The following is a 229604-nucleotide window of genomic DNA, read 5'->3' on the forward strand; positions in this document are numbered from 1 at the left end:
CTCAGCGCCGATGGTACTGCAGGGGGGACCCTGTGGGAGAGTAGGACACCGCCGGACTTCTTTCGAGAAATGGCCACCCAACGCTGGGTGGCCATTTCGCGTTAACACAACACACAACAACACACGGGGCACGGAAGGGAAACCATCATGGTTGACGACGAGCGGGCGCGGGATTCGCGTCCGAAGCGCGACGACGACAAGAAGCAGCACGGCGCACGTGATGGTGAGCGTAAGTCGTACCCGCCCCGTGATGGCGAGCGGAAGTCGTACCCTCCCCGCGACGGGCAGCGTCCTTCGTACCCGCCGCGCGACGGCGAGCGGAAGTCCTACCCTCCCCGTGACGGCGAGCGGAAGTCGTACCCGCCGCGCGATGGTGAGCGGAAGTCGTACCCTCCCCGCGACGGCGAGCGGAAGTCGTACCCGCCCCGTGACGGGCAGCGTCCTTCGTACCCGCCGCGCGACGGTGAGCGGAAGTCCTACCCTCCCCGTGACGGCGAGCGTAAGTCGTACCCGCCGCGCGACGGCGAGCGGAAGTCGTACCCGCCCCGTGACGGGCAGCGTCCTTCGTACCCGCCGCGTGACGGGCAGCGTCCTTCGTACCCGCCGCGTGACGGCGAGCGTAAGTCATACCCGCCGCGCGATGGTGAGCGGAAGTCGTACCCGCCSCGYGATGGYGAGCGGAAGTCGTACCCTCCCCGTGACGGGCAGCGTCCTTCGTACCCGCCGCGTGACGGCGAGCGTAAGTCCTACCCGCCGCGCGATGGCGAGCGGAAGTCGTACCCTCCCCGTGATGGCGAGCGGAAGTCGTACCCGCCCCGTGATGGTGAGCGGAAGTCGTACCCGCCCCGTGACGGGCAGCGTCCTTCGTACCCGCCCCGTGACGGCGAGCGTAAGTCCTACCCTCCCCGTGACGGCGACCGTTCCTACCCGCCGCGCGATGGCGACCGTCGTGCGCACGCACCGCGTGCCGGCCGAGAGCGTGAAGCACGCGAGGGCGACGACCTTCGTCCCGTGCGCGCGCGGCACATCGATCCCGTCATTCCGGATGAGATCACTCCGGCCGATCTCCCGACAGCGGCCCGCAACGAGCTGAAGACCCTCAGCAAGGAGAATGCCGAGGGCGTCGCCCGTCACCTCGCGATGGCGTCTCAGCTGATCGATTCCGACCCGGAACTGGCACATCAGCACGCGGTCTCCGCGTCGCGTCGCGCCGGACGCATCGCGATCGTCCGCGAGACGCTCGCGATCACCGCGTACATGACCGGCGACTACGCTCTCGCGCTCCGCGAGCTGCGCACCTACCGTCGCATCTCCGGCAAGGACGACCAGATCGCCCTCATGGTCGACAGCGAGCGTGGCGTTGGCCGTCCCGACCGTGCGCTCGAGCTCGGCCGGTCGGTCGACCGCAGCACGCTGCCGACTCCGGTCCGCGTCGAACTCGCGATCGCCATGTCCGGCGCACGTCTGGACCTCGGTGAGGCCGAGCGTGCGCTCACCGAGCTCGACATTCCTGAGCTCGACCCTGACCGTGCGTTCGAATGGAGCCCGGGTCTGTTCGCCGCGCGCGCCACCGTGCTCGAGGAGCTCGGCCGCGACGACGAAGCCCGCCAGTGGCGTCACCGTGCCGAAGTGGCCGAGGACGCTCTGGGACTCCGCGAGGACGAAGGCGGCGACGAAGTCGTGCTCGTCGAGGAGATCTTCGAAGAGTGGATCGAAGACGAAGACGAAGACGACAGCGTGAACCCGATCGGCGGCTCTGACGACGACGAATCTGACGACGACAAGACCTCGGTCGATGAGGCCGGCGATGACGATAGCTCGAACGATGAGTCCGATGAGGGCGAGAACTCCGACGCGCACGTATCCGCCACGGACGAAACCGCCACTGCCGTAGAGGCTCCGAAGGTTGCCAAGGCTCCCAAGGCTCCCAAGGCTCCCAAGGCTCCCAAGGATGCCAAGAAGCCCAAGGCCGCGAAGGCGCCGAAGGATGCCAAGGCTCCCAAGGAACCGAAGGCTGCGAAGGCTGCGAAGGAACCCAAGGCTCCGAAGGCTGCCAAGGCTCCGAAGGATGCCAAGAATCTCAAGAAGGCCAACGCAGCGAAGGCTCCTAAGGAAGCCAAGGCTCCCAAGGTGGCCAAGGCTCCGAAGGCATCCAAGGCTTCCGTCCAGAACGAGGAGGCCGCCGCGGACTCCGACGGATCGCTCTGATGGGGCTGTTCTCCCGGAAGGACGGACCGACGCCGCTCGAGGGAGTGGACGTGGTGCTCGCTGACCTCGACGGTGTCGTCTACGCCGGTCCTGGCCCGCTGCCGTACGCCGTGGACAGCCTGAACCTCGCGGCGCAGACGCGACGCCTCGGCTACATCACGAACAACGCGTCGCGCACGGATGCCTCCGTGGCGCAGCACTTGCGTGACCTCGGCCTCAACACTGAGCCGCGCGATGTCGTGACGAGCCCGCAGGCGGCCATGCGACTGCTGACCGATCGCGTTCCGCACGGTGCGACCGTGCTGGTCGTCGGCGGCGAGGGCCTCGTCGTCGAAGTGGAGAAGGCCGGCTTCGTGGTCACGCGCAGTGCGGAGGATGCCCCGGCAGCCGTCGTGCAGGGCTTCGCCCCCGAGGTCGGCTGGGCGCAGCTCGCCGAAGCCGCCTATGCGCTGAAGCTCCCGGAGGACGAGGGGGGCATCCCCTGGATCGCCACCAACACCGACTGGACGATCCCGCAGCAGCGTGGCATCGCTCCCGGCAACGGCACGCTCGTCTCCGCGGTCCACACGGCCGTCGGCCGTCTCGCGACGGTGGCCGGCAAGCCGGAGAAGCCGATCTTCGAGGAGGCCGTCGCGCGGTTCGGGGCGCAGCATCCGCTGTTCCTCGGTGACCGTCTCGACACCGACATCATGGGCGCGGACCGCGCCGGCATGCCGTCCGCGCTCGTGCTCACGGGCATCGACCGGCCCAAGCACGTGCTCGCCGCCCCGCCAGGCTCGCGTCCCACGTTCATCCTCGGCGACCTGCGCGAGCTGCACGAGCCGTACCCGGTCGTTCAGATCAAGGGCGATGTCGCCACCGTGCGCGGAGCATCGGTCCGCATCGACGGCCCCGATGTGCGCATCCTCAGCGAGGGCGACCGCCCGATCGACCTGGTGCGCGCGGGCGCAGCCGCGATCTGGGCCACTGGGCGCGGGATCTTCGGCTTCCGTGTGCCCGAACGGCTCTACCACGACCCGTTCCACCGGCCTTAGGGGCTGAGATGGACACCGCCGCGTATCCTGGCGATATGACCGATGCAGCCACATCCGGGGCCGACCACGAGCTTCTCAGCCGCCTTCGGGTGATCGAGGAGCAGCCGCTCTCGACGCGCGCGAATGCCTACGCATCGCTGCACGACGAGTTGGCACAGCGGCTCGAATCCGGACCGCAGGGCTGACGACACGATGACACAGCGACTGGATGCCGCCCTCGCCGTGCGAGGACTGGCGCGATCCCGCACGCATGCCGCCGGCCTCATCACCGAAGGCCTCGTCTCGGTCGACGGCCGCACCGTGGTGAAGCCGTCGACGCACGTCAGTGACGACGCCGCCCTCGAAGTCGCGGGAGCCGACCACTATGTCAGCCGCGCAGCGCACAAGCTGATCGCGGCGCTCGACGCGTTCGACGTACCCGTCAGCGGGCGCCTCGCGCTCGATCTCGGCGCCTCCACCGGCGGATTCACCCAGGTGCTGCGCGAACGCGGTGCCGACCCGGTGATCGCCTTGGACGTGGGTCACGGTCAGATCGTGGCATCCGTCGCCGAAGACCCGCGGGTCATCGTGGTCGAAGGATTCAACGCGCGAGACCTCACACCGTCAGCGCTGCAGGGCGTGACGGGAGTGGATGCCGCACCCGAGCTGATCACGGGCGACCTGTCGTTCATCTCACTCGGGCACGTGTTGGCCCCGATCCGCAGCGTGCTCGCGCCGGGCGGCGACGTCGTGCTGCTGATCAAGCCGCAGTTCGAGGTCGGCCGCACTGCCGTCAAGGGCGGACTGGTGACGGATGCCGGAGTTCGGGCGGATGCCGTCACCGGTGTGCTGTGGGAGGCATGGGATGCCGGCTTCGGCACCCTGGGCCTCATCTCCTCGCCGCTGGTCGGAACGCACGGGAACGCCGAGTTCGTCGCGCACTTCGCCGTGGACCGCGGGAGCAACCCGACCGACTGGCTGAGCACGGCGAGCCGTCTGGCCGGGGAGCGCTGACGCGCCTCAGGAGGCGATCGGCTGCTTCGGTCTAGCCCAGCGCACCGGGAGATCGGGTCCGTCCCACACCTGGATGATGCCCCACACGGCTGCAGCGATCGGCACGGCGAGCACCGCGCCGAGGATGCCGCCGAGTACGGTTCCGACCGTCAGCGCGACCAGGATGACGAATGCGTGCAGCTTCATCGAGCGCCCCATCAGCACCGGCTGGAGGAAGTTGCCCTCGAGCTGGTTCACGAGCACGACCACTCCGACCACGAACAGAGCGTTGATCGGACCGTTCGCTACCAGAGCCACGAGCGCGGCGAGGATGCCGGCGACGGTCGCACCGACGATGGGGATGAACGCGAGGAGGAACACCAGCACGGCGAGCGGGATCGCCAGCGGTACCTGCAAGATCAGCAGTCCGATGAGGATTCCGACCGCGTCCACGGCGGCGACGGTCGCGGTGCCGCGCACGTACGACCCGAGCACGACTGTCGTCTTGTCGCCGATGCGCCGCGCGCGCAAGTAGTTCTCGCCCCGGAACGGGCGCAGCAGGAACTCCCACATCTGCGGGCCGTCCTTGAGGAAGAAGAACAGGATCGTCACCATGAGGACGAGGCCGGTGACGAAGTTGGCGACCGCGCCCACACCCGCGAGGGCGCCGGAACCGAACTGTGCACTCGTGACGAAGCCGATCAGTGAGTCGATCCACTCATCGATCTGCTCGGGACTCAGCCAGTCGAACGGCAGCGTCTGCGCCCAGGCGAGCAGCTGCTGGAAGCCGTCTTCGGCCTGCGAATACAATTCGTCCCACTGATCGCGCACCGCCCAGACGACGAGCCACCCCAGCGCGGTCAGGATCACGACGATCGCGAGCATGGTGAGCAGGGTCGCGAATACCGACGGGATGCCGCGTCCCCGCATCCATCGCATGACCGGCGCGAATGCGCACGCGAGGATCAGAGCGATCACGAGGGGGATCGTGACCAGGGTGAGCTGCTGGATGGCGAAGATGATTCCGCCGGCGACGGCCACCACGACGATGATCTGGATCGCCCGGATGCCGAGCTTGCCGAACCCATCGGCCCACAGGCTCCACGGCGCCCGCGTCGCCCTGAGCCCTACATCCGGTGATTCGAGCTGGACCCGCTGCGGGTCGTCGCGGAACAGTCCCATGCGATCAAGGCTAGCCGTGAAGTCCGGAGCGAGTCACATGCGCCTGAGCTTCACCAGGCGGACGTCGGCGTGAATGCGTCGCGGAAGTCGAAGGTGCGGGTGAACCACCGGCGCAGCTTCGCGAAGGCCCGCGCGCGCCGGGCGGCGGGGACGACCGGTGCGACGGCGTCGCTCTCGGGGGCGACCCAGGTGACGCGGCGTTCGAGGACCATCGAGCTCGAGGCGGACTGTGCGTTCATGTGAGGACTCCTGTCGCGAAGCTCCGGAGGATCCGGATGCGCTGCACTGCTGACAGGTTCGACTCTGCTCGCTAAGGGCGCCCCGAGACATTGGGCGGATGCCCTATATCCAGGCGACGCGGCCTCTAGGAACCGGCCTGTTTCGCGGCGAACCAGGCAGCGGCTTCCGCGCGATTCGCGGCCCCGATCTTGGCCAGGATCGCCGACACGTGCACCGACGCGGTCTTGGGCGAGATGAACAGGCGGGCGCCGATCTGCGGATTGGTGAGGCCCTCCGCCACCAGCCCGAGCACCTCGGTCTCCCGCGAAGTGAGTGTCGGCGCGGTGGTGTCCCGCCGCCGTGAGGCACTCGGGCGGAGCGGGCGCGGGGCACCCGCCAGCGCCCAACGCGCGAGCAGGGCATGGCCGTCGGCCGGCGCCTGTTTCGCGACGAGGGCGAACGCCGCCGCGGCCTCGTCCTCGCACCCCTGCGACTGCAGCGCCTGGCCGAGCCGGAAGCGGGCGTAGTGCCGCTGGCCGCGGGTCGCGGTGTCCGCGGCGGTGACGAGACAGGCCTGTTCCCAGCCGGTGACCGCATCGACGGACCCGGTGCAGGCTGCTTCTGCGGCGATCAGCGCGCGCACCGTGAGGTTGTCGCCACGCTCCGCGCTGGCGGCGGCATCCTGTGCGAACGGCACTGCGAGGGCGGCGGCATCCATTCCGCTGTCGGCGGCCATGCGCAGCGTCCACGCGACGGTCGGGAGTGCCTCCTCGCGCACGCCGGCAGAGTTCTGCGTGACCGCACCGAAGACGGGCACGATCGCGCCGATGGCTTCGTCGATGAGCGCGGCACGTCGGCCGCCGGACTCGGTCTCGGCCTGCAGTAACAATCGCTCGGTACGGTAGACGGCCCAGCCGGCCGTCTCGTCCGGGTCGTCCGGCATCCACACGGTGTCATCCATCCGGGCCACGGCCGCGTCGGCGTCCTCCACCCGGTCGTTCCAGATCGCGGCGCGCGCCAGCGTCCGCACGGCGAAGGAGTGGAATCCCTGTGCAGGACGCAGCTCGATCGCCCGCCGCCCCGTCGCCATGCCCGCGTCGTACCGGCCGGTCGCAAGCTGGGCCTCGGCGGCGTTGGCGAGCAGGAACGCGCCGACCCCGCGCTCCAGGCCGAGCAACACGCACTCGTCGTATGCGGTGAGCGCGACGTCGATGCACTCCTCGTAGCGGCGCAGATGGAAGTACGCGGCGGCAAGGCTGTTCATCGTCGAGTAGTGCCGTACCGGGTCGATCGCCAGCGTCGCCGCGCGCTGCAGATCGGCGAGCAGTGACCCTTCGGGCACGCGCCCGTACAGGGCGACGCCGCGCGCACGCAGCACCGTGGCGATGAGGTCGGGATCGTCGGCCGTCTCTGCGATATCCATCGCGCGATCGAGCAACCCCACAGGGTCGGTGGCGTGCGGATTCTGCGCCAGGAGGGAGAGTGCCCTGACCCGCACCGACCCCGCCTCGCGCGAGGCATCCTCATCCACGATGTCGAGGGCATCCTCCATCCGGTCGCGACTCGTCTCCCACCCGCCCGCGATCGGGGAGAGCCCCCGGACGGAGACCAGCAGCAGCTCGGCGCGGTCGATCGCGGGCAGCTCCCGGGCGAGCGCGACCTCGGCGACGCGGAGCCCGCGGGCGGAAGCGCCGAGATCCTCCAGCAGATTGATCGTGTCCACGGCGAGACGTCCGTAGCGGGTGCCGACGACCCGCTCGGGCGTGGGCACCTGATCCCACAGCTCGAGGAGACGCTCGCCGAGTGGGGCCACTGTCGCGATCGCGAAGGCGGCGCGCGCCTCGCCCAGCGCGTCGGCCGTAGCGCGGAAGGTTCGCGCATCGTCGCGTGCGGCGAGCCAGTGCTCGGCCGCCGTGGCAGCGAGACCGGGTTCGCCCTCGTCGATCCGCTCCTGCAGATCGAGCGCGTATGCCCGGTGCAGCGCGATGCGCTCTCCGGGCAGCAGCTCGTCGTGCAGCGCCTCGCGGATCAAGGCGTGACGGAAGGTGAAGCCGTCGTCATCGGCGGTCAGGATGCCGGCCGCGATCGCTGTCCGCGCACCGGTCGCCCGCGCATCCGCATCGCCGGTCCACACGCGTGCCAGCACCTCGTCGGACACGTGTACCCCGCCCGCGCAGAGGGTTTCCACCACCCGCCGCGCCGTCGGGTCGAGTCGGTCGACCCGGGCCAGGATCAGTCCGCGCAGGGTGTCGGGGAGGGCGTCGTCGCCGAGCCCGACGAGCTCCTCGACGAAGAACGGGATGCCGCCGCTGCGCTCCGCGATGCGATCGATCATCGCGCCATCCGCCGTATCGCCGGTGAGGTGCCGGATGTGTTCGGCGATCTCCTCGGCCGAGAGGCGCGGCAGCTCCAGCGACGTGACGATGCGACTGCGCTCGAGCTCGGCCAGCACCGGGCGCAGCGGATGTCCGCGTCCGACATCGTCGCTGCGGTAGGTCATCACGATCGTCAGGTGTGTACCGCGCAGCGTGAGGGCGAGGGTGGACAGCAGCGCGAGTGTCGCGGAATCCGCCCAGTGCACGTCCTCGATGACCAGGACCAGGTGATGCTCCGCCGAGAGGCGCTCCAGCAGCCGCTCCACCGCCTCCGCGATGTAGTCGGCGACACCGACGCGGTCGGGGAGGCTGCTGTCCAGCTCGGGAAGGAGCGAGGCCAGGGTCGAGATCACTGCAGGGGACTGCGCGGCCGCGCGGAAAGCCCCGTCTCCGACTGCTTCGTACAACTCGCGCAGCACGCGGCGGATGGGCGTGAACGGAGCGCCGATCGGTCCCAGATCCACGCACTGGCCGGACGCGACCACCACGCGGGGCTCGGCTGCGTCGTCGCTCAGCTCACGCAGGAACTCCTGCAGCAGGCGGGTCTTGCCGATGCCGGCCTCGCCCGCGATGACGACCGCGCGCGGCTCTCCGCGGCGACCGGCCTCGAACGCGCCGCGAAGACGTTCCAGCGCGTCGGCGCGACCCACCATGGTCGTCTCGACCGCGTTCGTCCCCATCGCCCCATCGTGTCAGAGCGAAAGCAGGCCACGGGGGAGGCGCTCGAGTCAGGTGCGCTCCGGCGCCGACAGCGGGTCGAAGCCCCAGGGCAGCTCGAGGCCGTGTGCCGCCATGAAGGTCGCGTCGGCCAGCAGTTCCCGGGTGGGCGCGTCGGCGACGATCCGTCCACCGTCCAGCACCAGCGCACGCGGGCACAGTTCGAGCGCGTACGGGAGGTCGTGAGTGACGACGAGCACCGTCGCGTCCAGCGCCCCGAGCGTGGCGGACAGCTCCCGCCGGGCCGACGGGTCCAGGTTCGAGGTCGGCTCATCGAGCACGATCACGTCGACGTCCATCGAGAGGATCGTGGCGATCGCGGCGCGTCGGCGTTGACCGAGGGAGAGGTGCTGCGGGGCGCGTGACGCGGCATCCGCGAGCCCGACCTGCTCCAGCGCCGTCGCGACGCGCTCCTGCAGTGCGGTCCCGGTGACGCCGAAGTTCTTCGGACCGAAGGCCACATCCTCGCCCACGGTCGGCATGAAGAGCTGGTCGTCGGGGTCCTGGAACACGAGCCCGACCCGGCGGCGGATCTCGCGCACGGTGTTGCGCGCCAGGAGTGTGTCGCCGATCCGGACCTCCCCGGAAGACGGCGTCAGGATGCCGTTGAGATGCAGCATCAGCGTGGTCTTGCCTGCGCCGTTCGGGCCGAGGATCGCGACGCGCTCGCCGGCCTCGATGTCGAAGCTGACCCCGTCGAGCACCGGAGCACCGTCGCCGCGCCCGGCCGGGTACCCGAAGCGGACGTCGCGGACGGTGACCGCGGCCCCTCCGGTCACGCTTCGTACCCCTCGCCGTACCCGCGGGCCAGCATCGCGAGATGCACGCGCTCGCCGCGGCCGTGCGCGCGGACGAAGAGCCCGCCCACCCCGCCGGCGATGATCCGCCAAGCGCGTGGTCCGGTGGCGACGAACCCGCGAGCGGCGCGGGCCGTCCGCATCCGGGATCCTTCGTCGACGATGAGATCGAGGTAGCGCAGCATGAACCCCATGATCGAGGTGAGTTGGCGGGGGAGGCGCAGCTGCTCCAGAGCGAGGACGATGCGGCGGGGCTCGGTCGTGGAGATGAGGGCGACCGCGGCGAGCACCGCGAGGGTCGCCTTCACCAGGAGGCCCCACGCGCCCCACAGCCCGGCGACGGACAGGGACAGTCCCCAGATCTCCACCCGGGGGCCTTCGGCGATGAACGGCAGGAGGAGGGCGAACACGAGGAACGGGACCTCGATCACCATCCGCTTCAGCACCACCGTGACGGGTACCCGGGCCATCGCCAGTATCGCGACGATCACAGCCCCGTACACGGCGAAAGCGAGGAACCACTCGCGCGGCGTCGCGACCACGACCACCGCGAAGACGATCAGGGCGAGCAGCTTGGCGCGGGGGGAGGCGCGATGCAGCCACGTGTCGCCGGGACGGTGACCCCAGAGCGTCGCGGCCGCCTGCACGTCAGTCCTCGGCCGTCCTGCGCTTCGCGAGGCGGCCCACGAGCCAGGCCAGACCGAACGTGACGGCGCAGCCGACCGCTCCGGCGATGGCCAGCGACAGCCACGGATTGCTCGCCAGGACGAAGCCGTAGTCCGCGAACGGACTGCTGGACACGGCGTGCGGCTGTTCACCGGCGTCGATGCCGGTGGATGCCGCGACATAGGTCAGTCCGTCGGGCAGCGCCGAGGCCCAGATGCTGACGATGCAGGCCAGCAGCAGCGCGATGGCGATGGCGCCGATCGTGAACGCCCGCGTCGAGATCCGACGGCGGGGCGACGCGACGGGGGAGGGTTCGGGCTCGCTCATGCCGTAGCCGCCTTCTCCTGGAGCGCTGTGGCTCGTCGCTCGTAGCGCGCGCCGTAGACGAGGTCGGGACGAGTGGCCAGGACGGCGCTGACGATCAGTGCGGTGATGATCGCTTCACCGAGTCCGATGAGCGTGTGCCATCCGACCATGGCGGCCAGCACCGCATCGAGGGGTACCGGCACGTTGCCGCCGACGGCGAAGAGGAGGACGAAGACGGCTGCCGCCGCCGGCACCGACAGGAACGCGCCGACACCGGATGCCGCGGCCACCGCCCAGCGCTTCCCCGGGAGGACGAGCATCAGCCCCCGGAACACCAGCCAGCCGACGACGACGGTCACCATGCCCATCAGCAGGATGTTCGTGCCCAGCGCCGTGATCCCGCCGTCGGCGAACAGGAAGGCCTGCACGATCAGCACGACGCTGATGCATAAGAGCCCGGTGCCCGGGCCGACCAGCACGGCGGCGAGGGCCCCGCCCATGAGATGGCCGCTGGTGCCCGCTCCGACCGGGAAGGTGATCATCTGCGCCGCGAAGATCAGCGTGGCGACGATGCCGACCATCGGCGCCTTCCGATCGTCCACGAACTCTTTGCGTGCGAGCTTGAGCGCCACGGCGATGCCGCCCGCCGCGATGACACCCGTCGCGATCGAGGTCGGAATATTCAGGAAGCCATCGGGGACGTGCATCGTGGGTCCTCCACTCGAGTGACGCCTTCGGACCAGCACCCGCCATCAGATGCGACGGTGTCGCGTCTGATGGGCGTCACTCTATTGCGACCTCGTCGCACCTCGCAAGGGTGTCTCCGACACCCCGCCGGGAGCGCGATCGGTGTGCCACGATGGACGGATGACGGCCATCCACCACGGCCACGCGCACACGGACGTGCGCGCCACCGACGGCGCGGAGTCGCACGAGCGCCTCCACCACGAGTCTCCCGAAGCCGCCGTCGCGGCGGCGCTCGCCGCCCTCCAGGCACGGGGCGAACGGGTCACCGACGGCCGCCGCGCGGTGCTGGAGACGCTCGCGAACACGCACGAGCACCTGAGCGCCGACCAGATCGTCGCGCTGCTCGAGCGGACCCACCCGGGTGTGCACCGGGCGACCGTCTACCGCACCCTCGACATGCTGGCCGAGCACGGTGTGGTGTCATCGATGCGCGCCGCGGGCGGCGCGACGGTCTATCACCTGGCCGCCACCACCGCCGGACACGAGCACCTGCACGCGCACTGCCGGGTCTGCGGCGCGGTCGTGGTGGTGCCGGCGGACAGTCTCGCCGAGGCATCCGCTGCCATCCTGAGCACGAGCGGCTTCGCCGTCGACGTCCAGAAGTCGACCCTGGTCGGGGTCTGCGCCGCGTGTGCGGCCGAGCTCAGCTGAGACTGTCGCGCAGCCGGCGAGCGACCTCGGCCGCCGGCATCCGCCGCGGGAAGATCGCGATCGCGATGTCGTCCTCGCCCGCCTCGGCGGGGTCGGGATGCACGCCGAACCGGCGCATCGCGTCGTCGAGCGCCCGGCGCAGGACCGTGGCCGGCACGCGCTTGGGGCTGCGGATCAGCTGACGCAGCACGTGGTTGTGCACCGCGGTCACCAGCGCCGAGAAGCCCACGGCGTCCAGCGGGTCCAGTCCGGGGAGTGCCTGGCGGAGGTATTCGTCGAACAGTCGCTCGTATCGGAACACGGTCACGATCTCGCGGTCGCGCAGCGCCGGAACCTCGCGCACCACCGCGTAACGTCGCCGGGCGAGCTCCGGATCGGCGGCGAAGTGCCGATAGACGTGCACGGATGCCTCGCACACGGCGACCCACGGATTCTCGTGCGGCTTCGCGAGGTACTCGCGCAGATGATCGAGCAGCAGTTCGTGGTCGGCGAAGACGACGTCGTCCTTGCCGCCGAACTGCCGGAAGAACGTCGAGCGCGAGACGCCGGCCGCCTGCGCGATCTGCTCCACCGAAGTCTGGTCGAAGCCGTTCTCGGCGAACAGGTCGAGCGCGGCCGCCACGACGGCGGTGCGCGCGGAGGACGGTGACGCGGTGTCGCTCATGGCCCCGAGCCTACTGGCGTACGCCCCCTGGCGCCTCGAGAGTCGGCACGCTGTGAACGAATCGGAATCCTGATCCGAACGGCGCCGATGCCCGCGGCATCCCGGTGCGGGCAGGAGCTCCCAGCCGTGAGTAGTAGGCTGGTTCCTTGGTCGGATATCTCTTGATATCAAGACATCTGGCGCCTTGTGCGCCGTCCCCTTCACATCGCCTCACCCAAGGACTGAACTGTGGATCTATACGAGTACCAGGCACGCGATCTCTTCGAGAAGTACGAGGTGCCGGTACTCGCCGGTATCGTCGCGGATACGCCGGAAGAAGTGCGCGCTGCCGCCGAGAAGATCGGTGGCGTCGTCGTCGTCAAGGCGCAGGTCAAGGCCGGCGGCCGTGGCAAGGCCGGCGGCGTCAAGGTCGCGAAGACCCCCGAGGAGGCCTTCGAGGCATCCAAGGCGATCTTCGGCCTCGACATCAAGGGCCACGTCGTCAAGCGCGTCATGGTCGCGCAGGGCGCGCGCATCGACAAGGAGTACTACTTCTCGGTGCTGCTGGACCGCGCGAACCGCTCCTACCTGAGCCTGTGCAGCGTCGAGGGCGGCATGGAGATCGAGGAGCTCGCGGTCGAGCGTCCCGAGGCTCTCGCTCGCGTCGAGGTCGACCCGCTGGGCGGCATCGACAAGCAGAAGGCCGTCGAGATCGCCCAGGCTGCCGGGTTCGCCCCCGAGCTGGTCGACAAGGTGAGCGACGTCTTCGTCAAGCTCTACAACGTCTACAAGGGCGAGGACGCGACGCTCGTCGAGGTCAACCCCCTGGTGCTGACCGAAGAGGGCGACGTCATCGCCCTCGACGGCAAGGTCTCGCTCGATGAGAACGCCGACTTCCGCCACCCGGGCCACGCGCTCCTGGAGGACAAGGACGCCGCGGACCCGCTGGAGGCCAAGGCCAAGGCGAACGACCTCAACTACGTCAAGCTCGACGGCGAGGTCGGCGTGATCGGCAACGGCGCGGGCCTGGTCATGTCGACGCTGGACGTCGTCGCGTACGCCGGTGAGAACCACGGCGGCGTCAAGCCCGCCAACTTCCTCGACATCGGCGGCGGCGCCTCGGCCGAGGTCATGGCCGCAGGCCTGGACGTCATCCTCGGCGACCCGCAGGTCAAGAGCGTCTTCGTCAACGTCTTCGGCGGCATCACCGCCTGCGACGCCGTCGCCAAGGGCATCGTGGGCGCACTCGCCGAGCTCGGCGCGACCGCCACCAAGCCGCTGGTCGTCCGCCTGGACGGCAACAAGGTGGAGGAGGGCCGCGCGATCCTGCGCGACGCCAACCACCCGCTCGTCACTCTTGCCGAGACCATGGACGAGGGCGCCGACAAGGCCGCCGCGCTCGCGAACGCATAAGGGATTCAGAACATGTCGATCTTCCTCAACAAGGACTCCAAGGTCATCGTCCAGGGCATCACCGGCGGCGAAGGCACCAAGCACACGGCTCTCATGCTCAAGGCCGGCACGCAGGTCGTCGGCGGCGTGAACGCACGCAAGGCCGGCACCACGGTGCTGCACACGGATGCTGCGGGCAACCCCGTCGAGCTGCCCGTGTTCGCGTCGGTCGCCGAGGCGATCGCCGCCACCGGCGCCGACGTCTCGATCGCCTTCGTGCCGCCCGCATTCACGAAGGACGCGATGGTCGAGGCCATCGACGCCGAGATCCCGCTGCTCGTTGTGATCACCGAGGGCGTGCCCGTCGGCGACACCGCCGAGGCCTGGGCCTACGCGCAGTCCAAGGGCAACACGACCCGCATCATCGGACCGAACTGCCCCGGCATCATCACGCCGGGCGAGTCGCTCGTCGGCATCACGCCGGCCAACATCGCAGGCAAGGGCCCGATCGGACTCGTCTCCAAGTCGGGCACCCTGACCTACCAGATGATGTACGAGCTGCGCGAGATCGGCTTCTCGACCGCCATCGGCATCGGCGGCGACCCGGTCATCGGCACCACCCACATCGACGCGCTGGCCGCGTTCGAGGCGGACCCCGACACCAAGGCGATCGTGATGATCGGCGAGATCGGCGGCGACGCCGAAGAGCGCGCGGCCGAGTTCATCAAGGCCAACGTCACCAAGCCGGTCGTCGGCTACGTCGCGGGCTTCACCGCTCCCGAGGGCAAGACCATGGGTCACGCCGGCGCCATCGTGTCCGGCTCGGCCGGCACGGCGCAGGCCAAGAAGGAGGCCCTCGAGGCCGCCGGAGTCAAGGTCGGCAAGACGCCGTCCGAGACCGCCGACCTGATGCGCGAGATCATCGCCGGACTGTAGTCCGAGACGAACAGGGGCGGATGGCGCGGCTTGGGCCGCGGCATCCGCCCCTGTCATTTGTTCACGGGTTTAGGGTGAAAGCATGCCGCTGACCGGAGAGTACAAGCCCAGCACGTCCGAGTGGGCCCGCAAACAGGCCGAGGCCTTCGAGGCGTCCGAGGGCGCTGAAGCCAACGACCTGCGCGGGGTCCCGATCATCGTCCTCACGACGGTCGGCGCCAAGTCCGGCGCCCTGCGCAAGACGGCGCTGATGCGCGTAGAGCACGACGGCCGCTACGCCGTCGTCGCGTCCAAGGGCGGCGCACCCGACGCCCCGCAGTGGTACTGGAACCTTCTCAAGAACGCCCACGTCGAGCTGCAGGACGGCGCGGCCAAGCGCGACTACCTCGCTCGTGAACTGTCCGGCGACGAGCGGGCCGAGTGGTGGGCACGCGCGACCGCGGTCTGGCCGGACTACGACGTCTACCAGACGAAGACCGACCGCCAGATCGCGATCTTCGTCCTCGAGCCGCACGACGCGTGACCACGGTGACGGATGCCGCCGCATCCGCCCAGCGCGGTCGTAGAGCATGACGGACATCGAACTCGCGCGGATCGACGCGGGCACGGTCACCCTGCACGACGCACGCCGGAAGGTGCGCTGGAACGTCGAGCTCGAACCCTTCGAGATCGGCGTCTACGCGGTCACCCAGGCGCAGTTCGCCGAGATGCTCGGCGAGACCGCCGTGCATCCGCAGCGCCCCGCCGTCGATGTGAGCTGGCTGCGCGCGATCCGCTTCTGCAACGCCGCCTCGGAGTGGGAGGGGCTCGACCCCGCCTACACGTTCGACGGCGAGGAGGTGACGTGGCACGTCGACTCCGACGGGTTCCGCCTGCCGACCGAGGCCGAGTGGGAGCACGCGTGCCGGGCGGGCTCGACGGGCGCGCACTACGGGCCGCTCGCGGACGTCGCCTGGACCAGCGCCGACGGCGTGACCTCGCCGCAGAACGTCGGTGGTCGCCTGCCCAACCTCAACGGGCTCTTCGACACCCTCGGCAACGCGTGGGAGTGGTGCTGGGACCTGCTGGATCCCGCTCGCTACGGCGACTACCGGGTGTTCCGCGGCGGCGGCTTCGCCGACGACGCCTGGAGCGTACGCGCCTCGACCCGCCGCGGGGGAGCGCCCCGCATGCACCATGACGACGTGGGACTGCGCGTCGCCCGCGGCGGTTTCGACGGAACCGATGCGGCCCAGGGCTGGTCGGCGCGGACCGATGCAGAGCGCGCGGCGACCGATGGACCCCTGCCGTCGGGCTGGACTCCGCTGCGCTGATGGCCTCCGAGCCCCGCCAACGCAGAAGCGAGCGGATGCTCCGACAAGGGGCATCCGCTCGCTTCACGTGTTGCTACTGGGCGAGCAGCGCCTCGACGGGGCCACGCGCGAAGTAGATCGCGAAGCCGGCCGCGACGACCCACAGCAGCGGGCTGATCTGGCGCGCCTTGCCGGAGAGCGAGCGGACGATCACCCAGGAGACGAAGCCCGCACCGATGCCGTTGGCGATCGAGTAGGTCAGCGGCATGACGGTGATCGCAAGGAACACCGGCAGGAGGATCGAGAAGTCCGAGAAGTCGATGTACTTGATCTGCGCCATCATCATCGCGCCGACGATCACCAGGGCCGAGGCCGCGACCTCGGTCGGAACGATCGAGACGAGCGGCGTGAAGAACATCGCGATGAGGAACAGCAGACCGGTCACGACGTTCGCGAGACCCGTGCGGGCGCCCTCGCCGATGCCGGAGCCGGACTCGATGAACACCGTGTTGGACGAGGCCGAGGCATAGCCGCCGGCGACCGCGCCGACACCTTCGACGATCAGCGCGGACTTGATGCGCGGGAAGTCGCCCTTCTCGTTGGCGAGGCCGGCTTCCTTGGACAGGCCCGTCATGGTGCCCATCGCGTCGAAGAAGTTGGTGAACACCAGCGTGAAGACGAGCATGAGTGCCGCCAGCGCGCCGATCCGTTCGAACGAGCCGAAGAGCGAGACCTGGCCGATGAGGGAGAGGTCGGGAACGCTGACGAGCGAGCCGGGCAGTTCGGGGACCGAGAGGCCCCAGCCGCCGGGGTTGACGCCGTCGTCGCTGAACTTGGGTCCGATGTTCCAGATCGCCTCGACGATGACCGCGACCAGCGTGCCGGAGACGAGTCCGATGAGGATGCCGCCCTTGACCTTGCGGGCCACCAGGATGCCGGTGAGCAGCAGCGTGAAGACGAAGATCAGTGTCGGGACGGTGGCGATCGAGCCGGCGATGCCGAGCCCGACCGGGGGAGAGTTCGCACCGGTCGCCGTGACGAAGCCGGCGTCGACGAAACCGATGAACGCGATGAAGAGGCCGATACCGACGGTGATCGCGAGCTTGAGCTGCACGGGCACGGCGTCGAAGATCATGCGGCGCAGGCCGGTGGCCGCGAGGATCACGATGATCAGACCGTTGATGACGACCAGGCCCATGGCTTCGGGCCATGTCACCTGCCCGACGACGCTGACGGCGAGGAAGGAGTTGATGCCGAGCCCGGCGGCGAACGCGAACGGCAGGCGCGTGACGAGGCCGAACAGGATCGTCATGACACCGGCGGTGAGTGCGGTGACCGCCGTGACCGCCGAGAAGCCGAGCTGGTTGCCGACGACATCCGTACCGCTGGACAGGATGATCGGGTTCAGGATCACGATGTAGGCCATCGTGACGAACGTCACGACACCGCCTCGGATCTCGGTTCCGATCGTCGAGCCGCGGCGGGTGATCTCGAAGAATCGGTCGAACCCGTTGCGGGGTTCGACCGGCTGGGCGTCTGTTGCTGTCTCGGGCGACGGCGTCGTTGTCATAGGTTGACCTCCGCGTAAGACGTTAGCGGTCTTGCGGGCTTTCCTGTGGAGAAGCTGAACGGATGCTTCGTCGGGCGTGGCCGTGCGGGGAGGCCCCACGGCGCTCGGTAGGGTCGATGAGGCATGCATCGTCTCCTCATCGCACTCCTGTCCGCGTTCGACGCGGCCGTCGCCGCCGCAGCGGGCGTGGTCCTCGTCCTGGCCCCGCTCACCGTGCTGTGGGTGGTCGGATTCGGCGGCACCGCGGACTGGGCCACACTCTGGCCGGTGGGGGCCTCCATCTGGCAGCTCGGGCATCTCGTGCCTCTGTTCATCACCCTGCCGGAGCTGTACCTGGTCGAGGCGGGGATCGCCCCGGATGCGGCATCCTTCGTCCTCTCTCTCGCACCGCTGGCGCTCACCGCCTTCACCGCGATCTTCGCCGCCCGCTCCGGCGCCCGTGGGTCGCGCGCGGACGGCTGGGCCACCGGCGTCATCGCGGGCAGCGTGACCTTCGCAGCGCTGACCACTCTCATCGCGCTCAGCGCGCGCAACCCGGTCGCCGCGATCCACCTGTGGCAGGCCGTCCTCTTCCCGACCCTCGTGTTCGTGCTCCCCGCCATCGCCGGGGCCGTCGTCACCGAGTGGCGCGAAGCCGGGGCGGGCGTGATCGCACGTCTGCGCGACCGTGCCGAGGAGCGTCCGCACGGCTGGAGCGAGGTCCCCGGGCTCGCAGCCCTCGGCGCCGTCGTCGTCTGGGTCGGGCTGCTCGGGCTGGGTGCGCTCGCCGTGGCGGTGGCACTCCTGGTCGGTGGCGGCGATGTCATCGCGCTGTTCGAGGCCGGCCACATGGATGCGCTGGGCGCGACCGTGACGACGCTCGCACAGCTCGCCTACCTGCCGAACCTCGCGATCTGGGCCTTCTGCTACATCGCGGGACCCGGCTTCGCACTGGGTGTGGACACGGCCGTGTCGCCGTCCGGCACCCAGGTCGGCGTCGTCCCCGGCATCCCCGTCTTCGGCGCGGTCCCGGAGTCGTCCTCGCCGTGGCTGCTCCTGCTCGCACTGCTGCCGGTCGCGCTGGGCGCCCTCGCCGGATGGATCGCCCGCTCGAGACTCGTCGCCCCGCGCGCCGTTGCGGCCGACCGCGTCATTCCGCAGACGGCTGCCCCGTGGGCGACGGCGTCGCTCGAAGGACTGATCGGAGCACCGCCGGAGGTCGTCGAGGAGCCGGAGCCCGAGCACGAGCACGAGCACGAGCCCATCGCCGCGCGCCTCGCGCTGACCCTGGCGATCGCCGTGCTGGCCGGCGCGGGAGCGGCACTGATGGCCGCCCTGGCATCGGGATCGATCGGGCCCGGGCGGCTTGCCGAGGTCGGTCCGCAGCCGGGGCCGGTCGCGCTGGTCGTGGGCCTGGAGGTGCTGGTGGGTGCCGGCATCCTATTGCTCTCCCCGTCCTCGCGCTCACGCTCGCGCGGGCACGAGGGCTCGCACGACGTCGCCCTCACGGTCGAGGATGCTGCCACCCCGGGCACCGACGAGACCGGCCCGCTCGAGCCGCTGCCGACGTTCGTGCCGGTCGCCGCGGAGCCGCTGCCGCCCTTCCCGCCTGCCGTCGTCACCCCTGTCCCGGAGGATGAGACGGGAGGCCCGGCTCCGCGCCGGCCCGGCCCGCTCCCGCCGGTAGACTGAGCCCGTGCTCACGGTCGCGGTCCTCATCTCCGGCGCGGGCTCCAATCTGAAGGCCCTGCTGGATGCCGCGGCCGAGGAGGACTATCCCGCCCGGATCGTCGTCGTCGGCGCCGATCGCGAGGCCGACGGGTTTGCGCACGCGCAGGCCTACGGTATCCCGACCTTCCTCGTCCCGTGGAGCGAGTTCGACTCGCGCGAAGCGTGGGGCGCGGAGCTCGCGACCCAGCTGGCCGTGTGGCGTCCCGACCTGATCGTGCTCAGCGGTCTCATGCGGCTGCTGCCCGCCGAGGTCGTGGACGCGTGGTCGCCGCGCATCATCAACACGCACCCGGCGTACCTGCCCGAGTTCCCCGGCGCCCATGGCGTGCGCGATGCGCTCGCCGCCGGTGCGACCCAGACCGGCGCCAGCATCATCGTGGTGGACAACGGCGTCGACAGCGGACCGATCCTCGCGCAGGAGCGCGTGCCGATTCGCTCGGACGACGACGAGCACACGCTGCACGAGCGCATCAAGCCCGTCGAGCGTCGCCTCCTCGTCGATGTGGTGCGCCGCATCGCGACCGGCGAGCTCGATCTCTCCGCCCCCTGAACTCCCTCCAGCCCCGATCCGTCAGGAGCCCCTTATGGCCGGTCCGGCCCACGACCCCTCTCTGTACCGTGAGCGCGACATCGTCCCGATCCGGCGCGCGCTCGTCTCCGTCAGCGACAAGACCGACCTGCTGAGGCTCGCCGAGGCGCTCGCCGCCAGCGGCGCCGAGATCGTCTCGACCGGTTCGACGGCCGCGACCATCCGCGACGCGGGCTTCGCCGTCACGGACGTCTCCTCGGTCACGGGCTTCCCCGAGTCCCTCGACGGTCGCGTCAAGACACTGCACCCGAGCGTGCACGCCGGCCTCCTGGCCGACCTGCGCCTCGAAGATCACGAGCGTCAGCTCGCCGAGCTGGGCATCGCGCCCTTCGAGCTCGTCGTGGTCAACCTGTACCCGTTCATCGAGACGGTCGCCTCCGGCGCCCAGGGCGACGACGTGGTCGAGCAGATCGACATCGGCGGCCCCGCGATGGTCCGCGCCTCGGCGAAGAACCACGCCAACGTCGCCATCGTCGTCTCGCCCGAGTCCTACTCGGGCGTGATCGATGCCATCAAGGCCGGCGGCACGTCGTTGACGCAGCGCCGCGAGCTCGCGGCACGGGCGTTCGCCCACACCGCGGCGTACGACACTGCGGTCGCCACCTGGTTCGCCGACGGCACCCTCGGGTCGGAGGAAGACCTCCCCGCCCACCTCACGATCAGCGCCGAGCGCCTCGCGACGCTCCGCTACGGCGAGAACTCGCACCAGCGCGCGGCGATCTACTCCCGCACCGGCGGCCACGGCATCGCCCAGGCGACACAGCTGCAGGGCAAGGAGATGTCGTACAACAACTACATCGACGCCGACGCCGCCCTGCGCGCCGCCTTCGACATGGTCAAGCCCGCCGTCGCGATCATCAAGCACGCCAACCCCTGCGGCATCGCGGTCGCGGCCCCGAACGCGCTGGACCCCATCGCCAGCGCCCACCTGCGCGCGCACGAGTGCGACCCGGTGTCGGCGTTCGGCGGCGTCATCGCGGCGAACCGCACAGTCACCTTGAAGATGGCGGAGAACCTGCGCGACATCTTCACCGAGGTGATCGTCGCGCCCGACTTCGAGCCCGCCGCCCTGGAGGTCTTCGCGCTCAAGAAGAACCTGCGCGTGCTGCAGCTGCCGACCGACTGGCAGCAGGAGCGCATGGACGTGCGCCTCGTCTCCGGCGGACTGCTGCTGCAGGACGCGGACCGCTTCCCCGACGACATCGAATCGGTCGCGAAGAACTGGGAGCTCGTCTCCGGTGAGCGTCCGGACGAAGCCGAGATGACGAACCTCATCTTCGCGTGGAAGGCGTGCCGCGCCGTCAAGTCCAACGCCATCGTGCTGGCCAAGGGCTCGGCCACGGTCGGCGTCGGCATGGGACAGGTGAACCGGGTCGACTCCTGCCGCCTCGCGGTCGAGCGGGCGGGGGATCGTGCCGCAGGATCGGTCGCGGCATCCGACGCCTTCTTCCCGTTCGCGGACGGCCCCCAGGTGCTGATCGACGCCGGTGTCTCGGCGATCGTGCAGCCCGGCGGCTCCGTGCGCGATGAAGAGGTCATCGACGCTGCCCGCAAGGCCGGCGTGACGATGTTCTTCACGGGTGAGCGTCACTTCTTCCACTGACCCGCATCGGTGACCGACCGGCCGTCTGACCTCCGGGTCAGGCGGCCGGTCGTCCGTAGGCCTCGAGCAGGCGCAGCCACACCTCGCTGAGCGTCGGGTACGACGGCACGGCGTGCCACAGGCGCGTGAGGGGTACTTCCCCGACGATCGCGATGGTCGCGGCGTGCAGCAGTTCGGCCACGTCCGGACCGACGAACGTCATACCGATGAGCACGCCGCGATCCTCATCGACGACAGCCCGCGCCTGACCCTCGTAGTGGTCGGCGCGTGTGGTCGCTCCCGCGAGCCAGGACAGGTCGTAGTCCAGGACGCGGATGCGGTGGCCCGCAGCCTCTGCGGCCGCAACGGTGAGCCCCACCGACGCGACCTCCGGATCCGTGAAGGTGACCTGCGGGACATGGGCATGGTCGGCGGTCGCGACATGCGCGCCCCAGGGTGCGTCATCCACCTTCTCGCCCTTCGCCCGAGCCGCGATCACATCGCCCGCCGCGCGCGCCTGGTACTTGCCCTGGTGGGTGAACAGGGCGCGATGGTTGACGTCGCCGACGGCGTACAACCAGTCCGTGCCTGTCACGAGCATTGTGTCGTCGACGGTGAGCCATGCGCCGGCGGCGAGGCCGATGGTCTCCACGCCGAGGTCGCCCGTGCGGGCGGTGCGTCCGGTCGCGACGAGCACCTGCTGAGCGACGACGCGGCCCCCGTCATCGAGCGCCAGCACGGCGTTCTTCTCGGTGCGATGGGCGGAAACGACCTCGACGTGGGTGCGCACCGTCACACCGAGGCGGTCCAGCGACTGCTGTACGAGTTCCGCGGCGAACGGTTCCATCGTGCCGAGGACCCCGGACCGCGCGATAAGCGTCACCTTCGCGCCCAGCCCGGCGTAGGCGGTGGCGATCTCCACAGCCACGACACCGCCGCCGATGATCGCGAGCGAGTCCGGGATGTCGTGGGCGCTGGTCGCGTCGCGGCTGGTCCACGGCGCGATCTCCCGCAGCCCGGGGACGTCGGGCAGCAGCGGGACCGACCCGGTCGCCACGACCACGGCGTGGCGGGCCTTAAGCAGGGTGACGGTGCCGTCGGCCGCGGTGACCCGCACCCGCTTGACCCCGATGAATTCGGCGTGGCCGCGCACGAGGTCGATCCCGGTCTCGGCGAGCCAGGTGACCTGGGAGTCGTCGTTCCAGTCGTGCGCGATCCGATCGCGGCGCCGCAGGACGCCGGCGACATCGAGGTCGCCCGTCACGGCCTGCTTCGCTCCGTCCACGTCTTGCGCGGCCCGTACGGCCGCTGCGGCGCGCAGCAGCGCCTTCGACGGCATGCACGCCCAGTAGGAGCATTCGCCGCCCACGAGCTCGGCCTCGACGATGACGGTGCGCAGACCGCCCTGCATCGCGCGGTCTGCCGCGTTCTCGCCCACCGCTCCCGCACCGATCACGATGACGTCGTATTCTCGTTCGTCCATGTCTTCACGCTAGGGGGGTCGCCGCGGAGAGTCGAGGGGTGCCACGACATGGCAGTTGGCCTCATCACCGTGTCCGTTTTCCGCCAGCCGGTGTCGGTGGAGCGTGTCAGGCTAGTGCTGTGAACACACCGACCATGAGCTTCGACGAGCGGTATCGCGTCATCGAGTCCCGCGATCCGCGGTTCGACGGACAGTTCGTCACAGCCGTGAGCTCGACGCGCATCTACTGCCGCCCGAGCTGCCCGGCACGTACTCCGAAGCCGAGCAACGTCACGTTCTACGCGACGAGCGCCGCGGCGCATGAGGCGGGCTACCGCGCCTGCAAGCGCTGCCTGCCCGAGGCGGCGCCCGGTTCGCCGGCGTGGAACATCCGCGGCGACGTGACCGCACGGGCCATGCGGCTCATCGCCGACGGGGTCGTCGAGCGCGAGGGCGTCCCGGGCCTCTCGGCCCGCCTCGGCTATTCGTCGCGGCACCTCACGCGACTGCTCACCGCCGAGCTCGGCGCGGGTCCGCTCGCCCTCAGCCGCGCGCACCGCGCCCACACGGCGCGGATGCTGCTGGTCGGCACCGACCTGCCTGCAGCGGACGTCGCGTTCTCCGCGGGCTTCGCCAGCGTGCGCCAGTTCAACGACACCGTGCGGGAGGTGTTCGGGATGCCGCCGCTCGACCTGCGCGCACGGCGCCGTGGCACGAACATCGTCACGCCCGGCGCGATCGACCTGGTGCTGCCGCACCGCGGCCCGCTCGACGCGGGCGGACTGTTCGCCTGGATGGCGGCCCGCGCGGTTCCCGGTGTCGAGGTCGCGACTCCGACCTCCTTCGCCCGCACGATCGCCCTGTCGGGCGGTCCGGCCTGGTTCGAGCTGCGCGTCGACGACGCGTCCCGCGTGCGCCTGCGCGCGCGACTGACGCATCTCGGTGACCTGTCGACGCTCGTCACGCGGGCGCGACGCCTGTTCGACCTGGACGCCGACCCGATCGCGATCGACGAGGCGCTGTCGCGGCATCCGGAACTCCGCCCGCTCGTGGAGGCGACGCCCGGCATCCGCGTGCCCGGCGCCGCCGACCCGCACGAGATGCTCATCCGCGCCATGGTCGGGCAGCAGATCACCGTGTCCGCCGCACGCACGGCCCTCACCTCACTCACCGACGCGCTGGGGGAGCGGGTCGAAGGCTTCGATGGCACCGACCGGCTGTTCCCGACCATGGCCGCGATCGCCGAGCACGGAGCCGAGGTGCTGCGCGGGCCGGCCGCCCGCATCCGCGCGATCACGGGTGCCGCCGCCGCGCTGGTCTCGGGCGAGCTGTCGCTCGGTACCGGCGACGATGCGATCGACCAGCGTGCCGCGCTTCTGGCCCGGCCCGGTATCGGGCCGTGGACCGCCGACTACGTGCGCATGCGGGTACTCGGCGATCCCGACGTGTTCCTGCCGGGCGATGTCGCCGTCCGCTCCGGTGCCGCCGCGATCGGGATCCCGGCCGAACCCGGCCCGCTCACCGACTGGGCCGCGCGCACCGCGCCGTGGCGCAGCTATCTCACGACCCATCTCTGGCGCGCGGCCCCGACCGTCCGCCGCCGCACGCTCGAACCGGAGGCACACTCATGACCACTGCACTCATCCAGACCGTCGACACCCCCGACGGCGCGTTCACGATCGTCGTCGACGACCGCCAGCGCGTGCTCGCCTCCGGGTGGACCGCCGACCACGTCGTCGCCCTCGCCCGGATCCCGCGCGCGCTCGTGCCGGAGTCGACGACTGACGGAGAGACGGACGCCGCGGCCGCCGTCGCGGCCTACTACGGCGGCGATCTGCACGCCATCGACGACGTCGAGGTGTCGCAGGGCGGCACCACGATGCAGCGCGCCGGCTGGGCGGCGCTGCGCCGGATCGCACCGGGCCGTCCGCTGACCTACTCGGAGTTCGCCGCCACGCTCGGGCAGCCGTCCGCCGTTCGGGCCGCGGCATCCATCTGCGCCCGCAACGCCCCGGCGCTGTTCGTGCCGTGCCATCGTGTACTGCGCTCGGACGGCACGCTGGGCGGATTCGCCTGGGGCCTGGACGTCAAGGACAGCCTGCTCGCCCGCGAACGCGCGGCCTGACCCGCGGCTGGCGGGGCGAAGAATCGACCCTTGCGTCCAGGAAACACTCAGATATAGGCTGGAGGGCTGTCGCACCGTGGGCAACCACGGTGCGACGACCCCGCTCACCGATCCGAGGAGGATGCCATGTACCAGGCCATCGTCGCTGTGAATGTCGTCACTGCGAAGCCGCTTGCGTCCATCTTCCCGGGTGGGTCGCGCGTCGACTTCGAGGGATAAGCGCCTCCGACAACTCCTTCCGGCGCAGTTTCGCCGGTTCTCGCGTTTCTCCCCGACACCCCACGGTGCGGCGCTCTGTCGCGCCCTCCTCTCTCCACCATCGCGCAACCATCCCGCAAGGATCATGACTCCCACTTCTTCTCCTGAACGTCTTTCCACTCCGAAGGCGCTGGCCCGCCTCATCCCGTTCGTCTGGCCGGTCAAGGGCCGTCTGGCGATGGGTGCCCTCTCGGCGCTCGGCGCCGCCGTGATGACCCTGCTCATCCCGCTCGTCCTGCAGGCCGCGGTCGACGGCCCGATCGCCACCGGCAACATGGTCATGATCGTGTGGGCGTCGATCGGCGTGCTGGTGCTCGGCGTGCTGGAGGCGCTGTTCGTCTTCCTGCGCCGCGCGTTCGTGCTCACCCCCGGAACGGGTGTCGAGTACGAGATCCGCCAGCAGTTCTACCGCCGCCTCCAGCGTCTGCCCGTCGCATTCCACGACCGGTGGCAGTCGGGGCAGCTGCTCAGCCGCATGATGCAGGACATCAACCTCATCCGCCGTTGGCTGGTTTTCGGCCTGATCCTGCTCGTGGTCAACGTGCTGACCATCATCATCGGCTCCGTGCTGCTGTTCCGCTGGCACTGGCTGCTGGGCACCATCTTCCTCGTCGTGTCGATCCCGCTGTGGTGGGTCGGCTTCCGCTTCGAGCGCTCCTACGGCACGCTCGCGCGGATGAGCCAGGACCAGGCCGGCGACCTCGCCACTGCGGTCGAGGAGAGCGTGCACGGCATCCGTGTGCTGAAGGCCTTCGGTCGCGGCAAGCATGCACTGCAGAAGTTCCGCGAGCAGGTCGAGACGCTGCGCACGACCGAGCTGCGCAAGGCGCGCGAGGTCGGCGTGCTCTGGTTCTGGCTCGAGGTCATGCCGATGATCGCCTTCGCGCTGTGTCTGCTCGCGGGCATCTACCTCACCTCGGTGGGACAGCTCACCGTCGGCGAGCTGTTCGCGTTCTTCGTGATGGCCACGGCGCTGCGCTGGCCGATCGAGTCGCTCGGCTTCCTCTTCTCCTTCCTGATCGACGCCCGCACGGCGACCGACCGCATCTTCGAGGTGCTCGACGAGGAGAACACCATCGTCGACCCGGAGAACCCGGTCACCATCGCGCAGCCGCGCGGTGAGCTCGCCTTCCGCGGGGTGCACTTCCGGTATCAGGATGCCGGTGACACCGAGCGCGACCTGCTCAACGGCATCGACCTCGTGCTGCGACCCGGCGAGACCATGGCGCTGGTCGGGCTGACGGGCTCGGGCAAGACGACCCTGACGACCCTGCCGACGCGGCTGTACGACGTGACCGGTGGCACTGTCGAACTGGACGGCGTCGATGTGCGCGACCTGCGGCTCGACGAGCTGCGCACGCACATCTCGATGGCGTTCGAGGACGCGACGCTGTTCTCGGCATCCGTCCGCGAGAACGTGCTCATAGGTCGCGACGATCTCGACATCCACAGCCCGGAGGCCGATGCGGCCTTGCGCGAGGCTCTCGAGATCGCCCAGGCGCACTTCGCGTACGAGCTGCCCGACGGCGTCGAGACGGCGGTGGGCGAAGAGGGGCTCAGCCTGTCCGGCGGCCAGCGCCAGCGGCTCGCGCTCGCGCGCGCCGTAGCGGCACGGCCCGCCGTGCTGGTGCTGGACGACCCGCTGAGCGCGCTGGACGTCGACACCGAGGCGCTGGTCGAGGCTGCGCTGCGGCGGGTCCTGGCCACCACTACGGCCCTCATCGTCGCGCACCGTCCGTCGACCGTGTCGCTCGCCGACCGCGTCGCGGTGCTGGAGGCCGGCCGCATCGTCGGCGTCGGCACCCACTCGGAGTTGCTGCGCGACAACGAACATTATCGACACGTGATCTCGAGCCTCGAGGCCGAGGATCTGCGTCAGCGCGAAGCGGAGGTGAACCTGTGACCACTGTCACCGGTACCAGCGGCGAAGACCGCCACGACTACACGAAGGCCGAGAGCAAGCAGATCCGTCTGCGGTCGCTTCACCTGCTCGGGTCGCTCCTGAAGCCTCTGCGGAAGCTCGTCATCCTCACCGGAGTGGTGATCGTCGCCTCCACCGGTCTGCGGGTCCTCGGGCCCGTGCTGATCGCCTACGGCATCAACACGGCTCTTCCGTACGCGGTCGAGCAGGCGAATTGGATGCCGGCCTTCGGCGTGACCGCGGTGTACATCGTCACGGGCGTCGGGGGAGCGGCCCTGATCGGGCTGTTCGTCGTGCTGTCGGCGCGGCTGACGCAGGCGGTGCTGACCGATCTGCGCACCCGGATCTTCCGGCACACGCAGCGCCTGAGCCTCGAGTTCCACGAGAGCTACACGTCTGGACGCATCATCTCGCGGCAGACGAGCGATCTGGAGTCGATCCGCGAGCTCCTGGACGGCGGCCTCAACCAGCTGGTCCAGGGCGCGCTGTTCGGCATCTTCACGCTCGCCATGCTGTTCATCCTCGACTGGCAGAGCGGCGTCGTGCTGTTGTTCATGGGTATCCCGCTGGCCTTCCTGATGCGGTGGTTCTACCTCGAGTCGCAGAAGGGATTCCGGGTCTCGCGCGTTGTCAGCGCGAAGCTGATCGTGCAGTTCGTCGAGACGATGACCGGCATCCGCGCCGTCAAGGCATTCCGCAAGGAGAAGCGCAACGACGAGGAGTTCGGGGAGGTCTCGGCCGAGTACCGCAGCGTGAACCTCAAGCTGGTCAAGCTCTACGGCATCCTCGACCCGGGACTGATCCTGATGGCCAACGTGACGATGGCGATCGTGCTGCTGTTGGGCGCTATCCGCGTCGTCGACGGCACGCTGCTGATCGGCACGCTGCTGGCCGTGGTCATGTACGTCCGCAACTTCTTCAGCCCGCTGGAGGAGGTGGCGATGTTCCTGAACTCGTACCAGTCCGCCACGGCTGCGCTCGAGAAGGTGTCGGGCGTGCTGGAGGAGGAGCTCACTGTTCCCGATCCCGCGGAGCCGGTCGACCTGTGGACCTCGCGCGGACACGTCCGGTTCGAGGACGTCGAGTTCGGCTACGTCGGCGACCGCACGATCCTGCCCGACTTCAGCCTCGACATCCCGGCGGGGCAGACCATCGCTCTGGTGGGCACGACGGGCGCGGGCAAGTCCACGCTGGCCAAGCTCATTTCGCGCTTCTACGACCCGAGCAAGGGATCGGTGACGCTCGATGACGTCGACCTGCGCAACCTGCACCCGAAGGACCTGCGGCGCGCGATCGTCATGGTGACGCAGGAGGCCTACCTGTTCTCCGGCACGGTCGCCGACAACATCGCACTCGGCAAGCCGGATGCCTCGCTGGAGGAGATCCAGGCGGCGGCGCGTGCGGTGGGAGCGGATGCCTTCATCCAGGCGCTGCCGGACGGCTACCAGTCCGACGTCAACAAGCGTGGTGGGCGCGTGTCGGCGGGGCAGCGCCAGCTGATCTCGTTCGCGCGGGCCTTCCTCGCCGACCCGGCGGTGCTGATCCTCGACGAGGCGACGGCCTCGCTGGACATGCCCAGCGAGCGGATGATCCAGGACGCCCTGCAGACGCTGTTGGCCGATCGGACGGCGATCATCATCGCGCACCGGTTGTCCACCGTCGCGATCGCCGACCGCGTTCTGGTGATGGAGCACGGCCGCATCATCGAGGATGACACCCCCGAGACGCTGATCGCCGGCACCGGAAAGTTCTCCCAGCTGCACGCCGCCTGGAGGGAATCACTCGTCTAGCTTTTTTGCCAGCTGACCAGGAAATGCTTTTCCTCGGGAAGTGGGCTATGGTCTCCGGAACACGCCAGCTCAGTGAAGGGAAGCGAGTCCATGGCTACCAAGCCCAGCAGCACGTCGAATAAGAAGGCTCCTCAGCAGACTCTCAAGGAGAAGCGCGCCGCAAAGCGCGAGAAGGCCGAGGACAACAACGTGTTCAAGGCACGCAAGGGCTCGTAGGCCCACATGCATCGAGGGGCGTCGGACTTCGGTCCGGCGCCCCATCGGCTTTGTTGCGCTGGGTGGGTGGGCCGTTGGGGTGCGTTGGCCGAGGCGAGGTCAGGGTGGTGTCCCGGCCGCGCAGGGGCTGACGCTCGGGCATGGGTGCCCGCTGGCGCGAGCCGGTCGCAGGCTGGGACGCTCCGCTCTGGGCCGCTCCGCTCTGAGCCGGGGCACGAGCAACTCGGATCGGCACGAGGCTCTATTGCCGGGGTCAGAAGGGCGCCATGCTGCCCTCGCTGCTCGACGGCGTGAACGTGGGAACTTTCCGTTCGGGGTCGACGCGGTAGTGGCGTCCGGTGGGTGAGGTCCATTCCAGGGCGCCGCCGCTGTCGGCGATCTGGTGCACGCGCCACCGGCCGTGGTGCTTGATCGTNACGCGGTAGTGGCGTCCGGTGGGTGAGGTCCATTCCAGGGCGCCGCCGCTGTCGGCGATCTGGTGCACGCGCCACCGGCCGTGGTGCTTGATCGTGTGATGGCCTTTGCACAGCGGGGCGAGGTTGCTCAGTTCGGTGGTGCCGCCGTGTTCCCATGCCACGGTGTGATCGATCTCGCAGCGCGCCGCCGGGATGCCGCATCCCGGCGCCATACATCGCTCCGCCCGCCACCGCACCAGGCGCCGCAACTCCGGTGGCGGCCGATACCTGTCCCGCCCCACCGACAGCACCACTCCCGTCTCCGGATGGGTCAGCACCCGCATCCACCCCTCCGCGGACCCACACAACTCCCGGGCACGCGCGAGGGGGATCGGGCCGAGGCCTTCGACACTCGCCTGACCCCAACTTCCCGGGCCGCCGTTTGCGAGGCCACCGCCTCCCTGACCGCCGTGCGCCTGCTCGCCGCGTGCCTGACTACCGTGTGCCTGACCATGGTTCATCTGTCCGTGGGCCGGTCCGCCGCCGTCGCCGCCGTCGCCCAGCAACGTGAGTGCCGGGACGGTGACCACGACGGTCGCGCGGATACCGCGCGCGTCGGCGGGTGTCGCTTCGGTGGTGCCATCGATGAGGAGGTCGCCGCACACGTCCGCCCGCAACTGATCCAACGTGCGGGTTTCACGGTCCTGGGCGGCGATCACCTTGCTGATCGCGGTGAGACGGCCGTGGATGGCGTGTACCTCGACGGCGGGGCCGAACAGCATGAACCACGCCATCCCGTCCTCGGCCGGCGTGACCACCACCCGCCGCTGCTGGAGGGCCTGCTCGTGCCGCTCGGCGAGGGTGGCTGCCCGGACGCTGTCCACCAGCATCCGCAACTTCCGACGGAACGTCCCGAACGCATGCGCCTCCGCCAACCCGATCGCCGGCTCCAGCACCCGCCCGCGCAGCTCCGGTTCGACCGTGTCCACCAGGTCGACCAGTTCGGTGGCGTGCCGCGCACTCATCCGGGCGCCCTCGAGCGAATCGAGCACCTCCGGATACCGGTGCACCAACGCGTCCGCGTGCGCGACGAGCAACCCCGCGGCCGACTCGGTGATCGCCAACGCCGCCGCCAACTCCAGACGGACCGAACGTTCGATCACATCCGTGAGCAGGTGCCCATGGGCGGCCGCGTCCGCGAGCGCTTCCCGGCGCAGCGCGTCGATACGCACGTACCGGTGCGCCGCGAACACCGCGAGCATCGCCTCCGCCTCCACAACCAGGTCCAACGCGTCCGGGAACGGGGGCACCCAGCCGCCATCGTCCGGAGGGAGACCCTCGTCGGCAACGGTGCTGAACATACCTCGACATTAGAACATACCTCCGACATTGCGACCGGCCGTCGCTAGCCCGAATCGCGCAGCCGGACCCCGTCGCTGTGTGCGCCCCAAAGCGAAAATGACGGCGTAGGTTGCCCGACACGCGTACGCAGGCAGTTGTGCGCGCAGTGTCAACACAGGCCATGGCTGCGGCGCCGACGTTCGACGGCGCCCGATGGGCGCGGCCCGCCGCGACGCGGGCAATCGACGCATCCGAGCAGCGATCCGTCCATGACGCCAGGAACAACGCCGCATCCGTACCGCACCCGCCCCGCCACAAGGACCGATTCCACCGCCGCTGCGCTCACGCTCGTCGAGTCCGTCACAATCACCGGCGAATCCGCGCCACCACGACCGTCGGCGAGTACGCGCGGACACCGCCGAACGGGCACAGAAACCGGCCCTCACGCAGGGCGACGAGGCCTCGGTGGGGGAGGGGGATCCGAGGACCCGCCGCCGGTCGCGGACGGCCGTAGTGTCGAATGTCCTGCGAAATCACCCCGCAGCGCGAACCGTCGAGAAGGGGCGCTAGAGGCGGATCTCGGCGATGACCTCGCCGTACTCGGTCTCGCCGACGGGGGTGAATCCCACGCGGCGGAAGAAGGCCTCGGGGCCGTCCTCGCCCGCCTCGTAGATCGCGACGACACGGTCGACGCCGCGGGTGCGAGCCTCTTCGAGCAGCTGCTTGACGGCGAAGCGCCCCACGCCGCGGCCCTGGTCATCGGCGTCCACGTTGATGCGCCAGAGCACCGAGCGGAAGTGCTCCTCGGGCGCCTCGGGATCGAAGTTCGCGCTCACGAACCCGACGACCACATCGCCGTCGAGCACGACGCGCTGCCACGTGGTCTGCGGGTTGACCACGGTGGCGGCGATCCCGTAGCTCACCGGGGCCAGGTACTGCTCCTGGCCGGGTTTGAGCGACATGTTGTTCACGGCCACGATCGTGGAGGCGGAAAGTTCTTCCATGCGCAGCTCAGACATGGTGCCAGGCTAATGCCCACGCGAGGGGAGGGCGAGCGGATGTCGTCACGCCGGAGTCGCTTCACGGCGAAAGTATCTCGATATCAAGATAATTATCGCGTTGGGATAAGCTGGAACGACCACCCGAATGGAGACGACACCGGTGACCGACTCGACCATCATCTACACCCACACCGACGAGGCGCCGGCACTGGCCACCGCCTCGTTCCTGCCGATCATCAAGGCAGTCACCAGCCAGGCAGGGGTGGACGTCGAGACTCGGGACATCTCCCTCGCCGGCCGCGTGCTCGCGGCATTCCCGCAGAAGCTGACGCCCGAGCAGCAGGTGGGCGACGCCCTCGCTGAGCTCGGCGGTCTGGCGACGCTGCCCGAGGCGAACATCATCAAGCTTCCGAACATCTCGGCGTCGATCCCGCAGCTGAAGGCGGCCATCGCCGAGCTGCAGGCGCAGGGCTTCGCGATCCCCGACTATCCGGACGAGGCGCAGAGCCTCGAGGAGAAGGACACGCGCGCCCGCTACGACCGCATCAAGGGCTCCGCCGTCAACCCGGTGCTGCGCGAGGGCAACAGCGACCGCCGCGCGCCCCTGTCGGTCAAGAACTACGCACGCAAGCACCCGCACCGCAACAAGCCGTTCGCCGAGGGCTCCAAGACCCGCGTCGTGACGATGGGTCACGATGACTTCCGCTCCAACGAGAAGTCCGTCGTCATCCCCTCCGACGACGTCCTCACGATCCAGCACGTCGCCGAGAACGGCACCGTCACGCCGCTGAAGACCGCGCTCAAGGTCCTCCCCGGCGAGATCGTCGACGCGACGTTCCTCTCCGCATCCGCTCTGGACGCGTTCCTCGCCGAGACACTCAGCGAGGCGCTGGCCGACAACGTGCTCTACTCGGTGCACCTCAAGGCCACGATGATGAAGGTCAGCGACCCGATCATCTTCGGCCACGTCGTCAAGGCGTACTTCGCCGACGTGTTCGACACGTATGGCGACGCCATCGCGGCGGCCGGACTGACCGCGAACGACGGACTCGGCGCGATCCTCGCCGGCCTGCCGTCGATCGAAGGCGGCGCGGAGATCGCTGCGGCGATCGAGGCCGACCTGGCCGGCGGTCCCCGTCTGTCCTACGTCAACTCCGACAAGGGCATCACGAACCTGCACGTACCCTCCGACGTGATCGTGGACGCATCCATGCCGGCGCTCATCCGCAACGGCGGCAAGCTCTGGGGCGTCGATGGTGGCGAGGACGAGACGCTGGCTGTCATCCCCGACTCCTCGTACGCGAGCGTCTACCAGACCGCCATCGAGGACGTCATCGTGAACGGCCCGCTGGACCCCGCCACGATCGGCTCCGTCCCCAACGTCGGTCTGATGGCGCAGGCCGCCGAGGAGTACGGCAGCCACGACAAGACGTTCGAGATCGCCGAGGCCGGTCGCGTCCAGGTGCTCAACCAGGCCGGCGACGTGCTCCTCGAGCACGCCGTGCAGCCGGGCGACATCTGGCGCGCCACGCAGACCAAGGACATCCCGATCCGCGACTGGGTCAAGCTCGCCGTCACGCGGGCACGGGCCAGCGGTGCGCCGGCCGTGTTCTGGCTGGACGAGACGCGGTCGCACGATGCGGCCCTCATCCAGAAGGTCACGACCTACCTCGCCGACCATGACACCGACGGCCTCACCATCGAGATCCTCTCGCCGGCCGCGGCCACGCAGTACTCGATGGACCGCCTGCGTCAGGGCCTGGACACCATCTCGGTGACCGGCAACGTGCTGCGCGACTACCTCACCGACCTGTTCCCTATCCTCGAGGTCGGCACCAGCGCCAAGATGCTCTCGATCGTTCCGCTGCTCGCCGGCGGCGGGCTCTTCGAGACAGGCGCGGGCGGCTCGGCCCCCAAGCACGTGCAGCAGCTGCTCGAGGAGAACTACCTTAGGTGGGACTCGCTGGGCGAGTTCTTCGCACTGGCCGCCTCGCTCGAGCACCTCGCGACCTTCACGGGCAACGTCAAGGCGCAGGTCATGGCGGACACGCTGGATGCCGCGACCGGCACGTTCCTCGAGAACGACAAGTCGCCCGGCCGCGCGCTCGGCACCATCGACAACCGCGGCAGCCACTTCTACCTGGCGCTGTACTGGGTGCAGGAGCTCGCCGCACAGAAGGCGGATCCGGAGCTGGCCGCCGTCTTCGCCCCGGTCGCCGACGCGCTGGTCGCAGCGGAGAAGGAGATCGTCGCCGAGCTCATCGCCGTGCAGGGCTCGCCGGTCGAGATCGGCGGCTACTACCGTCCCGACGCTCAGCTCGTCGAGGCCGTGATGCGCCCGTCGCAGACTTTCAACGAGATCATCGACAACCTCGGCTGATCCTCGAGAACGACAAGAGGGGCGGATGCTGCGGCATCCGCCCCTCTTTCGTTGATGTGCATGCGCCGAGGCGGCGCGCGGCGGTGGGGTTCCCGGTGTTGGCGACCGACCCGCCCGGTGCTCTGTGTTGGCGACCGACCCGACCGACCCGCCCGGCCCGCCCGCCCGGATGTCGAGACTGCAGCGGGTGGTCGAGACTGCGGGAAATACCCGCAGTCTCGAGGCTCGACTGCAGTCTCGGTGAAAAAGGGGGGCGCGGGCGCGCGCGACGCCGTGCCGAAGCCGTGCGCCGTGTTGCACGAGGCGACTGCTTAGTAGTGGACCCAGACCTCGGTGCCCATGGGCGCCCAGCCGTAGACGAACTCGGCGGCGCCGAGCGGCATGTTGACGCAGCCGTGGCTCATCCGGTTGCCGAAGTTGTTGTGCCAGTAGGCGCCGTGCAGGGCCTCGTCGCCGTTGTAGTACATCACCCAGGGGACGTTCGGCGTGTAGTAGTTCGGCGCCTTGGTGAGGTCCTGGTTGCCCATGTTCTGCGTGCGCAGCTTGGAGGTGATGCGGAAGTGCCCAGTGTCGGTGTCGTTGCCGGGGAGTCCGGACGAGATGTACCAGGACTGGACGACGACGTCGTTCTCGAAGAGGTAGGCGCGCTGCTCGCCGAGGTCGACCTCGATGCGGCGGGCGATCGAGGTGGTGGCGAACGGCGTCACGGCGATGGGGAGCTCGTAGACGGCGTTGCCGGTGGCCAGCTGCGCCGCGAACTGCTTCGCGATGCCCGTGGTCGATTCGAGGGCGCGCCCGTCGACGCCGACCGTCTCGTCGCGCAGCACCTTGCCCTGGGAGTCGGTGATCGTCAGCGCATTGACCGGTGCCCGGTCCACCGCGGGGGCGAGTGTGTCGACGACCTGCTGGATCGCGGCCTGGTCTGCCTTGTACACGAAGGCGCCGCGCTCGTCGGTGGACACGGTGATCCAGGATGCCGCGACCGCGCGGTCGACGGGCACCGTGCGCTCGGCGCCCACATAGAACCCGGCGGTGTCCAGCATGCGGTTGAGGCGATCGGCGCCGGCCTGAGCGGCGTAGGTGGGGGTGTTCGCGGTGACCGGCGCGGTGGTCGCGGCGACCTCCACACGCGTCTTGCCCTCGTCGAAGGCCTTCTGCAGCGCTTGCCGCACAGCGTCGACATCGACTCCCTCGCCGTCGATCGCCGGCGTGACGACATAGGTGGCGGTCGCGGCGTCGAAGTCGAGCTTGGCGTCGGTCGGCTCGATGTAGAGCTCGGGTGCGACCTCGCGCAGAGCGGCGGTCGCGGCATCCGTATCGATCATGACGACGGCATCGACCGGTTCGGAGAACCAGGCCGTCGGATTCCACATCGGGTGCCCGGCGAAGGCGGAGTCGGCGAGATCGCGCGCATCGACGGTCGCGCCGAGCTGCGCACCGGTGACAGCGATCTCATCGGCTGCTGCGTGCGAGACGCTGGCGCCGAGCTGTCCGCCGGTCGCGTCGCCGGTACCGGTGAGCACGATCGTCGTCTCGTCGAGGCGGTGCTGGACGGCGTCGGCTGCGGCACCGGGCGTGAGCCCGCCGACCGATACGCCGGCGATGGAGGTGCCGGGCGCGATCAGGACGAGGGAGGACGCAACCAGCGCGAGGGCCGCGACACCGGCGGGGATGCCGATCCAGAGGCCGAGGTGGCGCTTCTTGCGAGCGGGTTCTGCCGGGGCCCAGGCGTAGGTCGCGCCCGCCTCGGTGGCATCGGGCTCGGTCAGAACGGTGGTGGCAGGCTCAGCCAGTAGCTCGGTGTCCGGTGCGGTCAGCACCGCGGTGGCGGTGGCGACCTCGACGGCGTCCTGCTCGGGGAGCACGGTGGTGGCGATGGCGGTTTCAGCCGTGGCGGGCTCCACGGCGTCCTCGGTCTGCTCGGCGTGCACGGCAGTATCGTCGTCGATCTCGATCAGGTCCGACTCGGTCTGCTCAGCGGTGGCGGCGTCAGCCGCGTCCGGTTCGGTCGGCACAACAGCGTCTGCTTCGGCCTCGACATCATCGATGTCGGAGTCAGTGGCGTCGGCCTCGGCGTCAGCAACGTCCGGTTCGGTGAGCGCGACACCGTCGGCCTCGGCCGGCTCAGCATCGTCGTCAACGGTCTCGACTTCGTTCTGAACGTGGAGCTCAGCGGTCGCGATGGCAGTCTCAGCCACGTCCGGCTCGGTCGGTTCGGTCGCGTCCGCAACGGTCGCGTTGGCGCCCGTCACGGTGACGGAGGGGTCGACAGACGGCGCCCCCTCGGCCCCAGGCCTGGTTGCCAGATCGGTCACGCCATCACCCCCGACTGTGAACACACGTGCTCATATGGTACGGGACGGCTCCTGTGAACAGAGCAACGTTCGTGTCACGGCCCCAGCCCGGCGGTGGTCAGGGGGTGCAGATCTCCTGGAACTTCTCGCTCGTGGCCTGGAAATCGGTGCCGAGCTCGCTCAGGTCGCCGAGCTTCGAGGTGTCGCCGTCCACGATGGCCTGCATGACTTCGGCGGCCTTGCCGAACATCTCCTGCAGTGAAGGGAGCAGGGCTGCCACATCGTCGTTCGTGACCGTCGCCGCTGCAGCGGAGAGCTTCTCGGCTGCGGCCTTCATGCTCTCGACCACCTGGGTGGGGTCGTCACTGGACGCGGATTCGAACTCTGCCGTGGCATCCGAGATCGTCTGCTGGATGAGCGCGCAGGCGTCTGCTGTGGACTGGCCCTCATCGCCCGGGGTGTCGACATTGCCGGAGGCGCCAGCGGAGCGCGAGGATCCGCCGGTGGGGGAGCCCGTGCACGCGGCGAGGCCGAACGTGGCGACAACGGCGATCGTGATGGCGGCGGTGGAACGTGCGGCAGCGGTGCGGAGCATGGGAGGCCCTCCTCGTCACTCTCACCCTAGGCGAGGGAGCGCCGCGGGTGAATGTAACAAGTTTGTAAAGACGCCACCCAAATCACTTTCGACGGTTGCGGATTGTTTGTTCGTAAGGTCTACTAACAAACATGTCTGCATCGGAAGCGCATCGCGGCTCTTCCACTCTTGAAACGCCGCACCCCTCGAATGGCCGCACCTTCGGCCCGGGGCGCGCGCTGCGTCAGGGTGGCAAGGTCCTGCCGGAGCACGCTCGCGGCCACAACCGGTCGCTCGTGCTGCAGACCCTGTTCCACCAGGGCGCGATGAGCCGCGCAGACCTGTCGCGCGAGACGGGGCTGACCCGCGTCACGATCTCCGACCTCGTCGCCGAGCTCATCTCCGACGGCTTCGTCGCCGAGATGGGTGTGCGTGAGGCGTCCGGCCCCGGCAAGCCCGCGATCCTGGTCGACCTCGACCGCGACGGCCACCGCATCGTCGGCATCGACCTGTCCGGCAGCGACGCGTTCATCGGCGCGGTCCTCACCCTCGACGGCGACATCGTCGTGCGCCGCGAGATCCCGGTGCCCACGGATGACGTGGTGGCGGCGGTCGTCGCGCTCGCTCGTGAACTCGTCGGCGAGGCACACGCACCCGTCCTCGGAATCGGCGTCGGCACCCCCGGTGTCGTCAACGACCACGGCGTCATCCTCGTGGCTCCGAACTTCGGCTGGGCCGGCTTCGACATGGAGAGCGCGCTGCACGACGCCCTCGGTCTGCCCGTGCTGGTCGCCAACGACGCGAACGCCGCGGTCCTGGCCGAATATACCTTCGGCGGCGCGGGCGAAGATGTCCTGCTCGTCAAGGTCGGCCGCGGTGTCGGCTCCGGACTGCTCGCCTCCGGTCAGCCCATGCGCGGCGGACGCTTCGCCGCGGGCGAGATCGGCCACGTCACCGTCGGCACCGACGGCGGCCCGGTCTGCGGCTGCGGCAAGGTCGGATGCCTCGAAGCCTGGCTCGCGGTCCCGGCACTGTCTGCCCGGCTGGCTGCGGCATCCGGGGACGCCGCGCGCGAAGGCATCCTGCGCGACGCGGGGGAGCGCCTCGGCATCGCTCTGGCCCCCGTGGTCGGCGCGCTCGACCTGTCGGAGATCGTCCTCTCCGGCCCTCCTGAGCTTCTCGACGGCCCCTTTGCGGAGCAGGCTGTCGAGACCCTCCGCACCCGAACTCTCGCCCAGTTCCACGATGGCGTGACGGTGCGGATGACGGAGCAAGGCCAGGACATCGTCCTGCGCGGCGCGGCCGTCATGGTCCTCTCCGGACAACTCGGGGTGTCCTAGACGCCCCTTCCCTCCGGGGCGACCCGGAAGCAATACCCCCCTGGATGGGCCACCCGGTCCACCCGAACACCAAGAAACATCGAAGGAAGACACCATGAACAAGAAGCTCGGAGCCTTCGCCCTCCTGGGCGCCTCGGCTGTCGTGCTCGCGGGGTGCGCCGGTGGTACCGGTGGCACGCCCAGCGACGCGGCTGACGGCGGCAACATCACTGTCTGGCTGGTCGGTACCGATACCCCGGACACAGCTCGCGAATACCTGAAGTCGACGTTCGAATCGGAGAACAAGGGATGGACCCTCACCGTCGAGGAGAAGACCTGGGCTGACACCAACGAGACGTACGTGGCTGCGCTGTCCTCCAGCGACTCCCCGGACGTCGTCGAGGTCGGCAACACGCAGGCGCTCGGCTTCATCGACCAGGGTCTGTTCGCCGACATCACCGACATGAAGGCCGACCTCGGCGGCGACGACCTGCTCCCCGGCCTCGTGGACGCGGGCACCTACGACGGCGACTTCTACGCCGCGCCCTACTACGCGGGTGGACGCATCGTCTTCTACACGCCCCAGATCGTGACCGACGCAGTGCCGACCACGCTGGACGAGTACGTCGCCAACGGCATCGCGATGAAGACCGACACGGTCTCGGGCATCTACGCCCCGGGCAAGGACTGGTACAACGCCCTTCCCTACGTCTGGGCACACGGCGGCGAGATCGCGGTCAAGGACGGCGACACCTGGGACGCGCAGTTCTCCAGCGACGACAGCGTCGCCGGTCTCTCGCAGCTGCAGGAGGTCTACCTGAAGGCCACGAACGCGCCGGCCGACGGTGACGAGGCCAACCCGCAGGTGCCGTTCTGCGCCGGCGAGGTCGGGTACCTCTCGGCTCCCGGCTGGGTGAAGTGGTCGATCCTGGCTCCGGCGGACGACGCCAAGGCTCCGGGCTGCCCCGACACCTACGGCAAGGACCTCGCCGCGTTCCCGCTGCCCGGTCTGAAGGCGGGCGAAACCGCTCCCATCTTCGCCGGTGGCTCCAACATCGCGGTCGCCGCCAAGAGCGCCAACCCCGAGCAGGCCAAGGCCGCGCTGACGATCCTCCTCTCCGAGGGCTACCAGCAGCTCCTGGCTGAGGGTGGACTGACCCCGGGAATCATCTCGGCCGCGGAGTTCCTCCCGCAGGACCCGATCACGCAGGCGCAGGCCACCGCGCTCGCGAACTCGAAGTTCACCCCGATGAGCCCCAACTGGAGCGAGGTCGAGAAGGCCCTCCTCATCCCGGACGCGCTCGTCAAGATCGCCCAGGGCGGCGACGTCAAGGCGATCGCCACCGATCTGGACAAGCAGATCGAAGCGATCCTCAACAAGTAGCAGGACAGGGGGTCCCGAGCCCGCTCGGGACCCCCTTCCCCCGCTCCGATCTCTCGGACAGGCTCAGGATGCCGCGACGCCCACGCTGCGCTTGTCCCGGAGGCCGGATGCGCCGGTCGATCGACCGCGCCCGCCAGCCGCACCGCGACTTCGCGTGCCCGCGCTCGGCATCCCCTGAATTCCACACATCTCCCATCAGCAGAGAGGAGGCGAGATGAGCGCCCCCACCACCACGCGAAAGCGCACCGACAAGGCCGCGAACGGCATGCCGTACGCCGACCCGTTCCTGCGCGAAGCCGTCAAGCGCCGCCGCAACAACCGCAGCGCCTGGACCCTGCTCGCCCCGTCCGTGATCATCCTGGCCGTCATGGTCGGATACCCGGCCGTACTCATGGTCATCCAGTCGTTCACCGACTACGAGATCAAGAACAAGGTGCAGGGCACCCTGCCCAACTTCGTGGGCCTCGCCAACTACATCGAGATCTTCTCGCAGTCCGATTTCCCCGCCGTGCTGATGCGCAGCCTCGGGCTCATGGTCGTGCTGACCGTGCTCATCATGCTGTTCGGCACCCTGATCGCAGTCCTGATGACGCGCCTGTCGCGCGCCTGGCGCATCTCGGTCTCGGTCGGCCTGCTGCTGGCTTGGGCGATGCCGCCCCTGTCGGCCACCGTCGTCTGGGGATGGATCTTCGACACCCAGTACGGCCTGGTGAACTACCTGCTCAACACGATCACCGGGACCACCGACTGGACCAACCACTCCTGGCTGATCGACCCGTGGTCGTTCTACTTCGTGCTGACGATCATCATCGTGTGGCAGTCGGTGCCGTTCGTCGCCTTCACCACGTACGCGGCCCTCGGACAGGTTCCCGGAGAGGTGCTCGAGGCATCCTCCATCGACGGGGCGACCGGACTCAAGCGCTTCCGCTTCATCGTCTTCCCGTACCTGCGCAGCGTGATGACCGTCGTGCTGATCCTCCAGATCATCTGGAACCTGCGCATCTTCACCCAGGTGTACGCCCTGCAGAGCAGGGGCGGCATCGCATCCGAGACCAACGTGCTGGGCACGTACCTGTTCCGGCAAGGCGTCGGTGAATTCGGCGTCACCGCCGCCATCGGCGTGGTCATGGTCATTCTGCTGATGTCGCTCTCGTGGGGCTACATCCGTTCCACCCTGAAGGAGGAGGAGCTGTGAGCACCCAGGTCACCCCCGGGACCCAGCTCGGGACCATCGGCGTCGAGGCCATCGAGCCGCGCGCCACGAAGCAGGGCTCGATCCGCGCTCGCCGCCCGTCGGCGCGCCGCGTCGGCACCCGGACGCTCCTGAACATCGCGGCCTTCGTCGTGGTGGTGTGCAGCGTCTTCCCGGTCTACTGGATGGTGAACATGTCGTTCACCCCCGGCCCGCGCATCATCAGCCGGTCACCCAGCCTGATCCCGCTCGAGTTCACGTGGCAGAACTACGTGACGGCATGGACCCGTGAGGCCGCGCCCGGCCAGACCGACTTCCCGCACGCGCTGATGACATCGACCATCGTCACCATCGGCGTCATCCTGTTCACGCTGCTGTTCGCGTTCCTGGCGTCGGTCGCCGTGGCCCGCTTCCACTTCCGTGGCCGTCGCGGCTTCATCGTCGCGGTGCTCATCGTGCAGATGGTCCCGGGCGAGGCGATGATGTTCACGATCTACGGGATGATCGACGACTGGCACCTGATGAACACCATGGTCGGGCTCGGCATCGTCTACGTCGCCATGGTGGTGCCGTTCACGATCTGGACCCTGCGCGGATTCGTCGCCGGTGTTCCGGCCGACCTCGAAGAGGCCGCCATGATCGACGGGTGCACCAAGAACCAGGCGTTCTGGAAGGTCACGTTCCCGCTGCTCGCACCGGGCCTGGTCGCCACCGGCATCTTCGCCTTCATCCAATCGTGGAACGAGTTCACGATGGCGCTGCTGCTCATGAAGGGCTACAGCCTGACCCTGCCGACCTGGCTCAACTCGTTCCAGTCGGCCACCGAGGCCACCAACTGGGGTGCCGTCATGGCCGGGTCCACGCTTATCGCCATCCCCGTCGTGATCTTCTTCCTCATCGTCCAGGGTCGTATGACCGGTGGACTCGTCGCCGGGGCGGTCAAGGGCTGATGCGCGTCAGCACTGCTGCCGCCTTCCGCAGGGAGGTCGGCCGATGAAGGTCGGACTCGACGTCGGTGGAACCAAGACCGACGCCGTCGCGGTGCGCGATGACGGACAGATCGCCGGCCGCGTGCGCCTCGCCACCGGGTGGGGGCCTGATGCGGTCGCACGGACCGTCGTGGATGCGGTGACCGCCCTGGCGGACAGCATCGGCATCGAGCGCTCCACGATCGGCTCGATCGGGGTCGGCATGCCCGGCCAGGTCGAACCGGGCACGACGCGGGTCGTGCACGCCGTCAACCTCGGCGTCGACGAACTGGACCTCGCTGCGGCGGTCGAGCCCGAGCTCGGGGTCCCGGTGCGCGTCGAGAACGACGTGAAGGCCGCGGCGCTGGGCGCGTACGCGCTGCACAGCGGGGCGACGTCGATGGCGTACCTCAACCTCGGCACCGGCGTCGCCGCGGGCATCGTCATGAACGGTCAGCTGTGGCGCGGTGCGTTCGGCACCGCCGGCGAGGTCGGACACATCTCGGTCGATCCGAACGGGCCGCTGTGCCGCTGCGGGCAGCACGGGTGCATCGAGGCACTCGCGGGCGGTGGTGCCATCGCCGAGCGGTGGGCCCGCGCCGGGGCGCTTCCGGTGCGCGATGTGTTCGACGCCGCCGATGCCGGTGACGCCCAGGCCCGCATCCTGCGTGACGGACTCGCGAGCGGGGTGGCCGCGGCGGTGCGCGTGCTCGTGCTGACCGCCGACGTCGACACCGTCGTGCTCGGCGGGGGGATCACGGCGCTCGCCGATCGCCTGATGGCGGATGTCGCAGCCGAACTCGCGGCCAGCGCCGCGGCGTCCCCGTTCATGCGCTCACTGCGGTTGGATGGACGTGTCGAGCTTCTTCCCGTGGGATCCCCTGCGGCGGCGCTCGGCGCGGCGCTCATCGGCGCCGCCCGCGACCCCGAGGAGGCCCTCGCCCATGGCTGAAGTCGTCATCGTCCCGTCCGCCGCTGCCGCCGGAGTGCTCGTCGCTGCCGAGATCGTCGCACTGATCCGACGCAACCGCGAGTCCGTGCTCGGCCTCGCGACGGGATCGACCCCGCTGCCCGTGTACGAGGCGCTCCGGGCGCAGGTCGGCGACCTGGATCTGTCGGGCGTGCGCGGCTTCGCGCTGGACGAATACGTCGGCATCGATCCGAGCCACCCCGAGAGCTACCGCTCCGTCATCACGCGCGAGGTGGTCGAGCCCCTCGGCCTGAACCCGGCGCAGGTACGCGTGCCGGACGGCTCCCTCGCCGGCATCGAGCACGCCGGTGAGGACTACGAGCGGGCGATCCGGGATGCCGGAGGCGTCGATCTGCAGATCCTCGGCATCGGCACCGACGGCCACATCGGGTTCAACGAGCCCGGCTCTTCCTTCGCCTCGCTGACGCGGGTCAAGACCCTCACGCAGCAGACCCGGGCCGACAACGCGCGGTTCTTCGACTCGGTCGACGACGTGCCGATGCACTGCATCACCCAGGGTCTCGGCACGATCCTGCGTGCGCGGCACCTGGTGCTTCTCGCTTTCGGTGCCGGCAAGGCCGCTGCGGTCGCCGGAGCGGTCGAGGGTCCCGTGACCGCGTCGCTGCCGGGGTCGGCGATCCAGCTGCACCCGCACGCGACGATCGTGGTCGACGAAGCCGCGGCCGCCGACCTGCGCCTGGCGGACTACTACCGCTACACGTTCGACAACAAGCCCGCCTGGCAGGGGCTGTAGGCGATTTCGCTGGATACGCTGTCGGCATGACGCACCCCTCGACGCAGATCGGGTCGACGAAGACCCGGTCGCCGCGCACGGCGTGGCTGGTCGGCGGCTCGCTGCTGATCGCCACCGCGCTCCTGGAATCGGCGTTGTCGATGCTGTTCGGCGCAGGGGGCTGGACCCTCGGCGTCGGCATCGCCGCCGACCTCCTGTTCGCTGCCGCCATGGTCGTGTTCGCGTTCGGGCTCGTCGGCGGAGGCAGCGTCGTCGGGCGACGCCCGCTGGGTGTGACCGCGCTCCTCGTGCTGGGACTCTGGCCGTTGGTGATGCGCGTGATGTGGGTGCTGATCCCGCCGATCGCGTCGGTGTCCGAACCCTTGATCATCCTCAGCAACGTGAGCCTGTTCGTGCAGCTGGCCGCTGCGATCATCGCGGTCGTACAGATCGCGCGCGCAGGAGTCGTGCCCGGCGTGGCGCGCTGGCTGCCGCTCATCGCGCTCGCCCTCGTGGTGGTCCCTGAGGTGATCGTCTACGGCTTCAGTTACGCCGCCGCGGCGATCGGCGGATCCCAGCTCCTCACCGTCGCCTTCTCCTTCGCCGCCCTGGCCCGGTTCGTATCCGTCGCGGGGCTGGGCGTGTCAGCGATCATCCTGGCTCTGCGCCCGGTGGCGCACGAAGAACGCACCGTCCAGGTCTACCCGCCCGCATCCTGATCCCCGGTTCGCCCGTATCCGGGCGTTTGTCGTCCAGAATGAACCCATGACCGATGCCACCGTCTCCCCGCTGCCCGCGAGCGGTGCGCCGCGCGCCGGGAAGAAGACGCGCTCGCCTGCCGGGTCGGTCAAGCTCTCCGAGGTGGCGGCGCTCGCCGGAGTGAGCGAGGCGACCGTCAGCCGGGTGCTCAACCGCAAGTACGGGGTCTCGCCGACCACGCGGGAGCAGGTCGAGGAGGCGCTGCGGCAGATCGGCTACGAGCGCACCCGCAAGGGCGAGATCGTGCTCATCCTCGTGCCCGGCCTGAAGACCCCGTTCTTCGGCGAGATGTGCAACGCCATCGAGAGCGAGCTGAGCCCGCACGGCCTGCGGGCCGTGATCGGTCCCGTGCTCCCCGGCTCGGTCTACGAACGCGACTACGTCGAGGCGTTCGTCGACACGGGCATCGCGGCGGCCGTCTTCCTGTCTTCGAGCAACACACTCCAGCATTCGGATGACTCGGCGCGGGCACTCCTCGAATCCCGCGGCGTGCCCTACCTGTGCGTCAACGGCGGCTTCCCCGAAGGCGGGGCTCCGGTGGTCTCGACCGACGACTGGCGAGCCGCCGAGCTGGCCGTCGACCACCTGTACGACCTCGGCCACCGCCGCATCGGGATGTCTGCGGGCCCGCTCGGCAACACGCCCGCCGACCGCAGGGTCGAGGGCTTCCTGAATTCGATGGATGCGCGCGGCATCGAAGGCGCCGAAGACCTTGTCGTGCGCTACCACTACAGCGTCGACGGCGGGCGCTATGCCGCCGATGTGCTGCTGGACCTGGACGTCACGGCGATCGTCGCCTCGAGCGACGAGATGGCGCTCGGCGCCATCCGGGCGATCACCCGGCGCGGCCTCCGCGTCCCCGAGGACGTCTCCGTCATCGGCTACAACGACTCGTTCATCCTCGAGTTCACCGACCCGCCGTTGACCAGCGTCGCGCAGCCGGTGGAGCACCTCGCGCAGGCGTGCGCACGGACGCTGGTCACGATGGTCCAGAACCGCCCGGTGCGCACCGACGAGATCCTGATGGAGCCGACGTTCCACGCCCGGCAGTCGACGGCGCCGGTGCGCCCGAGCTGACGAGGCCGCTGCACTACGCGGCAGGCAGCGCCCGGCGCTCGCCCGGCGCGACGGTGAGCGTAGCCCCGGTGCCGTCGCCGTCGAGGTGCGGATCGCGGAAGCCGGGATCGGCATCCGTCACGATCTGCCACCGCAGCGGCTCGGTGGTGCCGTTGCGGAGCCACAGTGCACCCGCATCCGCGCCGACATCGATCGTGCCGTCTCCGAACGGGATGTCGAAGGCCGCAAGCCGCGAGACCCCGGCGGGAAGAGCCGGTCGCGTGGTCATGGTGCCGCGCGCGGCGTCGGGCCGCAGCCCGAGGAAGCCGGCGGCGATCTGGCCGACGAGGGTGAACGAGACTTCGGGATAGGTGCCGTTCCGGCCCTGCTCGGGCACGTCGTGCGGCTCGTCGCGGAGTGCATAGATGCGCTGCATCCACCGCCACGCGGTGTCGGCATCGCCGTGGCGCAGGTACAGATCCGGCACGTAGGTCAGGGCTTCGATGTTCGCGGGCGCGCCCGCGGGGTCGGCGCACAGCCGGTCGATGTCGTCGAGCAGGCGGTGCTCCCGCGGGTCGCCGTCGCTCAGCCCCTTGAGCGGCATGAACCACGTCGTCTCGCGCCCCCAGGTCGTGACGGGGTCGCCGTCGACGGTCCAGCCGGTGACCACGTCATCCGTGCCTACGGCGCGACTCCAGGTGTCGCGGAAGTACGCGGCGAGACCGTCGGCGATGCGGTCGTAGTCCTCCGCCGCAACGGGGTCGCCGTCGGCGCGCTCCAGTGCGGCGGCATGACGCGTCGCCGCGTACTGGGCGGCGAACCCGTCACCGGCCTCGCGGAACCGCGCGGTGGGGTGCTCGTTGTAGCTCGCGGCGCCCTCGAAGATGCCCAGGCCGCTGCCCTCGACCACGCCGTTGGGCCGGTGACGGTCATTCGCCGCGACGAAGGGGCCCAGCGTGTGGCGCCAGAAGTCGCGGTGCTCCAGCAGCGCGGGGTCGCCGGTCCACCGGTACAGCGTGTGGATGAGCTCGACCATCTCGAATATCGCCGGCACCTCGCGGACGAACTCGGTCGGCCCGCGATAGTCGATCGCGAGTGGCGTCTCGCCGTCGAAGTTGAGCGCCCAGACCGGCCACCCGCCGTGCTCCGGGGTGGCCGTCGCCAGCAGCGCCGCGAGCATGCCCGCATTGTGCCGCTGCCAGCCGAGCAGCTGCGCGCCGAGCGCCTGGTGGGCGAAATCGCGGAGGTAGTACCCGCTGCGATGCGCGTACCCGGCCCGATAGCTCGCGCGATATGGAGCGTGGCGGTACGGCCCACGGTGACGCTCCGAGACATCGAGGGGGCCGCTCTCGCCGTCGCCCACGACGGCGAGAGCCGCTGTGCGGGCGGCCCACCGGAACATCTGCTCGAGCTCGCGGTTGTCGGACTCGACCCGGATGCCGCTCACTCCGCGGTCACCTCGACCAGGGCGGCCTCCTGCGGGCGAAGAGTGGGCATCGGCAGGCCGATCCCCATCAGGACCGAGCCGAGGCAGCGGAACTCCTCACCCCACCAGGCCGGCTGGGAGCGGGTGATCGTCGGGTCTGCGGCGCCCTCGACCCCGACCCGCACGACGCGGTACAGGCGGTCGGGCGCGAGGCCGGCCAGGCGCAGTGCCGGGCCGGGGATGTGCGGCGGCGAGTCGATGGCCGCGATCGTCACGACGGCGTGGTCCGCTTCGGCGGACACGATGCTCTGCGCGATGTGGGCGTGCTCCGTCTCCAGCCGGTGCAGCGTGCCCCGCTCGATCAGCGGAGCCAGCCGTTTCACCTCGCGGATCCATCCGGTGAGCTCGGACAGCTCGGCCTCCGACGCCTCGCGGAGGTCCCACTCGATGCCGAAGCTGCCCACCAGCGCCGTGACGGCGCGGAAGGTGAGGGAGCTGTGGCGGCCGGTGACGTGCGCTCGCGCCGCGCCGACGTGCGACCCGAGAAGCTCGGGCGGCATCAGCAGGCTGGTCCAGCGCTGGATGCGCTGGCGCTCCAGCGGATCGTTCGAGTCCGAGGTCCAGAACCGGTCGACGCGCTCGACGATGCCCAGGTCGATGCGTCCGCCGCCGGCCGAGCAGGACTCGATCTCCAGCCACGGGCACGCCGCCCGGATCTCATCGATCAGTCGGTAGGTCGCCAGCGTCTGCCGGTGCACCCCGGCGATGCCGTCGCGGCGGTCGACGGGCTCGAGCAGATCGCGGTTGTGGTCCCACTTGATGTAGTCGATCCGGTGCTCGGTCACCAGCGAGACGATCCGATCGCGCAGCGAAGCGAAGGCGTCCGGGTGCGCGACGTTGAGCACCAGCTGCTGCCTGGCCAGCGGGGCATCGCGGTGCACGGGGGAGAGGATCCAGTCCGGGTGGGCGCGCGCGAGCTCGGAATCGGGATTGACCATCTCGGGCTCGAACCAGATCCCGAACTGCATGCCGAGGTCGCGCACGTGCTCGACGAGCGGGGCGAGCCCGTCCGGCCAGACATCCTCGTCGACGAGCCAGTCGCCCAGCCCCGCACGATCGTGACGACGACCGAGGAACCAGCCGTCATCCAGCACGAAGCGCTCGACCCCGACCTGCTGTGCGAGATCGGCGAGGTCGATCAGTGGCGCCAGGGTGTGGTCGAAATAGACCGCCTCCCACGTGTTGAGGGTGATCGGCCGTCCGACCGGCGGATGGGCGGGGCGTGCGCGCAGCATGGTGTGGATACGAGCGGATGCCGCATCCAGGCCGTCGCCGTGGGCGCCGTACAGCCACGGGCTCGTGTAGTCCGCTCCTGGCCGGAGGGCGATCTCGCCGGCGTGCAGCAGCTCTCCGGCGCCGAGGAAGCTGCGGCCGCCGTTCGTGCGCTCCGCCCACACCCGCTGATTGCCTGACCACGCGAGGTGGACGGCCCACACCTCTCCGCGGTCGAAGTCGAAGCCGGGGACCCCGGCGACGAGCAAGGTCGCGGCATCCGGGCCCGTACGTCCGCGGCGGTTCTCGCGCAGGTGGGTGCCGTCCACGAGCGGATGCCGCTGCGGCCGGCGCTCGCCGTTGTGGCGGCCGGAGAAGTCGAGCAGCTCGGTCGCCCGGCCGGCGAGGGGGAGTGCCAGGTCGACGGCCTCGAGGCTGTAATCGTCGTCGCCGTCGTTGCGCACGGTGGCGCGGGTGCGCAGCAGCCCGCTCGGCAGGAGCTCGAGCTCGACGGTCACCGATAGGAGGCCGGAGACATCGACGCCGCGCGCCACGAGGTGACCGCCGGTCTCGGCGTCGCTGTCGACTTCGTACGCGACGTCGCAGACATCGGCGAACGAACCGCGCCCGTGGCGGTGCCCGGAGATGCCGGGGAAGCCCATCCACCCCTGCTTCGCCTCCGGGAGCACGCCGATCGGGAGCGGCACATCCGGCTCGCTCGTGGCGCGCTGCGGGCGCAAGTCGGCCGCGATGCGCGCCAGGCTCACCTCGTCCAGCGGTCCCAGTGCCCGGCCCCAATGGGCGATGACGGGCAGCATTCCCGGCTCGGCGACCACGACGACACTCACTCCGGCGGCGGTCAGGTGGACCACATTCTGCTCCATGAACTGCTCCCTTGCAATTTTGCAGAATACTACTGCATATATACCTTGATCATGTTATCGTCGGTGCATCGCCTCCCTGCGATCACCAAGAAAGGACCGAACAATGATGTTCACGAAGACGAAGCCCTGGCGTCGGATCGCCACCGCAGCGGTCGCCGCGGCCACTGTGGCCGCGATGGTGGGCTGCTCCGCACAGGCGGAAGAGCCGGCGGCAGACGGAGAGATCGGCGGCAAGATCACGGTGTGGACGTGGAATGCGCCGGGCGAGGGCCTGCGTGCCGCGATCCCCGCGTTCCAGGAGCTGCACCCCGGGGTCGAGATCGACGTCCAGGACGTGGGCAACCCGGCCATCTGGGAGAAGATCACCACGGGCATGGCCGCAGGAGGCAGCGGGCTCGCCGACGTGCTCAACATCGGCATCGACTACATGGGCAACTACGCCGAGAAGTTCCCCGACCAGCTCGTGGACCTGCGCGACTTCGGCGCGGACGAGCTCGCCGCCGAGTTCCCGGCCGGTTCGTGGAAGAGCGGATCGGGCGCCGACGGCCAGGTCTACGGCATCCCCTACGAGGTCAACGCCGCCGGATTCTTCTTCCGCAAGGATCTGTTCGAGCAGGCCGGCCTCGACTACTCCTCGATCACGACCTGGGATGAGCTGCTCGACGCGGGCGTCATCCTCAAGGAGAAGACCGGAGCATCCCTGTTCACGATGGACAAGGCCGGCACCGTCGGAGACTCCGCAGGACTCTTCGAGCTGCTGATCAACCTCCAGGGCGCCTTCTACTTCAACGCCGACGGTGAGATCACCATGAACGGCGAGGAGGGCGTCCGTGCCCTCGAGATCATCAAGAAGGCGAACGACCTCGGCCTCGTCGAGGACGTTCCCGGAAGCTGGGACAACCTGCTGATCACCCTGCGCGGCGAGCGGAACGTCGCAACGGCGTCCTCGGGTGGATGGCTGAGCGGCGTCATCGAGAACGAGGCCCCCGACATGGCCGGCAAGTGGGACGTCAGCCCGCCCAAGGCGGTCACCGACGGCGGCCTCACCGGCGCCGTGAACGGCGGTACCTACCTCTCCGTGCCGAGCTCGAGCAAGAACCAGGCCACGGCGTGGGCGTTCATCGACTTCGCGCTGGGCACGCTGGAAGGGCAGCAGCTCGTCTACGACGGCGGCGGCATGTTCCCCGGGTTCGCTCCGATGCTCGAGTCTCCCGGCTTCGTCGCCCCCAACGAGTACTTCGGCGGCACCGAGGTGAACCAGATCTTCATCGACGAGCTCAACCAGGACACGCCGGTCGTCAACTACACGAGCGACTATGCGCGGGCACTCAAGGCCTACGTCGACGCTCAGACGCGCGTGGTGCTCAACGGTGCCGATCCGCAGACCGAGCTCGACAAGGCCGCGGAGCAGGTCGCGCAGCAGACCGGCCGGACGATCGCCGGGCAGTAGCAGTCGAACAGGGTGCGCCGGCCATCGGCCGGCGCACCCGTGCAAAGGCGATGCGATGAACACCCTTCTAGCGACCCCGGCGCCGACGCGCCCCGAGAAGACCTCGGCGCCCCGGCGCCGCCGATCCTCGGCCGGATACCCGAGGATCACCCCCTATCTGTTTCTGCTGCCGACGATCGTGCTATTCGTCGGCTTCAAGATCTATCCGTACATCTCGGCGTTCTGGTTGAGCCTCACCAAGAACGTCGGTGGAGAGGTGGAGTTCGCCGGGTTGGCGAACTACATCCGGCTCCTGCAGGACCCGTTGTTCTACACGGCGCTCGGCAACACCGGCATCATCCTGCTCGTGCAGGTGCCGATCATGCTCGTCCTCGCCATCCTGCTCGCCGTCGCGTTCAACGCGGTGATCCTGAAGTGGCGTGCGTTCTGGCGCACGGCCTACTTCGTGCCGATCGTGATGGGCCTGGTCGCCTACGGCATCCTGTTCCGCGCCCTGCTGAGCACGAACGACGGGTTCGTGAACTACCTGATCGGTCTGGTCGGCATCGACCCGATCCCGTGGCTCGGCGACCCGATGTGGGCGAAGGTCTCCATCGTCATCGCGATGACCTGGCACTACACCGGTCAGAATGCCATCATCTACCTCGCGCAGATGCAGTCCATCGGCGGCGAACTCTACGAGGCCGCGCATGTGGACGGAGCCAACGCCTTCCAGCGCTTCTGGCACGTCACGCTGCCGGGCCTCCGGCCGGCGATCGTGCTCACCGTCATCCTCTCGACCATCGGGACGCTGCAGCTCTTCGACGAGCCGTACGTGCTCACCAACGGCGGCCCGGACAACGCCACCCTCACCGTCGGCATGTACCTGTACCAGAACGGCTTCAAGTACTTCGACTTCGGGTATGCGTCGGCGATCGGCTATGCCCTGACCATCATCATCGGCGTCATCTCGCTCATCCAGCTGCGCCTGTTCAAGGAGAAGTCCTGATGACGGATACCAACATCGTCGCGCCCCCGCGACGCGGGCGCTCCCTCGTCCTGACGACGGCCATCGCGGCCGGCGGCGTGCTGATGCTCCTGCCGTTCTACTGGCTGCTGATCGCCACGACGTACGACGCCAGCGAGATCTTCACGACGCCTCCGCATTTCCTGCCGGGCAACGCCTTCTTCGACAACTTCGTCGGGCTGTTCCGAGACACCCTGTTCGGCCGAGCGATGCTCAACTCGATCTTCGTGTCGGCGACGTACACGTTGTTCGGGCTCATCGTCTGCACGGCGGCGGGCTACGCGTTCGCCAAGTTCCGCTTCCGCGGCCAGGGAATCCTGTTCGGTGCGGTGCTGGTCACGCTGGCGCTGCCCTCGCAGGTGACGCTCGTGCCGCTGTTCCAGATCATGGTCACGCTGGGGTGGCTCGACAGCTATCAGGCGCTCATCCTGCCGAACCTCGCCCTGCCGTTCGGGATCTTCCTGATGCGGCAGACGATGTACGCGATCCCGGACGAGATGATCCAGGCCGCACGCATCGACGGAGCGAACGAGTTCCGCGTCTTCGCGGGCATCGTGGTGCCGACGATCCGCCCCGCGATCGCGGCACTGGCGATCTTCCTGTTCCTCGCGCAGTGGAACGACTTCGTCTACCCGCTCGTGGTGCTGCGCACCCCGGAGTCCTACACGGTCCCCGTCGCGCTCGCCTCGCTGCAGGGCATCGGCACCACCGACTACGGGCAGCTGCTGATGGGCACGATGCTCTCGATGCTGCCGGTGCTCATCCTCTTCCTCTTCCTCCAACGTCACTTCGTCGCGGGCATCCTGGCCGGCGCCGTGAAGCAGTAAGGACCACCGTGCTACTTGAAGACCACCAGCTCCGCTCCATCCAGTGGACGGCCCTCACGCGCGGCATCTCCTTCGGGGTGGGCGGCGGATGCCTCGTCGAGAGCGTCGAGCGCTCCGGCGTCGTCGACATCGTCACGGTGAGCATCGTGCCCGGCGGCCAGATCGTGCTCGAGGCGCCGCTGGGCAACGCGGCCGCGTTCTGGCATCCCTGCTTCGACCCGGGCGATTCGCTGCCCGCCGACTGGAAGGGGCGACAGCGCTTCAGCGCCGTCCGCTCAGCGCCGCTGGGCGTGCTGTGCGACGCCGACGGCCAGACCCACTTCGCGTTCGCGTTCGACTGCGTGACGCAGGAGGGCGAGCTCGAATTCGGTGCATCGGAGGAGGCGAAGACCTTCGTGGTGCGCCTCGGGATCGGCGAGGGGCTTGCCACCGCCCGCACCACCGTGCGACTGGTCGTCGTGAACACGGAGCTCGCCTATGCCCGGGCGGTGCGCGAGCTCTCGGCGATCCTGCACGACGGGATCGCCGGGCGGGCCGTCTCCAGCATCGCCCTCGAACCGGTCTACTCCAGCTGGTATGCCTACTCGCAGCAGATCTCGCACGACGTCATCATGCGCAACGCCGCTGTCGCGCGCACCATCGGCTGCGCGTCGGTATTCCTCGATGACGGCTGGCAGAAGTTCGGCGACGGACGCTGGTATGCGGGATGCGGCGACTGGGTGCCGGATACGGCGAAGTTCCCCGATCTGCGCGGCACCGTGGCGGAGCTCGAGGCCGCGGGCCTGCGCACGGTGATGTGGGTCGCGCCGTTCCTGCTCGGCACGCAGAGCGAGGCGTATGCCGACCTCGCCCGCTTCGCGCACCACTACGTGGAGCACCTGCGCACGTGGGTGCTGGACCCCCGCCACCCCGAGGTGCGCGCGCACCTGGTTGCCGTGTGCAGCCGCCTGATGCGGGACTACGCACTGGACGGGCTGAAGATCGACTTCCTCAACGACGTCATGGTCTACGCCGGGACGCCCTCGACCGGCGACGTCGCCGATGTCGGCGACGCGATGACCCTCGTGCTCCGCGAGATCGCCGAGGCCGTCGACGCGGTGCGCCCCGGCTCGCTGATCGAGTTCCGGCAGCCGTACATCTCGCCGGCGGTCGCGCCGTTCGCGGATGTCATCCGCGCCAACGACTGCCCCGCGGATGCCGACCAGAACCGTCGCTCGACGATAAACCTGCGGCTGCTCGCGATGTCGCAGGTGGTGCACGCCGACCCCGTGATGTGGGACCCGACCGCTCCTGTCGAGACGGTGTCGCGGCAGCTGCTGAACGTGTTCTTCTCGGTGCCGCAGATCTCGATGCCGTTGGATGTGCTGCCCGAGTCGCACCGCGCCCGTGCCGCGGAACTGCTTACCCAGTGGCGCTCGCTGCGGGACGTGCTGCTCGGGGGCGAGCTCAGCGTCGCCCTTCCCAGCGAGGGCTACCCGGTGGTCTCCGCCCGCCGTGGCTCTACGCTCGTGGTAGCCGCGTACCAGCCGCGTCAGCTCGAGCTCGACCTCGACGGGGTCAGCGAGCTTGTGATCCTCAACTCGACGGCATCCATCGCCCTGCCGTTCGTCACGCTCGGTGCGTCCCGCGCCGGGTCCGCGAAGGGAGAGGGAGACGCCGTCGCGCGCGATGTCGAGCTCGGTGGACGCGGATTCGTCGAGGTGTCCGCCTGGGGGATCACGCGCATCGCGCTGGACGGGTGAGCCTTCAGCTGGCCCCCGGCGCGGCCGGGTGTTCGGGTCGCTGCGCGAGATAGATCCACTCTCGACCGGGACGATCGGGGGCGTCGCGCACATCCGTCACGACGAATCCGCACGCGGTGAGCGCCGCTTCGATGCTCTCGCGCGACCGGAAGCGCAAGCGCGATGTCGACTCGAATCGCGCGCCGTCGGCGTGGAAGATCGTGGGCGACTCGAACTCGACGACGTCATCCTCGAACGACACGACGTCGACCCACTCCTCGACGAGTCCGATCTCGCCGCAGTCCACGACCTGCCGGGTCGCGTCCTTCGTCCACTCCTCCCAGGCGCGCGCCTCGGGTCGGCGCGCCTCGAAGACGAGATGGCCGCCGGGTCGGAGGGCAGCGTGGATGGCCCGCAGCGTCGACGTCCAGGCGCCGTCGTCGACGAAGACCTGCGCGACGTTCGCCGTCATCGTCGCGACATCCGCTTGCATCGGGGGCAGCCCGGTCGCGTCACCATCGACCCAGCGGATGCGGTGTGCGCCGTGCTTCCTGCGCGCGACGTCGACGGATGCGCGGGCGGGGTCGATGCCCGTCACGTCCACTCCGCGGTCGGCGAGCAGGAGCGCGAAGGTTCCCGTGCCGCAGCCGACATCGACGACGCTGCGGGCACCGAGCTCGTCGATCACGATGGCGGCATATACGTCCAGATCGCTGCGATCGGAGTCGAGGAGGTCGTACACCGCTGCCAGACGAGGCTCTGCGAAGATCGGGTCGGCCACGTCTCCACGCTACCTGGGCTATCAGTCCCAGACGAGCGGGAGCAGGTGCTCGCGCGTCAGCGGCGCGAGGGGTAGAGCGGATGCCGCGGCCGGCGTCAGCCAGAGCAGTTCCTCGATCTCGGCTCCGCGCACCGGGACGAGGCCGGTGTCGTCGATCGCGAAGACCTCCGCGACGATGCTGTGGCCCGGCTCGTTGGCGGCCGCGGCGGTGAACCTGCCGAGCGGGCGCAGCTGCGCGACCGACACCGTGACGCCGATCTCCTCGGCGAGCTCCCGCACGAGGGCGGTCGCGGCATCCTCTCCCGGCTCGGGCTTGCCGCCCGGCTGCATGAACGCGTCGGTGCCGGCCTTGCGCACCAGCAGCACACGGTCCGCCGCATCCACGATGAGCGCGGCCGAGACGTGGATGACGTGGGTCACGGCGCGAAGACCTTGCCGGGGTTGAGCAGGCCGAGCGGGTCGAAGACCCGGGCGATGTCGCGCTGCAGCGTCCACTGATCGTCGCCGAGCTCGTCGGCCAGCCAGCGCCGCTTCAGCACGCCGATGCCGTGTTCGCCGGTCAGGGTGCCGCCGAGCGCGAGAGCGGCGCGGAACAGTGCATCCGCAGCATCCCAGATGTGCGGCGGAACGTCCGGTCCCTCGAAGACGAAGTTGGGGTGCAGATTGCCGTCGCCGGCATGCGCGACCGTGGGGATGACGATGCCGTACTCGCGCTCGATGCGCGCGATCTCGTCGAACATCGCGGGCAGCGCGCTGCGCGGGACGGCGACGTCTTCGATCAACGTCATCCCGAGCGTCTCCATCGCGGGGTGCATCGACCGGCGGATCGACAGGAGGTGCTCGCCCTCGACCTCGTCCGCAGCCAGGGCGACGGCGCCGCCGGTCTCGTGCAGCACGGCGGCGATCGCCTTCGCCTCCGCAGCGGCGGCGGGACCGTCGGTCTGGATCGTGAGCTGTGCGGCTCCGGGCGTCGGCGGATCGAGCTCGAGAAGCGCGTGCACGGCCGCGAGGGACGCGGCATCCATCAGCTCCATGATCGCGGGCTGCGCACCGGAGGCGGTCACGGCGGCGGATGCCGCGGCCGCGGTCCGCACGTCGGCGAAGGTCGCCGCGATCGTGTGCACGGCGCCCGGCACGAGTCGACGCAGCTTCAGGGTCGCTCCGACGATGACGCCGAGGATGCCCTCGGAGCCGATCACGAGCGAGGTCAGATCGAGGCCGGTCACACCCTTGACGCTGCGGTGCCCCAGGTGCACGAGGCGGCCGTCGGCCAGGACCAGGTCCACACCGAGGACGGCGTCGCGCACGACTCCGTACTTCGCGCAGAGGAGGCCGCCGGCGCCGGTGGCGATGTTGCCGCCCACCGTGGCGATGGCGCGGCTCGCAGGGTCGGGCGCCCACCACACGCCGTGCTCGGCGAGGGCGTCGTTGAGATCGGCGTTGAGGATGCCCGGCTCCACGACGGCCAGCAGGTCGTCCGGACGCACTTCGAGGATGCGGGCCATCCCGAGGGTCGACAGCACGATCTCGCCGCGCCCCGCGTTCGCGCCGCCGGCCAGCCCGGTGCCCGCGCCGCGGGTCACGACCGGGGTGCGCGTCTCGGTGGCGATGCGCATCGTGGCCTGGACATCGGCGACGGATGCCGCGTGCACGATTGCGAGGGGGACACCGGCGGACGCGTGGCCGGACTTGTCGGCGCGGGCGTCCTCGAGCACGTCCGTGCGGGTGTCGACTCGATCGCCGAGGGCGTCGCGCAGACGCCGGACGACGCTCTCGTCGGTCACGTGAAGCGTCGGCGTCCGGCCAGCACGCCGACCGTGACGGCGATCACCGCGAAGCCGAGGCCGATCCAGGCCTGTCCCATGCTCCACCAGGCGATCGTCGCGGCGGCGTAGACGAGCAGCTCGACGACGGCACGCACGAACGGGTGCACGGCCAGCACAGCGCGGGGGGAGACGAACAGCGCCCACAGCAGGATCGCGATCACCGGGGCGCCGATGCCGGCGACGATGTTCCAGGGCAGCGGCCAGGCCGAGAAGCCCCAGAAGGCGAGGGTCGCGAACGCGAACAGCTCGCACAGGAAGGCGAGGATGTCGATCGCCGACAGGGCCGGACGCGTGCCCGCGGGCTGTGGTTCGGCCGGGGGCGTGGGCGTCACGCGAGGAGTCTCCGACATGCCCTCCAGTCTACGCGCGGGGGTCAGCCGAAGAATCGCCAGAGGGAGGTGATCGTCGATTCGCCGGTGAGGTCTCCGGCCACGTACCGCAGGTCGACTCGGGCATCGAGAAGCGCCTCCAACGCGGTGGGACGCAGGACGATCGTCGCCGATCCGGAGTCGTTGACCAGGCTGCTGGTGTGCATCTGCCCGTTGATGAGGGCCTGGACTGTCGCGCCGGGTTCGCCGGAGACGAGCACGGAGAAGACGAGCGAGCCGGGCTCGCGCTCGCTGCCGACGATGACGGGAGCGCCGGCCGGGAGTGCCGGGTCGACGGGATCGACCGGGTCCACAGGGTCGACCGGGTCGACAGGATCTACGGGATCTACGGGATCCACGGGATCGACGGGGTCCACGGGATCGACGGGGTCGACCGGGTCCACGGGGCCGGGGTCGACAGGACCGGGATCGACCGTCACCGGGGGGACGACCGCCGCGGGCGGCGGCGTGACCGCGGCGGGAGGCGCGGCCTCCTCAACGGGCGGGTCCGGCTCGGCGACAGGCGCGAGCACCGGGATATCGCTCGGCGACGGCGAGGGGACCGGCGCGGCCTGCTCCGGAGCATCCTGCGTCTTTGCGAGATCTTGCTGCTCCGCGACGGTTTCGACCGGGGTCCCGGCGGCGACCTCGGGAGACACGATCGACGGAAGCACGACCGCGCCGGCGACGACGGCGCCGACCAGGACGACACCCGCGGCGACCAGGCCCACCATGGCTCCGACGCCGGAGAGCGCACCCGCGGTTGCGGCCGTACCTGCCGCTGCGGCACCCGCCGCCGCGGTTCCGCCCGCTGCGGTTCCAGTGCCGGCCGCACCTCCCGCAGCAGCTCCTGCTCCGCCGCCCGCAGTCGAACCGCCGGCGGTCGAGCCGAAGCCGGTGGCGGACCCGGTTGCGGCTCCGGTGGTCACGAGGCCGGCCGACCCGGCGCCACCCGTGACAGTGACAGCGCCTTCCATGATCGTGGAGGGCATCGCCGCGACGGCGACCAGGGGTGCGCCACCGCCCTGGATGGAGGCCAGGTAGGCGGCCGCGCCGGTGATGCCCACCGTGAGCGGCAGGAGCACGAGCGCGAGTCGACCGGAGACGTGCTTGGCCTCGGCGGCGACGATCGAGCAACGGGCGCAGTCGGCGAGGTGTTCTTCGAGCTTGACCTTGTCGCGCGTACCGAGATTGTTGCGCGAGTAGGCGCCGAGTCGCTCGATGGTCCACTGGCAGTCCGAACCGTCCGCCAGAGTGCGCAGGTGGGCCTGGATCCAGGCCTCGCGCAGGCCCTCGCGGGCACGGAACGCTAACTGCGCGACGGCCGTGGCCTTCAACCCGAGCAGCGGGCCGACTTCGGCCGGCTTCATCTGCTCGATCTCGGTGTACCAGAGCACTTCCTGCCAGCGGGTCGGAAGGCTGCGGAACGCCTGGTGGGTCAGGCTGCGGTCCAACGCATCGGCAGTGTGCTGCTCGCTGGTGGCCGGGTCCTCGACGTTCTCGAGCTCGTCGACCGGCACTTCGCGGCGTGCGCGGCCCCACCCTGCGGCCGTGTTGCGGATGCTGGTGAACAGGTACGCACGGAACGCGGTCGTCGGGCCGCCGCCTTTGAGGATCGACTGGTAGATGCGGGCGTACGCCTCCTGCACGAGGTCGTCGGCATCGATCGACGACGTGACGGAGCGGGCGACGGTGAGTCCGGAGCGATAGTGCCGGCGCCACAGCTCGCCGAATGCCGTGCTGTCGCCGGAGCGGGTGCGCAGCACGAGTTCCGCGTCGGCGGTGTCGCCGATCGCGTCGGGTGTGTCGTGCTCGGTCATCGGTGTGTCCTGGATCTGGGCGCGCGCAGAGGCTGCTCACCCGAAGAGACGCGGCAATGCGGTCTTTATTACGCGTCTTCCCTCATTCTGGCGCGAACGCCTGGGGGAGTGCCTTGAGCGGTGCGATCGCCTCGTCGAAAAGATTCTCGAAAAGATTCTGCCGACTCGCGTAATAGAACCGCTCGGGCTGCATCTCATACGTGAGAAACAAACGCCGCAGGCCCTGGGGGGCTAGGGCCGGCGGTGCCGGCATCGCGCGGGGAAACCAGCGCGACGCGGGTGGGCGGTGTGGAGAGTGCCTCGGGGGAGGGACTCTCCACAACCGTTTCTCGAGCCGGGGGGGATGCGGCCGCTGCGCCTTGGGGGAGCAGCGGCCGCTCGCTCACTCCCGGCCGGCGGTCCAGACGCGTCGCACCTGCAAGTCGGCGTCCCACAGGACCGCGTCGGCCAGATATCCGGGTGTCAGTGCGCCGAGGTCCGCGACGCGTCCGATCGCGCGGGCGGGAGCCGTCGTGAGCGCGTGCACTGCGCACTCCAACGGCACGCCCGCCGCCACGGCTGTGCGCAGCGCGGCATCCTGTGTGAGCGTCGATCCCGCGATCGCGCCGCCCTCGGAGAGGCGCGCGACGCCGTCGTGCACGTCGACCGAGAGCGAACCCAGCAGGTAGTGCCCGTCGCCGACTCCCGCCGCCGCCATCGCGTCGGTCACGAGGGCGATGCGCCCGGGCGCCGCGGCGAAGGCGATCCGGATCACCTCGGGGTGCACGTGCACCCCGTCGGCGATGATCTCCAGCGTCACTCGGGGGTCGGATGCGGCGGCCCCGACGGGACCGGGCTCCCGGTGTCCGAGTCCCGGCATGGCGTTGAACGCGTGCGTCAGGATCGTGGCGCCCGCATCGAACGCCGCCGCGGTGGTCGCGGCATCCGCCGTCGTGTGACCGACGGCTGCCGCCGAGCCGGCGGCGCGCAGCAGGGCGATCGCCTCCATCCCGCCGGGCAGTTCGGGGGCGAGCGTCACCTGGCGCACGGTGCCGCGGCCGGCCTCGAGGAGGCGTTCCACGGCGCTCGCTGCCGGATGGACCAGCAGGGTCTCATCGTGTGCGCCCTTGCGGGCGGGGGCCAGGAACGGCCCTTCCAGATGCGAGCCGAGGATGTCGGGGTCGCTGTCCACGAGATCGGCGACCATCGCGGTGCGCCGCTCGAGTGCGTCGAGGTCCGCGGTCACGAGCGAGAGGACGGCGCGAGTCGTGCCGTGCGCGCGATGGAGCGCGCGCGCCTGCCGGATCGCCTCGGGGCCGTCGTCGTAGGCGACGCCGGCACCACCGTGTCCGTGGATGTCGATCATTCCGGGGGTCAGCAGCGCGCCCGCTCCCGCGGTGGCGACGGCGTCGACGATCTCGTCAGTGGCCATGCCGCGCCATCCGTCGCCCACTCCGGCCGCCACGACGTGCTCGCCGTCGAAGCGCACCCAGGCGTCCTCGACGATGCGCCCGTCATCGACCAGGCGCGCGGAGTGGACGACCAGGCTCACCGGTCGGACCACTCGATCTCGGGCGAACGGAAGAAGTCGATCCCCTGGCTCGTCCACAGGGGAGCCAGGCCGCCGACACGATCGCGGAAGGACTCCCAGGTGCGCAGCGGGCTGTCGGCCGGAGCGGGCGACCACGCCGCCTCCGCGGCGGCCGCGATGCGCGGGAACGCCATGGTGTCGATGTCCTCGAGCGTGGCGATGGTCTCGGTCCACATCGGCGCCTCGACCCCGAGGATGTCGGCGTCCTCGATCCCGTCGATCACGGCGCCCGGCTCCCACGAGTAGGCGCGCTCGACGCTGGTCGGACCGTTGGCCCACGTCAGCCCGAGCGGAGAGGACTCGTCGTACTTCATGTCGAGGTAGATGGCGTCGGAGGGCGACAGGATCAGCTGCGCGCCGTTGCTGACGAAGGCGCGGGCACGGTCGTCCATGCCGTTCGTGGGCGTCGTGAAGCCCCAGTACTGGCCGATCGTCGTGTCGGCGATGTCGGCGGCGGCACCTGCCTCGTGCCACGCCACCGGGATCTTGCCGAGGTCGGCGACGATCGCGGTCGCGCGCGTCATGAACTCCGCGAAGTCCTCCGGCGAGGTGCCGAGAGCCTCGTCGCCGCCGACGTGCAGGTACGGACCGGGGGTCAGTGCGGTGAGCTCGCCGAACACGTCGGCGAGGAAGTCGTAGGTCGCCTCGTCGTGGATCTTCAGCGACGAGAACCCGACGGCCATGCCGTCGTACGGGACGCCCGCAGTGGGGAGCTCGCCACCGTAGTCGCGCGCGATCTCCCGGATGTGGTCGGAGAGGACGGGGGGCTCGACGAGCTCGGGGTAGGCGAGTCCGACCGCGTGCGTGTGGCCGGGGACGTCGATCTCCGGCACGACGATCATGTGGCGCGACGCGGCGTACGCGACGATCTCGCGGTAGTCGTCCTTCGTGTAGAAGCCGCCGGGGTCGCCGCCCACCGAGATGCCCGAGGCGACTTCGGTCAGGCGCGGGCGCGAGTCCAGCTGCAGGCGCCACGCCTGGTCGTCGGTCAGGTGCAGGTGCAGGGCGTTCATCTTCAGCGCGGCGGCGCGGTCGATGTAGGCCTTCACCGTGTCGACGGAGTGGAAATGCCGTGCGACGTCGAGCATCACCCCGCGGTAGGCGAAGCGCGGCGCATCCTGGATCGTCACGGCCGGGATGACCCAGTCATCGCCGTCGCGGGTCAGGAGCTGCCCCAGGGTCTGTGCGCCGTAGAAGAGACCGGCGTCATCGGGTGCGACGACGGTGACAGATGCCGCATCCACGGTCAGCGTGTACGACTCCGCCGCGCCGCCGGCCTCACGGCGGAAGCTGACCGCGCCGTCGGAGTCGATCGCCGGCGCCACTCCCGTGCGGGCCGCGACGATCGCCGCGAGAGCGGTCGCGGCATCCGTGTCTCCCGCGATCGCGGTGGTCGGCTCGACGCGGAACGCGGGGGCCGCCTCCTCCACGGTCAAGGCGGCGGGAGCAGGGACGAGGGCGATGCGAGGCACGGACTCTCCATTCGGGTGGGCGGGAGCGCATCCCGCGACAACCACCGCGAGCGCGATCGCGCCCGCGAGCGTGATCCATCGTCGGCGATGGTTCATGTAAAGGACCCTAACAAATAGGAGTCCCAGCCTAACAGCGGGGTCGGCGCAGAGCGAGGAAAAGTCTGTGCGGCTGTGAAATCGACGCGGCGCCGGCGGCGACATCCGTTATGCTCGGGATGTCGCGACTGGCGTTGAGGTGGTTACCACCGGGGAGCGACCGACACGGCATTCGACCGCACGCCTGGGCCGATGCGGACCATCTTTATCCGAGCCGTCGTCAGGAGACCTGCCATGACAGATCCGTACTTCAATGCCCCGCTTTCCGAGGTTGACCCCGAGATCGCTGCGGTGCTCGAGCGTGAGCTCGACCGTCAGCGCGGCTACCTCGAGATGATCGCCTCCGAGAACTTCGTTCCGGTCTCCGTGCTGCAGTCGCAGGGCTCGGTGCTGACGAACAAGTACGCCGAGGGCTACCCCGGCCGCCGCTACTACGGCGGCTGCGAAGAGGTGGACGTCGCCGAAGAGCTCGCGATCTCGCGCGCCAAGTCGCTGTTCGGCGCGGAGTTCGCCAACGTCCAGCCGCACTCGGGTGCCACTGCCAACGCGGCGGTCCTGCACGCGATCGCGCGCCCCGGCGATACGCTGCTCGGCCTGTCGCTCGACCAGGGCGGCCACCTCACGCACGGCATGAAGATCAACTTCTCCGGCCGGCTGTACAACATCGTCGCGTACGGCGTCGACGCCGAGACCTCGCTCATCGACATGGACGAGGTGCGTCGCCTCGCGCTCGAGCACAAGCCGAAGGTCATCATCGCCGGCTGGTCCGCCTACCCGCGCCACCTGGACTTCGCCGCCTTCCGTGCGATCGCCGACGAGGTCGGCGCGCTGCTCTGGGTCGACATGGCGCACTTCGCGGGACTCGTCGCCGCAGGCGTGCATCCCAACCCGGTGCCGCACGCGCACGTCGTCTCCTCGACCGTGCACAAGACCATCGGCGGCCCCCGCTCGGGCTTCATCCTCACCAACGACGCCGAGCTCGCCAAGAAGATCAACACCGCGGTCTTCCCGGGTCAGCAGGGTGGCCCGCTGATGCACGTCATCGCCGCCAAGGCGACCGCGTTCAAGCTCGCCGCGACCCCCGAGTTCCGCGACCGTCAGGAGCGCACCCTGCGCGGCGCGCACCTGCTGGCCGAGCGCCTCACGCAGCCGGATGTGGCCGCGGCCGGCATCACGCTGCGCTCCGGCGGCACCGACGTGCACCTCGTACTGGTCGATCTGCGCGACGCGGCGATCGACGGCAAGCAGGCCGAAGACCTGCTGCACGAGATCCACATCACGGTCAACCGCAACTCGGTGCCGAACGACCCGCGTCCGCCGATGGTGACCTCGGGTCTGCGTATCGGCACCCCGGCGCTCGCGACCCGCGGCTTCGGCGACGCCGAATTCGCCGAGGTGGCCGACATCATCGCGCTCGCGCTGCTGCCCGACGCCGATGTGCAGGCTCTGCGTGCACGTGTGGCGGTTCTGGCGGCGGCCTTCCCGCTCTACCCTGGCCTGGCGCAGTAGCGCCTGCCGTTCTCCGCGAGACTGCAACGGCGCGTCGAGACTGTGGGTTTCACCCACCGTCTCGACCACCGGGTGCAGTCTCGCGGAGTGGGCAACTGTTGCCCCGAACGCATACCTACGGGCATAGTGATGTGAGGACCGCGCCGCGGTGCGGTCCGCGATGCAACGACGAGAGGAAGACCGGATGCCGGCGCAGAAGCTGGATGGGGTCGCCACGGCGGCCGCGATCAAGGACGAACTGAAGGCCCGCGTAGCGGCGCTCGCCGAGCGCGGGATCATTCCCGGCATCGCGACGGTGTTGGTCGGAGCGGACCCGGCCTCGCAGCTGTACGTGGGGATGAAGCACCGGCAGTCCGAGGCGATCGGGATGAACTCGATCCAGCGCGAGCTGCCGGCCGACGCGACCCAGGAGCAGGTCGAGGCGCTGATCGACGAGCTGAACGCCGACCCGAGCTGCCACGGATACATCGTCCAGCTGCCGCTGCCGAAGCACATCGACACCGACGCGATCCTCGAGCGGATCGATCCCGACAAGGACGCCGACGGCCTGCACCCGACCAACCTCGGTCGTCTCGTGCTCAACGTGAACTCGCCGATCACGTCGCCGCTGCCGTGCACCCCGCGCGGGGTCATCGAGCTGCTGCTGCGCAACGGCTACGACCTCAAGGGCAAGCACGTCGTGGTGGTCGGCCGCGGTGTCACGATCGGCCGCTCGATCGGACTGCTGCTGACCCGTCGCGACATCAACGCGACCGTGACCCTCACCCACACCGGCACCGTGGATGCCGGCCAGTACCTGCGCCAGGCCGACGTGATCGTCGCAGCTGCGGGCGTGAAGCACCTCATCACCGCCGCCGATGTGAAGCCGGGCGCCGCAGTGCTCGATGTCGGCGTCACGCGCGAGCACGACGCCGAGACGGGCAAGGCCAAGGTCTACGGCGACGTGCACCCGGATGTCGCGGACGTCGCCGGCTGGATCTCGCCGAACCCCGGCGGAGTCGGCCCGATGACCGTGGCGCTGCTCATGACCAACGTCGTCGAGGCCGCCGAGCGCTCGGCGGCCTGACGGCTAGGCGCCCACGAGCTCGGAGCGCTCGCGCGCACGGGTGGCCGTGGCATCCGTCGCCCCGAATGAGGCCATGCCGTCGATCCAACGTGTGCGATCGGCATCCGTACGGTGTCGCACTTCGGCCAGGCGGGTGACACCGCGTACCCGGATGCCGCAGTACTGCAGCGTCGCGGATCTCAGCGAGCGGATGGCGGCGTCGCGGTAGGTCCACGCGTTCCAGATGCCGGGCGAGTCCATTGTCATGACGATGCGAGCGGTGCGGCCCGTGAGCAGCTTGTCCCACAGGCTCCCGCGCTCCCGATAACGGAACGCGAAGCCCGACACGAACACGCGGTCGATCCAGGCCTTGAGCACAGCGGGGTACGACCCCCACCACTGCGGGAAGAAGAACGCAAGGTGGTCGGCCCACGCCACGTCGTCGATGTAGGCGGCGACGTCATCGGCGAGCGGCATGTCGGCGTCAGTGCGCGGCATCCGCAGCTCGTCGCGAAGGGACGGATGCCGCGGCACGTCGTCACGGGCGAGGTCGACGACCCGCACCTCCGCACCGCCGGCCCGCGCCGCGTCGGCGTAGGAGTGGGCGAGCGCGTGGTTCAGGCTGCCGGCGAGTGGCGTGCCGATCACGACGAGGATGCGGGGCGAGGCCATGGTGTCGTCTCCTTCGTTCGGGCGATTCGGGTCGCAGACTTCTCCATCACGAGCGCCGTCAGCGCCACGAGCTGGCGGTTGAGGCGCGGGACGTCGATCGGATCGGTGTCCAGGGCAGGGTCGGCGAGCATCGCGGTGAACTCCGCTTCGAGGGCGGTGCCGGCCGTGCGGACCAGATCCGTGCCCTTCGGGGTGAGGGTGAGCAGGATGCTGCGCCCGCCCCCGGCCGGGGAGGTCGCGACGATCCACCCCTCGTCCACGAGGGCGGGCACGCGTTTGCTCACTGCCGCCTTCGTGACGCCGAGGCAGCGCGCGAGCGTGGTCATGTCGGCGGGCTCGACGTCGGAGAGCACGGCGAGGAACTGAAAGTGATTGAAGCTCACGCCGTAGTGCTGGCGCAGCACATCGTCGGCGTACGCGTCCAGTTCGGCGATGAGCTCGTGGAGCGTGAAGGTGATGCGTTCGGACACGGCTCAAGTCAACCAGTTGACTCGCCCTGAGTCAACCAGTTGACTCGTTCTGGTCCCGGGGTGGGCGGGTCAGCTCTTGCCGAGCTCGTCCAGCATGCGGCGCTGCTCGTCGGTGAGTCCGTCGTTCAGCTCGCGCTGCGCGGCCTGCGTCTCGGGCGTCGGCACCGCCGGCGCCGTGGGGATGGCAGTGGTGGCCGGAGCGACCCCGCCGGTCGCCTTGTCGTACAGGGCACCCGCGCGGGCCTCGACCTTGTCGTCGATCGCGTCGTAGATGATCCACGCGATCAGCAGCATGAACGGCGGGATGACGAAGCCCCAGAACCAGCCGTTGACGTGCACGCCGGACAGCAGCACGGTCAGCACCCACACGATGTAGGCGACCAGCAGCACGAGCGCGAACTGCACGACCTTCTCGCCGGCCTTGGTGCGCTGGTGCGCGGACTTGGCCGCCATACCGCCGAACCAGCTCGTGATCAGCGGTTTGATCCACAGCGTCGCCGCGGTCAGCAGGATGCCCGCCCAGATCGCCGACCACCCCACGCTCACCGATGGCAGCAGCCAGCCGATGAGCAGCAGTACGAGGATGTCGAACAGAAGGAGCGACACGAACCGGATGACCCACTTGCGCATGATGCCTACAGTGGCATGCCGGAGCGCGGCGGTGCAACGCGGCATCCGCTCGACGGCGCGCGCGGCGGCGGATCAGTAGCTCGCGCGTCCCGAGGCCTCGCCCGTGCTCCAGCGCGCCGCGAGGGCTTCGGACCCGCGTGCCAGCAGAGCGACGTCCGCACCGACGAGGATGAAGGATGCCCCGGCGTCGAGGTAGGACTGCGCCACCTGCGGATCGAACGCGTTCACGCCGACCGGCTTGCCCGCGGCGCGTACGGCCTCGAACGCACGGTGCACGGCGGCCACGACATCCGGGTGCGACTGCTGCCCCAGCACACCCATCGACGCGGCGAGGTCGGACGGTCCGACGAAGACTCCATCCACGCCGTCGACGGCGGCGATCTCGGCCGCGGCATCCACGCCTTCGATCGTCTCGATCTGCACGAACAGCGAGACGTGCCGATCCGCGTCGGCGAGGTAGCCGTCCACACGGTTCCAGCGCGCCGAGCGGGCCAGCGCCGAGCCGACGCCGCGTCGTCCGCGCGGGGGGTAGCGCACGGCCTCCACGACGGCACTGGCCTCCTCGGCGGACGAGATCATCGGCACGAGGATGTTCTGCGCGCCCAGGTCGAGCACCTGCTTGAGCGTGACGACATCGCCGATCGGCACGCGCACGAGCGGGGTCGTCGGGGAGCCCCCGACCGCCTGCAGCTGCGCGAGCGTGGACTCCAGCCCGTTGGGGGAGTGCTCCATGTCGATCAGCAGCCAGTCCATGCCGGCGCCCGCGCAGATCTCGGCGACCAGCGCGCTGCCCGAGCAGACCCAGATGCCCGCGAGGGGACGGGATGCCTCGGCCAGGCGCTCGCGGAATGTGGGGGCGAGCTGAAATGACATGGGTCCTCCTGTTGAGAACGTAGCGGCTTGCGGTGATCCGTGCGTCAGACGAAACGGCAGGTGATGGTGCCCATCGGTCCGAAATCGCACAGCACGTCGTCGCCACGCTCGACCCACATGGGGCGCGTGAACGATCCGGCCAGGATGATCTCGCCGGCCTCGAGGCGGTCGCCGTGCTGGGCGAACTTGTTCGCGAGCCAGGCGACGCCGGTCGCGGGGTGGTCCAGCACGCCGGCGGCGACGCCGGTCTCGGTGATCTCGCCGTTGCGGTAGAGCAGCGCAGGCACCCAGCGCAGGTCGATCTCGTCCGGACGCTTGTGCGTGTCGCCGAGCACCATTCCTCCGTAGGCCGCGTTGTCCGAGATCGTGTCGACGATGGTGCGTCCCTCGAGCTCGATGTGCGAGTTGAGCACCTCGAGCGCGGGCACGGCGTAGTCGATCGCGCGCAGGGCGTCTTCGAGCGTGCAGTCGGGTCCTTCGAGCGGCGCTTTCAGGACGAACGCGAGCTCGACCTCGATGCGGACATTGGAGAACAGGTCGACCGGGATCTCCGCGCCGCTCTCGTAGACGGTGTCGTCGAACATCACGCCGTAGTCCGGTTCGGTGATGCCGGTCGCAGCCTGCATGGCCTTCGAGGTGAGCCCGATCTTGCGCCCCACGAGGCGACGCCCGGCGGCGATGTTCTTGTCGCGCCACACACCCTGGATCGCATACGAATCCTCGATCGTCGCGTCCGGGTAGCGGGCGGTGATGCGGGGGATCACGCTGTGGGTGCGGTCGGCCTCGGCCAGTTCGTCCGCGATCGTCGCGATCACATCGGGGTGCAGCATCCGTTTCTCCTTCTGACGCGGTGGATACGACGGGGTCAGAGCTGGTGGCCGAGCTTGTATTCGCCCTGCTTGTACTCGGGCATCGAGTCCTCGCCCGGACGGGTGTACGAGAAGCCGTCGGCGCCGATCGTGACGGCCATCTCGGACGAGTCCGTGCGGGCGACGACCGGCTGCGGGTTGCCGTCCAGGTCCAGGACGAGGGATGCCTCGGTGTACCAGGACGGGACGACAGGGTTGCCCCACCAGTCGCGGCGCTGGTTGTCGTGCACGTCCCACGTGACGACCGGGTTGTCCGGATCCCCGGTGTAGTAGTCCTGCGTGTAGATCTCGACGCGGTGGCCGTCCGGGTCCCGCAGGTACAGGTAGAAGGCGTTCGACACGCCGTGGCGGCCGGGGCCCCGCTCGATCGCGTCGGAGCGGCGCAGCGCGCCGAGCTTGTCGCAGATCGCGAGGATGTTGTGCTTCTCGTGCGTGGCGAAGCACACGTGGTGCATCCGAGGCCCGTCGCCACCGGTCATCGCCGTGTCGTGCACCGTGGGCTTGCGGCGCATCCAGGCGGCGTACACGGTGCCCTCCTGGTCCTGGATGTCCTCGGTGACGCGGAAGCCGAGATCCTGCATGAACTTCACGGCACGTGGCACGTCAGGGGTCACCTGGTTGAAGTGGTCGAGGCGCACGAGCTCGCCCGGGACGTGCAGGTCGTAGCGCCACGACATCCGCTCGACGTGGTCCGCCTGATAGAAGAACTCGTAGGGGAACCCGAGCGGGTCCACCACGCGCACCGAATCGCCGATGCCCTTGACGAACCCGTTCTCGTTGCGGCGGACCTCGCAGCCCAGCTCGGTGTAGAACTCGACGGCGCGGTCCAGGTCCTCGGGAGATCGCACCCGGTACGAGAAGGCCGCGACCGCCGCGATCGGGCCCTTGCGCAGCACGAGGTTGTGGTGGATGAACTCCTCGGTGGAACGGAGGTAGATCGCCTCGTCGTCCTCTTCCGTCACATACAGGCCGAGGATGTCGACATAGAACTGGCGGGACACGGCGAGGTCGGTGACGACGATCTCCATGTACGCGCAGCGCAGGATGTCGGGCGGAGTGCTGGCCGGGGTGGCCACCGGATTGTCGGGGTGGATGGGGGCCTCCTGGCTCACGTAGTAGCCGGAGGAGGTGAGGGTCATTTCGTCACGGTGAGTCATGTCGCGTCCTTGCGGGTGGTGGATTCGGGGCGGATGCCGCGCTCAGGCCTTGCCGAAGGTGGGGTTGTGCGCGCCGCCGAGGGTGATGTGCACGGCCTGCTGATCGGTGTAGAAGTCGATCGAGCGGTAGCCGCCCTCGTGGCCGAGACCCGAGGCCTTGACCCCGCCGAACGGGGTGCGCAGGTCACGCACGTTGTTCGAGTTCAGCCACACCATGCCGGCCTCGATCGACTGCGCGAAGTTGTGCGCGCGCTTCAGGTCGTTGGTCCAGACGTAGGCGGCGAGGCCGTACCTGACGCCGTTGGCGAGGGCGAGCGCCTCTTCGTCGGTGTCGAACGGGGTGATCGCCACGACGGGGCCGAAGATCTCCTCCTGGAAGATCCGGGCATCCGGGGCGACGTCGGCGAATACCGTCGGAGCGACGAAGTTGCCGGTCTCGAAGCCCTCCGGACGGCCGCCGCCGGCCACCAGGCGACCTTCGGTCTTGCCGATCTCGACGTAGCTCATCACCTTGGCGAAGTGCTCGGGGTGCACCAGCGCGCCGACCTCGGTGGCCGGATCGTGCGGGTAGCCGACGACGACGCGCGAGGCCTGGGCGGCGTAGCGTTCCACGAACTCGTCGTAGATCTCGCGCTGCACGAGGATGCGGCTGCCCGCGGTGCAGCGCTCGCCGTTGAGGGAGAACACGCCGAAGATGGTCGCGTCGATCGCGGCCTCGAGGTCGGCGTCGGCGAAGACGACGGCGGGCGACTTGCCGCCGAGCTCCATCGAGAGGCCCTTCAGGAACGGCGCGGCGTTGCCGAAGATCAGCTGACCGGTCGAGCTCTCACCCGTGAAGGAGATGAGCGGGACATCGGGATGCTTCACCAGCGCGTCGCCGGCATCCTCGCCCAGCCCGTTGACGAGGTTGAAGACGCCCTTCGGCAGCCCGGCCTCCTCGAAGATCCCGGCCCACAGCGAGGCCGAGAGGGGCGTGAATTCGGCGGGCTTGAGCACGACGGTGTTGCCGGTGGCCAGGGCGGGGCCGAGCTTCCACGACTCGAGCATGAACGGCGTGTTCCACGGCGTGATGAGCCCGGCGACACCGATCGGCTTGCGGTTGACATAGTTCATCTGCCGGCCGGGCACCTTGTAGGCATCATCGGCCTGCGCGACGATCAGGTCGGCGAAGAAGCGGAAGTTCTCTGCGGCGCGACGGGCCTGACCGAGCGCCTGGGTGATCGGCAGACCGGAGTCGAAGGACTCCAGCTCAGCGAGCCGGGCATCGCGGGACTCCACGATGTCGGCGATGCGGTGCAGCACGCGCGAGCGCTCCCGCGGCAGCATCCGCGGCCAGGGGCCGTCTGTGAAGGCGCGGCGCGCGGCGGCGACGGCCCGGTCGATGTCGGCCTTCTTGCCGGCGGCGGCCTGCACGTAGGTCTGGTTCGACACCGGGTCGAGCACGTCGAACGTGTCGCCGTCGAGCGAGTCGACGAACTCGCCGTCGATGTAGTGCTGGATGCGGGTGGGCAGGTCGGCCGGGATGTGCGGGGCCGTGGCGGTCTCTGTCATGGGATCTCCAGTCAGTGCGAGGGGGAATCGGGATGCAGCAGCGCAGCGCGCGACTGACGGGAAGCCGTGAACGCGTCCATCGTGCGCCAGCGGTGGTTGCGAGCGGCCAGCTCGATCTCGAGCGGGTCGGCGTTCTCACGGATGAGGGTGAGGATCTCGGCGTGCTCCTCCACGGAGTGGTGTGCACGACCGGGTACGAAGGCGAACGTGGAGTCGCGCAGTCCGGAGAGCCGCGACCAGCCGCGGTAGACCATGTCGCGCAGCTGCGGGTTGGGGCACGGTTCGTACAGCACCGAGTGGAACTGCTGGTTCAGGGTGGTGAAGATGTGCGCGTCGAAGTCGTCGAGCAGTCGCAGCATCCGGTTGTTGACCTCGGCCGCGCGATCGAGGTCCTCGGGGGTGAGCAGCGGTGCCGACAGCGCGGTCGCAGCCCCTTCGACGATGCCGAGCGTCTGCATCGTGTCGACGTACTCGCCCTCGTCGACGAGCGACACGCGGGCCCCGACGTTGCGCTCGAAGGTGACGAGGCCCTCGGCTTCGAGCCGGCGGATCGCCTCGCGGACGGGCACGACGCTCATCTGCAGGCCGTCGGCGATCGGACCGAGGACGAGCCGGAATCCGGGACCGTACTCGTGGCGCGCGATGCGCTCGCGGATCCACTCGTAGGCGCGCTCGGACTTGCTGCCCTCATCGGCCGCCTGCAGCACAGCCTCGGTCACGGGGACTGCTCCTGGTCGAACCGTGCACGCCACGCGGCGTTCATCGGGAACAGGCCTTCGATGGCGTGGCCGGCCGCGACCTGCTGGGCGATCCAGGCGTCCTCCGCCTCCTGGGCGATGGCCGCGTCCACGACCTCTTCGGCCAGGGCGGGCGGGATGACGATGACCCCGTCGCTGTCGCCGACGAGGATGTCGCCCGGCTGCACCGTCGTGCCGCCGCATCCGATCGTCACATCGACGTCCCACGGGACGTGCTTGCGGCCGAGCACGGCGGGGTGCGCGCCCTTCGAGTACACCGGCAGGTCGACTCCGGCGACGGTGTCGTAGTCGCGGACTCCGCCGTCGGTCACGATGCCTGCGGCTCCGCGGGCGTGCGCGCGGAGCGCCAGGATGTCGCCGAGTGTGCCCGAGCCGGCCTCGCCGCGGGCTTCGATCACAATGATCTCGCCCACGCCGACCGCGTCGAACGCGCGCTTCTGCGCGTTCTGACCGCCGCCGTGCGACGCGAACAGGTCTTCGCGGTTCGGGACGAACCGGAGCGTGCGGGCCGTGCCGACCATCTTGGATTCGGGATGCGTCGGCCGCACGCCGTCGATGGTGACGTTGTTGAGACCGCGCTTGCGCAGCTGGCCGGAGAGGGCCGCGACCGGCGTCGCCTCGAGCTTGGCGCGGAGCGCGGGGGAGAGTGCGTGCGGCGTTTCGACTGCCTGCGCGCTCTCGACGACAGGGGTGGTGCCCGACGAGAGCCCGGCGGCCTCGGCGGAGCCCCAGGCCTCGGTGCGCTGCGTGTCGTCGACCGCGGGGAGCGAGCCGAGCGTGGCATCGAACCCGTCGACGCCCTGCACGACCGTGGTCGCCAGGCGGCCGGAGGTCGGGCGTCCGGGCGCCGTGGGCGAGTCGACCTCGACCTCGACGACGTCGCCGGGAACCACGACGGAGGACCCGGCCGGTGTGCCGGTGAGGATCACGTCGCCGGTCTCGAGGGTGAAGTGCTGCGACAGATCCGCGACGAGCTGCGCGAGCGGGAACAGCATCGCGTCGCTCGTGTCGTCCTGCACCAGCACGCCGTTGACCCACGTGCGCAGGCGCAGGGCCTCGGGATCGAGCGTGCGGGCGTCGATCAGGTGCGGTCCGATCGGCGTGAAGCCGTCGCCGCCCTTGGAGCGGACGTTGGAGCCCTTGTCGTTCGCGCGCAGGTCGTACAGGCCGAAGTCGTTCGACGCGGTGACGGAGGCGACGTGCGCCCACGCGTCGGCCATACCGACCCGACGTGCCGGGGCGCCGATCACCAGAGCGATCTCGCCCTCGAACGCGAGCAGTTCGGTGCCCGCGGGGCGCTCTATGGTGCCGCCGGTGGTGGCCACGGAGCTGGACGGCTTGAAGAAGTACGACGGATGCTGCGGGGTGCGCCCGCGCTGCTCCGCCCGTGAGCGGTAGCTCAGGTGGATGGCGATGATCTTGCCCGGACGCACCGGGAGGGCGCCGTACCGCGCATCGGCGGCGTTCAGCAGGGCGATGGCGGCATCCGCTGGCGTGTTCTCGGTAGTCATGAGCTCCCTCGCTCTTGCGTCGTATCTGAAATCGTATATGATCGTCAACATTCCGGCAAGCCTCGATCGACGCGGCTTGCCATGACAGCGAAGTCAGCATCAGACAGAGGAGTCGCCGCAGGATGTCCGCATCATCGCAGTCCCCCGCAACACCATCCGGGTTCACCCCCACCGGAACCATCGCGTCGCACACCGACCGCCGCCGGGTCGTATTCGCGACCGTCGTGGGCACCACTGTCGAGTGGTACGACTTCTTCATCTACGCGACGGCCGTGGGCCTCGTCTTCGGCCAGCTGTTCTTCGCGCCGCTCGGCGCCAACAGTGCGATCGTCGCCTTCGCCACCGTGGGTGTCAGCTTCCTGTTCCGTCCCCTCGGTGCGTTCCTGGCCGGTCACTTCGGCGACAAGTACGGCCGCAAGGTCGTGCTGATGTGGACGCTGATCCTCATGGGTGCCGCGACGGCGCTCATCGGCCTGCTCCCGACGTACGAGGCCATCGGCGTCTGGGCGCCGATCCTGCTCGTCCTGCTGCGCATCCTGCAGGGCGTGTCCGCGGGCGGCGAGTGGGGCGGCGCGGTCCTGATGGCCGTCGAGCACGCACCGAAGAAGCGCCGCGGCGCGTTCGGTGCCTCGCCGCAGATCGGTGTGCCGCTCGGCCTCCTGCTCGCCTCCGGCGTCATGGCGCTGATGGCGATGATCGCCCCCGGCGACGCGTTCCTCGTGTGGGGATGGCGCATCCCGTTCCTGCTCAGCATCGTGCTGATCCTGGTCGGCTACTACATCCGCCGTCGCGTCGAGGAGAGCCCGGTGTTCGCCGAGCTGGCCATCCGCAAGGAGAAGGCGCGGATGCCGATCGTGACGCTGTTCCGCAAGCACTCGCTCCTCGTGCTCATCGCCGCACTCGTGTTCGCGGGCAACAACGCCGTCGGCTACATGACCACCGGCGGATACATCCAGGGCTACTCGACCAACCCCGACGGGCCGATCGGCCTCGAGCGCGGTCCCGTCCTGTGGGCCGTTACCGGCTCCGCCGTCACCTGGCTGCTCTCGACCCTGGCCGCGGGCTTCGTGTCCGACCGGATCGGTCGCCGCAACACGTACATCATCGGCTGGATCCTGCAGCTGGTCGGTGTGTTCACGCTCTTCCCGCTGGTGAACACCGGCGACATCTGGATGCTGTTCCTGGGCCTCGCGATCCTCACGATCGGCCTCGGCTTCACCTACGGGCCGCAGGCGGCGCTGTACTCGGAGCTGTTCCCGGCATCCATCCGCTTCTCCGGAGTGTCGATCTCGTACGCGATCGGCGCGATCCTCGGTGGCGCGTTCGCTCCGACCATCGCGACCGCGCTCGTGCAGGCGACCGGTTCGACCCAGTCGGTCACCTGGTATCTCGCCGGCATGACCGTCGTCGGCCTGCTCGCGACGCTGCTGCTGCGCGACCGCTCGGGCATCCCGCTCGGACCGGACCACGAGGCGGAGCAGTCCGTCAGCCCGATCTACGGCCTCGCCAAGGCCTGATCCGACCGGCCCGGCACCTGAGAGAGGGATTCCGGCCGAGACAGGGGGCATCGCCCCGTTTCTCGGCCGGGATCCCTTGTCTCGTGCGTGAGCGGGCGAGGGGCGGATGCTGCGGCTCAGCGCGTGCGCATGCCGTCGAGCACGACCGCCACGACGTCGTGGGCCAAGCGCTCTCGATCGACGGGGCCGCCGGGGCGGTACCACTCCACGATCGAGTTGACCATGCCGAAGATCAGGCGCGTCGCGACCGGGCCGTCGATGTCGTCGCGCACCACACCGGTGGACTGCGCCTCCACGACGAGTGCGGTGACGCGGTGGTCGAACGCGCGTCGTCGCTCGAGAGCGGCACGCTCCACGTCGCTGTTGCCGCGCACCCGCAGGAGCAGCGTGACGTAGGGGAGCCGGTCCACGAGCACGCGGACCGCCCCGCGCAGCACGGCGCCGAGCCGCTCGGCCGCGGTGCCGGTGCGCGCCTCCGGTTCGTCGAGCACGCCCTCCAGCCCGCTCAGCGCCTCGTCGAGGGCGAGCGTGAGGAGCTGCTCCTTCGAGTCGAAGTGGTGGTAGAGCGCTGACTTGGTCAGGCCGAGGCGCGCCGCGAGGTCGGCGACCGAGGTCGCGTCATACCCCTGCTCGATGAACAGGCCGACGGCGATCTCGAGTACCTGCGCCTTGTCGTAGCCGGGACGCCCGCGGCGCGGCGCCGTGCCGGCGGTGCGTTCGGGAGCGGACATTGCACCAGTGTCGCACTCTCGTCGAGCGGGTGTCGCTCGACGCCGTTGCGGGCCAGGATGTTTTGCGTCACGTCGCCGATCTGCTATTACTGAACGATCGGTTAGCTATTCGAGCGACGCGGTCCACATCGAGGTGGACCGGAGAGGATGACGATGTCCGAGGCTTATCTCGTCGGAGGCGTGCGCACGCCGGTCGGCCGCTACGGCGGCACCCTGGCGGGTGTGCGGCCCGACGATCTCGCCGCGCTCGTCGTCGCGAACGCCGTGGAGCGATCGGGGCTGCCCGCGGCGATGGTCGAGGAGGTCATCCTCGGGGCCGCGAACCAGGCGGGGGAGGACAACCGCAACGTCGCGCGGCTGGCCGTGCTGCTGGCCGGGCTCCCGGACGAGGTCCCCGGGATCACCGTCAACCGCCTGTGCGCGTCGGGGATGTCGGCGATCGCGCTCGCGGCGCAGGCGATCCGCGCGGGCGATGCCGACGCGATGATCGCGGGCGGCGTCGAGTCGATGACGCGCGCGCCGTGGGTGCAGGCCAAGCCCGACCGCGCGTGGGCGAAGCCCGGCGCCGCGTTCGACACCTCGATCGGGTGGCGGTTCACCAATCCCCGCATCGCCGCGCGGGAGAAGGCCACATTCTCGATGCCCGAGACGGCGGAGGAGGTCGCCCGGGTGGACGGCATCTCCCGAGCGGATGCGGATGCCTTCGCGCTGCGCAGCCACGAGCGGGCGATCGCCGCCATCGACGCCGGGCGATTCGCCGATGAGATCGTCGCCGTCCCGACCCGGACCGGCGAGGTCGCCGTGGACGAGGGGCCGCGGCGCGACACCTCGCTGGAGTCGCTCGCGGGCCTGCGCCCGGTCGTCGCCGGGGGCGAGGTCGTCACCGCCGGCAACTCGAGCACGCTCAACGACGGCGCATCCGCGATCGTCGTAGCGTCCGGCGCGGCCGTCGAGCGCCACGGGCTCCGCCCGCGTGCCCGGATCGTGGCCTCGGCCAGCGCCGCGCTCGCCCCCGAGATCATGGGGCTGGGGCCCGTCCCCGCGACGCAGAAGGCGCTCGCCAAGGCCGGACTCACGATCGCCGACATCGGTGCGGTCGAGCTCAACGAGGCCTTCGCCTCGCAGTCGCTCGCATGTATCCGCAGGCTCGGTCTCGACCCGGAGATCGTCAACGCCGACGGCGGGGCGATCGCGCTCGGCCACCCGCTCGGTTCCAGCGGCGCCCGCATCATCGTCACCCTGCTCGGTCGCATGGATCGCGAAGGCGCCCGGTACGGCCTGGCCACGATGTGCGTCGGCATCGGGCAGGGCACCGCCATGATCGTCGAGCGGATCGATGCGTGAGTCGCTGCGTGTAGACAGCGGCGACGACCGCGTCGTCGTGACCCTGGCGCGCCCCGAGGTGCGCAACGCGATCGATCAGGACATGATCGACGGCCTGCACGAGGTGTGCGCCGAACTGGAGGAGCGCCCGCGCACGCTCATCCTGACGGGCTCGGGCGGTGTTTTCGCCTCCGGAGCCGACATCGCCCAGCTGCGCGAGCGACGCGCTCCCGATGCCCGTCGCGGCATCAACTCCGCCGCATTCCAGCGCATCCACGCCCTGCCGATGCCCGTCATCGCGGCGATCGACGGGTATGCGCTCGGGGGAGGCGCCGAGCTGGCGTACGCGGCCGACCTCCGCATCGGCACGCCGCGCGTCAAGATCGGCAATCCGGAGACGGGCCTCGGCATCATCGCCGCGGCGGGCGCCACCTGGCGGCTGCCGGAGATCGCAGGGCACGCGCGCGCGGCCGAACTGCTGCTGACCGGACGGATCCTGGATGCCGCGGAAGCCGTGGCGTGGGGAGTCCTCTCGTCGCTGCACGACCCGGAGGACCTCCTGCCGGCCGCCCACGCGCTCGCCGACCGCATCGCCGCGAACGACCCGCTCGCGACCCGGCACACCAAGACCGCGCTCGCCGCACCGGCGGACGCCCACCCCGCGATCGAGCTCGAGCTGCAGGCGGAGCTCTTCGAGAGCCCGGAGAAGGAGCGACGCATGACCGCGTTCCTGGAGAGGCGCGCGCGATGACCGGCGAAACGGTTGAGCCACAGGTCCCCGCGCGGGTCGGAGTGGTCGGCGGGGGCCGCATGGGCGCCGGGATCGCGCACGCCTTCGTCCTCGCCGGCGCCGAGGTGATCGTCGTCGAACGCGACGCGGAGGCGGCGGGCGCGGCATCCGCTCGTGTTCTTGACTCGGTGCGCCGCACCGTCGATCGCGGAGCCACAGATCGCCCCCTCGAGGACCTGCGCGCAGCCCTCACGACGGCGACGGATGCCGCGGCTCTGGCCGGCTGCGGGCTCGTCATCGAGGCAGTTCCGGAGGACGGCGCACTCAAGGCCGACGCGCTCGCCCGCGCTGAACGCGTGCTCGACCGCACTGCCGCCCTGGCCACGAACACCTCGTCGATGTCGATCGACGGCCTCGCCGCGGGTCTGGAGCGCCCCGGCCGGTTCGTCGGTCTCCACTTCTTCAACCCGGTGCCCGCATCCCTGCTGGTCGAGGTCGTCGTCGGCACCGCGACGGAGCCCACCCTCGTCCAGGACGCCCGCGGATGGGTCGCCGCGCTCGGCAAGACCGCGGTCGTGGTCCGCGATGCGCCGGGGTTCGCGTCCAGCCGGCTCGGGGTCGTCCTCGGTCTGGAGGCGATCCGCATGCTCGAGGAGGGCGTCGCCTCGGCCGCCGATATCGACGCGGCGATGGAGCTGGGCTACCGGCATCCGATGGGTCCGTTGCGCACCACCGACATCGTCGGCCTCGACGTGCGCCTCGGCATCGCGGAAGAACTTCACGCACGCCTGGGCGACCGGTTCGCCCCGCCCGAGCTGCTGCGGCGCCTCGTCGCCGACGGACACCTGGGGCGCAAGACCGGCCGCGGTTTCTACGAATGGAGCGAATGATGAGCGACATCCTCCCCAGCTACGTCCTCGGAAGCTGGTGGACCCCCGCAGCGGACGCGGATGCGGTCACCGTGCGGGACGCGTCGACCGGGGAGCCGGTCGCGCGCGTCAGCACGGAAGGTCTGGACCTCGCGGCAGTGCTCGAGTACGCGCGCACCGCCGGGCAGCGCAGTCTCGGCGCGCTGACCTTCCATCAGCGCGCGCTGCTGCTCAAGCAGTTCGGCGCTGCGCTCACCGAGCGCAAGCAGGAGTTGTACGACCTCTCGAAGCATGCCGGCGCGACCATGCGCGACTCGCTGAGCGACATCGACGGCGGCATCGGCGTGCTGTTCACCTACTCGTCCAAGGGTCGGCGCGACCTGCCGAACGGGCAGGTCTACCTCGACGGACCGGTCGAATCGCTGTCGAAGGACGGTTCATTCCTCGGGCGGCATGTGTACACCCGGCTGCCCGGCGTCGCCGTGCAGATCAACGCCTTCAACTTCCCCACGTGGGGTGCCCTGGAGAAATTCGCCCCCGCGTTCCTCGCCGGCGTGCCGACGGTCGTCAAACCCGCCACTCCGACCGGCTACGTCGCGGAGGCATGGGTGCGCATCCTCGTGGAGACGGGGCTCCTGCCCGAAGGATCGCTGCAGCTGGTCAGCGGCAGCGTGCCCGGCCTGTTCGACCACCTCCGCCTCGGCGACCTCGTCGGCTTCACCGGCAGCGCTTCTACGGCGGAAGGGCTGCGCGCCCACGCCAGCGTGCAGACCGGGGGCGTGCGGTTCACGAGCGAGACCGACTCGATCAACGCGTCCGTGCTCGGCCCGGACGCGGCCGAGGGCACGCCCGAGTTCGACGCCTACGTCAAGCAGCTGCTGGTCGAGCTGACCACCAAGGCAGGGCAGAAATGCACCGCGATCCGGCGGGCGATCGTGCCGGAGGGCAGTGTCGACGCCCTGGTCGAGGCCGTGCGCGCCAAGATCGCCGAACGCGTCGTGATCGGCGACCCGCACGCCGAGTCCGTCACGATGGGCCCGCTCGTCTCGCTCGCGCAGCGCGACGAGGTGCTGCGGTCGGTCGCCGCGCTGGAGGCGGCCGGCGGTCGCGTGCTGCTCGGCTCGACCGATGCGCCCGAGGTCGTGCGGGCCGACGGCACGGTCGGCAGTGCCGGAGAAGGCGCCTTCGTCGCGCCGCTCCTCCTCGGATTCGCGGATGCCTCGGCAGCCGCCGTGCACGACGTCGAGGCCTTCGGACCCGTCGCCAGCGTGCTGTCGTACCGCACCCTCGACGAAGCCGCCGACCTGGTCGCCCGCGGGGGCGGCTCGCTCGTCACCAGCGTCGCGACGAACGACCCCGCCGTGGCGGCGGCACTGCTGCCGCGCATCGCCGCATTCAACGGGCGACTCCTGTTCCTGGACCGCGCCGACGCGCGCACCTCGACAGGGCACGGCTCGCCGGTGCCGCACCTGGTGCACGGCGGCCCAGGGCGCGCCGGCGGCGGCGAAGAGCTGGGCGGTATCCGGGCCGTGCTGCACCACATGCAGCGCACCGCCGTGCAGGGTTCGCCCGAGATGCTGACGGCCCTCACCGGGGTGTGGCATCAGGGGGCGGCATCCCGCAGCGACCGGCATCCGTTCCGCAAATCGCTCGCCGAGCTGGCCATCGGCGACCAGCTCGCCTCGGCGTCGCGCGTCGTCACGCTCGAGGACATCGAGACCTTCGCGAACTTCACCGGCGACCTGTTCTACGCGCACATGGACGAAGAGGCCGCCGCGGCCAACCCGTTCTTCCCCGGCCGCGTCGCGCACGGATACCTGCTGGTGTCGTGGGCCGCCGGGCTGTTCGTCGACCCCGACCCGGGGCCGGTGCTGGCCAACTACGGCCTTGAGAATCTGCGGTTCGTGACGCCGGTCTCGCCCGACGACGAGATCCGCGTCGTGCTGACCGCGAAGCAGATCACCCCGCGCGAGACCGACGAGTACGGCGAGGTGCGCTGGGACGCCCTCATCCTCAACCAGAACGACGAGGTCGTCGCGACGTACGACGTGCTGACGCTCGTCGCCAAGGAGTACGAGTCCGCGGAGCCGGTGTCATGACTCCGCCTGTCGGCACCGACCCGCCGCTGCGGCCCATGCTGCAGCGCGACAACGTGTTCCGTGCGCTCGGCATGGTCCTCGAGCGGGACGAACCCGGCGAGGCCGTCATATCGATGCAGGTGCGCGAAGACATGCTCAACGGCTTCGCCATCACCCACGGCGGGCTGGTGTTCGCCCTCGCCGACACCGCCTTCGCGATCGCGTGCAACGAGGACGAGGAGGTGACGGTCGCCGCCGGTGCCGACATCGCCTTCCTCGCCTCGACGCGCCTCGGGCAGACGCTCACCGCGCACGCCCGGCGGCGCGCGCTCGTGGGCCGGGCGGGACTCTACGACGTGACCATCACGGACGAGACCGGCGCGGTGGTCGCGGAGTTCCGCGGCCGATCGCTCACCACGCGGCGGTCTACTGCCCACCCCTCCGCGACCACGCAGGGACAGGAGCGATGATGCTCGAGGACGCCGGGGCGGAGAACCTCGACCCCGAGGAGTGCATGAGCCGCGCCGAGATCGAGGCGCTGCAGCTCGAACGACTGCAATGGACCGTGCGGCACGCGTACGAGAACGTGCCGCTGTACACCCGCAAGCTCGACGAGGCGGGTGTGAAGCCCACCGACATCCGCTCGCTCGAGGATCTGCGTCGACTGCCCTTCACGACGAAGGAGGACCTGCGCCAGACCTACCCGTTCGGGATGTTCGCGGTGCCGATGGGCCGGGTGCGCCGCATCCACGCGTCGTCCGGCACCACGGGACGCCCGACCGTCGTCGGCTACACGCAGACCGACCTCGACAACTGGGCCACCTTGGTCGCGCGCTCGCTGCGGGCGAGCGGGGTGCGGCCCGGCATGAAGGTGCACAACGCCTACGGATACGGGCTGTTCACCGGGGGACTGGGCGCGCACGCCGGCATCGAGAAGCTCGGTGCGACAGTCATCCCCGTCTCCGGCGGTCAGACGGCGCGTCAGGTGCAGCTCATCCGCGACTTCGAGCCGGACGTCATCATGTGCACGCCGAGCTACCTGCTCACGATCGCCGACGCCATGGAAGGCGCCGGCATCGACCCCCGCAGCACCTCACTGAAGGTCGCGATCCTCGGAGCCGAGCCCTGGACCAATCAGATGCGCGCCGAGCTCGAACGGCGCCTCGGCATCGATGCGGTGGACATCTACGGGCTCAGTGAGGTGATGGGCCCCGGTGTCGGGAACGAGTGCATCGAGACGAAGGACGGCCCGCACCTGTGGGAGGACCACTTCCTGCCGGAGGTCATCGACGAGGACGGCGAGCCGCTGCCGGACGGGGAGCGGGGCGAGCTGGTGTTCACGTCGCTGACCAAAGAGGCGTTCCCGGTGCTGCGCTATCGCACGCGGGACCTCACGCGCCTCCTGCCGGGCACCGCCCGACCCGGGATGCGGCGCATGGAGAAGATCACCGGGCGCAACGACGACATGATCATCCTGCGCGGCGTGAACATCTTTCCGACGCAGATCGAGGAGCTCGTGCTCGGCATCGAGACGCTCACTCCGCACTTCGTCATCGAGCTCACCCGTGAGGGCGGGCGCGACGCGATGACGGTGCGCATCGAGCGGCATCCGAATCTGAACCGCGAGACGTGCCAGGCGGCCACCGTGGTGCTCGCGCAGCGCATCAAGACGCACATCGGATCCACCGTCGCGGTGCAGCTCGAAGAGCCGGGCGCCCTGCCGCGCAGCGAGGGCAAGTACAAGCGGGTCTACGACCTGCGCTGAGCGTTCTTGCCCCGCGTCGGTCCTGCGCGTACACTTTACTGACCGAACGTTCTGTTATTAAGGAGTCGATGATGACTGCCCCCGATCTGACCGTGGTCACCGGCGACGAGTCCGTCGAACTCGCGGCATTCGACGCCCTCATCGCGGCGGAGCAGCGCATCGAACCGCGGGACTGGATGCCGGACGCGTACCGCAAGACGCTCATCCGGCAGATCTCCCAGCACGGGCACTCCGAGATCATCGGCATGCAGCCCGAGGGCAACTGGATCACGCGTGCCCCGAGCCTCAAGCGCAAGGCGATCCTCATGGCCAAGGTGCAGGACGAGGCTGGCCACGGGCTGTACCTGTACTCGGCCGCGCAGACCCTCGGCATCACGCGCGACGAGATGACCGAGCAGCTGATCGCCGGACGCGCCAAGTACTCGTCGATCTTCAACTACCCGACCCCGACCTGGGCCGACATGGGAGCGATCGGCTGGCTCGTGGACGGCGCCGCGATCTGCAACCAGGTGCCGCTGTGCCGGGCGTCGTACGGACCATACGGCCGCGCGATGGTGCGCATCTGCAAGGAGGAGTCGTTCCACCAGCGGCAGGGCTTCGAGATCCTGCTGTCGTTGATGCAGGGCACCGCGGCGCAGCAGGAGATGGCTCAGGATGCCGTGAACCGCTGGTACTGGCCGTCGCTGATGATGTTCGGCCCGCCCGATGACCAGTCGCCCAACTCGGCGCAGTCGACCGCGTGGAAGATCAAGCGGTTCTCCAACGACGAGCTGCGCCAGCGGTTCCTCGGGATGCTGGTGCCCCAGGCCGAGGTGCTGGGCGTGACGCTGCCCGACCCGGAGCTCCGCTGGGACGAGGACGCGCAGCGCTGGCACATGAGCGAGATCGACTGGACCGAGTTCCACGAGGTGCTCGCCGGCCGCGGCCCGATGAACGCCGAGCGGCTCAAGAACCGTCGCGAGGCGCACGAGCAGGGCGCGTGGGTGCGCGAAGCCGCCGTCGAGTACGCCCGCAAGCAGGCCGAGAAGGTGGCAGCAGCATGACGTCGCCGGGAGTGTCGCCGCACGAGACATGGCCGCTGTGGGAGGTGTTCGTGCGCGCGAGTCGAGGACTCAGCCACGTGCACGCCGGCTCGCTGCACGCACCGGACGCCGAGCTCGCGCTGCGCAACGCGCGCGACCTGTACACGCGGCGCGGCGAGGGCACGTCGGTGTGGGTGGTGCCCTCCGACGCGATCACCACGAGTGACCCCGATGCGAAGGGCGCGTTCTTCGAGAGCCCCGCGGGGAAGAACTACCGCCACGCCTCGTACTACACCGCCTCGGAGGGGGTGCCGCACCTGTGAGCGCCACGACTTCTCCGGGTTTCGCGACGACTCCTCCGGGTTCGGGGCGCGATTCGTCCGTTGGGGCGCACATTTCGCGCCCCAACGGTGCAAATGCGCCCCAAACCCAGGTCGGCGGSGAGCCGAGACACGGCGACGCCCATGGTGACGTCACCGTCGACCGGCTCGAGCTGTCGGCCGAGCTGGCCGGGATGGGCGATGCCGTCGCCACGGCCGACGTCGCCGAGTACGCCCTGTGGCTCGGCGACGATGCGCTGATCCTGGCGCAGCAGCTCGGCGGCTGGATCGCGCGCGCCCCCGAGCTCGAGGAGGACGTGGCGCTCGCCAACATCGCGCTCGATCTGCTCGGACACGCCCGCTCGCTGCTGCGCTACGCCGGCACGTCCGACGGGCGGACCGAGGACGACCTCGCGTATTGGCGCGACGAGCCGCAGTTCCGCAGTGCCTGGCTCTTCGAGCAGCCGAACGGCGACTTCGCGCAGACCATCGCACGCCAGCTCGCGGCATCCGTCTACCAGTTCGAGCTGTACTCGGCGCTGCAGCAGTCCGCCGACGAGACGCTGGCCGCGATCGCGGCGAAGGCCGTCAAGGAGGTCGAGTACCACCGCGATCACGCCGTGCAGTGGACCCTGCGCCTCGCGGGCGGCACCGACGAGTCCCGGGCCCGCATGACGCGTGCCGTCGGCGACGTCTGGCCGTACGTCGACGAGCTGTTCCGCGACGAGCCGCTGATCGATCGGCTCGCGGGCATCGCCGTGCGTCCGTCGGCGCTGCGCCCCGGTTTCGACGCCGTGATCGACGCGGTGTTCGCCGAGGCCGGTCTCGTCGTGCCGGACGGCTTCCGCTCATCCGGCGGAGGCCGCCGCGGACAGCACTTCTCGAGCATGGGCTACCTGCTCGCCGAGATGCAGGTGCTCGCGAGGCAGCACCGGGGGGCGACATGGTGATGCAGACCCTCGGCGCGGACACCGCCGCGACCCGTGTGTGGGAGATCGTCGCGGCCGTCCCCGATCCGGAGGTGCCGGTGCTCACGATCGAGGACCTCGGTGTGCTGCGCGACGTCGTGCTGGAGGACGGGCGGGTCATGGTGACCATCACCCCGACGTACTCCGGATGCCCCGCCATGGACGCGATCCGCGACGACGTCGTGATCGCCCTGACCCATGCGGGCTACGGGGAAGTCGACGTGCGACTCGTGCTGTCGCCGGCCTGGACCACCGATTGGATGAGCGAATCCGGCAAGGAGAAGCTCCGCGTCTACGGCATCGCCCCGCCGACCGGTCGCGCGGCCGTGCGCGGCCCGATCCGGCTGCAGCTGGCCGTCAAGTGCCCGCGGTGCGGGTCGTTGGACACGAAGGAGGTCACGCGGTTCGGCTCCACCTCGTGCAAGGCGCTGCACGAGTGCCGCGCGTGCCTCGAGCCCTTCGAGCACTTCAAGGTGCACTGATGGGCGCAGAACCGGTCCCGGCGCCCGCGTCGGAGCAGATCGCCGACGCGCTGCTCGCGAGCGCGGTGGGTGGCCCCTCCGCGCCGGAGCGACGTCGCACGAAGTTCCACTCGCTGCGCGTCGCCGAGGTGCGGCCGTTGACCGATGCGGCGGTCGAGGTGACGTTCGAGATCCCGGCTGCACTGCAGGGGGAGTTCGACTACCTCGCGGGTCAGCACGTGGCGCTGCGCGCGCACATCGACGGCCACGAGGTGCGTCGGTCGTACTCGCTGTGCCGCGCGCCGGCGCCCGGGTCGGTGAGCATCGCGATCAAGCGGGACCTCGGCGGTCGGTTCTCCACATGGGCGCACTCCGAGCTGCGCGCCGGCGACACGATCGACGTGATGAGCCCGCAGGGAACCTTCACCTCCGGCCTGGGCGAGCTCGACGGCCGGCACGTCGCCGGCATCGCCGCGGGGTCGGGCATCACACCGCTCATGGCGCTCGCCGCCACGGTGCTGGCGCGCTCCGACACTTCGCAGTTCACGCTCGTCTACACGAATCGCTCGACGACGGACGTGATGTTCCTCGAGGAGCTCGCCGACCTGAAGGACCGCTACCCGGCCCGGCTCGCGCTGCACCACGTGCTCTCGCGCGAGCAGCGTGCCGCCCCGCTGCTGTCCGGCCGGATCGACGAAGAGCGACTCCGCCGCATCCTGGACGCCCTGGTGCTTCCCGACACCGTGGACGAGTGGTTCCTGTGCGGTCCGTTCGAACTCGTGCAGCTGTGCCGCGACACACTCGCCGACATCGGGGTGGGGTCGGAGCACATCCGCTACGAACTGTTCACGACGGGGGAGGACGGTCGCGTCGAAGCGCCTTCCGGGCGTCCGATCGTGGTGAAGGCCGATGAACCTGTGGTGCGCATCGAGGTGACGCTGGACGGGCAGTCCGCAACCGTGGAGAGCCCGGTCTCGGCGCACGAGTCGATCCTCAACGCCGCACTGCGGGTGCGCCCCGACGCGCCGTTCGCGTGCGCGGGCGGCGTGTGCGGCACGTGTCGTGCACGTCTGCTGGACGGTTCGGTGACGATGACCGAGAACTACGCGCTCGAGCCCGACGAGCTCGCCCGCGGCTACATCCTGACCTGCCAGTCCCACGCCACGACCGACCGCGTCGTGGTGGACTACGACGTCTGAGGAGAACCCATGATCACGCTCCGGATCAGCGGCGGCGTCGCCGAGATCGTCCTCGACGCTCCCGAGAAGCGCAACGCCCTGTCGCTCGAGGCGCTCGCAGAGCTGGATGCCGCCTACCGCGAGGCCGAGGCATCCGGGGTCCGCGCCCTGCTGCTGCACGGCGAGGGGCGCGCGTTCTGCGCCGGGCGCGACATCGCCGGGGTGGACCCCGCGACCGACGACGTGCCGGGGTATCTCGGAGCGGTCGAGTCGCTGATGCGCCGGATGGCGGCCTTCCCCGCCCCGACGTTCGCCGCCGTGCACGGGGCCTGCCTCGGGGTGGGGCTGGGGCTGGCGATCGCGACCGACGTCGTCTACATCGCCGAGACGGCCAAGGTCGGGTCCCCTTTCGCGAACCTCGGTGCGATGCTCGATTCCGGCGGCCACGCCCTCCTGTACGAGCGGCTCGGGGCCCATCGCGCCCTCGACCTCATCTACACCGGCGACCTGTTGTCGGGGGCGGAGGCGGTCGGGGCGGGCCTGTTCAGCCGGGTCCTTCCGGACGAGGAGGTGCTCGCCTTCACGCGCGAGCGGGTGGCGCGTGCCGCCGCCGGTCCGACGCAGTCGTTCCTCGCCTCCAAGCGCCTCATCGGCCGCCTGCGCGACGAGCACCTGTGGGCGGTGGCGGCGGCGGAGTCGCGCGGCCAGGCGCGGCTGCGCGACACCGCCGACTACCGCGAGGGCTTCGCCGCCTTCCAGCAGAAGCGGCCTCCGGAGTTCCGCGGGATCTGAGGGTCAGGAGTTCACGCGGATGATCTCCTGCTGGTACGGGGCGATCACGGTGCCCGAGATCCGGCAGTCCAGGAGCAGGAACGGACGGGATGCCGCATCCTCGGCCGCCCAGGTCTCGAGCCGGTCGAGATCGGCGAGGGTCCGCACGACGACGCCCTCGGCACCGACGCCGGCCGCGAGGGCAGCGAAGTCGACCTCGGGGATCAGCATCGGCGCTTCGGCCAGGCCCTTGAGTCCGTAGAGGTTGACCTCGGCGCCGTAGGCGGCGTCATTCCAGACCACGGCGACACCGCGGCCGCCCGCGACCCGCACAGCGGTCTCCAGGTCGGCGAGCGCCATCAGCCCGCCGCCGTCACCCGTCGTGAGCACGATCGTCGCGTCGGACTGAGCCTGCGCCGCACCCGCGACCGACGGGAAGCCGAGGCCGATCGACTGGAACGCGGTGCCCACCATCATCATGCGGTCGGGGGAGGCGACCGGCCAGTACATGTTCGCCCAGCCGATGAAGTGCCCGCCGTCCGAGACGACGACGCGATCCTCGGGCAGCAGCGCCCCGATGCGCGCCGCGACCGAGCGCGGGTCGAGCCGTCCGTCGGCGGCGAGATCCTCGCCGGGCGCGTACCCCCGCGCCGCGGGCACGTCGACGTGTTCGCGCCAGCCGCTGGAGGTCGCGTCCTGCAGTGCGTCCGCCAGCTCGCGGGCCACGACACCGGCGTCGCCGCGCACGAAGCCGCCGACGTACGGGTGGGTGGCGGCGGGCGCGACGTCGACCTGGAACACACGGGTACCGGGGGCGAAGAGGTCGCCGAAGCGCATCGTGAACTGGTTCAGGGATGCCCCGAACACGACGGCGACGTCGGCTTCGCGCACGAGCTCCATCGCTCCGTCGGCACCGAAGCCGCCGGTCACGCCGAGGTCGAACTCGGCACGGGGGAAGACGCCCCGCCCGAGTGCGGTCGAGGCGGTGAGCGCGCCCACGGCGTCGGCCACCTCGCCCAGGGCGGCACCCGCGTCGGAGATCCAGGCCCCGCGTCCGGCGAGCAGGAACGGCCGTTCGGCGCTCGCGAGGGCGGCGGCGATCTCGGCGACCGCGCCGTGCGCGAAGGGTCCGGCGGGGGTCAAGGGCTGCGGCAGGCGCGGCTCCGGCGCGTCGGGCACGGGCCCGGCCTCGAGCGCGGCGACGTCGTACGGGATGGCCAGCACCGTCGGCACGCGGTAGGTGAGCGCGTGTTCGATCGCGATGATCGTGGTGGCTGCGGCATCCGCTCGCCCGACCGTGTAGGTGCGGGCGCCGACGGCCGAGGCGAGTGCGATCTGGTCGACGTCCCAGGGGCGCGGGCCTGAGGTGGGCTCGTCGCCGACGACGAGCACGAGGGGGACGTGCGCCTGCACGGCCTCGGCGAGGGCGGTCAGGGTGTTGGTGAACCCGGCGCCGTAGGTCGAGGTGGCGGCAGCCAGTCCGCCGCCGGCGCGGTGGTAGGCGTCGGCCGCGACGACCCCGCCGGCTTCGTGGCGAACGGCGGTGTACCCGACGTCGGTCGAGCGTTCCAAGGCGTCGAGGAAGTAGGCGTTGCCGTTGCCCATCACCCCGAACACGTGGTCGATGTGGCGGGCGAGGGTCGCGGCGACGTGCGCGGACACAGTGGGCATGGGTGCTCCAGAGACAGGGACGGATGAATTCCGTATGTGTCTCGCGGGCGGCGGATGCCGCGGCTACGTGCCCCTTTTTCGAGCACCGGTGGGCGACTGCGCCCCGCCGGACGGTTCGAGTATAGGCGGATCGAGGTCGCCGTCAGCCGCCGAGGGCGTCGCGAATCACCTGCGCCGAGCGCTGCAGTCGGGCCGCGATCTGCGCCGGGTCCTCTGCGCTGCCGACATGGACGACGGCGATCGCCGCCGGTCGCTGGCCGTGGCGCAGGCGCAGCGGAACCGCGACCGCCTGGACGGTCGGGATCACCTCGTCGTGGCTGGTGGCCCAGCCGCGCAGCGCCGCCTCGGCGACTTCTGCACGCAGTCGCTCCGAGATGCCCGTCGGCCATTCCGTGCTCGGCAGGATCGACAGGATCGCCTTGCCCGGCGCACCGACGAGGACAGAATGACGTGCGCCCGGACGCTGCGCCACCGAGGCGACGGCATGGCGGGGCTCCACGCTCGCGAGCGTGATGCACTGGTCGTGGTCGAGCACCGCGAGGAAGCAGGTCATGCCGAGCTCGTTCGCGATCGCGGTCAGCTCCGGGAGGGCCTCGGCCTGCAGGTCGTGGGCTACTCCTGCGGCGAGGGCGGCCATCCGTGCGCCGAGCTGAACCTGCCCGGCGCCGTCGCGCGTGACCAGGCCGTGGTCCTCCAGGGTGCGCAGCAGCCGGTAGGCGACGGAGCGGTGCACCTCCAGTCGGCGCGCGATGTCGTCGATCGAGAGCGGTCCGCGTGCATCGGCGAGGATCTCGAGAATCTGGATGCCGCGGCTCAAGGTCTGCGAGGCCGGCGTGGGGACCGTCGTCATCGTCGCCTCCTGTTGCCCGGTCATGCGAGACCGTATACGATCTGTTCAGTAGTAGAACGATGTGTTCGAATATAGAACACGCCACGTCAGGCCGCAAGCCCGTCATCTCGACATCGCCGTCCGAGGAGGACCCCCATGCAGTTCCATCACCACGGGTACGTGTCGGCGGATCCCCGCGTCCAGCCCGCGGCCGGTACCGGCCTCGATCGCCCGACCGAGCTTCCGGACGAGATGGACGTGCTCATCGTGGGCAGCGGCCCCGCAGGAATGCTGCTGTCGGCGCAGATGTCGCAGTTCCCGGGCGTCACCACGCGCATGATCGAGCGTCGCGACGGCCGACTCGTGCTCGGCCAGGCAGACGGCATCCAGCCGCGCTCCGTCGAGACGTTCCAGGCCTTCGGCTTCGCCGAGCGCATCGTCGCCGAGGCGTACAACATCGGCTACATGAACTTCTGGGGACCCGACCCGGCGAACCCGCGCAATATCGTGCGCACCGCCCGGACCGAGGACTACGGCTTCAAGATCAGCGAGTTCCCGCACCTGATCGTCAACCAGGCCCGCGTGCTGGACTACTTCGCCGAAGCCGCCGCCCACGGGCCGGGACGCATCGCCCCCGACTACGGCATCGAGTTCGTCGGACTCACGGTGCACGAGGCGGGAGAGTACCCCGTCGAGGTCACCGTGCGGTACACGGCGGGGGAGCGCGAAGGCCAGGACCGCACCGTCCGGGCGAAGTACGTCGCCGGGTGCGACGGCGCGCGCAGCGGCGTGCGCGAGGCGATCGGCCGTACGCACGTCGGCGACTTCGCGGCGCACGCGTGGGGCGTCATGGACGTGCTGGTCAACACCGACTTCCCCGACTGGCGCACCAAGTGCGCGATCAACTCCGAGGCGGGCAACATCCTGCACATCCCGCGCGAGGGCGGGTACCTCAGTCGGATGTACATCGACCTCGGCGAGGTGGCCGCGGACGACGACCACCGCGTGCGCCAGACGCCGATCGAGGAGATCATCCGCAAGGCGAACGCCATCCTGCACCCGTACGCGATCGACGTGAAGCAGGTCGCCTGGCACAGCGTGTACGAGGTCGGACACCGCGTCACCGACGGGTTCGATGACGCCCCGGCCGACGGCGCACGCGACCCGCGCGTCTTCCTCACCGGCGACGCCTGCCACACGCACAGTGCGAAGGCCGGGCAGGGCATGAACGTCTCGATGCAGGACGGGTTCAACCTGGGTTGGAAGCTCGGACACGTGCTCACCGGCCTCAGCCCGGCCTCGCTGCTGGCGACCTACACCGCCGAACGGCGCCCGGTCGCGCAGCAGCTGATCGACTTCGACCGCGAGTGGTCCACCCTGATGGCGCGCAAGCCCGAGGAGATCACCGACCCGCAGGATCTCGCCACGTACTACCTCGCGACCGCGGAGTTCCCGTCGGGGTTCATGACCCAGTACGGCCCGTCGATGATCACGGGCGCGGCTGCGCATCAGGAACGTGCGGAGGGCTTCCCGCTCGGCAAGCGCTTCAAGTCCGTCGAGGTCACCCGCGTGTGCGACGGCAACGCCGTGCACCTGGGACACCATGCCAAGGCCGACGGCCGGTGGCGGGTGTACGCGTTCGCCGACACGGCGACCGCAGGCGAGGCATCCGCTCTGGCTTCGTGGGCCGAGTGGATGTCCTCGCCGGAATCTCCGGTGAGCCGGTTCACACCCGCCGGAGCCGACGTCGACGCCGTCTTCGACGTCAAGGCGATCTACCAGCAGAGCTACGACGAGGTCGACATCGCCCGCGTGCCCGCGGCGTTCCTGCCGAAGACCGGGCCGCTGGGCCTGACCGACTGGGAGAAGGTCTACGCGGCCGGGCCGAGCGCCTGGAACTCCGCCGACATCTTCGCCGAGCGCGGGCTGTCTCGCGACGGCGTCGTGATCGTGGTGCGCCCTGACCAGTACGTCGCGGCAATCCTGCCGCTGCAGGCGCGCGACGAGCTGACCGCGTTCTTCGCGCAGTCGCTGCTGCCGCAGACCGCCGACGCCTGAACCGCCACCGCGGAGAACCAAGCGTCCCTGCTGTACACCGTGTATATACGCCTGGGCGAGGCCTCCGGGCCAGAATTGCCCATAGCCGACCGAATGCGCCGATGCTGAGGCATCCGAAGACGAGGGAGTCACTTGTGACAGAGAACCGCGAGACCGAACTTCTGGCCAGTGTGCCCGATGGCCTCTTCATCGGCGGCGAGTGGGTCGCCGCGTCCGGAGACCGCACCCTGAAGGTCTACGACCCGGCCACCGGCGACGTCATCAAGACGATCGCGGATGCCTCGCCCGAAGACGGCATGAAAGCGCTGGATGCCGCAGCCGAGGCCGCCGCATCGTGGGCGGCGACGCCGGCCCGCGTGCGCGGCGAGATCCTGCGTCGCGCGTTCGACCTGCTGCAGGAGCGCAAGGAGGACTTCGCCCTGCTGATGACGCTCGAGATGGGCAAGCCGCTGGCCGAGGCCCGCGGTGAGGTCGCGTACGGCGGCGAGTTCCTCCGCTGGTTCTCCGAAGAGGCGCCCCGGGTGCAGGGCCGCTACGGCGCGAACCCCGAGGGCACCGGCCGGATGATCGTGTCGCAGCATCCCGTCGGGCCGTGCTTCCTCATCACTCCGTGGAACTTCCCGCTGGCCATGGCGACGCGCAAGATCGCGCCCGCGCTGGCCGCAGGCTGCACCGTGGTCATCAAGCCGGCCGAACTCACTCCGCTCACGACCCTGCTGTTCGCGAAGCTGCTGCAGGATGCCGGCCTGCCCAAGGGCGTCGTCAACGTGTTCTCCACGTCCACCTCCGGCGCGGTGTCCGGCCCGATCATCGCGGACCCCCGCCTGCGCAAGCTCTCGTTCACCGGCTCCACGCCGGTCGGGCAGAAGCTGCTGCAGCAGGCATCGGTCAACGTGCTGCGCACCTCGATGGAGCTCGGCGGCAACGCCCCGTTCGTCGTGTTCGACGACGCCGACCTCGACAAGGCCGTGGAGGGCGCGATCGCCGCGAAGTTCCGCAACATCGGACAGGCGTGCACCGCGGCCAACCGCTTCATCGTGCACCGCTCCGTCGCCGACGAGTTCGCCCGTCGGGTCACCGAGCGCGTACAGGGCTTCGCGACCGGTCGCGGCACCGAGGACGGCGTCACCATCGGACCCCTCATCAACGAGGCGGCCGTGGAGAAGGCCTCCTCGCTCGTGCAGGATGCGGTCGCCCGCGGCGCCGTCGTCACCACGGGGGGCGCACGCGTCGAGCGCGCCGGCACGTTCTACGAGGCGACCGTCCTCACCGACGTCCGGCCGGGCAGCGACATCCTCCGCGAGGAGATCTTCGGGCCGGTCCTCGCGATCGTCCCGTTCGACGACGAGGACGAGGCCGTGCGCCTGGCCAACGACACCGAGTACGGACTGGTCTCGTACGTCTACACCGAGAGCCTGTCGCGCGGTCAGCGCATGATCGAGCGCCTCGAGACCGGGATGATGGGCCTCAACGTCGGCGTCGTCTCGAACGCGGCGGCACCGTTCGGCGGCTGGAAGCTCTCCGGCCTCGGCCGCGAAGGCGGCGCAGAAGGCATCCACGAGTACCTGCAGACCAAGTACACGCTGACGGCCAACCCGTTCGCGTGACCCTCTGAGGAGGCGCATGCCGTGGGGCCACTGGGCCCACGCGCCCAGAGGCTCCGCGCAGCGCGGAGAGGGCGTGGGGACATCCGCCTCCTAGGATCGAGGCATGACGGACAACCGCTTCCCCCGCTCGGTCTACGGCGCGGGCAGCGAGCCGGATCCGCGCTTCAGCCTCGCCAACGAACGGACCTTCCTCGCCTGGATCCGCACGGCGCTCGCGCTGGTCGCGGTCGGCGTCGGGGTGGAGGCGCTCGCCCTCCCGATCCACCCGGTGCTGCGCTTCATCGCCGCCGTCGCCTTCGTGCTCCTGGCCGTGCTGGCCGCCGTGCACGCCTGGCTGTCGTGGCGGGCGAACGAACGGTCGATGCGGCTCGGCCGGGCACTGTCGGGCCAGACCGTCTCGCTGGTGCTGGTCATCGGCGTGGTGCTGGCCACCGGACTGATCGCCGTCGGCATGTTCCTATGAGCAGCGTTCCGGCGGACGCCGATCCGCCGTTCGACGAGGGACTGCAAGTCGAGCGGACGCTGCTCGCATGGCGGCGCACGTGTCTCGCGCTGGCGGTCGGCAACGCGATCGCGATCCGATACCTGACCGAGGCGCTGGGGCTGGTGGCGGCGCTGGTCGGCGTCATCGGGCTGGTGCTCTCGGCGGTCGCCTGGATCCTTTGCACGGTGCGCTATCGCCGCGTGCACCGCGGGCTCGTGCGTGAGGCGGTCCTCGTCTCGGACGGCCGCCTGCCCGCGATGCTCGCCGGATCCGTGCTCGCGGCGACCCTCGCCGGCGTCGTGATCATCTTCGTGCTCTGGCGGCCCTGGTAGCGATGATCCATCGCGGACCGAGGATGTCCGCATCCCGCGGCATGATGGCACCGTGAACACGACCATCGAGCGACGCCTGCGCTCGCACCGGCTGTCCGCCCCCGCGCCGAGCATCGCGGAGGCCGCGATGCACATGCTCGCGACACAGGGGCAGGAGTTCTGGGGAGGTCGCTGGGCACTGGCCGCCCGCACCCGCGGCACACCCACCGTCTCCGACGTCGACGCCGCATTCGACCGCGGTGAGATCGTGCGTTCGTGGACGATGCGCGGCACCATCCACGTCATCCCCGCGCGCGATCTGGCGTGGGTGCTGTCGATCACCGGCGAGCGGCAGCTGCGTAGCGCCGCCGCCACCCACCGCGCCGAGGGCATCGACGAGGCCGAGATCGCGCGCGCCGAACGTGCCGTGCGCGCCGCGCTCGGCGGTGGAAACCGCCTCGCCCGCAAAGAACTGTTCGACGTGCTCGAAGGCGCGGGGATATCCACCGCGGGGCAGCGCGGCTACCACCTGCTCGTCTCGCTCTCCATCCGCGGCGTCGTGTGCCAAGGACCGGTCGTCGCGCGCGAGGGGGGACCGAGTCGCGAGCAGTACATCGTGCTCTCCGAGGAGTGGCTGCGGGATGCCGCCTCCCCGGCCGATCCGCTCGCCGAGATGTTCGTCCGCTTCATCGCCTCGCACGGTCCGGCGGGCGCGCGCGACTTCGCCTGGTGGTCGGGGCTGCCCCTCGGAATGGCGCGCACGGCCGAGGCCGCGGCATCCGATCGTCTCGTGCAGGTCGCCGACGACCCGGAACCCGCCTACGTCGCCGCCGGCCCCGCGTTGCGGCGCACGCCCGGAGCGCCCGAGGTGATCGCCCTGCCGCCGTTCGAGGAGTACTTCATCTCGTACAAGGACCGCACGGTCGCCCTGGCTCCGGAGTTCCTCCGGCACGTCGGACCGAGCCTCAACGGCATCGTCAAGCCGATCCTCGTCGCCCGCGGCGAGATCGTCGGGACGTGGAAGCGCTCGGTCGCGGTCGGCCGGCACGTCGATGACCCCGTGCCGGATCTGTTCGACTCGGAGCTGGCCACGGACGCCGAGATCGGGGCCGCACTCGAGCGCTACCGCCGCTTCATCACGGGTTGACCCGCACGAGGCTCACTCCTCGGCGTGCCGCTCCAGGAACGAGTACACCTCGTTGTCGTCGACTCCGGGGAACGCGCCGCGGGGAAGCGGGGAGAACATGTGCATGTGCACCCGGGCGCTCGGCCAGGCCTTCCCGTCCCACCGCGCGGCGACGTCGGTCGCCGGTCGACGGCAGCACGACTCGTCGGGGCAGGTCGAGGTCGCGCGCTTCTGCGTCTCGCGGCCGCGGAACCACTTCGCGTCGTCGAACGGCACGCCGACGGTGACGGAGAACTCTCCGGCATCCGTCGCCCCCGTCTGCGTCGAGCACCAGAAGGTGCCGGCCGGAGTATCGGTGTACTGGTAGTGCTCGGTCGTGCGGTTCTGCTCGCCGAACGCGGAGCGCGCCGACCACTTTCGGCAGACGATCTGACCCTCGACCGAGCCGGTGACATCCATCGGCACCGGGAGGTCGTCGTTCTCGTAGACGCGCGTGATGGCTCCCGCGCCGTCGACGCGGAGGAAGTGCAGCGGGATGCCGAAGTGGTGCGTGAGCAGGTTCGTCATGCGCATGCCGGCAGCCTCATGCGTCACGCCGAAGGCGTCGCGAAAGTCCTCCACGGCGAGGTCCCGGTCGCGCTTGGCCTGCGTGAGGAACGCGACCGACGCCGTCTCGGGCATCAGGCAGCACGCGGCGTAGTAGTTGATCTCGAGCCGCTGCTGCAGGAAGTCGGCGTAGTCGGTCGGGCGCTGGTGGCCGAGCAGCCGGTGCGCCATCGCCTGCAGCGCCATCGAGCGCAGGCCGTGTCCGCCCGGGATCGAGGCCGGCGGCAGGTAGATGCGCCCGTTCTCGAGGTCGGTGACCGAGCGTGCCGAATGGGGCAGGTCGCTGACGTACAGCAGTTCGAAGCCGAGCTGCTCGGCCATGATGCTCACCGTGCGGTGCGTCAGGGCTCCCGAGACGTGCCCGGCCGACTTCAGCTGCTTCTCGGCGAGCTTCTCGATCTCGGCGAGGTAGTTGTCGTGCTCGCGCATGCGCAGCCGCAGCTCGGTGTTGGCCCGCCGCGCCTCCTCCGGGGTCGCGATCGTCTCGCGTTCGCGGCGCTGCAGCTCGCGGTGCAGCCCGAGCACGGACTCGATCGTCTCGTCGCTCATGCCCTTGGTGATCTTTACGGGCGCGACGCCGAGCTGGCGGAACACGTTGCTGGACTGGGCGCGGGCGAGCTCGATCTCCAGTGCCGCGCGCCGGTTCGGCGGCTCGGTCGAGAGGAGGTCGGTCACGTCGATCCCGGTGGCCGCCGCGATCGCCTGGAGGAGCGAAAGCTTGGGCTCGCGCTTGCCGTTCTCGATCAGGCTCAGCTGGCTGCCGGCGACCCCGACCAGCTCTCCCAGCTCGTCGAGCGTGAATCCGTGCGACACACGCTGATGACGGATGCGGTGACCCAGGGTCGACAGCTCGAGGGAGGTGGCAGGCATTCCTTGATGTTATCGAAAGAATCGAGGATCTTGACACCACGAGTCCGAGCAAACTGCCCGAAAGGCGCGGGAAAGTAGAGAGGAACACAGATCTGACGCCAATCGAGGAGGAACAGATCATGGCTTTGGCCGACATTTTCACCCGTCCCATCACTCTGCCCGGCGGCTCCGCGCAGCCCGCGGCCCGCACGTTCGGCGAGCGCCCGCAGGAGAGCGGCGACGCCATGGCCGAGCTGTATGCATGGGTGGACGAGATCGCTGCGCTGACGCAGCCCGCTCGCATCCACTGGGTGGACGGCTCGCGCGCCGAGAACGACGCCCTGCTGCGTGAGATGGTCGACGAGGGCAAGCTCATCAAGCTCAACCCCGAGTGGCGTCCCGGCTCGTACCTGGCCCGTTCGCACCCGAGCGATGTCGCCCGCACCGAGGGGCGCACCTTCATCGCCTCCGAGCGCGAAGAGGACGCCGGTCCCACGAACAACTGGGCCGACCCGGCCGAGATGCGCGTCACCATGAGCGAGATCTTCGAAGGCTCGATGCGGGGCCGCACGATGTACGTCGTGCCCTTCTCCATGGGCGCGGTCGGCGGACCCCTGTCGCACATCGGCGTGCAGGTGACCGACAGCGCCTACGCGGTGACCTCGATCGGCATCATGACGCACGTCGGCTCGGCTGTGCTGCGCGAGATCGCCGGTGGCGCGCACTGGGTCAAGACCGTGCACTCGGTCGGTGCGCCGCTGGCACCGGGGGAGCAGGATGCCGCGTGGCCCTGCAACGACGAGAAGTACATCGTGCACTACCCGGACACGCTCGAGGTCTGGTCGTTCGGATCCGGCTACGGCGGCAACGCCATCCTGGCCAAGAAGTGCTTCGCGTTGCGCATCGCCTCGGTGATCGGCCGCAACGAGGGCTGGCTCGCCGAGCACATGCTGCTGATCCGCGTCATCGACCCGGCCGGCCGCGCGTACCACGTCGCCGCCGCGTTCCCGTCGGCGTGCGGCAAGACGAACCTCGCGATGCTGCGCCCGACGATCCCCGGCTGGCGCGTCGAGACGCTCGGCGACGACATCGCGTGGCTCCGTCCCGGCGAGGACGGCCGCCTGTGGGCGATCAACCCCGAGGCCGGCTTCTTCGGCGTCGCGCCCGGCACCGGTGAGACGACCAACGTCACCGCGGTCGAGACGCTGTGGGGCAACACGATCTTCACGAACGTCGCACTGCGCCCCGACGGCGACGTGTGGTGGGAGGGTCTGACCGACGAGGCTCCGGCCGAGCTCACCGACTGGGAGGGCAAGCCCTGGACCCCCGCATCCGGTCGTCCCGCCGCGCACCCGAACTCGCGCTTCACCGTGGCGGCGGCCCAGTGCCCGCAGATCGCGCCGGACTGGGATGCCCCCGAGGGTGTGCCGCTGGACGCAATCCTGTTCGGCGGCCGACGTGCCACCAACGTCCCGCTCGTGGTCGAGGCCACGGACTGGACGCACGGCGTCTTCCTCGGCTCGAACATCTCGTCGGAGCGGACCGCCGCAGCCGAAGGCACGGTCGGCGAGCTGCGTCGTGATCCGTTCGCGATGCTCCCGTTCTGCGGCTACAACATGGCCGACTACTTCGGGCACTGGCTCAAGGTCGGGCAGAAGCTGCGCTTCGACCGCGCGCCGCGCATCTTCCAGGTGAACTGGTTCCGCAAGGGTTCGGACGGACGCTTCCTGTGGCCCGGCTTCGGCGACAACTCGCGCGTCATCGACTGGATCATCCGTCGCATCGACGGCGAGGTCGGCGCGATCGACAGCCCGATCGGGCGTCTGCCCAAGACGGAGGACCTCGACCTCGACGGCATCGACGTCTCGGCGGCCGACCTCGAGGAGCTCTTCGCGGTCGACCCGGAGATGTGGACGCAGGAGGCCGACCTCACCGAGGAGTTCTACGCGACCTTCGACGGCCGTGTCCCCGCCGCACTCCAGTCCGAGCTGTCCGCGCTCCGCTACCGCCTAAAGACCGCGCAGCAGTAGCACCGACCCGCGAGCTCACAAAAACGGCACGCAAACCCTCGGGTTTGCGTGCCGCTTTTGTGAGCTCGCGGGACGTGCCGGTCAGACCAGGAGCTGGTGCTTCGCGAGGTCGCGGTAGAGGGGCGTGGAGGCGACCAGCTCGGAGTGCGTGCCCTGACCGACGACGCGGCCATGGTCGAGCACGACGATGAGGTCACTGTCCACCACGGTCGAGAGGCGGTGGGCGATCACGATCAGCGTGCGGCCGGTCGACACCTCGTCGAGGGCATCGCGCATCCGCTGCTCGTTGAGACCGTCCAGCGAGGAGGTCGACTCGTCCAGGAGCAGGATAGGCGGCGCGGCCAGCAGCGCCCGCGCGATCGCGAGGCGCTGACGTTCACCGCCGGAGAGCATCACGCCGCTCTCGCCGACCTGCGCGTTCACGCCGAGCGGGCTGCGCTCGAGCACCTCGGTCAGGTTCACCGCGTGCAGCACGCGCTCGCAGTCGGCATCGGATGCCTCGGGGGAGGCCAGCCGCAGGTTGTCGGCGATCGTCCCGGCCAGGGTCGGGGCATCCTGTTCCACGTAGCCGAGCTGCGCGCGCAGCTCCTCGCGCGGGAGCGTGCGCACGTCGCGTCCGTCGAGGAGGATCGCGCCTTCGGTCGGGTCGTAGAACCGCTCGATCAACGCGAGTGTCGTGCTTTTGCCCGCGCCGGACGGACCGACCAGCGCCACCCGGGCCCCGCGCGGCACGCGGAACGAGACGCCGTGCAGCACCCCGGCGGTCTCGGACGTCACCGCATCCGGTGTCGCGTCATCCGTCACTGTTGCGATCGCCGTCGTGGACGGCTCGAGGTGCACGCTCTCCAGCACCCGCACGGCTTCGGCCTCGGCTGCGGCCCGCGCCGCGACGACGTTCTCGGGGTAGGCGAAGTGCACGTCGGCGAACTCGATGGCGGCGGCCGGCTCCGCGGTGGGCGCAGCGGCAGCGGCGACCTGCGCGGCGATGGCGGCATCATCCTGCGCCTCGGTCGGGAGGTCCAGGACCTCCTGGATGCGCCCCAGCGCGCCCAGCGCCTGGTTGACCGAGGTGATCGCGCCGAACGTCGAGCCGAGCGGCGCGATCAGCATGAACAGGAACATCACGAACGTGACGAGGTCGGCGACCGTGATGGCTTCGGATGCCACGCGGTAGCCGCCGACGCCGAGCACCACCAGCAGCGACACCTGCAGGGCGACGCTCGCGACCGGCACGACCAGGGCCGACACCTTCGCGATGCGCACGCCCACGGTGTAGGCCTCGCTCGCCAGTCCCGTCACCGCGTCGATTTCGCGCTCGGTGGCGCCGGCGGCGCGCACGGTCCGGATCGAGCCGACGGCCCGCTCGACACCCGAGGCCAGTTCGCCGACCTTGACCTGCTGCTCGGTCGATGCGGTGCGGATGCGTCCGCTCAGCAGCACCACGCCGACCACCGAGATGCCGATGACCAGCACGATCAGCGCGAGCAGGATCGGGTCGATGATCGCCATCGCGATCAGGGCGCCGAGGAAGATGAGCACGTTGCCGACCGCGTCCGCGAGCCCCTGCGTGAGCACGGCGTACAGCAGCGTCGTGTCGGTCCCGACGCGCGAGACGAGGTCGCCGGTGCGGCGCGCGTCGAACTCGCTGATCGGGAGGTGCAGGATGCGGGCGATCAGCTTGCGCCGGCTGGAGTAGACGACGGCGGTGCCGGTGCGCTGCAGGAGGAAGTGCTGATATCCGCCGATGACGGATGCCACGACCACGAACCCGACGAGAGCCCACACCAGCGCGCCGAGGGGCTGCTGCTCCTGAACCCGCGTGATGAGCTGGCCGACCAGCAGCGGCTGGGCGAGGGTCGCGATCGCGCCGAGGATGCTGAGGATCGCCACGATGACGAGCACTCGCTTGTGCTCGAAGACGAACGGGAGCAGCTGACCCAGCGTGGCGCGGGGGCCCTCCGGCGGCGTGCGACGAGACCCGCGGCGGGATCTCGGAGCCGGAGCCGGGGCCGGAGCTGTTGGGGCGGAGGGTTCGGGGGCAAGCGTGGACATGCGTGTTCCTTGCGATTGCGTGCGAGGGGGAAGGCTACCTTCGACCGTACTTCTTGTGAGTGGCCTGTCGGGTCACCCCGAGGGCTCCGGCGATCGCCTGCCAGGAGTACCCCATGTTGCGAGCGCGCCGCACCTGCACCTCTTCGGCGCGTGCGAGCTCGCGGCGGACCTCGGCGAGGCGGTGCAGCTCGGCGATCGGCTCCGCGTCGCCCGAGGCGCCGACCAGAGTGCTGAGGTCGTCACTACTCATGTCGTCGCCTTCGGGTCGAGATGCCGGTCGTGGGATCAGTGTCAACCTTAGTTGCGTTGCGGCGGAGTGTCAATCTAGGTTGACGTTCGGGTGGCAGCGGGTGCCCTATCGCGCGCGCACGACGATGGCTAGCGTCGTAGCGTCGGCGGTCACCGACGATCTCCGACGGTTCGAGAGGAGAGACCATGTCGTTCAAGACCCACAAAATGGGTGTGGCGATCGCTGCCACGGCCATGGTGGCAACGGTCGGGCTGGCATCGCCGGCCTTCGCCGTGCCCGAGGCGGATACCGTCACCAAGCTCACGCGAGCGGTGAAGATCAGCCAGGTGATGAATCACCTCAAGGCGTTGCAGGACATCGCCGACGACAACGGCGACCGGGCCGCAGGGCGCCCGGGATACTCGGCGTCCGTCGACTACGTCGTCCAGCAGCTCACGCGCGCCGGCTACACGCCGGAAGTCCAGGAGTTCCCCTTCACCTACGCCGAGGAGAACTCCACCCTCTCGCGGCTCGATCCCGCCACGACCTGGGTCGACGGCCAGGACTTCCTGCGGAACAACTTCGACTCCGGCAGCCCGGAGGGCACCGCGACCGGGCCGCTGCAGCTGGTGGACATCGTCCAGCCCTTCCCCGCGAACGGAACCAGCACCAGCGGGTGCGAACCGGAGGACTTCGCCGGCTTCGTACCCGGCTCGGTCGCTCTCATCCAGCGCGGGTCCTGCGACTTCTCGCTCAAGGCCGTGAACGCCCAGGCGGCGGGAGCCTCGGCAGTGATCGTGACAAATGACGGTCGACCAGGGCTGGTGGGGATGATCGGTGACGCAACCGGACTCACGATTCCCGCCGTCTTCGCGGCCTCCGCCGTCGGCGAGGATCTCGCCTCCACGCCCGGAGCGGTGGTGACGGTGACCGTGGACTACTTCGCCGAGGAGCGGACCGCGTTCAACGTGTTCGCCGAGACGAGCACCGGCGATGACGCCAATGTCGTCATGGCGGGTGCGCACCTCGACAGTGTCCAGGACGGAGCCGGCATCAACGACAACGGCTCCGGCAGCGCCGCGCTGCTGGAGACTGCGATCCAGATGCAGCGGGTCCAGCCGACCAACACCGTCCGGTTCGCATGGTGGGGGGCCGAGGAGGAGGGGCTGCTCGGTTCGGAGCACTACGTGGCCAACCTCACCGCGGAGCAGCAGGATGCGATCGCGCTGTACCTGAACTTCGACATGATCGGCTCGCCGAACTACTTCTACGGGGTGTATGACGGCGACAACTCGAGTGGAACGGCTCCTGACGGGTTCATCCCCGAGGGCTCCGCGGCGATCGAGGACGTCTTCCAACAGTTCTACGACTCCCAGGGGTTGCCGTATCAGGACACCGACTTCTCCGGCCGCTCGGACTACGGGCCGTTCATCGCGGTCGGAATTCCGGCCGGAGGCCTGTTCACGGGCGCCGAGGAGATCAAGACCGCCGACGAGGCCGCGCTCTACGGCGGGCTTCCCGGGGAAGCGTACGACCCGTGCTACCACCAGTCGTGCGACAGTCTCACGGCGGACGGCGCGGATCAGGCGCTGTACAAGGCCCTGAACAAGGCGTACAAGCAGCGCCTGACGGGCAACGTGAACCGGACGGCACTGGATGTGAACTCCGATGCGTTGGCCGCCGCGGTCATCACCTTCGCGTTCGACACCTCGTCGGTGGATGCCACGGCGGATACCTTCGGTGCGAAGTCGTTCGGATCGGGCATCGACCTCAACGCCTTGCGGGACCGCTTCACCCAGTAGGGCCGGGCGGCTGATCCGAGCACGACGGGAGCCCCGATCGCAGAAGCGGCCGGGGCTCCCCTCGAGTGGCCGCGGCGGGCTCAGCAGTGCGGCCCCCGGCCCTCGGGTGTCTATCGCGCGGAGGGGTGAAGCATCCGCCCTCGGGTGTCGCCGCTCATCGGGCGGCCGCCGTGCGCAATTCGTCGAGCACGCCCGCGGTGAGGGCCGGCATGTCGATCTTTCCGTGCGGGCTGCGCTCGAGTGAGGGGCGCTCGAAGATGTGCCGAGGCTTTTTGTATCCGGCGAGGCGCTCATCGACGTGGGCGCGCACCTGCCCCGTCGTGGCGTCTGCTCCGGGCAGCAGCACGACGACCGCCGCGACGACTTCGCCGAAGCGGGGGTCGGGGATCCCGAAGACCACCGCGTCGCGAACGGCGGGATGCGACAGGAGGGCCTGCTCCACTTCGGCGGGGTAGACCTTCTCGCCACCGGTGTTCACGACCGCGCTGCCCCGACCGAGCAGATCGACGCAGCCGTCGTCCAGCACTTCCGCCCAGTCGCCGGGCATGACGTGGCGGACGCCGTCGATGACCGGGAAGGTGGCACGGGTCTTCTCCTCATCCCGGAAGTAGCCTTTCGGCAGCCTTCCGCGGAAGGCCAGGATGCCGCGACGCCCGGGCTGATGCTGCACGTCGATGAGGTCCTCGTCGAGGACGACCGCGCCGGGCAGCAGGCGCAGCCGGCCGGGGAGGTCGGCGACGGAGGTCGTCACGTTCACCGCGTACGGTCCGCCCTCGGTCGAGGCGAGGAGATCGGTGATGACGATGCGCCCGAGCCCGTGCAGCCGCTCTTTCGTGGTGACGCTGAACCGCATCCCGGAGCTGATGACCGACGCCACGTCACCGAGCGAGCTCAGTCCCGCCGCTTCGGCCGCCTCGAGGATCGGCAGCGCGACTGCATCGCCCGCGACGATCAGGCGGGTGGCCCGTTCGTCGACGGCGAGCCGGATCGCCTCGGCGGCATCCAGTCGCGCCGCGTCATGGATGACAACGGTCCCCCCGAGGACGAGGGTGTTCATCGAGCTGAACAGTGCGGTGCCGTGCATGAAGGGTGCGAGCGGAAGTGTCGCGGTGCGCGGTGTGGCGGGGTCGGCGGCGATCCGCACGACGTCGTCGATCGTGTCGGGGTAGGCGAGCCCGATCGGGCCGTAGATCGAGTACATCTGCACGTCGAGGATGTCCTCCGCGGCCCACACGACGGCGCGCGGCCTCCCCGTAGTGCCCCCGGTGTACAGCCGCACCTCACCGCCCGGAGGGGGTGTGGCAGGCAGTTGACCCGGTACGTCGACGATCCCGGCGAAGTCGAGCGCCGTGCCGGCGGCTGCTCCTTCGTCTCGGGCCTGGATGAGCGCCGGTGACTCTCCGGTGCGCTCTGCGACCAGGCCGATCGCGGCCTCCGCGACCTCGGTGCAGGACGTCGTCGTGATGAGGACCACAGCCTCGGAATCTTCGAGCAGATCCGCCACCTCGCCCGCGCGGTAGCGGAAGTTGATCGGGACCGGCGCGATGCCCGTCGCGAGGCAGGCGAACAGCGCGACGAGGTACTCGGGGCGGTTGTACATCAGGATCGCGACCGAATCGCCCGCGCGCACGCCCGATCGGGTCAGATGCTCGGCGAGGGCGCCCGCTTCGTGCGCGAACTGCGCGTAGCTCAGCGTGCGGTCGCGCGTCACGATCGCCGGCCGTTCCGGGAGGGCTCGCGCGAGGGCCTGCCATACGTCGCTGTAGTGGCCTGTCATGGCGCCCCTCAGCTCAGGGGCGGCGGGTCGAGTGACTCCCCGCGCAGCGTGGTGAGATCCTCGACGGCGGTCGAGGGGGCGACGGCCTCCTGCATGCTGTTCTCCTTCGAACGCGTGTGCCAGTGGGCGGTGCACGCAACGCCGTGGACTCGCAACACCTGAATTCAGGTTAACTGACGTTGGAGCCGGTGTCTTCTTTCGTTCCGCTGCGCTACCCTGAACCCACATCTGGGGAGATGGGGATGGGGAGCGATGGAGCGCCACAATTTCGTTTACATGATCAAGCAGTTGGAGCTGGGGCTCCGGCCGCGCTTCTTCGAAGCGTGCGCGGCGGCGCAGCTCACCGCTGCGCAGTACACCGCGCTGACCGTGCTGGAGCGCCGACCGGGGATCACCAGCTCGGAGCTGGCACGCCGGTCGTTCGTCCGCGCGCAGACGATGGCCGCAACGATGGATCCGCTGTTGGATGCCGGGTACGTGCGCCGCGAACGGGACCCCATGCACGGCCGCCGCATCCTGCTCTCGCTCAGTGAGAAGGGCATCGACGCGGTAGCCCGCGCGGCGCCGCAGTTCGATGCGCTGGAGGAACTGCTCGTGTCCGACCTGAGCGAGAAGGAGCGCGCCCAGTTCGCGGACTACCTGCGTCGCTGTCGCGAGGCGCTGGACCGCGCTGGACACCGCGTGCCCGTCGTCCACTAGGGCCGACGTACCGCGGACACACCTTGCAGGCCGAGGCCTTCGGGGTGTCGTCCGCGCGCGTTAGGGTGGTGCGGTGCCAGCCCCCGTGATCATCGCCGACCAGCTCGTCAAGACGTATGCGTCCAAGGGCAAGCCCGACTTCGTCGCCGTCGACGGGCTGTCCTTCGAGGTCGCGCCGGGGGAGTCCTTCGGGCTGCTCGGCCCGAACGGCGCGGGCAAGTCCACCACCATGAAGATGATCGGGGCGGTCTCGACGCGCACGAGCGGGAGTCTCAGCATCCTGGGACTGGATCCCGACCAGTACGGACCCGAGATCCGTTCGCGGCTCGGCGTCGTGCCGCAGCAGGACAACCTCGACGGCGAGCTCAACGCGCGCGAGAACCTCTACATCTACGGACGCTACTTCGGTCTGCCCGGCAAGGTGTGTGCGCAGAAGGCCGATGAGCTGCTGGCCTTCGCGGCGCTCGAGGACAAGGCCAAGAGCAAGGTCGACCAGCTCTCCGGGGGCATGAAGCGTCGCCTGACGATCGCCCGAGGGCTCATCAACGACCCCCGCATCCTGCTGCTGGACGAACCGACCACGGGGCTCGACCCGCAGGCGCGCCACGTGCTGTGGGACCGCCTGTTCCGCCTCAAGGAGCGCGGCACGACACTGGTGCTGACGACCCACTACATGGACGAGGCCGAGCAGCTCTGCGACCGTCTCATCGTGGTGGACAAGGGCAGGATCATGGCCGAGGGCACCCCGGCATCCCTCATCCGCGAGTACTCCAGCCGCGAGGTGCTCGAGGTGCGCTTCGGCTCCGACCGCAACGAGCAGGTCGCCCCGCAGCTGCAGGGCATCGGCGACCGCGTGGACGTGCTGCCCGACCGCATCCTGGTCTACGCCGACGACGGCGAGCGGGCGCTGGAGCGCATCACCGCGCTGGGGCTGCAGCCCCACACCTCGCTGGTGCGCCGGTCGAGCCTCGAGGATGTGTTCCTCCGTCTCACCGGACGGACGCTGATCGAATGAGCGGCGTCGAAGACCCGGGAGAGGGGCGGGTGCCGCTGCCCGGCGCGCCTGCCGGCATGGTCGCGACCGCACCCGCCACCACCGACGAGCTGCGCGCCGAAGCGATGGAGTGGGGCCGCAAGCCTCGCTGGCGTGGCGCGCTCTACGTCACCGAGCACATCGTGCGGGCGATGCGGGCCTACGGCTGGACCATCATCGTCGGGGCGCTCGGTCAGCCGATCATCTACCTGCTCGGGCTCGGCGTCGGCCTGGCCGCGCTCATCGACGGGACGATCGATGACGGCTCCGGCGTCTCGGTGAGCTACCTCGTGTTCGTGGCGCCGGCGCTGCTGATGACCGCGGCGATCCAGGTCGGCACCGAGGAGTTCAGCTACCCGATCATGGACGGTTTCAAGTGGCGCCGGTTCTTCTTCGGGTTCAGCGCCTCGCCGATCACTCCCGGGCAGATCGCGACCGGCGTGCTCTTCGGCGCCTCGGCGCGGATCCTCCTCGCCGTGACGGGCTACTACCTGTTCATCTGGGTGTTCGGTGCGGTCCCCGACCCCGCGACGGGATGGCTGGCGATTCCCATCGGGCTGCTCGCTGGCTGGGCCTTCGGTGCGCCGCTGATGGCCTACGCGGCCTCCATCACCGAGGACAAGGGGCAGTTCGCCCTCGTGCAGCGCTTCATCTTCATGCCGATGTTCCTGTTCTCCGGCACGTTCTACCCCCTGTCCGCCTTGCCCGACTGGCTCGAGTGGATCGGCTGGATCTCGCCGCTGTGGCACGCGACGCAGCTCGGCCGAGGGGTCACCTACGGGCGGCCGGAGGAACCCTGGCTCATCGCCGTGCACGTCACGTACCTCGTCGTGCTCGCCGTCGTCGGCTACCTCTTCGCCCGGCACTTCTTCGCGAAGCGGCTCGGCGCATGACCGCCCTCGAGCAGGAGACGAGCGTCGCACCGCGGCGCGGCGGAGTGCGGGCGCTCTGGGCCGGCAACCCCGGTGCCGTCGTGCAGCGCGGGCTGATCGCCGCGCGCTCCTCGAGCTGGGCCGTCGTGCTCTCCGGCTTCTTCGAGCCTGTCTTCTACCTCGCGTCGATGGGCATCGGCCTCGGGTCTCTGGTCGGTGACGTGCAGACGACCGCGGGGATGGAGGTCACGTACGCGCAGTTCATCGCGCCGGCACTGCTGGCCGTGTCGGCGATGAACGGCGCCATCTACGACTCCACCTGGAATGTCTTCTTCAAGATGAACCACGCCAAGCTCTACGAGGGGATGCTGTCGACCTCGCTCGGCCCGCTCGACGTGGCGCTGGGCGAGATCATCTACGCGCTGCTGCGCGGTCTCGTGTACGCCTCGGGCTTCATGATCATCATGCAGGTGTTCGGACTGAACCTGGCCTGGACCGCGATCCTCGCGCTGCCGGCCGTGGTGCTGATCGCGTTCGGCTTCGCCAGCATCGGCATGGCCGTGACCAGCTACATGAAGGTCTTTCAGCAGATGGACTGGATCAGCCTCGTGCTGCTGCCGATGTTCCTCTTCTCGGCGACCTTCTACCCGATCACGGTGTACCCGCCCGTCATCCAGGCGATCGTCCAGGCGCTGCCGCTCTGGCACGGCGTCGAGCTCATCCGCGGGCTGACCACCGGCTCCATCGACTCCGCGATGCTCATCCACGTGCTGTACTTCGTGGTCATGATCGCGGTGGGGCTGGTCTTCACCACCAAGCGTCTGCGGGCGCTGTTCCTGGGCTGATCGTCGCCGCGCGAGCCACCTCGTCTAAACCTTCAGTCGGGCGTAAGCTCGGGGTCATGGACACCATCATCAGCATCCTCCACGTCGGAACGGCCGTCTTCATCGTCGGCCCGATGGCGATCCTTCCCATGACCGGACTGCGCGCGCTCCGCTCCGGAAACGCCGGCCAGGTGCGCACGCTGGCGAAGTCCACCTCGATCTTCACGTGGCTGTCGCTGCTGACGTTCATCTTCGGCTTCGGCGCGATGAGCATGGCCGACGAGAAGTACAACCTGAGCTTCACGACCCCGTGGATCCTGTGGTCGACGATCCTCTACGTGATCGCCTTCGCCGTGACGATGTTCCTGGTCGTCCCGCAGATGAACAAGGCCGCCGCCGAACTGGATGGCGCCGCTGAGGGCACCAAGCCGTCCGGCTACGGCGCGATCGCGGCCGGTAGCGGCATCGCGTCGCTCCTGCTGGTGGCCGTCGTCGTCCTGATGATCTGGAAGCCGTAGCGCTTCGAGCTGTAGACGAAGAGGAGCGGATGCCGACGGCTTCCGCTCCTCTTCGTCTACAGCTCGAGCTACAGCGCGCGGGTGACTTCGACGCCCAGGTCGGCGTCGAAGTCGAGGTCCTTCGTCTCGGGGGCGAGTGCCACCGCGATGAGCGTGAGCACCCCGGCGCCGGACAGGTAGATGCCGACCAGCCACGGGTTGCCACCCGCGCCGGCCCACAGGGCGACGGCGATGATCGGGGCCAGAGCCGCACCCAGGATTGAGGACACGTTGTACGAGATCGCCGACCCGGTGTAGCGGACGTTGGTCGGGAACAGCTCGGGCAGGACCGCGCCCATCGGTCCGAAGCTCGCGCCCATGAGCGTGAATCCGAGGATCAGGAACGCCTGCACGAGCGCGCCCGTGAACTTCGGATCGGTCTGGGGGAGGAGGAACAGCGAGAACGTCAGACCGAACACGATGATCCCGCTCGTGACGCCCAGGAGCAGCTTCTTGCGACCGATCGAGTCGGCGATGGGTCCCGACAGCAGCGTGAACAGGCCGAAGAACACGACGCCGAGGATCTGCATCAGCACGAAGTCGGTGTAGCCGAATCCGAGCCCCGGATAGAACTGCGCGGCGAACGCGACCGAGTCGAAAGGCTGGCCGGATGCCTCGGCAGCCGCCTGCGCCGCGGCTGAGGCGGTGGCCAGGTCAGCGGCCTTCGTGCCGTAGGAGAGCGTGAAGTTGGTCATCAGGTAGAAGAGCACGTACGTCGCCAGCATGATGAACGTGCCGAGGATGAGGTGCCACCAGTGCAGCCGGAAGACGGTGGTCACCGGGAACTTGCGGATCGCGCCCTTCTGCTCCGCCTTCACGAACGTCTCGGACTCGACGAGCTTCAGGCGCACCCAGAGGCCGATGATGACCATGACCGCGGAGAACAGGAACGGCACGCGCCATCCCCACGCGAGGAACGCCTCGGAGCGCTGCCCGTCTTCGCCGGCCGGCAGGGCGAAGTTGATCACCAGGAACACCGTGTTGGCGATGATGAAGCCGAGTGGGGCGCCCAGCTGCGGGAACGTGCCGTACCAGGCGCGCTTGCCGGCAGGCGCGTTCTCGGTGGCGACCAGGGCTGCGCCCGACCACTCGCCGCCGAGCGCGAAGCCCTGCGCGAGGCGCAGGAGCAGCAGCAGGAAGGCGGCGAACCAGCCGATCTGCTGGAACGTGGGAAGGCAGCCGATGAGGATCGTCGCGATGCCCATCGTGAGGAGCGAGGCCACCAGGGTCGCCTTGCGGCCGTATTTGTCGCCGAAGTGCCCGAAGACGACGGCGCCGATCGGACGTGCCACCATGGCGGCCCCGAAGACGCCGAACGAGGCGAGCAGGGCCGTCGTGTCGTTGCCGGTCGGGAAGAACAGGATCGGGAACACCAGGACCGCGGCCGTGGCGTACGCGTAGAAGTCGTAGAACTCGATCGTCGTGCCGACGAGACTCGCCGTGATCACCCGCGATCGGGAGTTCAGCGGAGCTGGGGCGGTCGTGGGACTGGGGGAGGTCATGCTGTTCCTCGGCGTCGGAGACGGATGCGGCGCCCTGGGGGTGCGCCGACTCAACGTTTCAGTTTAGCCGGGGGACATTCCGACGGCAGGATCGAACGACGCACAACGCAAAGAGAGCGCCTCCCGGGGGAGACGCTCTCTTCTGATTCGTGTACGTCGGATCAGCCGCGCAGCTCGCGCAGCACCACGGCCATGCGCACGGCCGCATCGGCCGCCTCGGCGCCCTTGTCTTCCTTCGACTCGGGCAGACCGGCGCGGTCCAGGCCCTGCTGCTCGTCGTCGAGGGTGAGCACGCCGAAGCCGACGGGCTTGCCGGCGTCCAGCGCGACGCGCGTGAGCCCGTCGGTCGTCGCTGCGGACACATATTCGAAGTGCGGGGTTCCGCCGCGGATGATCACGCCGAGCGCGACCACCGCGTCTGCGCCGCCCGCGAAGGCGGCCTGCGCGGCCAGCGCCAGCTCGAAGGAACCGGGCACCCGTACGAGGCGGTGACCCGCGCCCGCGGCATCCAGCGTGCGCTGCGCTCCGGCGATCATCGCGTCGGTGATGACCTCGTGCCAAGTGCCGGCGATGATGACGACATCCAGTCCCGTCCCGTCGACCGCGCCGGTCGAGGGCGCGCCCGTGCCGCTCATGAACCGGCCCGTTCGTGCATCAGGGCGATGGCGTCGGTGAGGTCTTCCTCGGCGATCAGGTGGCCCATGCGGTCACGCTTGGTGGAGAGGTACTGGTGATTGTTCGGCCCGACGCCGACCAGCAGCGGCACCTGTTCGATGATCTCGAGGCCGAGCTCACGCAGCTGGTGGACCTTGTCGGTGTTGTTGGTGAGCAGCCGCACCTTCTCGACGCCGAGGTCGGCGAGGATGCCGGCGGCGGCCGCGTAGTCGCGTGCATCGGCCGGCAGTCCGAGGGCGAGGTTGGCGTCGACGGTGTCGAGCCCGCGCTCCTGCAGGCTGTAGGCGCGGAGCTTGTTGATCAGTCCGATGCCCCGGCCCTCGTGGCCGCGCATGTAGACGACGACGCCGCCCTGGGTGGCGATCGCGTCCATTGCGGCGTCCAGCTGAGGCCCGCACTCGCACTTGAGCGAGTCGAACGCCTCACCGGTGAGGCACTCCGAGTGCACTCGCACGAGCGGCGCGTCGTCGGAGAGGTCGCCCGCCACGATCGCGAGGTGGTCGGTGCCCGTGACACGGTCCTTGTACGCGAGGAAGCGGAAATCGCCGTGTGCGGTGGGCACCTGGGCCTCCGCGCGCAGGCTGACGCGACGCTTGTGGACGACGGGCTCCGTGGGGTCGTGCGGCTCGTGCTCCTCGAGGTAGGCGATGAGCTGCTCGATGGTGATCACGTGCACGCCGTCGCGCTGCCCGAGCTCGATGAGTCCGGGAAGGCGCATCATGCTGCCGTCCTCGGCGACGACCTCGGCGATCGCGCCGACCGGCTCGAGACCTGCCAGCTTCATCAGATCCACGGCCGCCTCGGTGTGCCCGCCGCGTTCGCGGACCCCGCCGTCCACCGCGCGCAGCGGGAGGACGTGGCCGGGGCGGATGACGCTCTGGGGCGTGGAGCCCGGGTTGGCCAGCACGTTCAGCGTGTGCGAACGGTCCGTGGCGCTGATGCCCGTCGAGATGCGGTCGGCGGCATCGACGCTCACGGTGTAGGCCGTGCCGCGCGCGTCCTCGTTCACGGCGACCATCGGCGGCAGGTCCAGGCGGTCGGCCCAGTCCGCGGGCATCGGCGCGCAGATGAACCCGCTCGACCAGCGCACGGTCCACGCGATCCATTCGGGAGTGGCGAGTTGGGCAGAGAGGATGACGTCGCCCTCGTTCTCACGGTTCTCGTCGTCGGCGACGATGACCGGCCTGCCCGCGCGGAGCGCGTCCAGGGCCTCGGGAATGGTGGAAAGGCTCATCGGGAGCCTCCTTCTGTCGGGACGGCAGCCGCCGTCGGGGAAAATGCGAGCAGGCGCTGCACGTGCCGCGCCAGGATGTCGGTCTCGAGGTTGACCCGGTCGCCGGCGACGCGCGCGCCCAGGGTGGTGGCCACGAGGGTCTCGGGGATGAGCGACACCTCGAACCAGGCGTCGGGGGCGTCGGCCGCGCTGACGGCGCTGACGGTGAGAGAGACGCCGTCCATCGCGATCGAGCCCTTGTCGACCACGAGCGGGGCGAGCGGCGCGGGCAGACCGACGCGGATGACGCGCCACTGGTCGCCGGGACGCACCTCGAGCACCTCGCCGGTGCCGTCGATGTGTCCCTGCACGATGTGCCCGCCCAGGCGGCCGTGCGCGGCGGTGGCGCGCTCGAGGTTGACCGCGCGTCCGGCGGCCACGCCGCGGAGGGTCGACATCTCCAGCGTCTGCTGCATCACGTCGGCGGTGAACCAGTCCGCGCCGCGGTCCACGACCGTCAGGCAGACACCGCTGACCGAGATCGAGTCGCCGTGACCGGCGTCGGACACCGCGATCGGTGCCTGCACGGTGAGGCGCACGCCGTCCCCCGAGGGGGCGACGGCGGTGACCGCGCCGATCTCTTCCACGATTCCGGTGAACATCACTGCGCTCCTTGGGGGTCCGGCGCACTGGCCGGTCGAGGGGAGGCGACGACCAGCAGGTCATCGCCGAGGCGTTCGATCGTCGATACCGTCAGGCGGTGCGCGTCACCGATCGTGCCGACGCCGATGTCGCCGAGCGCGAGGCGATCGCCGCCCAGCAGCACGGGGGCGACGTAGACGAGGAGCTCGTCGACCAGGCCCGCACGCACGAACGCGCTGGCCAGCGTGGGACCGCCTTCGACGAAGACGCGCTGGATGCCGCGTTCGCGCAGGTCGGCGAGTACGGCGGAGAGATTGTGGGTGTCGTAGAACAGCGGAGTGCGCGGATGGCGGCGGATCGCGGCATCCGTCGGCGTCTCGGCCCGCCCGATCACGACCGGTTGCGGCTGGGACGCCCGCAGCGAGCCGTCGGACTCACGTGCCGTCAGCGAGGGGTCATCGGCCAGCACCGTGCCGACACCGACGACGATCGCGTCGGCCGCCGCCCGACGGGAGTGCACGTCGGCGCGCGCCTGTGGACCGGTGATCCACTGGCTGGTGCCGTCGTGGGCTGCCGCGCGGCCGTCCAGACTCTGCGCCCACTTGACGGTCACGGCGGGGCGGCCGAGCTCTGCCACGTTCAGCCACGACTTCAGGAGCGCCTCGCCCTCGGCGCGGTGGACGCCGCCCTCGACCTCGACGCCGGCCGCGGCGAGCCGCTCGGCGCCGCCGCCCGCTTCGGGGTTCGGGTCATCGACGGCGTACACGACCCGGGTCACGCCGGCGGCGATGAGCGCCTCCGAGCACGGGCCGGTGCGGCCACTGTGGTTGCACGGCTCGAGGGTGACGACGGCGGTCAGCCCGCGTGCCTCGCCCGGTGCGAGCTGCGAGAGGGCATCGACCTCGGCATGCGCCGTGCCGGCGCCGCGATGCCAGCCTTCCGCGACGATGGTCCCGTCGGGGCTGAGGAGTACGGCGCCCACCTGCGGATTGACACCGCGGGGGCCGTTGAGCGCGAGCGCGAACGCGCGCAGGATGGCGGCGTCTTCTGCTGTGCTCACTGCCATGTCAACCTTCGATCCGATACGGTTCTCGGTCTCCGGGGCAATGGCGAGCGCCGACGCTGACGCGTCGCTGTGCTTCCTCCCATCCGGACTGACGACGGAAAACCGTCGCATCACCGTCGGTTCCGGAATTTCACCGGATCGACCTCGGCCGCACCCTCATCGGATGCTGCGCCTCAGCTCGCGGACTCTCACCGCCGGTTCGGATTCTCACCGACCCCGGAGCACGTTGATGCTCTCGAGTGTAGTCAACGCGCGAGACGCTCGGCTATTCCGCGTCACTCTCTGTGACGTGCGCGGTGCGCAGGGGGCCGGAACTCTCGCGTGAGATGAGGCGATAGCCGACCTCGACGTGGGCCGTGGCGCGGTCGTTGTCGGCGATGAGTTCCAGCAGTGTGTCGACCGCGCGCGTCGCGATCGCCTGCTTGTCCGGGGCGATCGAGGTGAGCGACGGGACCGAGAACTCCGACTCCTGAACGTCGTCGATCGAGGCGATGGCGACGTCATCCGGCACGCGGAGTCCGGCATCGGCGAGAGCGCGGATGGCGCCGAACGCGAGCATGTCGGTGAAACACACCAGGGCGTCGAAGCGGACGCCCTGCGCGAGCGCGCGCGCTGTTCCCTCGCGCCCGGCCTGCCGGCCGAACCGGTCGGTGTACAGCACCAGATCGGGATCGAACGCGACATCGGCGGCCTCGAGGGCCTCGCGATAGCCCCGCAGGCGGAGCCGGGCGCTGCGGTACAGGTCCGAGTGGTACGCGCCCAGCGTCGCGATGCGGGTGTGGCCGCGCTCGAGCAGGTGCCGGGTGATGTCGCCGGTGGCGCGGACATTGTCGATCGCGATGTCGGTGAAGCGCGAGCCGGAGATCTGCTCACCGATCAGCACCGTCGGCACCTCGGGCGGCGTCTCGTACAGCTCGTCCTTGACGAGCGAGAGGGGGCTGAAGATGAGCCCATCGACGATGTGCGACGTGAAGTCGCGCAGCATCCGCTGCTCGTTCTGCTTCGCGCCGCCGGTCTGCGTCGTGATGACCGTGTAGCCGCGCTGCTGGGCCGCGAACTCGACGAGCTCGGAGAGCTCCGCGAAGTAGGGCTGAGACAGCTCGGGGACGGCGAACCCGAGGATGCGGGTGCGGCCCTGGCGCAGGCGGCGCGCCGAGATGTTCGGCTTGTAGTTGAGCTGCTCGATCGCCGCGAGGACGCGGGCGCGTGTGCTCGGTCGTACGTGCACGAAGTCGTTGACGACATTGGACACGGTCCGGGGTGAGACGCCGGCCAATAGTGCGACATCCCGAATGCTCGCGCTCACCTGACCTGCCTCTCCTCGCGGCCGCTGCGCCTTGGGCAGACTATCGCGGGATGGCACTCCTGCCCGGGGTGATCTCAGGCGTCTTCGAGGGCGTGTGCGGTCGCCTCGTCCACGACGAGGTCGGTCGCCAGGCCCGCAGCCAGCGCCCCGCGCACACTCGCGAGCTTCGAGACGCCCGAGACGATGCAGACTCGTCGCGGCACGCGCCGCAGCACATCGAACTGGGGGCCCGTGGCCCGCTCGTTCAGGGCGATGCCGTCGCTCGATCCGTCTTCGCGGAAGAACACCGTGGCGACGTCGCCGACCACGCCCGCCGCGTCGAGGTCGGCGAGCTCGTCGGCCTCGAGGTACCCGCCGGAGTACACGTGGCTGGGCACCCGGGATCCGGCCGACCCTGTGCTGAAGACGATCAGGTCCATCGCGGCCTGCATCGCGAGGATGCGGCGCATGCTGCGCTCCCGCCACATCCCGAGCTTGGTCTGCGGGTCGTCGAAGAAGGCCGGGACGGGGAACTGCTGAGCGCTGCCGCCGTACGCTCCGGCGAAGCGACTCAGGATCTCGCTGGCGTAGAGCAGGCCGGTGGTGTGGGTGTTGCCCGAGCCGTTCAGCTGCACGAAATTCGTACCGCGCACCGCCTTGGGCATCAGGTGCTTGCTCACGGCGGCGGTCGTCGCGCCCCACGCGACACCGATCGTCATGTCGTCGCCGACGAGCTCGTGCATGAGGTGCGCCGCGGCGATCGCAACCCGCTCGAGACGCTCGATGTCGTTGGCGTCATCGGGCACCGGCACGACGTGCACGGTCACGCCGAAGCGGCGGGTGAGGCGCTCCTCGAGGAGCTGTGGCGCGGCGAAGGGGGAGCGGATCCGGATGTCGACGATGCCGGTCGCGCGCGCGTGCGTCAGCAGCCGCGACACGGTCGATCGCGACGTGCCGAGCTCCTGGGCGATCGCTCCCATCGTCCGATCCTGGACGTAGTAGAGGTGCGCCGCGGTGAGTGCTCGCTGCACGGTGCGGGGGTCGGTCAGCTCATCCATCTCGAGAAGTATGCACGTATGTGCAGAAGGGCTGCAAGTACGTCCAACGCTGGCATCATGGAGGAGAGGCGATCGACGAGGGACACAGGGGGATCGGATGAACGAGGTACCGACGGCGCAGGGATTCGGCGCACTGGCCGCACGTCCGCATGCGGATGTGCTGATCATCGGCGGCGGCATCAACGGGCTCGCGACCTTCCGCGACCTGGCGATGCAGGGTGTCGACGTGGCCCTGGTCGAACGCGGCGACTTCGTCAGCGGCGCCTCCGCCGCGTCGTCCCACATGATCCACGGCGGTATCCGCTACCTCGAGAACGGTGAGTTCCGGCTGGTGCACGAGGCCGTGACCGAGCGCAACGGCCTGCTGCGCATCGCTCCGCACTATGTGCGGCCACTGCAGACGACGATCCCGATCTTCTCCACCTTCTCCGGCATCCTCGGCGCCCCCCTGCGCTTCCTGCGACACGGGGGCGGGAAGCACACCGAACGCGGTGCCGTGCTCATCAAGATCGGGCTCGTGATCTACGACTCGTTCTCGCGCGGCGGCGGTCGCGTGCCGCATCACGCCTTCCGCGGACGCAAGCGGTCGCTGCAGGAGCTGCCCGAGCTCAACCCCGAGGTGAAGTACACGGCGACCTACTGGGACGCCTCGCTGCACGATCCGGAGCGTCTCGCGATCGATGTGCTGCGCGACGGCCGAGCAGCGGGCGGGGACCGTGCGCGGGCGGCCAACTACACCGCGGCCGTCGGTGTGCAGGACGGCCGCGTCGTGCTGCGCGACATGGTCGACGGCGCAGAGCTGCCGTTCACGGCATCCGTCGTCATCAACGCCTCCGGCCCGTGGACCGACCTGACCAACCTCGCCCTCGGCGACCCGACCCGGTACATGGGCGGCACCAAGGGGTCGCACATCGTGCTGGATCACCCCGCGCTGCTGGCCGCGACGGGCGGACGCGAGCTGTTCTTCGAGCACAAGGACGGCCGCATCGTCCTCATCTACCCGCTCAAGGGCCGCGTTCTGGTGGGCACGACCGATCTCGAGCACGACATGGCCGACCCGATCGTGTGCACCGAGGCCGAGGTCGACTACTTCCTCGACCTCGTCGGCCAGGTGCTGCCGGAGATCCCGGTCGACAGGTCGCAGATCGTCTACCGCTTCGCCGGTGTGCGCCCGCTCCCCGGGCACGGCGACCTCGCCCCCGGATTCGTCTCGCGGGACTACCGGATCGAGGCGGAGCCGCTTCCGGGGGCGGATGCCACGGTCCTGAGCCTCGTCGGCGGCAAATGGACCACGTTCCGGGCCTCGGCCGAGCACCTCGCCGACCGTGCCCTCGATCTGCTCGCGCTCCCGCGTCGTCGCTCGACCAAGGGCGTGCCGATCGGCGGAGGGCTGGGCTATCCCACCACGGAGCGCTCGCGACAGCAGTGGATCGCGGCGCACTCCGAGGAGCTCCCGGCCGCGCAGGTCGCGACCCTTCTCGACCGCTACGGCACGGTCGCGACAGCCGTGATGGACGCGGTCATCGACGATCCGCGCGACGCTCCGCTGGAGCATGCCCCGGGCTACAGCTCGGGGGAGATGCGCCACCTGGCCCGGAGCGAAGACGTCGTGCACCTCGACGACCTGCTCATGCGGCGCACGAGCCTGGCCTTCATCGGCGGTGTGACGGCGGAATCGGCCGCGGAGATCGCTGCGGCGATCGCTCCCGCGCTCGGCTGGGATGCCGCGCGGGCCGAGGCCGAGGCGGTGCGCGGCTACCGGTTGGTGCATGCCGCCGACCCATCGCGGATGCAGACCCCCGCCGACCAGCGATAGCCTGACCGCAGCCGGTGGCGCGGATGCGCCGCCGGAGACCGCGTGCGGGCGATGCTGCCCGCGAGGAAGGAGACGGCGTTGGCCGATCACGTTCTGGCCATCGACCAGGGGACGACCTCTACCCGGGCGATCGTGTTCGACGCAGCGGGTGGGATCGTCTCGACGGCTCAGCGCGAGCACGAGCAGATCTTCCCGCGAGCCGGCTGGGTCGAGCACGATCCGGTGGAGATCTGGACCAACACCGAGTGGGTCATCGCCGCGTGTCTCTCGCGGGCGAAGCTCGAGGCATCCGCCATCGCTGCGGTCGGCGTGACCAACCAGCGCGAGACCGCGATCGTGTGGGACCGCCGCACCGGGCGGCCCGTGCACAACGCGATCGTGTGGCAGGACACGCGCACCCAGCCTCGGATCGACCGCCTCGCCGCATCGGCCGAGGGTGGCATGTTCCAGTTCGCCGAGATCACCGGCCTGCCGCTCGCGACTTACTTCTCAGCTTCGAAGATCGGCTGGATCCTGGACACCGTGCCGGGTGCGCGGGAGGCCGCCGAAGCCGGCGACCTGCTGTTCGGCACTCCGGATACCTGGGTCGTGTGGAACCTCACCGGCGGCGCACGCGGCGGCATACACGTCACCGACGTCACCAACGCCTCCCGCACCCTGCTGATGGACCTGCGCACTCTCGACTGGTCGGATGAGCTGCTGGCGGTGTGGGGGATTCCGCGGCGGATGATGCCCGCCATCCGTTCGTCGTCCGAGGTGCTCGGCGAATCGCAGCTGCCCGATGTGATGCACGGTGTGCCGATCGCCGGCATCCTGGGCGATCAGCAGGCGGCGACCTTCGGACAGGCCGCGTTCGACGCGGGGGAGTCGAAGAACACCTATGGCACGGGCAACTTCCTGCTCGTGAACACGGGCACGGACATCGTGCGCTCCGGCAGCGGCTTGATCACCACCGTGGCCTACCGCTGCGACGGGGAGCCCGCGCGCTACGCGCTGGAGGGGTCGATCGCGGTGACCGGGTCGCTCGTGCAGTGGCTGCGTGACAACCTCGGGATCATCCAGCGCTCCGAAGACGTCGAGAGCCTCGCGGCGACCGTCGACGACAACGGCGGCGCGTACTTCGTGCCCGCCTTCTCCGGCCTGTTCGCACCGTATTGGCGGCCCGACGCGCGCGGCGCCCTGGTCGGTCTCACGCGCTTCGTGAACAAGGGTCACATCGCGCGCGCGGCACTGGAATCCACGGCCTTCCAGACACGCGACGTCATCGAGGCGGTCGCGGGAGACACCGGGCGTCCGCTCGAAGAGCTCCGCGTCGACGGCGGGATGACGCACAACAGCGCCTTGATGCAGTTCCAGGCAGACATCCTCGGCATTCCCGTCGTCCGCCCGAAGGTGGTCGAGACGACGGCGCTCGGGGCGGCATACGCCGCAGGTCTTGCCACCGGCGTGTGGCGCAGCCGCGACGACCTGCGCGTGCACTGGCAGCAGGACGTGCGCTTCGAGCCGCGCATGAGCGTGGACGAGCGCGAGCGCCGCTACCGGATGTGGAAGAAGGCCGTGTCGAAGTCGCTCGACTGGGTCGACGACGACGCGCGTTCGCTCGCCGGCACCCTCGGCTGAGCCGGGGAGCTACTTGAGCAGGCGCGAGAGGCGGCGGTCGGCGAGCACCTTGCCGCCGGTCTGACAGGTCGCGCAGTACTCGAGCGAGTTGTCGGCGAAGAAGACGCTGCGCACGGTGTCACCGCAGACCGGGCAGAGCTCGCCGCGGCGACCGTGCACCTGCATGCCCCGACGCTTGGCGTCCTTCAGGTCGGCAGGTGGCTTTCCGGATGCCTCGGCCACGGCATCCGTCAGCGTCTCGGTCATCGCGGCGAAGAGCCGGTCGATGTCGGCCTCGTCGAGGGTCGCCGCCAGCGCGTACGGCGACATCTTCGCGGCGTGCAGGATCTCGTCGGAGTAGGCGTTGCCCACCCCGGCGATGATCGACTGGTCGCGCAGCACGCCCTTGATCTGGGTGCGCCGCCCCACGAGTAGTCCGGCCAGCGTGTCACGCGTGAACGCGGGGTCGAGTGGATCAGGTCCGAGTCGCGCGATGCCCGGCACGTCCTGCGGATCGCACACCACGTAGACGGCGAGCGACTTCTTCGTCCCGGCCTCGGTGAGGTCGAACCCCGAGCCGTCGCTGAGCGCGACGCGCAGCGCGATCGGCGTGCGCCCCGGCTTGATGAGCGTCGTCGACAGCTGGTCGTACCACCGCAGCCATCCCGCCTTGGCGAGGTGGAACACGAGGTGGGGTGCGGCATCCGTCCCTGTCGTGGACAGGTCGACGAACTTGCCGTGCCGCGCCGCCCCCGTGATCTCGGCGCCCTGCAGGGCGTGCACCGGTGGGTCGTACGTCTTGAGCGCCGCGATCGCGGCCACGGACACGCGCGTGATCGTCAGGCCGCTGACACGTCCGTTGAGGAAGTCGACGAGCCCCTGCACCTCAGGCATCTCGGGCATGCGCCCATCCTGTCACGCGGTGCCGACGCGAGTCAGCCCTCGAGCACCGGCCACGGCTGCGGGCTGCGGTCGTCGTCGCGCAGGAGTCCGCCGATCCATCCGTCGTCGCGGCCGCGGCCGCTGACCAGCGCCTGACGCAGCAGGCCTTCGTAGCGGATGCCGACGGCCCGAGCCGAGCGGGCGGAGGCGACGTTGCCGACCACGGCGCGCCACTCGATGCGCTGCAGGGCGAGGCCGTCGTCGGAGAAGCCCCAGTCGAGGGCGGCGTGGGCGGCCTCGGTGAGCAGTCCGCGACCGCGGGCGTGCGGAGCGACCCAGTACCCGATCTCGGCGCCGCCCTCGTTGACGCGGTGCAGGCCGATCATCCCGGCAAGGCCGTCCTCGGCCCGCATCGCCCAGGTCGCCTCGGCGCCTTCGGCCCACCACGCCGCGACCTTCTCGATGAAGCCCTCGGCGTGCTCGCGCGCGTACGGCGACGGGACGGTCGTGTACTGCTGGATGTCGGGGTCTTGGCACGCGTCGTAGATCGCGTCGACGTCGGCAGTCGTCGGCACGGACAGCTCGAGACGCGTCGTGCGCAGGGTCACAGGTTCCACCCCGCCACCCTAACGCGCACCCCGCGCGTCGCGTCCTCTACCGCCGGCGGAGGAGCCCGATCTTGTCGTAGACGTCGTCGAGGGTACGGTCGGCGACCGATGCCGCGCGGTCGGCGTTGGCAGCCAGCACACGGTCGAGCTCGGCCGGGTCGTCGAGAAGCTCGAGGGCGCGCGCACGCACCGGCTCGAACTCGGCGACGACCACCTCGGCCAGGCCCTTCTTGAAGTCGCCGTAGCCGCGGCCCGCGTACTCGTCCTCGATCGCCGGGATCTGCTTGCCGCTGAGCGCCGCGTAGATGACCAGGAGGTTGGAGACACCGGGCTTGGCCTCGCGGTCGAACCGCACGACGCCTTCGCTGTCGGTCACGGCGCGCATGATCTTCTTCGCGCTCACGGCCGGGTCATCCAGCATCCACAGCACGCCGGAATCGGACTCCGCCGACTTCGACATCTTGGCCGTCGGGTTCTGCAGGTCGTAGATGCGTGCGGTGTCGCGCTGGATCACCGGCACCGGCACGGTGAAGGTCTGTCCGTAGCGTGAGTTGAACCGCTCGGCCAGGTCGCGCGTCAGCTCGACGTGCTGCTTCTGGTCGTCGCCGACGGGCACGACATCGGTCTGGTAGAGCAGGATGTCGGCGGCCATGAGCACCGGGTAGGTGAACAGCCCGACCGAGGTGGCGTCGGCGCCGTAGCGCTGCGACTTGTCCTTGAACTGCGTCATCCGTCCGGCCTCACCGAAGCCGGTGATGGTGGACAGCACCCACGCGAGCTCGGCGTGCGCGGGCACGTGCGACTGGACGTAGAGCGTCGAGCGCGACGGCTCGATGCCGGCCGCGATGTACTGCGCGGCGGTGCGGCGCGTCTTGGCGCGCAGCTCGGCGGGCTCGTTCGGCTGGGTCAGCGCGTGCAGGTCGACGACGGAGAAGTACGCGTCGTAGGAGTTCTGGAGCTCGCGCCACTGCATGAGCGCCCCGATGTAGTTGCCGATCTGCAAAGAGTCGGCCGAGGGCTGCATTCCGGAGTACAAGCGCGGTTTCGTCACCAGCCAATCCTATGGGCGACGGATGCCGCGTCCGCCCGCACTGCGGACGACGCGGTCGCGCGACCGGCTCAGACCCCGAGCGTGTAGTCCGCGATGACCGGTGCGTGATCGCTGAAGCGGGTGTCCCACGAACCGGCGCGCACGACGCGATAGTCCTGCACCCGTGCCGCGAGCTCCGGCGTAGCGAGGTGGTAGTCGATCCGCCAGCCGGTGTCGGTGTCGAACGCGCGGCCGCGCATCGACCACCAGGTGTAGGGGCCTTCGACGTCGCCGTGGAAGCGGCGGCCGATGTCGACCCACCCGAGGCCGGTGCCGGTCGAGCCGTCGACGCCGGTCGCCTCGGCACCGTCCTCGCCCAGGAAGCGGTCGAAGTAGGCGCGCTCGCGGGGGAGGAACCCGGCCTTCTTGATGTTGCCCTTCCAGTTGCGGATGTCGAGCTCGCGGTGGCCGACGTTCAAGTCGCCCATGATCAGTGCGAGCGGCGACTCGGCGCGCAGCTGCGGCATCCGTCGTTCCATGGCGTCCAGGAACGCCCACTTGGCGTCCTGCTTCGGCGTCTCGGCCTCGCCGGTGTGCACGTAGGCGCTCACCACGGTCAGCTTCTCGCCGTCGATGTCGAAGTCCGCCTCGATCCAGCGGCCGGCGCTGTCGAGGCCGTCCTCGCCGAGTACGGTGCGTGTCGCGACCGGTGCGATCCGGCTCGCCACAGCGACACCGGCGCGTCCCTTGGCCAGCGCCTCGTCGTTGACGATCTCCCACCCGGGCAGGGCCACCGCGAGCTCTTCAGCGGTGGCGCGCACCTCCTGCAGGGCCATGATGTCGACGTCGGCGTCGGCGAGCCACTCGATCATGCCCTTGCGGACGGAAGCACGGATGCCGTTGACGTTGACAGAGGCGATGCGGATGGGGCGAGGCACGCCTGCCAGCCTAGCCAGCGGCGCCGACACCGGGCGTCACTCGAGCAGGCTGCCCTTCTTCGTCGGCGGGGGAGTGGCGGCCTCGACCTGCGTGAGCTCGTCCTCCGCCTCGCGCAGCGCCCGGTCGGCCGCCCACACGCGATACCAGGGAGCGCTTGCGCGCGCCTCCTGGGCGGTGCGCAGCCGTACCCGCGCAGCGGTCAGGAGTGCCCGGTGCTCGGCGGCGAGACGCTCGGCCTCGCTCTGGGTGATCAACGGCACATGGGCATCACGCGCCGCCGTGGCGATCCACGCCGCGGCGACGAGCATGATGATGCCGATGATCCGGAACCACAGCAGCAGGCCGACGAAGATCGCGAACGTCGCCAGCAGCGGGTTCGTCGGGGTGTAGCTGAGCAGCCATCCGGCACCCAACTGCAGCACCGTGATCGCGCCGCCGCCGAGCAGCGCGCCCGGCCAGATGCGACGCCATGGGAGCGAGGTGCCCGTCAGGAAGCGGAACAGCGCTGCCAGCGATGCCGAGAACACGATGAAGGAGATGATGATCGAGCTGATGGCGACGGCGAAGTGGTAGAAATCGGACGACGTCCCCCAGCCGAGCAGATCGAAGAGCCAGGTGAGCGCCCAAGTGCCGGCGTAACTGACGCCGGATCCCAGGACGAGGGAGACCCCGAAGACGACGGCCGCGAGGAAGTCGCGTGCCTTCAGCAGCACGTAGCCGCGGCGGTCGGGCGGGATGCCGAAGATGTCGCGCACGGCGCGACGGGCGTAGGTGACGAAGCCGATCGCGGTCCAGATGACCGTGATCAGGGCGATGACACCCGTGATCCCGAGCACGCTGGCGCTCTGGGTCGCGATCTCGGTGACCTGCGCCTCGGTGAAGAGGCCGTGTTCGCCGATCAGCCCCGGAATCCAGCTGTTGATGACCGTGATCATCGCGTCGATCGCCTCGGGGCTGCCGCCGAGCCAGAGCCCTGCGATCGCGAACGCGACGTACACGGTGGCGAAGAACGCGAACAGGGCCTGGTAGCTCACGCCGGCGGCGAGGAGGAATCCGTTGTGCTGCAGGAAGTGCCGCCAGACACGCACCGGGAACCAGCCCATGGTGCGCTTCGTCAGTGCGGTGGCGCGCGAGATCGGTTGGTCGAACCGTTCGCGCAGCGTCTCCTGTGTCGTGTCCCACCGCTGCCGGAGGCTTTCCTCCGTGCGGGCGGCGTCATCCGCATTCGCCCGATCGACGGGGTGCTTGCCCCGATCGCTCCTGTCCGTCACGATCACAGGTTAGCGATCAACGGATGCCGCAACGCACGTCACGGCATCCGACCTGCTCATCGGACGATCAGCGCTTGCCGCGGAGGACGGCCTGCTTGACCTCGGCGATCGCCTTGGTGACCTCGATGCCGCGGGGGCACGCCTCGGTGCAGTTGAAGGTCGTGCGGCAGCGCCACACGCCCTCCTGGTCGTTGAGGATGTCGAGGCGCACATCGGCGGCGTCATCGCGCGAGTCGAAGATGAAGCGGTGCGCGTTCACGATCGCGGCCGGTCCGAAGTACTGGCCGTCGGTCCAGAACACGGGGCACGAGGACGTGCACGCGGCGCACAGGATGCACTTCGTGGTGTCGTCGAAGACCTCGCGGTCCACGATCGACTGGATGCGCTCCTTGCCCTTCTCGGGCGTCGAGTTCGCGATGAGGAACGGCTGCACCTCGCGGAAGGAGGCGAAGAACGGCTCCATGTCCACGATCAGGTCCTTCTCCAGCGGCAGGCCCTTGATCGCCTCGACGTAGATCGGCTGCGAGATGTCGAGGTCCTTGATCAGCGTCTTGCAGGCGAGGCGGTTGCGGCCGTTGATGCGCATGGCATCCGATCCGCAGATGCCGTGCGCGCAGGAACGACGGAAGCTCAGCGAGCCGTCGACCTCCCACTTGATCTTGTGCAGGGCGTCCAGCACGCGGTCCGTGGAGTACAGCTCCACGTCGTAGTCGACCCAGCGCGGCTCCTCATCGACCTCCGGGTTGAACCGGCGGACGATGAAGGTCACGAGGAAGGACTGGATGCCCGTGTCCGCAGCGGTCTCGCTCGTTTCGGCTGCGGCATCCGTCGTCTCGACGAGAGTCGACACCATTCCTAGTACTTCCTCTCCATCGGCTGGTAACGCGTCATCGTGACCGGTTTCCAATCGAGCCTGATGTGGTCGTCGGCGTGGGACGAGTGCGGGTCGCCGCTCAGGTACGCCATCGTGTGCTGCATGTAGTTCTCGTCGTCGCGCAGGGGGTAGTCGTCGCGCATGTGACCGCCGCGGCTCTCCTTGCGGTTGCGCGCGGTGTGCACCACGACCTCGGCCAGATCCAGCAGGAAGCCGAGCTCGACCGCCTCGAGCAGGTCGGTGTTGTACCGCTTGCCCTTGTCGTCGACGTGGATGTTCTTGTACCGCTCGCGCAGCTCCTCGATCGTCCCGAGCACCTTGCCGAGGGACTCCTCGGTGCGGAACACCTGGGCGTTCATGTCCATGTCGTCCTGCAGCTTCTTGCGCAGGACGGCGATGCGCTCGGAGCCGTTGTTGTTGCGCAGGCCCTCGATCATCTCGCGGACCTCCTTCGTGGGGTCCTCCGGGAGGGGCACGAACTCGGCGGTCTGCACGTACTTGACGGCGTTGTTGCCGGCGCGCTTGCCGAACACGTTGATGTCCAGCAGCGAGTTGGTGCCGAGGCGGTTCGAGCCGTGCACCGAGACGCACGCGCACTCGCCGGCGGCGTAGAGGCCCGGCACGACGGTGGTGTTGTCCGAGAGGACCTCGGCGTTGACGTTGGTCGGGATGCCGCCCATCGCGTAGTGCGCGGTCGGCATCACGGGCACCGGCTCGGTGACCGGGTCCACGCCCAGGTAGGTGCGGGCGAACTCGGTGATGTCGGGGAGCTTGGTCTCCAGGACCTCCGCACCGAGGTGCGTGCAGTCGAGGTAGACGTAGTCCTTGTGCGGGCCGGCGCCGCGGCCGTCCAGGACCTCCTGGACCATCGAGCGCGCGACGATGTCACGCGGGGCGAGGTCCTTGATGGTCGGGGCGTAGCGCTCCATGAACCGCTCGCCGCTCGCGTTGCGCAGGATCGCGCCTTCGCCGCGGGCACCTTCGGTGAGCAGGATGCCGAGGCCGGCCAGGCCGGTCGGGTGGAACTGGAAGAACTCCATGTCCTCGAGCGGCAGACCCTTGCGCCAGATGATGCCGACGCCGTCGCCGGTAAGGGTGTGCGCGTTGGAGGTCGTCTTGTAGATCTTGCCGAAGCCGCCCGTGGCGAAGATGATCGCCTTCGAGTGGAAGACGTGCAGGTCGCCCGTCGCGAGCTCGTAGGCCACGACGCCGGCGACCTGGGTCGTGCCGTCCTCGTCCTTCACGGTGATGACGTCGAGCGCGTAGAACTCGTTGAAGAAGTTGATGCCGAGGCGGACGCAGTTCTGGAACAGCGTCTGCAGGATCATGTGGCCGGTGCGGTCGGCGGCGTAGCACGCGCGGCGGACCGGCGACTTGCCGTGGTCACGGGTGTGGCCGCCGAAGCGGCGCTGGTCGATCTTGCCCTCGGGGGTGCGGTTGAACGGGAGACCCATGTTCTCCAGGTCGATGACCGCGTCGATGGCCTCCTTGGCGAGGATCTCCGCCGCATCCTGGTCGACGAGGTAGTCGCCGCCCTTGATGGTGTCGAAGGTGTGCCACTCCCACGAGTCCTCTTCGACGTTGGCGAGCGCAGCGGCCATGCCGCCCTGCGCCGCACCGGTGTGCGATCGCGTGGGGTACAGCTTGCTGATCACCGCCGTCTTGGCGCCGGGCCCTGCCTCGATCGCCGCACGCATGCCGGCGCCGCCGGCGCCGACGATGACGATGTCGAACTGGTGGTAGTGCACGCCGTCTCTGACGACGGAGCCTTCGGTCTGGGTGCTCACGTGATGGATGCTTTCGTCTCGGTCTGCTGCGTGCCGGTCGGGTCTAGCCCTGGCACATGTCCCACAGGCTGCTGTCGGCGGTCACGCCGAGGCACGGGTCGAAGGTGAACACGACGAGCGTGCCCAGGAGGATGAGGAACGCGGCGGCCAGACCGACGGCCCACACGAGCACGCGACGCGTGCCGTTGTGGGTGACGTAGTCGTTGATGATCGTGCGCATTCCGTTGGCGCCGTGGATGAGCGCCAGCCACAGCATCAGAACGTCCCACCACTGCCAGAACGGGGTGGCGAACTTGCCGACGACGAAGGCGAAGTCGATCTGGTGGATGCCGGTGCCGGCCATGAGGTTGACGAACAGGTGGCCGAAGATCAGCACGACCAGCAGCACGCCGGAGACGCGCATGTAGATCCAGCCCCACTTCTCGAGGTTGGCGCCGGCCTTGCGGGGACGGAGTTCGGGGCTGCGGGGCGCCGCGATGGTCTGAGCGCTCATCAGTGACCGCCTCCGATCGACGAGAAGACATTGATCAGATGACGGGGGGTGAACCCGGCCATCGTGACGACCCAGAGGCCCAGGACGCCCCACCACAGCTGTCGCTGGTAGCGCGCGCCCTTGGCCCAGAAGTCGACCAGGATGATGCGCAGCCCGTTGTAGGCGTGGTACGCGATGGCACCGACCAGGGCGACTTCGCCGAGCCCCATGATGGGGTTCTTGTAGGTGCCGATGACGGCGTTGTAGGCCTCGGGTGAGACCCGGATGAGTGCGGTGTCCAAGACGTGGACCAGCAGGAAGAAGAAGATCGCGACTCCGGTGATGCGATGCAACACCCACGACCACATTCCTTCGCGACCTCGATAGAGCGTTCCGCGAGGAACCTTCGAGGTGGTCTCCGATACCGACGGTGTCACGCGTGTGCCTGCAGACACGGTCGTCCTCCCTGTTCGATCTTCAACGCGGGTTCGCGGCCCTCACTGAGCGCCGGCGCTGCGGTCTCATCCTATTCCCGTCCTTCATGCGGATGGTGGTTAGGTGGACCTAACTATCTTGACATCAAGATAATTGGAACGGATGCCGGTCCCGGTAGCCTGGGGGCATGGCTGAGCCGATCGACGACTTCTACGCAGTGATTCCGGCCGGAGGCATCGGCAGCAGGCTCTGGCCGCTGTCGCGTGCGGACGCACCGAAGTTCCTGCACGACCTGACCGGTTCGGGGCACACTCTGCTGCGCGACACCTGGGACCGCCTGGAGCCGCTGGCGGGCGCCGGGCGCATCGCCGTGGTGACGGGTCGCGCCCACCGGGCCGCCGTCGAGAAGGAGCTTCCCGGCATTCCGGACCGCAACGTCATCCTCGAGTCCGAGCCGCGGGACTCCGCTGCCGCGATCGGGCTGGCCGCCGCGATCCTGGTCCGCCGCGAGCCCGACGTCATCATCGGCTCGTTCGCCGCCGACCACGTCATCCGCGGCACGCAGGTGTTCGACTGGGCCGTGCAGCAGGCCGTCGCCGTCGCGCGCGAGGGCTACATCTGCACGATCGGGATCCCGCCGACCGAGCCCTCGGTGGGCTTCGGCTACATCCAGAAGGGCGAGGAGCTGGTCGTGGCCGGCGCTCCGGAGGCGGCCACGGTGCAGCGCTTCGTGGAGAAGCCCGACCTCGAGACCGCCCGCGGCTACCTCGCCGAGCGGACGTACCTGTGGAACGCGGGCATGTTCATCAGCCGCGCCGACGTGCTGCTGGGGGAGATCGCCGAGAACCAGCCGCACCTGTACGCGGGACTGATGGACCTCGCCGAGGCCTGGGACGATCGCGACCTGCGCGGCCCCGTGGTGGACCGGGTGTGGCCCTCGCTGCCGAAGATCGCCATCGACTACGCCGTCGCCGAGCCCGCCGCCGAGAAGGGCCTCCTCGCCGTCATCCCCGGCCACTTCGACTGGGACGACGTCGGAGACTTCGCCAGCCTCAGCAAGCTCGTCTCGAACGGTCGCAAGAACGACCTCGCGATCCTCGGGGAGAACGCCCGCATCCTGGCCGATGCCTCCAGCGGCATCGTGGTGAGCCAGACGCAGCGCATCATCAGCGTCATCGGTATGAAGGACATCGTGATCGTCGACACCGACGACGCCCTCCTGATCACAACCAGCGAGCACGCGCAGCGGGTCAAGGGCGTCGTGGACGCCCTCAAGCTCAACGGTCGCGGCGACGTCCTCTGACGCCGGCCGGCCTCGATCCGGCGTCGGCTCTGTTGCGTCTTTGTAACCATTCCCCGCACGGCGTGCGTTCGGCGTGCAAGCGGGGCGTCACAGTAGGTAACTTCGTACTCACCCGCGAGGTCCGCGGGTCTTTCCTCGTGGAGGCACAGTTGACCATTTCCACCCGTAAGCGACTTCTGGGCGGCCTCGTCGCCACCAGCGTCGTGGCTCTTCTCGCCGGTTGCGCATCTGCTCCGACCCCCACGTCGACCGAGAGCGGCGCCGCTGGCGGCGCCATCGACGGCTTCAAGCCCTGCATGGTCTCCGACGCGGGCGGGTTCGATGACAAGTCGTTCAACCAGCTCGGCTTCGAGGGCCTGAACGCCGCAGCCGACGCTCTGGGCGTCGAGCCCGTGACGGTCCAGTCCAACTCCGAGTCGGACTTCGCCCCGAACATCACGAGCCTGCTCGACCAGAACTGCACGCTCATCGTGACCGTCGGCTTCGCGCTGGCTTCCGCTGCGGGCGAGGCGGCCATCGCCAACCCCGACGTCGAGTTCGTCTCGATCGACGACGTGGTCGACAACGACTTCGACGGCAAGACCGACGCCGACAACATCAAGCCCATCGTCTTCGACACCTCGCAGGCCGCGTTCCTCGCCGGCTACGCCGCGGCGTCGTTCTCGGAGGCCAAGAAGGTCGGCACCTTCGGCGGGATGAACTTCCCGACCGTCTCGATCTTCATGGACGGCTTCGCGCAGGGCGTGGCGTACTGGAACGAGGTCAAGGGCGACACCGTCCAGGTCCTCGGCTGGGACACCGCCGCGCAGGACGGCGTGTTCACCGGTGGCTTCGACGCCAACCAGGACGCGATCAACGCGGCTCAGGGTCTCGTCGACCAGGGCGTGGACGTGCTGCTGCCCGTCGGCGGCCCGATCTACCAGAGCGCCGCATCGGTCATCCGTGACTCGGGCCGCGAGATCGCCCTCATCGGCGTCGACGCGGACGTGTTCGAGACCGACCCGACCGTCGGCGACCTGCTGCTCACCTCGATCCGCAAGGGCATCGACGTGGGTGTCAACGAGGCTGTGACCGCAGCGGGCATGGGTGAGTTCGACAACACCCCGTTCGTCGGCACGCTCGAGAACGAGGGTGTCGGACTGGCGCCGTTCCACGACTTCGCCGACAAGGTCTCGCCGGACCTGCAGGCTGAGCTGGACGACATCACCGCCGGCATCATCGACGGCTCGATCCCGGTCACGTCCTACCTCAACAAGTAGACGCACCGGAACGTGGGGAGGCTGGGAAACCGGCCTCCCCACTTCTGTCTGCTCTCGACGCCGTCGCGCGCTCGAGAAATCCCTCCACCATCACTCACACCGCTCACTAGGATCGGGGACTATGAAGCTCGAACTTCGGGGCATCACCAAGCGGTTCGGCTCCCTCGTCGCCAACGATCACATCGATCTCGTGGTGCAGCCGGGGGAGATCCACTGTCTTCTGGGTGAGAACGGCGCGGGCAAGTCGACGCTGATGAACGTCCTCTACGGTCTCTACCGCGCCGACGACGGGTTCATCCTCCTCGATGACGAGGTGCAGAACTTCCAGGGCCCGGGCGATGCGATGCACGCCGGCATCGGCATGGTGCATCAGCACTTCATGCTGATCCCCGTCTTCACCGTCGCCGAGAACGTCATGCTGGGCCACGAGGCCACCAAGGGCGGAGGCATCCTCGACGTGGAGGCGGCCCGCGTCCGCGTGCGCGAGATCTCCGCCCGCTTCGGGTTCGATGTCGATCCCGATGCTCTGGTCGAAGACCTCCCCGTCGGCGTCCAGCAGCGTGTCGAGATCATCAAGGCGCTGTCCCGTGACGCGCGCGTGCTCGTCTTCGACGAGCCCACCGCCGTTCTCACGCCGCAGGAGACCGACGAGCTCATGGAGATCATGCGGCAACTGCGCGAAGCCGGCACCGCGATCGTCTTCATCACCCACAAGCTGCGCGAAGTGCGCGAGGTCGCGGACCGGATCACCGTCATCCGTCTGGGCAAGGTCGTCGGCGAGGCATCTCCCGACGCGACGAACGCCGAGCTCGCCGAGCTCATGGTCGGTCGTGCCGTCGAGCTCACCGTGCACAAGGACGCACCGAAGCTCGGCGAACGCGCCCTCATCGTCGAGGGGCTCACGGTCATCGACGCGAAGGACCAGATCGTCGTCAACGACGTCAGCTTCGACGTCCGCGCGGGAGAGATCGTCGCCGTCGCCGGCGTGCAGGGCAACGGCCAGACCGAGCTCACCGAGGCACTTGTCGGGCTCGAGCGCCGGGTCAACGGATCGATCATCCTCAACGGCCAGCAGCTGGTCGGCGCCTCGGTGCGCCGCATCCTGGACGAGGGCGTCGGCTTCATCCCCGAGGACCGTCAGGAAGACGGACTGGTCGGCGGGATGTCGATCGCCGAGAACCTGGTGCTGGACCGCGTCGAAGGACCCCCGTTCGCGCGCGGCGGAGGCCTGCGCCTCGGCTACATCGCCGAGTTCGCCGCCGAGAAGTTCCAGGAGTTCGACGTGCGCGGCCCCGGCATCGAGGCGGCCGTGGGCACACTGTCCGGTGGCAACCAGCAGAAGGTCGTCCTCGCGCGCGAGCTGAGCCGCGAGCTGTCGCTGTTCGTCGCCGCCCAGCCGACCCGCGGGGTCGACGTCGGCTCGATCGAGTTCATCCACAAGCGCATCATCGAGACGCGGGATGCCGGCATCCCCGTCATCGTCGTCTCGACCGAGCTCGACGAGGTCACGGCCCTGGCCGACCGCATCATCGTGATGTACCGCGGCCGCATCGTCGGCATCGTGCCCGGTGACACCCCGCGCGGGGTGCTCGGACTGATGATGGCCGGCGAAGTTCCGGGAGAGGGCGTGGCCGCATGAGCGAGAACCTCACCGGCGGGGCCCACGTGACCCCGCCCGACCCACTGCGACAGCCGCCCGAGCCACCGTCGAAGTGGCACGACACGTTCCTGAAGATCACGCAGGGCAACGCGATCATCTCGGTGCTCGCGGTCTTCCTCGCCCTGGTGGTCGGCGGCATCATGATCGCCTTCACCGACGAAGACGTGCAGGCGGCCTCCGTCTACTTCTTCTCGCGGCCGGCCGACACGCTGATCGCGGTCTGGAACGCCGTCGCCGGCGCGTACTCGGCCCTGTTCCAGGGATCGATCTACAACTTCGGCGCGCCGACGTTCGCCCGCGCCATCCGCCCCCTCACCGAGACGCTGACGTTCGCCACACCGCTGATCGCGGCAGGCCTCGGCGTTGCGCTCGCGTTCCGCATCGGCATGTTCAACATCGGTGGTCGCGGACAGATGCTGATGGCGTCCGCCGCCGCGGGCTGGGTCGCGTTCTCGCTCGATCTGCCGTGGGGCATCCACATGATCGTCGCGCTCATCGCGGGTCTGGCGGCCGGTGCCCTCTGGGCCGGCATCGCGGGCGCACTGAAGGCGTACACCGGTGCGCACGAGGTGATCGTCACGATCATGCTCAACTACATCGCGTTTTATCTGATCTCGTGGATGCTGCGCACCCCGGGCCTGCTGCAGGCTCCCGGGTCGAACAACCCGAAGACGCCGCCAATGAAGGACACCGCGATCTTCCCGGAGCTGTTCGGACCGCAGTACAACCTGCACTTCGGCTTCATCCTCGTGATCCTCGCGACGGTGCTGGTCTGGTGGATCCTCAGCCGCTCGAGCCTGGGCTTCAAGTTCCGCGCTGTCGGGGAGAACCCCAAGGCCGCCCGGGTCGCCGGTATCGACGTGAAGCGCATGTACATCTACGGCATGCTCATCGCGGGCGCCCTGGTGGGTCTGGCCGGCGTGAACCAGGTGCTCGGCACGATCACCACCGGATTCTCGGCCGACATCGACGCCGGGATCGGGTTCGACGCGATCACGGTGGCGCTCCTCGGGCGCTCCACACCGTGGGGCACGTTCGCCGCGGGCATCCTGTTCGGCGCGTTCAAGGCCGGCGGCTTCTCGATGCAGGCGGCCCAGGGCGTGCCGATCGAGATCGTGACCGTGGTGCAGGCGCTCATCGTGCTGTTCATCGCGGCGCCGCCGCTGGTGCGGACGATCTTCGGTCTGCCCTCGCCCGAACGCGATCAGCGACGTCGGGAGAAGGAGCGCCAGAAGGCGCTCAAGGCCGAGGCAGGGGCGGTGGCGAAATGACGATGACCGCAGACGCGCCGCTCCACTCCGGCGCCCCCGAGAAGGCCGCAGTGCGCAGCTGGAAGGCACCGATCACGCTCGCCGTGTTCACGGTGCTGTACGTGCTGCTGATCACCGCGGCGCCCCGCACGGGCGAGACGACCTTCCGTCTGTCCACCGCGGCCGACGCGATTCAGCTGCCCGAGTTCCCGGTGTCGGTGGTGACGACGACCTGGATCGTCGGCATCCTCCTGATCCTGCTCACCGCGCTGTCGACCTGGCTCGTGCAGCGCACCACCCGCACCCCGCTGTGGCTGATCGCCGCGTACATCTTCATCGCCATCGTCGGGTTCCTCACGTGGGCGGCCGCCGGGGCGACAATCCCCGTCGCGGGCCTGCTGGCGGGCGCGGTGGCTCTGGCCATCCCGCTCATCTACGGTGCGCTGGCCGGCGTCATCGGCGAGCGTGCGGGTGTCGTGAACATCGCGATCGAGGGTCAGCTGCTGGCCGGAGCATTCAGCGCGGCGGTGGTCTCCACGATCACCGGCCAGCCGGTGCTGGGCATGCTCGCGGCGATGGTCGCAGGGGTCCTCGTCGCGTTCGTGCTGGCCGCGTTCGCGATCAAGTACCTCGTCGACCAGGTGATCGTCGGTGTCGTGCTCAACGTGCTCGTCGCGGGCCTCACGAGCTTCCTGTACTCGCAGGTGCTGCAGCCCAACCGGGAGCTGCTGAACAACCCGCCGCGGTTCGACCGCATCCCGATCCCGTTCCTGAGCGAGATCCCCGTGATCGGGCCCGTCCTGTTCCGCCAGACGATCATCGTGTACCTGATGTACATCGCGGTCGCGCTGGTGTGGTTCGGAATGTTCCGCACCCGCTGGGGTCTGCGTCTGCGCGCGGTAGGCGAGCACCCGCAGGCCGCGGACACGGTGGGCATCAAGGTCAACCCGACGCGGTTCTGGAACGTGCTGCTCGCGGGCGCCATCGCCGGCCTCGGCGGCACGGTGTTCACGATCGGCAACGGCATCGCGTTCAACAAGGAGATGACAGCGGGTGCGGGATTCATCGCGCTCGCGGCGGTCATCTTCGGCCAGTGGGATCCGATCAAGGCGACGCTCGCGGCGCTGCTGTTCGGGTTCGCCTCCAGCCTGCAGAACACGCTCAGCGTCATCGGCTCCCCGGTGCCCAGCGAGTTCATGCTGATGCTGCCTTACCTCGTGACGATCTTCGTCGTCGCCGGAGTCGTCGGACGCTCGCGGGCGCCTGCCGCTGACGGCCAGCCATACATCAAGGGATGAGCACGTGACCGATATCGACTGGGATGAACTCCGCACCGTCGCGACCGAGGCGATGAAGCGGGCCTATGCGCCGTACTCGCGATATCGGGTCGGTGCGGCCGCGCTGGTCAGCGACGGCCGCATCGTGTCGGGCTGCAACGTCGAGAACGCGTCGTACGGCGTCGGTCTGTGCGCGGAGTGCGCGCTGGTCGGCGACCTGCACATGTCGGGCGGCGGTGAGCTGGTCGCTTTCGTCTGCGTCAACGGCGACGGCCAGACGATCATGCCGTGCGGGCGCTGCCGACAGCTGCTCTACGAATTCGCCCTGCCGGGGATGCTGCTGGAGACAGTGTCGGGCATCCGCACGATCGACGAGGTGCTGCCCGATGCGTTCGGGCCGCGCGATCTCGAGGAGGTCAGCCGATGAGCGTCGAGCCGTTCGACGCGGTCGATGTCATCCGCATCAAGCGCGACGGCGGGGTCGTCCCCGAGGACGCGCTGCGCTGGATGGTCGACGCCTACACGCGCGGCTACGTCGCCGACTCGCAGATGGCGGCCTTCGCGATGGCGGTGCTCCTGAACGGGATGCAGCGCGACGAGATCCGTGTCCTCACCGACGCCATGATCGCCTCGGGGGAGCGGATGAGCTTCGCCGGTCTCGGCAAGCCGACCGTGGACAAGCACTCCACCGGTGGTGTGGGCGACAAGATCACCCTGCCACTGGCGCCGCTCGTGGCGGCATTCGGGGTCGCCGTCCCGCAGCTGTCCGGACGCGGCCTCGGCCACACCGGCGGCACGCTCGACAAGCTCGAGTCGATCCCGGGCTGGCGCGCGGCGCTGTCCAACGACGAGATGCTCGCACAGCTGGGTGGCGTGGGCGCGGTCATCTGCGCCGCCGGCAGCGGTCTCGCCCCGGCCGACAAGAAGCTCTACGCGCTGCGCGATGTCACCGGCACGGTCGAGGCGATCCCGCTGATCGCGTCGAGCATCATGTCCAAGAAGATCGCGGAAGGCACCGACTCGCTCGTGCTGGACGTGAAGTTCGGCTCCGGTGCGTTCATGCGCGACGTCGACAAGGCCCGCGAGCTGGCCCGCACGATGGTGGCGCTCGGCACGGATTCCGGGGTCGCGACGACCGCGCTGCTCACAGACATGAACACCCCGCTCGGACTCGCGATCGGCAACGCCAACGAGGTGCGCGAATCGGTCGAGGTGCTCGCCGGTGGCGGTCCCGCCGACATCGTGGAGCTGACGGTCGCCCTGGCGCGAGAGATGCTGGCGCTGGCCGGACAGCCCGACGCCGATGTCGAAGCCGCGCTGCGCGACGGACGGGCGATGGACGCATGGCGCGCCATGATCATCGCGCAGGACGGGGATCCGGATGCGGCGCTCCCGCAGCCGAAGGAGACGCACACCGTGACGGCATCCGCTTCCGGTGTCGTCACGCGCATGGAGGCGCTGCCGTTCGGAATTGCGGCCTGGCGCCTCGGCGCCGGACGCGCGCGCGCTCAGGACCCCGTCATCGATGCCGCCGGCATCGACCTGCACGTCAAGCCGGGCGATGCGATCACCGCTGGGCAGCCGCTGTTCACCCTGTTGGCCGACGACGCGTCACGGTTCGACCGGGCGCTCGCCGCGGTCGAGGGCGCGTGGGAGATCGGCGCGGATGCCCCGCCCGTGACGCCGCTCGTGCTCGAGCGCGTCACCGCCTGAGCGATACGCTTTCCTTTCACCGATCGAGGAGTCACACCCATGCCCATCGAACAGAATGGCGATGCCGTGATCGACGGCGTCTCGATCCGTCGACTGCCCAAGATCTCGCTGCACGACCACCTCGACGGCGCGCTGCGGCCGCAGACCATCATCGAGCTGGCCGACGAGGTCGGGCTCGAGGTGCCCGAGCATGAGGCCGAGGCGCTGGGCGACTGGTTCGCCGACAAGAGCGACTCCGGGTCGCTGGTGGAGTACCTGAAGACCTTCGACCTGACGACCGGTGTCATGCAGACCCGCGAGGGCCTGACCCGGGTCGCGCGCGAGCTCGTCGAGGATCTCGCCGCCGACGGTGTCATCTACGGCGAGGTGCGCTGGGCGCCCGAGCAGCACCTGGCGCGCGGCCTGTCCCTGGAAGAGGTCGTCGAGGCCGTCCAGGAGGGCATTGAAGAGGGCGAGGACGCCGTCGAGCGGTCCGGTCGCGACATCCGCGTCGGCCAGCTCATCTCCTCGATGCGTCACACCGACCGTTCGCTGGAGATCGCGCAGCTCGCCGTCGCCTTCCGCAACCGCGGCGCGGTCGGTTTCGACATCGCCGGACCCGAGGACGGCTTCCCGCCTTCGCGTCTGCGCCCCGCCTTCGACTACCTGGCATCCGAGTTCTTCCCGACGACCGTCCACGCGGGCGAAGCGGCCGGACTCGACTCGATCCGCTCGGCCCTCATCGACGGACGCGCGCTGCGCCTCGGTCATGGCGTGCGCCTGGCCGAAGACCTCGACGTCGTGTCCCGCGAGGGGGACGAGGTGCTCGTGCACTTCGGCGACCTGGCCCGCTGGGTGCGCGACCGCGAGATCACGCTCGAGCTCTCGCCGTCGTCGAACCTGCAGACCGGTGCGATCGAGCAGTGGGGCACGACCCTCGCCGACCACCCGTTCGATCTGCTCTACCAGCTCGGCTTCTCGGTCACGGTCAACGTCGACAACCGCACCATGAGCCGCACCTCACTGACGCGCGAGCTCGCGCTGCTGGCCGAGACGTTCGAGTACGACCTCGCCGACCTCGAGACGTTCCAGCTGAACGCCGCCGCGGCCGCCTTCCTCCCGGTGGAGGAGCGCGAGGAGCTCATCGAGCTCATCGCCGAGGGCTTCGACGCGTAGTACGGCTCAGCGCCGGGCGACGCCGGGGTGGGTTTCGAGGTACGCCTCGAACGCCTCGGCGCTCGTCTTGGCCGGGGTGAAGCCGAAGTCGCGCTTGAGTGACTCGTTCGAGAGCACGGGGCGATAGCGGAGGAACCCGACCTGCTCGGGTCCGTGCACGGTGAGGCGCAGCATCCGTCCCGCACGCAGGCCGAACCCGAGCAGGCCGGCGGGCAGGGTGAGCAGCGGCTTGCCGAGTCTTGCGGCCAGCTCCTGCACGGTCAGCTTCCCGTCGCCGGCGACGTTGTAGGTGCCGGAGGGGCCGTCGGTGGCGGCGCGGGCCATCGCCGCGGCGACGTCGTCCACCCAGATGAACACGAACGGCGAATCCGACCCGCGGATCGCGAGGATGCGGCTCCCGTTCCACAGCGCGGTGATCTGGTTCGCGACGGTGGGACCGAGGATCGTGCCGATCCGGAACACCACCTGCTCGAGCTCGGGATGCCGCAGCCGATAGTCGGCGAGCATCTCCTCGACGAGGCGCTTGTGCTTCGAGTACGGGAACTCCTCGTTGCCGCGCACCGGGTCGCTCTCGCGCAGCCACTCCGGATTGTCGGGGTGGTAGCCGTACGCCGCGCCGGAGGAGGAGACGACGACGCGTCGCACGCCCGCCGCGACGCAGGCCTCGAGCACGTGGCGGGAGCCGTCGACGTCGACGCGGTACTCGAGGTCGTGGTCACGACCGGGGTTGACGATCGCCGCGAGGTGCACGACGACGTCGATGTCGTGGCGCTCCAGCAGCGGCAGCAACCCGCTCTCGCGCGTGACATCGCACTCGTCGTAGATCACACCGTCGATGGGATGCTCCGGCCGCCGCACGTCGCCCGCCACCACGAGCGCGACATCCGTCCGCGCCACCAGTGCGGACGCGACGTGGGAGCCGAGGAATCCGCTGCCGCCGGTGATCAGGACGCGCGCGCTCACGGGGTCGTCTCGCCCGGCGCAGCGGCGGCCCGCAGCGCGCGACGGGTGGCGTCGCCCTGGGCCGAGCCGGTCCGCTTCTTGGTGTGCCGCGCCCAGAGCGCCGCCAGGATCAGGCCGGCGATGATGTCCCAGATGCCCCACCACCCTGCGACGATCGCCATGCCGCCGAGTCCGCCGAAGAAGGTGAACACGAGGCCCAGCCCGAGCCCGGCGTTGCGGATGCCGACCTCGAACGTCATCGCCTTGCGCTCCCGGGTGCCGAGTCCGCCGATCGCTGCGGTCGACCACCCGATCGCCAGCGCGACCGCGTCGTGGATCGCGACGGCCACCAGGATCACGCCGATGAACGCGACGAAGTAGGTCCAGTTGCCCAGGAGAGCGGCGAGGATGAAGCCGACCAGCGCGATCAGGCTGAACCATTTGACGTACGGCTGGATCTTGGCCGCGACGCGCGGATACCGTGCGCGCACGGCGAGGCCGACGGCGAAGGGGAGGCCGATGATGAGGAAGATCTCCAGCAGCATCTGCCAGCCGTTGAGAGACACCGCGGTCAGCAGCGCGCGGGTGTCGGCGCGCAGGGAGCCCCAGAACGCGATGCTCAGCGGCAGCACGATGATGTAGAGCAGGTTCGACACCGCCGTCATCGACACGGACAGGGCGACGTTGCCGCCGGAGCGATGCGTGAGGACCTGCGAGATGTTGCCGGGAGGGCAGCAGGCGACCAGCAGCATGCCGAGCGCCATCGACGGGGTGACCGGCAGGATCAGGGTCAGGCAGAACGTGATGCCGGGCAGCACCAGCAGCTGCGCGAGGATCGCGATCACGAGCGGCTTGGGCTTGCGGGCCACGACCTTGAAGTCGTCGACCGACGTGTCCAGTGCGATGCCGAGCATGATGAGCCCCAGCACGATGTTCAGGATGACGAGTGTGCCCGGGGTGAAGTTCAAGACGACGTCGTCGATGTTCACGCGCTGGCCTTTGCGGGGGAGGAGGTGCGGGATGCGGCATCCGAATCCTCGCGGAGCGAGTGCGCCGCCGCGCGGACCGCGCGACGGTAGGCGTCCTTGTTGACGTAGTACGACATGCGTTCGAGCCCGAGGTACTTGTACCCGCCGGTGAGGTCCGGCCACGGGCCGGCCGCGACCCGGCCGCGGAACGCCGACGCCCGCGCCGGGCGCTGCGCGACGGCGGTCAGATATTCGGCGATGAGTTCGGCCTGCTCGTAGCGCCCCTGCCAGCCGATACCGGAGGCCTCGATCATGCCCATCACGTAGAGCCCGTTGAACGACGGCGGGAAGACGTTGAGGAACAGCTTCGGCGACATGCCCGTCCAGTGCAGGTGCTCCCGCGCGACGAACGGATAGTCGAGCTTGTAGCCGGTGGCGAGCAGCACCAGGTCGTACTCGTCGCTCGTGCCGTCGACGAAGAGGACGGTCTGCCCGTCGAAGCGGTCGATGTCGGGCTGCACTCGCAGGTCGCCCTGACCGAGGTGGTTCAGGATCAGCGTGTTGACGATGGGGTGCGATTCGTAGATCTTGTAGTCCGGCTTCGGGAAGCCGAACCGCACGGGGTCTCCGGTGAACGCCTGGAGCACGCGCTTGTCGACGAACTGCTTGATCGGCGCGGGCAGGGGCTTGCCCTGGTTGAGCGTGTCGCTCGGCTTGCCGAACAGGTACCGCGGGACGAAGTAGTAGCCGCGCCGCACACTCATGTCGACGGATGCCGCGTGGTGCACGGCGTCGACCGCGATGTCGCAGCCGGAGTTGCCGGCGCCGATGATGAGGACGCGTTTGCCGGTCAGCTGCGACGCGCTCTTGTAGGCGCTCGTGTGCAGGATCTCGCCGGTGAACTCGCCGCGGAAGTCGGGGACGTTCGGCTCGGCGAGCGTGCCGTTGGCCAGGATCACGCCGTCGTAGCGCTGCTCGGTCGTGCCGTCGGGGCCTTCGGCCCGCAGCATCCATCCGCCGTCCCCGGTCGGCTCGAGCGAGGTGACCGCGGTGTCGAACCGGTAGTGCTCACGCAGTCCGAATCGATCGGAGAAGTCGCGGAAGTACTGCATCAGCGTGCGGTGACCGGGGTAGTCCGCCGTCGTGTCCATCGGGAACTCGGAGAACTGCGTCGTGGTGCGCGAGGAGATCAGGTGCGCCGATTCGTACATCGTCGAGCGCGGGTTCTCGATGTCCCACAGGCCGCCGACGTCGCTGGACGCCTCGAACCCGTCGAAGGCGATCCCGGCCTTCTTCAGCGCCCGCGCGGCGGACAGCCCCGATGGGCCGGCTCCGATGATGGCGTAGCTGCGCACAGCATTCCCCTTCCTGCACGTCTTCGTGTCAGGTCTCCCAGATGACTTCTTGATGTTAGTCGGTCGTAACTGAAAATGCCGTCCTCCTGTGGAGGAGAGGGACGTGCCTCAGCCCAAGAGTGCCAGGATGCCCCGCACGAGCACCACTGTCGCCCCGGCCCATGCCACCGAGAGCATGCCGATGCGTGCGGCCCGCGCAGGGACGAACCGGGCCAACCAGGTGCCGAGGGCGATGCCGGCGACGGTCGCGAGGGCCGCGAGCCCCATGTCACCCGAAGGCGATGTGGGGAGCCCGCGCAGCACCACCGAGATGAGGCTGAACGCCGCGAAGATCACCTGCACGCTCGCCACGAATCGGGGCTGCGGCCAGCGATCGCCGACGGCATATGCGGCCAGGGGAGGGCCGGACAACCCGCTCGTGACGTGCATGAACCCGCTTGCGGCACCGGCACCCACCGCGCCGATCGGACCGGTGAGCATGCCGGACAGCGCGGGGATCCACCCGGCGACGAGCGCGAAGTAGGCCATCGCCGCGACCAGGATCATGAGCGCGGGGTCCGGGAGCATCCGCACCAGCAGCGCACCGAACGGCGCCGCGATCAGTCCCGGCCAGATGAGTCGCCAGGCCCGCCGCCACTCGATCTGGCGCCACACGAACGGCAGGGCCGACAGGGAGGCGACCAGCGCGAGCAGCACGCCGATCGTCACGCCCTCGACCGGGCCGTACAGCAGCACGATCGGCCCGATCAGCACGAGGACGAAGCCGAGCCCCGTGATCCGCTGGATCACCGCGGCGATGAGGGCGGCGAGGCAGGCGAGAGCAAGGGTCACGGGCAACCATCGTAGGCGGCCCGGGTGACCTGTTCAGGACGATCAGGGAGCGACGGAGGCCGCGGCTGCGCCGACGAGTTCTGTCAGGCGCGCGATCATGTCGGGGTCCGAGATGCTCGGCGTGCCGTCGCCGGGCTGCAGGCCGTAGTCGCCGAACGAGGAATGCGCCGCTCCGGCGATCTGGACCATCTCGGCGTCAGCGGGGAGCAGGGGACGGGCGGCATCGATCTTCGCCGGTGTGGAGAGACCGTCCTCGCTCCCGGAGATGCTGGAGACCGTCAGGTCGGAGGCGGACAGATCGTTCGCGCAGTAGCTGGCGAACAGCACCAAGCCGTCGGCATCGGGTGCGAGCTGACACGCCTTCACGCCGCCGAGCGAGTGCCCGCCCACCAGCCACGTGTCGATCCCCGGAACCTCGTCGGTGAAGGCGGAGAGCGGTCGGAGGTCGAAGAACGCGAGGTTGAGGGTGGGGCGCGTGATCACGACGGTGACGCCCTCTTCGGCGACGAGACCGGAGAGCTTGGACGCGTAGGCGAGCGGATCGACCTTCGCTCCGGGGATGAACACGAGTCCCACCGTCGAGGCGCCGTCGGCGGGAGACATGACGATCGAGTCCCCGGTGTCATCTAGCACGATCGCGGGATCATCCCGGACGGCCTGCAGTGGACCGGGTTCGGCCCCCATGACGCCGATGTTCGCGTAGAGGAGGAGCGCGACGACGGCGAGGACGATCAGCGCGCCGAGGGTTGCGCCGATCCAGATCAGCACGCGCTTCATACGCGATCGCCGCTTCGGGGGAGTGGATGCCGCGGCCTCCGGCTCGTCCGCAGCGGAGGGGGTCTCGGGTGTGGGGTCGGTCACGTCCCGAGCGTACTCGCCGGCGCTCGGGCGCCGCAGTCCGTGTCCCGCAGTCGAGAATGGAGGCATGCTTCCTGCCCTGAGTGACATCGCCGAGCGCGAGTACGTGCTGCTGACGACCTTTCGCCGAACCGGCGTACCCGTGGCGACCCCGGTGTGGATCGTCCGCGATGGAGAGCACCTCCTCATCACGACGGGTGCCGATTCCGGCAAGGTGAAGCGCCTGCGTCACACCGCGCGCATCACGCTCGCTCCCTGCGACGCACGAGGACGGGTCACCGAAGATATCGAGCCGGTTGCGGCGATCGCGATCGTCGATGCCAGTGGCCCCACCATGGAACGCGTGGATCGCGCACTCGCCGGCAAATACGGCCTCAAGCACAAGATGATCCGCGCCTCGCAGAGGCTGAAGCGGACGACGTCGGGCTCCGTGGCCCTCGTCGTGACCTGAGAGTCAGCGCGCGAGTTCCGCCTGACGCTCGGCGACGACCGCCTGCACCTTCGAGAACAGCGGATGCCCCGGCTCGAGCCCGGTGACGGCGGCCGTGAAGGTCGCGGCATCCTGTTCCCGCAGCATCCGCTGCATGTCGACCGACTGCGGATCCTCGGCGTCGTCGAATGCGAGGGCCGCGCCCATGGCCGCGACGAGCGCCGTCGTGGACAGGCCGCGCTCGGCGGCCTCGGACGCGGGCCCCACGAACCGTTCGTGCAGCGACAGCTTGCGCAGCGGCTGGCGGCCGACCCGCCAGACGGTGTCGGGCAGTGCCGGGTTGCGGAAGCGCCGCAGGATCGTCGCACGGTAGGCGGCGAGGTCGTCGGGATCGAGGTCGTGCTTGGCGGTCAGCAACGCCGAGGTCTCCTCGAGCGTCGCGGCGACGCGCGCCGCGATGGCATCGTCGGCCAGCGCATCGGAGATCTTCTCCGCACCCGCCTGCGCGCCGAAGTACGCCGTGGTCGCGTGCCCGGTGTTCACCGTGAACAGCTTGCGCTCGATGTACGGCGCGAGGTCGTCGACGAAGTGCGCGCCGGGGATCTTCGGCGGGTCATCGCCGAACGGGGTGCGCTCGATCGCCCACTCGAAGAACGGCTCGACCGTCACATCCACGCCTTCGCCGGCGGGCTGGGCGGGCACGATGCGGTCCACGGCGGTGTTGGCGAACACAGCGCGACCGGCGATGGCATCCCACGCATCGCCGGCGAGGGACTTGATCTCGTCGCGCAGCAGGTCGGTGGCGTTGATCGCGTTCTCGCACGCCATGATCTGCAGCGGCGGAGAGGAGGGATCCCGCAGCGCGAGCCCCGACAGGACATGCGGTGCGACGAACTTCAGGATCGTCGGCCCCACGGCCGTGGTCAGAACGTTCGCTCCGGCGATCTCCTCGATGACTTCGTCGGGATGCGTGGCGCTGTTGATCGCGCGGAAGCCGGTCACGACCTTGTCGTGCCCGCCCTCGCCGACCTCGTGCACGGTGTACTGCGAGACCGCGTTGATCGCATCGACGAGCGGGGCCGCGACATCCGAGAAGACGAGTTCGTATCCGCCCTCGTGCAGCAGCAGGCCGACGAACCCGCGTCCGATGTTGCCGGCCCCGAAGTGGACGGCCTTCATCACACGCCCGCGGCCGAGACGAGTGCGAACAGCTCTTCCGGCGTCGACGCCTTCTTCAGCTTCTCCACCTCGTCGTCATCGGAGAACAGGATCGCGATCTGCGACAGGATCTCGAGGTGCTCATCGCCCTTGCCCGCGATTCCCACAACGAACGTCACGGGCTCGCCGCCCCAATCCACGCCACCGTCGTAGCGGACGACCGACAGGGCGGAATCGAGGATCGCGGCCTTCGTCTCATTCGTGCCGTGCGGGATCGCCAGCTCGTTGCCCATGTATGTCGAGACGGTCTCCTCGCGCTGCTGCATCGCGTCGAAGTAGGCGCTGGTGACGGCGCCGGCGGACTCGAGGATGTCGGCGGCTTCCTTCATCGCCTCTTCGCGCGTCGCTCCACCCGAGTGGATGCGGACCTGACCGACGCTCAGAACGTCACGTGTCATTTTTCGGCCTTTCTGTCGGATGCCACGGCATCACGGGATGCGGACTGCGGGGTCGGGGGCATCACGCCGCCCGACCCCGCAGCGGTTCAGCGCTTACGCACCATCCTTGTGCTGCTCGCGCACCAGGTCTACGACTTCCTCGTACTTGGGCGAGTTCATGAAGTTGTCGACCGAGACGTGCACCGCGTTCGGCGCCTGCTGCCGCGCACGGTCGGTGAGCTGGTTCTGCGTGATGATCAGGTCGGCCGATGCATCGAGATTGGCGATCGCCTTGTTGACGACCGTGACCCCCTCGATGCCCGCCTTCTTGATCTTGTTGCGCAGCACGCTCGCGCCCATTGCGGAGGAGCCCATGCCGGCGTCGCATGCGAACACGATGTTGTTGATCTCGCGTTCGGTCATGACGGCAGGCTCGATGCCGCCGCCCGGCGCCGTCGCCGCACCCGCGCGCAGGCCGCCGAGTGCGTCGGAGGACTTGCCCTTCGCCGCTTCGGTCTGCGTGATCGCCGCGCCGAACGCGTCGTCGGTGGCCGCCATCGCCGCCAGGTCCCGCTTGCGCGAGGCGCGCAGGATGATCGCCGAGATCAAGAAGGTCACGGCGGCGGAGAGGATCACGGACAGGATGACGGCGAAGTACTTCCCTGTCGCTGTCTGGGCCAGGACGGCGATGATGCTGCCCGGGGCAGCCGGTGCTCTCAGCGCACCACCGAGGAGCATGTTCGTCGTGACGCCCGTCATGCCACCGCCGATGAGGGCGAGGATCAGGATCGGCTTCATCAGCGCGTACGGGAAGTACACCTCGTGGATACCGCCGACGAACTGGATGAGCGCCGCACCGGGGGCAGAGGCGCGCGCCGCACCGATGCCGAAGAAGGTGAACGCCAGCAGGAGGCCCAGACCGGGGCCGGGGTTGGCCTCGAGCAGGAACAGGATCGAGGATCCCTCCTCCGCCGACTGCTGGATGCCCAGCGGTGTCAGCACGCCGTGGTTGATCGCGTTGTTGAGGAAGAGGACCTTCGCCGGCTCGATCAGGATGCTGGTGAGCGGCAGCAGGTTCATCTCCACCAGCCAGTTCACCGCATTGCTGAGGATCTGCATCAGGCCGTTGACGAGCCACGCGATCGGGTAGAACCCGACGACGGCCATGACGAAGCCCCAGATCCCGGCGGAGAACATGTTCACGAGCATCTCGAAGCCGGCCCGGATCTTGCCTTCCCACAGGCTGTCGAGCCACTTCATCGTGTACGCGGCCAGCGGCGCCATGATCATCGCACCGATGAACATGTGCACCTGGCCGAGCTGGTTGTCGGCCGGCAGCGTCGCGTTGATGTTTGCGATCAGCAGGTCGGACCCGGCGATCGCGCCCATGGTGGCGATCGAGGCGACCACACCGCCGCGGATGCCGTAGACGATGTTGCCGCCCGTGTAGGCGATGATGATCGGCAGCAGATAGTGGATGAACGGACCCACGATCGTCGCCAGGTCGGCATTCGGGGTGAAGCCGACGCCGATGAAGAAGGCCGTGAAGATTCCCCACGCGATCAGGGCTGGGATGTTCGGCATGATCATGCCGGACAGGAACGTGCCGAAGCGCTGTACTCCGACCCGTGTCTTGCTTCCGCCGGTCGTGGCGGGGACTGACGACGTTGTCATGGCTACATCTCCTTCTCTAGGGCGGCGGCGGCCTGTCGTGCCGCGTCGCGGGCCGAGGATGCGTCATCCGCGGCGAGTGCGGCGCCGGCGATCTGCCGGGCGTCGTCGACCGTGTAGTGCAGAAGGCTCGCGCGGACGTCGGCGAGAGCCGTAGGGGCCATGGAGAGGCTCGTCGCGCCCAGACCGACGAGCACGACGGCGAGCAGCGGGTCCGCGGCGGCCTCGCCGCAGATCCCGACGGGCTTGCCGTGCAGACGGCCGGCATCGCCGACCTCGCGGATGAGGCGCAGCACGGCTGGATGCCACGGGTCCTGGAACGCGGCCACCGAGCCGAGCAGGCGGTCGGCGGCGAGCGTGTACTGCGTCAGGTCGTTGGTGCCGATCGACGCGAAGTCGGCGTGCGCGAGCACCCGGTCGGCCAGCAGCGCCGAGGACGGCACCTCGACCATCACCCCGGCGGTGCGGATGCCGTAGTCGCGGGCGATCGCGGTGAAGTACTCGGTCTCCTCGACGGTCGCGACCATCGGCGCCATGACCCACAGGTCCGCGCCGCCGCCGGGCATGCTGCGCGCCTCGGCATCCGCGGCGGCCAGGGCCGTGAGCTGTTCGCGCAGGATGTCCTCGCTCGCCCGCAGCGCCCGCAGTCCCCGCAGCCCGAGTGCGGGGTTCTCCTCGTGCGCGTCGTTGAGGAACGGGAGCGGCTTGTCGGCGCCGGCATCCAGCACCCGGACGACGACCTTCTTGCCCGGGAAAGCCGCGAGGAGCTTCGTGTACGACCCGCGCTGCTGCTCGATGGTCGGGGCGTTGCTCGAGGAGAGGAACAGGAACTCGGTGCGGAACAGCCCGACGCCCTCGGCGCCGAGGGCGACCGCCTCGGCGGCGCCGTCGGGGCTTCCGAGGTTGACCAGCAGGGGCACCGGAGTGCCGTCCGCGAGTGCGCCCGGGGTGATCGGCGCGGTCGCCGCCGAGGCCCGTGCCTGAGCCCGGTTCTGCGCGCGGTCCAGCTCGTCGGCCGAGGGCTGCCGCGTGACGACTCCGCCGGCGGCATCCACGATCACGGTCTCGCCCTCGGTGAGGTCCGCGGCTGCGGCCACTCCGACGATCGCGACGATCGACTTCTCGCGGGCCAGGATCGCCGTGTGCGAGGTGGGGCCGCCCTCGGTCGTGATGAGCGCGAGCACCTTGGTCAGATCCAGCAGCGCGGTGTCTGCGGGAGCGAGGTCCTTCGCGACGAGCACGAACGGATGCCCCGGGTCGGGCACGCCCGGAGCCGGCACCCCTCGCAGCCGGGCGATGACCCGCTGCGCCACGTCGTCGAGGTCGGCGGCGCGCTCGCCGAGGTAGCCGCCCATGGCGGTGAGGGTCTCGCGGAACGAGGCGAACGCATCGAACACGGCCCATTCGGCCGTGTGACCCTCGGCCAGCCGTGCGCCGACCTCCTCCTCGAGGCTGGGATCCTCCGCCATCATCGCCTGCGCTTCGAGCACGTCCTGCGCCGCGCCCCCGGCCAGCGCCCCTCGAGCCTCCAGCTCGCGGGCCACGACGGCCACGGCATCCTTCACGCGTGCGGCCTCGTCCTCCTTGCTCCGCTCGCTGGGCGCATCGCTCGGGGCGGGCAGCGGCTCGGCCATCCGCGCCACCGGCCCCTGTGCGACGCCCAGGCCGATCCCCACTCCGCGCAGCTCACTCATGGTCGCTCCTCAGATCCGTCTCACTCGGCATGGCGTCAGGCCGCATCATGGTCGGTGGTCAGCAGTTCGCTCAGGGTGTCGAGCACGGCTTCGGCGCCGTCGCCGTCGGCGACCAGCGTGACGTAGTCGCCCTGCTCGATGCCGAGTGCGATCACGCCGAGGATGCTGGCCGCGTTCACGGGCTTCCCGGCGTCCTTGGCAAGGGTGACCGGGATGCCGGACTCCTTGGCCGCCTGCGCGAACATCTTCGCCGGGCGGGCGTGCAGTCCGTGCGCCGAGCCGATGCGCACCGTGCGGGTGAGCTGAGCCATGTCGATTCCTCTCGTTGGTTGGTCGTGGGCGCTCAGGCGCCGGGGTCGTCGTGGGTTTCGCTCTCGAGCACGGCGGCGCGCACCAGGGCCAGCGTGCGGGTTCCGTCCAGATCGGTGAAGATGTCCGGCGGCAGCAGCACGACCGTCGTGCCGCGCTCCGCGGCATCCTGTGCGATCCGCTCCAGCGCGTGCGCCAGGTGCGGACCGACCAGGACGACATCCGCGCCGTCCAGATCGATCGGAAGCGACCTCTCGGTGCCTGCGAACGCCGAGTAGGCGAACCCCTGGTCGTGGGCGGCATGCCGCACACGCTGGGCAACGAAGGTGCTGGACGCACCGGCACCGCACACCACAAGGATCCGCATTGACCCGCCTCCTGTGCCCATTCTTGTGAATTCCCTGGGAGCGGACAACCAGGTCTGTTTCCGCCCCTGCGGAAGGCGGTCGCTCGCTCCCGGCCGCCGGACGGATCGGCGTGGTTGACTGGTGCACGCGCTAGGTCAGCGCGGGACCCGGGAGGACGACGTGACCAGAGCGCGCCAGGATCGCCTGCTTGCGCTCCTCCTGCGCGACGGACAGTGGTCCACCGCCGCGACCCTCGCCGATGCGCTGGGCGTCACCCCGCGCAGCGTCCGCTCGTACGTCACCGCGCTGAACGCCCGTGTCCCCTCGGGTGCCGCCGTGGAATCCGGCGCGCTCGGCTACCGGGCCGGAGCGGAGGCCGGCGCTGCCGCGCGCGCCGGCGGGGGAGCGGATGCCGGAACCCCACGCGATCGCCTGCACACGGTCGTGCGTGCCCTGCTCGACAACCCCGACGGGATCGATGTGTTCGAGACGGCCGACCGGCTGCACGTCAGCCCGGCCACGGTCGACGCCGACCTGGCGAGGGTGCGGGGGCTGCTCGGCGGCACCGAGCTGACGCTGGAGCGCTCCGCCGAACGGGCGAGGCTGCGCGGCACCGAGATGGCTCAGCGCCGGCTGCTCAGCAGGCTCGCGCACGACGAGATGGAGGCGGGCTCGTTCGACCTTGCCGCACTGCGTCGAACCCTGGGCGAAGGGTCCGTCGGAGCACAGGCATTCGGACCCTTCAAGACCGACCTGGTCGCCGAGCTCGGCGGCCTCGGCTACTTCGTCAACGAGTTCGGCATCACCGACGTGGTCATGCACATCGCCATCGCCGCGGACCGGGTCGCCGGCGGGCGGGGCCTGGACGGCGCCACCGCGGAGCAGCCCGCGCACCGCGACGTCGGCGAGATCATCGACCGCCTCGCCGAGCGCCACCTCGGGGTGCAGCTCGGTGCGGGCGACCGGCAGCATCTGGCCACGCTCGTGCTCACGCGGGTCGTCGCACCGGGGGCCACCGCTCCGGCGGACGATGCCCGCGCCCGACTCGAACCCGAGGTCGAACGCGCCGTGCGCGAGGTCGTGGAGCGGGCCGCGGCCGAGTTCCTGGTCGACATCGCGCACGAGGACTTCATCCTGCGCCTCGCGCTGCACGTGCAGAACCTGCTGCACCGCTCCCGCGAGCAGGCGTGGTCGCGCAACCCGCTCACCCGCTCGCTCAAGTCGACCTACCCGATGATCTTCGAGGTCGCCGTGTTCATCGCGAGCGGCCTCCAGGAGCGGCTCGGCATCCCGCTGCTGGACGACGAGATCGCCTACATCGCGATGCACGTCGGAGGTCGGCTCGAGCGCAGCCGCCGGGCCGACCAGCTGCTGACCGCCACGATCGTGTGCCCCGGGTACTACGAGCTGCACGAGCTGCTGCGCTCCAGCGTCGACCGCTCGCTCGGCCAGGCGATCGAGGTCGTCGGGGTCGAGACGCGCGTCGACCCCGACTGGGACACGATCGACACCGACCTCGTCCTGACGACGATCGACCCGGGCGCCGCCAGCGACCGCATCGTCCGCATCCAGCCGTTCCTCACCGACGCCGACATCGAGCGCGTGCAGGCGGCGGCGGGGCGCATCCGGCGAGGCCGCCGCCTCGCGCGCCTGCGCACCGAATTGGAGCGCTACTTCGATCCGCACGCGTTCGTGCGCGGACTGGACGCCGATCCCGGAACGGATGCCGTCATCCGGCGCCTGGGATCCCTGCTCGTGGAGCGCGGCGTCATCGACGAGGACTACGTCGAGCGGACCATCCAGCGCGAGCAGCTGTCCTCGACCGCCTTCACGGACGCGCTGGCCGTGCCGCACGCGCTCGGGATGACGGCCACCCGCACCGCGATCGCCATCGGCATCGCCGACCCCTCGATCCCGTGGGGCGACGGGCGCGTCCAGGTGGTGGCCATGGTGGCGTTCTCGGAGACCGACCGGGAAGCGTTCCAGACCGTGTTCGAGCAGTTCGTCGAGGTGTTCTCGGAGCGGGACAGCGTGCAGCGCATCGTGCGGCGCGGCACCGACTTCACGGCGTTCCTCGACGAGCTCGTCGCCGTCATCGACGGGTGAGGCGCTAGGTCGGCTCCGCCACGCTGTCGGCTCCGCCGCTCTCCGCCGCTCTCCGCCGCGCTGGAGTCGACTCTGCCCCTCTCTGCCGCGTTGCAGTCGGGGTTGACGGCGGACTGTAACCCGCAGCATCCACCGCCCCGCGGGTTTGGGGCGTATTTCGTCCGTTGGGGCGTGATTGGCGCGCCCCAACGGACGAATCACGCCCCAAATCGGGGACGGTGGGTGGAAACCCGGGAAGGTGGGCGGAACTCCGGGAAGGTGGGCGGAAACCGGGAAGGGGACGGATGCCGGTACCGGTGCTCACGTGGTCGGCACCACTCCGAAGGCGGTGAGGCGGGAACGCAGTGCGGTCGCAGTCTTGATGTGCGGCCAGCCCCACCTGGCAATGCGGCGGTTGGTTGTTCCGCGGATCCAGTCTTCGCGTTGTTTCTCGGCGTCGAAGATCGCTGCGGTCGTGCGACCGTCGACGAGTCGCCCATCGTTGTACTTCATCGTCCCGTCGAACTCGCCGAAGGCAGTCTGTTCTTCGAAGCCGAAATCGACATAGAAGTTCGTGCCCTTGGGCCCTGGCACCCGTACCTGCAGGTCGAGGCCGCGAAATCCCAGCTCGTAGAGCCTGATGCGACTGATCGATTCGCCGGGCAGCTGTGCCCTCCCATCGGCGAACGCAAGCACACGTCGAGCCCGGGCCACGCCGTGCGCAGAGCGCCGGGCGATCTCGGCCACCGTTTTGCGGAAGTCTGTGTGCCTGTCGGTGAGATAGACGCCCGCGCGCGGCACGCAGGTTCGACGCAGCGCGGCGTCGGCGACGGTGACGGCCTGCTCGAACGTCATGGTTCGCGCCACGTCGGCGACAGTGCGTGCCAGATTCGTGCAGAGCAGGCCGTTCACCTCGATGACCTCGTCGTCGGAAAGGTCTCCACGGTGGCGAACCACGCCGCGCGCTGCCCCGGGCCGCTCCGCCGCGACGATCGCGTGCACAGTCCCGTCGTTCGGGCGGAACAGCGGCAGGCCGTGAACCGCTGCTGCGGTCTCGTGTGAGACGACCGGCCGTGTCGTCGACATGAGGTCGAGAGCCCGGGCAGTCGCGACGAGGCGTTCTTCGGGTGAGGCCGCCGTCCATTCCGTACCGTCAGCGAAGAATCCGGGCCGCACCGACACCAACCTCTTCGCGCGGATCAACGCGGTTCGCCGGCGTGCTGACATGCCCCTCGACAGCAGATCGTCGTATCGGTAGAGCCGCAGCGGATTCATATCCCACACGCTGGCGGCCGTCACGGCCCGAGTAGCCGTGCCTCCCAGCATCCGTGGACAGATCGCACTTGCGCTGCCGCCGTGGAGGATCCCGTGCGCGACGTGGGCCCCACCCCCGGTGTTGGGGCGTACTTCGCCCCTTGGGGCGTGATTCGTGCGCCCCAACGGACGGATCGCGCCCCAAGCCCGCACGCGGGCAGGGACGCAAGCCCGCACACGGCAGGGACGCAACGCCCGGACGCCCACCCGGGAGGACGGGCGCCCACCCACCCGGACGCCCACCCACCCGGACGGACGCCCACCCGGACGGACGGCTCGTGCTGCAAGCCCGCACGCCCGCAAGCCCCCGCACGGGCGGACGGACACGGAGGGACGGACGGATGCTGGGGCGGCTCAGCCGCGCAGCAGACGCTCCTGCAGTCCGCGCCGGACCGCCGGCCACTCCGTCGGCAGGATCGAATAGACGACCGTGTCGCGCAGGATGCCGTCGGGGTCGATCCGATGGTTGCGCAGCACGCCGTCGAGCTTCGCGCCGAGCCGCTCGATCGCCGCGCGCGACTGCCGGTTGTGCCAGTGCGTGCAGAACTGCACGGCGATCGCGTCGCACGTGTCGAAGGCGTGGCCGAGCAGCAGCAGCTTGGCCGCTGAGTTGATCGCCGTGCGCTGCGCCTCCAGGCCCAGCCAGGTGTGCCCGATCTCGACGCGCCGGTTGGGCTGGTCGATGCTGCAGAAGGTCGTCATCCCCACCGCGCGACCGGTGCGCAGGTCGCGCACCGCCCACGGATTCATCGAACCGGCGGCGTGCCAGGCGAGCCGCTGGCCGATCGCCGCATGCACCGCCTCGGGCGTCGTGGGCACCGACGTGTACCAGGTGTGCTCGAGGCCGGCGGCGGCGGCGACGAGCTCCTCGGCGTGCGCGGCGGTCAGAGGTTCCAGGCGCACGTACTCGTTCTCGAGCGCGACGGGGTCGGTCAGCAGCATGCGTCGAGCCTAGGAGACGTCTCCCGAGAGACGGAATACATGGCGCGATGACACAGTTCGCAATGCTGGAGGCCCTCGAATCTTCCCCAGCTCGAGCAGGTGCTTATGCTGGCCGCACGGGTCGCACCAGGACCTGCACCACACAGCTGAGGATCAACAAAAATGCCCAAGAGAAGACTGTTCGCTCCATTGGGCCTGCTCGTCGCAGGCGCCCTGGCCCTCAGCGCCTGCGCGGCCGGAGGTGCCGCCCCGGAGGAGTCCTCCGCGACGGAGGCCACCGGTGAACTCAGCTACGTGATCGCCAGCGACCCGTCGTCGTTGAACCCGATCAACGTCAGCGACCGCTGGGGACTGACGGTCACGAACATCGTCTACTCGCCGCTCGCGCGCATCGAGGGCGACGGCACCGTCGTCAACGAGCTGGCCGAGAGTATCGAGCCCGCAGAAGACGGCCTGTCCGTCACCGTGACGCTGAAGGACGGCCTGCTCTGGTCGGACGGCGAGCCCCTCACCGCTGATGACGTCGTCTTCACATACACGAACAAGGCGGTCCGCGAGAACGGCAACGCCGACCTCCTCTGGGTCGGCGACCAGCCGATCACGGCCGCAGCCACCGACGACCGCACGGTCGTGTTCACGCTCCCGTCGATCAGCGCCGCCGCACTCAGCAACATCGCGACCGAGACCTACATCATCCCGGAGCACATCTACGGCGACGTCACCGACTTCTCGGTCACCGAGCTCGACCCGCTCGCGGTCGGCTCCGGACCGTATGTCCTGACCGACTACCAGCGCGGCCAGTACCTCACCTTCGAGGCGAACGAGAACTACTACGGCGAGGCGCCGAACATCCCGAAGCTGACGCTGCAGATCGTCTCGAACGCCGACACGGTCAAGACCGCGCTGCAGACGGGTGAAGCGGATGCCTCGTTCGTCACGCCCGATCAGATCAGCGAGCTCGAGGGCGCTGGGCTGGACATCTACCCGTACGCCGAAGGCCGCGTCGCCTACCTCGGACTGAACCTCGCCAAGATCACCGACCCGAAGGTGCGCCAGGCGCTGTTCTTCGCGCTGGACCGCGACGAGATCAGCAACGGCGCCTTCCTCAGCGAGGAGTACTTCCAGCCCGCGTACACGATCCTCCCGCCGAGCAACCCGTTCGCGACCGAGGACGTCGAGAAGTACGACCAGGACCTGGATGCCTCGGCTGCGCTGCTGAAGGAGGCCGGTGTGTCCGACCTCACCATCACTCTCGCCTACGCCGGCGCAGACCCCGCCCAGACCACGCAGGCGACGCTCATCCAGCAGCAGGCCAAGGCCGCCGGAATCACGGTCGAGCTCGCCGGTGTCGAGCCCGCCGCCGTCTACGCCGAGATCGAGAAGGGCGCCGACTCCCAGTACGACGCGTTCCTCGGCGGCTACATCATGGGTCAGGACCCGGACGCCTACAGCCTGCTGTACCGCACCGGTGCTTCGGCGAACTACTTCCAGTACTCCAACTCCGCCACCGATGCGCTGTTCGACGCCGGTGCGGTGGAGCTGGACCAGGACGCCCGCAAGGCCGTCTACGCCGACCTGCAGAAGCAGATCGCCGAAGACGCCGTGATCTTCCCGTTCGCGGATAGCCTGAAGATCCTCGCCGTCAACCCGCGGATCGGCGGTGTCGAGGACGCGCGCACCGTGCCGATCTACACCTTCGAGAACTTCGGTCTGCTGACCGAGCGCTGAACCCTCGACGTCACGGATGCGCCACACGGCGCATCCGTGACGTCGTCGCGTGTACGGAACTGAGGAAGGAGGGCGCATGCTCGCATACATCGGCCGACGGCTGCTGCAGGTCATCCCGATGCTGCTCGCGGTCACGTTCGTCGTCTTCTTCCTGATCCACCTCGCGCCCTACGACGTCGTCGATGCGGTCACGACCCCGAACATGTCGGCCGAGACTGTCGAGATCGTCCGCCAGCGCTACGGCCTGGACCAGCCGTTCCTCGTCCAGTACGGACTGTGGCTCGGCAACGTGCTGCAGGGCGATCTCGGCTATTCGCTGGTCAGCCGCCACTCGATCGCCGACGACCTCCTGATCCGCATCCCGAACACCGTCATCCTGGTGGCGCCCTCGTACATCGCGGCGCTCATCCTCGCGCTGGTCCTGGGCCTGTGGGCCGGGTCGCGCAAGGGCACCTGGATCGACCGCATGATCGATGGGCTGGCGGGCATCGGCATCGCGACGCCGGCCTTCTGGTTCGCGCTGCTGGTCATCTACGTCTTCGGCTATCAGCTGCGCTGGTTCCCGATCATCGGCATGCACTCCGTCGGCAAGCAGGGCGACCCCATCGACTTCCTCCGGCACTTCGTGATGCCGTCGCTGGTGCTGATCGTCGCGTTCTTCCCGGAGATCGCCCGCTATGTGAGGTCGGCGACCATCTCCCAGCTCTCGCAGGACTACGTGCTGGTGCAGCGCGGCTTCGGCGCCTCCCGCCGCGAGATCTTCTCCCGGCACGTGAGCCGCAACGTGATGCTGCCGATCATCACGCAGCTCGGACTCGCCCTTCCGATCCTCGTCACCGGCGCCATCGTGATCGAGTCGATCTTCGGCTGGCCGGGTGTCGGTCCGTACTTCCTGACCGCCACCAAGAGCCTCGACTATCCCGTCATCCTCGCGGTGCTGCTGCTGTCCGCGTTCCTGGTGATCATCGGCAACCTCATCGCCGACATCCTCTACGTGGTCGCGGACCCGCGCATCCGGATCGGAGGCCGCGCATGAGCATCGCCTCGGAGGTACGCCTCCTCACCACCCGACGACGGTCGCTGGCATCGGTGCCCGGCTGGCTCGCCGTCGGCTTCCTCGTGCTGATCGGCCTGGTGTGCCTGCTCGCGCCGCTGCTGCCGCTGGACCCGACCAGCACCGACCTCGCGGTGCGCTCGCAGCCGCCGAGCGCGGCGCACCTGTTCGGCACCGACGAACTCGGGCGCGACTACTTCTCCCGGGTCATCTACGGCGGCCGGATCTCGCTGATGGTCGGCATCCTCGCGATGACCGCGGCCACCGTGATCGGCGTCGTCGTCGGTCTGATCGCCGGGTACTCCAGCGGTCGCATCGATGACGCGCTGATGCGATTCGTCGACTTCCTCTCCGCCATCCCGTGGATGGTGCTGGTCATCGTCGCGAGCGTCTTCCTCAAGCCGGGCTTGTGGACGATCATCATCGTGATCGGCGTGTTCTCCTGGATGGGCACCGCCCGACTCGTACGCGCCGAGACGCTGTCGCTGCGCGAACGCACCTACGTCGGCTACGCCCGCTACATCGGCGAGCGGCGTGAGCGCATCGTGTGGCGGCACGTGCTGCCGGAGGCGGCGCCGACGATCATCGTGGCGGCGACGGCGAGCATCTCGATGGCGATGCTGACCGAGGCGGCCTTGAGCTTCCTGGGGCTCGGCATCCAGCCGCCGATGGCGTCGTGGGGTTCGCTGCTGGAGACCGCGCAGGGCAGCCTGCAGAGCGCGCCGTATCTCGCGCTGATCCCGGGTCTGCTGATCCTGCTCAGCGTGCTGTCCTTCAACGTGCTCGGAGACGTGCTCCGCCAGACGGTCTCGGAACGGGGTGGGTCATGAACGACCTGACACCGCTGCTGCGTATCGACGGGCTGTCGGTGGATCTGCCGGCGCGCACCGGGGGTACCGTCCGCGTGCTCGACGACGTCTCGATCGAGATCCCACAGGGGCGCATCGTCGGGATCGTCGGCGAGTCCGGATCCGGCAAGACGATGATGCTCCGCTCGATCATGGACATCCTGCCGGACGGCGCGCAGCGCAGCTGGAACGGCATCCACTTCGACGGCGAGGACGTCACCGAGCGCTTCGGGAAGGACCGTCTGCCCGTCTCGATGGTCTTCCAGGACCCGATGACGTCCTTCAACCCGCTGGTGCGGATCGGCGCCCACCTCACCGAGGTCGCGCGGCGATTCCACCCGGTGTCCCGGCGCGAGGCGCGGGTGCTGGCGCGCGAGGCGCTGGTCTCGGTGCGCATCCCCGAGCCCGACCGGGTGCTCGGCAGCTACCCGCACGAGCTGTCCGGCGGCATGCGGCAGCGCGCGATGATCGCGATGGCACTGCTCGTCCAGCCGCGCCTGCTGGTCGCCGACGAGCCCACGACGGCGCTGGATGCGACTATCCAGGCGCAGATCCTCGCACTGATCCGACGCCTCCAGGAGGAGCGCGATCTCACCGTGATCCTCGTCACGCACGACCTCGGCGTCGTGGCCGCGCTGTGCGATGACGTGATGGTGATGAAGGACGGCGCCATCGTGGAGCGCGGAGCGGTGGACGAGCTGTTCCGTGCGCCGCAGCATCCTTACACGAAGTCCCTGCTGGATGCCGCACCCGATGCGTTGGCGGGGGGTGCGTCATGACCGACATCGCGAACGAGGACCGTGGGGAGCTCCTGCGGGTCGAGCAGCTGACCAAGACCTTCACCGTTCGCAACGCGTGGGGACGCCGCGAAGGCGAGGTGCGCGCCGTCGACGGTGTCGATCTCACCGTGCACCGCGGCGAGACCCTGGCAGTCGTGGGGGAGTCCGGCAGCGGCAAGTCCACGCTCGGCCGCTGCATGCTGCAGATGGAGACGCCGACCAGCGGCTCGGTGTCATATGAGGGCACGAATCTCACGGCCTTGCCGCGGGCCCAGCGGGCGCCGTTCCACCGCTCGATGCAGGTGATCTTCCAAGATCCGTTCTCGTCGCTGAATCCGCACCGCACGGCGCTGCAGAACGTGATGGAGCCCCTCACGGTGCTCACCACCGAGGCCGACCCCCGTTCACGGGCGATCGAGGCGCTGCACTCGGTGGGGATCACCGGTGATGCGGTGGAGAAGTACCCGCGGGCGTTCAGCGGCGGTCAGCGTCAGCGGATCGGCATCGCGCGCGCGATCGCCGTGCGCCCGACCTTCATCGTGTGCGACGAGCCGCTGTCGGCGCTGGACATGTCGATCCAGGCTCAGGTCACCGAGCTGCTGGCCGAGCTGCAGCGCGAGCTCGACCTCACTTATCTGTTCATCTCGCACGACCTCGCCGTGGTGAACGAGATCGCGACCCGGACCGCGGTGATGAACCGCGGCCGCATCGTCGAGCTCGGACCCACGCGCGAGATCTTCGAGAATCCGCTGCATCCGTACACCCAGCGCCTGCTGGACGCGATGCTCGTGCCCGAGCCGGCAGAAGCCCGCCGGCGCCTCGCGCGGATCGCGACGCGTCCGGAGCCGACGGCGGACGAGTCAGGCAGCAACGTGCTGGCAGAGCGCACCCCCGCGCACTTCGTGCTGGAGTGACGCGCCGCACCCGACGGCGCTACGCCTCGGGTGCGCCCTTCTGGTGCATCACAGCCTCGACCGCCTCCGCAGCGTGCTCGGGGTCACCCTCGTGCGCCTGTGCGACCGCGCGTGCGGCTGCCACGGCGCGTCGACCGGCCGGCAGCCAGATCGCGGCGCCGACGACCACGAACGTCAGGATGCCTGCTCCCACGAGGAGCCACTCGATCGGGACCTGATCGGCCAACGGGCCGAACACCACCATGCCCAACGGCATCGCCAGCGCCATCACGATGCCGACGAATCCGAACACGCGGCCCTGACGTTCGGGCTCGACGGTCTCCTGCAGCAGTGTCATCGACGGCGTCGAGAAGAACGGCACCGCCAGACCGATCAGGAACATGAATCCGAAGAACACCCAGATGTTGGGCGAGAGCCCCATGCCGATCGACAGTGCTCCGAAGACCAGCGATGACACGATGATCAGTCCGATGCGGCTGCGCTTGGCGAAGAACGTCGCGATCAGGATGCCACCGAGCACCATGCCGATGCTGAACGAGATCTCGAGCACCGCGAGGTTGATGACGTTCTGCTGCGCGCCGGCGTCGAACGAGCGCACCGCCATCAGCGGCGTGAGGTTGGTCGGCGCCACTGTCAGCAGGAACACGATCGCGAACAGCACGAGGAGCCACCGTACGAAGGCGTGGTGCGCGACATACTTCACCCCGTCGACGAGGTCTGCGAAGTAGCCCGTCTGGGTGTCCGCGGCGCGGCGGACAGCCTTGACCGGGATCATCAGCAGCAGTCCGATCCCGATGGCAGCGGTGACCACGTCGATGAAGAAGATGGGGATGAGCGCCCCGGACGAGGCATCCTCCATCGCTGCCCATGCGTAGATCGCACCGGCCGCCGCGGGCGCGATCAGGGCCATGGCCGATTGGATGGAACCGTTGATGCCGTTGACGCGGATCAGATTGCGCATCGGGACGATCTGCGGAAGCAGTGCGGACACGGCGGGCATCTGGATGCCGGCACCGGCCGAGCGCACCGCGAGCACGAGGAAGATGAGCCACACCGCGTCGTAGCCGGTCAGCATGATCAGGGCGAGCGCGAGCGTGGTCACCGCGATCGCCGCGTCGGCGCCGATGATGAGGAACTTGCGATTGTGGCGGTCGGCCCACACGCCGCCGAAGATCGAGATGATCGCCTGGGGGAGGAACCCGAACAGCGCGGCGAGCATCATGTAGACGCCGGACTGGTACGTGATCGTGAGGTACCAGAAGATCGCGTACTGCACGAGCATCGACCCGAGCAGACTGGCGGTCTGCCCGCCCAGGAACAGCAGCGTGTTGCGGAACCAGCGCGGTGGATCGGACTGTGCAGCGGCGGAGGGCGAGGTGTTCGACGCCTCAGCCGATGTCCCGGCGTCGTGGCCGTCGGTGCTGTGCGTCATCGCCTTCGTTCCCGTCGTGGAGCGTCCGCATACCGCGCTATCGCGATATATCGTGAGTCTGGAGGGTAGCACGGCCCTCCGACACACCTCAATCCGGCCGGGTCAGCCGAGCTCCTCCAACAGGCTCCGCACGCTGGCGGCCAACGCGACCACGCGCTCGTGGGCATCGGCCGCAGAGTCGCCCGAGACGTCCAGATACGCCTTGAGCTTGGGCTCGGTGCCGCTGGGCCGCACGATCACGCGGGATCCGTCGGCGAGCCACAGCCGCAGCACATCGCCGCGCGGGAAGCCCTCGACGCCGGCCAGCAGATCGTCGGAATGCGTGACCTCGATGTCGCCGAGGCGCTCCGGCATCCGTTCGCGCAGTGCGGTCATGATCTTCCCGATCACGGCGAGGTCCTCGACACGCACCGAGATCTGGTCGCTGTCGAAGTAGCCGAACGTCTCGGAGAAATCGCGGAGCAGATCGCCCAGCGATTCGCCCCGACCGCGCGCCTCGGTGACCATGCCGAGCATCGCCACCGCGGCCGAGATGCCGTCCTTGTCGCGGACGGTCTCCGGGTTGACGAGGTACCCGAGGGCCTCTTCGAACCCGTAGATCATGCCGGGGGCGCGGGAGATCCACTTGAAGCCCGTCAGCGTGGTGTGGAAGCCCAGCCCGTAGTGCTGCGCGACCGCCTCCAGCCCGGGGGAGGAGACGAGCGAGCAGGCGAGGGATGCCTCGCTCCCGGCGTCCTGCGAACCCGCCAGACGCGCCGCTCGCCAGCCCAGGAGCAGTCCGACCTGGTTGCCGCTCAAACGGCGCCAGCCGCCCTCGGCGTCGGCATCCGGGAGGGCGACCGCGAGGCGGTCGGCGTCGGGGTCGTTCGCGATGACGAGCTCGGCATCCGTTTCACGCGCCGTCTCGTAGGCGAGGTCCATCGCCCCGGGCTCTTCGGGGTTGGGGAAGGAGACGGTGGGGAAGGTGCCGTCGGGATCGATCTGCGCGGCGACCGGAGTCGGCGCGGGGTACCCGGCCGCCTCGAGGATGCGCGCCGTCGTCTCCCAGCCCACGCCGTGCATGGCCGTGTAGACCCAGCGCAGTCCCTCCGCGCCGGCGGGTGCCGGGGCCACGGCGGCCGTGGCGGCGATGTACGCATCGACGACCGATTCCTGCGCGGTCTCATAGCCGAGCGAGCGCGGCAGCACCGCGACGTCACCGGCATCCGCGATGCGCTGGATGTGCGCGGCGATCTCGGCGTCGGCGGGCGACACGATCTGCGACCCGTCGTCCTCACCGCCGAGGTAGACCTTGTAGCCGTTGTCGTTCGGCGGGTTGTGACTGGCAGTGACCATCACGCCCGCGGCGGCACCGAGATGGCGCACCGCGAAGGCCAGCACCGGGGTGGGCAGCAGTCGCGGGAGCACGATGGCCCGGAGTCCTGCGCCCGCGAACAGCTCGGCGGAGTCGTGCGCGAAGACATCGGAGTTGCGACGGCCGTCGTAGCCGACGACCACGGTCGGGGCATCCGCTCCGGGCGCCTTCTCCAGGAGATACGCCGCGAAGCCGGCGGCCGCCTGTGCGATCAGCACCCGGTTCATCCGGTTGCTGCCGGCGCCGAGCTCGCCGCGGAGGCCGGCCGTGCCGAACGCCAGTCGCCCGTCGAATCGGTCGGCGAGATCGGCGAGGGATGCGGCATCCCCCTCCTGCGCCTGCGCGAGGATCGCCTCCAGCTCCGCGCGGGTCTCCGGGTCGGGATCCTGCGCGAGCCAGGCCTCGGCGCGCTGCAGCAGCGCGTCAGCCGTTCCGGCCTCGCTCACATCGCTCCGATCACGCGCGCCAGCAGCGAGGAGATCACGGGCTCAGCCAGCTGGCCGGCCTCGATCACCTCTTTGTGGCTGAGCGGGGTGGTCTGGATGCCGGCGGCCATGTTCGTGATGAGCGAGAAGCCGAGGATCTCCATGCCCGCCTGGCGCGCCGCGATCGCTTCGAGCGCGGTGGACATGCCGACGATGTGTCCGCCGATGATCTTCGCCATCTGGACTTCGGCGGGGGTCTCGTACTGGGGTCCGCGGAACTGGCAGTAGACGCCCTCGTCGAGGCTGGGGTCGATGGTGCGCGCGAGGTCGCGCAGGCGCATCGAGTACAGGTCGGTGAGATCGATGAAGGTCGCGCCCTCGAGTGGCGAGTCCCCGGTGAGGTTGATGTGGTCGCTGATCAGGACGGGGGTGCCGGGCTTCCAAGAGGGGCGGATGCCGCCGGCGCCGTTGGTCAGCACCATCGTCTTGGCGCCGGTCGCGGCGGCGGTGCGCACGCTGTGCACGACCCGGCGCACGCCGTGTCCCTCGTAGTAGTGCGTGCGGGCGCCGATGACGAGCACGCGCTTGCCGCGCGGAGTCAGGATGCTGCGCAGCGATCCGACGTGTCCCTCGAGCGCCGGAGCACTGAAGCCCGCGACCTCGGATGCGGGGATCGTCGCCGTGGTCTCGCCGACGAGTTCTGCCGCACGGCCCCAGCCGCTGCCCAGTGTCAGGGCGATGTCGTGACGCTCGACGCCGGTGAGGCGTGCGATGTCGGCGGCGGCTTCAGCGGCGACCGCGAACGGGTCGGCGGTGGGGTCGTCGAGGGGGTTGCTGGTGTCTGACATGCACCCACTCTAGGAACGTGCGGGCCCCGGTGCCACACCGACGCAAGATCGGTCGCGCGAACTGTCGTGCTCGGACCGATGGTCAAGGGAGAATGGATGTCATGTCACTGAGCTTCGAGAGCACACAGAGCGTCGCGATCATCGGTGGCGGCCCCGGCGGCTATGAGGCGGCGCTCGCCGCCGCCCAGCTGGGGGCGGAGGTCACCCTCGTCGAGCGCGCGGGCGTCGGCGGCTCGGCCGTCATCACCGACGTCGTGCCCTCCAAGTCGCTCATCGCGACCGCGGACGCCGCGGTGGCCATCTCGGGCGCCTCCGAACTCGGCGTCCAGTTCTACGCCAAGGGCGCCTCGGGCAAGCCCCTCAAGCCCGAGGTCGCCATCAACCTCGCGGCGGTCAACAAGCGCCTGCTCTCCCTCGCGCGGCAGCAGTCCGACGATATGCGCGCCTCCCTGGTCGAGGCCGGCGTGCGCATCATCTCCGGTCACGGACGTCTCGAGGGCGACAACGCCGTCGTCGTCTCGACCGACCAGGGCGGTACCGACTTCGACCGCATCGAAGCCGACACGTTCGTCGTCTCGGTCGGGGCCTCGCCGCGGGAGCTGGCCAGTGCCAAGCCCGACGGAGTCCGCATCCTGACCTGGACCCAGCTCTACGACATGAAGGCGCTCCCCGAGCACCTCATCGTCGTCGGATCCGGTGTGACAGGCGCAGAGTTCGCCGGCGCCTACATGAACCTCGGGGCGAAGGTCACTCTGATCTCCAGCCGCGACCAGGTGCTGCCTGGTGAGGACTCCGACGCCGCGGCCGTGCTCGAGCGCGTCTTCAAGCGCGGCGGCATGACCCTGCTGTCCAAGTCCCGCGCCGACAAGGTCGAGAACCTCGGCGACCGTGTGGTCGCCACCCTGTCGGACGGACGCACGGTGGAGGGCAGCCACTGCCTCATGGCCGTCGGCTCTGTGCCGAACACTCACGGCATCGGACTCGAAGAGGCCGGCGTGCAGATGACCGAATCCGGGCACATCCAGGTCAACCGCGTCGCGCGCACCTCCGTACCCAACATCTACGCCGCGGGTGACTGCACGACCTTCGTTCCGCTCGCCTCCGTGGCGTCGATGCAGGGCCGCACAGCGGTCTTCCACGCGCTCGGCGACGTCGTCATCCCGCTGGAGCGCCGCCGCATCACCTCGAACATCTTCACGGCCCCCGAGATCGCGACTGTCGGCTGGCAGGAGAAGGACATTGCAGACGGCAACATCAACGCGGTCGTGCACAAGCTGCCGCTCGCAGCCAACCCGCGCGCGAAGATGATGGGCATCAAGGACGGCTTCGTCAAGATCATCGCGCGTCAGGGCTCCGGCAGCGTTGTGGGCGGCGTCATCGTCGGCCCGCGTGCCTCGGAGCTGATCTACCCGATCGCGATCGCCGTCGAGCGCCGCCTGACCGTCGATCAGCTGTCGCGCGTCTTCGCCGTCTACCCGTCGCTGTCCGGCAGCATCACCGACGCCGCCCGCGCGATGCACGTCGTCGACCACAACATCTACCCCGAGGGCTGATCCGGACGGATGCCGCGGGTCGCGGCATCCGCTCTCGTTCGTCGCGCGTCGTCCCTTGTGGAACCGTGAGACTGCAGTGGCGGGTCGAGACTGAGGGTATGGACCGCAGTCTCGACGTCCCGTTGCAGTCTCGCGGGACTGGCGTGTCGCGGGGCGGGCCGGCCTAGGAGATGGTGAGCAGTTGGTGGCCGGCCGACACGGTCGAGCCGGGCGCAGCGTTGATCGCGCCGACCACGCCGTCCTTGTGCGCCTGGATGGGCTGCTCCATCTTCATCGCCTCGAGCACGACCACGAGGTCGCCCTTGACGACCTGCTGGCCGTCTTCGACCGCGAGCTTGACGATGGTGGCCTGCATCGGAGACTTGACCGCATCGCCGGATGCCCCGGCGTTGGCGACGGGCGCGTGCGAGCGGCGCGACGGCGGCACCGCGGCCGGGCGTCCGGCTGCGGCGGGAGCGCCGACGATCCGGTCGGGAAGGCTCACCTCGAGCCGCTTGCCCGAGACCTCGACGACGACGGTGTGGCGTGCCGCGGCGGCAGCCGGGCTGTCCAGCTCGCCGTCCCACGGCGGGATGTCGTTGACGAACTCCGTCTCGATCCACCGGGTGAACACGCCGAAGTGGCCGTCCTCGGCGGTGAATGCGGGGTCGCGCACGACCTTGCGGTGGAACGGGATGACGGTGGGCAGGCCCGCGACCTCGAATTCGTCGAGTGCGCGGCGCGAGCGCTCCAGGGCCTCGGCGCGGTCGCGGCCGGTGACGATGATCTTGCCGAGGAGAGAGTCGAAGGCGCCGCTGACCGAGTCGCCGGCGGTGACGCCGGAGTCGAGCCGCAGGCCGGGTCCGCCGAACGTCTTGAAGACGTGGATCGGGCCGGGCTGGGGGAGGAATCCGCGGCCGGGGTCTTCGCCGTTGATGCGGAACTCGATCGAGTGGCCGAGCGGCACCGGGTCGTCGTAGTCGAGCACGCCGCCCTCGGCGAGGCGGAACTGCTCGCGCACGAGGTCGATGCCGGTGACCTCTTCGGACACCGGGTGCTCGACCTGCAAGCGGGTGTTGACCTCGAGGAACGAGATCGTGCCGTCGGCGCCGATGAGGAACTCGCACGTGCCGGCACCGACGTAGCCGACCTCCTTGAGGATGGCCTTGGACGACTCGTAGAGGATGCGGTTCTGCTCGTCCGTCAGGAACGGCGCCGGAGCCTCTTCGACGAGCTTCTGGTGACGGCGCTGCAGCGAGCAGTCGCGCGTGGAGACGACGACGACGTTGCCCGCGGCATCCGCGAGGCACTGCGTCTCCACGTGGCGGGGCTTGTCGAGGTACTTCTCCACGAAGCACTCGCCACGGCCGAAGGCGCTGATCGCCTCGCGGGTGGCGGACTCGAACATCTCGGCGATCTCGTCGAACTCGCGGGCCACCTTGAGGCCGCGACCGCCGCCGCCGTACGCGGCCTTGATCGCGATGGGCAGGCCGTGCTCGGTGGCGAACGCGATGACCTCGTCGGCGCCGTTGACAGGGCCGGGAGTGCCGGGGGCGAGCGGAGCGCCGACCTTCTCGGCGACGTGGCGCGCGGTGACCTTGTCGCCGAGCGACTCGATGGCGTCGGGGGAGGGGCCGATCCAGATCAGCCCTGCGCCGATCACGGCTCGGGCGAACTCGGCGTTCTCGGCGAGGAACCCGTAGCCGGGGTGCACGGCATCCGCGCCGGAGCGGCGGGCGATCGAGAGGATCTTCTCGATCGACAGGTAGGTCTCGGCGCTCGTGACGCCGTCGAGGGCGTACGCCTCATCGGCCAGACGGGCGTGGAGCGCGTCGCGATCCTGGTCGGCGTAGACGGCGACCGACGCCTTTCCGGAGTCACGAGCGGCTCGGATGACTCGGACGGCGATCTCGCTGCGGTTCGCGATCAGGACCTTGGCGATTTCAGGCATGGATGCCAGCCTACCGAGCGCACCCCCATCGGATTTGACTGGTTCATACAAGAACCAGTCCGAAACGTGGGCTTCCTACGACAATGACGCCCACAGATCGGGCCACTCGACCCCGACCTCACGCGCCAGCCGACGCACCGTCGACAGCGACATCCCGACCACCGTCGACGGGTCGCCGTCCACCCGCTCGATGAAGGCGCCGCCGAGACTGTCGACGGTGAATGCGCCGGCCACCTGCAGTGGCTCGCCGCTGGCGACGTACGCGGCGATCTCCGCGTCGGTGATGTCGGCGACGAAGGAGACGGATGCCTCGGCCACCGCGTGCGCCTCGACCGCCGGTCTGCCGGGCGAGACGCGGATGACGCTGTGCCCCGAGTGGAGCACCCCGGTCTTGCCGCGCATGTCCTGCCACCGCGCGGTGGCCGCCTCCGGTGTGTACGGCTTGCCGAGGATCTCGCCGCCGATCTCGAACATCGAGTCCCCGCCGATCACGATGCCGTCGAAGTCGGGATCGTCGTCGGCCAGGCGGGCCGCGACGTCCGCCGCCTTGCGTCGCGCGAGCAGCAGGACGTGGGCATCGGCCGCCAGCCGGCCGCGTGCAGCCTCGACCTCGGCGATCACGGCGTCCTCGTCGACCTGGGGTGCCGAGGTCTCGGGTTCGATGCCGGCCTGTCGAAGCAGCATCAGTCGAGCAGGGGAGGTGGAGGCCAGGCACACGCGCATGAAGACCACGGTATCGGCCGCGGGCGCCGTGGTGGGGTGCCGGGTGTGGGATGCTCGGACCCGTGGATACCGGCGACATCATCGACCTCGACATCACCGACGTGGCGCACGGCGGGGTGTTCGTCGGCCGTCACGACGGGCGCGTCGTGTTCGTTCCCGACGCGATTCCGGGGGAGCGGGTCCGCGTCCGGCTTACGGATGTCGGCAAGGCCGCGTTCTGGCGCGGCGAGACGCTCGAGGTGTTGGACGCCTCTCCGCACCGCCGCGCGCACGTGTGGCGGCAGGCGGACATCGACGTCGCGCCCGAGCGGCGCCCCGGCGGTGCCGACTTCGGGCACATCGCATTGGAGCACCAGCGCGAGCTCAAGCTGCACGTCCTGAACGACGCCCTGCGCCGCATCGGCGGGCTCGACCTCGCCACCACGATCCGACCGCCGCTGCCGGTGCTCGACGCGAGCGGAGCCGTCGTCGCGGAGGAATCCGCCGACGGCACCGGCTGGCGCACGCGACTCAGCCTGCATGTCGACGCCGACGGGAACGTCGGGCCGTACGCCGCGCGCAGCCACACGGTCATCCCGGTCGAGGATCACCCGCTGGCCACTGCCGCCGTCGCGCGCGCCGCCCTGCAGCAGTTCGGTGGCGTCCCCGGACGACTCGACCTCGTGCAGCCCTCCGACGGACGCGTGCGCATCATCGCGCGTCCGGAGGCTCCCTCCACCGGGCGTGCCAAGCGGGGGCGGCGTTCGGCGCCGCGCCCGGCCGACGCGCGCGCGGCATCCGAAGTCGTCGTCGAGACCGTGGGCGACCGGTCGTTCCGCGTCGACGCCGGCGGGTTCTGGCAGGTGCACCGTCTCGCGGCGCACTCGCTGACGCAGCTCGTCTCTAACGCCGTGACCGGGCTGTATCCGAACGGCTTGGATCCGGATGCCTCGCACCTGGACCTGTACGGCGGCGTCGGCCTGTTCGCGGCCACCCTCGGCGAGATCGGCGGTCCGCGCACCCGCGTGATCTCGGTCGAGTCCGATCCCCGTGCCACGGAGCACGCCGGCGAGAACCTCGCCGCCTGGGTCGGGGCACGCGCCGAGACGGCCCGGGTCGATCGATTCCTGGCCGGACTCGAGGCCGATGCCTCCGCGACGGAGCGCGAGCGTCTGTCACGCGGCGTCGTCGTGCTCGACCCGCCGCGTTCGGGCGCCGGTCGTGAGGTCGTCGAACGGCTCATCGCGCTCGCCCCCGCCGCGATCGTCTACGTGGCGTGCGACCCGGTGGCCCTCGCGCGAGACCTCGCCATCTTCCGCACCGGTGGTTACGAGACCCTCGGCGGGGTGACGGCCGTCGACCTCTTCCCGCACTCGCACCACCTCGAGGCGGTCGCGGTGCTCACGCGCTCCGAGTCGGCTGGCTAGGCTGATTTCATGACCCGAGTGGCATTGATCGATGATCACGAGTCCGTCCGGCTCGGACTCGAGGCCGCGTGCGCCCGCGCGCACAAGACAGTGGTCTTCTCCGGCGCGAGCGTCACCGCATACCTCGACTGGCGCGCCTTCAGCGCGGCCGCACCTGCGGATGTCGTCGTCCTGGACCTGATGCTCGGTGACGGGACGGTCGTCCGTGAGAACGTCAGTCGTGTCATTCACGACGGATCCAGCGTCATCATCCACTCCGTCGCCGACCGCCCGATCGCGGTGCGCGAGGCCCTCGCCGCCGGCGCTGCGGGCGTCGTCAGCAAGTCAGCCCCCATCGACGATGTCATCGCCGCCATCAAAGCGGTCGCGACCGGTGATCCGCTGAACAACGTGGAGTGGGCCAGCGCCGTGGAGGGCGACCGGGCTTTCGCCGACGCGCAGCTGTCCGCCCGCGAGCGGGACGTTCTGCGGCTGTACGCGGCGGGCCTCCCGCTGAAGGTCGTCGCCGACCGACTGGGTGTCGCGTATTCCACCGCCAAGGAGAACATCACCCGGGTGCGGGTGAAATACGTCGAGGTCGGCCGTCCCGCGCCGACGAAGGTCGATCTGCTCCGGCGGGCGATGGAGGACGGGATCGTGTCTCACGTGGAGGATGCCGGTGACGGCTGACACTGACCGGGCCGTTCTGGACGAGGCCTGGGGACACATCCCGCAATCCCGGGAGACGACGGTAGGTCTCGGCTCGTTCACGAGACGCCGTATCGAACGCATCATCGCGGTGGTCGCGGGCCTCGGCTCCCTCGCTCTCGGCGCGCAGGCCTTCCTCGCCGCGCTGGCGCCCGGGGACGAGCTGCCCGGATGGCACCTCCCGCTCATGCTGGTCACCTTCGTGCCGCTGGCCGCCATGATCCTGGCCTGCTTCATCGGACGCGGCGTCGCGATCAACGCCGGCGCGTTCGCGCTGCTCTATGTGCTCGCGCTCGCCGTCTGGCCGATCGCGACGGTGGGCTCCACTCCCGATCCGACCGGCCAACCGTGGATCTGGTACCTCGTCAACGTCGCGACGCTGGCAGCCGTTCTCGCCTTCCCCTTGCCGCTGCAGATCGCCTGGACCATCCTGGCGCCGTTGCTGTTCGGTCTCGTCCGGCTGATCCAGTGCGGCTTCGCGAGCGACTTCTTCGTCCCGCTCGGGCTCGACGTCTCGTTCGCGCTCATCCTCGGCGGCGTCATCCTGGCACTCGGCTGGCTGTTCCGCTCGATCGCGGCCAACGTCGACGAGACGCGCGCGCGTGCGGTCTCCTCGTACGCAGAGGCCGCCGCGGCAGATGCCGCGGAGCTCGAGCGCGTCGCTGTCGCGGCGCTCATGCACGACAGCGTGCTGGCGGCGCTGATCGCCTCCGAGCGGGCCGAGACCCCGCGGGAGCGCACGCTCGCCGTGGGCATGGCCCGCGAGGCGCTCACCCGTCTCGCGAACGCCGAGCGCGACGCCGGCGAGGGCAGCGATGAGCCGAGGGATGCCGTCAGCATCGCCGACGATATCGAGCACGACGCGCGCGACCTCGGTGTCGAGATCCTCGTGCGACGGGCCATCTCCCCGTGGACGCCGCCGATCCCGGGACGTGTGGCCCGTGCGGTCGTCCTGGCCACGACGCAGGCGGTCTCCAACGCCGTGCAGCACGCCGGCGGGCAGGGGTTGAACGTCTCGGTGACCGGCACCGCCGACCCGGCAGGCGTCCGGATCCTGGTGCGCGACAGCGGCGGCGGCTTCGACGTCGATGCCGTGCCCGACGACAGGCTCGGCATCCGCGCTTCGATCGTGGCGCGCGTCGCCGCCGTCGGCGGGACCGCCGAGATCACCTCGCACACGGGTGGCACCACCGTCGAGATCGAGTGGGGGCATCCGGAATCGTGATCAGCGTCCGCAATGTGCTCGTAGGCCTCGGCCTCGCCTTCACCGCCTATCTCGCCGCGCGCGGCCTGCTCGGGATCACGACCGTGCCCTACCCCGGTATCGTGCTGGGCGCGCTCGGTCTCTACCTGGTCACGACGTGGATGTGCATCCTGTGGGAGCCGCCGCGCCGCGACGACCGCCTCGAGGACTCCGCGAGCGGCCTGCCGCGCCGTGCGAAGCTGCCCGTGTGGGCGTCCGCCCTGGCACTGACCGCCGCGGTGATCGTGCCCACAGCCATCGCGATCGCCGTCGGCTCCGAGGCGCGCACCAGCCTCTACGCCACCTGGGTGATCGGTGGCATCGGCGCGCTCATGACGATCGTGATGGTGCGGCGCCGACCCTGGGTCGCCTGGATCGGCACCATCGTGATGGGCGCGGAGTGCATGTTCTGGATGGGAGCCCTGGCGGCCCTCGCACTCGGCCTGGTCGGCTCCATCGTCTGGGTGGGAGTGGCGCAGCTGCTGATCCGCTCCATGGACCGTGCGGCACGCGACACCACCCACCTGGCCACGCTGCAGCGCGCGGCATCCGCGTGGCAGGCCTCGCAGTCGGTGCGCCGCCGGGAGCGCCGCGTGCAGGTGCAGCGCGCGCTGGCCGTCGCCGGCCCTGTCCTGATCGCGACTGTGGCCTCCGGCGGGTCCCTCAGCGCCGGCGAGCGCGTCGAGGCGCGGATCGCCGAAGGCCGCCTGCGCGATGAACTGCGCGGACCGAGACTGCTCGATGACGATGTGCGGGCCGAACTCGACGCAGCCCGCCGCCGCGGTGCCACCGTCACAGTGCTGGACGAGGGCGGACTGGACGGGCTGGACGAGGCATCCCTCGCCATCATCCGCACCCAGCTCGCCGAGACGCTGCGCTCGGCCAACTCCGACCGGCTCTACATCCGCACGTCGCCGCACGATCGCGTCGCCGTCACCGTCGTGGGACGCTCCGCATCGGCGGAGGGCCTGTCGGACGAGGACGCCGTGGACCTGTGGCGCGAGATCATCCACCCCGGCGCCGCCGACGGCGAATACTCGACGCTCTGACATCACGCTCGGAAAAGAGTCTGCCCCCCGTCCCGGCGGGGGAGGGATGCCGGGGCGGGGAGCGGAGTGGGAGGAGGCGAGGGGCGGCGATACGCCGGCCCCTCGCCTAGCGAACGATTACCCGAAAACCGTCCGCATGGCCGAACCTGAGCTCCACTACCCTGCAGTGGAGCAGGTCGACCGAACGCATGAAGCGTTCCAGCACCTCAAGTATCCGCGCCCCGCCTAGCAGATGTCTGTAGGTACTTTGGGGGACAGGCCGCAGTCCGCCTGCGATCCCGGTCCGCGAGCGGCTACCAGGCCGAACGGGACCAGCCGCGTTCGCGCGGCAGAGGCGTGCGCAGCGCGCGCTGTGACACGCTCCACGCCGAACGGGTGGACTGATCGGACGCGAGCGCGTCGGCGGCCTCGGTCGCGTACGCCTCGCTGACCACGGCGATCAGCGCCGCGAGCTCTTCCGAGGTCGGATCACCGCGGCGGACGTCGATCGACAGCGGCCGCCCGTTCTCGCCGTGGGCCGCCGCATCCGTCACGTGCGTCCCGGTCATAGTGGGATGTTGCCGTGCTTCTTCGGCGGCAGGGTGGCCCGCTTGCCGCGCAGCGAGCGCAATGCCTTCGCGATCGAGACACGGGTGGCGGCGGGCTCGATGATGCCGTCCAGCTCGCCGCGCTCGGCGGCCAGGAACGGGGATGCCACGTTGTACGTGTACTCGTTCGCCAGGCGCGTGCGCACTGCGGCGACGTCTTCGCCGGCCTCTTCGGCCTTCTTGATCTCGCCGCGGTAGAGGATGTTCACAGCGCCCTGGCCGCCCATCACCGCGATCTCGGCCGTCGGCCAGGCGAGGTTGATGTCGGCGCCGAGCTGCTTTGAGCCCATCACGATGTACGCGCCGCCGTAGGCCTTGCGCAGGATCACCGTGACGAGCGGGACGGTGGCCTCGGCGTACGCGTAGAGCAGCTTCGCACCGCGGCGGATGACGCCGGTCCACTCCTGGTCGGTGCCCGGCAAGTAGCCGGGGACGTCGACGAGGGTGACGATCGGGATCGAGAACGCGTCGCAGAACCGGACGAAGCGGCTCGCCTTCTCGCCGGCCTCGATGTTCAGGGTGCCGGCCATCTGGGACGGCTGGTTGGCGATGATGCCGACCGAACGACCCTCGATGCGGCCGAAGCCGATCACGATGTTGGGTGCGAACAGCGGCTGGACCTCGAGGAAGTCCTCACTGTCCACGATGTGCCGGATGACGGTGTGGATGTCGTACGGCTGGTTCGGCGAGTCGGGGATGATCGTGTTCAGCGACCGGTCCGAGTCGGTGGTCTCGAACTCGAAGCTCGTCTCGTAGACGGGGAGCTCGGCCATGTTGTTGTCCGGCAGGAAGCTGATGAGCGTCCGCGCGTAGTCCAGCGCGTCGTCCTCGTCTTCGGCGAGGTAGTGCGCGACACCGGAGCGGGTGTTGTGCGTGTACGCGCCGCCCAGCTCCTCCATGCCGACGTCCTCGCCCGTGACGGTCTTGATCACGTCGGGGCCGGTGACGAACATCTGGCTGGTCTTGTCGACCATGATGACGAAGTCGGTGAGGGCGGGGGAGTACACCGCGCCACCGGCGGCCGGGCCCATGATGATGGAGATCTGCGGGATGACGCCGGACGCTGCGGTGTTCAGACGGAAGATCTCGCCGTACTTGCCGAGAGCGACGACGCCCTCCTGGATGCGGGCGCCGCCGGAGTCCAGCATCCCGATGATCGGCATCCCGCCGCGCAGCGCGTACTCCATGACCTTGATGATCTTGTCGCCGGCGACCTCGCCGAGCGACCCGCCGAACGTGGAGAAGTCCTGTGCGTAGACGGCGACGGTGCGGCCGTGGATCGTGCCGACACCGGTGACGACCGAGTCGCCGAAGGGGCGGGACTTGTCCATGCCGAAGGCCGTGGTGCGGTGGCGCACGTACTCGTCGAACTCGACGAAGCTGCCGGGGTCCACGAGCATCGCGATGCGTTCGCGGGCGGTCAGCTTGCCTTTGGCGTGCTGCTTCTGCTGGGCGCTCTCCTCGGGGTGCACAACGGCTTCGCCGTAGCGCTCGCGGAGGTCGGCGATCTTTCCGGCGGTCGTGAAGAGGTCGGGCTGATCGGTCACCGTTCCACCCTAGCGAGCGGGATCGCCGCATCGTTGGAGGGTAAGCACAAGGGCTTGTCGTATCCGCTGTGGGTTCGGCTCATGACGTGGGCCCCGTGCGGCCCGCGTAGGGTGTGGGCATGCCGATCCCCGTCGATGGTTACCCTCTCTCCGCCGCGATCAGCCCTCGACTGCAGGTCGCCGTCTCGACGGGGTCGACCAACGCCGATCTCGTCGCCGCGGTCGCGGCCGATCCCGCGTCGTGGCCGCATCTGTCGGTGCTGCTCACGGACGACCAGCGCGCGGGACGCGGGCGGCTGGATCGCACCTGGACCGCGCCGCCCGGTACCGCGCTCGCCGTCTCGATCGTGGTCCGTGTCGCGGGAGTGCCGGCGGAATCGCGGGGGTGGATCCCGCTCATCGCGGGAGCCGCGATGACTCGCGCGGTGGCGGCGCAGATTCGCGCCACCGGACACACCGCGAAGCTGAAGTGGCCGAACGACGTGCTCCTGGACGGGGCGAAAGTGTGCGGCATCCTCGCGGAGGCCGTGCCCGGGCATCCGGACGCCGTGGTGATCGGCGCCGGAGTGAACACGCGGATGACCGCCGCCGACCTTCCCGTGACGACAGCGACCTCGTTCGCCGCCGTCGGACTCGAGGCCGACGAGGACAGGTTGCTGGCGGACTACCTGGGCGCGGTGGATGAGCAGCTCGCGGCTTTGACCGCATCGCATGGCGATGCCGCGGCCGCCGGGATCCTCGGCGAGATCGAGGCGCTGTGCAGCACCGTCGGGTCGAACGTACGGGTCTCGATGCCCGACGGGACGCTGCTGGAGGGCCGCGCGCAGCGCCTGGATCCGTCGGGTCGGCTCGTCGTGGTCTCGGGGAATGTCGAGACCACGGTCGCCGCGGGAGACGTTGTCCACGTCCGCTGACCGGGCCGTGGCGGCGTGGGGCGCGACACCGGACCTCGCCGCACAGCACAATAGGGGTGTGACTCAGCCGACGACGTACGGGGGACGGCCTCTGACGCCGGCGCCCGGCGCGCCGACGCCCGAGCTGCGCATCGCGCGCTTCCGCACCCACGCCCGTCGTCTGGCCTGGAGCGCGCTCGTGCTGGTCGCCGCGGCCGGGGCCACCGGCTACTTCTACGACAACCTGCCGGTCCCGTTCGAGAACTGGATGCTGTTGAGTGCCGCGGGCGTCGTGCTCGTGCTGCTCGTGGTGCTGCCGTTCGTCGCCTGGTGGGGGCACACGTTCACGATCACCACTCGCCGTGTCATCGAGCGGTCGGGGCTCTTCTCCACCCGGCGTCGTGAGCTCTCGCACGTGCGGGGGTACACGATCCAGGTGCGCCGCGGCATCGTGCAGCGGATGTGGGGCGCCGGAACGCTCACTCTGGCCAACGGCGTGGACCAGCCGTTGCGCCTGGCGAACATCCCCAGCGTCGGGCTCGTGCACGAGACGCTCGTCGATCAGGTCGAGGTCAACCAGATCCTCGCTCACCGCGACGCGCAGAGCTTTCCTCCCGCTCCGCCCCTGCCGACCGCCTGACCTCTCCGCCGGCGGCACGTGCACCGGTCGCGCGTGCGCGAGGATGGAGAGGTTGGAAGGAGCGCCCCATGGCATTGCGCGTCGGAGTCGTCGGAGGCGGGCAGCTGGCCCGCATGATGATCGCGCCCGCGGTCGAGCTCGGTATCGAGCTGCGGGTGCTCGCTGAAGAACCGGGGATGTCCGCATCCCTCGCCGCCACCGCGGTCGGTGATTATCGGGACGCTGCGACCGTACTGGCCTTCGCACGGGACGTCGACGTGATCACGTTCGACCACGAGCACGTGCCGCAGGACGTCCTCGCGGCGCTGGTGGACGCGGGTGTGGCCGTGCGGCCCGGTCCTGGAGCCCTCCGCTTCGCGCAGGACAAGCTGCTCATGCGCGCACGCCTGGCAGAGCTCGGGATGCCGCAGCCGGAGTGGGCGGCCGTGACCGACGCGACCGAGCTGCAGGAATTCATCGACGCGCACGGCGGACGCGCCGTCGTCAAGACCCCGCGGGGCGGCTACGACGGCAAGGGGGTGCGGGTCGTGGAGACCGGCGTCGAGGCCGACGACTGGTTCGCCGCGCTCGCCGAGGACACCCACGGCGGAGCCCTCCTGGCCGAGGAGCTCGTCGACTTCACGCGTGAGCTGGCCCAGCAGGTGGCCCGCCGCCCGTCCGGCGAGGTGCGCGCCTACCCGATCGTGGAGACCGTGCAGCGCGACGGCGTCTGCGCCGAGGTCATCGCCCCCGCACCGCATGCCGGAGACCGCCTCGCGGCGGTGACCGCGGAGCTCGGCATCGCGATCGCCGAGGGACTCGAGACGACCGGCATGCTCGCTGTCGAGCTGTTCCAGACCACCGACGAGCGGGTGCTGGTCAACGAACTCGCGATGCGTCCGCACAACAGCGGGCACTGGTCGCAGGATGGCGCGGTCACGGGTCAGTTCGAGCAGCACCTGCGCGCCGTGCTCGACCTGCCGCTCGGCGACACGTCGCCGCGGGCCGGGTGGTCGGTGATGGTGAACATCCTGGGCGGCCCCGCAGAGGGCGGACTCGACGAGCGCTTCGCCGCGGCCATGGCCGCGCACCCCGACGTCAAGGTCCACACCTACGGCAAGGCGCCGCGCCCCGGTCGCAAGGTCGGACACGTGAATGTCACGGGGGACGACCTCGACGAGATCGCGTACCAGGCCCGGGCCGCGGCATCCTTCTTTCAGGACTGACTCGGGTAGTGCCGCGCCGTTGCGGGGTTCTTCCAGGGTCTCGCCCTAGCCTTGTCAGGTGACTCCGCCGCTGCATTCTTCCGACGCGCCCGTAGTCGGCGTCGTCATGGGCTCCGACTCGGACTGGCGCGTCATGAGCGACGCCTCTCAGGTCCTGACCGATTTCGGCATCCCGCACGAAGTCGAGGTCGTCTCGGCCCATCGCACGCCCGACAAGCTGATGCGCTACGGCCGTGAGGCCAGAGCACGCGGACTCAAGGTCATCATCGCGGGCGCCGGGGGTGCCGCGCATCTGCCCGGCATGCTCGCCTCTGTGACCGCGCTGCCGGTGATCGGTGTGCCCGTGCCGCTGGCGACGTTGGACGGCATGGATTCGCTGCTGAGCATCGTGCAGATGCCCGGCGGCATCCCTGTCGCGACCGTGTCGATCGGCGGCGCGAAGAACGCCGGCCTGCTGGCCGCGCGCATCCTCGGCACGTCGGATTCCGACACCGCCGACCGCATCGAGGCATACGCACGCGACCTCGAGGCGCAGGTGGAGGAGAAGAACAGGCGCCTCAAGGAGTCACTGTGAGCGTCGCCAGCCCGCCGCGGCCGCGCGGCGATGCGCGTCCAGGACTCGGCGGTCGCGTCGTCGAGGAGCGGCCGTTGCGCAACCCCGACATCGCCTCGCCCGAGGTCATGACGCGACGCGGCTGGTGGCTCGTCGGCTTGAACTTCCTGCTGCCGGGTTCGGCGCAGGTGCTGGCCGGCAACAAGAAGCTCGGTCGCTTCGGACTCGGCGCCACGATCGTGATGTGGGTCCTGGTGATCCTCCTGATCCTGGCCGCGATGCTGTGGCAGCCGCTGGTGTTCACCCTCGCGACGAACTGGTTCGTGCTGCTCCTCGCGCAGGGGATCCTGCTCGCGTACGCCGTGCTGTGGGTCGTGCTGACGTTCGACACGCTCCGGCTCGTCCGCCTCGTCAAGATCAAGCCGTTCGCGCGTATCGGGGTGGCGATCACCGCCGTCGTGCTGATGGTCCTCGCGGGCGGCGGAGCCGTTTACGCCTCGCAGATCGCCGGTACTACACGTGACACGCTCGGTGCGATCTTCGGCGCGAGCGCTCCGGCCGTGGATCCGTCCGACGGCTACTACAACATCCTCCTGCTGGGTGCAGACAGCGGCGAGGGCCGCGACTCGATGCGCTTCGACAGCATCTCGGTGGTGTCCGTCAACGCCGAGACCGGCGCGACGACGATCACCGGCATCCCTCGCGACATGCCCAACTTCCCGTTCTCCGCGGGACCGATGCAGGACAAGTACCCCGACGGCCACTCCGGCCATGCCGATTCGAACTGCGGCTGGGGCAGCGGGATCAACCAGCTTCGCACCGAGGTCGAGGTCTGCCAGGACGGCACAGTCCTGTACCCCGACGCCGAGGCGAACGGGTCCGAACCCGCGATCGAGGCGACCAAGGATGCCGCGGAGGGGATTCTCGGCATCGAGATCCCGTACTACGTCTTCGTCGACATGCACGGCTTCGCCTCCCTCGTCGACGCCCTCGGTGGCGTCGAGGTCACCGTGACGGAGCGCCTGCCCAAGGGCGGCGGACCGGCGTACCCGAGCCAGTCCCCGGACGAGTGGGCGATCGGCTGGATCGAGGTGGGTCCGCAGCATATGGACGGCGACACCGCGCAGTGGTACGCACGCTCGCGCTACACGACCTCGGACTTCGACCGGATGAAGCGCCAGCGCATCCTGCAGCAGGCGATCCTCGCGCAGTTCACGCCGCAGGTCGTCCTGACCCGGTTCCAGGATGTCGCGGCCGCCGGTCAGGACCTGATCAAGACCGATCTGCCGCAGTCGCTGCTGCCCTTCCTGGCTGAGCTGGCGCTGAAGGCGAAGGATCAGCCGGTCACCGCGATCGAGCTCACCCCTGACGGCGGAATCGACGAGTACCAGCCCGACTTCGAGTACATCCATCAGCTCGTCCAGCAGACGCTTCACCCGCCGACGCCGACCCCGACACCGGGGAGCTGAGCGATGACAGCGACACTGCGGGTCGTGCTCGACCAGGTCGCGAATCCGGTCGAGCTCATGCTGGCGGACGCTTCGCGCGAGCTGACGCTTGCTCTGATCGCGACGGCTCCGCGCGGATGCGAGGTGGAGGCGATCGTCCCTTCGCTGCCCGCGGCTCAGCGCGACGCGGTCGCGGAAGGGATGCCGGGTCTCGCCGACGTGCGATGGGCGCCGCTGGCCCGCCGCGAGTTGGCGACGGCGTTCCAGCTCGGCGTGGCCACGGGTATCGGCGGGGGCATGATCCACTCGCCGACCCTGTTCGCGCCCCTCGTACGGCACGACCGGGTGCACGACAACGACCAGACCGTGGTCACGATCTGGGATCTGAAGCCGTGGGAAACGCCCGACGAGCTGCCGCGCGCCGTTGTCGCGTGGCACCGCGCGATGCTCAAGCGCGCCGTGAAGCACGCCGACGCGATCGTCGTGCCGACGCATTCCATGGCCGACCGCCTGAGTGAGCTCGCCAAGGTGGGAGACCGTTTGCGGATCATCGCCGGCGCTGCGCCCACTGGTTTCGGCGTCCCCACCGACGAAGTCGGTCGCCGTCGTGAGCTCGGTCTTCCCGAGGGCTTCGTGCTGCTCTCCGGCGGGGCTGCGGCATCCGATGCGCTCGCCACCGGGTTCGGCGCCATCTCGGCCGCAGGGCTCGATACGCCGATTGTGGTCATCGACGCGCCCGAGGGTGAGGAACCGGCGATCGTCGAGCTGGCCTCGGCCGCCGGCATCCCGGAGCGCCTTGTACACGTTCGCGGTTCGCTGTCATCCGCGGACCGCGGTGCGCTGCTCGGGGCCACGGTCGCGTTCGTCGCGCCGTCACGTCGCACGGCGTTCCCCTGGCGCGTCGTCGAGGCGCTCGCGGTGGGGGTCCCGGTGATCGCCGCCGACTCCTCCGTGCACGCGGATGTCGTGCTCGACGGGGGAGTGCGCGCCGGTGGGCGCGGTGACACGGATGCCGGTGAGGATGCCGCAATGCTGGGTGAAGGGCTGAAGCGGGTGCTCGACTCCGCCGCAGCCGTCGAGAAAGCCTCCGTGCTGTCTGCGGACCGCGGGCGGGCGTTCTCCTGGCGTGAAGCCGCCGAGAGGGTCTGGCAGCTCCACGCGGAACTATAGGCGTCCTGCGAATCCTCTGATTTCGGCGTGTCGTTCGCGGTGAGCCTCCTGTGATTCGCCTGCCACTTCAGTCACACTGGTTTCATGATGGCCGCACGGAAGACGAACGCGCGCGCGTCCTGGACGATGGCCACACGTGTGTGGATCGCTGTGCTGGCCGTGCTGATCGGTGGACTCACCGCCACGACCGCCAGCGCGGCGGTGGAGCCCGATACGCAGGTCGTTGCGACCGACGGCGCACAGGCCTCGACCGGTGGCGCGTCCGCAGTCGGAGGCCCGGTCAAGACCGCTGACCTCTCGCAGTTCGATCCCGGGATGATCATCAGCGATGCGGTGTTCTTCGACAGCGGCACCATGACCGAAGCCCAGATCCAGGCCTTCCTCGAGGCCAAGGTCCCGAGGTGCGACTCAGGGTACGTCTGTTTGAAGGACTGGTACGACACCTCACGAGTGACGGGTGCAGATGCCATGTGTGGCGCGTACTCCGGCGGAATGCGCGAGCGCGCGTCGGCGATCATCTACAAGGTGGCCAAGGCGTGCGGGATCAACCCGCAGGTCATTCTGGTGATGCTGGAGAAGGAACAAGGGCTCGTGCGCCACGTGTGGCCGAGCGACTGGCGTTACACGATCGCGATGGGTCAGGGATGCCCCGACACTGCCGCGTGCGACACCCGCTACTACGGCTTCTTCAACCAGGTCTACGGGGCGGCCTGGCAGCTCAAGCGCTACGCGAACCCGGCCGGCACGAGTCAGTACTTCACCTGGTATGCGCCGGGCAAGACCTGGAATGTGCGGTACCACCCGGAGATCAGCTGCGGCTCCTCGCCGGTGCGCATCCAGAACCAGGCGACGGCGAACCTCTACTACTACACGCCCTATCAGCCGAACGCCGCGTCGATCCGAGCGGGATACGGCGAGGGCGACGGATGCTCAAGTTACGGCAACCGCAATTTCTTCCAGTACTTCAATGACTGGTTCGGGTCGACGGTCGGCCAGGTCGGTCTGCCCTTCGGCAACATCGAGCTCGTCGAAGCGCGGCCGGGAGAGTTCGTCGTCTCGGGCTGGGCAATCGACCCCGATTCGAGCGAGCCGATCTCAGTCCACGTGTATGCAGGTTCCAACAGCATCGCTGTGGCTGCAAACGTTGAGCGCCCCGATGTCGCCGGCGCCTATCCCGGTCTGGGGAGCAAACACGGATTCACCGCGCGAGTTCCCGCGATCGGCGAGGGACTGACGAATGTGTGCGTGTACGCGATAAATGTCGGACGAGGCGCGAATGTGCTCATGGGTTGCGTGACTCGCTTTGCCATGAGCGGCTCTCCGGTCGGAGAATTGGGATCCGTGACGGCCACAGACGGGACGGTCAACGTCGTCGGGTGGGCAATCGATCCAGACACGGCCGAACCGATCGACGTGCACATCTACGTCGACTCATTCAGCGTCGCGATGAAATCGGATGTAGCGCGCACGGATCTTCCCTCGGCGTATGCCGCCTATGGAACCAAGCACGGGTTCTCGGGCACGATCAAAGCCTCTCCTGGGGTTCATAGAGTGTGTGCGTATGGCATCAACGTCGGTCCAGGCGGTCATATCGAACTTGGCTGTAAATCGGTGACCGTGCCCGGAACTGTGGATCTCGGCCGCCCGCCGATTGGCGTCTTCGAGGGGCTTTCGGTGTCGGGGAACAACGCGGTCGCGAGCGGTTGGGCGATCGATCCCGACACCACCAGCCCCATCGCCGTACATATCTACATCGGCTCCGTCGGCGCCGCGTTCACGGCTGACAAGATCCGGACCGATGTAGGGAATGCCTACCCCGCGTCTGGGGCGAACCATGGTTTCGGGGAGCAGCTCACGTTGCCAGATGGCCAGTCCGATGTATGCGTATATGCCATCAACAACGGAGTAGGCGGACACACTCTTCTCGGCTGCCGAAGCGTGATGGTGGGGATGTCGGACCTGGGACGGGCTCCGATCGGAGGCTTCGAAGGCCTGACTGTCACAGGAAGCACCGCGATCGCCTCCGGTTGGGCATTGGATCCTGACACCACGAAGTCGATCAAGATTCATCTCTACGTCGGGTCCAGAAGCGCCGAGTACACGGCGGACAAGCCTCGCCCGGATGTTGAGCGTGCCTACCCTGGGTACGGCCCCAACCACGGATTCGGCGAGCAGTTGACGCTACCGCCGGGTCGTTCCGAAGTGTGCGCCTACGCGATTAACGCCGGTCCGGGCGGCCATGCGTTCCTTGGCTGCCGTACCGCGAATGTCGCGTCCACGGTCGTTGATCGGGGTCGTGCGCCCTTCGGAACGCTTGAAGCGGTGGTTCCCAGTTCAGGCGGTGCCACAATCTCAGGCTGGGCCCTCGACCCGGATACCAGTGATCCGATCCAGATTCATATCTATGTGGACGATGTGAGCGCCGCGTACTCAGCAAATAAGGTTCGCGAAGACGTCGGTGCCGTCTATGGACTTGGGAACACACACGGCTTCGGTGAGACCTTGCCGATGTCGCCTGGCAATCACCGTGTGTGCGTGTACGCGATCAACAACGGAGCCGGAGGCAACGCTTTCATTGCCTGCCGCGACGTCACAGTGCCCTAATCAAGCGTTGAGGTAGCGGCGGAGGCTTTCTTCGACGTCAGCAGGATCGAACCCAGTAGAAATGATCTTCGCAAGTTCCAGGACACTGTTGCGTGGCCGAGGAGACACCGGTCCCGTGACCGACGCGAAGTACGCGTCGGTCGTGACGTCGGTGACGCGGGTAGCATCGTGGCCGGTGAGCGCGAAGACCCGACGTGCGACGTCCGCCCAGCTCGTGGGCTGGCCACTGCCTGTCAGGTTGTAGGTGCCGAACGGTGCGCGGGCGTCCAGCAGATGGCGGATGCCCCGTGCCAGGTCGTTCGTGAAGGTCAGCCGGCCGACCTGGTCGCCGACGACCTTCGGATCGATGCCGCGTTCGGCGAGCGAGGCCATCGTCCGGACAAAGTTCTTGCCTTCACCGATCACCCAGGATGTGCGCACGACATAGTGGCGCGGGACAGTCGCCACGACGGCATCGCCCGCAGCCTTCGTCTGGCCGTAGACGCCGAGCGGTGCGAAGGGCGCGTCCTCGGCGTACGCGCCTTCGGCGCTTCCGTCGAAGACATAGTCGCTCGAGATGTGGACCAGTGTGATGCCGTTCTCCGCGGCGACGGCCGCGAGCGCGGCGATCCCCCTCGCGTTCGCGGCCCACGCCGCACTGCGTCCGTCGGCGGTCTCCGCAAGGTCGACGGCGGTATAGGCGGCGGCGTTGACGATCGTGGCGTAGTCGCGCCACCGCCGGGCCGACGCCAGCCCCGCTCCCGTGACGTCGAGTTCGGCACGGGAGGCGTACTCGATATGCTCCGCCTCCCCGAACTCCTCGCGCAGTGCGAGCCCGAGCTGGCCGCCGGCGCCCAGGACGAGGATCTTCTTCGGCGGGATCGGTGCGACATCCGCCAGCCGCGGGTGGGCGAGGTCCTTGGGGGAGATCTCGACCTCGCTGAGGGGGATCGGCCACTCGATCGCCGCGGTCTCGTCGGCTAGGTTCAGGAACGAGTACGCGGCGTCCGGCGACCAATGGTCGTTGACGAGGTACGTGTACGCGGTGTCGGCCTCGAGCGTCTGGTACGAGTTACCCACGCCGCGCGGAACGAAGATCGCGCGAGAGGGGTCGAGCTCGGTGGTGAAGACGGCGCCGAAGGTCGGGCCCTCGCGCAGGTCGACCCATGCACCGAAGATGCGTCCCGTTGCCACCGAGACCCACTTGTCCCAAGGCTCGGCATGGATGCCCCGTGTCGTGCCGATCGCGTCGTTGAACGAGATGTTGTTCTGGACCGGCCCGAAGTCGGGGAGGCCGAGGGCCGTCATCTTCTCGCGCTGCCAGTTCTCCTTGAACCAGCCGCGCGAGTCCCCGTGCACGGGGAGCTCGAAGACGACCATGCCGGGGATCGGCGTCTCGACGATGGCGAGCGGCTTGCCGAACTCCGCCATCACTGGCCCTTGGACGCGTAGAACGCCTCGACGCCGTCCTTCGCCGGCGCCCACCACGACTCGTGGTCGCGGTACCACTGGATCGTCGCGGCCAGGCCCGCCTCGAAGTCGCCGTACGAGGGGGTCCAGCCCAGTTCGGTGCGCAGCTTCGTCGAGTCGATCGCATAGCGCAGGTCGTGTCCGGCGCGGTCGGTGACGTGATCGTAGGCGTCGCGAGGCTGACCCATCAGCTCGAGGATGAGTTCGACGACGTCCTTGTTGTTCTTCTCGCCGTCGGCGCCGATCAGGTAGGTCTCGCCGATCTCGCCCTTGTCGAGGATCGTCAGCACTGCGGAGGAATGATCGTCGGCGTGGATCCAGTCGCGGACGTTCTCGCCCTTGCCATAGAGCTTGGGGCGGATGTCACGGACGACGTTCGTGATCTGGCGCGGAATGAACTTCTCCACGTGCTGGTACGGGCCGTAGTTGTTCGAACAGTTGGAGATGGTGGCCTGCACACCGAACGACCGCACCCAGGCGCGCACGAGCAGGTCGGACCCTGCCTTGGTCGACGAGTAGGGCGAGGAGGGGTTGTACGGCGTGGACTCGGTGAATCTGGCGGGATCGTCGAGCTCGAGGTCGCCGTAGACCTCGTCGGTCGAGATGTGATGGAACCGCGTCCCATGGCGGCGGGCGGCTTCCAGCAGTGTGTAGGTGCCGATGATGTTCGTATCCAGGAACGGACGCGGGTTGTCCAACGAGTTGTCGTTGTGGGACTCCGCGGCGTAGTGCACGACGGCATCCGCTTCGGAGAAAAGTGTGTCCACCAGCGCCGCATCCGTGATGTCGCCCTCCACGAACCGCACGCGATCGGCGGGCAGGTCAGCCAGGGACGCACGGTTTCCCGCGTATGTCAGGGCATCGAGGACAGTGACGTGGCGGTCGGTGTGCTCCACGAGGTGGTGGACGAAGTTCGATCCGATGAAGCCTGCGCCACCGGTCACGAGGATTCTCTGCATCCCTCGAGGATACCGTCGAGGCTCGGCGCGCCGAGTCCCGACGTTTGGTGCCGGGGTCGCAATCGGGGACACTGGTGGGTATGCGTGGCATCATTCTGGCCGGCGGCACCGGGTCGCGGCTCCACCCCATCACCCTGGGGATTTCTAAGCAACTGGTCCCGGTGTACGACAAGCCGATGATCTACTACCCGCTTTCGACGCTCATCCTGGCGGGGATCCAAGACATCCTGATCATCACGACGCCTCAGGATGCGGACCAGTTCCAGCGTCTGCTGGGCGATGGGTCGCAGTTCGGCGTGTCGATCACGTACGTGAGCCAGCCGTCTCCGGACGGTCTTGCACAGGCGTTCATCCTCGGCGAGGATCACATCGGCTCAGACACCGTCGCGCTCGTTCTGGGCGACAACATCTTCTACGGACAGGGCATGGGCACACGCCTCCGCCAGTACAACGATCTGACCGGCGGTGTCGTGTTCGGCTACTGGGTCGATGACGCTGCGGCGTACGGCGTCGTCGAATTCGACGCCCAGGGACGAGTGGTCTCCCTCGAGGAGAAGCCCGTTGTGCCGAAGAGCAACTATGCGGTGCCAGGACTGTACTTCTACGACAACGACGTCGTGGAGATCGCGAAGGGGCTCGAGCCCTCCCCGCGAGGCGAGCTCGAGATCACCGACGTCAACAAGGCGTACCTCCAGCGAGGCGATCTGAAGGTGGAGCTCCTGCCGCGTGGCACTGCGTGGCTGGACACGGGCACGTTCGACTCCCTGAGCGAGGCGACGGACTTCATCCGGACGGTCGAGAAGCGCCAGGGGCTCTCGATCGGCTGCCCCGAAGAGGTCGCATGGCGGATGGGGTTCCTGAGCGACGACGAGTTGCGACAGCGCGCCGAACCGCTGGTCAAGAGCGGGTATGGCGCCTATCTCCTCAAGGCGCTCGCACAGGGTGCGCCCGGCCGCGCCGTCTAGGATCGACGCGGTCGCACCACGCCTGAAGCAGCACTCTGCATCCGGCTGGTGCGACACGAATGTGGAGAGTCATGACAGAAGCTGAACCGGCGCGCCCGATCGCGGCTCCCTCGGTGTTCCCGGAAGAGGGGAAACGCCTGGTCATCTACGTCGTGTACGACCAGCGGGGCGACGTCGACGACTTCATCCCGTTCGCGCTGGAGGGCCTGCGCGCCCACGCTTCCAAAATCCTCGTGATGGTGAACGGATCGCTCAGTGCGGCCGGCCGGGCGAAGCTCGCCCCGGTGTCGGACGAGATCATCGTCCGCGACAACATCGGCTTCGATATCTGGGCTCACAAGGAAGCCCTCGACCACGTCGGCAGCGGCATCGCCGAGTTCGACGAAGTCGTGATGACGAATGACACCTGGTTCGGGCCGGTGCGTCCGTTCGGTCCGGTGCTCGATCGTATGGGGGATCGATCGGTGCACTTCTGGGGCATGACCGATCACGCTCGTGAAGACCCGAACCCGTTCACTCAGAAGGGTGTGCTGCCGTACCACCTGCAGTCGTTCTGGATCGCTGTCAGGCGAGCGATGTTCCTGTCGCCGGAATGGGCGCGGTATTGGCGGGAGCTCCCCGCGATGCCGTCGTATTTCGACGCCGTTCTCAAGCATGAAGCGGTCTTCACGGAGCGTTTCGGCGACGCCGGGTACGTGCATGATGTCGCGTATCGTTCCGCCGACTATCCGACCGATCACCCCGCGCTGTTCAACCCGGACCTGCTGCTCGCTGACGGGTGCCCCGTCCTGAAGCGTCGTCCCTTCTTCCACTACCCGCCGTTCTTGGACCGCCATGCCGTCATCGGTCGACAGATCCTCGCCGAGGTCGGTGACTACGGCTACCCCCTGGCGCTGATCTGGCAGAACCTCGCTCGCAACGTCAAGCCGAAGGTGCTCAACACCGACGCGGGCATGCTCGAAGTGCTCCCTGACGTCGATGTGTCCTACGACCCGACGCGTCCGATGCGTGTCGCCGCGGTCGTCCACGTCCGCGGGAGCGACGAGCTCGGCGACGTCTTCGACCGTCTCGCGGCGTTGCCTGTGGCGTTCGATCTGATCGTCACCACGTCGGCTCCTGATCGACTCGAGTCGCTCCAGGCGACGATCGACGCGTTACAGGGGCAGGCGGTGCGCCGAGATGTCAGGCTCGTTCCGTCACGCCGCGGTCGCGACATGAGCGCCTTTTTCGTGGGCTCTCGCGATGTCCTGGAGGATGACGCCTACGACCTCGTCGTCAAGGTCCACACTCGGGTACCCAAGAAGCGCGGCGTGAACACGGCACGCTACTTCCGCCGCTACGAGGTCGAGAACCTGCTGAGCAGCCCCGGGTACTTCGCGAACGTGCTGGGACTTTTCCAGCGCGAGTCCGGACTGGGGGTCGTCTTCCCGCCGATGCTGCACCTCGGCTATGCGACCCCGGGTCGCGCGTGGCTGCTGTATCGCGAACGGGCCGTCGAACTGTGCGCTGAGCTCGGAATCCGGGTCCCGCTCGACGGGGTTTCCCCCCTGGCCCCCCTCGGTGGGATGTGGATCGCGCGTCCGTCCGCGATGCGGCTTCTCAGAGATGCGAACTGGGGCTTCTCCGACTATTCGGCTTCGCCGCGCGCGAAGGGGTCGGACCTCGGCCGGCTCCAGGAGCGCCTCATTCCTCTCGCTGCCGGCGAGCTCGGGTTCCATTCCCGAACGATCATGAATGCGGAACACGCAGGCATCAGTCACGGTTCGCTCGAGTACAAGATCGACCAGCTGTCCGCGACCACCCCTGGGTACCCTGTGGATCAGATCCAGTTCCTTCACCGTGCCGGGTGGGCCGGGCACGGCGGCATCATCGCTCTCACGCGGATGTACATCAATCTCAACCACCCGCGGCTTGCCGAGGCGGTGCGCCCAGTCACGAGGCCGCTCGGCGGCATCGCGCGACGGGGGATCTTCGCGATGCGAGCGATCAAGAGCAGATTGCGTGGCGGTTCGACGGCAGATGGGACGGGCGCATGACGGCGACAATGGCGACGCCTGAGCGCGTCGCGGAAGTGTTCCCGGTCGGCGGCAGCCGATTGATCATCTACGTCGTCTACGACAGGCGGGGCGGCGTCGAGGACTACGTTCCCCACGCGCTCGCCGCGCTGCGGGATCATGCGACTCGCATGCTCGTCGTGATCAATGGGTCATTGTCGGACGAGGGACGGGCCAAGCTCGAACCCGTCGCCGACGAGATCCTCGTGCGCGAGAACGTCGGATTCGATATCTGGGCGCACAAGGACGCACTCGAGCATGTCGGTACCGCAATCGCCGAGTACGACGAGGTCCTCCTCACCAACGACAGCTGGTTCGGTCCTGTGCGGCCGTTCGGCCCGGTGTTCGATCGCATGGATGCGCGTGCTGCCCACTTCTGGGGCATGACCGATCACGGCAAAGAGGTGCCGAATCCCTTCACGAAGAAGGGCGAGCTCCCCGTTCATCTGCAGTCCTATTGGATCGCGGTGCGACGCGAGATGCTCCAGTCGGAGGAGTGGGCGCGCTACTGGCGCGAACTGCCGCCGATGGCGGAGCACTTCGACGGTGTGCTGCTGCACGAAGCTGTTTTCACAGCACACTTCGATTCCCTCGGATTCACCCAAGACGTCGCCTTCAACCATCTCGACTACGACACGAAGAACCCATCGCTGTTGAATGCCGACGCGCTGCTGGACAACGGGTGCCCCGTGCTCAAACGTCGTCCGTTCTTCCAGTGGCCGCCCTATCTCGACCGTTTCGCGGTCATCGGCCGGTGGACGTTGGAGAAGGCGGCGTCATACGGCTATCCGGTGGAGCTCATCTGGCGGAACCTCGCCCGCAACGTCCCGCCGAGAGACCTGAACGCGGATGCGTGCATGCTCGAAGTGCTCCCGGAGATCGACGTGTCCTACGACCCGACCGAGCCCTTCCGCACGGTGGTCATCGCGCATATCTTCTATGAGGAGATGACCGGCGAGATACTCGACCGCGCGGACACGCTACCGGGTGCCTACGACCTCGTCGTGACGACGCCGGACGCGACGAGGGCTGCGGCGATCCAGGCGGCCATCGACGCGCGAGGAACGACGCGCGGGAGCGTCGACGTGCGGGTCCTCGCATCGAACGACGGCCGCGACCAGAGCGCCTTCCTGATCGGATGCCGCGACGTGCTGCTCAGCGGCGCGTACGACCTCGTCGTGAAGATCCACTCCAAGAAGACGGTCCAGGACGGGTACAACATCGGCCGCCACTTCAAGGCGCAGCAGTTCGAGAACCTCCTGAGTAGCCCCGGGTACACCGCGAACCTGATCGCGCTGTTCCAGAAGGAGCCGGGCCTCGGACTGGTGTTCCCACCGACGATCCACATCGGATACCCGACCATGGGCCGGGGATGGTGGTCGAACAAGCCGGGATTCGAGAAGCTCGCGGCCGAATTCGGGATCCAGGTGCCGCTGGACGAGATCTCACCACTGGCGCCGTACGGTTCGATGTTCGTCGCGCGGCCAGAGGCATTGCGCGTCCTCGTCGAGCAGGACTGGACCTACGATAAGTTCGGTGGCGCGGAAGCCTACCGCGACGGCGGGCTCGCGCACATCCTGGAGCGGATGCCCTGCTACGCGGCGGGCGAGCTCGGTTACCACAGCCGGACGGTGTCGAACTTCGAGTACATGTCGATCAGCCATACGACGTTCGAGTTCAACTTCGACGAGATGTCGGCCACGATCCCCGGCTACACCTACGAGCAGATCGAGTTCCTGAAGCTCGCGGGCTACGTCGGGCACGGGCGCGCTCGTGACTTCGCCCGCATCTACATGCGGTTGTGGCATCCGGGTACCGGCGCGAAGGTCGGTCGGGCGCTCGAGCCCGACCGGTGGCTCGGTCGATGGACACGCCGCCTCCGGCATCCCCGAGCCTCAGCGCGGAACCTGCTGCGGCGGAACTCGAAATGATGGCCGGTCCAGAACCCCTGACTGGGACGGATATAGTGCCTTGGTTGGGCATAGACGCGAGTAGGACCCTTGGAAACTTCTGAACGATATCAACGGCTCGCTGCGGAGCCGTTCCTCACCGTCGACGCACGCGGGATGCACCCGGCAGGCCGGGGGGGAAAGATCCGCGAGATCCTGTCCCGCCGCGAGCTGCTCAAGCTCCTGGTCCGACGCGACCTGCAGGCGCGCTACCGCGACAGCTTCCTCGGTTTCCTGTGGACGGTGATCCGGCCGATCATCCAGTTCCTGATGTACTTCATCGTGCTGGGGCAGTTCCTGCGCGCCGCGGAAGGCATCGACCAGTTCGCGATCTACCTCTTCTCGGGGCTCACCCTATTCACCTTCTTCAGTGACATGGTGTTCGGCTCGACCGGCTCCATCATCGGCAATGCCGGGCTGGTGAAGAAGATCTACCTTCCGCGGGAGATCTTCCCGCTCGCTTCGATCGGCGCGGCGAGCTTCATGTTCCTGGTGCAGCTGGTCGTGCTCGTCGTCGCCGCCGTCGCGTTCCAGGCGCTGCCGGAACCGGTGATGATGCTCTGGTTCTTCCCGTCGATGTTTCTGATCCTGGTATACGGGATCGGGATCGGCCTGCTGCTGGCGGCGTTGAACGTCTACCTTCGCGACATCCAGTACCTCACCGAAGTGGTCATGATGCTGGCGATGTGGGCATCTCCGATCGTCTACTCCTGGCAGATGGTGTCGGACGCCGTCGCACGGTTGGGCCTGCCCTCGTGGGTGCTCGAGATCTATGCCGCGAACCCCGTGACGCTCGCGGTCCTCGGTTTCCACCGCGCGTTCTGGGGGCCGGGCACGCCCGCGGACTACCCCCCGGACCTCGGGATGCGAATGCTGGTCGCGGGCATCATCGGCGTTGTCCTCCTCTTCATCTCCCACCGGGTGTTCACTCGCCTGCAGGGCAACTTCGCGCAGGAGCTCTGATGGACACCTCCATGTCACAGCCTCGCCCCGACATCGTTCGCCTGAACGGCGTGACCAAGCACTTCATCGTGCGCAAGGACAACAGCCTGAAGGACCGCATCGTCCACCTGGGCCAGCTCGGCCGGGCACACCGCGCCGACTTTGTGGCTGTCGACGATGTGACGCTCACCATCGAAGCAGGCACGACGGTAGGCCTCCTGGGCGCCAACGGCTCCGGCAAGAGCACCCTGCTGAAGCTGATCGGCGGCATCGTGTCACCCACGACGGGGACGGTTCACACCCGCGGGAGAATGGCCGCTCTGCTCGAGCTCGGTGCCGGGTTCCACCCCGACCTGAGCGGTCGCGAGAACGTCTACCTCAACGCGTCCATCCTCGGACTGACCCGAGCGCAGATCGACAGCCAGTTCGACTCGATCGTCGCATTCAGCGGCATCGGCGACTTCATCGACACCGCGGTCAAGTTCTACTCCTCGGGCATGTACGTGCGGCTGGCATTCGCCGTCGCCGTGCACACGGATCCCGACATTCTCCTGGTCGATGAGGTACTCGCCGTCGGCGACGAAGCCTTCCAGCGCAAGTGCATGGAGCGGATCGAGCAGTTCCGCGAAGAAGGCCGCACGATCATCCTCGTCAGTCACTCTGCCCAGCAGGTCGCCGAACTCTGCGACCGCGGGATCGTGCTCAGCGATGGGCGCATCGTCTACGACGGCGACACCAACGAAGCGATCGGCGCACTACGCGACGTCCTGGACGGACGACGGGCCGGTGAAGCGGAGTCAACGGACACCACCCGCCCGATTCAGGTGAAGAAGATCGAGATCCTGGATGGCGACGGTCACGAGACTCGCGCCATCGAGGAAGGCGATCCCCTGACGATTCGCGTACACGTGGACTCCCTGCGCCCGATCGAACGGTGGGAAGTCGGATTCAGCGTCGACACTCCGCTCGGGCACATGGTCCTCGCTTCGAACACCGAGGCGCTCAACGTCACCCTCGCGCCCATCACAGGGCCGACGCACGTGGATCTTCGCATCGAGCACGTGTACTTCGGCCCCGGCCAGTACTACATCAACGCGAATGCCGCCGGAGTGAGCGAGCCGAGCAGCCACGGTCTCATGCAAGGAGCGATGCTGACCGTTCGCACGGACAACACGACCTTCGGCACGGTCGCCGCGTCCGTCTCCGTCATCGAAGCGACCGATGGCTGAGCAGGATCACGGCGGACGGACGGCAGGGGTGGTGCTCGTCTATCAGCCGCCCGAGGGCGTCATTGAGAACGTCGATCTGCTCCTGGCACAGGTGCCGTGGGTCTTCGTGGTCAACAACTCGCCGAGCCACTCGGCGGAGATTATCGACGGTCTTCGGGCGCGCCCCCGGGTGACCGTCCTCGACCAGGACGGCAACGTGGGTGTCGCCGCCGGATTCAACGCCGGCATGCGCGCGGCGCTGACCGACGGCTTCGACTTCGTGTGGATCTTCGATCAGGACAGCACTGTGACCGAGGGGATGCTCCCCGCGCTGTTGCGCGCGCAGTCGCGTACGGACCTTCGTGCAGGCATCGTCGGACCGGCGCTGCGGGCGGCTGAGACGGGCAACGTCTACGATGCGGATCGCGGACAGGGGAGTGCGCCCATCGACGCTCTCATCTCTTCGGGTGCGCTTTTCTCGCGAGAACTCCTCGAGGAGATCGGGCTGCACGACGAGGGTCTCTTCATCGACTACGTCGACCACGACATCAGCCTGCGGGCGAGTCGGGCGGGGTATACGAATCTGAAGGTCTACGACACGCTGCTCGATCACCGATTCGGGGACTCCGTGCCTGCTTCGTTCTTCGGACGTCGGGTGTACCTGTCGAACTACTCGCCGCTTCGTCAGTACTACATGTCGCGCAACCGTGTCATCGTCGCGCGTCGTTTCGGAATGGGTCGATGGTTCCGCGACGACGTCCGCTACGGGATCAAAGCCTGGATCAAGGTGATCTTCTGCGAGAAGGATCGTCCCACGAAGATCCGCGCCTTCTTCCGCGGGCTGCGTGACGGGTTCCGCTACCGCGACATCTGACTCACACTTCACGAGTAACCCGTCCGCGGCGAGGCTCAGGGAGCATTCAGAACCGCTCGGATAGGATGAACAGCCCGCCGGCACGCCTACCATCGATCAGTCAGAAGCCATGAGAATCGCTGTCGTCAACAACTTCTTCCCGCCCCGCCCCGGTGGATCAGCGCACCTCTCGGACAACCTCGCAAAGCACTATGCCGCGCGGGGCCACGAGGTCCTCGTGATGACCGCGACCTACGACGACGCCCCGATGCGCGAGGAGCGCGACGGCATCACAATCGTGCGTATTCCCGCGTGGACGCTCCCGAAGACACGGTTCGCCGCCAACTTCGACATCGGCTTCACCATCTCCCCCCGCGCGAAGCGACGCGTTTTCGAGGTGCTCGATGACTTCGCACCCGACGTCGTCCATCAGCACGGTCAGTTCTTCGACTTGACCTGGCTCTCTGGATGGTGGGCGCGAAGCCGGTCCAAGCCCACGCTCCTGAGCATCCACACGCGTCTCGAGAGCCCGCTCAGCAAGTTCAACTCGTTCGTCTACGCGGCCGCCGACACGATCCTCGTCGCCCCGCTCATGCGTCTGCATCGCCCGCGGCTCGTGGTGATGGATCGGCTCATGGACCGCTACATCGACAAGCGGTACATTCGGGCAATTTCGGGCAAGGTCGCGATCCCCGTGGGCATCGATCCCGAGCGCATGCGCGGCGGGGACCCCTCCGCGCTCGCCGAGCGGCTGGGGACGGGCGATCGACCCCTCATCGTCTCGCTCGGGCATGTCATTCCGCAGCGCAACCGCATCGCGCTCGTGAAGGCCCTCCCCGCGATCCTGGAGCGGCACCCGGATGCCCTCGTCGTCGTCGTGGGCGGCATCTATCACGACGAGTTCCTTCACATTGCCGAACACCTCGGCGTACGCGAATCGATACTCGCTCTCGGCGCTCGCCCCTCGTCCGAGATCCCCGACCTGCTAGCAGGTGCGGCTCTCGAAGTCCACGAACTCGAAGGCCAGGGGTTCGGCACTGCGAGCCTCGAGGCGCTGGCGGCCGGCGTGCCGGTCGTCGCGGGCGTGCGTCCCGACAATTTCATTGAGGTCGCGCTCCGCGACGAGCTCGATCTGTTCATCGTCGCCGACCGCGGGGCAGGCGACGAGCGAGCGAGCATCGACGACCTTGCAGTCGTGGTCAACCACGTCCTCGACGATCCTCATGCGGCGCGTGAACGAGTCGAAGGCAACGCCACCCGTCTCATCGACGAGCACTTCACGATCCAGGCGGTAGGCGACAAGCACCTTGCGGTGCTCGAAGAGATGCGAGCGGTTCCGCTCAAGGTCTCATCGTGAGCGATGAGCTCATGTCGCAGCCGTCCCTCAGCAGTCGCGTGCGGGGAGCATGGTCGAGATGGGTGGAACCGAGACCGGACGGCCTTCCGAACCGGCGCGTCGTCGCGATCCCACTGGCGCTCCTTGCGGCGCTCTTCGTAGCGCTGGTCGCGCTGGGTGTCACTGGATCCTCCACGGGGATCATGCACTCCACCATCAGTGACAGCGGCGATCCCGATCTCCTTGCGGGACACCCGCAATCGACGCGGAGCGACGAATGGTACGTCCAGACGAGCTGGACGATCTCCCAAGTCGAACAGGGTCTGCCCATCCGCAACGACACCTTCCCCGGTGGGATGGATGCGACCGTCCAACATGACCTGCCGTCTTCGGACTGGTCCATGGCGTTCCGCCCGCACCTGATGGGTTTTCTTTTCCTCCCGCTCGACCAGGCGATGGCCGTCAAGTGGTGGTTTCCCGGGTTTGCGCTCGCGGCTGCCGTGTACCTCTTCGTCGTGGCACTTCTCCCGCGTCGCCCCATCTCCGCGGTCTTACTCGGTGCAGGCTTCTTCTTCGCGCCATTTTTCCAATGGTGGTATCTGTCCATCACGTTCTACCCGGCCGCGTGGACGTTCCTCGTCATGGCGACCATCGTCTGGTCCATCAAGTCCCGCGGGCGGTGGGGTCCGTGGGTGCTTGCAGCGCTCACCGCGTACATCACGATCGCGATGGGCACCGGCATCTACGTGCCCTTCATCGTGCCGGCTGTCCTCGTCGCCCTCGCGTTCGGTGTCGGGTATGTGCTGACACGCGATGCTGATGCAGAGTCCGTCGGTGCAAGATTGCGTCGGATGATCCCGCTCCTCGTCGGTGGCGCCGTGGGTGTCGGCGTCCTCATCGTGTGGGTGTTCACACGTTGGCAGACGATCGTGGGGTTCACGAGCACGGTCTATCCCGGAGAACGACTGCAGGGAGTGGGCCAGGCCACGCTCGCCGACTTCGACGCACTCTTCAGCGGTGTGCTGTCCGCGGGCCTGGAGCGCACGGGAGGGCGGCCCTTCGGGCAGAACAGCTCCGAAGCATCCACCTTCCTCCTCGTCGGGATCTTCATCTTCGCGACCCTCGTATGGCTGATCGTCGATCGGTTCCGCAGGCAGCGGCGCGGCGACTGGCTTTCGGTGGCGCTTCTGGCACTCGCCGGCATCATGTTCGCGTTCATGTTCGTTCCCGGGTGGGACGTGATCGCACATGCCCTTCTCCTTGATCGAGCCACCTACGGGCGGATGAGGCTCGGATGGGGACTCCTCAGCCTTGTGATCGTGATCGTCGTCGCAGTGCGGGCCGACGAGCGCGCTCGCGATGGGCTCCCACGGATCCCATGGTGGGTGGGCGCGATCGCGGCCGGAGCCGCGACACTTGTGGCCGTGCGCGTCACATGGCTCGCGCTGGACGCCTTCGGTGCTGACGCCATCATGGACCAGCTCGGTCCCGTCGCGCTCGCCGCCGCTGTTGTCGTCATCGTCCTCTTCGTCACCTGCGTCTATCTCCTCGGGCGAGGCGTCATCGTGTGGGGCTCCGCGCTTCTGTTGATCCTCTCGCTCGCTTCTGCGGGACTTGTCAATCCGGTCTACCGGGGAGTCCTCGATCTGCGGAAGACCGACATCGCCCAAGAGATAGAGCGCCTCAACGCCGACGATCCGGGCGCATGGGTGGGGATCTCCGCGACGCCGCTGCCGACGATGCTCCTGATCGAGACGGCTGTGCCGTCGTTCAACGGCTTCCAGAGCGCTCCATCACCGGAGATGTGGAGCGAGATCGACCCCGGCAACGAAGCGGTATGGGTCTGGAACCGTCTCGCCAACGTCACATGGGTCGCCGGTGACGGCGATCCCGAGCCGCGCAACCCTGCGCCCGATCAGATCCAACTCACGTTCGACTCGTGCGGCGACTTCGCTCAGGACAATGTGCAATGGGTCATGTCGGAGTCTTCCCTCGATCAGTCGTGCGTCACGCTTGTGTCGACCGTCACGAGCGGTCCCACCACGATGCACTTCTACTCCGTAGATCAGGAGTAGCGCTCGGAGGCAGGACTGGGCCGTCGGATAGCATGGACGAGCACGAATCACTCTGTCGTCGCGCCCCTCGGAAAGAAAGGCATTCGATGCCGCACACGGTAGCGCTCGGTGAGCCGACGGTAGGCCAAGCGGAGCTCGACGCGGTGAGCCGCGTGTTCGCATCCGGATGGCTGTCAGGAGCGGGCCCGACCTGCCGTGAATTCGAGGAGCGGTTCGCCGCGGTTGCCGGGACGCAGCACGCGCTGGCAACGAGCAATTGCGGGTCCGCCCTTCACCTCGGGCTTTCTGTACTCGGCGCGGGCGCCGGCGACGAGGTGATTGTCGGGGACTACACGTTCCCCGCGACCGGCCACTCGGTCATGTGGACGGGTGCAACTCCCGTCTTCGCCGACATCCGCCCCGACATCTGGACGGTCGATCCTGCCGCCGTCGAGGCCGCGATCACGCCGCGTACCGTCGGTATCCTCGCGGTCGATGTCTTCGGACAGTCCGCCGACTACGACGAGCTGCGTGCGATCGCCGACAAGCACGGTCTGTGGCTCATGGAGGACGCGGCATGTTCCGCCGGTGCGTCGTACCATGGCCGTCCCGCCGGCAGCCTGGCGGACATCGCCACCTTCAGTTTCCACGGTCGCAAGGGGATCACTGCGGGGGAGGGCGGCGCTCTGACGACCGACGACGCATCGTTGGCCGATCACGCACGCAAGCTCCACACCTACGGCATCGCTCCGGCGCTCTCGCGCGAAGGCAGCACGGACCTTCCCATTCCCTCCTTCGACGAAGCCGGCTACAACTACCGGATGTCGGACGTCGCTGCGGGCATCATGCTCGCGCAACTCGACCGTCTGGAGGGCCTGGTCGCCCGTCGCGGCGAGATCGCCGACGCGTATCATGAGCGGCTCGCGGCCCTCGAGGGTGTGCACGCACCCATCGCGCTCGACGATCGCGTCCACCCGTGGCAGTCGTACGTCGTGACGCTCGACCCGGACATCGACCGTGGGATCGTCGTGCAGCGATTGCGTGGCAATGGAGTGCAGTGCAACTTCGGCACGTACGCCTCGCACATTCAGCCGGTGTACGGCTTCGAAGGGGCTCTGCCGGTTTCGGCGGACCTCTTCCGACGCCACCTGGCAATCCCCATGCACGCCAACCTCGAGGAGCGCGATGTCGATCGCGTCGTCGAAGTTCTTACAGGCGCCGTCGCGGCAGCACGCTGACGCATTCACAAGAGAGAGATCATGACTGAAAAGAAGGTTTTCGTCGTCGGCGGAGCGGGTTTCATCGGCCTGCACGTGGTCGAACGGCTGCTCGATGAGGGATGGACCGTTCGCATCTTCGACAACATGGTGCGAGGCGACCGCGACCGTGCGAACGAGCTGGTCGCGACCGGACGCGTGGACGTGGTCGATCAGGACATCCGCAATGGTGCAGCCGTCCTTGCGGCGATGAAGGGCTATGACTACGTCATCAACCTCGCCGCCGACTCGATCAACAAGAGCGTCGCGGACCCCTTCTCCTCCTTCGACATCAACGTCGTCGGTACCCACAACGTCGTCGCATCCGCGGCATCACTCGGGGTCAAGCGCATCGTCCAGGCGTCCAGTGCCTCGGTATACGGCGACCCCGAGAAGCTGCCCATGCATGAGGACGACAAGCTCAATCCGCTGACGCCGTACTGCATCGGCAAGCGCACCGGCGAGGACATTCTCGCGTACTACCAGCGTCGTTCGGGCTTGTCCTGGATCGCGCTGCGCTTCTTCAACGTCTACGGCGAAGGACAGAAGACCACCGCGTACTACACGTCGGTCATCAACCACTTCGTCAACCGCCTCAAGCGCGGCGAGGCCCCCGTCATCGACGGTGAAGGCAAGCAGTCGATGGACTTCATCCATGTGACCGACATCGCACGTGCCGTGGTGCTCGCACTGACCTCGGAAACGGGGAACGTGCCGATCAACGTCGGAACCGGCATCGACACGACCGTCGAGCAGCTCGCCCGGATTCTGATCGCGGCTGTGGGCAGCGACGTCGAGCCGCAGTTCAACCCCCGCGACGTGCTGGTGTCACGCCGCGCCGCCGACATCGAGCGTGCGCAGCGTGTGCTGGGCTTCACCGCAGAGATCGATGTCAACGACGGCATGAGCCGACTGGTCCAGAACTCCTGAGACCATGACGGCCGGCTTCCCCGATAACCCATACAACGCGCATGCGTGGATCATCGGAGAGCCGGTCGTCGGGCCGGGCACCTGGATCGGGGCGTTCACGATCATCGATGCGTCAGGTGGCTTGGAGATCGGCGAAGGGTGCGACATCTCGTCGGGTGTGCACATCTACACACACTCGAGTGCGCGCCGTTGCGTGTCTGGACGACGCTTCCCCGAGGTCGAACGGCGCCCTGTGAAGATCGGCGATCGTGTCTTCATCGGCGCGAACGCCGTGATCAACATGGGAGTCACGATCGGCGACGAGTCCGTCGTCGGTGCGGGTGCTGTCGTCACTCGCGACGTCGCGCCGCGCACGATTGTCGGAGGCGTTCCGGCACGCCAGATCGGGCTCGTCGATCTGGACGAGCCCGGCGACCCCAAGTTCGTTTAAGCTCGGCTCTGCTCGAGACGACTCGTGGCGATGAGGGTCGAGATCACCTCGTGTGAGGGCAGGATCGACCGGCGCTCTTCCTCGGCATCTGCTTGGCCGGTCGCGAGGTCGACGAACCGATCGAACTGAGCAGCGAGCGGTTCGCGCGCGTTCGTGATCTCGGGGATTTCGATCGACGTCTGCTGGCGGTACCCGCGGCCATCGGCCTGCGCGGCATCTGCGAAGACGTGTCGGTAGACCGTCACGTTTCGACGCAGAAGATCGATCTCAATGAGTTTGTCGAGCTCGTGGACCGTCATCGTCCGGTCCTTCTTCTGCCCGATCCTGCTCGCAGACAGCTGGGCGACCTGACCATTCGAGAACGTCATGGTGGCCGAAGCGACGTCCTCCGCGCCCACCTGGGAATCGGGGTGGAAGTAGCCGAGCGCACCGCCTGTAGAGACAGGCACCGCGTCGAACATGTTGATCGCGAGGTCGACATCGTGGATCAGCAGATCCCACGCAACCCCCGTTTTGATGCGCGGGGCGTAGGGGGAGTGGCGCGTGGATGTGATGTGGATCGGTGACTCGACGATCTCCCGAGCAGTCACCACGGCGGGGTTGTACCGCTCGAGGAGGCCGCATACGAGGGGAACCCCGACCGATGCAGAGAGAGCGACGATCTCCCGGGACTTCTCGTAGTCGTTGACTACGGGCTTCTCGACGAGAAGTGGTACGCCCGCCTCGAGTACCTGCTTCGCGAGATCGTAGTGGGCCTCCGTCGAGGCCGCGACGATCACTGCGTCGATGCCTTCGAGATCCCCGAGTGACTGACTCCACGCCGCGTCGTAGCGGTCAGCGACCGACCGGCCAACGGGTTCGTATCCGTCGATCACCCGGGCGAGTTTCGCCCGGCCGGAACTGGAAACGACCCGTGCGTGGTAAGAACCCATGGTCCCGGCGCCGACGAGCGCGACGTTGATCACTCGGATGCTCCGAGAATCGAGCGTACGGATGCCACGATGTGCGTGATCTGACCCGGCGTGAGATGAGTGTGCACGGGGAGCGAGACGACCTCACGGGCGATGCGCTCGGCGACAGGCGTCGGTTCGATGATGACGTCGTCGCGATCGCGGTAGGCGTCGTAGTCGTAGACGAGGTGCGGGTAGTAGACACCGGCACCGACGCCGGCCTCGCCGAGCTTCGCGACGAACTCGTCGCGAGAGACGCCGGCATCCTCCGTGACGCGGACGGTGTACTGATGCCACACGTGCGAGCGCCCGGGCAGCTCGCGCGGAGTCACGAGCCCTGTGACGCCCGCGAGTCCGTCGCTGATCGCGGCGGCGTTGATCTGTCGCTGCTGCACCGTCGCGGGGTACCGTTCGATCTGGGGGATCGCGAGCGCCGCCTGGAGATCGGTCAGTCGATAGTTGTGCCCCTGCATGACATATTCGTAGCGCGCTCGCATACCCTGATTGCGCAGAATTCGCAGCCGCTCGGCGAGCTCGTCATCGTCCGTGGTGATGATGCCGCCCTCTCCGGTGGTGATGTTCTTGGTGGCGTAGAAGGAGAACGAGCCCAGGCCGAAGCTTCCGGCCTTCGCGGAGCCCTGGGAGCTGCCGTGGGCCTGCGCCGCATCCTCGAGGATGTGCAGTCCGCGGTCCTGTGCGATCACGGAGATGCGCTCCATGTCGGCGATCTGGCCGAAGAGGTGGACGGGCATCAGTACGCGCGTGCGGTCGCTCAACCTGGTCTCGATCGAGGCGGGATCGACGTTGAAGTCATCCTCCGAGATGTCGGCGAACCGCGCCGTCGCGCCGGCCTCGAGGATCGCGTTGAGGCTCGCGGCGAACGTGAAGGGACTTGTGATCACCTCATCGCCGGGCTTGAGGTCCAGCACCTGCAGGGAGGCGACGAGGGACGTCGTGCCGTTGTTGACCGCGACGGCGTGCTTGACGCCCGTGAGCTGGGCGAAGTCCTCTTCAAACCGAGCTACCAGCGGGCCCTGCGCGATACGGCCGGATCGGAGGACTTCGAGAACGAGGCGCTCCTCTTCGGGTCCGAACTCGACCACGGTGATGGGTATCATTGGACCTGCCAAAGCTGTATTTAAAGGGGACCCGCCAATCATACTGGCGGGGAGTTCTACTCCCGGCCGGGCGTAGGGCCTACGGACGCCGACAAGGAACCAGCACCATCACAGTCAAGCGAAGTCCCAGGTCGTGGGCGCTCCTCCTCCTTCGGTACGCACTTCTCGCGGTGATCATCGGGTTCGCTGTCTACTACCTGATCTCGCAGTGGGACGAAGTGTCCCAAGCGGTGAAGCTCATCGCCCCCGCATCTCTCGTCGCGAGCTTCGCGCTCGTCGTCGCAGGCCTCATCTTCGGGACCTTCAGTTGGCTCGCGATCCTGAACGGGCTCGGCCCGCGCGTGCCGATCCTGCGCGGTGCCCAGATCCTCCTCGTGGGTCAACTCGGCAAGTACGTCCCGGGCTCCGTTTGGTCCTACGTGATGCAGATGGAGCTCGGACGCCAGTACGGAGTCGCTCGGCCTCGCGTCCTCATCACGGCGCTCTACGCGGCCGGTGTCGGGGTGGTCGCGTCGCTCATCCTCGGGTCCTTCGCGCTTCCGCTCATGATCCAGGATCACTCGCAACTGCTGTGGCTCTACGTGCTTCTGCCGATCGGGCTCGTGTGCCTGCACCCGAAAGTCATGACGTGGCTCGCCTCGCTCGCGCTTCGCCTGTTCCGTCGACCGCCCCTCGACCATGAAGTGTCGTTGATGGTCGTCGTGCGATCACTCAGCGCCGCGCTGGCCGCCTACATCTGCTACGGCCTCCATCTGTTCTTGCTGGTGAACTCGCTGGTCGACCCCGACTTCGGCACGCTTGTTCTTCTCACAGGGGCGATGTCGATCGGCTTCACCGTCGGCCTCGTCGCATTCCTGCTCCCGTCCGGAATCGGCGCGCGCGAAGCGGTGCTCGTCGGTGCGATGCTCCTGCTGCTGACGCTCCCCGAGGCCGTCGCGATGACGGTGGTCTCACGAATGATGTTCACCCTCGCCGATCTCGCGGGCGCGGGGGTAGCGGCGTTGGCGGTGCTCGTGATGCGGCGACGATTGGCGACAGAGGGTTCGATCGATGTCGAGCGCTCGCCCTTCGACGAGCAGTTGGAAGCGGAGTCACGCGCCCCGAAGGAGGCCGCCGAGGATGAATGAGATCCACCCGACAGCGATCATCGGCGACGACGTACGGATGGGCGACGGCAACTACATCGGTCCGTTCGTTGTGATCTCCAGTGAGGTCGAGCTCGGAGACGACAACTGGTTCGGTGCGGGCGTCACGATCGGGGCGAATCCCGAAGTACGCTCGTTCGAGCACTCGCGCACCAACCCTGTGGGCGCCGGCGCGGGGGTCGTCGTTGGCTCGCGCAACGTCGTGCGAGAGTACGCGCAGATCCATCAGGGTCTGACGCACGCCACTGTGATCGGTGATGGATGCTTCATCATGAACCAGGTTTACATCGCGCACGACGGCCGTATCGGTGACAACGTGACGATGGCGTCGAGTGTGCTGCTCGCCGGACACGTCACCGTCGGCTCGGGGGCGAATCTAGGTCTCGGTGCGAGCGTGCACCAGTTCCGCACGGTCGGCGCGGGCGCGATGATCGGGATGGGGGCTGTCGTCACTCGTGACATGCCACCCTTCGTGCTCGCGTTCGGCACCCCTGCGACCATCCGCGGCGCGAATCGGATCGGACTCGAGCGCTCGGGTATCGACGCCGAAGTCGTGGCAATGCTGCATGACGCGTACTCGACGGGGTCGACGGTCGATCTCACGGGTGTCCACCTTCCCGATGCCATCGCGCGAGCGTTCTCGCCATTGGATTCCTGAGGGGAACGGCATGGATCTCCTCATCGTCGGCTCCGGCTTCTTCGGCCTCACGATCGCCGAGCGGGCCGCGGCGTCCGGTCGCAAGGTCACCGTCATCGACCGCCGTCACCACATCGGCGGGAATGCGTACAGCGAGGACGAGCCTGAGACGGGCATCGAGGTGCACCGCTACGGCGCGCACCTTTTCCACACGTCGAACCCCACGGTGTGGGAGTACGTCAACCGCTTCACGTCGTTCACGAATTACGTGCACCGCGTCTACACGAACCATCAGGGCGTGGTGTTCCCCCTGCCGATCAACCTCGGCACGATCAATCAGTTCTTCCGGGCGGCGCACAGCCCCGACGAGGCACGCGCCCTGGTGCACGAGCTTGCAGGCGAGTTCGACGCGAAGACCGCACAGAACCTGGAAGAGCGCGGCATCGGTCTGATCGGCCGCCCACTGTATGAAGCGTTCATCCGCGACTATACGGCTAAGCAGTGGCAGACCGATCCGAGGGACCTTCCAGCGGAGATCATCAGCCGCCTGCCGGTCCGCTACACCTACGACAACCGCTACTTCAATGACACGTGGGAGGGTCTGCCCGTCGATGGGTACACCTCGTGGATCGAGCGGATGGCGGATCACCCGAACATCGAGGTGAAGCTGTCGACCGACTTCTTCGACGAGTCGCAGCCGTTCAACAAGAAGGCCACGGTCGGACAACTGCCGATCGTGTACACCGGCCCTGTCGACCGGTACTTTGAGTACGCGGAGGGCGCGCTGAGTTGGCGCACGATCGACCTCGAGCAGGAAGTATTGCCCACCGGTGACTTCCAGGGGACCTCGGTCATGAACTACGCCGATGCCGACGTGCCCTACACGCGTATCCACGAGTTCCGCCACTTCCACCCAGAGCGAGCAGACCGGTATCCCACCGACAAGACCGTCATCATGCGTGAGTTCTCGCGCTTCGCGACGCGCGATGACGAACCGTACTACCCGGTCAACACGGCGGACGACCGTGCCGGGCTGCTGGCCTACAGGGCCCTCGGCAAGGGCGAGAAGGACGTGCTGTTCGGCGGGCGTCTCGGCACGTACCAGTACCTCGACATGCACATGGCGATCGGCTCCGCGTTGTCTATGTGGAACAACCAGCTCGCATGAGTGCGAGTTCTCAGGGGATCAGGGCGGACGAGTGACAGAGCGGGTCGGAATCATCGGCGGCGGCATCGTCGGAGTCGCTATCGCACGCGCTCTCGCTCAGCGCGGCGACCTGGTGACGGTGCTGGAGAAGGAGTCGCGGCTCTCGCAACATCAGACGGGGCACAATTCCGGTGTCGTGCACGCCGGGCTGTACTACAAGCCCGGCTCCCTCAAGGCCACGCTCTGCGGAGCCGGACGTGTCCTGATCCGCGAGTTCTGCGAGGAGAAGGGGCTGCCTTTCCGACCGGTGGGAAAGCTTGTGGTCGCCGTCGACGAGACCGAACTGCCCGCCCTTGCTGAGATCGAGCGCCGCTCGATCGAGAACGGTGTGCCAGATCTCGCACGCATAGACGACGTCGCGCGGCTGCGTGAGATCGAACCTCATGTTGCGGGCATCGCCGCCGTCCACTCTCCGCAGACGGCCGTCGTGGACTACGCGTCTATCACCGAGGCCATGGCACAGGATGTCCGTGTCCTCGGCGGATCTGTGCTGCTCGGCCACGCGGTCACCGCCATCTCGATCGAGAACGGCATCGTGCGCGTCACCACACCGGTATCAGAGCATGCGTTCGACCGCGTCGTCGTCTGCGCAGGACTTCAGTCGGACGTCGTCGCCCGGTTCGTCGGAGCCGACCCGTCCCCAAAGATCCTGCCGTTTCGCGGTGAGTACTGGGAGCTGGCGTCCGAGCGCACCGACCTGGTGAAGGGCATGATCTACCCCGTCCCGGACCCGCGCTTCCCATTCTTGGGGGTCCATTTCACGCGCGGTGTCTACGACAACGTCCACGTCGGACCCAACGCCGTCCCCGCTCTCGCGAGGGAGGGGTACAAGTGGTTGCGGATCTCACCCAAGGACACCTGGGAATCCCTTGCCTGGCCCGGCGCTTGGCCGCTCGCGAAGCGACATTGGCGCATGGGTGTCGACGAGATCAGCGCGTCGCTCGTGAAGCCGCTCTATTTCAAGAAGGCTCAGCGCTTCATTCCGGAGCTGCGCATGTCCGATCTCGCGGGCAAGCACGGCGCCGGCGTACGTGCGCAAGCCTGGGCGCGGGGCGGGGAGCTGCTCGACGATTTCGCCGTTGACCAGGTCGGACCCGTCACCCTTCTGCGCAATGCCCCCTCTCCCGCCGCGACGAGCTCGCTCGCGATCGCCGGATACGTCATCGAGCACTATCTCGGGAAGACCCCCGCGTAGCCTCGTCGCCCGCCGACACCGACGTGTTCGGGCGAGGTCGACGATTATGATCGAAGTCATGTCTTCCTCCGATAGCCGCGTGCTCATCGTGCTTCCGGCGTTCAACGAGGAAGAGGCGATCGGTGCTGTCATCGATGAGGTCCGACGGACCCTGCCTACCGTGTCGTGCCTGGTGGTCGACGACGGATCAAAGGACTCGACGGCGCGCGTGGCGAACGCCGCCGGCGCGAAGGTGCTCCGCCTGCCTTTCAATCTCGGAGTGGGTGGGGCCATGCGTCTCGGCTTCAAGTACGCGCTGGAGAACGGTTTCGACGTCGTCGTGCAGATCGACGCCGACGGCCAGCACGATCCCGCCGCGGTGCCCGCGTTGCTCGAGCGCCTCGATGATGCCGACATCGTCATCGGCGCTCGGTTTGCCGGCGTGGGAGAGTACAAGGCGCGCGGCCTTCGACGATTTGCGATGGTGGTCATCGCGAAGGTTCTCAGCCGGACCGCCAAGACGACGCTGACCGACACGACGTCGGGCTTCAAGGCATCCGGGCCGAGAGCCGTCGCGCTGTTCGCCGAGAATTACCCCGCCGAGTATCTCGGCGACACGATCGAGGCCCTCGTCATCGCAGCGAAGGCGGGGTGTCGAATCGTGCAGGTTCCCGTCGCGATGCGGGTCCGTGCGGGCGGACGGCCCTCGCACAATCCGCTGAAGTCCACTCTGTACCTCATGCGTGCGTTCGTGGCACTGGCATTTGCCTACCTCCGTCCGGCGCGGACGGTCAACGACGGGAGCGCAATATGACGCCGACCGGGTACATCCTCGGCGTTGCGGCGGCGATCCTGACATTCGTCGTCGTCGTCGAACTCCTCCGGCGAGGTCGTCTACGCGAGCGTCACGCGATCTGGTGGCTGCTAGCGACTTTCCTCGCGCTCATCGCCGGCGTCTTCCCCGACTTGCTCGTATGGGCGGCATCCGTCTTCGGTGTCGTCCTCCCGACCAACCTGGTGTTCTTCGTCAGCATCGCCATCCTTGTCCTCGTGTGCATTCAGCACAGCGCCGAACTGACCGACCTCGAAGGCGAGACCCGCGTTCTCGCGGAGCGTACGGCGCTGCTCGAATTGAGGCTGACGGAGTTGGAAGAGAGTCAGCCGACGGAGGAGTCCGAGGGTTGAGCAGCGGCCTCGACTGGTGCCGGGCGCTGATCCCACACGATCCACACGAGCAAAGCGATCACGACGGCGAACGCTAGTGAGCCCGCGGCCCACACGATCATGGGCGTGATGGGCGTGTTCCACCACCATTCGAGCGGCCAGTTGAGGTTGAGATTCTGTACGTCGAGCCCTGAGATGTACCGTCTCAGGTTGACGTGCAGGGCGATGCTGTTCGCGATGACGAGCCCCGCGCCGACGACGACGAACTGGAGTCGATTGAGCCCGAGGCCTGCGCGTGTGAACCCGACGAGCGCAACCCCGCCGAAGATGATGATGAGCGGATAGATGTAGCGGGGCTGAACGTAGGAGCCGACGATCACAGCGTCGTGGATCAGGATGTACATCGGCACGACCACGAGAGCCGCCGCAGCGCCCGCGAGAGCGAGGCGCTTGCGCCAGTCGCCTGCGCGCAGGCCTATGAAGCACAACGCGACGAAGACCGTCAGTGTTGTGATCCAAACGATGCCGGGCATGGTCGTGTCGAGCCAGCCGAGGCCCCACAGTCCGAACACGCCGGCCCACAGCTGAGGGAGCAGCTTCGCGTTGACGAATATCAGCGAGGAGAGGGCGAGAGGTCGATCTTCGACGGCCGTGTCCCCTGCGACGATGTCTGACTGGCCTCCGCTGAAGAAGAGGAGCACAGCGACTACCAACAGCCCGGCGGGCAGGAGGAGATCGAGGGCGAATCGGCGATCACGACGAAACGCCAGGACGGCGGCGACAATCACCGCGAATGCTCCGTAGACCGCTGAGTCGGCGCGCGCGCCGGCGCCGAGCAGGAGCAGGAGCAGGGAGAGCCCGGCGAGCATCCACTTGCGGGCCCCGCTCTGTGTGAAGTACCCCCACATCGCCAACCAGAGTCCGGTGGCAGACAGTACGGCCCAACCGCTGGGGTTGACGCTTGCGATGAGGAACATGCCGAGCGGCACCACGGATATCGCGGATGTCCACACGACGAGAGGTCGCATTCGTCGTGGCAACAGGAAGAACAGGGCGGTGAGCACTCCCACGTAGAGAAGGGCGTTGAACGAGCGCATGAGGACGATCGACGTCTCGAGGTCATCTGTCACGAATACACTCATGACCGAGTAGAAGTACGGCGGATAGGAGTGGTCGAGCCAGTTGCCCCGGTCGGTGCGAATCATCCGGTCGGGCAGAGGGCAGGACGCGGACTGCTCGGGGTAGAACGCGAAGCACTTTGAGCCCTTGACGATTTCGCCCGGAAGCATCATGTAATCGGGGGAGGAGGTCGCTTCGCAGCGCCCTTCGACGTCGCCGCCCGCGCACCAGATGCTGGCCATGTGGTAATCGTCATCCGGGCCCGATCCTGGCGGAGACGATACACCCCATGCCAGCAGCGCGATGAGCATGGCAAGGGGTACGAGTACTGCAGGGATGATCCTGGTGTAGCGGCGTCGACTCATCGGGGCTTCGGTCTCTCTTCGTCGATCTGCTCTTGGTTCACGTCACTGCTCGAACGCATCACGCCGACCGCCCGGTTAGGCTGGTGGGGTGACTTCCCGTCGGCAACCATCGTACCGAGGCGGCGACGACACCCCGTTCTCCCCCCAGCGTGAGCCGGATGTAGCTGTCAGCGAAGGGCACGAGTGATGAGGCCAGAGGGAGCGGACGCGCCGCAGCCCGCGCTGAGCGTCGTCATCCCGTCCTATAACTCCGCACAATGGCTGCCGACGACGATCGCGGCGCTCGCTGATGCGGTGCGGGTCGCCTCCACGGATGTGGAGGTCATCGTCGTGGACGACGGGTCCACGGATGCGACTCCCGGCGTGGTGGAGGCGCTCGCCGAGTCGTTTCCCGGGACGCTTCAGCTCGTTGTTCAGGAGAACAAGGGGCGTTTCCTGGCCAGGTGGGAAGGACTGGCGCGTTCACGCGCCGATCATGTGCTCCTTCTCGATTCCAGAGTCCTGATCCATCCCACTGCGATCGACTACGTGTTGAGGGAGATTGCCGCCGACCCGACCAGGGTCGCGTGGAACGCATTCGTGGAAACAGATCCGAAAGCGCCACTCGTCGGAATGTTCTGGGAAGTACCGACGCACGTATTCTGGGGGCGGTTCCTCCGCGCACCTCGTCCGTTCGATCTGACGAGCGCGACATTCGATTCGGCTCCGAAGGGCACGACGATGTTCCTCGCATCGAAGCCGGTTTTCGAGGACGCCTTCCGGTCCGCCTGGCCAGAGGGCGATGCGAAGCTCGTGTCCGATGACACCAAGGTGCTGCGGCGGATCGCGGACGTGCACACGATTCGACTCGACCCGGGTTTCTCGGCAACCTATCGCCCCCGCACGACCGTGCGGGCGTTCGTCGACCATTCATACGACCGTGGCACGCTGTTCGTCGACAGCTATGCCGGGACGACGCCCGCGCGGTCCGCCGTCATAGTCACGCTGGTCGTTCTGCCGGCCGTCGCGATCGCCGTGCTGATCGCGCTCGTCGCTGTGGGCCGCGGTGCCGCGGCGCTGAAGGCGGTGGCCGCGCTTGTCGTCCTGGCCCTGAGCCCGCTCATTCCGGCGGCGATCAACCGATGCTCTCCGCGAGGTCTGCTGGCGTTCGTCGTATGCCTGCCGATCTTCATCGGACCGTTCTGGCGGGGCCTCGTGCGCGGCATCGTCCTGCATCGGCGGGCGTTCGTTCGTCCGTCGTCGTCCCGCGCTGAAGGGGAAGCCCCGTGATCATCTTCGTCTATGGAACAACCGCGGAGGCAATCAAGATCGCGCCGATCGCACGGCGGTTGCAGGACCGTGGGATTCGTTTCCAGCAGTGGATCACCCAACAGCACACCGACGCCCTGCGGCGCGCGCTGCCCGAGCTCGGCCTGCCCGAACCCGATCGGGTGATTGCGAACGGTTGGCGGGGCAATCCGCTGAAGACCCCTCTGCAGATGCTCGGCTGGATGTTCGATGTCGCGGGTTGGACGCTTCGCAACATGCGTCCCGCCCGACGCGCGCTCCCCACTCCTCGCGTCGTCGTCGTCCACGGCGACACCGTCACCACCGTCCTCGGCACATTCATCGGCAGGCTGTACGGATGCACGGTGGCTCACGTGGAGGCGGGGCTGCGGTCGGGGGATTGGCGTCATCCATTTCCGGAGGAGCTCGACCGTCGCATTGTCGGCAGGTTGGCCCACGTGCACTACGCGCCGTCGCTCGAAGCGGTGGAAAACCTCGCCGGGCGCTCGAACGTCGTCTTCACCCACGGCAACACCGTCCGCGATGCGGTGCGCGATACGGCGGGCGGAGACAGCGGGATCATTGGGGAGGAGTACGGTCTCATCCTGCTCCACCGATACGAGTTCATCTCCGAGCCGGCACTCGTACAGGAGACTCTGCAACGCCTCGAGGAGTCGAGTCCGCTGCCCATGCGGGTGGTCGTCGATTCCTACTCGAGGGACGCGATCACGCAAACGATCGCTGAGCTCGGCTTGACTCGGTTCTCGATCGTGCCGAAGGTCGAGCACGCCGAGTTCGTCAGGCTGCTCCGCGCGGCGTCGTTCGTCGTAACGGACTCCGGTGGCATTCAGGAGGAGTCGGCGGAGTTCGGGATCCCCACCCTGATCCATCGTATGGCGACCGAGAGGTCGGAGGGCATCGGGTCCAGCGCCGTGCTGTCGCGCTGGGATGGTGTAGTGGTGGAGAATTTCCTCCGCACCTATGGGACGCTCCGAGCCGAGACAGGCTCGGACGAGAACTCCCCGTCCGAGATCATCGTCGCCGACCTTATCGAGCGGGGCTTCGCGGCCGAGGGTTGACGATCGCCTGCTCGCCGATGAGCCCGGAGTCCGTTCGCTGAGCCGGAGCCCGCTCAACGAGCGTCGAGCGTGATCCAATCGGCGTGCAGGAGATCCGACTTCGCGGTTCCCGTCTGAGTCCAGGGGCGGGGGGCGATGACGGGCGCGCGTCCGCCAGAGCGTCGGTGCATCAGTTCTGCTGCCCACCAACTGAAACTGGAGTTGCTCATGATCATCGCGTGGCCGGCTGACATAGCTTTGAGCGTCGCCCAGGTGCCGAGAGCCCCGTCGTCCTCGACGAAGTCGAAGTCGCCCTCGACACCGCGGAGCTCATCCTTGACCAGATCGACCGAGTCGGAGAAGACCCGTACGGGAAGATCGATCCCCATCGCGCGCAGCAGTTTCACCGAGCGCACCGCATAGGCGACGGAGGCGATGAACTGCCGATCCGCGGACACCGCGAGGTAGTCCCCGCGTCGAAGATGAAGCGATATCGCGGGCGTCCGGTCATACTCGCGAAGGCGGGATGCCTCCGCCTCGGTGTCGGCCGTATCGAGCATCGAGGCGATCAGCTGGTCGCGGACATTCGGGAAGTATCGCGGCGACTGGAAGTATCCGACGAGCGTCGTACCGGAGGTGATCTGCTCGATCGCGGGCTGATAGCGGTCGCCATCCCGCTCGAGGAAGATGTGCCCCCACGGTCGTCGGGGGAATGGCAGCACCCGCTCACGATTGATCCGGACGGACCTCCACGGACTCTCCTTCGGGCCGAGGAGCCGCCCAGGATGATCGATGGCGTCGAGCCCATAGCGGAAGGTCCCGCCGACGCTGAAATGCGAGGCGTCGAGGTAGAGCGGGACATCCAGGCGTCGCGCCTGCTCCCACGCAGCGGCGAGGATGAAGATCTGGTTGCCGAGACCCCCCATGACGTACCCGCAGACACCGTCTCGAATAATGTTCATTGGATTGTCCTCTCCGCGACGCGCCGTCGCGTTGCCCAACTGTCCAGTACAAGGAACGAGGCGAGCACGGCGACGCCGATGCCGCCGAGCCACCAGAGCATCGCCGTGATGTCGGGGATGGTAATGGTGAACGCGATCCACTGCGCGATGACAGCGGCGACGAGCACGATCGCACCGCCGCGGGACCCGTAGGAAGTCATCTTGATCAGCATGCCCTGGGCAGCCATCCACGGCAGGTAGGCGAGCGAGACGGGGACGAGTAGTCCTGCGGCTTGTTGGAAGGCCGGGCCGTAGAGCAACGCGGTCAGCCAGCTTCCGAAGAGCGCGAAGAAGGCGATCATGGCGATGCTTGTGGCGCAGGAGGCGCCGAGCGTCACGAAGACTCCCACCCGCGACAGTGCGGGATTGTCACGATTGCGGACGAAGCGCGGCAACAGGTAGAGGGACAGGGTGGACGGGATGAGGAAGCCGGCTTTGACGAGCACTGTCACGGCAGCGTAGTTGCCAGCGACGGTCTCCGCCGCGCCCGCTCGGAGAAAGAGGACATCCGAGGAGATCAGCCAGGCGAACGAGACGGTCAGAAGGACGATCGTGAGACCGGTGACGGTGAAGATGCCGCCGGTGGGACGGGGTATACGCCGGGCGGACCAGGCCGCGCCGACGACGGCGAGGGCGGTCGCGAGGACGACGGCGCCGATGACGCCGACGAGGCCGGCCGCGGCGACGGCGACGATGACGAGTGCGACGACGCGGAAGACGAGCGAGAGCGTCGACCACCAGACAGCGCGGGCCACGTCGCCCGCGCCCTGGAGCAGCCCGAGCGCATCCGCGAACAGGAAGCTCAGCGGGATACACACGGCCGCTGCGAGGACGACGACCGGCGTCGTGTCCAGGGCACGCGCGAGCCACGGCGAGATGACGGCGACAAGTGCACCTCCGACGACCCCGATGGTGATCGCCTCCCACGGTACCCGACGCCTCTTGGGTGCAGCAGCGTGCAGGGCGATTTCAGCGGCGGTCTGGACGGTCACGATGTTCTGGAGTGACGAGCTTCCGATCGCCGCGACGCTGACGATTACAAGGAATGCCGAGAGCAGTCCGAAATCCGCCGGGGCAAGATAGCGCGCGCTGCCGATCTGGAACCCGAACGCGGCAAGCATTCCGATGATGCTCGCGATCGCGACCGCCGACAGCCCGCGCGCGTGCGAGCGGAAATGCCCACCCAGTCCATCGGCGTCCCTAACCGCTTTCGGCTCGCGCTCGTCGTCTTGTTCAGCCATCACGCAATCCGCTGGTCTCCAAAGTCGCCCGTACGGGACTCGTGCGCGGTGCACACGACCATCTCGGCACTCAGCTCGTGAGACCCGACACACCAGACTATCAATCAGGAAATCGACCAGAGGTCGGGTCGCCCAGCCGGATCGACTAAACTCGGCGCGGGCTTGGCTCTCGACATGGTGTTGTTGGCGCGCCCATCGACGAGTGAGGAAGCGAATGCGGGTACTTCTGACCGGCGGCAACGGCATGCTGGCGCAAGCGGTCGGTCGTGCCTGGAAGAGCGCGGGTCGTACCGACGATCTCGTGCCGGTCACGCGCGCCGACGCGGACCTCCGCGACCAGGCGGCTGTGCACGCGATGGTGGAACGGATCGCGCCGGATCTCATCATCCATGCCGCTGCCCGAGTCGGCGGTATCGCCGCGAATGTGGCGGATCCCACAGGGTTCCTGTTGGACAACGTTCAGATCGACGCCAACATCCTCTCGGCCTCGATGCGCGCAGGCATCCGAAAGTTCGTGTACTTCGGCAGCTCGTGTATGTATCCCAGGGACTACCGGCAGCCCCTGGTCGAGACCGATGTGCTCGCTGCGCCGCTCGAGCCGACAAACGAGGGCTACGCCCTTTCCAAGATCACATCGGCGCGCTATTGCGAATACGTTGCACGGCAATTCGGTTTCGATTACCGCGTCATCATCCCCTCGAACCTCTACGGCCCTCACGACGACTTTTCGCTCGATCGCGGTCACCTTGTCGCTGCGACGATTGCGAAGGCGCATCGGGCGAAGGCGGAGGGCGCGACATCGATCGACGTGTGGGGCGACGGGACGGCACGTCGCGAGTTCACCTACGTCGGCGACCTCGCCGACTGGCTGGTCGAGAACCTCGACGGCCTCTCGGCATGGCCGACCCTCATGAATGTGGGGAAAGGTGAAGACCACAGCGTGCTGGACTACTACGAAGCCGCTCTCGAAACGGTCGGCTACCGATGCGAGCTCGTGACGGATCCGAGCAAGCCGTCTGGGATGAAGCAGAAGCTCATGGATTCGTCCTTGGCGGCCCAGTTCGGATGGCGTCCGGCGACGGACCTCGCTGAGGGCATGCATGAGTCCTACCAGGCATATCTCGGCCAGCTCGCCGAGTCGACGACGGAGATCTGAGATGGCGATTCAATACCCTCTTGCAACGACGACATGGGATGACGCCGAGTACGCGGCGCTGCAGACGGTGATCGCGAGCGGTCGGTTCACGATGGGACCCGAGGTTCGCGCATTCGAGCGTGAGTTCGCCGAGGCCGTCGGCGCGAAGTATGCCGTCATGGTCAACTCAGGAAGCAGCGCGAACCTCGTCGCGCTCGCGGCAGCCGTTGTGAACCCCGATGTCGATCTCAACCCGGGTGACGAGGTCATCGTTCCCGCAGTCTCGTGGGCGACGACCTTCTACCCGGTCCACCAGCTCGGCCTGCGTCTTCGCTTTGTCGACGTGGATCTTGACACGTTGAACATCGACGTCGAGAAAGTGGCAGCGGCTATCTCGCCCGCCACGAAGGCAATCTTCGCGGTCAACCTGCTGGGAAACCCCGCCGACCTCGTGGCGCTCACCGAGCTTGCACGCGTGCACGATCTGGTGCTACTCGAGGACAACTGCGAGTCGCTGGGTGCAACGCTCAACGGCCGTCAGGCCGGAACGTACGGCCTGGCCGGCACGTACAGCGCGTTCTTCTCGCATCACATCTCGACGATGGAAGGCGGACTCGTCACGACCGACGACGAGTACACCTATCAGGCGGCCGTGTCGCTCCGCGCGCACGGCTGGACGCGCGAGCTCCCCGACGACAACCTGATCCACCCGAAGTCCGGCGAACCGTTCGACGATCTCTTCCGATTCGTCCTCCCCGGCTACAACGTGCGACCGCTGGAGATGTCCGGTGCCCTCGGTCGCGAGCAGGTCAAGAAGCTCCCCGGCCTGATCGAAGGGCGTCGCCGCAACGCCGCCGTGTTCGTCGAGAGATTCGCCGGTCGCGATGATGTCCGCATCCAGCGAGAGAACGGTGAGAGTAGCTGGTTCGGATTCTCGCTCCTCCTCGAGGGCCGGCTTGCCGGCCGACGACATGACGTGGTCCACGCGCTCACCGCCGCCGGCGTCGAAGTGCGCCCGATCGTCGCGGGCAACTTCACCAGGAACCCCGTGATGCAGCACTTGGACGCGATCGTTCCCGACGAGCTTCCCGCCGCAGATCGTATCCACGACGACGGATTATTCGTCGGCAACCACCACTACCTGATCGACGCGCAGATCGACCTCCTCGCGTCCGTGTTCGATCGCGTCTGAGACACCCACTCCTCCACGCGGACGCAGCCCGCCACAAGCACTAGAGAAAGCACCGATCCACACATGACCGCGACCGCGCCGAAGCGAGCATTCATCACGGGCATCACCGGCCAGGATGGGAGCTACCTCGCAGAGCTCCTTCTCTCGAAGGGCTACGAGGTGCACGGTCTGATTCGTCGCGCCTCGACCTTCAACACCGTCCGGATCGACCACCTCTTCGAGGATCCGCATGCACCGGGTCACCGCCTGACCCTGCACTACGGCGATCTCACGGACGGGTCGCGCCTGGTCACACTGCTCAGCACGATCCGCCCGGATGAGGTGTACAACCTCGCTGCGCAGTCGCATGTGCGCGTGAGCTTCGACGAGCCTGAGTACACCGGCGACTCGACAGGGCTGGGCTCGGTGCGCTTGCTGGAGGCGGTCCGCCTCGCCGGCATCGACTGCCGCTACTACCAGGCCAGCAGCTCCGAAATGTTCGGTGCCACTCCACCGCCGCAGGATGAGACGACGCCCTTCTATCCCCGGTCGCCGTACGGCGCCGCGAAGGTCTACTCCTACTGGATCACCAAGAACTATCGCGAGGCGTTCGGCCTGTTCGCCGTGAACGGCATTCTCTTCAACCACGAGTCGCCGCGTCGAGGCGAGACCTTCGTGACGCGCAAGATCACCCGTGCTGTCGCCCGGATCGCGGCAGGAGAGCAGAGCGAGCTCTACATGGGCAATCTCGACGCCGTACGTGACTGGGGCTACGCACCGGAGTACGTCGAGGCAATGTGGCGGATGCTCCAGCATGACACCCCCCAGGACTACGTGGTTGCGACGAACACGGCCTATACGGTGCGCGACTTCCTCGAGTTCTCCTTCCGGCACGTCGGACTCGATTGGGAGAAGTTCGTGAAGTTCGACGAGCGCTATCTGCGCCCCACCGAGGTCGATGCGCTTGTCGGCGACTTCTCCTTGGCTCAGCGGGAACTTGGATGGACCCCGGCAGTGACGACACCGCGCCTTGCCCAAATCATGGTCGATCACGATGTCGCGGCGCTCGCGAGCGGCCGGTCGCACCTGCGCGACGAGGTCGATTGGCAGGTCTGATCGGTCGCTGGCGCCGGAACCTCCCGGCCGGTCCGGCATCTTCAGTCGAGCGCTCTAGACTCGTCCACGTGACCACCGCAGCCGTCGGCGCCCCCGGCTCCCCGCGGCGCTACGTGCACTCCCTGTGGCTGCTCTCGGCGCGAGACCTTCGCGTGCGGTACTCCACGAGTGCCCTGGGGTATCTGTGGTCGGTGCTCGATCCGCTCGTGATGAGCGTGATCTACTGGTTCGTCTTCACCCAGGTGTTCGAGCGCACAGTCGGTGAGCAGCCCTACATCACCTTCCTCATCGTCGCGCTCCTCCCATGGGTGTGGTTCAACTCCGCCGTCTCGGACTTCACGAAGGCGTTCAACAAGGACTCGCGATTGGTCCGATCGACCTCGATCCCGCGGTCGATCTGGGTCAACCGCATCGTGTTGAGCAAGGGCATCGAATTCCTGTTCTCGATCCCGGTGCTGGTGCTCTTCGCGATCTTCTCGGGCGCGACCGTCGGGTGGGGCATCCTCTGGTTCCCTGTCGGAGTCCTCGTGCAGCTGGCGCTGCTCATCGGCCTCGGCCTCCTCGTTGCGCCACTGTGTGTGCTGTACGGCGACCTGGAGCGCACGACCAGGCTGATCCTGCGGGCACTGTTCTACGCGTCACCGGTGATCTACGGAGTCTCCGATCTGCCGGCCCCGTTCTCGCAGCTCGCGGCGTTCAACCCGCTGTCCGGCATCTTCACGCTCTACAGGGTGGGCTTCTTCCCGGACCAGTGGGACACCTTCACCGTTCTGGTGGGCGTGATCATGAGCCTCGCATTCCTCGCGCTGGGTCTTCTCGTCTTCGGTCGCCTCGAGCGCGCCGTGCTGAAGGAGCTGTGATGGGGGAGTCCCTCGCCATCGAGGTCGATGGTCTCGGCATCCGCTTCCGCCGCAACCGCCGCGGTCGCCGCAGCTTCAAGGATCTGTTCGCCGGCTCATCTCGACGCACCAAGCCCAGCGAGTTCTGGGCGTTGCGCGACGTGTCGTTCACAGTGGAGCCTGGCGAGTCCATCGGCGTCGTCGGGCGCAATGGACAAGGCAAGTCGACGCTTCTGCGCCTCGTCGCCGGCGTGCTCATCCCGGACGAGGGCCGAGTTATCGTGCACGGTGGGGTCGCGCCCCTGATCGAGATCACCGGCGGCTTCGTGGGCGACCTGACGGTGCGCGAGAACGTTCGGCTGACCGCGGGCCTGCACGGGATGTCGCGGGCCGAGGTGAGCAGCCGTTTCGACGGCATCATCGACTTCGCCGAGATCCGCGACTTCGTCGACACGCCGTACAAGCACCTGTCGAACGGCATGAAGGTGCGCCTGGCATTCGCTGTCGTCTCGCAGCTGGACGAGCCGATCCTGCTGGTGGACGAGGTGCTCGCCGTCGGCGACAAGGCGTTCCGCGACAAGTGCTACAAGCGCATCGACGAGCTGCTGGCCGAAGGGCGCACGCTGTTCTTCGTCTCTCACAACGAGCGGGACCTGCGCCGCTTCTGCACGCGCGGTCTCTACCTCGACAAGGGGCAGCTCGCGATGGATGCCCCGATCGCCGAGGTACTCGACCGTTACAACGCGGACTACAACGCCGGCTGAGGCTTCGACCGGGAGTCGCCCTAGGAAGCTGCGACAGTCCCCAGCGGCGGCATCGGCTGCCACGAGGCGTCGTTCGCGATCTTGCGGCCGTCGCGGAGGCCGCGGAACAGGTTCGACGTTCCTCGAACGGTGCGCTCGACGAAGACGAGCCGCATCAGTTCCTTCATGAACGTCAGCGTGGTGCCGGCCCCGAACAGGATCGGGTTGTAGACGCCGAGCGAACGGTAGTACTGCTTGATGTGCGCGCGGTTGCGCATGATGTAGTACCGGTACGCGTTGCTCGAGGCGTTGAAGTGGCGGATGCCCATGTCCCACTGCTTGATCTCGCGGGTGCGGCGCAGGACGAACTCGTTGACGATCACCGAGGCGGTCTTGCGCGAGGCGAGCCAGCCGTACATCTGGTCGTCCCAGTAGATGAAGAAGCGCGGGTCGGGCAGGCCGATCTGCTCCACGATGTCGCGGTGGATGAACATGCCTTCGAAGCAGCCGGAGTTCATCGGCTTGTAGCCGGACTCATCGAAGCCGGCGGGGGCGAAGGGGATCGGGATGCCGAGCGGCTCGGCGATCCGGTACTGCCAGTAGAACTCGCTGCCGTCGTAATCGTAGCGACGGCCCTGGATGCTCTTGAACCGCGGTGCCCAGTCGCCCATGCGGGCGAGGCCGTCGGGGATGATCTCGACGTCGTCGTCCATCAGCCAGATCCACTGCGATCCGAGCTCGTAGGCGACGCGCATGCCCTCGCTGAAGCCGCCGGAGCCGCCCGTGTTGGTGTCGAGGCGGCGGTAGACGATCTCGGTGCCGACCTTGTCGCGGTAGGACTCCACGAGCTCGGTCGTGTCGTCGGTGGACGCGTTGTCGACGATCACCAGATGGCCCGGCTTGGGGTCCATCACGATGATGCTCTCGAGCAGTCGCGTCAGCAGCGCCGAGCGGTTGTAAGTGACGACCGCGATCGTCGCGCTGGCGGGGTCGAAGGGAGTCGTCGAGGTCATCTGGGGGGTGTCTGCGGCAAGGGGCATGGCCTCAGCATCCTACCGTGACAGACCGGGCGGTTCCTGGACGTGGGGGAGCACCGGCCCGGTGTCCATCAGATCGATCCGATCCCGCCACGAGCGGGACTGCCCGGCGCGCACGGCGCAGATCACGAGCATCACCCATCCGAATCCGGTGAGGGTGAAGCTCTCGAACATCGAGTCGACCAGGAGCGCGACGAGGATGAGCGGCGTCCACGCGTAGACGATCGACCGGCGGTCGCTGGCGACGAGCCATGCCCGCACCAGGGCGATGCCGCAGAAGATGGAGAACAGGATCAGTCCGATCCAGCCCACCTGCAGCAGCACGTCGAAGTAGGCGTTCAGTGCCGATGCGTGGTTGGCCGGGCGCAGCAGGTAGTTGATCGAGTTGAACGGGAACTCGCTCTTCTCCCACGCGCCGAACCACCCGAATCCGATGACCGGGTCGAAGCGGACGAAGTCCAGGATCTTGTTCCACAGCGTCGCGCGCATCGAGAAGTCGCTGCCCGCACCCAGCCACGCGATGATCGGATGCCGCAGTGCATAGGCGACGACGAGTCCGATCGTGACGACCGCCCCCAGGCTCCACTGCAGGGCACTGCGGTGCTCGGGACGCGTGTGGCGCACGAGGCCGAGGGCGGCCGCGGCCGCGCCGACGGCGATCGCGAGCACGAAGACGGTGGGCGAATCCGACAGAGCGGCGAGCGAACCGGCCAGCACGATCGAGTACACCGCGACGCCGAGGCGGATCGACTGCGTGCGGTACTCGACGAAGAAGGTGATGAGCGCCAGCACTGTGGCCAGGCCGAGCAGGTTGCGGGTACCGAAGAGGCCCTGGATCGGACCGAGCTCGGCGATCCTGCCCTGGATGCCCAGCAGCACGAACGGAGTGTCCAGCAGGATGCCGGACAGGATCTCGAGCGCGAGCGAGGCGGTGAGCACCCAGCGCATCACGTCGCCGAGCGCGCGCACGGTCTGCAGCGTGTCGCGGACGTGTCCGATGACGATCGCGAGCAGGGCCAGGCCGGCGGTCGAGGTCCAGCCGGCGACGGTGCTGGAGGTGTCCTGGGTCCAGAAGAGGCTCACCAGCGCCCACAGCAGGAACACCAGGAGCGTCGTGGGGACGAGCCGCAGGAACGAGATCTCGCGGCGGCGGGCCACCAGCATCCCGATTCCGACGACGCACAGTCCCGCGATCATCGCGATGTAGGCGACCTCGCCTGCGATGCGCTCGATCGCATAGCTGCTGAAGACGGTGCCGAGCGCGGCGATGGTGAACGCGCGCGCCATGTCGGCGGACGCGAGCAGAGCCCCGATGCTGTGAAGTCGCGACGCTCCGGCGTGAGCGTCGGTCACGAGCGGTGCTTCGTCGGTTCGCCGCGTTCGATCGCGATGCGGGCCTCGGCGGGCCCGACACCGATGTGCGGGGACTGCTTGATCTTGAACGCGAACATGACCAGGAACATCCAACCCCACAGCAGCAGCGGTCCGGACTCGGCGAGGCCCTGTACGAGGAGGATGGCGCCCACGAGCGTCGGCAGCAGTGTCAGCGGCGAGTACGGGCGGTCGTCGCGGAGGTCCCAGCGGGGACGGTCGACCGCGAAGAACCAGGCGCGCCAGACGAACGCGAGATAGGTGAGGATCATCAGCGTGAGCCCGATGGCGCCGAGCTGCAGGTACACGTCGATCCACATGTTGTGGGCCTGCATGACCCGCTCACCGTGGTCCATGATCCGGATGTCGAAGGACGGGTCGGTGACGAGCCACGGCGTCGCGAAGCCCCAGCCGACGACCGGGTGCTGGTTCGCCCGCTCGAGGACCTGCTCCCAGATGCCCTCGCGACCGGTGAGGTCGGCACTGCGGCCGAGAGCCGTGAAGATCGCGTCGCGCCAGATCCACAGGGCGGCGGCACCGCCGACCCCGACCACGACGTAGCCGATGTAGTACCGGGTGCGCTCGCCGGGTTTGCGGGCGGTGCGCATCAGCAGCACCGTGGCAAGGACGACCACGACGGCGGCGGCGGCCATGTACGTCGTCGCGGAGGCGGCGCGGTACATCAGATAGGCGGACAGCACGATCCAGCCGATCAGCAGCCCCCGTCGGGGTGCCCCCGCGGCGAAGCGGATGGCGAAGACGATGATCGCGAGAAGGGCGACCGCGGCGAGGAGATTCGAGTTGCCCCAGATCCCCTGGATGCGCCCGCCGTCGAAGAGGTTGTCGCGGGACCAGTAGAGGATCGGGTCCATCTTCTCGGTCGGGCGCACGAAGCCGGGCAGCAGCGGTCCCTGGACGAACAGCGAGACTGCGAGCTCGAACAGGATCGACAGCGCCATCGCCCACTTCAGCGCCGAGGCGATGGCGCGGACGATCTCCCGCCAGGTCAGGACGCTCGCCACGAACAATGCCTGCACGCTCGTGATAACCAGCAGCAGCCAGGTGAGAGCGGATGCCCCGACCCAGGCCGACCACGCCATCGACAGGCCCGCCCACGCGACGTAGCCGACGATGAACCAGGGGAGGCGCCGCCACTGCACGGGCGGACGGATGCGGAACCAGAGGCCGACCGACAGCAGCCCGCCGAGGATGGTGATCACGCTGGCCGCGGTGGCGCCGATGGCGTTGACCCATGCGACGCCGCTGAGCGCCATGAAGAGGACGAAGATGCACCACGCGCGCAGCATCAGCAGCCCGGTCTTCTCCCGGACCGGGGCTGCCGGCGGCGCCGACACCGGATGCTTCGTGTAGACGGCCATCGTGCACTCAGGGTACCCCGGGGCACCGGCCTAGGCTGGATGCATGCTGATCGGAATCTCCAACGCGCCGCGCGACTCCGCCTGGGGATCCCCCACCCTCATCGCCGAGCTGGAGGGGCGCGAGCCCACCGGTGCGCCGGAGGCCGAGGTGTGGTTCGGCGACCACCCCGCCTCTCCTTCTGCGGTGCTGGACGGCACCGGTCGCACGCTCGATCAGTGGCTCGCGGCGCAGGACGCGGAATCCGGGACGCCGCCGCGGCTGCCCTATCTGCTGAAGCTGCTCGCCGCGGCATCCACTCTCTCGATCCAGGCGCACCCGTCGAAGGCGCACGCCGAGGCGGCGTTCGCGCGGGAGGAGGCGGCCGGGATCCCGATGGATGCCGCGCACCGCAGCTACCGGGACGACAACCACAAGCCCGAGCTCATCGTCGCGCTCAGTGAGCGGTTCGAGGCGCTCGTGGGTGTGCGCGACCTCGCTGCGACGAGGCGGCTGCTGAAGGCGCTGGGGGACGCCGCGGCACCGGTGCAGCAGCGCCTCGACACGGACGGCGTCGGCGGCACGGTCGGGTGGCTCCTCTCCGGCGACGCGCAGGACATCGTCGACGCCGTGATCGCCGCCGCGACCACCGCAGAGTCGGACGAGTTCGGGTTCGAGCTCGAGGTCTCCCGTCGCCTTGCCACCGCCTACCCGGGCGACCCGGGGGTCGTGGTGGCCCTGCTCATGAACGTCGTCACGCTGTGCCGCGGCGAGGGCGTCTATGTCGGCGCGGGCGTGCTGCACGCCTACCTCGCCGGGCTCGGCGTCGAGCTCATGGCCGCGAGCGACAACGTGATGCGCGGCGGCCTGACGCCCAAGCCCATCGATGTGCCCGAGCTGCTGGCCGTGCTGGACGAATCGGCGGGCGCGGTCGCGCTGCTGCAGCCCGAACCGGCGGGGGAGGGGGTCGAACGGTTCGCGCCCGGCATCCCCGACTTCGCGCTGCTGCGCGTGGAGTCCGTCTCCACCAGCCCGCGGGTGGTCGAGACGACCGGCACCGCCATCGTGCTGGCCACCGCCGGCGAGGTGGCCGTGCGCGGCGCGGTCACTGCGGATCCGATCGTGCTCCGCCCGGGACAGGCGCTGCTGGCGACCCCGGCGGAGTCGCCGCTCCAGGTGGTGGGGGCGGGCGAAGTCTTCGTCGCCCAGTCGGGAATCTAAGCCCCACTGACACTCGATCGATGGGCCGCGCAGCGACCGTGATCGAAGTGCGACACGCCGACGGCGCGTCGTGAAGGTTCAAGTCTGGGGTGAGGCTTTAGTATCTGCGACTTGACCCGAGCGAACTACACGGGTGTAATTATGCATACACGTGAACCGCGTGGGGGGCTACGAGGTGGGAGAACGAGATGACGGGTTACCGTTCAGGCGTTCCCGACAATTGGTTCGTCGATCCGGTACAGCTCGGTGTTCCGGGGGTGCGTCGTCCCGTTGAGGGGATCGACGACAACCCGCTCGCCTGGCAGACCGATGCGCTGTGCGCACAGACGGATCCGGAGGCGTTCTTCCCTGAAAAGGGAGGATCGACGCGTGATGCGAAGCGAATCTGCACGACCTGCGATGTCCGCGGGGAATGCCTGGAATACGCACTGCAGAACGACGAGCGCTTCGGCATATGGGGCGGATTGAGCGAGCGCGAACGTCGCAAGCTCAAGCGCCGCGCCTGATCCGCTTGAGGCGGGACGCACACGACGCCGGGCACTCCGTTCTGGTGCGCCCGGCGCGTGCGCCGCTCTCGCCGTCGCGACCCGCCTAGGCTGACCAGGTCATGCCCGCTCGAGTTCACGCCATCCTCGTTGTGCGCCCGGATGGGCGCACCCCCGCGACGTTGCATCTGAAGCGCACGCTCGCGGCGCTGGACGATCAGCAGCGCCGCATCGACGCGCTCACCGTGGTCCTGTGCGGCCCGGACAAGGCCCTGACCGAGATGGCGACCGCCTCCGGCGCCGACATGGTGATCACCGCACCGGCGCATACGAGGTTCGCCGCCGCCGCGGCCATGGCCACCCCCGGCCTCACCGGCGACGCCGTCTGGCTGCTGGCGCAGGACACCGCTCCGGAGACGGATGCGCTCACTCGCCTGGCCGGAGCGCTCGAACTCGCGCCGTCGGTGGCTTTCGTCGCGCCGAAGCTCGTGCGGTGGGACGACCGCACCCAGATCGTCTCGCTCGGCGTCAGCATGACCACCCTCGGCCGTGCCGTGGGCATGGCCGACGGCCAGCTCGATCAGGGGCAGCACGACGCCGTCGAGGACATCCTGGCCGCAGACGTGCGCGGACTGCTCGTGCGCACCGACGCGTGGCGCGAGCTCGGCGGCCTCGACCCGGCGCTCGTCGGCGCCGACGAAGGCCTCGATCTCGGCATCCGCGCCCGCCTCGCAGGTGCGCGGATCTCCCTGGTGCCCTCGGCGCTGGTCGCCGTGGCGGGTGACGGCGTCGCCGGGATGCCGAGCCTGCTCAGCCCGCAGCGCGAACGTCGCCGCGCGTTCGCCGAGCGGACCGCTCAGCTGCACCGCCGCCTCGCCTACGCGCACCCGCTTGCCCTGCCCTTCGTCTGGCTGGCGCTGCTGCCGACCGCCCTGGTGCGCACCGTCCTGCACCTCGTGGCGAAGCATCCCTCGCTCGTCGGGGTCGAATGGGCCGCATCCGCGGTGGCGTTCGTGCGCGTCGGCGCCATCGGCCGCTCGCGGGCACGCATCCGCGCGGCGCGCCGCACCCCCTGGACGCAGATCGCGCCGTTGCGCGTCACCCGTGCGCAGCTGCACGAGCGCTTCGACGGCGATTCGGACGGCGGCGCGAACGAGGGGCCGGACACCCGGGGCGAGCTGCGGTTCTTCGCCGGTGGCGGCGCCTGGCTGGTACTGGCCGCGCTCGTGGTCTCGATCGTCGCCTTCCCCGCGCTGCTCGCATGGCCGGTGCTCGGTGGCGGGGCGCTCGAGCCGCTGCGTGCGACCGTCGCACAGCTGTGGGGGGACGCCGCCTACGGCCTGCGCGCCACCGGGCTCGCGACGATCGGCCCGGCCGATCCCTTCGCAGCCGTGATCGCGGTCGTCGGCAGCCTCTGGCCCGGCGACCCGTCGCGCGCGATGGTGCTGCTGTGGCTCGCCGCGCTGCCCCTCGCCGCTCTGGGCGGCTGGTTCGTGGCCACACGCGTCACCGCGCGGCCGCTGCTGCGGATCACCGGCGGCGTGCTCTGGATGCTGGCACCGACGTTCCTCGCGGCGCTGAGCCAGGGACGCCCCACCGGCGTGCTCGTGCACCTCCTGCTGCCGTGGCTGTTCTACGCCGGCAGCGTCGCGCACCGATCCTGGGCGGCCGCGGGCGCGGCATCCCTCCTCTTCGCCGCGGTCGTCGCGTGCGCGCCGTCGCTGGCTCCCGCGCTGCTGATCCTGTGGCTGATCGCCGTCATCCTCGCTGTCGCACTGCGCGGCGGTCGCGGGGTCAGCCGGCTGATCTGGCTGCTCGTCCCGGCCATCGCAGCCTTCGCGCCGCTCGTGTGGACCCGCATCCGCTCGGGGAGCTTCTGGGAGCTGCTGGCCGATCCCGGAGTCGTGTGGGCGGGTCCTCAGGTCGCCGCCGACCCGGCCGGCCGCGCGCTGCTGGCCGCGGGCTTCCCGACCCCCGACCTCGGGGGCTGGACCGTCCTGCTCGGGCAGATGGCGCTGCCGGTCTGGTGGGTGCCCCTGCTCGTGGCGCCGGTGGCCGTGCTCGCGCTCGCCGCCGCCCTCACGCAGCGGTGGCTCGCCGGCGTCGTGCTGCTCGTCGTGGCGGCCGTCGGCATAGGCACCGCCTTCGCCGCAGTCGGCATCGCCGTATCGTTCGACCAATCCGAGGTGGTCGCGCTGTGGCCCGGCGCGGGATTGAGCCTCGCCTGGCTCGGCGTCGTCGGAGGCGCGCTGGTCGCGCTCGACACGGGCTTCGCCCCGCGCCTCGCCATCGCCCGCTCGGCGACCGCGTTCCTCGTGATGGTCGCCATCGTCGTGCTCGCGGTCCCCGCGCTCGATCGGATGGTCGGTGTCGACCCGGATGTCGACGAGACGGCTTCGGTGCTGACGAACGGCCCGCGCAGCACCCTGCCGGCGTACGTCGCCGCCGAGGGCCGCGAGAACCAGGATGTCGGCACCATCACGCTCACTCCGCAGAACGAGGGCGGCGTCGCGACGCGCATCGTGTGGGGCGGCAGCGAGACGATCGGCAGCTGGTCGACGATCTCCTCCACCCGCACCAGCCCGACGGCGCAGGATCACGAGGTCGCGGCGCTGACGGCCGACCTCGTCACCACGAGTGCCGATAATGTCGTGGAACGCCTCGCCGCCGCCGGCGTCCGCTTCGTCCTGCTCGCGCCCGCCGATGCGCCGGAGTCCTCTGCCGCCCGCGCGCTGCGGCTCTCCGCCGCCACGGCGCTGAACCAGCGCGACGGACTGGACGCGGTCGGAGAGACCTCGAAGGGCGACCTGTGGCGGGTCACGCAGCCGATCGAGCCGCGCGCCCAGGCCGAGGCATCCGTCCGCGATCTCGCCCGCTGGATCGCCATCGCACAGCTCGCGGTCATCGCGGCGGCGCTGCTGCTGGCCGTGCCGACTCGCGCCTCTCGTCGAGAAGCCCGCCGCGCGTCGCGCATCGTGGGACCCTACTGGCAGGAGGGGCGATGAGCGATCGCCGCGCATTCCGCTGGGCCACGACGAGCGTCCGCCTGCTCGTCGGGACCCTCGTCGCCGTCGCGTTCGTCGTCGCCGTGGTGACCGCCGTCGCCGCCCCGTGGCCGACCATCGCCCACGAACCGCTGAAGGAGGAGGCGACACCCGCCCCGTCTGCGAGCGTCGTCTCGTGCACCGGCGGTCTGCTGATGCTGGGTCGCCAGGCGGGCAGCGCGTCGCAGCTCGCCGTGGCCGCCCCGCAGGGGACGACCGCCGGTTCCGTGGACGGGTCCTCGCGACCGGCCGAGAGCGAGCTGTCCGTCTCGGGCGTGCCCGAGAGCAGCCCGATGGTGTTCACCGTGCCGCCGGAGCGTGGCGAGCGGGCGGATGTCGCGGCATCCGGTTCCGCCGTCGTGAGCGCCGAGGATCTTCGCGGCTTCGCGGCATCCGCCTGCCATCCCGCGCTGATGGAGTCGTGGCTCGTCGGCGGCGCCAGCACCACCGGCGCGGCGGATCTCGTCCTGCTGGCCAACCCGGGGGTCGTGCCCGCGACCGTGCAGCTGACCGTGTACGGCACCGGCGGCGCGCAGGTGCCGCCCGGCGGCGACGCGGTCGTGGTGGCTGCCGGCACCCAGACCGTGATCCCCCTCGCGGGGCTCGCCCCTGGGCAGGAGAGCCCCGTCGTGCGCGTGACCTCGATGGGCGCGCCGATCCAGGCCTCGCTGCAGACCTCGCTCACTCGTACGCTCCTGCCGGTCGGCGTCGACCAGATCACCGCCATCGCCGCGCCCGAGCAGACGGTGACGATTCCGGGCGTCGCGGTGACGGTCGCGCCGGGTGCCGAGGGCGCCTCGGACGCGGCGACGGTGGTGCGGATGCTGTCGCCGGACGCCGATGCCGCGGCAACCGTCACGGTGACCCTGGTCGGCGGTACCGACCCCGTCGTGGAGCCGTCCGTCGTGCCGCTGACGGCCGGACTCCCGTCCGAGATCCAGCTCGGCGGCCTGCCGGTCGGGCAGTACGTCGTGCAGGTCGAAGCCGAGTCCCCGCTCGTCGCCGCGGTGTGGCAGTCGGCCGGCTCCGGTGAGGCCGCGGACTTCGCGTGGTACTCCGCCGCACCGACGCTCGGCGGTCCCACCCTGTTCGCCACGCCCGCCGGACCCGAGGGCGTCTTGACGATCCTCAACTCCGGTCCGAGAGCGGCGACGGTGACGGTCACGTCGGTGGACGGCGACCGGCCGCAGTCCGTGACGATCGCCCCGGGCGAGGCGGGGGCGCTGAAGCTCGCGTCGCAGTCGATCTTCCGGCTCGACCCGGGGGAGGGCGCCGGTGCGCTGCGCGCCGGGCTCTCGTTCGCCGGAGACGGCGCGCTGGCCGCCTTCCCGGTGTGGCCGTCGGATGGCGCGGCAGCGCCGATCGTGGTCTACCCGTAGGGCGGGACTCAGAAGTAGCGGAACCGCTCCGGACCGAGGTCCCAGGGGTCGCGGTCGAGGTACTCGGCGGCGGCGCGGAAGACGCAGCCCTCCACCATCATGCGGCGGTGCAGCTCGTCGTCGCGGTGCAGGTGGCTGAGCCGCTCGATCGGGACGCGGTACAGGATGATCCGCTTCTCGTCGGCGAGCACCTGCCAGCGGGGGATGCCGTCCTCGTCGGGCGCGGCAGGCATGTCCCCGATCTCGAAGCTCACGTGCTCGAGCTCGGGCCACGCGGAGCGGAGGAACTCCGCTGCGGTGCCCACGGCGAGGTCGAATCTCTCGACACGCGTGTCGAGAGGCGGCAGTGGCGGGCGCACCACGGGACTGCGGTCCTCGCGGCCGTGCCGCCCGTGCCGGGCCGGTCGGCGCACCGGAGCGGATGAGCTCGTCGTCCGTCGCCATGGCATGAGCCCATCCTAGGTGCGGCTGTGCGGCGCGGCACCCGAGTGCGCGGTGGGGCTGTGTCGTGCGGGTTGCGGGTGTGCGGGGGCGGGGCGGGTGTGCGGGGGCGGGGGCGAGGCGCTGGGGCGGATTTCGTCCGTCGGGGCGTGATTCGTGCGCCCCAACGGATGGATCGTGCCCCAACCCGTCCGCTACGGGCAAGACGTGCCCCCAACCCGTCCGCTACGGGCAAGACGTGCCCCATACCCGTCGGCGAGAGGCAGGACATGCCCCTATGGGCGCACAGCACCCCCTCTCCTGCCAGGGACGGACGGATCGCGCCCCAACCCCGTCAGTGGCAGGCAGATCTGAGGCTGCGCGGTGCGCGGGGCGCGGCGCTGGGGCGGATTTCGTCCGTCGGGGCGTGATTCGTGCGCCCCAACGGATGGATCGTGCCCCAAGCCCGTCGGCGGCGTGCGGATCTGCGGCATCGGCGGCTGCGCGGCTGTGCGGCGCGGCATCCGAGTGCGATCCTCGCCCGTGGATAGCATGACGAGGATGCGAGAGAGACTCTGCTCCAAGGTGGCCTGCGCCCGCGAGGCCGTGGCGACGCTGACGTTCGACTACGGCGATCAGATGGCCGCGCTCGGGCCGCTGGGCGGTGGAGGGGACCCGCACGCGCACGATCTGTGCGCGATCCACACCGACCGGCTCTCTGTCCCGAAGGGCTGGGTCGTCGTCCGTCACGAGACTCTGCGCGTCTAGCGCGGGTCGATGTTGAGACGATGCGCGCCCCCGTGACACTGACGGTCGAGGGGGTCGGCGTTCGTCGGATCCCCGCGAGTAATGCATACTCGGTATACGAATACTGAGTGAGTTTGCAGACAGCGGCGCCATTGGCGTGCGCCGCCGAAAGGACGAGACATGGTGGTCTGGCGTCGATGGATCTTCCCGATCCTGATGGTGGTGGTCTTCGGCTTGATCGCCGCATCCCTGGTGAAGGTGGCGTTCTTCCCGGATCAGCAGGCCGCGGCCGAGGTGCCCATCGGGCAGGTGACCGACCCGGTCGTGCCGGTCGAGCGCGGTTCCATCGTCAATCAGCTGGATGTCACCGGCACCGTCGCGCGGGATGAAGCCGTACCGCTGCGCTCGGACGTGGACGGAGTCGTCTCCGAGGCGTACGTCGGCGAGGGCGCGCGCGTGGAGGCGGGTCAGGCGCTCTTCAAGATCAAGCTCTCCGACCCGGTGCGGTACGTCGTGTTCACGGCTCCGTTCGCCGGCGAGCTGAGCGAGGTCGCGCTGGTCAAGAACCAGGCCACCAGTGTGGGAACCGAGTTCACGAAGATCACCCCGAACACCTTCCACGTGCTGGGCACGATCGAACCGGTGCAGCTGTACCGCCTGATCAATGCCCCGACCGATGCGACCGTCACCATCACCGGCGGACCGGCTCCGTTCACGTGCACCGGACTGACTGTCCAGGTGGCGCAGGATGCCGCGACCAGCGTGCGCTGCGCCGTTCCGGCCGACCAGACCGTGTTCGCCGGACTCCCCGCCACCATCGGGATCACGGTCGGAACCGTCGAAGACGCGCTGGTCGTGCCCACCACGGCCGTGCGCGGCGGCGCCGGCAGCGGCATCGTCTGGGTGGATGCCGACGGCACCGCCGAGGAGCGCACGGTCACGCTCGGCATCAGCGACGGCGTCACGATCGAGGTCCTCGAGGGTCTCGAGGAAGGCGAGCAGATCCGCCAGTTCGTGCCCGGCGTCGAGAAGGAGGCCGAGCAGATGTGCTACCCGGACGGCATGGGTGGCGAGTTCTGCGAGAGCGTCGTGCAGTGGTGAATCTGCTGAGTCTCGAGGGCGTCGCCAAGAGCGTGCTGCTGCCCGACGACACGACTCTCGACATCCTGACGGGCATCGATCTCAGCGTCGACGGCGGCGATCACGTGTCCATCGTCGGACGCAGCGGTTCGGGTAAGACGACGCTGCTGAACATCCTCGGGCTGCTGGACGACCCCACCGGAGGCACCGTGCTGTTCGAGGGGAAGAACGCCAAGGACCTGGGCGGCGGTGCGCGCGATCGGGCGCGCGGGCGCGACATCGGCTTCGTCTTCCAGCAGTTCAACCTGCTCGCCGGCCGCACGGCGCTGGAGAACGTCGTCATGCCGCTGATGTACAGCCGCGGGCGCACGTTCTGGAACCGCACCGCCATCGCCACGGCGATGCTCGAGCGGGTCGGACTCGGCCACCGGCTGAACAGCAAGCCCGACCGCCTCTCCGGTGGTGAGCAGCAGCGCGTCGCGATCGCCCGGGCACTGGTCCGTCGGCCGCGGATCATCCTGGCCGACGAACCGACCGGCGCCCTCGATGTCGAGACCGGTGGCGTGGTGATGGAGCTGCTCGACGAGGTCGCCACCGAGTCCGGTGCGGCCCTCATCACGATCACCCACGACCTGCACGTCGCGGCGCGCGCCCGGCGGCACTACCGGCTGGATGCCGGCGTCCTCACTGTCGCCGACCTCGATGCCGCGTTCGCCGCGAGCACGGTCGCCCGGCACCCCGCCGCAGAGCCGGCGTTCGAGCTCGCGCAGGAGGTGGCGGACTGATGGCGGCGCCGTCGTTCGCCCCCGTCGCCGGAGCCGTCCGTGAGGCCTGGGACGAGCTGCGCGTGCACAAGCTGCGCGTGCTGCTCAGCCTGATCGGCGTCGCCGTGGCCGTGGCATCCCTCACCGCCGTCGTCGCCATCGGCGAGCTGCAACGGCAGTACATCTCCGAGCAGAACGACCGCTGGGGCGGCCGCGAGGCCACCATCGCGATCAACATCACCCCGACCGGCACCGAACCGGTCGACTGGGACTCGTGGAATGCGCACGTGGAGCGGGTCTTCGACCGGTACGGGTTCTCGCACACGACGCGCAGCGGCCAGGCGCAGGTGCCGGTGCAGTTCCCCGACGGAGTGTCGCCGGTGCAGGCACGGCTGGTGGATCCGGCCTTCGGGACGATCCACCGCGTGGTGCTCGACCAGGGTCGGTGGTTCGTGCCGTCCGATGCGGACCTGCTCGCTCCGCCCGTCGTGATCTCCGGGCCCCTCTGGCAGCAGCTGGGGATGCCCGCGCTGTCCACGAATCCCGTGATCACGCTGGGCGGTCCGTGGGCCGGCACCTATCGACTGATCGGGGTGACCCCGAAGGCCGGCGAATGGGACCAGGAGATGCGTGTCGACATGCTGTTCGATGCGTTCCGCGATCGGGTCGAGGCCGTGCCGGACGACGTCATGGTC

203 protein-coding genes, 1 pseudogene and 2 riboswitches (1 of these 206 running past the window's edge) are annotated in these 229604 nt (G+C 68.9%); of the genes and pseudogenes, 118 read left to right on the forward strand and 86 right to left on the reverse strand.

The features are described from left to right. Positions 1-1011: 1011 nt before the first annotated feature. The 4 genes from ASD65_RS19355 to ASD65_RS16335 are packed head-to-tail and all read left to right on the forward strand — an operon-like array spanning position 1012 to position 4235. A complete protein-coding gene (locus tag ASD65_RS19355) occupies positions 1012-2208 on the forward strand; it encodes a hypothetical protein (RefSeq protein WP_235566816.1) in 1197 nt (398 codons plus the stop codon). Continuing rightward, positions 2208-3242, forward strand: a complete 1035-nt coding sequence (locus tag ASD65_RS16330) for an HAD-IIA family hydrolase (RefSeq protein ID WP_056225118.1) — start codon at positions 2208-2210, stop codon at positions 3240-3242. Before ASD65_RS19355 ends, ASD65_RS16330 begins: the two co-directional genes overlap by 1 nt. A 35-nt stretch (positions 3243-3277) precedes the next feature. Continuing rightward, entirely contained in the window at positions 3278-3427 is a 150-nt protein-coding gene (locus ASD65_RS19255; protein WP_200948725.1) for a hypothetical protein, read from the forward strand. A 7-nt stretch (positions 3428-3434) separates the two neighbouring features. Further along, on the forward strand, positions 3435-4235 hold the full coding sequence (locus tag ASD65_RS16335) for a TlyA family RNA methyltransferase (RefSeq protein ID WP_056225121.1): 801 nt from the start codon (positions 3435-3437) through the stop codon (positions 4233-4235). Between the two features lie 6 nt (positions 4236-4241). Here ASD65_RS16335 and ASD65_RS16340 read toward each other — a convergent pair whose 3' ends face one another. The 7 genes from ASD65_RS16340 to ASD65_RS16370 all read right to left on the reverse strand — a co-directional run bounded on the left by ASD65_RS16340 (position 4242) and on the right by ASD65_RS16370 (position 11183). Then, the gene (locus ASD65_RS16340; protein ID WP_056225124.1) at positions 4242-5396 is read right to left on the reverse strand and encodes an AI-2E family transporter; all 1155 of its coding nucleotides are present in this window, start codon (positions 5394-5396) and stop codon (positions 4242-4244) included. Positions 5397-5446: 50 nt separating this feature from the next. Then, entirely contained in the window at positions 5447-5635 is a 189-nt protein-coding gene (locus ASD65_RS16345; protein WP_056225126.1) for a hypothetical protein, read from the reverse strand. 125 nt (positions 5636-5760) lie between these two features. Beyond that, positions 5761-8670, reverse strand: coding sequence for an ATP-binding protein (locus ASD65_RS16350; RefSeq protein WP_056225130.1), 2910 nt, complete (start codon positions 8668-8670; stop codon positions 5761-5763). Positions 8671-8718: 48 nt separating this feature from the next. Next, positions 8719-9486 (reverse strand): energy-coupling factor ABC transporter ATP-binding protein, encoded by a 768-nt coding sequence (locus ASD65_RS16355; RefSeq protein ID WP_056225132.1) that lies wholly within the window; start codon positions 9484-9486, stop codon positions 8719-8721. Then, positions 9483-10151: a cobalt ECF transporter T component CbiQ gene (gene cbiQ / locus ASD65_RS16360; RefSeq protein ID WP_200948726.1), complete on the reverse strand. Its 669-nt coding sequence runs from the start codon at positions 10149-10151 to the stop codon at positions 9483-9485. Before cbiQ ends, ASD65_RS16355 begins: the two co-directional genes overlap by 4 nt. Position 10152: 1 nt before the next feature. Next, positions 10153-10497 (reverse strand): PDGLE domain-containing protein, encoded by a 345-nt coding sequence (locus ASD65_RS19120; RefSeq protein ID WP_056225136.1) that lies wholly within the window; start codon positions 10495-10497, stop codon positions 10153-10155. After that, positions 10494-11183 (reverse strand): energy-coupling factor ABC transporter permease, encoded by a 690-nt coding sequence (locus ASD65_RS16370; RefSeq protein WP_056225138.1) that lies wholly within the window; start codon positions 11181-11183, stop codon positions 10494-10496. The genes ASD65_RS19120 and ASD65_RS16370 overlap by 4 nt, the downstream gene beginning before the upstream one ends. Positions 11184-11343: 160 nt before the next feature. Here ASD65_RS16370 and ASD65_RS16375 point away from each other — a divergent pair, with 160 nt between their 5' ends. Further along, positions 11344-11874 carry a Fur family transcriptional regulator gene (locus ASD65_RS16375; RefSeq protein ID WP_056225141.1) on the forward strand — a complete coding sequence of 177 codons (531 nt, stop codon included), beginning with the start codon at positions 11344-11346 and terminating at the stop codon, positions 11872-11874. On the opposite strand, the gene ASD65_RS16380 is transcribed toward ASD65_RS16375, so the two are convergent. Then, positions 11867-12538, reverse strand: coding sequence for a TetR family transcriptional regulator (locus tag ASD65_RS16380; protein ID WP_056225146.1), 672 nt, complete (start codon positions 12536-12538; stop codon positions 11867-11869). The genes ASD65_RS16375 and ASD65_RS16380 overlap by 8 nt on opposite strands. 228 nt (positions 12539-12766) lie before the next feature. Between ASD65_RS16380 and sucC the strand changes: the two genes are divergently transcribed. The 4 genes from sucC (at position 12767) to ASD65_RS16400 (ending at position 16158) form a co-directional block, all read left to right on the forward strand. Next, positions 12767-13930: an ADP-forming succinate--CoA ligase subunit beta gene (gene sucC, locus ASD65_RS16385; protein WP_056225149.1), complete on the forward strand. Its 1164-nt coding sequence runs from the start codon at positions 12767-12769 to the stop codon at positions 13928-13930. A gap of 12 nt (positions 13931-13942) precedes the next feature. Then, positions 13943-14845, forward strand: a complete 903-nt coding sequence (gene sucD, locus ASD65_RS16390; protein ID WP_056225152.1) for a succinate--CoA ligase subunit alpha — start codon at positions 13943-13945, stop codon at positions 14843-14845. Between the two features lie 82 nt (positions 14846-14927). After that, complete coding sequence (locus ASD65_RS16395; RefSeq protein WP_056225155.1) at positions 14928-15368, forward strand: nitroreductase family deazaflavin-dependent oxidoreductase; 441 nt, start codon at positions 14928-14930, stop codon at positions 15366-15368. Between the two features lie 46 nt (positions 15369-15414). After that, positions 15415-16158: a formylglycine-generating enzyme family protein gene (locus tag ASD65_RS16400; RefSeq protein WP_056225159.1), complete on the forward strand. Its 744-nt coding sequence runs from the start codon at positions 15415-15417 to the stop codon at positions 16156-16158. A gap of 73 nt (positions 16159-16231) precedes the next feature. On the opposite strand, the gene ASD65_RS16405 is transcribed toward ASD65_RS16400, so the two are convergent. Next, positions 16232-17707 carry an NCS2 family permease gene (locus ASD65_RS16405; RefSeq protein WP_056225163.1) on the reverse strand — a complete coding sequence of 492 codons (1476 nt, stop codon included), beginning with the start codon at positions 17705-17707 and terminating at the stop codon, positions 16232-16234. Positions 17708-17830: 123 nt separating this feature from the next. Here ASD65_RS16405 and ASD65_RS16410 point away from each other — a divergent pair, with 123 nt between their 5' ends. Genes ASD65_RS16410 through purH form a run of 3 tightly spaced genes read left to right on the forward strand, consistent with a single transcriptional unit; the run spans position 17831 to position 21609 of the window. Beyond that, the gene (locus tag ASD65_RS16410) at positions 17831-19378 is read left to right on the forward strand and encodes a cell division protein PerM (protein ID WP_200948727.1); all 1548 of its coding nucleotides are present in this window, start codon (positions 17831-17833) and stop codon (positions 19376-19378) included. 4 nt (positions 19379-19382) lie between these two features. Beyond that, complete coding sequence (gene purN, locus ASD65_RS16415) at positions 19383-19967, forward strand: phosphoribosylglycinamide formyltransferase (RefSeq protein ID WP_056225166.1); 585 nt, start codon at positions 19383-19385, stop codon at positions 19965-19967. 34 nt (positions 19968-20001) lie between these two features. Next, the gene (gene purH, locus ASD65_RS16420) at positions 20002-21609 is read left to right on the forward strand and encodes a bifunctional phosphoribosylaminoimidazolecarboxamide formyltransferase/IMP cyclohydrolase (RefSeq protein ID WP_056225169.1); all 1608 of its coding nucleotides are present in this window, start codon (positions 20002-20004) and stop codon (positions 21607-21609) included. A gap of 37 nt (positions 21610-21646) precedes the next feature. Here the strand turns inward: purH and ASD65_RS16425 are convergent, their stop codons facing one another. Then, positions 21647-23071 (reverse strand): dihydrolipoyl dehydrogenase family protein, encoded by a 1425-nt coding sequence (locus ASD65_RS16425; protein WP_056225172.1) that lies wholly within the window; start codon positions 23069-23071, stop codon positions 21647-21649. A gap of 134 nt (positions 23072-23205) precedes the next feature. Between ASD65_RS16425 and ASD65_RS16430 the strand changes: the two genes are divergently transcribed. The 5 genes from ASD65_RS16430 (at position 23206) to ASD65_RS19410 (ending at position 29360) form a co-directional block, all read left to right on the forward strand. Further along, positions 23206-24681 (forward strand): AlkA N-terminal domain-containing protein, encoded by a 1476-nt coding sequence (locus ASD65_RS16430; RefSeq protein ID WP_056226333.1) that lies wholly within the window; start codon positions 23206-23208, stop codon positions 24679-24681. After that, the gene (locus tag ASD65_RS16435) at positions 24678-25175 is read left to right on the forward strand and encodes a methylated-DNA--[protein]-cysteine S-methyltransferase (RefSeq protein WP_056225176.1); all 498 of its coding nucleotides are present in this window, start codon (positions 24678-24680) and stop codon (positions 25173-25175) included. The genes ASD65_RS16430 and ASD65_RS16435 overlap by 4 nt, the downstream gene beginning before the upstream one ends. A gap of 343 nt (positions 25176-25518) precedes the next feature. Then, positions 25519-27336: an ABC transporter ATP-binding protein gene (locus ASD65_RS16440; protein WP_056225178.1), complete on the forward strand. Its 1818-nt coding sequence runs from the start codon at positions 25519-25521 to the stop codon at positions 27334-27336. Further along, positions 27333-29144 (forward strand): ABC transporter ATP-binding protein, encoded by a 1812-nt coding sequence (locus ASD65_RS16445; RefSeq protein ID WP_056225182.1) that lies wholly within the window; start codon positions 27333-27335, stop codon positions 29142-29144. The genes ASD65_RS16440 and ASD65_RS16445 overlap by 4 nt, the downstream gene beginning before the upstream one ends. 90 nt (positions 29145-29234) lie before the next feature. Then, complete coding sequence (locus tag ASD65_RS19410) at positions 29235-29360, forward strand: hypothetical protein (RefSeq protein WP_268778146.1); 126 nt, start codon at positions 29235-29237, stop codon at positions 29358-29360. A 416-nt stretch (positions 29361-29776) separates the two neighbouring features. Here ASD65_RS19410 and ASD65_RS16450 read toward each other — a convergent pair. Further along, positions 29777-31116, reverse strand: a pseudogene (locus ASD65_RS16450) (DUF222 domain-containing protein); the annotation flags it as partial. A gap of 546 nt (positions 31117-31662) precedes the next feature. Beyond that, positions 31663-32115: a GNAT family N-acetyltransferase gene (locus ASD65_RS16455; RefSeq protein WP_056225186.1), complete on the reverse strand. Its 453-nt coding sequence runs from the start codon at positions 32113-32115 to the stop codon at positions 31663-31665. A gap of 142 nt (positions 32116-32257) precedes the next feature. Here ASD65_RS16455 and ASD65_RS16460 point away from each other — a divergent pair, with 142 nt between their 5' ends. Further along, positions 32258-34477, forward strand: a complete 2220-nt coding sequence (locus tag ASD65_RS16460) for an NADP-dependent isocitrate dehydrogenase (RefSeq protein ID WP_056226339.1) — start codon at positions 32258-32260, stop codon at positions 34475-34477. Between the two features lie 311 nt (positions 34478-34788). Here ASD65_RS16460 and ASD65_RS16465 read toward each other — a convergent pair whose 3' ends face one another. Then, entirely contained in the window at positions 34789-36792 is a 2004-nt protein-coding gene (locus ASD65_RS16465) for a L,D-transpeptidase family protein (protein WP_056226342.1), read from the reverse strand. Positions 36793-36889: 97 nt separating this feature from the next. Beyond that, on the reverse strand, positions 36890-37366 hold the full coding sequence (locus ASD65_RS16470; RefSeq protein WP_056225189.1) for a hypothetical protein: 477 nt from the start codon (positions 37364-37366) through the stop codon (positions 36890-36892). A gap of 131 nt (positions 37367-37497) precedes the next feature. Between ASD65_RS16470 and ASD65_RS16475 the strand changes: the two genes are divergently transcribed. The 8 genes from ASD65_RS16475 to ASD65_RS16510 all read left to right on the forward strand — a co-directional run bounded on the left by ASD65_RS16475 (position 37498) and on the right by ASD65_RS16510 (position 45747). Then, entirely contained in the window at positions 37498-38685 is a 1188-nt protein-coding gene (locus ASD65_RS16475) for an ROK family transcriptional regulator (protein WP_056225192.1), read from the forward strand. 94 nt (positions 38686-38779) lie between these two features. Continuing rightward, the gene (locus ASD65_RS16480; protein WP_056225195.1) at positions 38780-40048 is read left to right on the forward strand and encodes an extracellular solute-binding protein; all 1269 of its coding nucleotides are present in this window, start codon (positions 38780-38782) and stop codon (positions 40046-40048) included. A gap of 214 nt (positions 40049-40262) precedes the next feature. Next, positions 40263-41243: a carbohydrate ABC transporter permease gene (locus tag ASD65_RS16485; protein ID WP_235566817.1), complete on the forward strand. Its 981-nt coding sequence runs from the start codon at positions 40263-40265 to the stop codon at positions 41241-41243. Further along, entirely contained in the window at positions 41240-42190 is a 951-nt protein-coding gene (locus ASD65_RS16490) for a carbohydrate ABC transporter permease (RefSeq protein WP_082561952.1), read from the forward strand. The genes ASD65_RS16485 and ASD65_RS16490 overlap by 4 nt, the downstream gene beginning before the upstream one ends. A 43-nt stretch (positions 42191-42233) precedes the next feature. Beyond that, positions 42234-43160 (forward strand): ROK family protein, encoded by a 927-nt coding sequence (locus ASD65_RS16495; RefSeq protein WP_056225199.1) that lies wholly within the window; start codon positions 42234-42236, stop codon positions 43158-43160. Then, positions 43153-43932, forward strand: coding sequence for a glucosamine-6-phosphate deaminase (locus ASD65_RS16500; RefSeq protein ID WP_056225202.1), 780 nt, complete (start codon positions 43153-43155; stop codon positions 43930-43932). The genes ASD65_RS16495 and ASD65_RS16500 overlap by 8 nt, the downstream gene beginning before the upstream one ends. 26 nt (positions 43933-43958) lie before the next feature. Further along, the gene (locus tag ASD65_RS16505) at positions 43959-44630 is read left to right on the forward strand and encodes a hypothetical protein (RefSeq protein WP_056225205.1); all 672 of its coding nucleotides are present in this window, start codon (positions 43959-43961) and stop codon (positions 44628-44630) included. Positions 44631-44676: 46 nt separating this feature from the next. Then, positions 44677-45747 carry a LacI family DNA-binding transcriptional regulator gene (locus ASD65_RS16510; RefSeq protein ID WP_082561953.1) on the forward strand — a complete coding sequence of 357 codons (1071 nt, stop codon included), beginning with the start codon at positions 44677-44679 and terminating at the stop codon, positions 45745-45747. A gap of 13 nt (positions 45748-45760) precedes the next feature. Here the strand turns inward: ASD65_RS16510 and ASD65_RS16515 are convergent, their stop codons facing one another. Beyond that, positions 45761-47173 carry a hypothetical protein gene (locus tag ASD65_RS16515; protein ID WP_056225208.1) on the reverse strand — a complete coding sequence of 471 codons (1413 nt, stop codon included), beginning with the start codon at positions 47171-47173 and terminating at the stop codon, positions 45761-45763. Further along, complete coding sequence (locus ASD65_RS16520; protein WP_056225211.1) at positions 47170-49308, reverse strand: alpha-galactosidase; 2139 nt, start codon at positions 49306-49308, stop codon at positions 47170-47172. Before ASD65_RS16520 ends, ASD65_RS16515 begins: the two co-directional genes overlap by 4 nt. 103 nt (positions 49309-49411) lie before the next feature. Between ASD65_RS16520 and ASD65_RS16525 the strand changes: the two genes are divergently transcribed. From ASD65_RS16525 to ASD65_RS16540, 4 genes are read left to right on the forward strand one after another with little or no spacing between them, the layout of a single operon-like run. Continuing rightward, positions 49412-50758 carry an ABC transporter substrate-binding protein gene (locus tag ASD65_RS16525; RefSeq protein ID WP_056225214.1) on the forward strand — a complete coding sequence of 449 codons (1347 nt, stop codon included), beginning with the start codon at positions 49412-49414 and terminating at the stop codon, positions 50756-50758. 55 nt (positions 50759-50813) lie between these two features. Further along, positions 50814-51746: a carbohydrate ABC transporter permease gene (locus ASD65_RS16530; RefSeq protein ID WP_056225217.1), complete on the forward strand. Its 933-nt coding sequence runs from the start codon at positions 50814-50816 to the stop codon at positions 51744-51746. Further along, positions 51746-52591 (forward strand): carbohydrate ABC transporter permease, encoded by an 846-nt coding sequence (locus tag ASD65_RS16535; RefSeq protein WP_056225219.1) that lies wholly within the window; start codon positions 51746-51748, stop codon positions 52589-52591. Before ASD65_RS16530 ends, ASD65_RS16535 begins: the two co-directional genes overlap by 1 nt. 8 nt (positions 52592-52599) lie before the next feature. Continuing rightward, the gene (locus ASD65_RS16540; protein ID WP_056225222.1) at positions 52600-54333 is read left to right on the forward strand and encodes a glycoside hydrolase family 36 protein; all 1734 of its coding nucleotides are present in this window, start codon (positions 52600-52602) and stop codon (positions 54331-54333) included. A 4-nt stretch (positions 54334-54337) separates the two neighbouring features. Here ASD65_RS16540 and ASD65_RS16545 read toward each other — a convergent pair whose 3' ends face one another. From ASD65_RS16545 to ASD65_RS16575, 7 genes are all read right to left on the reverse strand, one after another. Further along, positions 54338-55093 carry a class I SAM-dependent methyltransferase gene (locus tag ASD65_RS16545; RefSeq protein ID WP_056225224.1) on the reverse strand — a complete coding sequence of 252 codons (756 nt, stop codon included), beginning with the start codon at positions 55091-55093 and terminating at the stop codon, positions 54338-54340. Positions 55094-55114: 21 nt separating this feature from the next. Further along, positions 55115-55513, reverse strand: a complete 399-nt coding sequence (locus ASD65_RS16550; RefSeq protein ID WP_056225227.1) for an NUDIX hydrolase — start codon at positions 55511-55513, stop codon at positions 55115-55117. Continuing rightward, positions 55510-56877, reverse strand: a complete 1368-nt coding sequence (locus ASD65_RS16555; protein ID WP_056225231.1) for an FAD-binding oxidoreductase — start codon at positions 56875-56877, stop codon at positions 55510-55512. The genes ASD65_RS16550 and ASD65_RS16555 overlap by 4 nt, the downstream gene beginning before the upstream one ends. Next, positions 56874-57269 (reverse strand): YrdB family protein, encoded by a 396-nt coding sequence (locus ASD65_RS16560; RefSeq protein WP_056225234.1) that lies wholly within the window; start codon positions 57267-57269, stop codon positions 56874-56876. The genes ASD65_RS16555 and ASD65_RS16560 overlap by 4 nt, the downstream gene beginning before the upstream one ends. A gap of 23 nt (positions 57270-57292) precedes the next feature. Beyond that, positions 57293-59107: a sigma-70 family RNA polymerase sigma factor gene (locus ASD65_RS16565; protein ID WP_056225237.1), complete on the reverse strand. Its 1815-nt coding sequence runs from the start codon at positions 59105-59107 to the stop codon at positions 57293-57295. A gap of 382 nt (positions 59108-59489) precedes the next feature. Beyond that, a complete protein-coding gene (locus tag ASD65_RS16570; protein WP_056225240.1) occupies positions 59490-60638 on the reverse strand; it encodes an N-acetylglucosamine-6-phosphate deacetylase in 1149 nt (382 codons plus the stop codon). After that, on the reverse strand, positions 60635-62245 hold the full coding sequence (locus tag ASD65_RS16575; RefSeq protein ID WP_082561954.1) for a family 20 glycosylhydrolase: 1611 nt from the start codon (positions 62243-62245) through the stop codon (positions 60635-60637). The genes ASD65_RS16570 and ASD65_RS16575 overlap by 4 nt, the downstream gene beginning before the upstream one ends. Positions 62246-62359: 114 nt before the next feature. Then, positions 62360-62442, forward strand: a riboswitch (ZMP/ZTP riboswitch). Between the two features lie 37 nt (positions 62443-62479). Here ASD65_RS16575 and glyA point away from each other — a divergent pair. Then, positions 62480-63754, forward strand: a complete 1275-nt coding sequence (gene glyA / locus ASD65_RS16580) for a serine hydroxymethyltransferase (protein ID WP_056225243.1) — start codon at positions 62480-62482, stop codon at positions 63752-63754. A gap of 184 nt (positions 63755-63938) precedes the next feature. Next, the gene (locus ASD65_RS16585; RefSeq protein ID WP_056225246.1) at positions 63939-64820 is read left to right on the forward strand and encodes a bifunctional methylenetetrahydrofolate dehydrogenase/methenyltetrahydrofolate cyclohydrolase; all 882 of its coding nucleotides are present in this window, start codon (positions 63939-63941) and stop codon (positions 64818-64820) included. 3 nt (positions 64821-64823) lie between these two features. Here the strand turns inward: ASD65_RS16585 and ASD65_RS16590 are convergent, their stop codons facing one another. The 9 genes from ASD65_RS16590 to ASD65_RS16630 form a co-directional block, all read right to left on the reverse strand. Next, complete coding sequence (locus tag ASD65_RS16590; protein ID WP_082561955.1) at positions 64824-65471, reverse strand: NAD(P)H-dependent oxidoreductase; 648 nt, start codon at positions 65469-65471, stop codon at positions 64824-64826. Next, positions 65444-65941 carry a MarR family winged helix-turn-helix transcriptional regulator gene (locus ASD65_RS16595; RefSeq protein ID WP_056225250.1) on the reverse strand — a complete coding sequence of 166 codons (498 nt, stop codon included), beginning with the start codon at positions 65939-65941 and terminating at the stop codon, positions 65444-65446. Before ASD65_RS16595 ends, ASD65_RS16590 begins: the two co-directional genes overlap by 28 nt. A gap of 69 nt (positions 65942-66010) precedes the next feature. Further along, positions 66011-66571, reverse strand: a complete 561-nt coding sequence (locus ASD65_RS16600; protein ID WP_056226356.1) for a hypothetical protein — start codon at positions 66569-66571, stop codon at positions 66011-66013. A 72-nt stretch (positions 66572-66643) separates the two neighbouring features. Next, a complete protein-coding gene (locus tag ASD65_RS16605; protein ID WP_056225253.1) occupies positions 66644-67444 on the reverse strand; it encodes an HpcH/HpaI aldolase family protein in 801 nt (266 codons plus the stop codon). Between the two features lie 44 nt (positions 67445-67488). Next, on the reverse strand, positions 67489-68274 hold the full coding sequence (locus tag ASD65_RS16610; RefSeq protein WP_056225255.1) for a 2-keto-4-pentenoate hydratase: 786 nt from the start codon (positions 68272-68274) through the stop codon (positions 67489-67491). 35 nt (positions 68275-68309) lie between these two features. Continuing rightward, positions 68310-69470 carry a 3,4-dihydroxyphenylacetate 2,3-dioxygenase gene (gene hpaD / locus ASD65_RS16615; RefSeq protein ID WP_056225258.1) on the reverse strand — a complete coding sequence of 387 codons (1161 nt, stop codon included), beginning with the start codon at positions 69468-69470 and terminating at the stop codon, positions 68310-68312. A gap of 42 nt (positions 69471-69512) precedes the next feature. Continuing rightward, positions 69513-71021, reverse strand: coding sequence for a 5-carboxymethyl-2-hydroxymuconate semialdehyde dehydrogenase (gene hpaE, locus ASD65_RS16620; protein WP_056225261.1), 1509 nt, complete (start codon positions 71019-71021; stop codon positions 69513-69515). Positions 71022-71032: 11 nt separating this feature from the next. Continuing rightward, entirely contained in the window at positions 71033-71740 is a 708-nt protein-coding gene (locus ASD65_RS16625) for a GntR family transcriptional regulator (protein ID WP_056225264.1), read from the reverse strand. After that, positions 71737-73290 carry a fumarylacetoacetate hydrolase family protein gene (locus tag ASD65_RS16630; RefSeq protein WP_056225267.1) on the reverse strand — a complete coding sequence of 518 codons (1554 nt, stop codon included), beginning with the start codon at positions 73288-73290 and terminating at the stop codon, positions 71737-71739. The genes ASD65_RS16625 and ASD65_RS16630 overlap by 4 nt, the downstream gene beginning before the upstream one ends. A 122-nt stretch (positions 73291-73412) precedes the next feature. Here ASD65_RS16630 and ASD65_RS16635 point away from each other — a divergent pair, with 122 nt between their 5' ends. Beyond that, on the forward strand, positions 73413-74807 hold the full coding sequence (locus ASD65_RS16635) for an MFS transporter (protein ID WP_056225270.1): 1395 nt from the start codon (positions 73413-73415) through the stop codon (positions 74805-74807). 116 nt (positions 74808-74923) lie between these two features. On the opposite strand, the gene ASD65_RS16640 is transcribed toward ASD65_RS16635, so the two are convergent. Further along, positions 74924-75538 carry a TetR/AcrR family transcriptional regulator gene (locus ASD65_RS16640; RefSeq protein WP_056225273.1) on the reverse strand — a complete coding sequence of 205 codons (615 nt, stop codon included), beginning with the start codon at positions 75536-75538 and terminating at the stop codon, positions 74924-74926. A gap of 153 nt (positions 75539-75691) precedes the next feature. Here ASD65_RS16640 and ASD65_RS16645 point away from each other — a divergent pair, with 153 nt between their 5' ends. The 12 genes from ASD65_RS16645 to ASD65_RS16700 all read left to right on the forward strand — a co-directional run bounded on the left by ASD65_RS16645 (position 75692) and on the right by ASD65_RS16700 (position 87044). Then, positions 75692-76882 (forward strand): thiolase family protein, encoded by a 1191-nt coding sequence (locus ASD65_RS16645; protein WP_156378970.1) that lies wholly within the window; start codon positions 75692-75694, stop codon positions 76880-76882. Next, positions 76875-77612 (forward strand): enoyl-CoA hydratase/isomerase family protein, encoded by a 738-nt coding sequence (locus ASD65_RS16650; RefSeq protein WP_056225282.1) that lies wholly within the window; start codon positions 76875-76877, stop codon positions 77610-77612. The genes ASD65_RS16645 and ASD65_RS16650 overlap by 8 nt, the downstream gene beginning before the upstream one ends. Beyond that, positions 77609-78481 (forward strand): 3-hydroxyacyl-CoA dehydrogenase family protein, encoded by an 873-nt coding sequence (locus ASD65_RS16655; protein WP_056225285.1) that lies wholly within the window; start codon positions 77609-77611, stop codon positions 78479-78481. The genes ASD65_RS16650 and ASD65_RS16655 overlap by 4 nt, the downstream gene beginning before the upstream one ends. Further along, positions 78481-80559, forward strand: coding sequence for a phenylacetic acid degradation bifunctional protein PaaZ (gene paaZ / locus ASD65_RS16660; RefSeq protein WP_156378971.1), 2079 nt, complete (start codon positions 78481-78483; stop codon positions 80557-80559). The genes ASD65_RS16655 and paaZ overlap by 1 nt, the downstream gene beginning before the upstream one ends. After that, entirely contained in the window at positions 80556-81008 is a 453-nt protein-coding gene (gene paaI, locus ASD65_RS16665) for a hydroxyphenylacetyl-CoA thioesterase PaaI (protein WP_082561956.1), read from the forward strand. The genes paaZ and paaI overlap by 4 nt, the downstream gene beginning before the upstream one ends. Next, positions 81008-82303, forward strand: coding sequence for a phenylacetate--CoA ligase PaaK (gene paaK / locus ASD65_RS16670; protein WP_235566818.1), 1296 nt, complete (start codon positions 81008-81010; stop codon positions 82301-82303). The genes paaI and paaK overlap by 1 nt, the downstream gene beginning before the upstream one ends. Positions 82304-82371: 68 nt before the next feature. Then, positions 82372-83346 (forward strand): 1,2-phenylacetyl-CoA epoxidase subunit PaaA, encoded by a 975-nt coding sequence (gene paaA, locus ASD65_RS16675; RefSeq protein WP_056225293.1) that lies wholly within the window; start codon positions 82372-82374, stop codon positions 83344-83346. After that, entirely contained in the window at positions 83343-83648 is a 306-nt protein-coding gene (gene paaB / locus ASD65_RS16680; protein ID WP_056225297.1) for a 1,2-phenylacetyl-CoA epoxidase subunit PaaB, read from the forward strand. The genes paaA and paaB overlap by 4 nt, the downstream gene beginning before the upstream one ends. Before the next feature lie 191 nt (positions 83649-83839). Further along, positions 83840-84595, forward strand: coding sequence for a 1,2-phenylacetyl-CoA epoxidase subunit PaaC (gene paaC / locus ASD65_RS16685; RefSeq protein ID WP_082561957.1), 756 nt, complete (start codon positions 83840-83842; stop codon positions 84593-84595). Further along, positions 84595-85095, forward strand: a complete 501-nt coding sequence (gene paaD / locus ASD65_RS16690; RefSeq protein WP_056226365.1) for a 1,2-phenylacetyl-CoA epoxidase subunit PaaD — start codon at positions 84595-84597, stop codon at positions 85093-85095. The genes paaC and paaD overlap by 1 nt, the downstream gene beginning before the upstream one ends. Continuing rightward, a complete protein-coding gene (paaE, locus tag ASD65_RS16695) occupies positions 85095-86273 on the forward strand; it encodes a 1,2-phenylacetyl-CoA epoxidase subunit PaaE (protein WP_082561958.1) in 1179 nt (392 codons plus the stop codon). The genes paaD and paaE overlap by 1 nt, the downstream gene beginning before the upstream one ends. 9 nt (positions 86274-86282) lie before the next feature. Beyond that, positions 86283-87044, forward strand: a complete 762-nt coding sequence (locus tag ASD65_RS16700) for an enoyl-CoA hydratase/isomerase family protein (protein WP_056225300.1) — start codon at positions 86283-86285, stop codon at positions 87042-87044. A gap of 3 nt (positions 87045-87047) precedes the next feature. Here the strand turns inward: ASD65_RS16700 and ASD65_RS16705 are convergent, their stop codons facing one another. Continuing rightward, positions 87048-88694 (reverse strand): thiamine pyrophosphate-binding protein, encoded by a 1647-nt coding sequence (locus tag ASD65_RS16705; RefSeq protein WP_056225303.1) that lies wholly within the window; start codon positions 88692-88694, stop codon positions 87048-87050. A gap of 142 nt (positions 88695-88836) precedes the next feature. Further along, entirely contained in the window at positions 88837-89568 is a 732-nt protein-coding gene (locus ASD65_RS16710) for an IclR family transcriptional regulator (protein ID WP_235566819.1), read from the reverse strand. Between the two features lie 111 nt (positions 89569-89679). On the opposite strand from ASD65_RS16710, the gene ASD65_RS16715 reads away from it, so the two are divergent. The 5 genes from ASD65_RS16715 (at position 89680) to ASD65_RS16735 (ending at position 95130) form a co-directional block, all read left to right on the forward strand. Continuing rightward, complete coding sequence (locus tag ASD65_RS16715; RefSeq protein WP_056225307.1) at positions 89680-91581, forward strand: FAD-binding monooxygenase; 1902 nt, start codon at positions 89680-89682, stop codon at positions 91579-91581. Positions 91582-91682: 101 nt separating this feature from the next. After that, entirely contained in the window at positions 91683-93188 is a 1506-nt protein-coding gene (locus ASD65_RS16720) for an NAD-dependent succinate-semialdehyde dehydrogenase (protein WP_200948728.1), read from the forward strand. Between the two features lie 103 nt (positions 93189-93291). Beyond that, on the forward strand, positions 93292-93651 hold the full coding sequence (locus tag ASD65_RS16725) for a YidH family protein (protein WP_056225316.1): 360 nt from the start codon (positions 93292-93294) through the stop codon (positions 93649-93651). Further along, positions 93648-94004: a DUF202 domain-containing protein gene (locus ASD65_RS16730; protein WP_056225320.1), complete on the forward strand. Its 357-nt coding sequence runs from the start codon at positions 93648-93650 to the stop codon at positions 94002-94004. The genes ASD65_RS16725 and ASD65_RS16730 overlap by 4 nt, the downstream gene beginning before the upstream one ends. Before the next feature lie 52 nt (positions 94005-94056). Further along, positions 94057-95130, forward strand: coding sequence for a winged helix DNA-binding domain-containing protein (locus tag ASD65_RS16735; RefSeq protein WP_235566820.1), 1074 nt, complete (start codon positions 94057-94059; stop codon positions 95128-95130). A gap of 12 nt (positions 95131-95142) precedes the next feature. Here ASD65_RS16735 and ASD65_RS16740 read toward each other — a convergent pair whose 3' ends face one another. Then, positions 95143-96585, reverse strand: a complete 1443-nt coding sequence (locus ASD65_RS16740; RefSeq protein ID WP_056225327.1) for an XRE family transcriptional regulator — start codon at positions 96583-96585, stop codon at positions 95143-95145. 119 nt (positions 96586-96704) lie between these two features. Between ASD65_RS16740 and ASD65_RS16745 the strand changes: the two genes are divergently transcribed. Continuing rightward, positions 96705-98594, forward strand: coding sequence for a phosphoenolpyruvate carboxykinase (GTP) (locus ASD65_RS16745; RefSeq protein ID WP_056225330.1), 1890 nt, complete (start codon positions 96705-96707; stop codon positions 98592-98594). An 81-nt stretch (positions 98595-98675) separates the two neighbouring features. Here the strand turns inward: ASD65_RS16745 and ASD65_RS16750 are convergent, their stop codons facing one another. Next, positions 98676-100646: an ABC transporter ATP-binding protein gene (locus ASD65_RS16750; protein ID WP_056225333.1), complete on the reverse strand. Its 1971-nt coding sequence runs from the start codon at positions 100644-100646 to the stop codon at positions 98676-98678. 34 nt (positions 100647-100680) lie between these two features. Next, entirely contained in the window at positions 100681-100896 is a 216-nt protein-coding gene (locus ASD65_RS16755) for a hypothetical protein (protein WP_056225336.1), read from the reverse strand. A 185-nt stretch (positions 100897-101081) separates the two neighbouring features. Between ASD65_RS16755 and ASD65_RS16760 the strand changes: the two genes are divergently transcribed. Then, positions 101082-102677, forward strand: coding sequence for a M20/M25/M40 family metallo-hydrolase (locus ASD65_RS16760; protein WP_082561959.1), 1596 nt, complete (start codon positions 101082-101084; stop codon positions 102675-102677). Positions 102678-102831: 154 nt separating this feature from the next. Here the strand turns inward: ASD65_RS16760 and ASD65_RS16765 are convergent, their stop codons facing one another. Beyond that, entirely contained in the window at positions 102832-104454 is a 1623-nt protein-coding gene (locus ASD65_RS16765; RefSeq protein WP_056225340.1) for an AMP-binding protein, read from the reverse strand. Positions 104455-104730: 276 nt separating this feature from the next. Here ASD65_RS16765 and ASD65_RS16770 point away from each other — a divergent pair, with 276 nt between their 5' ends. The 5 genes from ASD65_RS16770 to ASD65_RS16790 all read left to right on the forward strand — a co-directional run bounded on the left by ASD65_RS16770 (position 104731) and on the right by ASD65_RS16790 (position 108400). After that, a complete protein-coding gene (locus ASD65_RS16770; RefSeq protein WP_056225343.1) occupies positions 104731-105153 on the forward strand; it encodes a MarR family winged helix-turn-helix transcriptional regulator in 423 nt (140 codons plus the stop codon). A gap of 73 nt (positions 105154-105226) precedes the next feature. Further along, on the forward strand, positions 105227-106168 hold the full coding sequence (locus tag ASD65_RS16775; RefSeq protein WP_056225348.1) for an ABC transporter ATP-binding protein: 942 nt from the start codon (positions 105227-105229) through the stop codon (positions 106166-106168). 56 nt (positions 106169-106224) lie between these two features. Next, a complete protein-coding gene (locus ASD65_RS16780) occupies positions 106225-107079 on the forward strand; it encodes an ABC transporter permease (protein WP_056226375.1) in 855 nt (284 codons plus the stop codon). Further along, a complete protein-coding gene (locus ASD65_RS16785) occupies positions 107076-107903 on the forward strand; it encodes an ABC transporter permease (protein WP_056225351.1) in 828 nt (275 codons plus the stop codon). Before ASD65_RS16780 ends, ASD65_RS16785 begins: the two co-directional genes overlap by 4 nt. A gap of 56 nt (positions 107904-107959) precedes the next feature. Continuing rightward, entirely contained in the window at positions 107960-108400 is a 441-nt protein-coding gene (locus tag ASD65_RS16790) for a DUF2269 family protein (protein WP_056225354.1), read from the forward strand. 68 nt (positions 108401-108468) lie between these two features. Here the strand turns inward: ASD65_RS16790 and ASD65_RS16795 are convergent, their stop codons facing one another. From ASD65_RS16795 to ASD65_RS16825, 7 genes are all read right to left on the reverse strand, one after another. Then, positions 108469-109941 carry an MFS transporter gene (locus tag ASD65_RS16795; RefSeq protein WP_056225358.1) on the reverse strand — a complete coding sequence of 491 codons (1473 nt, stop codon included), beginning with the start codon at positions 109939-109941 and terminating at the stop codon, positions 108469-108471. Positions 109942-110102: 161 nt separating this feature from the next. Continuing rightward, positions 110103-110576 carry a 6,7-dimethyl-8-ribityllumazine synthase gene (ribH, locus tag ASD65_RS16800; protein WP_056225360.1) on the reverse strand — a complete coding sequence of 158 codons (474 nt, stop codon included), beginning with the start codon at positions 110574-110576 and terminating at the stop codon, positions 110103-110105. After that, a complete protein-coding gene (locus ASD65_RS16805; RefSeq protein WP_056225364.1) occupies positions 110573-111850 on the reverse strand; it encodes a bifunctional 3,4-dihydroxy-2-butanone-4-phosphate synthase/GTP cyclohydrolase II in 1278 nt (425 codons plus the stop codon). Before ASD65_RS16805 ends, ribH begins: the two co-directional genes overlap by 4 nt. After that, a complete protein-coding gene (locus ASD65_RS16810) occupies positions 111847-112491 on the reverse strand; it encodes a riboflavin synthase (protein ID WP_056225369.1) in 645 nt (214 codons plus the stop codon). Before ASD65_RS16810 ends, ASD65_RS16805 begins: the two co-directional genes overlap by 4 nt. Continuing rightward, positions 112491-113537 carry a bifunctional diaminohydroxyphosphoribosylaminopyrimidine deaminase/5-amino-6-(5-phosphoribosylamino)uracil reductase RibD gene (gene ribD / locus ASD65_RS16815; protein ID WP_056225372.1) on the reverse strand — a complete coding sequence of 349 codons (1047 nt, stop codon included), beginning with the start codon at positions 113535-113537 and terminating at the stop codon, positions 112491-112493. The genes ASD65_RS16810 and ribD overlap by 1 nt, the downstream gene beginning before the upstream one ends. Positions 113538-113604: 67 nt before the next feature. Continuing rightward, a riboswitch (FMN riboswitch) is annotated at positions 113605-113764 on the reverse strand. A gap of 38 nt (positions 113765-113802) precedes the next feature. Next, positions 113803-114843 (reverse strand): LacI family DNA-binding transcriptional regulator, encoded by a 1041-nt coding sequence (locus ASD65_RS16820; RefSeq protein WP_162248520.1) that lies wholly within the window; start codon positions 114841-114843, stop codon positions 113803-113805. A gap of 74 nt (positions 114844-114917) precedes the next feature. After that, positions 114918-115880 (reverse strand): sugar-binding transcriptional regulator, encoded by a 963-nt coding sequence (locus tag ASD65_RS16825; RefSeq protein ID WP_056225379.1) that lies wholly within the window; start codon positions 115878-115880, stop codon positions 114918-114920. 97 nt (positions 115881-115977) lie between these two features. On the opposite strand from ASD65_RS16825, the gene ASD65_RS16830 reads away from it, so the two are divergent. Then, a complete protein-coding gene (locus ASD65_RS16830; RefSeq protein WP_056225383.1) occupies positions 115978-117696 on the forward strand; it encodes a glycerol-3-phosphate dehydrogenase/oxidase in 1719 nt (572 codons plus the stop codon). A 78-nt stretch (positions 117697-117774) separates the two neighbouring features. Next, the gene (gene glpK, locus ASD65_RS16835; protein WP_056226378.1) at positions 117775-119316 is read left to right on the forward strand and encodes a glycerol kinase GlpK; all 1542 of its coding nucleotides are present in this window, start codon (positions 117775-117777) and stop codon (positions 119314-119316) included. A gap of 9 nt (positions 119317-119325) precedes the next feature. On the opposite strand, the gene ASD65_RS16840 is transcribed toward glpK, so the two are convergent. From ASD65_RS16840 to sdhC, 9 genes are all read right to left on the reverse strand, one after another. After that, positions 119326-120198 (reverse strand): Fpg/Nei family DNA glycosylase, encoded by an 873-nt coding sequence (locus ASD65_RS16840; protein WP_056225386.1) that lies wholly within the window; start codon positions 120196-120198, stop codon positions 119326-119328. A 32-nt stretch (positions 120199-120230) separates the two neighbouring features. Next, on the reverse strand, positions 120231-120794 hold the full coding sequence (locus ASD65_RS16845; protein ID WP_056225389.1) for a GNAT family N-acetyltransferase: 564 nt from the start codon (positions 120792-120794) through the stop codon (positions 120231-120233). 37 nt (positions 120795-120831) lie between these two features. Beyond that, on the reverse strand, positions 120832-121836 hold the full coding sequence (gene trpS, locus ASD65_RS16850) for a tryptophan--tRNA ligase (RefSeq protein ID WP_082561965.1): 1005 nt from the start codon (positions 121834-121836) through the stop codon (positions 120832-120834). Positions 121837-121904: 68 nt separating this feature from the next. Continuing rightward, positions 121905-122753, reverse strand: a complete 849-nt coding sequence (locus ASD65_RS16855) for an exodeoxyribonuclease III (RefSeq protein WP_200948729.1) — start codon at positions 122751-122753, stop codon at positions 121905-121907. A gap of 36 nt (positions 122754-122789) precedes the next feature. Then, a complete protein-coding gene (locus tag ASD65_RS16860; protein ID WP_056226381.1) occupies positions 122790-124025 on the reverse strand; it encodes a YhjD/YihY/BrkB family envelope integrity protein in 1236 nt (411 codons plus the stop codon). A gap of 67 nt (positions 124026-124092) precedes the next feature. Next, positions 124093-124878 carry a succinate dehydrogenase iron-sulfur subunit gene (locus tag ASD65_RS16865; RefSeq protein ID WP_056225399.1) on the reverse strand — a complete coding sequence of 262 codons (786 nt, stop codon included), beginning with the start codon at positions 124876-124878 and terminating at the stop codon, positions 124093-124095. Between the two features lie 2 nt (positions 124879-124880). Further along, positions 124881-126686 carry a succinate dehydrogenase flavoprotein subunit gene (sdhA, locus tag ASD65_RS16870; RefSeq protein ID WP_056225402.1) on the reverse strand — a complete coding sequence of 602 codons (1806 nt, stop codon included), beginning with the start codon at positions 126684-126686 and terminating at the stop codon, positions 124881-124883. A gap of 43 nt (positions 126687-126729) precedes the next feature. Further along, positions 126730-127179 (reverse strand): succinate dehydrogenase hydrophobic membrane anchor subunit, encoded by a 450-nt coding sequence (locus ASD65_RS16875; protein ID WP_056225405.1) that lies wholly within the window; start codon positions 127177-127179, stop codon positions 126730-126732. Continuing rightward, a complete protein-coding gene (sdhC, locus tag ASD65_RS16880; protein ID WP_082561966.1) occupies positions 127179-127613 on the reverse strand; it encodes a succinate dehydrogenase, cytochrome b556 subunit in 435 nt (144 codons plus the stop codon). Before sdhC ends, ASD65_RS16875 begins: the two co-directional genes overlap by 1 nt. 167 nt (positions 127614-127780) lie before the next feature. On the opposite strand from sdhC, the gene ASD65_RS16885 reads away from it, so the two are divergent. From ASD65_RS16885 to ASD65_RS16920, 8 genes are all read left to right on the forward strand, one after another. Continuing rightward, positions 127781-128896, forward strand: a complete 1116-nt coding sequence (locus tag ASD65_RS16885; protein WP_056225411.1) for a mannose-1-phosphate guanylyltransferase — start codon at positions 127781-127783, stop codon at positions 128894-128896. 149 nt (positions 128897-129045) lie between these two features. Further along, the gene (locus ASD65_RS16890; RefSeq protein WP_056225412.1) at positions 129046-130155 is read left to right on the forward strand and encodes a BMP family lipoprotein; all 1110 of its coding nucleotides are present in this window, start codon (positions 129046-129048) and stop codon (positions 130153-130155) included. Between the two features lie 121 nt (positions 130156-130276). Continuing rightward, positions 130277-131794, forward strand: coding sequence for an ABC transporter ATP-binding protein (locus ASD65_RS16895; RefSeq protein WP_056225415.1), 1518 nt, complete (start codon positions 130277-130279; stop codon positions 131792-131794). Continuing rightward, positions 131791-133086, forward strand: coding sequence for an ABC transporter permease (locus ASD65_RS16900; RefSeq protein ID WP_082561967.1), 1296 nt, complete (start codon positions 131791-131793; stop codon positions 133084-133086). The genes ASD65_RS16895 and ASD65_RS16900 overlap by 4 nt, the downstream gene beginning before the upstream one ends. A 2-nt stretch (positions 133087-133088) precedes the next feature. Next, the gene (locus tag ASD65_RS16905) at positions 133089-134363 is read left to right on the forward strand and encodes an ABC transporter permease (protein WP_056225418.1); all 1275 of its coding nucleotides are present in this window, start codon (positions 133089-133091) and stop codon (positions 134361-134363) included. Positions 134364-134367: 4 nt separating this feature from the next. Further along, positions 134368-134769, forward strand: a complete 402-nt coding sequence (locus tag ASD65_RS16910; RefSeq protein ID WP_056225421.1) for a cytidine deaminase — start codon at positions 134368-134370, stop codon at positions 134767-134769. Beyond that, positions 134766-136055: a thymidine phosphorylase gene (locus tag ASD65_RS16915; protein WP_056225425.1), complete on the forward strand. Its 1290-nt coding sequence runs from the start codon at positions 134766-134768 to the stop codon at positions 136053-136055. The genes ASD65_RS16910 and ASD65_RS16915 overlap by 4 nt, the downstream gene beginning before the upstream one ends. 39 nt (positions 136056-136094) lie before the next feature. Beyond that, positions 136095-137210, forward strand: a complete 1116-nt coding sequence (locus ASD65_RS16920; protein WP_056225428.1) for an adenosine deaminase — start codon at positions 136095-136097, stop codon at positions 137208-137210. Positions 137211-137216: 6 nt separating this feature from the next. Here ASD65_RS16920 and ASD65_RS16925 read toward each other — a convergent pair whose 3' ends face one another. The 5 genes from ASD65_RS16925 to ASD65_RS16945 all read right to left on the reverse strand — a co-directional run bounded on the left by ASD65_RS16925 (position 137217) and on the right by ASD65_RS16945 (position 142083). Then, positions 137217-138173, reverse strand: coding sequence for an SDR family oxidoreductase (locus ASD65_RS16925; protein ID WP_056225431.1), 957 nt, complete (start codon positions 138171-138173; stop codon positions 137217-137219). Continuing rightward, on the reverse strand, positions 138170-139141 hold the full coding sequence (locus ASD65_RS16930) for a bile acid:sodium symporter family protein (RefSeq protein WP_056225434.1): 972 nt from the start codon (positions 139139-139141) through the stop codon (positions 138170-138172). Before ASD65_RS16930 ends, ASD65_RS16925 begins: the two co-directional genes overlap by 4 nt. Continuing rightward, complete coding sequence (locus ASD65_RS16935; protein ID WP_056225437.1) at positions 139138-140475, reverse strand: flavin-containing monooxygenase; 1338 nt, start codon at positions 140473-140475, stop codon at positions 139138-139140. The genes ASD65_RS16930 and ASD65_RS16935 overlap by 4 nt, the downstream gene beginning before the upstream one ends. 108 nt (positions 140476-140583) lie before the next feature. Next, the gene (locus tag ASD65_RS16940; protein ID WP_056225440.1) at positions 140584-141306 is read right to left on the reverse strand and encodes a sulfite exporter TauE/SafE family protein; all 723 of its coding nucleotides are present in this window, start codon (positions 141304-141306) and stop codon (positions 140584-140586) included. A 42-nt stretch (positions 141307-141348) separates the two neighbouring features. Next, positions 141349-142083, reverse strand: coding sequence for an alpha/beta hydrolase (locus tag ASD65_RS16945; protein ID WP_056226385.1), 735 nt, complete (start codon positions 142081-142083; stop codon positions 141349-141351). 148 nt (positions 142084-142231) lie between these two features. Here ASD65_RS16945 and ASD65_RS16950 point away from each other — a divergent pair, with 148 nt between their 5' ends. Then, on the forward strand, positions 142232-142615 hold the full coding sequence (locus ASD65_RS16950; RefSeq protein WP_056225445.1) for a PPOX class F420-dependent oxidoreductase: 384 nt from the start codon (positions 142232-142234) through the stop codon (positions 142613-142615). 3 nt (positions 142616-142618) lie between these two features. Here the strand turns inward: ASD65_RS16950 and ASD65_RS16955 are convergent, their stop codons facing one another. The 6 genes from ASD65_RS16955 to ASD65_RS16980 all read right to left on the reverse strand — a co-directional run bounded on the left by ASD65_RS16955 (position 142619) and on the right by ASD65_RS16980 (position 148230). Further along, the gene (locus ASD65_RS16955; protein WP_056225448.1) at positions 142619-143773 is read right to left on the reverse strand and encodes a mannitol-1-phosphate 5-dehydrogenase; all 1155 of its coding nucleotides are present in this window, start codon (positions 143771-143773) and stop codon (positions 142619-142621) included. After that, on the reverse strand, positions 143773-144210 hold the full coding sequence (locus ASD65_RS19260; protein WP_056225450.1) for a PTS sugar transporter subunit IIA: 438 nt from the start codon (positions 144208-144210) through the stop codon (positions 143773-143775). Before ASD65_RS19260 ends, ASD65_RS16955 begins: the two co-directional genes overlap by 1 nt. Positions 144211-144303: 93 nt before the next feature. Next, entirely contained in the window at positions 144304-145863 is a 1560-nt protein-coding gene (locus ASD65_RS16965) for a PTS mannitol transporter subunit IICB (protein ID WP_056225454.1), read from the reverse strand. Positions 145864-145865: 2 nt separating this feature from the next. Next, complete coding sequence (gene ptsP, locus ASD65_RS16970) at positions 145866-147554, reverse strand: phosphoenolpyruvate--protein phosphotransferase (RefSeq protein WP_056225455.1); 1689 nt, start codon at positions 147552-147554, stop codon at positions 145866-145868. A gap of 35 nt (positions 147555-147589) precedes the next feature. Further along, positions 147590-147865 carry an HPr family phosphocarrier protein gene (locus ASD65_RS16975; RefSeq protein ID WP_056225458.1) on the reverse strand — a complete coding sequence of 92 codons (276 nt, stop codon included), beginning with the start codon at positions 147863-147865 and terminating at the stop codon, positions 147590-147592. Positions 147866-147897: 32 nt separating this feature from the next. After that, positions 147898-148230 (reverse strand): PTS sugar transporter subunit IIB, encoded by a 333-nt coding sequence (locus ASD65_RS16980; protein ID WP_056225461.1) that lies wholly within the window; start codon positions 148228-148230, stop codon positions 147898-147900. Positions 148231-148390: 160 nt separating this feature from the next. Here ASD65_RS16980 and ASD65_RS16985 point away from each other — a divergent pair, with 160 nt between their 5' ends. Continuing rightward, a complete protein-coding gene (locus ASD65_RS16985; protein ID WP_056225465.1) occupies positions 148391-150316 on the forward strand; it encodes a BglG family transcription antiterminator in 1926 nt (641 codons plus the stop codon). Between the two features lie 300 nt (positions 150317-150616). On the opposite strand, the gene ASD65_RS16990 is transcribed toward ASD65_RS16985, so the two are convergent. Beyond that, a complete protein-coding gene (locus ASD65_RS16990; protein WP_056225466.1) occupies positions 150617-151594 on the reverse strand; it encodes a hypothetical protein in 978 nt (325 codons plus the stop codon). A 369-nt stretch (positions 151595-151963) separates the two neighbouring features. Then, positions 151964-152551, reverse strand: a complete 588-nt coding sequence (locus tag ASD65_RS16995; protein WP_056225469.1) for a GNAT family N-acetyltransferase — start codon at positions 152549-152551, stop codon at positions 151964-151966. A 162-nt stretch (positions 152552-152713) separates the two neighbouring features. Here ASD65_RS16995 and ASD65_RS17000 point away from each other — a divergent pair, with 162 nt between their 5' ends. From ASD65_RS17000 to ASD65_RS17020, 5 genes are all read left to right on the forward strand, one after another. Then, complete coding sequence (locus ASD65_RS17000; protein WP_056225472.1) at positions 152714-154279, forward strand: ABC transporter substrate-binding protein; 1566 nt, start codon at positions 152714-152716, stop codon at positions 154277-154279. A gap of 76 nt (positions 154280-154355) precedes the next feature. Then, the gene (locus ASD65_RS17005) at positions 154356-155315 is read left to right on the forward strand and encodes an ABC transporter permease (protein ID WP_056225474.1); all 960 of its coding nucleotides are present in this window, start codon (positions 154356-154358) and stop codon (positions 155313-155315) included. Further along, positions 155312-156163, forward strand: coding sequence for an ABC transporter permease (locus ASD65_RS17010; protein WP_056225478.1), 852 nt, complete (start codon positions 155312-155314; stop codon positions 156161-156163). Before ASD65_RS17005 ends, ASD65_RS17010 begins: the two co-directional genes overlap by 4 nt. Then, positions 156160-156960 (forward strand): ABC transporter ATP-binding protein, encoded by an 801-nt coding sequence (locus ASD65_RS17015; protein ID WP_056225481.1) that lies wholly within the window; start codon positions 156160-156162, stop codon positions 156958-156960. Before ASD65_RS17010 ends, ASD65_RS17015 begins: the two co-directional genes overlap by 4 nt. Further along, positions 156957-157874 (forward strand): ATP-binding cassette domain-containing protein, encoded by a 918-nt coding sequence (locus ASD65_RS17020; RefSeq protein WP_056225485.1) that lies wholly within the window; start codon positions 156957-156959, stop codon positions 157872-157874. Before ASD65_RS17015 ends, ASD65_RS17020 begins: the two co-directional genes overlap by 4 nt. A gap of 19 nt (positions 157875-157893) precedes the next feature. Here ASD65_RS17020 and ASD65_RS17025 read toward each other — a convergent pair whose 3' ends face one another. From ASD65_RS17025 to ASD65_RS17035, 3 genes are all read right to left on the reverse strand, one after another. Beyond that, positions 157894-159306, reverse strand: a complete 1413-nt coding sequence (locus tag ASD65_RS17025; protein ID WP_056225488.1) for an MFS transporter — start codon at positions 159304-159306, stop codon at positions 157894-157896. A gap of 102 nt (positions 159307-159408) precedes the next feature. Next, positions 159409-161106, reverse strand: coding sequence for a phospho-sugar mutase (locus ASD65_RS17030; protein WP_056225490.1), 1698 nt, complete (start codon positions 161104-161106; stop codon positions 159409-159411). After that, entirely contained in the window at positions 161103-161933 is an 831-nt protein-coding gene (locus tag ASD65_RS17035) for a purine-nucleoside phosphorylase (protein WP_056225493.1), read from the reverse strand. Before ASD65_RS17035 ends, ASD65_RS17030 begins: the two co-directional genes overlap by 4 nt. A 101-nt stretch (positions 161934-162034) precedes the next feature. On the opposite strand from ASD65_RS17035, the gene ASD65_RS17040 reads away from it, so the two are divergent. Then, positions 162035-163486 (forward strand): NAD(P)H-quinone dehydrogenase, encoded by a 1452-nt coding sequence (locus ASD65_RS17040; RefSeq protein ID WP_442922457.1) that lies wholly within the window; start codon positions 162035-162037, stop codon positions 163484-163486. A 163-nt stretch (positions 163487-163649) separates the two neighbouring features. Here ASD65_RS17040 and ASD65_RS17045 read toward each other — a convergent pair whose 3' ends face one another. Beyond that, entirely contained in the window at positions 163650-165416 is a 1767-nt protein-coding gene (locus ASD65_RS17045; protein WP_056225500.1) for an acetyl/propionyl/methylcrotonyl-CoA carboxylase subunit alpha, read from the reverse strand. A gap of 75 nt (positions 165417-165491) precedes the next feature. Further along, positions 165492-166139: a Maf family protein gene (locus ASD65_RS17050; protein ID WP_056226388.1), complete on the reverse strand. Its 648-nt coding sequence runs from the start codon at positions 166137-166139 to the stop codon at positions 165492-165494. Positions 166140-166201: 62 nt separating this feature from the next. On the opposite strand from ASD65_RS17050, the gene ASD65_RS17055 reads away from it, so the two are divergent. From ASD65_RS17055 to ASD65_RS17070, 4 genes are read left to right on the forward strand one after another with little or no spacing between them, the layout of a single operon-like run. Then, positions 166202-167545, forward strand: a complete 1344-nt coding sequence (locus ASD65_RS17055; protein WP_156378973.1) for a class I SAM-dependent RNA methyltransferase — start codon at positions 166202-166204, stop codon at positions 167543-167545. A gap of 9 nt (positions 167546-167554) precedes the next feature. Continuing rightward, positions 167555-168214 carry a response regulator transcription factor gene (locus tag ASD65_RS17060; protein ID WP_056225505.1) on the forward strand — a complete coding sequence of 220 codons (660 nt, stop codon included), beginning with the start codon at positions 167555-167557 and terminating at the stop codon, positions 168212-168214. After that, positions 168198-169457 carry an ATP-binding protein gene (locus ASD65_RS17065; RefSeq protein ID WP_200948730.1) on the forward strand — a complete coding sequence of 420 codons (1260 nt, stop codon included), beginning with the start codon at positions 168198-168200 and terminating at the stop codon, positions 169455-169457. The genes ASD65_RS17060 and ASD65_RS17065 overlap by 17 nt, the downstream gene beginning before the upstream one ends. Next, the gene (locus ASD65_RS17070) at positions 169436-170524 is read left to right on the forward strand and encodes a hypothetical protein (RefSeq protein WP_235566822.1); all 1089 of its coding nucleotides are present in this window, start codon (positions 169436-169438) and stop codon (positions 170522-170524) included. Before ASD65_RS17065 ends, ASD65_RS17070 begins: the two co-directional genes overlap by 22 nt. Before the next feature lie 293 nt (positions 170525-170817). Here the strand turns inward: ASD65_RS17070 and ASD65_RS17075 are convergent, their stop codons facing one another. Together ASD65_RS17075 and ASD65_RS17080 are read right to left on the reverse strand one after the other, a co-directional pair. Further along, positions 170818-171072: an acyl-CoA carboxylase subunit epsilon gene (locus ASD65_RS17075; RefSeq protein ID WP_056225507.1), complete on the reverse strand. Its 255-nt coding sequence runs from the start codon at positions 171070-171072 to the stop codon at positions 170818-170820. After that, positions 171069-172658: an acyl-CoA carboxylase subunit beta gene (locus tag ASD65_RS17080; protein WP_056225510.1), complete on the reverse strand. Its 1590-nt coding sequence runs from the start codon at positions 172656-172658 to the stop codon at positions 171069-171071. The genes ASD65_RS17075 and ASD65_RS17080 overlap by 4 nt, the downstream gene beginning before the upstream one ends. A gap of 119 nt (positions 172659-172777) precedes the next feature. Here ASD65_RS17080 and ASD65_RS17085 point away from each other — a divergent pair, with 119 nt between their 5' ends. The 7 genes from ASD65_RS17085 (at position 172778) to ASD65_RS17115 (ending at position 181171) form a co-directional block, all read left to right on the forward strand. Beyond that, positions 172778-173572: a biotin--[acetyl-CoA-carboxylase] ligase gene (locus ASD65_RS17085; RefSeq protein WP_056225513.1), complete on the forward strand. Its 795-nt coding sequence runs from the start codon at positions 172778-172780 to the stop codon at positions 173570-173572. Between the two features lie 58 nt (positions 173573-173630). Next, positions 173631-174191 carry a PH domain-containing protein gene (locus ASD65_RS17090; protein WP_056225517.1) on the forward strand — a complete coding sequence of 187 codons (561 nt, stop codon included), beginning with the start codon at positions 173631-173633 and terminating at the stop codon, positions 174189-174191. Positions 174192-174259: 68 nt separating this feature from the next. Then, a complete protein-coding gene (locus ASD65_RS17095; protein ID WP_056225522.1) occupies positions 174260-175396 on the forward strand; it encodes a 5-(carboxyamino)imidazole ribonucleotide synthase in 1137 nt (378 codons plus the stop codon). 106 nt (positions 175397-175502) lie between these two features. Next, complete coding sequence (purE, locus tag ASD65_RS17100) at positions 175503-175970, forward strand: 5-(carboxyamino)imidazole ribonucleotide mutase (protein WP_056225525.1); 468 nt, start codon at positions 175503-175505, stop codon at positions 175968-175970. Continuing rightward, positions 175967-177418 carry an LCP family protein gene (locus ASD65_RS17105; protein ID WP_056225528.1) on the forward strand — a complete coding sequence of 484 codons (1452 nt, stop codon included), beginning with the start codon at positions 175967-175969 and terminating at the stop codon, positions 177416-177418. The genes purE and ASD65_RS17105 overlap by 4 nt, the downstream gene beginning before the upstream one ends. A gap of 3 nt (positions 177419-177421) precedes the next feature. Then, positions 177422-178567 carry a glycosyltransferase gene (locus tag ASD65_RS17110; RefSeq protein WP_056225532.1) on the forward strand — a complete coding sequence of 382 codons (1146 nt, stop codon included), beginning with the start codon at positions 177422-177424 and terminating at the stop codon, positions 178565-178567. Between the two features lie 84 nt (positions 178568-178651). Then, positions 178652-181171 carry a hypothetical protein gene (locus tag ASD65_RS17115; RefSeq protein ID WP_235566823.1) on the forward strand — a complete coding sequence of 840 codons (2520 nt, stop codon included), beginning with the start codon at positions 178652-178654 and terminating at the stop codon, positions 181169-181171. On the opposite strand, the gene ASD65_RS17120 is transcribed toward ASD65_RS17115, so the two are convergent. Both ASD65_RS17120 and rfbB read right to left on the reverse strand, forming a co-directional pair. Next, the gene (locus tag ASD65_RS17120) at positions 181172-182581 is read right to left on the reverse strand and encodes a sugar nucleotide-binding protein (protein ID WP_056225537.1); all 1410 of its coding nucleotides are present in this window, start codon (positions 182579-182581) and stop codon (positions 181172-181174) included. Continuing rightward, positions 182581-183579, reverse strand: coding sequence for a dTDP-glucose 4,6-dehydratase (gene rfbB / locus ASD65_RS17125; RefSeq protein ID WP_056225540.1), 999 nt, complete (start codon positions 183577-183579; stop codon positions 182581-182583). The genes ASD65_RS17120 and rfbB overlap by 1 nt, the downstream gene beginning before the upstream one ends. Positions 183580-183659: 80 nt before the next feature. Between rfbB and rfbA the strand changes: the two genes are divergently transcribed. From rfbA to ASD65_RS19420, 11 genes are all read left to right on the forward strand, one after another. Next, the gene (gene rfbA, locus ASD65_RS17130; RefSeq protein WP_056225543.1) at positions 183660-184544 is read left to right on the forward strand and encodes a glucose-1-phosphate thymidylyltransferase RfbA; all 885 of its coding nucleotides are present in this window, start codon (positions 183660-183662) and stop codon (positions 184542-184544) included. Positions 184545-184615: 71 nt separating this feature from the next. Then, a complete protein-coding gene (locus tag ASD65_RS17135; RefSeq protein ID WP_056225546.1) occupies positions 184616-186580 on the forward strand; it encodes a rhamnan synthesis F family protein in 1965 nt (654 codons plus the stop codon). Further along, complete coding sequence (locus ASD65_RS17140; protein WP_082561970.1) at positions 186577-188529, forward strand: rhamnan synthesis F family protein; 1953 nt, start codon at positions 186577-186579, stop codon at positions 188527-188529. Before ASD65_RS17135 ends, ASD65_RS17140 begins: the two co-directional genes overlap by 4 nt. A 69-nt stretch (positions 188530-188598) precedes the next feature. Beyond that, positions 188599-189510: an ABC transporter permease gene (locus ASD65_RS17145; protein WP_056225553.1), complete on the forward strand. Its 912-nt coding sequence runs from the start codon at positions 188599-188601 to the stop codon at positions 189508-189510. Positions 189511-189521: 11 nt separating this feature from the next. Continuing rightward, positions 189522-190718: an ABC transporter ATP-binding protein gene (locus ASD65_RS17150; protein ID WP_056226401.1), complete on the forward strand. Its 1197-nt coding sequence runs from the start codon at positions 189522-189524 to the stop codon at positions 190716-190718. Next, positions 190711-191571 (forward strand): glycosyltransferase, encoded by an 861-nt coding sequence (locus ASD65_RS17155; RefSeq protein WP_056225555.1) that lies wholly within the window; start codon positions 190711-190713, stop codon positions 191569-191571. Before ASD65_RS17150 ends, ASD65_RS17155 begins: the two co-directional genes overlap by 8 nt. Before the next feature lie 109 nt (positions 191572-191680). Further along, complete coding sequence (locus tag ASD65_RS17160; protein ID WP_056225557.1) at positions 191681-192907, forward strand: glycosyltransferase family 4 protein; 1227 nt, start codon at positions 191681-191683, stop codon at positions 192905-192907. 62 nt (positions 192908-192969) lie between these two features. Beyond that, positions 192970-194961 (forward strand): DUF7657 domain-containing protein, encoded by a 1992-nt coding sequence (locus tag ASD65_RS17165; protein ID WP_156378974.1) that lies wholly within the window; start codon positions 192970-192972, stop codon positions 194959-194961. Positions 194962-195047: 86 nt separating this feature from the next. Further along, entirely contained in the window at positions 195048-196178 is a 1131-nt protein-coding gene (locus ASD65_RS17170; protein ID WP_056225562.1) for a DegT/DnrJ/EryC1/StrS family aminotransferase, read from the forward strand. Positions 196179-196199: 21 nt separating this feature from the next. Continuing rightward, positions 196200-197126, forward strand: coding sequence for an NAD-dependent epimerase/dehydratase family protein (locus ASD65_RS17175; protein WP_056225565.1), 927 nt, complete (start codon positions 196200-196202; stop codon positions 197124-197126). Positions 197127-197130: 4 nt separating this feature from the next. After that, a complete protein-coding gene (locus tag ASD65_RS19420) occupies positions 197131-197556 on the forward strand; it encodes an acyltransferase (RefSeq protein WP_056225568.1) in 426 nt (141 codons plus the stop codon). Here the strand turns inward: ASD65_RS19420 and ASD65_RS17185 are convergent. Both ASD65_RS17185 and ASD65_RS17190 read right to left on the reverse strand, forming a co-directional pair. Next, positions 197553-198521 carry a Gfo/Idh/MocA family protein gene (locus tag ASD65_RS17185; RefSeq protein WP_268778147.1) on the reverse strand — a complete coding sequence of 323 codons (969 nt, stop codon included), beginning with the start codon at positions 198519-198521 and terminating at the stop codon, positions 197553-197555. The genes ASD65_RS19420 and ASD65_RS17185 overlap by 4 nt on opposite strands. Continuing rightward, positions 198518-199624, reverse strand: a complete 1107-nt coding sequence (locus tag ASD65_RS17190; RefSeq protein WP_056225572.1) for a DegT/DnrJ/EryC1/StrS family aminotransferase — start codon at positions 199622-199624, stop codon at positions 198518-198520. Before ASD65_RS17190 ends, ASD65_RS17185 begins: the two co-directional genes overlap by 4 nt. Before the next feature lie 170 nt (positions 199625-199794). On the opposite strand from ASD65_RS17190, the gene ASD65_RS17195 reads away from it, so the two are divergent. From ASD65_RS17195 to ASD65_RS17220, 6 genes are read left to right on the forward strand one after another with little or no spacing between them, the layout of a single operon-like run. Beyond that, positions 199795-200751 (forward strand): lysylphosphatidylglycerol synthase domain-containing protein, encoded by a 957-nt coding sequence (locus ASD65_RS17195; RefSeq protein ID WP_056225575.1) that lies wholly within the window; start codon positions 199795-199797, stop codon positions 200749-200751. Further along, on the forward strand, positions 200744-201427 hold the full coding sequence (locus tag ASD65_RS17200; protein ID WP_056225579.1) for a hypothetical protein: 684 nt from the start codon (positions 200744-200746) through the stop codon (positions 201425-201427). Before ASD65_RS17195 ends, ASD65_RS17200 begins: the two co-directional genes overlap by 8 nt. A gap of 10 nt (positions 201428-201437) precedes the next feature. Continuing rightward, on the forward strand, positions 201438-202574 hold the full coding sequence (gene glf, locus ASD65_RS17205; RefSeq protein WP_056225582.1) for a UDP-galactopyranose mutase: 1137 nt from the start codon (positions 201438-201440) through the stop codon (positions 202572-202574). 31 nt (positions 202575-202605) lie between these two features. Further along, positions 202606-203808 carry an L-2-hydroxyglutarate oxidase gene (gene lhgO / locus ASD65_RS17210; protein ID WP_056225587.1) on the forward strand — a complete coding sequence of 401 codons (1203 nt, stop codon included), beginning with the start codon at positions 202606-202608 and terminating at the stop codon, positions 203806-203808. A gap of 58 nt (positions 203809-203866) precedes the next feature. After that, entirely contained in the window at positions 203867-204601 is a 735-nt protein-coding gene (locus tag ASD65_RS17215) for a glycosyltransferase family 2 protein (protein ID WP_056226406.1), read from the forward strand. Then, entirely contained in the window at positions 204598-204972 is a 375-nt protein-coding gene (locus tag ASD65_RS17220; RefSeq protein WP_056225590.1) for a DUF2304 domain-containing protein, read from the forward strand. Before ASD65_RS17215 ends, ASD65_RS17220 begins: the two co-directional genes overlap by 4 nt. Here ASD65_RS17220 and ASD65_RS17225 read toward each other — a convergent pair. Beyond that, entirely contained in the window at positions 204945-206435 is a 1491-nt protein-coding gene (locus ASD65_RS17225) for a DUF2142 domain-containing protein (protein WP_082561974.1), read from the reverse strand. The genes ASD65_RS17220 and ASD65_RS17225 overlap by 28 nt on opposite strands. A 186-nt stretch (positions 206436-206621) precedes the next feature. Here ASD65_RS17225 and ASD65_RS17230 point away from each other — a divergent pair, with 186 nt between their 5' ends. Both ASD65_RS17230 and ASD65_RS17235 read left to right on the forward strand, forming a co-directional pair. Further along, entirely contained in the window at positions 206622-207704 is a 1083-nt protein-coding gene (locus ASD65_RS17230) for a glycosyltransferase family 2 protein (RefSeq protein ID WP_056225595.1), read from the forward strand. Further along, positions 207701-208780, forward strand: a complete 1080-nt coding sequence (locus tag ASD65_RS17235; protein WP_056225599.1) for a UDP-N-acetylglucosamine 2-epimerase — start codon at positions 207701-207703, stop codon at positions 208778-208780. The genes ASD65_RS17230 and ASD65_RS17235 overlap by 4 nt, the downstream gene beginning before the upstream one ends. A 53-nt stretch (positions 208781-208833) precedes the next feature. On the opposite strand, the gene ASD65_RS17240 is transcribed toward ASD65_RS17235, so the two are convergent. Further along, positions 208834-209721 carry an alpha-1,2-fucosyltransferase gene (locus ASD65_RS17240; RefSeq protein ID WP_082561975.1) on the reverse strand — a complete coding sequence of 296 codons (888 nt, stop codon included), beginning with the start codon at positions 209719-209721 and terminating at the stop codon, positions 208834-208836. Continuing rightward, positions 209718-211001: an oligosaccharide flippase family protein gene (locus tag ASD65_RS17245; protein WP_162248521.1), complete on the reverse strand. Its 1284-nt coding sequence runs from the start codon at positions 210999-211001 to the stop codon at positions 209718-209720. Before ASD65_RS17245 ends, ASD65_RS17240 begins: the two co-directional genes overlap by 4 nt. Positions 211002-211215: 214 nt before the next feature. Between ASD65_RS17245 and ASD65_RS17250 the strand changes: the two genes are divergently transcribed. The 5 genes from ASD65_RS17250 (at position 211216) to ASD65_RS17270 (ending at position 216026) form a co-directional block, all read left to right on the forward strand. Further along, positions 211216-212157, forward strand: a complete 942-nt coding sequence (locus ASD65_RS17250) for a GDP-L-fucose synthase family protein (RefSeq protein ID WP_056225607.1) — start codon at positions 211216-211218, stop codon at positions 212155-212157. Position 212158: 1 nt separating this feature from the next. Next, entirely contained in the window at positions 212159-213328 is a 1170-nt protein-coding gene (locus tag ASD65_RS17255) for a DegT/DnrJ/EryC1/StrS family aminotransferase (protein ID WP_056225612.1), read from the forward strand. Positions 213329-213391: 63 nt separating this feature from the next. Continuing rightward, positions 213392-214423, forward strand: coding sequence for a GDP-mannose 4,6-dehydratase (gmd, locus tag ASD65_RS17260; protein ID WP_056225616.1), 1032 nt, complete (start codon positions 213392-213394; stop codon positions 214421-214423). 68 nt (positions 214424-214491) lie between these two features. Further along, positions 214492-215283, forward strand: a complete 792-nt coding sequence (locus tag ASD65_RS17265) for an ABC transporter permease (RefSeq protein ID WP_056225619.1) — start codon at positions 214492-214494, stop codon at positions 215281-215283. Beyond that, positions 215283-216026 carry an ABC transporter ATP-binding protein gene (locus ASD65_RS17270; RefSeq protein WP_056225622.1) on the forward strand — a complete coding sequence of 248 codons (744 nt, stop codon included), beginning with the start codon at positions 215283-215285 and terminating at the stop codon, positions 216024-216026. The genes ASD65_RS17265 and ASD65_RS17270 overlap by 1 nt, the downstream gene beginning before the upstream one ends. Positions 216027-216046: 20 nt before the next feature. On the opposite strand, the gene ASD65_RS17275 is transcribed toward ASD65_RS17270, so the two are convergent. From ASD65_RS17275 to ASD65_RS17285, 3 genes are read right to left on the reverse strand one after another with little or no spacing between them, the layout of a single operon-like run. Further along, positions 216047-217045: a glycosyltransferase family 2 protein gene (locus ASD65_RS17275; RefSeq protein WP_056225623.1), complete on the reverse strand. Its 999-nt coding sequence runs from the start codon at positions 217043-217045 to the stop codon at positions 216047-216049. Positions 217046-217057: 12 nt separating this feature from the next. Further along, positions 217058-218395 carry an O-antigen ligase family protein gene (locus ASD65_RS17280; protein ID WP_235566824.1) on the reverse strand — a complete coding sequence of 446 codons (1338 nt, stop codon included), beginning with the start codon at positions 218393-218395 and terminating at the stop codon, positions 217058-217060. Beyond that, positions 218392-219792, reverse strand: a complete 1401-nt coding sequence (locus ASD65_RS17285; RefSeq protein ID WP_056225627.1) for an O-antigen ligase family protein — start codon at positions 219790-219792, stop codon at positions 218392-218394. The genes ASD65_RS17280 and ASD65_RS17285 overlap by 4 nt, the downstream gene beginning before the upstream one ends. A gap of 43 nt (positions 219793-219835) precedes the next feature. Here ASD65_RS17285 and manA point away from each other — a divergent pair, with 43 nt between their 5' ends. From manA to ASD65_RS17305, 4 genes are all read left to right on the forward strand, one after another. Beyond that, entirely contained in the window at positions 219836-220990 is a 1155-nt protein-coding gene (manA, locus tag ASD65_RS17290; protein ID WP_056225630.1) for a mannose-6-phosphate isomerase, class I, read from the forward strand. Positions 220991-221178: 188 nt separating this feature from the next. Next, positions 221179-221496, forward strand: coding sequence for a WhiB family transcriptional regulator (locus tag ASD65_RS17295; protein WP_082561977.1), 318 nt, complete (start codon positions 221179-221181; stop codon positions 221494-221496). Between the two features lie 101 nt (positions 221497-221597). Then, positions 221598-224480: a glycosyltransferase gene (locus tag ASD65_RS17300; protein ID WP_056225631.1), complete on the forward strand. Its 2883-nt coding sequence runs from the start codon at positions 221598-221600 to the stop codon at positions 224478-224480. Further along, entirely contained in the window at positions 224477-225898 is a 1422-nt protein-coding gene (locus ASD65_RS17305; protein WP_056225634.1) for a DUF5719 family protein, read from the forward strand. The genes ASD65_RS17300 and ASD65_RS17305 overlap by 4 nt, the downstream gene beginning before the upstream one ends. An 8-nt stretch (positions 225899-225906) precedes the next feature. Here the strand turns inward: ASD65_RS17305 and ASD65_RS17310 are convergent, their stop codons facing one another. Next, positions 225907-226347 carry a metallopeptidase family protein gene (locus tag ASD65_RS17310; protein ID WP_200948732.1) on the reverse strand — a complete coding sequence of 147 codons (441 nt, stop codon included), beginning with the start codon at positions 226345-226347 and terminating at the stop codon, positions 225907-225909. A gap of 532 nt (positions 226348-226879) precedes the next feature. On the opposite strand from ASD65_RS17310, the gene ASD65_RS17315 reads away from it, so the two are divergent. The 4 genes from ASD65_RS17315 to ASD65_RS17330 all read left to right on the forward strand — a co-directional run. After that, a complete protein-coding gene (locus ASD65_RS17315; RefSeq protein ID WP_056225637.1) occupies positions 226880-227086 on the forward strand; it encodes a DUF3499 family protein in 207 nt (68 codons plus the stop codon). A 159-nt stretch (positions 227087-227245) separates the two neighbouring features. Continuing rightward, positions 227246-228166: an efflux RND transporter periplasmic adaptor subunit gene (locus ASD65_RS17320; protein ID WP_056225640.1), complete on the forward strand. Its 921-nt coding sequence runs from the start codon at positions 227246-227248 to the stop codon at positions 228164-228166. Then, positions 228163-228930, forward strand: a complete 768-nt coding sequence (locus ASD65_RS17325; RefSeq protein WP_056226419.1) for an ABC transporter ATP-binding protein — start codon at positions 228163-228165, stop codon at positions 228928-228930. Before ASD65_RS17320 ends, ASD65_RS17325 begins: the two co-directional genes overlap by 4 nt. After that, positions 228930-229604: the 5' portion of an ABC transporter permease gene (locus ASD65_RS17330; RefSeq protein WP_056225643.1), read on the forward strand. 549 nt of this gene lie beyond the right edge of the window; 675 of the gene's 1224 nt are visible here — the first part of the coding sequence; its start codon is at positions 228930-228932; its stop codon lies beyond the right edge, outside the window. The genes ASD65_RS17325 and ASD65_RS17330 overlap by 1 nt, the downstream gene beginning before the upstream one ends.

This window comes from Microbacterium sp. Root61 (assembly GCF_001427525.1).
Lineage (GTDB): Bacteria > Actinomycetota > Actinomycetes > Actinomycetales > Microbacteriaceae > Microbacterium.

Excerpts from the sequence above, each read along its gene's own strand:
- rfbA (WP_056225543.1), top strand. The coding sequence starts at position 183,660 with ATGCGTGGCATCATTCTGGCCGGCGGCACCGGGTCGCGGCTCCACCCC.
- ASD65_RS17020 (WP_056225485.1), top strand. The coding sequence starts at position 156,957 with ATGACCGACATCGCGAACGAGGACCGTGGGGAGCTCCTGCGGGTCGAG.
- paaC (WP_082561957.1), top strand. The coding sequence starts at position 83,840 with ATGGGCGATGCCGTCGCCACGGCCGACGTCGCCGAGTACGCCCTGTGG.
- ASD65_RS16640 (WP_056225273.1), bottom strand. The coding sequence starts at position 75,538 with ATGTCCGCTCCCGAACGCACCGCCGGCACGGCGCCGCGCCGCGGGCGT.
- ASD65_RS17275 (WP_056225623.1), bottom strand. The coding sequence starts at position 217,045 with ATGCCCCTTGCCGCAGACACCCCCCAGATGACCTCGACGACTCCCTTC.
- ASD65_RS17065 (WP_200948730.1), top strand. The coding sequence starts at position 168,198 with ATGCCGGTGACGGCTGACACTGACCGGGCCGTTCTGGACGAGGCCTGG.
- ASD65_RS19260 (WP_056225450.1), bottom strand. The coding sequence starts at position 144,210 with ATGACACGTGACGTTCTGAGCGTCGGTCAGGTCCGCATCCACTCGGGT.
- ASD65_RS16865 (WP_056225399.1), bottom strand. The coding sequence starts at position 124,878 with ATGGTGTCGACTCTCGTCGAGACGACGGATGCCGCAGCCGAAACGAGC.
- ASD65_RS17295 (WP_082561977.1), top strand. The coding sequence starts at position 221,179 with ATGACGGGTTACCGTTCAGGCGTTCCCGACAATTGGTTCGTCGATCCG.
- ASD65_RS16905 (WP_056225418.1), top strand. The coding sequence starts at position 133,089 with ATGACCGCAGACGCGCCGCTCCACTCCGGCGCCCCCGAGAAGGCCGCA.
- ASD65_RS16380 (WP_056225146.1), bottom strand. The coding sequence starts at position 12,538 with ATGAGCGACACCGCGTCACCGTCCTCCGCGCGCACCGCCGTCGTGGCG.
- ASD65_RS17220 (WP_056225590.1), top strand. The coding sequence starts at position 204,598 with ATGACGCCGACCGGGTACATCCTCGGCGTTGCGGCGGCGATCCTGACA.
- ASD65_RS16510 (WP_082561953.1), top strand. The coding sequence starts at position 44,677 with ATGACCGATGCCACCGTCTCCCCGCTGCCCGCGAGCGGTGCGCCGCGC.
- purH (WP_056225169.1), top strand. The coding sequence starts at position 20,002 with ATGGCCGGTCCGGCCCACGACCCCTCTCTGTACCGTGAGCGCGACATC.
- ASD65_RS16440 (WP_056225178.1), top strand. The coding sequence starts at position 25,519 with ATGACTCCCACTTCTTCTCCTGAACGTCTTTCCACTCCGAAGGCGCTG.
- ASD65_RS16430 (WP_056226333.1), top strand. The coding sequence starts at position 23,206 with ATGAGCTTCGACGAGCGGTATCGCGTCATCGAGTCCCGCGATCCGCGG.
- paaI (WP_082561956.1), top strand. The coding sequence starts at position 80,556 with ATGACTCCGCCTGTCGGCACCGACCCGCCGCTGCGGCCCATGCTGCAG.
- ASD65_RS17000 (WP_056225472.1), top strand. The coding sequence starts at position 152,714 with ATGCCCAAGAGAAGACTGTTCGCTCCATTGGGCCTGCTCGTCGCAGGC.
- ASD65_RS16350 (WP_056225130.1), bottom strand. The coding sequence starts at position 8,670 with ATGGGGACGAACGCGGTCGAGACGACCATGGTGGGTCGCGCCGACGCG.
- ASD65_RS19120 (WP_056225136.1), bottom strand. The coding sequence starts at position 10,497 with ATGAGCGAGCCCGAACCCTCCCCCGTCGCGTCGCCCCGCCGTCGGATC.
- ASD65_RS17150 (WP_056226401.1), top strand. The coding sequence starts at position 189,522 with ATGTCACAGCCTCGCCCCGACATCGTTCGCCTGAACGGCGTGACCAAG.
- ASD65_RS16525 (WP_056225214.1), top strand. The coding sequence starts at position 49,412 with ATGATGTTCACGAAGACGAAGCCCTGGCGTCGGATCGCCACCGCAGCG.
- ASD65_RS19255 (WP_200948725.1), top strand. The coding sequence starts at position 3,278 with ATGACCGATGCAGCCACATCCGGGGCCGACCACGAGCTTCTCAGCCGC.
- ASD65_RS16875 (WP_056225405.1), bottom strand. The coding sequence starts at position 127,179 with ATGAGCGCTCAGACCATCGCGGCGCCCCGCAGCCCCGAACTCCGTCCC.
- rfbB (WP_056225540.1), bottom strand. The coding sequence starts at position 183,579 with ATGCAGAGAATCCTCGTGACCGGTGGCGCAGGCTTCATCGGATCGAAC.
- ASD65_RS17005 (WP_056225474.1), top strand. The coding sequence starts at position 154,356 with ATGCTCGCATACATCGGCCGACGGCTGCTGCAGGTCATCCCGATGCTG.
- ASD65_RS17050 (WP_056226388.1), bottom strand. The coding sequence starts at position 166,139 with ATGCGCGTGTGCCTGGCCTCCACCTCCCCTGCTCGACTGATGCTGCTT.
- ASD65_RS16980 (WP_056225461.1), bottom strand. The coding sequence starts at position 148,230 with ATGCGGATCCTTGTGGTGTGCGGTGCCGGTGCGTCCAGCACCTTCGTT.
- ASD65_RS17315 (WP_056225637.1), top strand. The coding sequence starts at position 226,880 with ATGCGAGAGAGACTCTGCTCCAAGGTGGCCTGCGCCCGCGAGGCCGTG.
- ASD65_RS16645 (WP_156378970.1), top strand. The coding sequence starts at position 75,692 with ATGTCCGAGGCTTATCTCGTCGGAGGCGTGCGCACGCCGGTCGGCCGC.
- ASD65_RS17135 (WP_056225546.1), top strand. The coding sequence starts at position 184,616 with ATGACAGAAGCTGAACCGGCGCGCCCGATCGCGGCTCCCTCGGTGTTC.
- ASD65_RS16590 (WP_082561955.1), bottom strand. The coding sequence starts at position 65,471 with ATGGCCTCGCCCCGCATCCTCGTCGTGATCGGCACGCCACTCGCCGGC.
- ASD65_RS17175 (WP_056225565.1), top strand. The coding sequence starts at position 196,200 with ATGACTGAAAAGAAGGTTTTCGTCGTCGGCGGAGCGGGTTTCATCGGC.
- ASD65_RS16455 (WP_056225186.1), bottom strand. The coding sequence starts at position 32,115 with ATGTCTGAGCTGCGCATGGAAGAACTTTCCGCCTCCACGATCGTGGCC.
- ASD65_RS16920 (WP_056225428.1), top strand. The coding sequence starts at position 136,095 with ATGCCCATCGAACAGAATGGCGATGCCGTGATCGACGGCGTCTCGATC.
- glyA (WP_056225243.1), top strand. The coding sequence starts at position 62,480 with ATGACAGATCCGTACTTCAATGCCCCGCTTTCCGAGGTTGACCCCGAG.
- ASD65_RS16610 (WP_056225255.1), bottom strand. The coding sequence starts at position 68,274 with ATGCTGCACCCCGATGTGATCGCGACGATCGCGGACGAACTGGCCGAG.
- ASD65_RS16530 (WP_056225217.1), top strand. The coding sequence starts at position 50,814 with ATGAACACCCTTCTAGCGACCCCGGCGCCGACGCGCCCCGAGAAGACC.
- ASD65_RS16630 (WP_056225267.1), bottom strand. The coding sequence starts at position 73,290 with ATGACTACCGAGAACACGCCAGCGGATGCCGCCATCGCCCTGCTGAAC.
- ASD65_RS16345 (WP_056225126.1), bottom strand. The coding sequence starts at position 5,635 with ATGAACGCACAGTCCGCCTCGAGCTCGATGGTCCTCGAACGCCGCGTC.
- ASD65_RS16760 (WP_082561959.1), top strand. The coding sequence starts at position 101,082 with ATGTCGTTCAAGACCCACAAAATGGGTGTGGCGATCGCTGCCACGGCC.
- ASD65_RS16895 (WP_056225415.1), top strand. The coding sequence starts at position 130,277 with ATGAAGCTCGAACTTCGGGGCATCACCAAGCGGTTCGGCTCCCTCGTC.
- ASD65_RS17200 (WP_056225579.1), top strand. The coding sequence starts at position 200,744 with ATGAATGAGATCCACCCGACAGCGATCATCGGCGACGACGTACGGATG.
- ASD65_RS16475 (WP_056225192.1), top strand. The coding sequence starts at position 37,498 with ATGTCTGCATCGGAAGCGCATCGCGGCTCTTCCACTCTTGAAACGCCG.
- ASD65_RS17110 (WP_056225532.1), top strand. The coding sequence starts at position 177,422 with ATGACAGCGACACTGCGGGTCGTGCTCGACCAGGTCGCGAATCCGGTC.
- ASD65_RS17015 (WP_056225481.1), top strand. The coding sequence starts at position 156,160 with ATGAACGACCTGACACCGCTGCTGCGTATCGACGGGCTGTCGGTGGAT.
- ASD65_RS16405 (WP_056225163.1), bottom strand. The coding sequence starts at position 17,707 with ATGACAACGACGCCGTCGCCCGAGACAGCAACAGACGCCCAGCCGGTC.
- ASD65_RS16705 (WP_056225303.1), bottom strand. The coding sequence starts at position 88,694 with ATGCCCACTGTGTCCGCGCACGTCGCCGCGACCCTCGCCCGCCACATC.
- ASD65_RS16370 (WP_056225138.1), bottom strand. The coding sequence starts at position 11,183 with ATGCACGTCCCCGATGGCTTCCTGAATATTCCGACCTCGATCGCGACG.
- ASD65_RS17120 (WP_056225537.1), bottom strand. The coding sequence starts at position 182,581 with ATGGCGGAGTTCGGCAAGCCGCTCGCCATCGTCGAGACGCCGATCCCC.
- ASD65_RS17025 (WP_056225488.1), bottom strand. The coding sequence starts at position 159,306 with ATGACGCACAGCACCGACGGCCACGACGCCGGGACATCGGCTGAGGCG.
- ASD65_RS16585 (WP_056225246.1), top strand. The coding sequence starts at position 63,939 with ATGCCGGCGCAGAAGCTGGATGGGGTCGCCACGGCGGCCGCGATCAAG.
- ASD65_RS16335 (WP_056225121.1), top strand. The coding sequence starts at position 3,435 with ATGACACAGCGACTGGATGCCGCCCTCGCCGTGCGAGGACTGGCGCGA.
- ASD65_RS17190 (WP_056225572.1), bottom strand. The coding sequence starts at position 199,624 with ATGATACCCATCACCGTGGTCGAGTTCGGACCCGAAGAGGAGCGCCTC.
- ASD65_RS17300 (WP_056225631.1), top strand. The coding sequence starts at position 221,598 with ATGCCCGCTCGAGTTCACGCCATCCTCGTTGTGCGCCCGGATGGGCGC.
- ASD65_RS17270 (WP_056225622.1), top strand. The coding sequence starts at position 215,283 with ATGGGGGAGTCCCTCGCCATCGAGGTCGATGGTCTCGGCATCCGCTTC.
- ASD65_RS16650 (WP_056225282.1), top strand. The coding sequence starts at position 76,875 with ATGCGTGAGTCGCTGCGTGTAGACAGCGGCGACGACCGCGTCGTCGTG.
- ASD65_RS16470 (WP_056225189.1), bottom strand. The coding sequence starts at position 37,366 with ATGCTCCGCACCGCTGCCGCACGTTCCACCGCCGCCATCACGATCGCC.
- ASD65_RS17310 (WP_200948732.1), bottom strand. The coding sequence starts at position 226,347 with ATGCCATGGCGACGGACGACGAGCTCATCCGCTCCGGTGCGCCGACCG.
- ASD65_RS16785 (WP_056225351.1), top strand. The coding sequence starts at position 107,076 with ATGACCGCCCTCGAGCAGGAGACGAGCGTCGCACCGCGGCGCGGCGGA.
- ASD65_RS16495 (WP_056225199.1), top strand. The coding sequence starts at position 42,234 with ATGAAGGTCGGACTCGACGTCGGTGGAACCAAGACCGACGCCGTCGCG.
- ASD65_RS17255 (WP_056225612.1), top strand. The coding sequence starts at position 212,159 with ATGGCGATTCAATACCCTCTTGCAACGACGACATGGGATGACGCCGAG.
- ASD65_RS16505 (WP_056225205.1), top strand. The coding sequence starts at position 43,959 with ATGACGCACCCCTCGACGCAGATCGGGTCGACGAAGACCCGGTCGCCG.
- ASD65_RS16520 (WP_056225211.1), bottom strand. The coding sequence starts at position 49,308 with ATGGAGCAGAATGTGGTCCACCTGACCGCCGCCGGAGTGAGTGTCGTC.
- ASD65_RS16745 (WP_056225330.1), top strand. The coding sequence starts at position 96,705 with ATGGCTTTGGCCGACATTTTCACCCGTCCCATCACTCTGCCCGGCGGC.
- ASD65_RS17155 (WP_056225555.1), top strand. The coding sequence starts at position 190,711 with ATGGCTGAGCAGGATCACGGCGGACGGACGGCAGGGGTGGTGCTCGTC.
- ASD65_RS16375 (WP_056225141.1), top strand. The coding sequence starts at position 11,344 with ATGACGGCCATCCACCACGGCCACGCGCACACGGACGTGCGCGCCACC.
- ASD65_RS16575 (WP_082561954.1), bottom strand. The coding sequence starts at position 62,245 with ATGAACCATCGCCGACGATGGATCACGCTCGCGGGCGCGATCGCGCTC.
- paaK (WP_235566818.1), top strand. The coding sequence starts at position 81,008 with ATGCTCGAGGACGCCGGGGCGGAGAACCTCGACCCCGAGGAGTGCATG.
- ASD65_RS16605 (WP_056225253.1), bottom strand. The coding sequence starts at position 67,444 with ATGTCATTTCAGCTCGCCCCCACATTCCGCGAGCGCCTGGCCGAGGCA.
- ASD65_RS16995 (WP_056225469.1), bottom strand. The coding sequence starts at position 152,551 with ATGCTGCTGACCGACCCCGTCGCGCTCGAGAACGAGTACGTGCGCCTG.
- ASD65_RS17305 (WP_056225634.1), top strand. The coding sequence starts at position 224,477 with ATGAGCGATCGCCGCGCATTCCGCTGGGCCACGACGAGCGTCCGCCTG.
- hpaE (WP_056225261.1), bottom strand. The coding sequence starts at position 71,021 with ATGACAGAGACCGCCACGGCCCCGCACATCCCGGCCGACCTGCCCACC.
- ribH (WP_056225360.1), bottom strand. The coding sequence starts at position 110,576 with ATGAGCGGCACGGGCGCGCCCTCGACCGGCGCGGTCGACGGGACGGGA.
- ASD65_RS16725 (WP_056225316.1), top strand. The coding sequence starts at position 93,292 with ATGACGGACAACCGCTTCCCCCGCTCGGTCTACGGCGCGGGCAGCGAG.
- ASD65_RS16955 (WP_056225448.1), bottom strand. The coding sequence starts at position 143,773 with ATGAAGGCCGTCCACTTCGGGGCCGGCAACATCGGACGCGGGTTCGTC.
- ASD65_RS17010 (WP_056225478.1), top strand. The coding sequence starts at position 155,312 with ATGAGCATCGCCTCGGAGGTACGCCTCCTCACCACCCGACGACGGTCG.
- ASD65_RS17040 (WP_442922457.1), top strand. The coding sequence starts at position 162,035 with ATGTCACTGAGCTTCGAGAGCACACAGAGCGTCGCGATCATCGGTGGC.
- ASD65_RS17115 (WP_235566823.1), top strand. The coding sequence starts at position 178,652 with ATGATGGCCGCACGGAAGACGAACGCGCGCGCGTCCTGGACGATGGCC.
- ASD65_RS16810 (WP_056225369.1), bottom strand. The coding sequence starts at position 112,491 with ATGTTCACCGGAATCGTGGAAGAGATCGGCGCGGTCACCGCCGTCGCC.
- ASD65_RS17060 (WP_056225505.1), top strand. The coding sequence starts at position 167,555 with ATGACCCGAGTGGCATTGATCGATGATCACGAGTCCGTCCGGCTCGGA.
- glf (WP_056225582.1), top strand. The coding sequence starts at position 201,438 with ATGGATCTCCTCATCGTCGGCTCCGGCTTCTTCGGCCTCACGATCGCC.
- ASD65_RS16730 (WP_056225320.1), top strand. The coding sequence starts at position 93,648 with ATGAGCAGCGTTCCGGCGGACGCCGATCCGCCGTTCGACGAGGGACTG.
- ASD65_RS16710 (WP_235566819.1), bottom strand. The coding sequence starts at position 89,568 with ATGACCGGGCAACAGGAGGCGACGATGACGACGGTCCCCACGCCGGCC.
- paaE (WP_082561958.1), top strand. The coding sequence starts at position 85,095 with ATGGGCGCAGAACCGGTCCCGGCGCCCGCGTCGGAGCAGATCGCCGAC.
- ASD65_RS16765 (WP_056225340.1), bottom strand. The coding sequence starts at position 104,454 with ATGACAGGCCACTACAGCGACGTATGGCAGGCCCTCGCGCGAGCCCTC.
- ASD65_RS16945 (WP_056226385.1), bottom strand. The coding sequence starts at position 142,083 with ATGAAGCGCGTGCTGATCTGGATCGGCGCAACCCTCGGCGCGCTGATC.
- ASD65_RS16740 (WP_056225327.1), bottom strand. The coding sequence starts at position 96,585 with ATGCCTGCCACCTCCCTCGAGCTGTCGACCCTGGGTCACCGCATCCGT.
- paaB (WP_056225297.1), top strand. The coding sequence starts at position 83,343 with ATGACGTCGCCGGGAGTGTCGCCGCACGAGACATGGCCGCTGTGGGAG.
- ASD65_RS16780 (WP_056226375.1), top strand. The coding sequence starts at position 106,225 with ATGGTCGCGACCGCACCCGCCACCACCGACGAGCTGCGCGCCGAAGCG.
- ASD65_RS16700 (WP_056225300.1), top strand. The coding sequence starts at position 86,283 with ATGATCACGCTCCGGATCAGCGGCGGCGTCGCCGAGATCGTCCTCGAC.
- ASD65_RS16950 (WP_056225445.1), top strand. The coding sequence starts at position 142,232 with ATGCTTCCTGCCCTGAGTGACATCGCCGAGCGCGAGTACGTGCTGCTG.
- purE (WP_056225525.1), top strand. The coding sequence starts at position 175,503 with ATGGGCTCCGACTCGGACTGGCGCGTCATGAGCGACGCCTCTCAGGTC.
- ASD65_RS16400 (WP_056225159.1), top strand. The coding sequence starts at position 15,415 with ATGACGGACATCGAACTCGCGCGGATCGACGCGGGCACGGTCACCCTG.
- ASD65_RS16975 (WP_056225458.1), bottom strand. The coding sequence starts at position 147,865 with ATGGCTCAGCTCACCCGCACGGTGCGCATCGGCTCGGCGCACGGACTG.
- ASD65_RS16755 (WP_056225336.1), bottom strand. The coding sequence starts at position 100,896 with ATGAGTAGTGACGACCTCAGCACTCTGGTCGGCGCCTCGGGCGACGCG.
- ASD65_RS17140 (WP_082561970.1), top strand. The coding sequence starts at position 186,577 with ATGACGGCGACAATGGCGACGCCTGAGCGCGTCGCGGAAGTGTTCCCG.
- ASD65_RS16410 (WP_200948727.1), top strand. The coding sequence starts at position 17,831 with ATGCATCGTCTCCTCATCGCACTCCTGTCCGCGTTCGACGCGGCCGTC.
- ASD65_RS16750 (WP_056225333.1), bottom strand. The coding sequence starts at position 100,646 with ATGTCCACGCTTGCCCCCGAACCCTCCGCCCCAACAGCTCCGGCCCCG.
- ASD65_RS19410 (WP_268778146.1), top strand. The coding sequence starts at position 29,235 with ATGGCTACCAAGCCCAGCAGCACGTCGAATAAGAAGGCTCCTCAGCAG.
- ribD (WP_056225372.1), bottom strand. The coding sequence starts at position 113,537 with ATGGCAGTGAGCACAGCAGAAGACGCCGCCATCCTGCGCGCGTTCGCG.
- ASD65_RS17035 (WP_056225493.1), bottom strand. The coding sequence starts at position 161,933 with ATGTCAGACACCAGCAACCCCCTCGACGACCCCACCGCCGACCCGTTC.
- ASD65_RS16770 (WP_056225343.1), top strand. The coding sequence starts at position 104,731 with ATGATCAAGCAGTTGGAGCTGGGGCTCCGGCCGCGCTTCTTCGAAGCG.
- sucD (WP_056225152.1), top strand. The coding sequence starts at position 13,943 with ATGTCGATCTTCCTCAACAAGGACTCCAAGGTCATCGTCCAGGGCATC.
- ASD65_RS16600 (WP_056226356.1), bottom strand. The coding sequence starts at position 66,571 with ATGCGCAAGTGGGTCATCCGGTTCGTGTCGCTCCTTCTGTTCGACATC.
- paaD (WP_056226365.1), top strand. The coding sequence starts at position 84,595 with ATGCAGACCCTCGGCGCGGACACCGCCGCGACCCGTGTGTGGGAGATC.
- ASD65_RS16715 (WP_056225307.1), top strand. The coding sequence starts at position 89,680 with ATGCAGTTCCATCACCACGGGTACGTGTCGGCGGATCCCCGCGTCCAG.
- ASD65_RS16830 (WP_056225383.1), top strand. The coding sequence starts at position 115,978 with ATGAACGAGGTACCGACGGCGCAGGGATTCGGCGCACTGGCCGCACGT.
- gmd (WP_056225616.1), top strand. The coding sequence starts at position 213,392 with ATGACCGCGACCGCGCCGAAGCGAGCATTCATCACGGGCATCACCGGC.
- ASD65_RS16395 (WP_056225155.1), top strand. The coding sequence starts at position 14,928 with ATGCCGCTGACCGGAGAGTACAAGCCCAGCACGTCCGAGTGGGCCCGC.
- ASD65_RS19420 (WP_056225568.1), top strand. The coding sequence starts at position 197,131 with ATGACGGCCGGCTTCCCCGATAACCCATACAACGCGCATGCGTGGATC.
- ASD65_RS17085 (WP_056225513.1), top strand. The coding sequence starts at position 172,778 with ATGCCGATCCCCGTCGATGGTTACCCTCTCTCCGCCGCGATCAGCCCT.
- ASD65_RS16825 (WP_056225379.1), bottom strand. The coding sequence starts at position 115,880 with ATGGATGAGCTGACCGACCCCCGCACCGTGCAGCGAGCACTCACCGCG.
- ASD65_RS17250 (WP_056225607.1), top strand. The coding sequence starts at position 211,216 with ATGCGGGTACTTCTGACCGGCGGCAACGGCATGCTGGCGCAAGCGGTC.
- ASD65_RS17075 (WP_056225507.1), bottom strand. The coding sequence starts at position 171,072 with ATGACCGGGACGCACGTGACGGATGCGGCGGCCCACGGCGAGAACGGG.
- ASD65_RS16915 (WP_056225425.1), top strand. The coding sequence starts at position 134,766 with ATGAGCGTCGAGCCGTTCGACGCGGTCGATGTCATCCGCATCAAGCGC.
- ASD65_RS16500 (WP_056225202.1), top strand. The coding sequence starts at position 43,153 with ATGGCTGAAGTCGTCATCGTCCCGTCCGCCGCTGCCGCCGGAGTGCTC.
- ASD65_RS17170 (WP_056225562.1), top strand. The coding sequence starts at position 195,048 with ATGCCGCACACGGTAGCGCTCGGTGAGCCGACGGTAGGCCAAGCGGAG.
- ptsP (WP_056225455.1), bottom strand. The coding sequence starts at position 147,554 with ATGAGTGAGCTGCGCGGAGTGGGGATCGGCCTGGGCGTCGCACAGGGG.
- ASD65_RS16795 (WP_056225358.1), bottom strand. The coding sequence starts at position 109,941 with ATGACCTCCCCCAGTCCCACGACCGCCCCAGCTCCGCTGAACTCCCGA.
- ASD65_RS17215 (WP_056226406.1), top strand. The coding sequence starts at position 203,867 with ATGTCTTCCTCCGATAGCCGCGTGCTCATCGTGCTTCCGGCGTTCAAC.
- ASD65_RS17240 (WP_082561975.1), bottom strand. The coding sequence starts at position 209,721 with ATGAACATTATTCGAGACGGTGTCTGCGGGTACGTCATGGGGGGTCTC.
- ASD65_RS17095 (WP_056225522.1), top strand. The coding sequence starts at position 174,260 with ATGGCATTGCGCGTCGGAGTCGTCGGAGGCGGGCAGCTGGCCCGCATG.
- ASD65_RS17245 (WP_162248521.1), bottom strand. The coding sequence starts at position 211,001 with ATGGCTGAACAAGACGACGAGCGCGAGCCGAAAGCGGTTAGGGACGCC.
- ASD65_RS16805 (WP_056225364.1), bottom strand. The coding sequence starts at position 111,850 with ATGAGCCTTTCCACCATTCCCGAGGCCCTGGACGCGCTCCGCGCGGGC.
- ASD65_RS17160 (WP_056225557.1), top strand. The coding sequence starts at position 191,681 with ATGAGAATCGCTGTCGTCAACAACTTCTTCCCGCCCCGCCCCGGTGGA.
- ASD65_RS16565 (WP_056225237.1), bottom strand. The coding sequence starts at position 59,107 with ATGACCGAGCACGACACACCCGACGCGATCGGCGACACCGCCGACGCG.
- ASD65_RS16840 (WP_056225386.1), bottom strand. The coding sequence starts at position 120,198 with ATGCCCGAGATGCCTGAGGTGCAGGGGCTCGTCGACTTCCTCAACGGA.
- ASD65_RS16480 (WP_056225195.1), top strand. The coding sequence starts at position 38,780 with ATGAACAAGAAGCTCGGAGCCTTCGCCCTCCTGGGCGCCTCGGCTGTC.
- ASD65_RS16790 (WP_056225354.1), top strand. The coding sequence starts at position 107,960 with ATGGACACCATCATCAGCATCCTCCACGTCGGAACGGCCGTCTTCATC.
- ASD65_RS16535 (WP_056225219.1), top strand. The coding sequence starts at position 51,746 with ATGACGGATACCAACATCGTCGCGCCCCCGCGACGCGGGCGCTCCCTC.
- ASD65_RS16720 (WP_200948728.1), top strand. The coding sequence starts at position 91,683 with ATGCTGAGGCATCCGAAGACGAGGGAGTCACTTGTGACAGAGAACCGC.
- ASD65_RS17225 (WP_082561974.1), bottom strand. The coding sequence starts at position 206,435 with ATGAGTCGACGCCGCTACACCAGGATCATCCCTGCAGTACTCGTACCC.
- ASD65_RS17230 (WP_056225595.1), top strand. The coding sequence starts at position 206,622 with ATGAGGCCAGAGGGAGCGGACGCGCCGCAGCCCGCGCTGAGCGTCGTC.
- ASD65_RS17045 (WP_056225500.1), bottom strand. The coding sequence starts at position 165,416 with ATGCCTGAAATCGCCAAGGTCCTGATCGCGAACCGCAGCGAGATCGCC.
- ASD65_RS16330 (WP_056225118.1), top strand. The coding sequence starts at position 2,208 with ATGGGGCTGTTCTCCCGGAAGGACGGACCGACGCCGCTCGAGGGAGTG.
- ASD65_RS16635 (WP_056225270.1), top strand. The coding sequence starts at position 73,413 with ATGTCCGCATCATCGCAGTCCCCCGCAACACCATCCGGGTTCACCCCC.
- ASD65_RS17320 (WP_056225640.1), top strand. The coding sequence starts at position 227,246 with ATGGTGGTCTGGCGTCGATGGATCTTCCCGATCCTGATGGTGGTGGTC.
- paaA (WP_056225293.1), top strand. The coding sequence starts at position 82,372 with ATGATGACTGCCCCCGATCTGACCGTGGTCACCGGCGACGAGTCCGTC.
- ASD65_RS16965 (WP_056225454.1), bottom strand. The coding sequence starts at position 145,863 with ATGACAACGTCGTCAGTCCCCGCCACGACCGGCGGAAGCAAGACACGG.
- paaZ (WP_156378971.1), top strand. The coding sequence starts at position 78,481 with ATGAGCGACATCCTCCCCAGCTACGTCCTCGGAAGCTGGTGGACCCCC.
- ASD65_RS16485 (WP_235566817.1), top strand. The coding sequence starts at position 40,263 with ATGAGCGCCCCCACCACCACGCGAAAGCGCACCGACAAGGCCGCGAAC.
- ASD65_RS16425 (WP_056225172.1), bottom strand. The coding sequence starts at position 23,071 with ATGGACGAACGAGAATACGACGTCATCGTGATCGGTGCGGGAGCGGTG.
- ASD65_RS16340 (WP_056225124.1), bottom strand. The coding sequence starts at position 5,396 with ATGGGACTGTTCCGCGACGACCCGCAGCGGGTCCAGCTCGAATCACCG.
- ASD65_RS16560 (WP_056225234.1), bottom strand. The coding sequence starts at position 57,269 with ATGTCGGAGACTCCTCGCGTGACGCCCACGCCCCCGGCCGAACCACAG.
- ASD65_RS16655 (WP_056225285.1), top strand. The coding sequence starts at position 77,609 with ATGACCGGCGAAACGGTTGAGCCACAGGTCCCCGCGCGGGTCGGAGTG.
- ASD65_RS16885 (WP_056225411.1), top strand. The coding sequence starts at position 127,781 with ATGGCTGAGCCGATCGACGACTTCTACGCAGTGATTCCGGCCGGAGGC.
- manA (WP_056225630.1), top strand. The coding sequence starts at position 219,836 with ATGCTGATCGGAATCTCCAACGCGCCGCGCGACTCCGCCTGGGGATCC.
- hpaD (WP_056225258.1), bottom strand. The coding sequence starts at position 69,470 with ATGACTCACCGTGACGAAATGACCCTCACCTCCTCCGGCTACTACGTG.
- ASD65_RS17285 (WP_056225627.1), bottom strand. The coding sequence starts at position 219,792 with ATGGCCGTCTACACGAAGCATCCGGTGTCGGCGCCGCCGGCAGCCCCG.
- ASD65_RS16435 (WP_056225176.1), top strand. The coding sequence starts at position 24,678 with ATGACCACTGCACTCATCCAGACCGTCGACACCCCCGACGGCGCGTTC.
- ASD65_RS16900 (WP_082561967.1), top strand. The coding sequence starts at position 131,791 with ATGAGCGAGAACCTCACCGGCGGGGCCCACGTGACCCCGCCCGACCCA.